Below are 230,686 nucleotides of genomic sequence, written 5' to 3' on the forward strand. Positions count from 1 at the left end.
TGACCGGCTTGCCGAGTTCGCTGAACCGCATCGAGAAGGACCGGCCGCCCTGGACCTGGTACTCGGCCAGCCGCAGCTTCGCCTCGCCCCGCTCCGGCACGTAGACCCGGACGGTCACCGGGCCGACGGTCCTGGACAGCGGGCGCAGCCGTTCCCCGCCGCGCACGGTCACGGGGCCGGAGGTCACGTCGCCGGCGCCCGTCGCGGCGCCCGCGAGCAGCCGGCCCGTGCCGCACACCGGAGCGATGCCCTCCGACGCGGGCACGTCGCCGGGCAGTGCCGTGACCATGTACGTGCCGCGGAGCAGCTTGGCCGCGGCCCACTGCGCGTCCTCCGCCGGATCCGCGACGGGGTCGAGCGTGGGGACCTCCGTGTCCCCGGCGAGTCTGCTCACGGCCGCGGGCAGCGCGCTGTCGGTCCAGCGCGTCCACACCTGCTTCCCGAGCAGGAGGCTCTCGGCGTCTCCCACGCTCCCCTTGCAGGCGCCGCGGCCGTCGAGACGGGCGTCGAAACCGGTCCGCGCCCCGTCGGCGTCACGGAACTCCCCCACCATCCTGAACGACTTCGCCTGGTGCAGCGGCCGGAGGGCCTCCTCGAAAGCCCGTGCCTCACTACCGCGTCCGTCGGCCGTGCACGACGTCACCGAGACGGTCGCCAACAGCGCTGTCGCGCACACCACGCCACCACGTGTCACGCGCATGCCCATCTCCTCGCCCCCACCACCCGCGTCCTGCCGACTCTCCTGCCGCACTGGACACTTGACCCCGGGGTCCGCAGACCGACAAGTGGGTTCTCGGCCGGAGTGCTCGTCGCCACCAGCGCCGTCGTCGGCAGCGCTGGTGGAGGACTTGGCAGGGCTGCCTGAACGCGTGGGAAGCACGGGTCGCTGAGCCGGTTCCGAGGCTCGGGTTCCCGTAGGGGTGGTCGGGCGGCGCGTCGGCCGCTCGGCCAGTCCGGAACGCCGTATCAGGGAAGCCGCCAGTCCACCGGCTCCACACCCTGTCCGACGAGCAGGTCGTTCGCGCGGCTGAACGGGCGCGAGCCGAAGAAGCCCCGGTCGGCCGACATCGGGGACGGATGCGCGGACTCGATCGCCGGCAGATCCCCCAGCAGGGGGCGCAGATTGCGCGCGTCGCGGCCCCACAGGATCGACACGAGCGGCTTGCCCCGCGCCGCGAGGGCCCGTATCGCCTGCTCGGTGACCTCCTCCCAGCCCTGCCCGCGGTGCGCGCCCGGCTTGCGCGGAGCCGTGGTCAACGCCCTGTTGAGCAGCAGCACGCCCTGCCGGGTCCAGGGCGTCAGGTCGCCGTTCGACGGCCTGGGCAGCCCGAGGTCGGAGTGCATCTCCCGGAAGATGTTCTCCAGGCTCCCCGGCAGCGAGCGCACCTCCGGCGCCACCGCGAAGCTCAGCCCGATGGCCATACCCGGCGTGGGATAGGGGTCCTGACCCACGATCAGGACGCGCACGTCGTCGAAGGGCTGCTGGAAGGCCCGCAGCACATTCGGTCCGGCGGGCAGGTAGGTCCGGCCGGCCGCTATCTCGGCCCGCAGGAAGTCCCCCATCGCGGCGATGCGTTCGGCGACGGGTTCCAGGGCCTTCGCCCAGCCCGCTTCAACAAGTTCATGCAAAGGTCGTGGTGCCACAACGCGTCACCCTACTGGCCCCCACTGACACCCCGCGTACGCAGGGAAGTCCGCCGCACGGGCCGCTACTCTTCCTCCACTCACACGGCCCGACGGCCGGGAAGGAGACGTTCGTGGCGGAAGGGTTCCTGGCCGTCGACTCCGGTGGTTCCGGACTGCGGGTGGTCCTGGGCGTCCCGGGCCAGGGGACCGGCCGGGGGATCACGGGCCCGCGGGAGTCCAGGCTGCCCGTGCGGACGGGTCCGGGCGGGATCGACCCGGGACATCTGATGGAACAACTCGTGCCCATGGTCCGGTCCCTGCTGCCCGAGTCGGGAGTGAGCGCGCTGGGCACGGCCGTCGTCGGGGCGGCCGGGCTCGCGACCCTGGGTGACGCCCTGCGGGCCGAACTGCCCGCCGCGCTGGCCCGGGAGTTCGGGGTACGGACCGTCGCGCTCGTCGCGGACGCGGTGACCGCCTACACCGGCGCCCTGGGCCCGCGCCCGGGTGCGGTGCTCGCCGCCGGCACCGGACTGATCGCGATCGGGACCGATCTCAAGTCCTGGCGGCGCGCGGACGGTTGGGGCCATCTGCTGGGCGACTGCGGTGGCGGGGCGTGGATCGGGCGGGCCGGACTGGAGGCCGCGCTGCGCGCCCACGACGGGCGGCCCGGCGGCTCGACGGCCCTGCTGGCCCTGGCCGAGGAGGCGTTCGGGCCGGTGCGGGAGCTGCCCGGCCAGCTCTATCCACGGTCCGACCGGCCCGCCGTGCTCGCCTCCTTCGCGCCCCGAGTGGCCGCCTGCGCCGACCGCGACCCGGTCGCCGCCGGCATCCTCCGCGAGGCGGCCCGGCACATGGCCGAGTCGGCGGCTGCGGTCTGCCCGGCGGAGGGCGAGCCGCGTGTCTGCCTCACCGGTGGCTTGTTCCGCACGGGTGCCGCCCTCGTCGTACCGCTGGAGGAAGAGCTGAGGCGACTGCTGCCGCACGCTCGACAGGTCCCCGCGGCGGGCGGGCCGTTGGAGGGATCGGTACAGATCGCCACAGAACTGGCGGGGAGTTCGTTCACCCTGCCGAGTGACGAGTCGATGTTGTACGTGGTGACCCCAAAGAGGGGCTGAAGCGGACGTAACTCATCAGACAAATCCGGACGGATACCGCTCACCTGCACCCTCCCCGAACAGGGAAGCCCAGGAAGCCAGTAACATGCGTCGCCATGAGCTCCCCCACTGGGCCCGCGTCCGGCCTGCCAGTACGAATGCCGCGACCTCGCCAGCCCGGGCGGCACCGCCGACCCGAGCCCCTGGCGGCTCCCGAGGGCGCGCCCGCGCTCGTCCTCGCGGTCCCGGGCACGCCCGGTGCCGCCACGCGCAGCCTCGCCGAGGAGGTCGTGAGCATCGCGCGTTCCGAGCTGCCCGGCCTCGACGCCCGCATCGGGTACCTCGACGGGGACGACTCGGAGTTCCCCACGCTCCAGGCCGTCCTGGTCCATGCCGCCGAGGAGCGCACGGCGCGTTACGCGCAGGCCAAGGCGGCCGGGATGGACGTCAAGGAGCCCGAGGGCCCCGTCGCCGTCGTCGTGCCGCTGCTCGCCGGCCCGGACAACGCGCTGCTGCGCCGGATCCGCCAGGCCGTGATGGACAGCCGGATCGCGGCCGACCTCACCGATGTGCTGGGCCCGCACCCGCTGCTCGCCGAGGCGCTGCACGTGCGGCTCTCGGAGGCCGGGCTGGCTCGCGCCGACCGCGCCCGGCTGTTCACCGTGGCGACGGCCGCGGACGGCATCGTCCTGGCCGCCGTGGGCGGCGAGGAGGCCGTGCAGGCGGCCGGGATCACCGGCATGCTGCTCGCCGCGCGGCTCGCGGTGCCGGTGATGGCGGCGGCGCTCGACCAGGAGGGCTCGATCGCGTCCATCGCCGACCAGCTGCGGTCCTCCGGTTCCCAGCAGCTGGCGCTGGCGCCGTACCTGATAGGGCCGGAGATCGACCCCTCCGTGATCGAGGAGGCGGCCAAGGAGGCCGGCTGCTCCGCCGCCGATCCGCTCGGCCCCTATCCGGCGATCGGCAAGCTCGCCCTCGCCAAGTACACGACCGCGCTGGGCATCGCGCCGCAGCAGGCGCAGGGCGCGCCGGTGCGCTGACCGCGCCTCATACGCCCCCTGTGCCGAAAGGGACCACTCCAGTTGTCGGAGGGGTCCCTTCGGCATGTGCGGCGGGGGTCTCGCCCCGGGGCAGGCGAACAGGTTGGTGCAGACGAACAGGCCCATGCAGGCGAACACGCCCGTGCGGGCGAACCGGCCCCGCACGGCGCGCGGTCTCAGTCGAAGACCACGCAGGACGCGGCCGGTACCTCGATCGAGCCCTCGTAGCGCGGAAGGCCGGTCTCGGGGTCCACGGCGAACCAGGTCACCTCGCCGGAGCGCTCGTTCGCGACGTACAGGAATCCGCCGGACTCGGCGAGCGCCCGAGGCCATTCGCCGCCGCAGAACACCGTGCCGACCAGCCGCAGTTCGTCGCCCTCGACGGCGAACGTGGACAGGACGTCCTCGCCGCGGGTGGCCGTCCACACGAACCGGCCGTCGGGGGAGGCGACGACGCCCGACGGGTAGGCGTTCCCCGCCGGGGGTCCGGCCAGTACCCGGATCTCGCTGAGAGGCCTCAGGAGTCCCTCCTCGGCGTCCCACCGGCAGACGGTCATGGTCGGCGTCAGCTCGTTGAGGACGTACGCGCGGGTGCCGTCGGGGTGGAAGGCGAGATGGCGGGGGCCCGAGCCGGGGCGCAGCGCGATCTCGCGGTGGACGTCGAGCGCGCCGTCCGTCAGCGTGCACACCCGCACCGAGTCGGTGCCGAGGTCGACGGTGACGATCCAGCGGCCGCTGGGGTCGGGCTGCACCTGATGGGCGTGCGGGCCCTGCTGGCGGGGCGTGTGCGGGCCCGAGCCGGTGTGCCGGAGCACGCCGGAAGGGGCGGCCGTGAGGGCTCCGTCGGCGCGCAGGGGCACGGAGGTCACGCTGCCGGAGCCGTAGTTGGCGGTCAGGACGTGTCCGGCGTGCACGGCGAGATGAGTGGGCCCGTTCCCGTCCACCGGCACCGGCGGGCCGGCCGGCTCGGGACGGTCGCCGGTCACCCGGTACGCGGCCACCGCGCCCTCGGCCGTCTCGCTGACCGCGTACAGCAGGCCGCCGTCGGCCGACAGGGCCAGATACGACGGATCGGGTACGCCGTTCAGGGCGCCCAGCGCCTTCAGCGCCCCGGTCTCCGGGGACACGGTCGCCGTCACGATGCCGGGACCTCCGGCCGCCGTGAACGACCCGATCCAGGCCCGTCGCCGCCCGCCGCCTTCTGCCACCGTGGTCCCCTCTCGGTCCTGTGCCGTTCGGGGCGACGGTAGCAGTCGATCACGACCGGTCTAGACCAACGCCGGTCAAATTCACGGGGTCGCCACGGGGGCGGTGGAGCGAAGTGCGGCATTACGGGACGGAAGGGACCCAGGTGATGGACGTGGCGGGAAGATCGGATCCGGGCAGCCCCAGGGGGGCCACGCGACCGGTCAGGCTCCGACCAGTGGTGATCCGGACGGCGTCCGCAGCGGTGTCGCCAGTTCCGCGAGCGCCCGCTCCAGGCCGTGCAGATGGGCCAGCGCGGGCTCCTCGGCGAGGGGGCGGTCCGTCACCGGGAGGTCCCCGCCGCCGGTGAGGGCCTCCACCGCGGTCTCCACCCGCCAGCACGCCGCGGCCAGCCGGGCGTCGTGCGAGGCCTCCGGGTCGGCGGCGACGGCGACCAGGCCGCGGATCTCCCGGGCGCAGTCGTCGAGGAGCGCGAGGACCCGCCGGGCGCGTCGCTTGCGGGCCGACATGGGGTTCAGGGGGTGGACCAGCGGGGCCACGGAGAGGCGGACCCTGCCGAGCAGCTGCTCCAGTTCGGTCACCCGGCCGGCCGGGTCGGCGTCCGGCACCCCGGCCAGCCGGGCCGCCGCCTCGGCCGTGCAGGCGTGCACGCAGCGCAGGGCGCGCTGGATCCAGGCGTCGGTGACGGCGTGGGTGGTGATCGGCAGCACGAACAGCACCGCGAGGACGGCGCCGACCGCGCCCACGCCGGTCTCCGCGAGGCGCAGGGCCAGCAGACCGGGCTCGAGGACGCCGAGGAGGCCGTAGAGGAGCTCGGCGAGCAGGGTGACCCAGAGCATCATCCAGGTGTACGAGACGGCGGCCGTGTAGAAGACGCCGAAGACGCAGACGGCGACGAGTACGGCCGTCGGGGCCGGGGCCCCGTGCAGCGGTACGGCGACGAGCAGGCCGAGTCCGATGCCGATCACCGTGCCGAGCACCCGGCGGAACCCGCGCACCAGGGTCTCGCCGCGTGAGGTGGTGTTCACGAAGATCCACCAGGTGGCGCCGACGGCCCAGTACCAGCGTTGTCCCGAGATCAGCTGGCCGACGACCAGGGCGAAGCCCGCGCCGGCCGTGGCCTGGACCGCCTGGCGGGTGGTCGCGCGGGCGAGGCCGGTACCGGCGGGTGGGGCGGGCACGGGCGCCGGGGGCAGCCGCCGCTCGTAGCACCACAGTCCGAAGCGGACCGCGGCGGCGGTGAGGAGGGACAGCAGGACGGCGGCGTACAGCTCGGGCAGTTGGCCGGCGCCGGCGTGCAGAAACTGCGCCACGAAGAAGGTCATGAACGCGAAGACGCCGAGGCTGTGCCCGCGCGGGCCCCAGCGCCGCGCGTACACGCCCGCCCCGACCACGGCGAGGAAGGTGAGGTCGCGGGCGACGGGGTGGTCGTGGAGCGCGGCCGCCGCGGTGAGGACGGGCAGGCCGACGAGGGGCAGCAGCGCGGTGGTGACGGCCTGGCCCCGCACGGTGGCGTCCGTGACGGTGAACAGGGCCAGCAGCGCGGCGAGACCGCCGGTGACGGCTCCGGCGAGGGAGTGACCCGCGAGGCCGCAGACGACGACCGCGAGCCCGATGCCGAGCACCGCCCGCGCGGCGAAGCGCAGTCGGACCCGGCCCGGGTCCGGAGCCGTGAACACCCTCTTCAGCACGTACCGCCCCCTGAATCCTTCTCGACACCGGCATGGAAAAGGCGCCGCGGAGGTCCGCAGCGCCATCGACGGGCACATTGCAGCATCCTCGCCACTACCGGCTCAAGTGAGGGCGAATACGCTGGGCCATTGGTACAGGAAAAGCGGTCCTAGGGTGTCCATCGGCGGGCCATCGGACCAAGTGCGCGGAGGAGGTCGTACGGCATGGCCGTGGACGAGCTCGACACCCGGATCCTGAGGCTGCTGCTGGAGCAGTCGCGGACGAGTGTGCGGGAGTACGCCCGGATTCTCGGGGTCGCTCGCGGGACCCTCCAGGCGCGCCTGGACCGGTTGGAGCGGGACGGGGTGATCACCGGCACGGGGCCCTCGCTGTCGGCCGCCGCGCTGGGGCATCCGGTGCTGGCGTTCGTGCACATCGAGGTGACGCAGGGGCGGCTCGACGATGTGGGGGACGCGCTGGCGGCCGTGCCGGAGATCGTGGAGGCGTTCTCGATCGCGGGCGGCGGGGATCTGCTGACGCGGGTCGTGGCGCGGGACAACGCGCATCTGGAGGACGTGATCCAGACGGTGATCAGCCTGCCGGGCGTGGTGCGGACCCGTACCGAGGTGGCGCTGCGGGAGCGGGTCGCGTACCGGCTGCTGCCGCTGGTGGAGTCGGTCGGGCGCGCTGCCCGGAGTTGATCTTTGACATCCTGGGGCGATGAGCAGGCTCAGCGGCACAGCGGTCATCTTCGATCTCGACGGAACACTCGTGGACAGCGAGCCGAACTACTACGAAGCGGGTCGGCAGGTCCTCGCCGAGCACGGGGTCCCGGATTTCAGCTGGGCCGACCACGAGCGGTACGTCGGGATCAGCACGCAGGAGACGGTGGCGCGGTGGAAGGCGCGGTACGGGCTGCGGGCCTCGGTGCCGGAACTGCTCGCCGCGAAGAACCGGCGCTATCTGGAGCTGGCTCGTGGCGGCACGCGCGTGTACCCCGAGATGCGGAAGTTCGTGGAGCTGCTGGCCGGGGAGGGGGTGCCGATGTCGGTGGCCTCGGGGTCCTCGCCGGAGGCCATCGAGGCGATCCTGGCCGGGACGGGGCTGGACGTGCATCTCCGGACGACCGTCTCGGCCGACGAGGTGGCCCACGGCAAGCCCGCGCCGGACGTCTTCCTGGAGGCGGCCCGCCGGCTGGGCGCCGCCCCGGCCGACTGCGTGGTCCTGGAGGACGCGGCCCCTGGTGCCGCCGCCGCGCACGCAGCCGGGATGCGCTGCATCGCCATCCCCTACGTCGCCGCCCAGGCGGACGCCCCGGAGTTCACCCGCGCCGCTCTGCTCCTGCGGGGAGGCCAGGAGGAGTTCACGGCACGGGCGGCTTTCGAGTGGCTGGGGCGGGCGGCGGACCGAGGGCCCGGGTGATCGACGTCCGCCGACCGGCCGCGCGCCACCCGGGCTCACGCCCGACGGCCGTACGACACAGGCGCTCTCGCCGACCGGTCGGGCAGCACGCCGGGCTCACCGGGCCGAGTCGGGGCCCCGCCCGCCCGTCGCCGAGGGCCGGGGACCGGTCCGTCCCGCGGGCGCGGCCGCGCCGTGGTCAGCGCGGCCTGGCATGTCGCCCTGAGTCCGGCCCCCGGCGCGTGGACCGCCTCCGCCCTACGGCCGTGCCCCGTGCGAAGGCCTCGGTGCGGGCTGGATGTTCTGGTTGAGGCGGAACACGTTGTCCGGGTCGCGGTCGGCCTTGGTGCGGGCGAGGCGGTCGTAGTTGCCGCGGTAGCTGGCGCGGACCCGCTCCTGGCCCTCGTCCATCATCATGTTGACGTAGGCGCCGCCCGCCGAGAACGGGTGCAGGGCGTCGAAGTAGTCGACGGTCCACCGCTTGATCAGCTCGGCGTTGGCCGGGTCCGGGTCGACTCCGGCGTAGACGGAGGCCCAGTTGGCGTGGCGGTAGGCCCACGGGGTCTCGTCCTGGCCCACGTCGTGGGCGGCGCCGTCGATCGGGTAGAGGTGCATGGTCGACTGGACGGTCGGCACCTCGGCGCCGAACTTGGCGTGCAGCTGGACCGCGTCGTCCGGGACGCTCTCGACGAAGTCGGCCCGCCAGTACCACTGGTGGCCCGGCGGGTAGAGCCCGTCGAACAGGGACTGGAGGTCGGGGTGCTGCATGGGCATGGGGGCGTGCAGCAGCGGTGTGGGCAGGGCGTCGAGCAGCGGGGCCATCGCACGTGCGGCGGCCTCGGTGTCGTCGCCGGTGAAGCACCAGACCACGCCGGCCGTCTTGCGGAGCTGGATCTCCTCGGGGAACGGAGGGGCCGGCGGGACGGTGCCGTGCAGGAAGAAGCCGTTCAGCTCGCGGGGCGCTCCGAGGATGAACTCGCGGTAGGCGGAGAGGACCGCGGCGCTGTCCTCGACCGCCCAGAAGGTCGGTCCGGCGATCACCGTACTGATCTCGTGCAGCCGGAAGACGAACGACGTGACGACGCCGAAGTTGCCGCCGCCGCCCCGGATCGCCCAGAACAGGTCGCTGTTCTCGTCGGCGCTCGCGCGCACCTGGTTGCCGTCGGCGAGGACGACGTCGGCCTCCAGCAGGTTGTCGATGGTCAGCCCGCACCTGCGGGTGAGGTGGCCGAGCCCGCCGCCGGTGGCGATGCCGCCGACGCCGGTCGTGGAGACGATGCCGCTGGGCGTGGCCAGGCCGTGCGCGTTGGTGGCGCGGTCCACCTCGCCCCACACGCAGCCGCCGCCGACCCGCACGGTGCGGGCCTGCGGGTCGACCTGGATGTCCTTGAGGGGGGACAGGTCGGCGACCACTCCCCCGTCGACGGTGCCGAGCCCGGCGCCGTGGTGGCCGCCGCCGCGCACGGCGAGCGACAGGCCGTGGGCGCGGGCGAAGCCGATCGTGCGGGCCACCGCGTCCGCGTCGGCGCAGCGCGCGACGAGGGCGGGGCGCCGGTCGATCATCGCGTTGTAGACGGTCCGGGCCTCCTCGTACCCGGTGTCGTCGGGTCCGATCAGCTCTCCGGTGAAGTCGGTCAGCTCCCGGCGTGCGGCCTGGGCGGGTGTGCTGGACATGAAGTCCCCCGTTTCCGAATCGGGTCGATTCGCCCGTTCTACTCGCGTCGCACGGAAGCGGACATCCGTGACCGTCACCCAGCTCGGCGTCCCGGTATACCTACGTTTGCGAGCCGTCGGCCAGCAGTCCCAGCTCCGCGGCGCGTACGGCGGCCCGACGCCGGCTGGGCGCGCCGAGTTTGTCGAGCACGGCCCGCACGTGGTTGTCGACGGTCCGGACGGACACGACGAGCCGGGCGGCGATCTCCGCGTTGGTCAGCCCTTCGGCGAGCAAGCGTATGACCTGGAGCTGGCGCTCGGTGAGCCCCGCGGGGTTCTCACGGGTCGCGGCGAGGGGGCCGCGGGGGATGCGGCGCACACCGAGCCGCCGCAGCTCGACGCGGAGCAGCCGGGCCGCCGGTTCGGCGCCCAGCGCGTCGAAGGCGGCGAGGGCGGTCAGTTTGTCGGCGGGGTCCGGGCTCTCGGCGAGCGCGGCGGCGTGTTCGTAGGGGCATCCCACGGCCTCCCAGACCGCGGCGGCCCGGCGCCACTGCCCGCGGGCCTGCAACGCGTACGGGTGGTCGGAGTCGTCCGGCGGTGGAGGGTGGCCCGCCTTGGTGAGCCAGTAGCCGAGTTCGGCGCGGTAGGGGGCGCCGGGCAGCCGGCTCGCCTGGGCGTGGACGGGTGCGGCCGCCTCGATCACCGCCCGCATGTCGCCGCGCAGCCAGGCCGCTTCCGCCCGCGCCACCGCCACCGGCCCGGTGCGCTGCAGTTCCTTCGTCCCTACGGCGATCTCCCAGGCCTCGTCGAGGAGTTCGTCGGCGCCGGGCCGACCGCAGCGGGTGCGGACCCGGGCGAGCACGGTCAGGGCGGGGCAGCGGGCCGGGATGAAGTCGTGCATGCCGTACTCGGCCTGCTTCTCGGCGTCGCCCCAGTCCGCGGCGGCGAGTCTGCGCATGGCGAGCTCGACGTGGAGGTAGTTGAGGAAGCCCAAGTGCTCGGCGCGGTCGGCGAGTTCCATCGCCGGGGGCAGGAAGGTGTCGGCCTCGTCGTACTGGAGGTTGTCGAGCAGTGTCCAGATGATGTTGGCGTAGGAGCGGCAGGCGTGCTCGACCTCGCCGGCGGCGAGCGCGACGTCGAGGCTCTCCTCCAACTGCGCCCGCCCGCCGGGGTCTCCGGAGCACCAGCGGGCGGTGCCGACGTTGTTGAGGGCGTGCGCGAGGATCGCCGGGTCGCCGGCCTTGCGGGCCAGGGTGATGGCGCGCTCGCCGTGCTCGACGGCTTCGGCGTAGCGCTCGGAGAGCATGCGCAGTTGGGCGGTGTTGCTGGCGGCGAGCGCCAACAGCCGGTCGTCGCCGGCGTGTTCAAGGACCGCGACCGCCTCCCGGGCGGCCTCCTGGGCCTGGTCGGCGTTGCCGGCCCACCAGTGGATGCGGGACAGCCAGCGCAGGTCGGCACCGAGGGCGAGGCTGTCACCGAGGGCCCTGCGCAGGGCGACGGCTTCCCGCTGGGCGGCGACGGCGGCGGCCGAGTCGGCGATGGTGTAGGTCTCCACGGCGTAGCGTTCGAGCAGGTCGGCGAGTTCGGAGGGCGAGTAGCGGCCGCGTCCGCGCAGCACGAGTTGCAGGTGGGCGGCGGCCTCGCGGTGGGCGCCTGCCGAGGAGGCTTCGCGTGCCGCGTCGGGGCCGTAGCGGGCGATGGCGTCCTGGTCGCCGGCCTGGGCGGCATGGTGGACGATCCGCGCGGCGTCGGAGCCGGGGCGGGCGACGAGGGCCGCGAGGACGGCCCGGTTGAGCTCGATACGGCGGGCGGCGGGGAGGGAGTCGGCGACGGCCCGGCGGATCAACTCGTGCCGGAACGAGACCCGTTCGGGGGTGACAGCGAGCAGCCCGCGCTGCTCGGCGGCGGCGAGGACGGCGACTCCGCCGGGGAGCGGGCCGTGCGGTCCGACCGCCGTCGGGACGACGCCAGGAGGGAGGGGGCCGTGCGGTCCGGCCGCCGTCGGGACGACGCCAGGAGGGAGCGGGCCGTGCGGTCCGACCGCCGTCGGGACGGGTACGCCAGGAGGGAGGGGGCGGCGCTGTTCGACTCCGACCGGGACGGACATGCCCCGAGGGAGCGGGCCGCGCTGTCCGACCGCGGCCGCGACGGACACTCCGGCCTCCCGGGGGGCTTGGGGGTCGGCTGCGGGCTCGCGGGAGCCGTCTTGTCGAGCGGCGGCCTGGCGAGACGCGCCTTGTCGAGCCGTGGACTCGCGGGGATCAGCCTGTCGCGAGGCGGCCTCGCGAGAGGCGCCTTGTTGAGCCGTGGACTCGCGGGGACCATCCTGTCGCGCGGCGGCCTCGCGAGACGCGCCTTGTCGAGCCGTGGACTCGCGGGGACCACCTTGTTGCGTGGTGGCCTCGCTCGGATCGCCTTCTTGTGTGGCGGCCTCGCGCGGACCACCTTGCCGAACCGCGGCCTCGCGCGGACCACCATCTCCAACCGCGGCCTCGTGGACCGGCGCCGAGCCACCCAGCGGCGCCTCCCTCAGCGACGGGTCACCGAGCGGCTGGCCCCCCAGCGGCGGGTCACCGAAGTGCGGGTCCCCCAACAGCGCGTCGACCAGCGGGCGTTCGACCGCCGACGGGACCACGGCCAGTTGCTCCAGCGCGTCCACGGTGGCCGCGGGCAACCCCCGCAACCGGGCGAGCACCGCGTCGACGACGGTCGGAGGCACCCTCCCGGTGCCGCCGGCGGCGAGGATCTCGGCGACGAAGAAGGGGTTGCCGCCCGTGACCGCGTACACCTGGGCGGGATCGACGCGGCCCGCGCTGAGGGTGCGTACGGCATCCAGGGACAGCCGGGCCAGCGGCAGCCGGTGCACACGCGGCGCCCGGGAGACCTGGCCCAGCAGGTGCCGTAGAGGATGCTCACGGCTCAGCTCGTCGTCCCGGTAGGTCAGCACCAGCAGGGCGGGCAGCCGCTCCATGCGCCGGACCAGGAAGCGCAGGGCGTCCAGGGAGGCCTCGTCGGCCCAGTGGACGTCCTCGACGACGAGGACCGCTCCGCGCAGTTCCTCGAGCAGCGCCTCGTGGACGCGGTGGCGGTCGCCGCCCTCCGTCACGGCGTCGGCGAGCGCGTCCCCGACGCTGCCGATGAGGTCGCGGAAAGGGCCGAGCGGACGTCGGGTGGCGAGGTCGTCGCACTCCCCCACGAGGACACGGGTGCCGTGCGGGAGGTGCTCGGGAAGGGCCTTCACCAGGCTCGACTTGCCGATGCCGGCCTCACCGAGGACGAGCACCACGGATCCGGCCCCGTCCGCCGCCTCCCGCGCGGCCGCGGCCAGTCGCGCCAGCTCGGGCTCGCGCTCGAGGATCGGCCGATCCACAGGACCGATTCTGCCATCGCGGGCAGCGGAACGGCTCCCTACGAGAAACGGTCCGCCGGGAGCGGCACCGCGGGGGCACATGGCGATCAGGGGACGTGGAGGTGCGGTGACGTCGGGGACTCCTGACCGGAACGGGCAGCCCGCGAGCGGGTTACGGCCCCACCACCTTCGCGACGAAGGCGGCGAGGTTCGTGACCGTCCGCTGGACCTTCTCCTCCAGGGTCAGCGTCTCGTGCAGGCGCGCGCCCGCGCCCGCGTCCCGCTTGCCCCGCACGTACAGCGAGCACGCGAGGTCGTCGCATATGTAGGCGCCGACCGAGTTGCCCTGCTGTCCGGCCTTGCCCGCCTTCGGGGCGACCATCAGGGAGACCCCACCGGTGTGGGTGGTCAGGCACATCGAGCACATGCTCTTCCGTGTCTGCGAGAAGCCGCGCGCACCGGCCCGCAGCTGGACGGCTTTCGGACGGCCGTCCAGCACGGTCACGAGATAGGCCCGGTCGGGCGCCTGCGGATCGCGCCAGCCGAGGTAGTCGAGGTCCTCCCACGGCCGGTCGGCCAGGTCGCGCGGGACGGACAGGCGCTTCGCCTCGCCCTTGGTGCAGTTCACGAAGGCGGTTCGGATCTCTTGCTCGGTCAGCGGTTCCATAACTTCACGCTAGTTTGCCTAAAAGCTTTAGGCAAACGCATAATCGGTGCAGGCAACCGAGAGGGCATGCATGGCACGGGTAGGACTGACGACGGAACGACTGGTCCGGGCGGGCGCTGAGCTGGCCGACGAGGTGGGCTTCGAGCACGTGACGGTCTCGGAGCTGGCCCGGCGCTTCGACGTGAAGGTCGCGAGCCTGTACTCGCACGTCAAGAACTCCCAGGACCTCAGGACCCGGATCACCCTGTTCGCCCTGGAGGAGCTCGCCGACCTCTCCGCCGACGCGGTGGCCGGGCGGGCCGGCAAGGACGCGCTGACCGCGTTCGCCGACGTCTACCGCGACTACGCCCACGCACACCCCGGCCGTGCCGAGGCCGCCCGGACCCGCCTCGACCCCGAGACGGCGGCCGCCAGCGCGGGTGTTCGACACGCCCAGATGATGCGGGCGATCCTGCGCGGCTACGACCTGTCCGAAGCCGACCAGACCGATGCCGTACGGCTGCTGGGCAGCACCTTCCACGGATACGCGAGCCTGGAGGGGGCAGGCGGGTTCAGCCACAGCTCCCCCGACTCCGAGGAGTCCTGGAGACGGATCCTGGACGCCCTCGACGCGCTGTTGCGCAACTGGCCCACCCGCTGACCGACAGGCTGAGGACATGCACGACTGGATCACCACACCCGTCACCGCCGAGCTGCTGCGCGGCGCGCTCGACGTGGAGCAGACCGAGCTCGGGGTGCTGCCGCACCGGCTGCCCGCGCGGGCCCGCGCCCAGAACACCGACGGACAGCTGGCCATGGCCGAGTCCCAGCCGGCCGGGGTGCGGCTGGTCTTCCGCACCCGGGCCACCTCGGTGGAGCTGGAGACGCTTCCGACCAAGCGGACCTACGTGGGGGCGCCGCCCCGGCCGGACGGTCTCTACGACCTGGTGGTCGACGGCGCGCCGGCCGGTCAGGGCAGTGTGCTCAGCGGCAACGTCATCACCGTCGACATGGAGGCGGGCACGTCGGAGATGCGGGCGGGGGCGCCCGGGACGGTCCGTTTCGACGGGTTGTCCGGCGAGGTCAAGGACGTGGAGATATGGCTGCCGCACAACGAGACCACCGAGCTGATCGCGCTGCGCACCGACGCGCCCGTCGAGTCGGCGCCTCCCGGTGGGCGCCGGGTGTGGCTGCACCACGGCAGCTCCATCAGTCACGGCTCCGACGCGGCGAGCCCCTCACGGACCTGGCCCGCGGTCGCCGCGACGCTGGGCGGGGTGGAGTTGGTCAACCTGGGTCTCGCGGGCAGCGCGCTGCTCGACCCGTTCACCGCGCGGGCGGTCCGGGACACTCCCGCCGACGTGATCAGCCTCAAGATCGGCATCAACATCGTCAACCATGACGTGATGCGGCTGCGGGCCTTCGGTCCGGCGGTCCACGGCTTTCTCGACACGGTCCGCGAGGGCCACCCGGACACGCCCCTGCTGGTCGTCTCGCCAATCCTGTGCCCGATCCACGAGGACACGCCGGGGCCCTGTTTTCCGGACTTCAGCGGGATCAGCGAGGGCCGGTTCAGGTTCAGGACACTGGGTGACCCGGCGGAACGCGCGAGCGGCAAGCTGACCCTCCAGGTGATCCGGGAGGAACTGGCCAGGATCGTCAAGCAGCGGGCCGCCGAGGATCCCCACCTCCACTACCTGGACGGCCGCGAGCTGTACGGAGAGTCCGACGCGGAGGACCTCCCCCTCCCGGACGACCTCCACCCCGACGCGGCGACACACCAACGCATGGGCGAACGCTTCGCCCGGCTGACCTTCGGGACGGACGGGGTGTTCGCCGACGAGTGATCCGGGGGGCGGGGGGCCTGACGTGGGCGGAGTCCATGGGGTGGTCGTACAGCGGGCACCCTCCGCAGGGGCACGCTCCCACGGCGGAGCGAGGCCGGAGGGGCATGCCCCACGGCGGCGGACCCGGCGAACAGACAGATCCCAGGGGCGGCGCATGCCCGCGCCGAGCGGAGTCCGGGGGTCTCCGGCGCCTGCACGACCCCCGCAGCGGGCGGAGGCCGGAGCGGAGCATGCCGCGGTGGCGGACCCAGAGAACGGGCGGACACCCGGGGGATCGTCACGGCGGGCACGCTCCCGCAGCGGGCGGAGGTCCGAGCGGGACATGCCGCACGGTGGCGGACCCCGCCGGGATGTTTCCTGCGGTGAGGGGCCCGGCAGGGCCGTGTGTCCTACCCCCTGCGCTTGGGCTTGCCCCGGCGGCCCGCCGTGCCTCTGGCGGCGCCCGACCCGCCGGTCCTCCCCGCCCCGCCGCCCCGGGACCCCTTGGTCCCGCCCACGGCACCCCGCCCTGCCTTCTTCTCGGTACCCGCCCTGCCGGCGCCCTTACCAGCAGCCCCCTTCTTCTGCTCCGGCTGCGGCTGCGCCCGTCCCCGGGAGCTGTTCACCGTGCGGCCCCGGACGATGCCGATGAAGTCCTCGACCATGTCCGTCGTGGCGTCCTCGCGCCAGGAGAGGGCGACGGCGGACTCCGGGGCGTCGGTGACCGGCCGGTAGGTGAGGTCGCGGCGGTGGTGGAGGCGCGCCAGGGACTGCGGGACGACCAGGACACCGATGTTCGCCGCCACCAGCTCGATCGCGTCGGCCGTGGTGGCCGGGCGTTCGAAGGCCGGTTCGCCGGGCGGCCGCTCCCAGCCGATGACGTCGTCGAGGGGGTGGACGACGACCTCGTCGGCGAGGTCCTCCAGGGTGACCTCCTCGGCCGCGGTCACCACGTGGTCCTTGGGGACCACGACGACCGTCGTCTCGGTGTAGAGGGGGATCGCGCTGAACACCGTACGGTCGACCGGGAGTCGCACGAGCCCGGCGTCCGCGCGGCCGTCGCGCAACACATCGGAGGCCTCGGAAACCGTCACCTGGAGGAGCTCCAGGGGGATGTCGGGCAGGCGCTCCTGCCAGATCCGCACCCACTTGGCGGGCGTCACCCCGGGGACGTACGCGAGCCGGAAGGACGGGGATGCTGGCGAGTCTGTCACGCGGCAAGGTTACCCACTGTGGTCGGACGTCTCGTGCGCGGCCGATAGTCTTGACTCCATGACGTCGCACCAGAACACCCAGACGATGAAGCCCGCGACCGCGGCGAAGAAGCTGGGTGTGTACCTCCCCGCCACCCCCGCCGAGTTCCAGGAGGGTGTCGTCTCGCGCGCCGAGCTGAACGAGCTCCAGACGAACCCGCCCCAGTGGCTGCAGGACCTGCGACGCAACGGCCCGCACCCCCGTCCGGTCGTCGCCGCCCGGCTCGGTGTCTCCATCGCCGGTCTCGCCCGCGGCGGGGTCACCGAGGCGCTCACCACCGAGCAGATCGAGGCGCTGCGCGAGGACAACCCGGAGTGGCTGGAGAAGGAGCGCGCCACACAGGCGGAGGTCCGCAAGGAGGCCGCACGCCTCAAGGAGAAGAAGGCCCAGCAGCAGGACTGACGCCCGCCGCCGGCTCACGCCGCTATCGCAGGGGCCCGGCAGACCTGTCCGGCGACACGCCGCCATCGCAGAACTCGGCGCGGCGCCCGGCACACCCGCCCACCAACAACGCCGCTATCGCAGGGCCCGGCACACCCCGCCCGCCGCCGAAAAACTCCGTGCGCCCAGTCGAACACCTCTGCGACCATTCCCGCATGGTCCACCCTCTGGAACGCCTGGTCATCCGGCACACCCTTCGCCTCCCCTCCCCCGCGGGCCCCGCCGGGGAGGGCGACGTCGCCGCGCGGCAGTTCGACGCCGCGCTGATGTCCGTCGGCTTCAAGCTGTCGGCCGACGCGCTGCGGACGCTGTCGGGGCTGTCCGAGGGCACGGTCGTCGACACCGCCGTGCGCACCCTGGCCACCGTCCGCGAACTGGCCGGCGACCACGTGCGCCACAACGTCTACTTCGTCGACTTCCCGGCGAACGTCCCGGACACCTTCGAGTTCTGGATGCGCTGCGTGACCGAGGCCCTGGAGGACCGCAAGGCCCGCCCCGGCATCATCGAACAGCTCCGCACCGGCGTGATCAACCTGCTCACGCTGCCGTCGTACGGCACCTACCGGCACACCTACGAGGAGATGCTCGCCGCGCACGACGAACTGACGGCCGCCGTGGGCGACCGGCTGACCGTCCTGCACCTGGGCGGCACCCTGGAGGACGAGGTCACCGCCCTGTACCTGGCGCTGGCCGGCAGCACCACGCCGCTCGGCGACGAACACCTGGCCGACCTCGGGGTGCTCGCGGAGCACTGCGCGGACGGCCCCCAGCCGGCGGAGATCCCGGTACGGGAGAACCGTGCCGTCGTCAACGCGGCCCGGCTGAAGGCGGGTTCGGTCCCGCTCCTCGACACCGTCACCGATGTGCTGCGGCTGGCCTGCGCGTTGTCGGGCGGGGACGTGAGCCTCCAGGAGCCGACCCGGTTCCGCAAGCTGTCCCGGCCGGTGCGCCGCGCCCTGCTCGCGGGGCTGGACGAGGTCGTCGCCCGGGCGCCCGCCAAGCTCGCAGACGTCCTGGTGCACCGCGAGGAGTTCAAGCGGCTCGGCGAGCGTCTGCACCCGCACGAGTACCCGCGGTGGCCCCATGCCGCCGAGGTGTTCGCCGTCGCCCGGGGCGAGAAGAAGGCGTACACCTTCGACGGCCGGGTGGAGGCACTGCTCGGCGCGGACGACGTCACCGGGGCCGTGAGGCTGCTCGAGTCCGCGCCCGGCAAGCTGTTCCGCGCGCTGGACCGGCTGCTGCGTTCCGCCGCCACGCAGGAGGAGCGGGACGCCGTGCTGGCCGCCGTCGAGCGGGTCGCGCCGGAGGTCTCCGGGCGGGTCGTGCTGTCGGTGCGGGAGTACCTGCACAACCGGGCCGAAGAGACGGGCCGGAAGCGGGTGTTCATCAACCGTTCCGGCCGCGCGCACGTCACCGACGACGCGCGTCGGGCCGTACCGGAGGGCGAGCGCAAGCAGCTGATCGCCGTGCTCGACGCGGAGACGGCTCGTCGACTCCCTTCTCCGGAGCGGCTGTTGGTCGACCCCGACGTCCTCGACGTGGCGCTTCCGCTCAGCGGGCGCGCGACCTCGGCCGGGCTCGGCGTGCTGCCCCGCGGCTCGGTCTCGCCGGTCGACGGGGAGCTGCTGCGGTTCTTCGTGTACTGGAAGCAGAAGCAGCGGGTCACCGACTACGACCTGTCGGCGCTGCTGCTGGACGCGCGGTACGACACGGTGTCGTGGCTGTCGTACACCAATCTCCGCGAGGTGGAGGGCGAGCACTCCGGGGACATCACCAACGCCCCCGACGGCGCTTCGGAGTTCATCAACCTGCGGCTCGGGAGCGTGCGCGGCACGTACATCGTGCCGCAGGTCAACATCTACTCCGGGGAGAGGTTCGAGGAGGCCGAGGAGTCGTTCTTCGGGTTCATGCTGCGCGAGGGCGAGCAGAAGGGGCAGCCCTTCGAGCCGCGTACCGTGCGCATGAAGTCGGAGCTGCGCGGTCCCGGCCGGGTGGCGCTGCCGCTGGCGTTCCGCCGTGCCGAGGACGGGAGTTGGCACGCCAAGTGGCTGCACCTGTACCTGAAGGGGCATCCGGCGCACAACCGCGTCGAGGGAAACCGGGTGTCGGTGGCGACGCTGCTCCAGGGCATCGTCGAGCGCGAGCAGCTCACGGTCGGGTACCTGACCGGGCTGATGGCGAACGCCGGTACGGAGGTGGCGACTTGGGACGCCGCTTCGGTGCCGGAGGAGCCGGTGACCTACATCGGTCTGGAGCGGCCCGAGGGTCTGCACCCGGACTCGGTGGTCATCACCCCGGAAAATCTGCGCGACTTGATCCCCGAGTGACTGTTAGCGTTACCCGTGGCGAGGCCATGGAAGGGCTTCCTTCTCCATCACTGGAAGAGCCCCCATGGGGCTTGGATTCAGCCCTTCCGCTCTCCTCGCCCTAGACATGACACATGCGGCGAGGCCATGAGGGAGCTTCCTTCTCACCGGTCTCGACAACCGGCCTCGTAATGGCTCCAGTTCCTTCGCTCTCCTCGCCGTCGATGTCGTGTCGTGGCGTGCCATGTCGTGTCGGGCGGCGCATCCGCGGGTCACCGCGGTCGTGCCGCCCGTGGCGAGGCCATGAGGGGGCTTCCTTCTCACCGGTCTCGACAACCGGGCCTCCAAAGCTCCAGCCCCTTCGCTCTCCTCGCCCACGACGTCCACGTGCCCAGGCGGCCCCGGACCGGTGCACTCACCGTTCCAGGGCCGCCTTCGCCGTGCTGAGTGCCTGCTCCGCGTAGCCGCGTCCGAACAGCACGGCGTGCACCAGCAGCGGGAAGAGCTGGTGCAGCCCCACGCGGTCGGCCCAGCCGTCGGCGAGCGGTGCCGTCCGCTCGTAGCCGCGCAGCACCTCGTCCAGGTGCGGGCAGCCGAACAGGTGGAGCATCGCGAGGTCCGTCTCGCGGTGGCCGCCGTGCGCGGCCGGGTCGATCAGCCAGGCGTGGCCGTCGGCGCCCCAGAGGACGTTGCCGTTCCAGAGGTCGCCGTGCAGCCGGGCCGGGGGTTCCGCGGGACCCGCGAGCTCGGGCAGCCGCTCGCAGAGCCGTTCGATCACCGGCGCCTCCCCCGCGGTGACCGTGCCGTCGTCGACCGCGCTCCGCAGATAGGGCAGCACCCGGTGCTCGGCGTACCACTCGGGCCAGTCGGCGCCCTCGGCGTTCCGCATCGGCGCGCGCCCGATGTACGCGTCCCGTGGCCCACCGGGCGGCGCCGAGCCGAAGGCGGGTGCCCCGGCGCGGTGCAGCCCGGCCAGCGCCCGGCCCAGGTCGAGTGCCGCCTCCCGGTTCGGGCGCCCGCGCGCGACGAGATCGGTCACCAGCAGGCGCCCGTCCCGGCCGTGCACGGCCGGCACCCGGACCGCGTAGGCCCCGGCCAGCCAGCGCAGGCCCGCCGCCTCCGCCCTGGCCTCCTCCGGCGAGTCGGCCCGCTTGACCATCACCGCCCGCCCGTCGTCGAGGGTGACCTCGGTCAGCGCGCCGGACACCGGGCGCTCCCCGGTCGCCGTCCGGCCGGTGAGCCGCGCCGCCGCCCCACCAGGGCCGTCCCCGTCGTCGTACACCTGCGCCTCCCTGATCACCACGCCCTTCAGTGTTCCCGAGGGGCTCCTGCACAGCCTCTGTGAAATCTCCCAGTCATGTCTTGACATACGGAAGAAACGATCCGTAGCTTGGCCGATCATTTAGATTCGTGAAGCGGGTTCACGGATATGAACGGAGAGTTTCCATGGGCGATCGCCGACGACGCCGCCGCCTGGCCGCGGCCGCCACCGTCGCGGGGTTGATGTTCGGAACGGCCGCCTGTGGCTCCGGCTCCGACAGCGCGGGCAGCAGCGATCCGAACACGCTGGAGGTCTGGACCCGGAGCAATCCGGACTCGGCCGCGACCTACGACCGGGTCTTCGCCGCCTTCACCAGGAAGACCGGCATCAAGATCGACTACCAGCCGGTCATCAACTTCGACCAGCAGCTCCAGAGCCGCGCGTCCACCAAGGACCTGCCGGACGTCATGATCAACGACACGGCACTGATGGGCAGTTACCAGAGCCAGGGCCTGCTCAAGCCGATCGACCCCGCCTCGATCGCGGGCGGCGACCAGATCAGCGACAAGTCCTGGGCGTCCACGGTCGGCGTCGACGGGAAGCACTACGGCATCCCGTACTCCCGCCAGGCCCAGACGCTGATGATCCGCACGGACTGGCTGAAGAAGCTCGGCCTGAAGGCGCCGACGACCTGGCAGGAGATGCTCTCCGTCGCCAAGGCCTTCGCCACCGAGGACCCGGACGGCGACGGCAAGGCCGACACCTACGGCATCGTCGCGCCGGCCAGCGCCCAGAACGGCTACGCGGCCTGGTGGGGCTCCAGCTTCCTGTGGCAGGGCGGCGCCCAGATCATCAAGCCGGCCGGCGACGGCACGTACACCCCGGCCATGGACTCGGCCGCCGCGGTGGGCGCCGTGACCTGGATGAAGGACAACCTCTTCTGCGGCAGGAAGGGGATCGTCCAGCCCGGCGCGATCACCGCCGTCACCGGAACCGCCACCAACTTCCAGGACGGCAACGCCGGGATGTACATGACCGGCCCGTACAACATCACGACCTTCGACGCCACGCCCGGCAAGGATACGTACGAGGTCGTCCCGGCGCCCGCGGGCCCGGCGGGCGGCGATGTGCTGGCCGACGGTGAGAACGTCTACCTCGGCGCCAGGACCGGCAAGGACGAGCAGGAGCTGGCGCTGGCCGCGTTCCTGGTCTCGCCCGAGGGCCAGAAGATCGCGATGACCAGCGTCGACGGCCACCAGCCGGTCGTCCGCATCCCGGTCAACTCGACGCTCGACGCGGCGAAGGTCCGGAACGACGCCCGCTGGAGTGTCGTACAGAAGGCCTACGAGACCGCCTCCCAGCAGTTCCCGAACGCGCCGGACTTCGCGCCGATCAAGCAGGACACCGCCGACGCGCTCAACTCGATCTTCACGTACTGCGGCGGTGACGTCCGCTCGCAGCTCAAGGAACTGAACGACACCCTCGCCGGTGACCTCAAGGACCAGGACCTGCTGAAATGACCGCTACCGTCCCCGCGCCCGCGGCGCGCCGAGGCCTCGACGAGACGGCCGCCGGCAAGCGGGCCTTCGACAAGAAGGCCTTCGTCCCCTGGCTCTTCCTGGCCCCGGGGCTGCTGCTCGCGCTCGTCTTCAAGTTCTGGCCGATGGCCAAGGGCATCTGGCTCAGCTTCTTCGACGTACGGCCCTTCCTCGGCGACCGGTGGACCGGCCTCGACAACTACACGCGGGTCCTGACCGACCACCGCTTCCAGGACGCGATCGGGCACACCCTGATCCTGGGCCTGGGCCAGGCGGTCGGTGCGATCGTGCTCGGGTTCGCCCTCGCCCTGCTCCTCGAAGGCCAGGCCCGCTCGCTGAAGATCCTGCGCACCGCCGTCTTCCTGCCCGCCGTCACGGCCACCGCGGTCGTCGGCGAGCTGTGGCGGCTGATGTACTACCCGACCTCCGACGGCCTGATCAACAGCGGTCTGCACTTCTTCGGGCTCGGGACCGTGCAGTTCCTCGACAACCCGAACATCGCGCTGTACTCGACGATGGCGATGGGCATCTGGATCTGGGCGCCGTACAACATGGTGATCTTCCTGGCCGGTCTCGCGGGCGTGGACCGCTCGCTGTACGAGGCGGCGGCGATGGACGGCGTCTCGCTGTGGCAGCGGCTGCGGTACGTCACGCTGCCCGCGATCCGTCCCGCGCTGATGATCGTGCTCACGCTCGCCACCATCCGCGGCCTGCGCGTGTTCACCGAGGTCTACGTCCTCACGGGCGGCGGCCCGGCCGGGTCGACCGACGTCTGGATGACCCGCGCCTACACCCTGGGCTTCACCCGCAACGACATCGGCGGCGCCTCGGCGGCCTCGGTCGTGCTGCTGTGCGTGACGCTCCTGCTCACCGTCATGGTCAACCACCTGCGCAAGAGGGGAGAAGCGCGATGAGCGCCTCCGTCATCGACCCCGTCCGGCCGGCGGCCCCTGACACCCCGGCCGGACGGAACCCCCGGGACCGGCGGACCACCCCGGCCCGTTTCGACACCGCGCTCGGCTGGAACGACCGGCCCGGTGTCGCCTGGGGCCTGCGGATCCTGCTCTGTGCGATCGCCCTCGCGATCTTCGCGGCGCCCTTCCTGACGATCTTCTCGGGCGCCTTCACCACCCACCCGAGCGGCTCCTCGCTGTCGTTCCTGCCGCACGACACCACCCTGTCCAACTTCAGGGTGGCCGGCGCGCAGGGCATGTGGGACTACCTCGGCAACTCGCTGGTCATCGCGGGCGGCGGACTGCTGCTCCAGCTCGCGGTGTGCACCCTGGCGGCGTACGCCCTGGCGCGGCACCGGTTCCGGGGCCAGGCGCTGATCATGATGCTGTTCATGATGACGCTGATGCTGCCCGAGGAGGTCATCGCGATCCCGCTGTCCCTGGTCCTCGGCGATGTGCCGGTGGTGCACCTGGACCTCAAGGGCACGGTGTGGGGCGTCATCCTGCCGCTGGGCGCCTGGGGCTTCTCGGTGATGATGCTGACCGAGTTCATGCGGGAGATCCCCGACGAGATCGAGGAGGCGGCCCGTCTCGACGGCGTCGGCGAGCTCAGGATGCTGTGGCAGATCATCCTGCCGCTGTGCAAGCCCGCGCTCGGCGTGGCCGGTGTGCTCGGGTTCATCATGATCTGGGACCAGTACCTGCTGCCCCTGATCGCCGCCAAGGACCCCACCGACTACACGGTCACCGTCGCCCTGGCCACCCTGCGCACCGACCCGGTGGTCGGCTCCGGTGTGGTGCTGGCCGGTGCGGTCATCGCCCTGATCCCCAGCCTGATCGTCTACCTGCTCCTCCAGCGCTCGCTGGTCACCGGCATCGCCGCCGGTGCCACCAAGGGCTGAGCCCACCGTAGTTACGAGGGAGACATGAAGTTCCAAGGAGTGCTGTTCTTCCCGGTGACGCCGTTCGCCGTGGACGGCTCGCTGGACGAGGAACGCCTCGCCCGGCACATCGAGAACGGCGTCACAGCGGGCGCCGGAGGCGTGTTCGTCGCCTGCGGCACCGGTGAGTTCCACGCCCTGACGCCCGACGAGCTGGAGCGGGCCACCCGGGTCGCGGTCGAGACGACCGCGGGCCGCGTGCCCGTCCTGGCCGCCGCCGGCGGCCCGACCCCGGTCGCCCGCGACCACGCGGTCCGCGTCGCCCGCGCGGGCGCCGACGGCATCCTGCTGCTCCCGCCCTACCTGGTGACGGCCCCGCAGCGGGGCCTGGTCCGCTACGTCGAGGAGGTCACCGCCGCGAGCGACCTGCCGGTGATCTTCTACCAGCGCGGCACCGCCCGCCTCACCGCGGAGACGGCCGCCGAGATCGCCGCCCTGCCCAAGGTCGTCGGCCTCAAGGACGGCCTCGGCGACATCGAGCGCATGCACCGCATCGTGCGCGCGGTGCGAGCCGTACCAGGCACGGAGGACTTCCAGTTCTTCAACGGCCTGCCCACCGCCGAGATGACCGCCCCCGCCTACCAGGGCATCGGCGTCTCCCTCTACTCCTCCGCCGTGTTCGCCTTCGCGCCCGAGATCGCCCTCGCCTTCCACGGGGCGCTCGCCGCGGGCGACCGACCGCTCGTGGACACGCTCCTCGACGAGTTCTACGGCCCCCTCGTCCAGCTCCGCGACGAAGTACCGGGGTACGCCGTGGCGTTGGTCAAGTCGGGAGTGGCTCTGCGTGGCCTGGACGTGGGTGGCGTACGGGCACCCCTCGTCGACCCGGCCCCGGAGCACGTGGCGCGGCTGGCCAAGCTCATCGACCGCGGTCTGGAGGTGGTCGGCGCATGAGCGAGCCGACGCGCATCAAGGAGCTGGTCGTCACTCCCATCGCCTTCCGTGACCCGCCGCTGCTCAACTCCAACGGCGTGCACGAGCCCCTGGCCCTGCGGATCATCCTCCAACTCGTCCTGGAGGACGGCACGGTGGGGCTCGGCGAGTCCCCCGGCGGGGTGGCCCGGCTGGAGCGCCTCGAGGCCGCCGCGAAGGTCGTCGTCGGCATGGACGTCTTCGACACCACCGCCGTCTCGGCCGCGATCGACGCCGCCCTGCTGCCCACGGTGCCCTCCTCGCACGAACGCGGCTGGACCAGCTCCGCCGTCGAGGTGGCCTGCCTGGACGCGCAGGGCAAACTGCTCGGCCGTCCGGTCAGCGATCTGCTGGGCGGGACGGTCCGGGACTCGGTGCCGTTCGCCGCGTACCTCTTCTACAAGTGGGCCGAACACCCGGCCCTCGACGGCCGCGCCGCCGTGGGGGACGAGTGGGGCGAGGCCCTGGACCCGGCCGGCATCGTGGAGCAGGCCCGGCTGATGCAGGAGCGGTACGGGTTCAAGTCGTTCAAGCTGAAGGGCGGTGTCTTCGCGCCCGACGAGGAGATCGCCGCGATCAGGGCGCTCGCGGAGGCCTTCCCCGGACAGCCGCTGCGCCTTGACCCCAACGTCGCGTGGACCGTGGAGACGTCCAAGTACGTGGCGCGTGAACTGGACGGTGTCCTGGAGTACTTGGAGGACCCGACCAGGGGCATCGAGGGCATGGCGGAGGTGGCGAAGGACGCGCCGATGCCGCTGGGCACCAACATGTGCGTGATCGCCTGGGAGCACCTGAAGCCGGCGATCGAACAGAACGCGATCCAGGTGCTGCTGACGGACCACCACTACTGGGGCGGTCTGCGGCGCACCCGTGAACTGGCCGCGGTCTGCGAGGCGTTCGGCCTCGCGCTGTCGATGCACTCCAACTCGCATCTCGGCATCAGCCTGGCCGCCATGACCCATGTGGCGGCGGCGATCCCGAACCTCGACCACTCCTGCGACACGCACTACCCGTGGAACCACGCCGACGACGTGATCCGCCCGGGTGTCCTGGAGTTCCGCGACGGCGAGGTCAGGGTCCCGACGGGGCCCGGCCTCGGCGTGGAGCTCGACCATGACGCGCTGGAGCGCCTGCACCGCCTCTACGTCGACTCCGGGGTGCGCAGCCGGGACGACACCGGGTACATGCGGCGGTTCCGGCCCGACTACGAACTCAGGCTCCCGCGCTGGTGAGTTGCCCCCCATGGGACAGGGCGCCCGGTGACTCCGGGCGCCCTGTCCCGCTCCCACCGGCTCAGCCTCCCTTCCGGCAGCGGCTCGCGGGCAGGTCCGTCATCAGCTGCTGCCAGCGGGGGCCCTGCGGGGCGCGGGTCAGCCGGCACACCTCGGCCGCGAGGTCGCGCACGTCGGGGTTCCACAGCCGGACCGTGCCGTCGATGCCGCTGCTGGCCAAGGACTGCCCGTCCGGGGCGAACGTGACGCCCCACACCGCGCTGGTGTGACCGGTCAGGGTGGCCAGTGGACCTCGCGCCCGGGTGTCCCACAGCCGCACGGTGCCGTCGTTGCCGCTGCTGGCCAGGGTCCGCCCGTCCGGGGCGAAGGCGAGTCCGCGGACCGAGCCGGTGTGACCGGTGAGGGCGGCCGTCGCCCGGTGGCCGGCGGGGTCCCACAGCCGTACCGTGCCGTCGTTGCCGCTGCTGGCGAGGGTCCGCCCGTCCGGGGCGAACGCCACGGCGCGTACGGCGCCGGTGTGTCCGGTGAGGGTGGCGAGCGGCAGCCGGCGGGGCACGTTCCACAGCCGCACGGTCAGGTCGTCGCTCGCGCTCGCGAGGATGCGGCCGTCAGGGCTGAACGCCACCGCGTTCACGAAGTCGGTGTGTCCGGTGAGGGTGGTCAGGAGTCGGCCCCGGGCCACGTCCCACAGCCGGACCGTGCCGTCCGGGCCGGCTGACGCCAACGTTCGTCCGTCGGGGGCGAAGGCCACCGAGAACACCGCGCCCGTATGCCCCCGCAGCACCGTGAGCGGCCGCCGCCCGGCCACGTCCCACAACCGGACAGCGCCGCCGGAGCCCGCCGAGGCCAGGGTGCGTCCGTCCGGGGCGAACGCCACCGAGAACACCGCGCCCGAGTGCCCCCGCAGCACCGCCAGCGGCCGCCGCCCGGCCACGTCCCACAACCGCACGGTGTGATCGGCGTCGGCGGCGGCCAGGGTCCGCCCGTCCGGGCTGAACGCGGCGTGCCAGACCTCCGTGAACGGGCGGGCCGTCAGCGCCGAGCGGCTCAGGTCCCACAGCACGACGGACTCGTCGAACCCGGCCGTGGCCAGCAGTGTGCCGCCGGGGTCGGTGGCCACTCCGAGCACGTAGTCGGTGTGCCCGGACAGGGTGGTCGTGATCCGGTGGCTGCGGACGTCCCACAGGCGCACCGCGCCATCGCCCGCGGCGCCGATCACGGTGGTCGAGTCGGGGGTGAAGGCGACGGCGTTCACGTCGTCGCTGGTGCCGGTCAGCGCGGCGGTGCTCTTCAGCCGGGCCCGGTCCCACAGGCGTACGACACGGTCGGCGCCGCCCGAGGCGAGCGTGCGCCCGTCGGGGGCGAACGCCACGCCCAGGACCCCGGCGGTGTGCCCGGCGAGGACGGCCAGCGGCCGGTGCCGGACCGTGTCCCACAGCCGTACCGTGTGGTCGGAGCCGCCCGAGGCCAGGGTCCGTCCGTCGGGGCTGTAGGCCAGGGCGTCGACGCTGTCCCGGTGGCCCGTGAAGGTGGCGATCGGGTGGTGCGCACCGGTGGCCCGCCACAGGGTGACGGTGCCGTCCGAGTCCGCGGCCGCGAGGGTCCGCCCGTCGGGGGCGTAGGCGACGGCCCGCACCGGGGCGTCGGTGGTGAGGTCGGCGAGGACCCGGCGCGTGGTCACGTCCCACACCCGCACGGCGCCGCCCACCGCGCCCACGACCCCGGCGGCGAGCGTACGGCCGCCGGGGCCGAAGGCCACCGAGCGCACCTTGCCGGTGGCGGCGAGGACCGCGGTCTGCCGTCGCTCGGCGGTCCGCCAGACCCTGACCGTGCCGTCGCTGCTGCCGCTCGCGAGCAAGCGGCCCTCGGGCGCGAAGGCGACGGCGTTGACGGGCCCCGAGTGCCCGGTCAGCCGGCCGGAGAAGTACTGCGCCTGGGTGCTGAGCAGGGCGCCGCGGGCCTCCGTGGTCGGCTCGGTGCCGTAGGCCTCGGCGGCGAGCAGCAGCGCGGCCTCGGGCTGGGCACTCGCCATCGCGGTCGACCGTACGGCCAGCGACTGGGACAGGGTGACCCGGCTCTGCCGCAGGGCCTCGGACCGCTGCTGGTAGGCGAGCCCACCCGCGGTGACGGCCAGGCCCAACAGGGCCGCGAGTACGGCGAGAAGGCGGCGCTGCCGACGCCCCTGACGCCGGTCGGATTCCTGCCTCCGGAGTTCCTCGGCCCGGCTCGCCTCGTAGAACTCCGCTTCCCGCGGCCCGAGTTCGGCCCGGTCGGCGACCTCCCTGGCCCACTCGGTGACGGCGGACAGCCGGGGCCCCCGGTAGAGCAGCAGGGGGTCGCGTCCCTCGCGCTCCCATTCGGCGGCCGCGTCGGCGAGTTGCTGCCGGATCAGCAGCCCGGCCCGGTCCGCGTGGATCCAGCCGCGCAGTCGGGGCCAGACGTGCAGCAGCGCCTCGTGGGTGATCTCGACGGTGTCCCGGTCGACGGTGATCAGCCGGGCCCGCACGAAGGCGTCGAGGGCCGTGGCCGCGGCGGCCGGGTCGGGGAGCTGCGCCAGCAGGACCGCGCGGTCCAGCCTGCGGCGGGTCGCCTCGCTGCCGTCCCCGAGCTGGACCAGCCGGACCAACGCCTGGCGGATCATGGTCTGTTCCGCGGGGTACAGCCGGGCGAAGCAGGTCTCCGCCGTCCTCGCGACGGCGCCCTGGATACCGCCGCTGTCCTCGTAGTCCGTGATGGTCAGCGTCCGTCCGTCCCCGCGCTGCCAGGTGGCCATGAGCGCGTGGGAGAGCAGGGGGAGGGCGCCGGGCGGGGCGGGCGCGGACTCGTCGCGGTCGGCCGTACCGTCAGCCGGGTGCTGTCCGTGCGTGGCCTGCGGGGCGGTGGCCGGGTCCGAGCGCAGTCCCACGTCCCGCAGCAGCAGCTGGACCAGGCCGGGCGCGAGCACGAGGCCCGCCTGCCGGGCCGGGCGGGTGATCGACTCGCGCAGTTCCCGTACGGTCATCGGCCGCAGCACGAACAGCCCCGCGGCGAACACCGCGGCGAGTTCGGGATGGTCGAGGCAGCGGCCGGTGAAGTCGGCGCGCATACCGAGGACCACGGCGGAGAGCGCCGCGCGGGCCCCATCGAGGTCCGCCGGATCCGGCGTCGACAGAGCACACAACGCCCTGACGAAGGCACGCCGTTCGCCCTCGTCCGGGCAGAGGGTGAAGACCTCCTCGAACTGATCGACCAACAGGACCAGCCGACCGGGGGGCGGTTCACGGTCGTCCCCGCCGGGCGGGGTGAGGCCACGCACCGGTTCGGGGCCGTGTTTCCCGAGCGGGGTGCGGTCAACTACCGCGGCGGCGGGGTCCTTTCCGGGCCGGCCGCGGTCAACCGCCGGGTCGTCGGCGTCCTTTCCGGGCGGGATACGGCCTCCCAGCGGGTCGCCGGCATCCTTCCCGGGCGGCATGCGGTCTTCCACCGAGGCCCGGTCGTGCCCCGCCGACGCCCGGCGCCTCGCCCTTGCCACTGCCGCGACCAGCCGGGACGGGTCCTCCCGGAGTTCGTCGGGCGTGACGCCCAGGTCCTCGCCCAGCACCTCGGCGGTTCGGGACAGGAGTTCCCCGAGCGGGCGGGCCGTCGGGGTGAAGGCGACCACCGGCCACTCGCGCGACCCCGCCATCGGCAGCGCGCCGTTCCGCAACGCGGGGACGAGCCCGGCGTTGAGCAGCGAGGACTTGCCCGCCCCCGACGGCGCCGCGAGCAACAGCGGTCCGCTGCCCACCCGTTGGAAGAGCCGGTCCACCAGCGCGGCCGTCATCCGCTCACGCCCGAAGAACCAGCGGGCGTCCTGCGCGGTGAAGGCGGCCAGCCCCCGGTAGGGGCACTCCCGCCCCTTCTCCTCGGACCGCCCGGTCCGCTCCGCCGTGAGCGGCTCGGGCACCAGCCGCAGGAGGGCGCCGCCCGCGAGCAGCGCCTCGTCGCAGCGGCGCCCCACATCCGCCGTGGCCGGCTTGGAACCGTTCTCGATCTTGCTCAGATACCCCTTGCTGTAGTGCACCCGCTGAGCGAGCGCCGTGAGCGACAGCCCCCTCTCGTGCCTCAGACGTCTCAGCTCGGAGGGAAAGTCCGCGGGCGCACCACCGTCCGCGGGCGCACCACCGCTTCCCCCTTCTTCGGCTCCCCCGTACCCCGTGCTCTCGGTCGTGTGCGGGTTCTCGACCACGCCACCTCCCCGCGGCGGCCCGTGTCCCCCCGTTGGTCACGTCTCCCGCCGCCGCCCCAACTCAACGCTACAGGCGGGCTAGTTGGGGCCCGGGTGGCGATCAGGGACGGGTGTTTCCCTGTTTCCCGTTGCCGGGGGTCGACGGGAAACGTCTCGACATGCTCATGACCTGGGCCGAAAGCTCGGAGTCCGGGCCGGCCATCCAGCCGGCCCACGAAGAGGATCTTCCAGGGAGGGAACCATGAGGACCCGTACGCTTTCGGCCGTTGTGGCGGGCTCGGCCACCGCCGCGCTCCTGCTGACCGGCGTCGGCGCGGCCGCGGCCGCCCCGGCCACGTCGGACAAGCCCAGCAAGACCTCCGCGCCCGCCACGGCCCAGGGCGCGGCCACTCCGGCCAAGGCGGCCTGGGACGGAAACATCTACCTCTACTACAGCACCGCCGCCAACAGCGCCTGGCGTGCCTACTCCGGCGGCACCGCGGACTTCGCCGCGGACACCTTCAACAACGGCGTCGACGGCTACGGCCAGCGCGTGAAGAACAACGTCAACCGGGCGTGGAACAACGACCAGCGCTGGGCCGCGAACATTTGGTACAACGAGAACTTCCAGGGCGCGGTGGACACCTTCTACCCGGGCGAGGCACGCCAGTTGAAGGTCGGGGTGCGCAACGACAACGCCTCGCTGAGCTGGACGTACATCGGCTGACCTCGGCACACGCGGCGGCGGGCCGGGGAGACGCTCCCCCGGCCCGCCGCAACCAGCCCCCGTCGCCGGACCCACCGTTCTCGTCTGCCCGCCCGAAGGGGGACACGTCCATGCGCCCACCGTCAACGCCCCTCGACGGGAGGGGTGTTCGAGCCGCCGCGATCCTCGGTGTCCTGGCCGGAATCGTCGCCGTCACCGGATGTTCGGACGGAGCCGCCACCCAGCGGCCATCCGAATCCGCACCCGCCACGACACGTCGGGGCACCGACGTCGGCGAGGAAACACCACCGGGAGCCGAAGTGCCGGTGATCCTGGATGTGAAGTCCCTGGCCCTGCCGATCGAGCCCTATCTGTTCACCAACCGTCAGATGGCCGACGTTCTGCACGCCCGGCAGGCGCTGGTGGTCCCCTGCATGCGCCGCTTCGGCTTCGCATGGCCCGCATCCGACCCGGAGCGGAACGACAGCGCCGGTACGGTCCCCGGCATGAGGAACGCGGCCAACCTGGACCGCCGTTACGGCATCACGGATCCCGCCCTCGCGGCCCGCCACGGGTACCACTTCGCTCCCGGGTCCCGGCAGAGGGACCCGCAGGACTCCACCAGCGCCTCCCGACCGAACGCCGACGCCCTGGCCGTCCTCACCGGGCGTACCGGCGACGGCACCCCGGCCCCGGCCCGCTACCACGGCCGGGCGGTACCGGAGGGCGGCTGCCAGGGGCAGGCGACCACACGGCTCGCCGGTGACCGGCCGCTGGGCAACAACCAACTGGCCAACGAGATCAACGTGGTCAGCTACCAGAAGTCGCAGGCGGACCCCCGTGTCAGGTCGGTCTTCCGCGCGTGGTCGGCCTGTATGCGGAAGCACGGCTACTCCTACGCCGCGCCCACCGAAGCCCCCGGCAAGGACCCCCGGTTCACCGGCCCGGCGCCCACCCGGCAGGAGATCGCCCTGGCCGAGGCGGACGTGGCGTGCAAGCGGCAGACCAACGTGATCGGCGTCTGGTTCACCGTCGACGCGGCCCACCAACGGCAGATGATGGCCTCGAAGGGGCCGGAACTGGCCCGAGCGAAGGACGCCATCCGCACCCAGACGGCGAACGCGGACCGCGTCCTGAACGGCAGCGGCTAAGGACACCGGCGACCGCACGAGACACGGGTGGTACGGGTGGGGCGGGTGGCACGGGCGACCACCTGCCGCAGAAGATCCTCCGGTGCTTCAATGTCACCCCCGGGCGGAGGAGCGGCGGCATGGGTGCGCAGTCAGGCAGGGTCCTGGTGACCGGCGGGAGCGGTTTCGTCGGCAGTCACCTGGTACGGCGACTGCTGGAGCGCGGCTACGAGGTGCACGCCACCGTGCGCAGCCTCGCGAACGCGGCGAAGGTGCGGCCGCTGCGGGACATGCAGGACGAATTCCCCGGCGGACTCAGTCTGTTCGAGGCGGACCTCCTCCAACAGGGCTCCTTCGACGAGGCCATGGCGGGCTGCCGGGTGGTCTTCCACGTCGCCTCCCCCTTCTTCATGCCGGAGAAGATCAAGGACGGCCAGAAGGACATGGTCGACCCGGCCCTGATCGGCACCCGCAACGTCCTGGCCGGCATCGAGCGGACGCCGTCCGTGGAGCGGATGGTGTTCACCTCCACGGTCGGCGCGATCTTCGGCGACTACGCCGACGTGCGGGACATGGAGGGGCAGATCCTCTCGGAGAGGTACTTCAACACCAGCAGCACGGTGGAGAACAACCCGTACCACTACGCCAAGACGGTCGCCGAACGCGCGGCCTGGGACGCGGAGGCCGCGCAGAACCGCTGGCGCATGGTCTCCCTCAACCCCGGTCTGATCCTGGGTCCTTCCCTCACCCCCGCCTCCGAGTCCGGCAGCCTCTTCCTCCTGGAGGAACTGTTCAAGGGCTACTTCTTCTACGGCGCCCCGGACTTCAGCTTCACCACCGTCGACGTCCGTGACGTGGCCGACGCGCACATCGCCGCCGCCGAGAAGCCCGACGCGAAGGGCCGTTACATCCTGGCCGCCCGGACGATGACGTCGTTCCACGAGATGTCCCGCGTCATCCGCGCCCGCCACCCCCGTGCCCGGCGCCTCCCGCGCACCGCGCTCCCGCACTGGCCGGTCCGGGTCCTGGGCCCCGCGTTCGGGCTCACCCAGGACTACATCCGCAAGCACCTCGGCATCCGCTTCGAGGTGGACAACAGCCGCAGCGTGAACGAACTGGGCCTCGCCTACCGGCCGGTGGAGGAGACGGTCCTCGACCATTACGAGGCGTGGCGCCGACAGCACGGCAGACGCTGATCCTCACCTGCGGGAACGGGCGCACGCGACGAAGGTCACAGTTACATCTCACCCTTTTCACACTTCAATCTTCACGCGAGCCTCACAAGTTCGTTAGGTTTACGACGAACAGCACGACGGAAGGGGCATGTCTTTCATGGCGCCGGATCGAACTTCGCGCAATGGAGGGTCCAGCCTCCCGGCCAAGCGCAACTCCGCGCTCGCGACGGCCGCGATGGCCTCCGCGGCTCTGCTGTCCCAGACCGGGAACGCCGCCGCCGACGAGGGCCCCAGCCGCGACGAGGTCAACCGGCGGATCACCAACCTCTACGACCGCGCCGAGAACGACTCCGGTACCTACAACGCCACCCGCGCGGCCGGTACGGCGTCCAGCACCCGCGGCCGTACCCCCGCGGCGACCGGCGGGTCCCGCAGCTCCGAGGGTGATCCCTCGCTCGCCGCCCTCGCCAAGCAGTGGTACGGAGTGGGGCGCGCGAAGCTGGGCCCGTTCGTCGAGGCGACCCTGCCGAGGGACCGGGTTCCGGCCCCGGCGGCCGAGACGCGTCGTCAGCGGCCCGCGGAGGCCCCCGCGGCACGTGCGCCGAAGCCGGCCGAGCAGCCCCTGCCCGAGCTGACCGCCAAGCCGATGCTCGCCCTGCCGGCCGCACCTCGGACGGCACCGGCCGCCCTCGCCGCCGTACCGGACCAGTCCCCCGCCTGGGCACCGGATCCGGCATCGCAGCCCCTCACCGGCACCGGCGAGATACCCACCGTGGGCACCCCGCAGCTCGAGACGGGCTTCCCGGAGTACAGCACCCAGACCAGCACGGGCTTCCCCGCCTACGGCGCCCGGACCGGCACCGGCCTCCCCGAGTACAGCACGCAGACGGGCACGCCCCTCCCGGGCCACGGCACCCGGACCGGCACCGGTGTCCCGGCGTACAGCGGCCAACTCACCACCGGTTTCCCCGAGTACCCCACCGGCCTCCCCGACCAGACCGGCCAACTCCCCACCGGCGTCCCGGAATACCCCACCCAGGTCGCCACCGGCCTGCCCGAGTACACCGGCCAGCTCAGCAGCGGTCAGCCCGACAGAACGGGCCAGTTCAGCACCGTTCTCCCCGACAGCACGGGCCAGTTCAACACCGCGCTCCCCGACAGCACAGGCCAGTTCGACACCGCCCTCCCCGACAGCACAGGCCAGTTCAACACCGCCCTCCCCGAGTACACCGGCCAATTCGCCACCGGTCTCCCCAAGCGGACCGGCCAATGGGCCGCCGGCCTGCCCGAGTACACCCCGCAAGCCCCCGCCGCCCTCCCTGGCGGCACAGGCCAGTTCGACACCGCCCTCCCCGGCAACACAGGCCAGTTCAACACCGCCCTCCCCGACAGCACAGGCCAGTTCAACACCGCCCTCCCCGACAGCACAGGCCAGTTCAGCGCCCCCCTCCCCGGTTACGCCCCCCAGCCCAGCCCGCGCGTCGCCGAATACGCCACCGACCTCGGCACCCCGCTCGCCACGGTCACCGCAGCCCCGGCTCCCACCCCGGCCCCGGCCCCCGCGCTCCCCACCATCCCCTCCCCCCGCTCCCCCGAACCGCAGTGGCAGACCCCACAGCAGACCGCCGCCCCCGCCTCCCTCCCCACCGCCGACCCCGGTTACGACTCGAAGGTCATCCAGGTGCTCGCCTTCGCCCGCTCCCAGATCGGCAAGCCCTGCGTCTGGGGCGCGGCGGGCCCGGGTTCGTACGACAACGCCGGTCTCACCCAGGCCGCCTGGAAGGTCGCCGGGGTCTCCCTGCCGCGTACCTCCCTCGGCCAGGCGAGCACCGGGACGGCGGTTCCGCTGTACGCCATGCAACCCGGCGACCTGGTCTTCTTCCACGACGACTTCAGCCACGTGGGCCTGTGCACCGGCAACGGCATGATGATCCACGCGCCGGGCCCGGGGGCGTCGATCCGTGAGGAGTCGATCTACCCGACCGGCGAGTCGATCATCCGCGGCGCGGTCCGACCCGCCTGACCCCGACGAGGCCGGTCCGGCGCCAAGAGACCTCGCACGACACACGCACACCCCTGGACGCCCCAGGAACCCCTCCCCTAGGGTGATCGAGAAAGCGCTTTCTGGCCTGACCATGCCAACCAGGGGAGCGTCTCGTGGCGCACGAGCAGCCGCACCAGCAATGGACCCGCAAGTCCTTCCTGAGGGGGATGGCCGTCGTCGGCGCGGCCCCCTTCCTCCCCGCCCTGACCCCGGGGAACGCCCGGGCCGCCGCCGCGGACCACCCCGACTTCCCGCTGGTGGCCGACGGCACGGCCGTCCCCGTCCTCGTGGACGCTGCGGACGACCCCGCCGTCGTCCGCGCGGCCGGCGACCTCCAGGCGGACGTGGAACGGGTCTCGGGAGCGAGACCCGAGCTCCTCCCCACGCTCCCCCGAAGCGCCCCGCTGCTCGTCCTGGTGGGCACCCTCGGCGCGAGCCCCGCCATCGACCGCCTCGTCAAGCGGGGCCGCCTGGACGTCTCCCGGGTGAAGGGCCGCTGGGAGGCGTCGGTGACCCGGGTGGTCGAGCGCCCGTTCCCCGGTGTCGGCCGCGCCCTGGTGATCGCGGGCAGCGACCGGCGCGGCACGGTCTACGGGATCTACGACACCTCGGAGCGCATCGGGGTCTCGCCCTGGTACTGGTGGGCCGACGTCCCCGTGGAGCACCGGGACACCGTGACGGTCCCCGCCGGTCCCTTCACCCGCCAGGAACCGTCGGTCCGCTATCGCGGCGTCTTCATCAACGACGAGCAGAACATGACCACGTGGTCGCACCGCACCCAGGAGCCCGACAAGAACATCGGCCCCGAGACGTACAAGCGGGTCTTCGAGCTGCTGCTCCGTCTCAAGGCCAACTACCTGTGGCCCGCGATGCATCCGTACTCCGACTTCTTCAACAAGTACCGGGAGAACCCCGAACTCGCCGACCGCTACGGCATCGTCGTCGGCTCCAGCCACCCGGAAGCCCTGCTGCGCAACGGCGTCCACGAGTGGGAGCCGTGGATCGCCGAGCACCCGAACGCGGACGGCACCGCGCCGGTCTACGACTACACGGTCAACCCCGCCGTCATCTCCGACTACTGGAGAGCACGGGCGAGGCAGAACGCGGCGTACGAGAGCAGCTGGACGCTCGGCATGCGCGGTCTGCACGACAGCGCGCTGGAGACGAAGTACGCGCCCACGATCCCGGAGAAGGTCGTGGTCATGAACGACATCATCGCCGACCAGCGCCGGATCCTCGCCGAAGAGGTCGGTGCCGCCGCCGAGCCGCAGATCTTCATCCCGTACAAGGAGGTCCTGGACCTGTACAACGCGGGTGTCCAGGTCCCGGACGACGTCACCCTGATCTGGCCCGACGACAACCACGGCAACATGCGCCAGCTGCCGAACGACGCGGAGCGGGCGCGGCCGGGCGGCAACGGGATCTACTACCACCTCTCCTACTGGGGCCGCCCGAAGAGCTACCTCTGGCTGGACACCACCCAAGTGGCCAAGGTCTGGCAGGAGTTGCGGAGGGTGTACGAGCACGGCACCGACCGTATGTGGATCTTCAACGTGGGGGACCTCAAGTCGATCGAGACAGGTCTGTCCTTCGCGATGGACATGGCGTGGGACGTGGACCGCTGGGAGTCCGGCGAGGTCGAGGGTTTCCTGGCCGAGTGGTACGGGCGGCAGTTCGGTCGGCGCCACGCCCGGGAGATCGCGTCGATCCGCACGGAGTACTACCGCCTCGCCGGGGAGCTGCGCCCCGAGTTCATCGCCGCGGGACTGGTCTCCGTCGTCCACCACGGCGACGAGGCGGGGCGCCGGATGGCGGCGTACGAACAGCTCCTCGCCCGCGTCCGGGCGGTGGGGGCGGAAGTGCCGGAGGCCTATCGGGACGCCTTCTACGAGCTGGTCGAATACCCGGTGCACGGGGCCTGGTTGATGAACCTGAAGTACTACTGGGCGGACCGCAACGCCCTCGCGGTCCGGCAGGGCCGGGGGGCCGGCGCGAACCGTTTCGCGGACCTGGCGCTCGCCGCGCACTCGGCCGAGGCGGCCCTCACCACCCGGTACAACACCGAGGTGGCGGGCGGGAAATGGGACGGGTTCGTCAATCCGTACCCGTCCCAGATCCCGAAGGCGCCGGGGCGGCCGGCCGTCACCAGGGTGGCCCGGCAGGAGACCTCCGGGCTCGGCGTGGCGGCCGAGGGGAACGAGAGGGGGGCGGGCCGTCCGCTGTCGTTCTCGTCGTACACCCGTGACCGGCGCTTCGTCGATGTCTTCAACACCGGTTTCCTGCCGGTGGGCTGGGCGGCCGAGGCCAGTCACCCGTGGGTCGTGCTGAGCACGGCCGGTGGCTCGCTGACTGAGCAGCGGCGGGTGTGGGTGGAGATCGACTGGGCTCGGACGCCCGAGGGCGCGCAGGAGGCCACGGTCGTCGTCACCGGCGCCGGGCAGCGCTTCGAGGTGTCGCTGCGGGTGGTCAACGGTCCACGAAGGGCCCGTGGTTTCGCCGAGGCGCACGGCTGTGTGTCGATCGACGCCGCGCACGCCGACCGGCGGGTGGCGCGCGCCGGGCGCCGCTGGCGGACCGTAGGGGGCCTGGGGCGTCGTACGGGCGCCGTCGAGGCCGTGCCGTCCACGGCCGCCCCGATCACCGCCGACTTCGCCTCCCGCGCCCCCGAGTTGCGCTACCGCGTGCACTTCAGCAGCACCGGGACCTTCCCCGTCACCCTGTTCCGGCTGCCCTCGCTCGACGAGCGCGGCCGGCGCCGGGTGGCCGTCGGGCTGGACGACCAGCCGGTGACCGTGCTGTCCGGTCAGGCCGTGGCGACCGGCAACCGCGGGGACGCCTGGGCCCGGCAGGTGGAGGACGGTGTCGAGCGGCTCACCGCCACGGTGACGGTCGCCGAGGCCGGGGAACATGTGCTGCGGGTGTTCATGGTCGATCCGGCGATCGCGGTGGACCAGATCGTGATCGACACCGGTGGTCTGCCCGCCACTTATCTGGCGCCGCCGGAGAGCTTCCATCCGGTCTTCAACCCCGAACCCGTCACCGGCTCGGTTCTGGAGGCGCCGGACCAGTAGGTCCGGTTCCCGTGCGGGCCGCCGGTCCCCCGTGCCGGCGGCCCGCACGAAAAAGGAGAGACCCAGGCATCCCCACCCGTGCCCGGTCTCCCCCGCTGCGGCTGCCGGAGCGCCGATGTGCTGGAGTTATGTCGACAACTTCGATGTTGCTCGGATGAAGTGTGGGTCAGCGAGGTACTGGGCCGGTATGGGTACAACTGCGTATGAGCGGGTGCTGTCGGTCGCCGTGGCCGCGCTCCACGAACGCGACCCTGAGCGGCTGTGGCCCCTGCTGGCGGCCGAACTGCCGGCCCTGTGCGGTGGCGACGCCCTGATCTACAAGCTGGACAACTGGAACGAGAGCGAGGGCACCCTCGGGCTGTCGCCCGGTGTCACCGCGGAGTTCACGGCGCTCGGTGACGAGGAGACCGGCCTGCTGCGCGCGGGCTATCCGCTGGCCGCGCACTACGCGAGCAGACCGGACCGGGCGCCGGTGACCGCCGGCCGGGTGGCCGGTCGTTCCTGGCCGGGCAGCCCGACGGCCCGCCTGCTCGACGACCTCCTGGACGTCGACCATGTGCTCGGGATCCCGCTGCCGCGCTCGACCACCCCCATCACCGGGTGCATGGTCTACCGCTCCGGCCGGGACTTCAGCGACGACGAGCTGCGCCTCGCCGAGCAGTTGCAGCCGCTGCTGGCCGCCGTCGAGGAGCAGCGGCAGCTCCTGCGGCGACTCGACGTCCCGTCCGAGGAGGCGGCGGACCTGGCGCTCACGCCCCGGGAGACGACCGTGCTGCTCCTGCTCGGCGACGCGCTGACCGCCCTGTCGATCGGCCGCAGACTCGGGATATCGGAGCGTACGGTCCACAAGCACATCGCGAACATCTACCGCAAGCTCGGCACCCACGACCGTGTCAGCACGGTCCTGCACGCGCAGCGGCTCGGGCTCATCCCTGCGGCAGCGGCGGCCCGCCCTTGAGGCGTTCCAGGTCGGAGGGGCGGACCTGGATGACCACGATCGCGATGAGGGCCGCGACCACGGTGAAGATCGCGGCCATGACGAAGGCGGCCGAGGCTCCGGCGGTGAGGACCTCGTCGCCCCAGGAGCCCGGGAGTTGACCGGTGCGTTCGAAGATCCGGCGCTCGGCCGGGGTGGCCTGCGCGAGGAAGCGGGGGACCTGCTTCTCCGCCTCGTTGGTGCTGGCCGTGCCGAACATCGTGACCAGGATGGACAGCCCCAGCGAACCGCCCACCTGCTGCGTGGCGTTGAGGAGTCCGGAAGCCGCGCCGGTCTCCTCGTTCCGCACGTTGGAGAGCGCCATCAGGGTCAGCGAGACGAACTCCATGCCCATGCCGAGGCTGAAGACGAGCATCGGCCCGAGGACACTGCCCGCGTAGGTGGAGTGGACGTCGGTGAGGGTGAGCCAGGCGAGTCCGGCCGCCGCGAGGATCGCGCCGATCACCATGAACGGCTTGGGCCCGTAGACCGGCAGGAACCGCGAGGCGAGTCCCGCGCCGACCGCGATGACCGCGCTGACCGGCAGGAAGGCGAACCCGGTGGCCAGCGGCGAGAAGTCGAGGACGTTCTGCACGAAGAGCGTCAGGAAGAAGAACATGCCGAAGATGGCGGCCGCGAGGCACAGCATGATGCCGTAGGTGCCCGCGCGGTTGCGGTCGGCGAACATGTGCAGCGGGGTGATGGGCTGCCGGGACCGCTTCTCGATCAGCACGAACAGCACGAGGAGGACGACCGCCGCGGCGAACGAGCACAGCGTGAGCGTGTCCCGCCAGCCCTCCTGGGCGGCCCGGATGAAGCCGTACACCAGCAGCACCATGCCCGCGGTGGCGGTCAGCGCGCCGGCGATGTCGAAGTTGCCGGGGTGGCGCTCGGACTCGCGGATCCAGCGGGGCGTGGCGAGCGCGATGAGCAGCCCGATCGGGACGTTGACGAAGAGCACCCAGCGCCAGTTCAGCCACTCGACGAGGACTCCGCCGGCCAGCAGCCCGATCGCGCCGCCGCCCGCCGAGACCGCGGCGAACACCCCGAACGCCCGGTTGCGTTCGGGGCCTTCACGGAAGGTCGTGCTGATCAGCGCGAGCGAGGTCGGGGAGGCGATGGCACCGCCGACGCCCTGGAGGGCGCGCGCGGCGAGGAGTTGCCCCTCGTTCTGGGCGAGTCCGCCGAGCAGGGAGGCGAGCACGAACAGCAGCACTCCGAAGACGAACACCCGCCGTCTGCCGAGGATGTCCCCGGCCCGGCCGCCGAGCAGCAGCAGTCCGCCGAAGGTGAGGGTGTACGCGTTGACCACCCAGGCCAGGCTTGTCGTGGAGAAGTCCAGGGAGCGCTGGATGTCCGGGAGCGCGATGTTCACGATGGTGATGTCGAGCACCACCATCAGCTGGCAGGACGCGATGACCAGCAGGGCCATGACGTTGCCACCGCCGCCGGAGTCCGGTGGGGTGGTCCGTGCTGCAGAACTTGCCTGCGGGTCGGTGCTCATGGTCTCCGTACGACCGTACGCCGGTGCCGCGGCACTCACCACCCGAGCACGTGACATCCCCGGGCCGGCAGGGAGACGAACAGTCCGGAGTCGGCCAGTTCGTCTCCGTCACGGTCGTACACCGCCCCGTCGAGCAGGTCGGTCAGGCGGTGCACCCGTCCGCGCAGGTCGTCCCACGGGAGAGGCAGCCGGGCCTGGGCCGGGCGGTCGGAGTCGTTGACGACGACCAGGTGACGGGCGTCGGCGTGGGTCCAGGTCCAGGCGAGGAGATGACGGTGGGTGTCGTTGTCCGGCCAGCCCACCGGGGTCACGAGCCGCCACTCCCCGCGGCGCACGGTGGCGGCTGCGGGCAGCAGGCGGCCGTAGAACGCGCGCAGGGGTTCGTCGACGGGCTCCTCGGGCCTGCGGCTCAGGAACACGGGTGGTCGCACCCTGCGGCCCTCGAACTGGCCCTCGTGCCACAGGGTGGCGCCGGGCAGGGTGGCGACGGCCACGGCGGCCGCGCGTGCCCGGTCCTGGGGGATCACCGCGGCGACCCGGGGCTCGTCGTGGTTCTCCAGGAAGCGGACGAGCCCGTTCTGGTAGGTGAGGTCTGCTCCCAGGTGGGCGCGGACCGAGTCGGCGTCCTCGTGCAGCAGGCGGTCGTAGAGGCGCTTGTCGTAACAGTGGTCGAAGCCCTGCTGCTGGAGGGCCGCTTCGAGGTCCCAGTAGGCCTCGGCGACGAAGAGGAGACCGGGGTGGCGGGCGCGGACGCGGGGGATGACGTACGGCCAGAAGTCCTCGGCCGGGGCCGTGCCCGCGCGGTCCCCCCAGGTCTTGCCGAAGATGTCGTTCATCAGCAGCATGGCCATGTCGCAGCGCACGCCGTCGGCCTGGTCGCCGATGGACACCAGGGTCTCCACGGTCGCCTCGCGCAGTGCCTCGCTGAAGGCGTTCAGCTGGACGACGTCCGGCCAGGGCGGGAAGTAGGGGTCGCGGCCGCGGGCGACGACCTGTCCACCGGTCTCGAGGAAGTCGGCCGGGGTCCGGGCGAGATCCTCCGCGCTCCCCCGGATCAGACAGTCGGGGCGCTCGGAGAGCCAGGGATGGTCGGGGGCGATGTGGTTGGGGACGTGGTCGAGGAGCAACCTCGCTCCGCGGGCGGCGAGTCGGACGCGGGCGGCGGCGAGGCCCTCGGGGCCGCCCAGCAGGGGATCGACGACGTAGTTCCGCACGCAGTACGGCGATCCGGCGATGTCCGCCTCGGTGACATCGGGGAGGGCGTCCCGGAAGGAGGCCGTCAGACTCTCGTCGCTCAACGCGATCCGCAGTCCCGCCGGGCTGCGCTCCCACACGCCCATCAGCCAGACCGTGTCGACGCCGGGAAGCACCAAGGCGTCCCAGGCCTCCTCCGGCACCTCCCCGAGAGTCACGTGACGGCCATGACGACGGCTCAGCTCACCGAGCCACACGCGGGTGTTGATCTCGTGGATCACGGTCATGACAGCGACTCCCGTCCGCCCCGGTGCCAGTCCTCCTCGCTGATGGTGTGGAAGAGGGTCGCGGTGGCCGCCACCAGGCCGGTCCAGCCGGTCTGGTGGGAGGCGCCGAGTCCCGCGCCGTTGTCGCCGTGGAAGTACTCGTAGAAGAGGATCAGGTCCTTCCAGTGCGGGTCCTTGGCGAACACCGACTGGCCGCCGTGCACCGGCCGTCCGCCGTCGGTGCCGGGCAGGAAGGTGGCGGTGAGCCGGTCGGAGATCTCACGGGCGACCTGGTAGAGGTTGAGCCGGCGTCCGGAACCGGTCGGGCACTCCACGGTGAAGTCGGGGCCGTGGTAGGCGTGGAGGTTCAGCAGGGCGCGGATCAGCAGGATGTTCATGGGGAACCACACCGGGCCGCGCCAGTTGGAGTTCCCGCCGAACATGCCGGAGTCGGACTCGGCGGGCAGATAGCCGACGCCGAACTCCTGGCCGTGCACGTCGAAGGTGTACGGGCGCTCCGCGTGGTACTTGGACAGGGACCGGATGCCGTGCGGGCCGAGGAACTCGTCCTCGTCGAGCATGCGGGCCAGGATGCGGCGCAGCCGGTCCTCGCCGAACAGGGCGAACAGGTAGCGGCCGTCGGTGGTGGGGTCGGCTCCCGCGTGCTGTGCGACGAAGGCCTCGACGGCGGGGTGCCGTCGGATGAAGTCCCGTGCTCCTTCCACGAGTTCGGGAAACGCCCGGTCCGCCCGGCCGCCGATGACGCTCGTCGCCGCCAGCGGTATCAAGCCGACCAGGGACCGCACCTTCAAGCGGGTCGCGCTGCCGTCGGGCAGGCGCAGGACGTCGTAGAAGAAGCCGTCCTCCTCGTCCCAGAGGCTGGCGTTGTCCTTGCCGATGCGGTTCAGGGCGACGGCGATCCACGCGAAGTGCTCGAAGAGCATCTGCGCCTGCTCGACGTAGACCGGGTTCTCCACGGCGAGTTCGATGGCGATGTCGAGGAGGTTCTGGCAGTACAGGGCCATCCACGCGGTGCCGTCGGCCTGGTCCAGCTGGCCGCCGGTGGGCAGGGGCGCGCTGCGGTCGAAGACGCCGATGTTGTCGAGGCCGAGGAAGCCGCCCTGGAAGACGTTGTTGCCGTCGGCGTCCTTGCGGTTGAGCCACCAGGTGAAGTTCTTCGTCAGTTTCTGGAAGGCGTTCTCCAGGAAGGCGCGGTCGCCGCGGCCGGTGCGGTGCTTCTCCAGTTCGTAGACGAACAGCACCGCCCAGGCGTGCACGGGCGGGTTGACGTCGCCGAAGTTCCATTCGTACGCGGGGATCTGACCGTTGGGGTGGAGGTAGAGGCGGCGCAGCAGCAGGTCGAGCTGGGACTTGGCGAAGCCGATGTCGACCATGGCAAGGGGCAGAGTGTGGAAGGCGAGGTCCCATGCGGCGAACCAGGGGTACTCCCAGGTGTCCGGCATCGACATGATCTCGTCGTTGACCATGTGGTACCAGGCGCTGTTGCGGATGCGCGGGTCGGCGGCGAGCGGGTCCACGCCGTGCTCGGCGAGCCAGCGCTCCACGTCGAGGTAGTAGTACTGCTTGCTCCACAGCATTCCGGCGAGGGCCTGGCGGACGAGTCGCCGCTCCTCCTCCCCTATGGCCGGTGGGGTGATGCCGGCGTAGAAGGTGTCGGCCTCGGCGCGGCGGACGTCGAGCACGGCGTCGAACTCGCTCCAGGGGTCGGTGCGTTCGGTGTCGGTGAGGCGCAGTCGGATGCGGGTGCTGTCCCCGGCAGGGATCGTCAGCACGTGGTGGACGGCGGCCTTGGTGCCGGTGCCGGCGGGGTTGACGGCGTCCGTCTCGCCGTGAACCACGTACCGGTCGATGCCGTCCTTCACGTACGGGGTGGTGTTGGGGCTGCCGAAGACGCGCTCGTTGTTGGTCTCGTTGTCGGTGAACAGCGTTTCGCCGTGGTGGTGGAGCCACCGTGGGCCCAGCTCCTCGTGGTCGGCTCGGATCGCCCCGTCCGTGGCGTGCAGCGCGGGGACCGCGGTGCCGCCCGCCCAGGACCAGGTGTGCCGGAACCACAGGGTCGGCAGGAGGTGCAGCACCGCTTCGTCGGGGCCCCTGTTGTGCGCGGTGATCTCGACCAGGAGGTCTTCCGGTCCTGCCTTGGCGTACTCGACGAACACGTCGAAGTAGCGGTCCTCGTCGAAGATGCCGGTGTCGAGGAGTTCGTACTCGAAGTCCTTCCGGCCGCGGGCCCGGTTGCCGGCGACGAGGTCGCCGTAGGGGAACTCGCCCTGCGGGTACTTGTACAGGTACTTCATGTACGAGTGGGTGGGCGTGTTGTCGAGGTGGAACCAGTACTCCTTGGCGTCCTCGCCGTGGTTGCCCTCCGCGTTGGTCAGGCCGAACATCCGTTCCTTGAGGAGGGGGTCGCGGCCGTTCCACAGGGCGAGCGCGAAGCACAGCCTTTGTTTGTCGTCGCTGATCCCGGCGATGCCGTCCTCGCCCCAGCGGTAGGCGCGGGAGCGGGCCTGGTCATGGGTGAAGTACGACCAGGCGTCGCCGTTCTCGCTGTAGTCCTCGCGGACGGTGCCCCACTGACGTTCGCTCAGGTACGGCCCCCAGCGCCGCCAGGGGGCCGTGCCCGCGTCGGCCTCGGCCAGCCTCCGGCGCTCGGCGTCCGGTGTGCCGCTTCCAGTCGTCATCCGCCCGTCCTCCTCGCCGTCCGGGACATGCGTCCAGACTTGGCCCGGGAGAAGCGGGCCGCAAGAGTGATGAGCTGTATGGAAGCGGGCATCACCGTTCCGGCCGAAGGCCTCAGCCGATCTCGACCAGCAGGTCACCGCCCTCCACCTGCTGGACCTTGTTGATGGCGAGCCGGGACACCCGACCGGCCTTCGACGCCGTGATCGTGGCCTCCATCTTCATCGCCTCGATGGTGGCCACGGTCGCCCCTGCCGCCACCTCGTCGCCCTCGGCGACCACCAGCGTGACCACGCCGGCGAAGGGGGCGGCGACATGGCCGGGGTCGGACCGGTCGGCCTTCTCGGTGGTGGGGATGTCCGAGGAGGCGGCGACATCGCGGATCTGGATGGGCCGCAGCTGGCCGTTGAGCGTGGACATCACCGTGCGCATGCCCCGCTCGTCGGCCTCGCCGATGGCCTCGAGGGCGATGAGGAGCCGGACGCCGGGCTCCAGGTCGACGGCGTACTCCTTGCCCGGGCGCAGGCCGTAGAAGAAGTCCTTGCTGTCCAGGAGGCTGGTGTCGCCGTAGGACTGGCGGTGCGTCTCGAACTCGCGGGTCGGAGCCGGGAACAGCAGCCGGTTCAGGGTCGAGCGGCGGTCCTTCTCCAGGCCCTCGCGGTCCTCGGCGTTCAGTTCCTGGACGGGCTTGGCGTCGGCGCGGCCCTGGAGGGCCTTGCTGCGGAAGGGCTCGGGCCAGCCGCCGGGTGGGGTGCCGAGCTCGCCGCGCAGGAAGCCGATGACCGAGTCGGGGATGTCGAAGCGGTCCGGGGTCTCCTCGAACTCCTTCGGCGACACGCCCGCCCCGACCAGGTGCAGGGCGAGGTCGCCGACCACCTTCGAGGACGGGGTGACCTTGACCAGGTGGCCGAGGATGCGGTCGGCGGCCGCGTACATCGCCTCGATGTCCTCGAAGCGGTCGCCGAGACCGAGGGCGACGGCCTGGGTGCGCAGGTTGGAGAGCTGACCGCCGGGGATCTCGTGGTCGTAGACCCGCCCGGTCGGGGAGGCCAGGCCCGCCTCGAAGGGGGCGTACACGCGGCGCACGCTCTCCCAGTACGGCTCCATGTCGCCGACGGCCCGCAGGTCGAGGCCGGTCGGCCGGTCGGAGTGGTCGGTCGCGGCGACGATCGCGGAGAGGGAGGGCTGCGAGGTGGTCCCGGCCATGGAGGCCACGGCCCCGTCCACGGCGTCCGCGCCCGCCTGGATCGCGGCCAGGTAGGTGGCGAGCTGGCCGCCCGCGGTGTCGTGGGTGTGGATGTGCACCGGCAGGTCGAACTCGCGGCGCAGCGCCGAGACCAGCTTGGCGGCGGCGGGGGCGCGCAGCAGGCCCGCCATGTCCTTGACGGCCAGGACGTGGGCCCCGGCCTCGACGATCTGCTCGGCGAGGCGCAGGTAGTAGTCGAGGGTGTAGAGGCGCTCGTTCGGGTCGGACAGGTCCGAGGTGTAGCAGAGGGCGACCTCGGCGATCGAGGTGCCGGTGGCGCGTACGGCGTCGATGGCGGGGCGCATCTGGCTGACGTCGTTGAGGGCGTCGAAGATGCGGAAGATGTCGATGCCGGTCTCGGCGGCCTCCTGCACGAAGGCGTCGGTGACCTCGGTCGGGTACGGGGTGTAGCCGACGGTGTTGCGGCCGCGCAGCAGCATCTGGAGGCAGATGTTGGGGACGGCCTCGCGCAGGGCGGCGAGCCGCTCCCAGGGGTCCTCGGCGAGGAAGCGCAGGGCGACGTCGTAGGTGGCACCGCCCCAGCACTCCAGGGAGAGCAGCTCGGGCAGGGTACGGGCGACGGCCGGGGCGACCGCGAGCATGTCCTTGGTGCGGACGCGGGTCGCGAGCAGGGACTGGTGGGCGTCGCGGAAGGTGGTGTCGGTGACGCCGATGGTCGGGGACTCGCGCAGCCGGCGGGCGAAGCCCTCGGGGCCCAGCTCGGTGAGCTTCTGCTTGGAGCCCGCGGGCGGCTCGATGTCCGGTGTCGCGGGCAGCTTGGAGACGGGGTCGATCGACTCCGGGCGTTCGCCGTGCGGCTTGTTGACCGTCACGTCGGCCAGGTAGGTGAGCAACTTGGTGCCACGGTCGGCGGAGTGACGGGCCGTCAGCAGGTGCGGGCGCTGCTCGATGAACGACGTGGTGACGTTGCCGGCCTGGAAGTCCGGGTCGTCCAACACCGCTTGGAGGAAGGGGATGTTGGTGGCCACACCGCGGATGCGGAACTCGGCGACGGCACGCCGGGCCCGGTTGACCGCGGTGGTGAAGTCCCGGCCCCGGCAGGAGAGTTTGACCAGCATCGAGTCGAAGTGGGCGCTGATCTCCGTACCGGCGTGGGTCGTTCCGCCGTCGAGCCGGATGCCGGAGCCGCCGGGCGAGCGGTAGGCGCTGATACGGCCGGTGTCCGGGCGGAAGCCGTTGGCGGGGTCCTCGGTGGTGATACGGCACTGGAGGGCGGCGCCGTGCAGCCGAATCGTGTCCTGGGAGAGGCCGAGGTCGGCGAGGGTGGCGCCGGCCGCGATCCGGAGCTGGGCCTGGACGAGGTCGACGTCGGTGACCTCCTCGGTGACCGTGTGCTCGACCTGGATGCGCGGGTTCATCTCGATGAAGACGTGGTTGCCGCTGCGGTCGAGGAGGAACTCGACGGTGCCCGCGTTGCGGTAGCCGATCTCGCGGGCGAAGCGGACGGCGTCGGCGCAGATGCGGTCGCGCAGCTCGGGGTCGAGGTTGGGCGCGGGGGCGAGCTCGATGACCTTCTGGTGGCGGCGCTGCACCGAGCAGTCGCGCTCGTAGAGGTGGATGACGTTGCCCTCGCCGTCAGCGAGGATCTGCACCTCGATGTGGCGGGGCTCGACGACGGCCTTCTCCAGGAAGACGGTCGAGTCGCCGAAGGCCGAGGCGGCCTCGCGCGCGGCCGCCTCGATGGACTCGCGGAGCTGGGCGGGATCCTCGACCCTTCGCATACCGCGCCCGCCACCACCCGCGACGGCCTTCACGAAGACGGGGAAACCGATCTCGTCGGCGGCCGCGACCAGCTCGTCCACGTCGGTGGAGGGCGCCGAGGAGCCGAGCACCGGCACGCCGGCGGCGCGGGCGGCCGCGACCGCGCGGGCCTTGTTGCCGGTCAGTTCGAGGATGTCGGCGCTGGGTCCGACGAAGGTGATGCCGGCCTCCTCGCAGGCGCGCGCGAGCTCGGGGTTCTCGGAGAGGAAGCCGTAGCCGGGGTAGACGGCGTCGGCGCCTGCCTGGCGGGCGGCGCGGATGATCTCGTCGACGGAGAGGTAGGCCCGCACGGGATGGCCCGGTTCGCCGATCTCGTAGGCCTCGTCGGCTTTGAGTCGGTGCAGTGAGTTGCGGTCCTCGTGCGGGAAGACGGCGACCGTCCTCGCGCCCACCTCATAACCCGCGCGAAACGCGCGAATCGCGATCTCACCACGGTTGGCGACCAGTACCTTGCGGAGCATTCCCGTTCCCTTCGGCCTGCCGGTGACGCCCCCATGTTCTCGGCAAAGCCCGCCTGTGGCCATGAGAGTCAGGTCACGTGTCGCGGACGGTTTGAGGATGATCCGCGCAGGTACCGGAGGGTGTCCGGCGGGCGGCGGGTGTTCGACGGGCGGCGCGTGTCCGGCCGGCGGCGCTGATCACTTCACGGTTCCGGTGAAGAAGGTGACCGGTCGCTCCAGGCGCTCCCCGTCCACGGTGAGGTCGACGGCCTCGTTGTAGAAGGCGAGCAGTCCCCTGACCGCGCCGACGGCGGGGAGCGGGTCCGGGTAGCTCCAGACGATGTTGGCGTGGCCGCCGGTGGACCAGTACTCGGCGGTGCCCTTGTAGGGGCAGTCGGTGTGGTGGTCGGTGGGTTCGAGGAGGTCGAGCCGGACGTCCTCGCGCGGGAGGTAGTAGCGGGTGGGCAGGCCCGTCTCGAAGAGCAGGACGGGTCGGCGGGTGTCCGCGACGACCGTCCCGTCGACCTCGACGACGACATGGCGGCTGCTGGGCATGGCGTCGACGCGTTTGTGCGGGTCCCGGGGGTGGACGAAGATCTCTTCCTCCTCCTCGTACCAGTGGTCGAGGCCGGTCCCCCAGCGCCGGAACCACGCGAAGGCGATGTGGTCGGCGAGGTCGGCGGCCGGGAAGGTCCAGGCGGCGTTCTCCACGACCTCGCCGTCGACTTCGAGGTCGTAGAAGACCTGTGAGCCGGTGTGGCTTCCGGTCCGCGGGTTCTTGGCGGGCCGCAGCAGGTCCTCGCGGACGTCGGCGCGCGGGAAGGCGTAGAGCGGGACGGGGACGTCCGGTTCCCAGACGAGGACGGGGTGCCGGCTGTCGACGACCGTGACGTCTCCCTTGCGGCCGCGCACCCAGCGCTCGCTGGGCTCCCAGAGCAGGCCTTCCGGGGTGGTCCGTACGTTGCGTGCGGTGGGGAAGGTGGTCATGGTGGTTCTCCCTTCACCTCTTGGGGAAGTGCACGTCTTCGGTTGGTTCGTTTCTTCGGGAAGTTCACGTCTTGAGGAAGTCGGCCAGTCCCGTCAGGAGTCGGTCGACGTCCTCCGTGTCGTTGTAGGGGGCGAGGCCCACGCGCAGGCCGCCGGTGTCGCCGAGGCCGAGGTGGCGGGAGGCCTCGACGGCGTAGAAGGAGCCGGCCGGGGCCTGGACACCGCGCTCGGCGAGGAAGCCGTACGCGTCGGCGGTGTCGTGCTGGTCGAAGGTGAGCAGCACGGTGGGGGTGCGGTCGGCGGCCCTGGAGTGGACGGTGATCCCGTCGAGCGCGGCCAGCCCCTCGTCGATGCGCCCGCGCAGGACGTGTTCGTGGGCTTCGAGTGCGGCGAACCCGGCGGTCAGGCGCTCGCGGCGGGTGCCGGTGGCGTCCGGGTCCAGCTGCTCGGCGAGGAAGTCGACCGCCGCTGTCGTCCCGGCGAGGAACTCGTAGGGCAGGGTGCCGAGTTCGAAGCGCTCGGGGACGGCGTCGGTGGAGGGCAGCAGCTTGTCCGGGCGCAGGGTCTCCAGCAGCTCGGGGCGGGCGGCGAGGACTCCGTGGTGCGGGCCGAGGAACTTGTACGGGGAGCAGACGAAGAAGTCGGCGCCCAACTCCTCCAGGTCCACGAGGGAGTGGGCGGTGTGGTGGACGCCGTCCACGTAGAGGAGGGCGCCGACCTCGTGGGCTACTCGGGCCATCGCGGGGATGTCGGGGCGGGTGCCGATCAGGTTGGAGGCGGCGGTGACGGCGACGAGCCGGGTGCGCTCGGAAAGGACGGCCCGGAGCGCGTCGACGGTCAACTCCCCCGTCTTCGGGTCGAAGTCGGCCCAGCGGACGGTTGCGCCCGACTGGACCCAGGGGCGGATGTTGGCGTCGTGGTCGAGGCGGGTGACGACCACCTCGTCGCCGGGCGACCAGGTCCTGGCAAGGGTGCGGGAGAAGTCGTAGGTGAGCTGGGTGGCGCTGCGGCCGAAGACGATCCCCGACGGGTCCGCGCCGAGGAGGTCTGCCATGGCCCGGCGGGCCCCGGTGACGATCCGCTCGGCGTTGCGCTCCCCCAGGGTGATCCGTCCCCGGTTCGAGAGGGGCTGGGCCAGCGCGTCGGCGATGGCCCGGATGACCGGCTCCGGCGTCTGGGTCCCGCCGGGCCCGTCGAAGTGCGCGGTACCGGCGGCGAGGGCCGGGAAACGGGAGCGGAGGGCGGCGATGTCGTACGTCACGTGGGGCTCCTTGATCCGGCCGGAATGCGGTGCTCCCAGCCTGTCACGCCAACGGCGGGGTCTCACGGCGATGCCGGCCTGTCAGGCAGCCCGGAGGGTCTCGCGGTGGGCCCGGCCTGTCACGCCGCCCGCCCGGTCTCACGGTGGGCCCGGCCTGTCGCCCCGAGCACAGGCCTCGCGGCGATCCCAGCCTCTCGCCCCGACCCCGCGGCCTCATAGTGATCCCGGCCCGTCACACCGCCCGCAGGGCCTCGCAGTGGGCCCGCCTCGTCGCCCCGAGCACAGGCCTCGCCGCGATCCCGCCACCCGGACCCCGCGGTCTCACGGCGATCTCAGCCTGTCACGGCGCCCGGAGGGTCTCGCGCTGATCCCGGCCTCTCGCCCCGACCCCGCCGCCTCCGGGCGGATCCCGGCCTCTGGCCTGTCACGCCGTCCGCAGGGGCCCGCGGTGATCCCGGCCCGTCACACCGCCCGCAGCGTCTCCCGGTAGGCCCGGTTCGTGGCCATCAGGCCGTCGAGGGCGTCGCGGGTGCGGATCAGTTCGGCGATGTGGTCGGTGAGACGGTCGCGTTCCTCGGCCATCCGCTCCAGCGCGGCGTCGGACGTCTCCGCGCTGGGCGCGTCGACGCACGGCAGCAGTTCGATGATCGTACGGCTGGACAGTCCGGCCGTGTACATCCGCTGGAGGAACGACACCCGCTCGACCGCGTCCTCGGTGTAGTGCCGCTGCCCGCTCGCGCTGCGCCTGCTGGTGAGCAGCCCCTGCTCCTCGTAGTAGCGCAGGGCCCGGACACTGACCCCGGCCCGCGCCGAGAGCTCCCCGATCCGCATGTGTTCCTCCCGAACGGACTTGACCCTCACATCGACGTCAGGTTTTAGCGTAACCGCGTCCCCGGACACGGGGACGACGGATCACGAAGGAGACGTGACGTGACGACGCTTTTCACCGGATTCCAGCTGGGCGGACTGCGGCTGCCCAACCGGGTGGTCATGGCCCCGATGAGCCGGGTGCGGGCCGCCGCGGGTGGTCTGGCGACGCCCTCGATGGCGCGCTACTACGCCCAGCGGGCCTCCGCCGGCCTGATCGTCAGCGAGGGGGTGCAGCCGAGTCTGATCGGGCAGTCCAATCCGGGTACCCCGGGGCTCTACACCGACGAGCAGGTGGCCTCGTGGCGCCCGGTGACGGAGGCCGTGCACATCAACGGCGGCCGGATCTTCGCCCAGATCATGCACGGCGGCCGGGTCTCGCACCCGGACACCACCGGACTGCGGCCCGTCGGGCCCTCGGCCGTCCCGGCCACCGGAGAGGTGTTCACCCCCACGGGACCGCAGGCCGCCCCGGTGCCGCGGGCGCTGCGCACGGACGAGGTGGGCGAGCATGCCGGGTCGTACGCCGAGGCCGCCCGCCGTGCCGTCGACGCCGGGTTCGACGGGGTGGAACTGCACGGCGCCAACGGCTACTTGATCTCGCAGTTCCTCTCCTCCAACGCCAACCTGCGCACCGACCGGTACGGCGGCTCGGTGGCGGGCAGGATCCGGTTCGCGGTGGAGGCGGCCGCCGCGACCGTGGACGCCGTGGGCGCGGACCGGACCGGGATCCGGCTCTCACCGGGCGGCGGATTCTGGGGAGTCGAGGAGACCGACGCCCCCGAGCTGTACACCGCGCTGCTGGCCGAGCTGGCTCAACTCGACCTGGCTTACGTCCATCTGGAGGCCACCGCCCCCGAGGAGACGCTCGTCGCCCTGCGCCGGGCCTGGCCGGGAGCCCTCGTCATGAACCCGGTGCTGCCGATGGGCGCCAAGCAGACCGGCCGCGGTGAGGCCGACCACTGGCTCGGACTCGGCGCCGATCTCATCAGCTTCGGCCGCGCGTTCATCGCCAACCCGGACCTGGTCGAGCGGCTGCGCACCGGGCTGCCGATCGCGCCCGCCGAGGAGGCCACGTACTTCGAGGGCGGCGACCGCGGCTATCTCACTTATCCCGCATACCAGTACACGGCGTGACGTCCAGGCCGCGAGGACACCACGAAAGGGTAACGAAGGTCAACCAGAGGCAATGTGCGGTGGTCTAGCCCGGCATGAAGATCTCTTTCCTGCTCCACAACGCCTATGGGATCGGAGGCACGATCACCACCACGTTCAATCTGGCCCAGGCGCTGGCCCGACGGCACGACGTGGAGATCATCTCGGTGCTGCGGCACCGGGAGCTCCCCAACTTCGTGCTGGATCCCCGGGTTTCGCTGCGGCCGCTGGTCGATCTCAGACAGGAGAAGGAGCACCCCTTACATCTGAGACCGGCGCGGGTGTTCCCGCGAGCCGAGTACCGGTACGGCCAGTACAGCGAGTTGACGGACCAGCGCATCGCCGAGGCCCTCGCCGCGACCGACGCGGACGCGGTGATCGGCACCCGGCCCGGGCTCAACGTGCACCTCGCGCGGGAGGCGCCCGGCCATGTCGCCCGGGTCGGGCAGGAGCACCTCACCCTGGACAACCACTCGCCCCGGCTGCGGTCCGCGCTGCGCCGGGCCTACCGCGGGCTCGACGTGCTCACCACGGTCACCGAGGCGGACGCGGCCTCCTACCGGCGCCGGATGCGGCTGCCCGGCGTACGCGTGAAGGCGCTCGCGAACAGCGTGCCGGATCCCGTGCTGCCGGCCGCCGACGGCTCCGCCAAGGTGGTCGTCGCGGCCGGGCGACTGGTCAGGGTGAAGCGGTACGACCTTCTCGTCGAGGCCTTCGCCGCGGTCGCCGCCCGGCATCCGGACTGGCAGCTGCGCATCTACGGCAAGGGGGAGGAGCACGACCGGCTGCGGCAGCTGATCACCGACCTGAAGCTGTGGAACAACGTCTTCCTGATGGGGGCGGCGGCCCCCATGGAGGCCGAGTGGGTCAAGGGCTCGATCGGGGCGGCCACCTCCGACTTCGAGCCCTTCGGCATGACCATCGTCGAGGCGATGCGCTGCGGACTGCCCGTCGTGAGCACCGACTGCCCCCACGGGCCCGCCGAGATCATCGCGGACCGAGTGGACGGACGGCTGGTGCCGGTCGGCGACCGGGACGCGCTGGCCGGGGCCCTGCTGGAGCTGGTCGGGGACGACGAGCTGCGCCGCCGTATGGGCAGGGCGGCGCTCGAGAACGCGCGACGGTTCGCTCCCGAGCCGGTCGTCGAGCAGGCCGAGGAGCTCATCGCGGAGGCGGTCGCGGCCCGCCGGGCGGGGCGGCCGGTGGTACGGGAACGCCAGGGCGGGGCCCTGTCCGCCCGGGGTTCCGCCGCCAGGGACACCGCGCTGGTCGCGGCGAGCGGCGCGCTGCGCCTCGTACGGAAGGGACGGTCATGACCACACCACGCGCCGGGTGCGCGGTCGACGCGGACGGCAGGATCACCTTCGAGGTGCCGCGGGCGCACGGCCGCGGTCTCCTGCTGCGGCTGCGTCCGAAGAAGGGGCAGCCCGAGGAGAGCCTGCACGTTCTCGACCTGCTCGACCCGGACGCGGCCGACGAGGGGCGGGCGCGTGCCGTGCTGGAAGCCGATCCGGTGCTTCCGGAGGGGCGGTGGGACGTGTATCTGCTCCAGGGCGCCGAGCGGACGCGGCTGCGCCCGGGTCCGCGGGATCTGCGCGCGCTGGTCGACGGGCATCTGCGGGAGCGGCGGGGCCCGTTGGCCGTACGGGTCCCCTACGTCACCGTGGACGGTTTCCTGGCGGTGCGCACCTGGCTCAGGCCCGCGCACGCGGAGGTCGACCGCATCGACGTCACGGACCGGACCCTGACGGTCGCGGCCCGGCTGCACGGTTCCCCGCTCACCGAGGACGCCCGCGTGGAGCTGCGGCTGCGGCGGGACAAGGCCGTCACCCGGACGCTGGAGCCCCTGGTGGATGCGGACGGCCGCGGGTTCTCCTGCACCGTCGACGGCACACCGGCCCTGGACACCGGGATCTGGGACCTGTTCCTACGGCCCGCTCCCGGCGCCCCGACGATCCGGCTCGCCCGGCTCCTGGACGACGTGGCGGACCGCAAGCAGGTCTTCGTGTATCCGGGGGCCACGGTCGGGGGTGCGGTCGTGCGGCCGTACTACACGGTCGACAACGACCTGTCCCTGGAGGTGACGCGGGCGGGCTGAGACACCTCCCTGGTGAGGTTTGCCCCCACTGCACGTGCGGGGCGGCTCGGCTCACCCCCAACGCACGTGCAGGGTGGGCGGCTTGCGGAAGACCAGGCCGTGCGGGGCGGTGGGGTGGTCGGGGTCGAGGCGGAGGGCCGGGAGGCGGTCGAGCAGGTGCCGTAGGGCGATCCTGGTCTCCAGGCGGGCCAGGTGGGCGGCGAGGCAGTAGTGCGGGCCGTGCGCGAAGGCCAGTTGGAGGCGGGCGTTCTCGCGGCGGACGTCGAAGCGGTCGGGGTCCGGGAAGACCGCGGGGTCGCGGTTGGCGCCGGTCAGGGAGACGGTGACGAGGTCGCCCTCGCGGATCGCGGCCGGGCCGAGGGCGGTGTCGCGGGTGGCGTAGCGGTCGACGACCGCCGCGCCGGGTTCCAGGCGCAGGGACTCCTCGATCGCGCCGTCGAGGAGAGCGAAGTCGCTCCGGACCAAGGCGAGTTGGGCGGGGTGCCGGAGGAGGTGGAGCAGCGCGTTGGTGATCATCGCCTCCGTGGTCTCTATGCCGCCGAACATCAACACCGCGGCGTTGGAGGCCACTTCGGGCAGGGTCAGCCGGTCGGCCGCCGCCGCGAGGAGCGAGGTCCCGGCTCCTTCCCCGACGGTGGCCTCGACCGCTGCCCGGAGCTGTGCGTACGCCTCGGGGCCCGCGGGGTCCGCCGTGTGGCCCGCCGTGAGCTCGGAGACGGCCCGCACGATGTTGTCGTACCAGGCCAGGACCGTGTCCGTGCCGACGCCCGCCAGTCCCAGCGCCCGGGTCACCACCGCCACGGCGAGCGGTCCGGCGAAGACGCGGCGGAGTTCGGCGGCGCCCCGCGGTTCGAGCGCGGTGACGAGCCGGTCGGTCTCCTCCTCGATGAACTCGGCGAAGCCCTCCCGCACTTCACGGGGGCGGAAGGGCGCGGCGAAGGGCTCACGGTGGCGGGTGTGCTCGGCGCCGTCGAGGGAGAGCATGCTCGGTCCGACGACCTGGGCGGTGGAGAAACGGGGGTCGTCGACGGTGAAGGTCTCGGCGTCCCGCATCACGTCGAGCGCGAGATCGCGGCGGGTCACCAGCCAGCCGTTCAGCTCGGGCAGCCAGGACACCGGCTCGTGCGCACGGAGTTCGGCCAGGCGCGGGTGCGGGTCCCGGGCGAGTTCGGCCAGCGTGGTCGCGGCGCCGAGGGGGAATTCGATCACGGTGTCGAGGCTAGCAACCGTCCGTCGGCGGCCCGGCGGTAAATGCGTGGCGGTGAACGGCGGTACGGGGTTACGCTCCCCGGCGATGACGACTCACACCTCTCAGCGATTGGGGGTCCCGTCCGCGCAAGGTGAGTGCTGATGCTCCCTTCGACCGCGTACGAGGACTTCCGTACCTCCTTCTGGCCGCGCGTGCGCGAGTTCGCCGTGCCGGCCTCCATGATCGAGACCGCGACCGCCCGACGCCTCGCCGGGGACTGGGCGGGGGCGTGTGCCGCCGCGGGTTTCGACGTCGACCTCAACCTCCGGGCCGTGGCCCGCGATCGTGGCCGGGAGCTGGCGTCCCGGGTCCGCGCCGATCTGCGCGCCCTCGCCCCCGACCTGCTGCGCTGGCACATGCCGAGGGTCGCCCCGGACGGGCTGCTGCGGCCGGGTCTGACCCTGACGCTGGCGCGGTACGAGGCCGCCGAGGGCCCTGTGCACCTCGTGGCCCGGACGGCGCCCGCCTGGGCGGACGCCGGTCAGCGGATCAGCCTCACGTTGTGGTCCGGCCCCTCGGACGACGCCGTACGACACCCGCATCCCCGCCCGAACCCACGCTTCCGCCTGGACCTGCACCGGCATCTGTGGGATGCGGGCAGAAGCGGGGAGTTGTGGGAGCGGGCCGGGGTGGGAAGCCTGCTGGAGCGGCCAGGGGGTGGGGGGCTTCCGGGGCTGCACCAGACCGGAGACCTGCACGATCTGTGGGAGCGGTCCGCGGTCGATGGGCTACGACAACGACCCTCGCCCGGTGATCCTCGGCAGCAGACCCCGCCCGGGGAGCCCTCAACCGATGCAGAGTCGTTCGCCCTGTTGCCCGACACCTGTGCCGTGGACCGCTGGGCGGCCGAGGCGCGGATTCTGCTGGGTGCCGAAGGGCGGTCCGCCGGGCGGGTGTTGGTCCGGTGCGGGGGACGGCGGCGGGTGGTGTGGGAGGTGGGCCCGCACCAGGCGGTTCCGGTGCCATGGGACGGTCCTGTGCCCCTCCTCCCCGTTCTGCCCGACGCCGCGACCTGGGTCCTCCCCGACCTCGCACTGCTCCGCACCGGCGCGATCGAGGCCGGTCGGCTGCACCCTCTGGTCGCGGCGGCCCTCGCACCGGGCCACGCGGCCACCGGCCCGCCCCCGCTCCCCGACCGGCCGGGACAACCGCGCACCGTGGAGTGCCGGGGCGCCCGCCACCGGATCGGCCTGGTCGACGGAGTGCTGGCCCCGCTGGACCACGACCCGGAGGAGATCCGCCGCGAGGAGCTCCTGGTCGCGCTGACCGGCACCCCGCTCCCCTGCCTCCAGGCCATCGACGAGGCACACCGCCGCCCGCACTGTCTCGACGGCGTCCGCGAACGCCTCGTGCACGGTGACGTCGCCGGCGCCCTGGCCGTCGTGGAAGGACTGCTCGGACCCGAGGCACTGCTACGCCCCGGTCCGCTCCGGGACGAACTGGAGGCCGCGGCGCAACGGCGGATCACCTACGGCCTGTTCAGAACCGGCATGACCGGACCCGGCCCCGCCTGGTTCCGCCCGCGCCCGAGCAGCCGCCGCTCCCACGACCACCACACCCGTCCGCCCCGCGCGACCCGCCGCTGACGGGCCCCGGACCGCCGGACCCGGGCCCCACAGCCGAACACACGCAACTCCTTCCCAAGACCCAAAGGTGATGCCCCATGCCCATGACCGCACTCGCCCCCACCTCCCAACTCGACGTCGCCGCCGACCTGTTGGCCCTCCTGCGCGACTCCACCACCGAACCCCGCCCCGACGACCAGCTGGAGGCCCTCACCCTGGCCGTGGCCGCCGATCTGCCCGTCCTGCTGTGGGGTGAGCCCGGTATCGGCAAGACCGCGGCGCTGACGCAGCTCGCCGCCGCCCTGGACCTCCCGCTGACCACCGTGATCGCCAGCGTGCACGAGCCGTCGGACTTCTCGGGGCTGCCCGTGGTCGGGGACGATCCCGCGACCCAGGGCGTGCCGATGGCCCCGCCTGACTGGGCGGTACGGCTGGTGCGGGCCGGCCGCGGGCTACTCTTCCTGGACGAGCTGTCCACCGCCCCGCCCGCCGTCCAGGCCGCGCTGCTCCGGCTGGTGCTGGAGCGGCGGATCGGCGCCCTGCGACTGCCGCCCGGGGTACGGATCGTGGCCGCCGCCAACCCCCGTTCCTCGGCGGCCGACGGCTGGGAGCTGAGCCCGCCGCTGGCCAACCGGTTCGTCCATCTCCAGTGGACCCACGACCACGACGTCGTCGTACGCGGACTGGGCGGGACCTGGCCCCGGGCCACCCTGCCGCGGCTGGACCCGGAGAAGCTGCCGGGGGCCGTGGACTTCGCGCGGCGCGCGGTGTGCGGGCTGCTCGCGGCCCGGCCGACGCTGGTGCACCGGCTGCCCACCGGGGAGACCCAGCGGGGCGGGCCCTGGCCGTCGCCGCGCAGCTGGGACATGACCCTGTCCCTGGTAGCCTTCGCGACCGCGGCCGGCTCGTCGCGGGACGTGCTGTCCTCGCTCGTGCGCGGCACGGTCGGCGACGGCCCCGGCCTCGAACTGCTCGCGAGCCTGGACCGGTTGGACCTGCCGGACCCCGAGGACGTGCTCGCCGACCCGGCGGGGGCCGTGCTGCCCGAGCGGGGTGATCTGCGCCAGGCCGTGCTCGACGGCGTGGTGGCGGCCGTCCGCGCCCGTCCGGAGCGGGCGCGCTGGGACTCGGCCTGGGCGGTGCTGGTGCGGGCGCTGGAGACCGGGGCGCCGGACCTGGTGGTGGTGCCCGCGACCACGCTCGCGTCGCTGCGGCAGGAGGACTGGGACGTGCCCGCGGAGATCGAGAAGCTCGCCGGGACGGTGGCGCTGTCCCGGCGCGCGGACCGGGCCGCGGTCGCCGCGAAGGCACGCCGATGAGCGCGGACACCGCAGAGCAGGTGGGCGGGCTGGACCTCGACAAGCTCTTCGCCGCCCGCCTGCACGCGGCCCGGACCCGCCCCTACCTCGCCACCGCGCTGTTCGCCCTGCACACCGTCGAGTCGGAACGTGTGCCGACCATGGGCGTCGACCGGTACTGGCGCTGCTATGTCTCGCCGGCGTTCGTGGCCCGGACCCCGGTGGAGGAGCTGGCGGGCGTGTGGGTGCACGAGGTGTCGCACCTGCTGCGCGACCACCACGGGCGCGGCGACCGGCTCGCCCGGGAGCGCGGACTGACCGGGGTGGGAGACCGGCTGCGGATGAACATCGCGGCGGACTGCGAGATCAACGACGACGTGTACGGCGACGGGCTGGTCCGGCCGGAGGGTGCCGTCCAGCCCTACAAGCTGCGGCTGCCCGCCGACCGGCTGATGGAGGAGTACGTCAGCGGGATCAGCCTCGGGCCGCTCACCCTGGACCTGTCCTGGCTGGACTGCGGCAGCGGCGCGGACGGGCTGGAGCGCGAGTGGGACCTGGGCCCGGACGGCGCCGACGGGCTGAGCGAGCAGGAACGCGACCTGGTGCGCTTCCGGGTGGCGCAGGGCATCAACGCGCGGCCCGGCAACACCCCGAAGGGCTGGCGGCGGTGGGCGGAGGAGGCGTTCCATCCGCCGCAGCCCTGGCGGGACCTGCTGGGCGCGGCGCTGCGCTCGGCCGTCTCCGGCGGGGGCGCGGGCGACGACTACAGCTACGGCCGTCCGGCGCGGCGCTCCGCGGGCCTGCCCGGAGTGGTGCTGCCGAGTCTGCGGCGCCGGCCGCCCCGGGTCTGCGTGATCATCGACACCTCCGGCTCGGTCAGCGACGACGAACTGGGCAGCGCGCTCCTGGAGATGGCCGCGATCGCCCGTGCCGTGGGCGGCCGCCGTGACCTGGTGCACGTGATGTCGTGCGACGCGGCGGCCGGGGCGGTGCGTCCGCTGTGCCGGACCGAGGGCATCCCGCTGATCGGCGGCGGGGGCACCGACCTGCGCACGGGCTTCCGGAAGGCGCTGCGTTCGCATCCCCGCCCGGACGTCGTCGTGGCCCTCACCGACGGCGGGACACCCTGGCCGAGCGCGCGGCCCGCGTGCCGTACGGTCGTCGGGCTGTTCTCCCGGCCGGGCGTGAGCCAGGCTCGACGCGAGAGCAATCCCGAGTACGTGCCGAAAGCGCCGCCGGCGTGGGCCCGCGTGGTCGAGATCGGGTCTGCGCCGACGGCCCGGTGAGGTCCGCGGGCACCCGGGCTGGACGTGGGGGTGGTCGGCCACGAGATCATGGGTGCCTGCGATGTCCGGAGCACATTGCGCGCCTGGGTGGGAGGAGCGTCATGACCAATGTCGACGTGCACCAGCATCTGTGGAGCCCCTCGCTGGTGGCGGCCTTGAGGTCACGCCGCGAACCGCCGTGTCTCGACGGCTGGACCCTGTATCTGGACGGCGAGCCGCCCTACGACCTCCCGCCCGCCGACCACGACGTGACCCGGCGCGCGGAACTCGCCGCCACCGACGGCCTCGGCCTGGCCCTCGTCTCGCTGTCCGCTCCGATCGGCGTGGAGTGGCTGCCCGCGGCCGAGGCCCGGCCCCTGCTGGACGCCTACCACGAGGGCGCTGCCGGGCTGCCCGAGCCGTTCGGGGCGTGGGCGGCCGCCGGTGTGCGCGACATCGATGCCAGGGCGACGGCCGACGCCCTGGACCAGGGGTTCGTCGGGCTCCAACTGCCCGCCAACGCCCTGGTGGACGCCGAGGGTTACGCCCGGTGCGCCCCGTTGCTCGAGCTGCTGGAAGAGCGCGACCTGCCGCTGTTCGTCCACCCGGGACCCGCGGCCGGCGGCGCCGAGGGGCCCGGCTGGTGGCCCGCGATGGTCCCCTACGTCCAGCAGATGCACGCCGCCTGGTTCGCCTTCCGCGCCTTCGGCCGGCCCCGCCACCCACGCCTGCGGGTCTGCTTCGCGCTGCTGGCCGGGCTCGCCCCGCTGCACGGCGAGCGGTTCGCCGCCCGCGGTGACGGCGGGAGCGAGCCGGACCCGCTGGTCTTCGTCGAGACGTCCTCCTACGGCCCTCGCGCGGTCGAGTCCGTCGTCCGGGCCCTCGGCGTGGACGCCGTGGTCCAGGGCTCGGACCGGCCGTACGCGGAACCTCCGCAGCACCCCGGGCACGGGCTCGGCGGAGCGGCGGCGTACGCCTTCCGGATCGCCAACCCGCGCAGGCTGCTCACCGGGAAGGAATGACCGGGTCAATTAATGGCAACGGTTTTCACATACCGGCCGCCTGAGCTGTTTACGACAATCATTTCCAATTAGCGTGACGGGGCAATCAGAACCGCGCTTGGAGGATCCATGCCCACGTCCCCGTCCCGCCGCCTCGCGCTGCTCGTCGGCGCCTCCGTCGCCCTGTTGGCCGGCTGCGGCAGCTCCTCGGACTCCGGGAGCGACGGGAGCGCGTCCGCGGCCCCGGCCGCCGCGTCCAAGGTCGCCGTCGTCGCCTCCACGAACGTCTACGGCGACATCGTCGCCCGCATAGGCGGCGACAAGGTCTCCGTGACCTCGGTCATCAGCGACCCCGACCAGGACCCGCACTCCTACGAGGCCAGCACCCAGAACCAGCTGGCCCTGTCGAAGGCGAAGGTCGTCGTCGAGAACGGCGGCGGCTACGACGACTTCGTGGACCGCATGCTCAAGAGCGGCGGCAACTCCTCCGCCGAGGTGATCAACGCGGTGAAGGTCTCCGGCAAGACCGCCCCCAAGGGCGGCGAGCTCAACGAGCACGTCTGGTACGACTTCCCGACGGTCGCGAAGATCGCCGACCGCACAGCCGCCGCCCTCGGCAAGGCCGACCCCGCGAACGCCGGCCTGTACACGAAGAACGCCGACGCCTTCAAGGCGGACCTGAAGCCGCTGGAGGCCAAGGAGGCGCAGATCAAGAAGGAGCACGCCGGAGAGGGGATCGCCATCACCGAGCCGGTGCCGCTGTACATGACCGCGGCGAGCGGCCTGGTCGACAAGACGCCCGCCGCGTTCAGCGAGGCCATCGAGGAGGGCACCGACGTCTCCCCCAAGGTCCTCCAGGAGGCGCTCGCCCTGTTCTCCGGCAAGCAGGTCGAGGCGCTGGTCTACAACGAGCAGACCTCCGGCCCGCAGACCGAGAAGTCCGAGCAGGCCGCCAAGGCGGCGGGCATCCCGGTGGTCCCGGTGACGGAGACCCTGCCCAGCGGCAAGAACTACCTCACCTGGATGACCGGCAACGTCGACGCGCTCGCGAACGCGCTGGCCAAGTGAGCTCCGTCATCAGCCTGCGCGGGGCCGCGCTCTCCTACGGCCCGCGCACGGTCTGGCGCGACCTCGAACTCGACGTGCGGCCAGGGGAGTTCCTCGCGGTGCTGGGCCCGAACGGAGCGGGCAAGACCAGCTTCGTGCGGGCCCTGCTCGGCCGGCAGCCGCTGTCCGCCGGGGAGTTGACGGTCCTCGGCCGCACGGCCCGGGAGGCCGCGCGGCACATCGGTTACGTCCCCCAGCAGGCCACCCTGTCGGCGCAGGCGATGCTCCGCGCCCGGGACCTCGTGCGGTTCGGCATCGACGGCCACCGCTTCGGACCGCGTCTGCGAACGGCCGCCGTGCGCAGGCGCGTTGACGAGATCCTCGACTCCGTGGGCGCCTCGGCGTACGCCGACGTGCCCGTCGGCCTGCTCTCGGGCGGTGAGCGTCAACGCGTCCGCATCGGGCAGGCGCTCGCGACCGACCCCCGCATCCTGCTGTGCGACGAACCGTTGCTCTCCCTGGACCTGCACCACCAGCGTGCGGTCACCGAGTTGGTGGACGCCCACCGCCGTTCCCACGGCACGGCGGTGGTGTTCGTGACGCACGAGATCAACCCGGTGCTCGACCTGGTGGACCGGGTGCTGTACCTGGCACCGGGCGGCCACCGGGTCGGCACCCCCGACGAGGTCCTCACCTCCGCGTCCCTGTCCCGGCTGTACGGCACCCGGGTCGACGTCGTCCAGGTGCGGGGCCGGATCGTGGTGGTCGGCGCCCTCGACGGCCACGCCCACCACCTGCCCGAGGAGGTGCGGCCATGAGCGTCTGGCACCAGCTGTTCGACTTCGAGAACTACGGCGAACTCCTCGTCCTGGTCCGCAACTCGCTCGTCGTCGGAGCGGCCCTCGGTCTGGTCGGCGGACTCGCCGGGGTCTTCGTCGCGATGCGCGACCTGCCCTTCGCGGTGCACGGCATCAGCGAGCTGTCCTTCGCGGGCGCCTCCGCGGCACTGCTGCTGGGCACGAACATCGTGGCGGGCTCGATCACCGGCTCGCTGCTCGCGGCCGGCGCGATCGGCGTGCTCGGCACGCGCGCGCGGGACCGCAACTCGGTGATCGGCATCCTGATGCCGTTCGGACTGGGCCTGGGCGTGCTCTTCCTCGCCCTCTACAAGGGGCGGGCGGCCAACAAGTTCGGCCTGCTCACGGGCCAGATCGTCGCCGTGGACACCCCGCAGACGACCTGGCTGCTGATCACGTCCGCGGTGGTGCTGATCGCCCTCGCGGTGATGTGGCGCCCGCTGGCCTTCGCCAGCGCCGATCCCGACGTCGCCGAGGCCCGCGGAGTGCCGGTGCGCGGTCTCTCCTTCGCCTTCATGATCGTGCTCGGCCTGGCGGTCGCCCTGTCCGTGCAGGTGGTGGGCGCCCTGCTGGTCCTTTCCCTCCTGATCACCCCGGCCGCGGCCGCCGCCCGCGTCACCGCGTCCCCGGTGCTGCTGCCGCTGCTCAGCGTGGTCTTCGCGACGGCCTCGATCGAGGGCGGCATCCTGCTGGCCCTGGGCAGCAGCATCCCGATCAGCCCCTACGTCACGACGGTCTCGTTCGTCTTCTACGTCGGCTGCGGCGCGGTCGGCCGGTACCGGACCCGGCGCCGGGGTGCGCGGCGAACGGTGCCGGCACCGGCCTGAGAGCTAGGCCGGTTCCGGCACCGGCCTAGGAGAGGCGCTGTCCGTTCCGCACCGCGCGCGGCGACGCCCCCAGCTCCTTGCGGCACGCCTTGTTGAACGCCTGGAGGTCGGGGATGCCGACCGTGGCCGCGATCGCCGGGATGGCCAGCGTCGAGGCGACCAGCAGATGCCGGGCCCGGTCCATGCGGCGGCGCCGGATGTAGGCGACCACCGTGAGGCCGGTGTCCTCGCGGAACAGCCGGGTCAGGTGGGTGTGCGAGACGCCCGCGGCGCGGGCGATGCCGGGGACGGTCAGGGGGCCGGCCAGGTGCTCCTCGACATGGGCGACGGCCGTGCGCAGGGCGGGGTGCCGGGCGCCGGGGCGGCTTTCGGCAGCCGTCAGGCCGGTGGTGCGCCACAGCACGGTCCACAGCTCGGCGGCGGCCCGGTTCTTCGACTGCGCGTTCGCCGCGACCGTCTGCCGCAGCAGTCCGCTCAGCACTCCCGCCTCGGCGCCGGCGTCCTGCATCACCGGGACCCGGCGCCGCTCGCCCTCGCCGGGCAGCCGGAAGTGGGCGTACAGGTGCTCGCAGCGCGCGCTGTCGTAGTGGAAGTGGACCTCCGTGTCCGGCGGGACGAGGCTCACATGGCCGGGGCGAATGGGGTGCCGGGAGCCGCCGAGACCGAGGGTGCCGGAGTAGCCGTAGAGATGGAGCTGCCACAGCCGAGGCAGCCGGAACACCTCGTGCGGGCCCGCGAAACCGTGCACGCCGACGCCCGCGTTCTCCACCTGGGGCGGCAGCTCCAGGGCCAGGTCGACATGGGTGGTCATGGTGGAAAATTACCAGTGGTCGCCGAATACAGCCCACGACGTGAGCGGTCCCGGTTCCTACGGTTGCCGTATGTCAACCACACCACAGCTGCTGAACTCCGCCCAGGTGGCGCGTTTCGTGGCCCAGGGCTTCCTGCGCCTGGACGGCGTCGTGCCCGCGGAGATGAACGCGGAGGCGCTCGAGGTCTTCGCCGCCGGGCTGCCCTCCGTGCCGTACGGCACGCCCGTACCGAAGGCGTTCCCCGAGGGCTCCCTCGCTCGTCGGCTCGTCGAACTGCCCGCCGTGGCGGGTGCGTTGGAGAGCCTGGTGGGTCCGGGTCCGGAGGTCGACCACCACGCCCTGCACATCCGCGAGCCGCGTGAGGGCAGCGCGCAGCCGCTGCACGCGGACGCCCTGATCGATCTGCGGCCGGACGCGTTCGACGTCCAGCTCATGTACTACCCGCAGGAGGTCACCGCGGACATGGGCGGCACGCTCGTGGTCCCCGGCACCCATCTGCGCCGGGTCAACGAGTCCGACACCGGCCGCTACCAGAACCTGCGCGGCCAGACCCGGCTGACCTGCCCGGCCGGCACGGTGATGCTGCTGCACCACGGGATCTGGCACGGCGGGCGGCGCAACGACAGCGACACCGTCCGCCACATGTACAAGATCCGCTTCAACCCGACCGTGCCGCAGGTGCGGCTGTGGGACACCGCGGACCTGGACGCGCCGGCCGTCCGCGAGGAGCTGGCGCGCTCCTTCCCCTGGTGCGAGCAGGCCACCGCCCGGCTGGAGATCCTCAACCGGGTCCGGCTGTGGCGCACCCTGTCCGGCGACCCCGACTTCGACATCGACCACTGGGCCACCCGCATCGACAACCGTCCCGCCGCCCTGAGGAGCACCGCGTGACTCTCCCGAACACCGTGCGTCAGCAGGTTCTCGTCCTGTACCTGGACACCTCCGCGCTCGACTCGTGGGTCAGGGGCTGGGCCCGGTACGACGGCACCGGCGCCACCCGCCCCACCACCGGGGACAGCGACGAGCCGCCGTATGAGACGGGGGTCGCGGCCCTCCAGGACGGCTGGCGGCTCTTCCAGGCCTCACAGCTGGTGCCGCCGTATCCGGGGGCGGAACACGAGACGTCGTTCCTCAAGCACGAGTTCTTCTTCGAGCGGCTGGTCGACGGGGCGGAGGGCGCGGGATGAGATTCAGCTCATAGCTTCGACGGCGCAAATGTGGTCCAATACGCCATAAGTATGACGAAACGGACTCCGCCTTTCGAGGACTCACACCAGATGACCCACCCCCGTCTGTCCGCCGGTGCCGCGCCCTTCCTCCCCTCGGAGACCGTCCGGGCGCTGTCGGAGGCGGCCCGGACCGCGGGCACGGGGCAGGCGCTGGACGAGTTGTGGACGGCCCGCCGGTTCCTGGACGGGACACCGGCGGCGGTCGCCGTCCTGGACACCGACCTGCGCTATCTGTACCTGAACCACACCCTGGCGGAGTTCAACGGACTGCCCGTCGAGGACCACCTCGGGCGTCCCATGCCGGAGGTGATCCCGGGCTCCGGGTCCTCGGCGGAGGTGGCCCGCGAGGTGATCCGCACCGGCCGTCCGCAGACCGTCGTGTTCGACGGCCGGGTGCCCGTCGACCCGGTCGACGCTCCGCGCTGGTGGCTCGGCGCGTTCCACCGGCTCGAGGGCGAGGACGGCCAGGTCCTCGGGGTCGCCGCGGTCGTCATGGAGGTCACCGAGGGCATCCGGCAGCGGGAGTCGCTGCGGCGGGCCCAGGAGCGCCTCGAGCTGCTGGAGGAGACCGCGACCCGGGTCGGCAGCACGCTGGACGCGGCCGAGGCCTGCCGGGCGCTGACCGATCTGCTGGTGCCGAGGTTCGCCGACTACGCCGCCGTGGACGTCCTCGACCCGGAGGGCACGCGCAGGGCCCCGGCCACACCGGTGCCGGTGCGGCTGCGGCGCATGGCGGTGGCGGCCGCACCCGGCACGCCCGGGCCGCTCACCCCCATGACGAGGAGCGGCGAGGTGATCTTCCACCAGGCCAGTTCCTCGATGACCCAGGTGCTGACCGGCCACAAGCCCATGGTGCTCAACCGGCCCGACGACGACACCGTGCGCCTGCTCGCCCCGACCCGGCAGCGGCTGGAGCGCTACCGGGCCCTGGAGCTGCACTCCGTGGCCTATCTGCCGCTCATGGCCGGCGGTGAGCCCGTGGGTGCCGTCATCGTCGGCCGCAGGGCGGACTCCCCCGAGTTCACGGAGGAGGACGTCGAGCTGCTGGAGCTGCTGACCGGGCGGGCCGCGACGGGCATCGGCCACGCCCTGCGCTACACCCATGAACACGAGACCGCGCTGGAGATGCAGCGCGCCTTCCTGGCGACCCCGCACACCCCGGGGCCCGGTGTGGAGATCGCCAGCCGTTATCTGCCCGCCGGGCGCGGCGCGGAGGTCGGCGGGGACTGGTTCGACGCCGTCGCCCTGCCCTCCGGACGCACCCTGCTCGTGGTCGGCGACGTCATGGGGCACGGGGTGCGGGCCGCCGCGGCGATGAGCGAGTACCGCTCACTGCTGCGCGCGCTGGCCCTCCAGGGGCTCGACCCCGACCGGCTGCTCACCGAGGCGGACCGCACGGCCCACGTGCTCGACCTGGACCGGGTCGCCACCTGTGTGCTGGCCCTGCTGGACCCCGTCGCCGGGCACGCGGTCCTGGCGACGGCCGGTCATGTCCCGCCCCTGCTGGTCCGGCCGGATGCCGCCCCCGAGCTCGCGGACCTCCCCGTCGGCCCGCCGCTGGGCACCGGCTCCGGCGGGTACGAGAGCCGGCACTGCCCGCTGCCGCCGGGCTCCCTGGTGCTCGCCTACACCGACGGGCTGGTGGAGCGGCGGGGCGAGGACATAGACCTCGGTCTCGCCGCGCTCACCGCCCTGCCCATCGCCTCCGGGCACCCCCTGCCGGACATCCTCACCACCGTCCTCGACCGGCTGGCCCCGGCCAGCTCGGAGGACGACGTGACCTTGCTGGCGGCCCGCACCCACTGAGCACCCGGGCTGCCCGTCGGCGTCATCTTCGGCCCCCTGAAGGCCAGTTGTGGCCCGGAAGGCGGTCTCGTCGCGTCGGTGTTCAGTCGGTGTTCAGTCAACGGGGTGCAGTCCCGAAGACCCCGCCCGGTGCCGTGGCGACGCGCATACAGTCCACAGATCCGGCGGACGGACCCGGCACGGGCCCGCCGCGACCCACAGGCACAAGGGAGGCACCGTGGCGAGTGTGGAAGTGTCGCTGAAGGAGATGATGGCCGGGACGGAAGGGGCCATGGCGGCCGCGGTCGTCGACTACACCAGCGGGATGGCGCTGGGCACCCTGGGCGGGGGCAAGGACCTGGACACGACGGTCGCGGCGGCCGGCAACACCGACGTCATCCGGGCCAAGGTACGCACCATGGAACAGCTGGGCCTCAAGAGCAACATCGAGGACATCCTCATCACGCTCGAGCACCAGTACCACCTCATCCGTCTGGTGACCGGCCGCAACGGCAACGGGCTGTTCCTGTATCTGGTCCTCGACAAGGCCCGCTCGAACCTGGCGATGGCGCGCCACCAACTCAAGCGCGTGGAAGAGCAGTTGGAGGTCTAGATCCGCTTCGGTCGGGGCCGCCGCGCGCCCACGATGTGAAGACTTCTGCAAGTCGCCACATCCACATGAGTCCAATCCGCGGCCGCCCGGCGTCCCCGACCAGCAGGATCGGCACCGACGACCCCGTACCGTCCGGCAGGGAGCGAGCGCCCCATGCAGGTCCCCCTCTACCAGGCCAAGGCGGACTTCTTCCGCATGCTCGGCCACCCGGTGCGCATCCGCGTCCTGGAGCTGCTCCAGCACGGGCCGGTGCCCGTCCGCGACCTGCTCGCCGACATCGACATCGAGCCGTCCAGCCTCTCCCAACAGCTGGCCGTCCTCAGGCGGTCCGGCATCGTGGTCTCCATCCGGGAGGGTTCCACGGTGAGTTACGCACTGGCCGGCGGTGACGTCGCCGAACTCCTGCGCGCCGCCCGCCGCATCCTCACCGAACTCCTCGCCGGCCAGAACCAGCTACTCACCCAACTCCAGCAGGCCGACACCGCGGCAGCCCCGGCGGGGGGTCAGGTGGCATCCCCGGCGGGGGGCTCAGCGGCTGCCCCGGCAGGAGGCTCGGTGTCGTCCCAGGCGGGCCGTACCGCGGCATCCCCGGCGGGGGGCACGGTGGCATCTCCGGCGGGGGGCTCCGCGGCTGCCCTGGCAGGAGGCTCAGCGGCGTCCCCGGGGGGCCGCACCGCGGCATCCCCAGCGACAAGCGCCGCAACCTCCCCGGCGAGAAGCCCCGCGCCCGCCCCCGCGACAAGCCCCGCGGCAGCCCCCGCGGGCAGTCTCCTCACCGGTCGGGGCAGTTCTCGTCCGAGCCGCTGACCCGCCATCCTCCACCGCCGGTCACCTCGGCGGTGAGCGGGGCGTCGGAGGGGTGGTTGAGGCGGTACGCGGCGGCGGCCGTGCACACCAGTTGCCGTACACCGATGTCGCTCAACGCGTCCATGCCCGCGAGCAGTTGGATGGTCATCGAGTCGCCGCGCACGGCCACCAGAGGGGTCCCGGCCGCGTCGGAACCGTCCGACGGGGGGCTCCCGGGCGCGTCGGAGGCCGCCGACGGGACCGCCAGGGCGGTCGGCAGGGCAGGCACCTCGGTGGAGAGGCGGCCGGTGCTCCCCTCCCCGGCCAGCGGCCCGGCCATCAGCAGCCGCAGCGCCTCGGCGGGGTCGCCCGGCCGCTCGGTGTTGCGTGGCATCGGGACGAGTCGGCCGTTCTCGACGAAGTAGACCGGCGTGAGCGGCAGGATCCCGCTCGCGGGACCGCCCGCCTCCACCACCCCGGTCGCGGGGATCCCGCAGGAGGTGAGCGCCAGCAGTGCCAGCAGTGCCAGCAGTGCCAGCAACGGGACGCGGTGCAGGGCCTTCATGACCGGTACTCCTCGGTCGACTCCTCCCGCCGCAGCGGAAGTTCCACGGTGAACACGGCGCCGCCCGCCGGGTGGCCGGCGGCGCGCACGGTACCGCCGTGGAGGCGGACGTTCTCGGCGGTGATGGACAGGCCGAGGCCGCTGCCCTCGGAGCGGATCCGGGCGCTGTCGGACTTGTAGAACCGCTCGAAGACATGGGGCAGGACGTCGGGCGGGATGCCGGGCCCACTGTCCCGGACCTCGATGACAGCCACCGTGTCGTCCCCGCTCAGGCGCACCCGCACCGGACGGGCGCCGTGCTTGAGGGCGTTGCCGACCAGGTTGGCGACGACCACGTCGACGCGGCGCGGGTCGACCCGTGCGCGGACCGCGTGCGGCGGGGGCAGTTCGGTCTCCACGGTGTCCGTCCAGCCGCGGGCGGCGAGGGTGCGCCGGATCGACTCGGCGAGGTCGATCTCGTCCAGGTGCAGCACCGCGGCGCCCGCGTCGAAGCGGGAGATCTCCATCAAGTCGTCCACGAGACGGGCGAGTTTGACGGTCTCCTCGCTGATCAGCCGGACCGCGGTGGCGGTGTCCGGGTCCAGTCGGGCGGCGTCCTCGTCGAGGACGTCGGTGACCGCGGACATCGCGGCGAGCGGGGTGCGCAGTTCGTGCGAGACGTCGGCGGCGAAACGGCGGGCCCGGGCCTCCATCTCGCGCAGCTCGGCCACCGACGTCTCCAGTGCGGCGGCCGTCTCGTTGAACGTGTGGGACAGATCGGCGAGTTCGTCGGAGCCGTTGACCGCGAGCCGGGTGTCCAGGCGCCCCTCGGCGATCCGGCGGGTGGCGTGCCGCAGCTTCCGCACCGGGACCAGCACCCCGCGCGCGGCGAGGAGGGCGAGCACCACGGCGAGCGCCAGGGCGGCCACCATGGCCCGCTCGGCGGCGGTCACCAGGGCGTCGACGTAGGCCTGTTCCGTGGTCTGCGGGACGACCAGGAAGACCCGGACCCCGGTGGCCGTGTCGTCGACGCCCTGGCCGCCGAAGAGGATCGACATGCCGACGACGAGGGAGGTGCGTCCGTCGTGGCGCACCCGCTGGAAGACGGTGGCCCGGCTGGAGGCGACGGCCTCGCGCAGGGCGGGCGTCACCTCGGTGAAGGGGTCGCCGGCGACGGAGGAGCCGGTCAGGTCCCCGTACGTCACCAGGACCCGCCAGCTGCCCTGCGACTCGGTGGCCGCCGTGTCCCGCGCGAACTTCCGCAGCGCCGACTGCTCGGGGGGCAGGGCGAGTTCGGCGGCGTGCTGGTTGAGCTGGGCCCGCAGTTGCCTGATGGTGGCGTCCTGGCTCTGCTGGAGCACTCCGGTGCGGGCCTCCCGGAAGGTGAGGGCACCCGTCGTGACGGCCGCGACGGCGGCGACCAGCCCGAAGGCCACCACCAGGCGGGCCCGGAGGCCGCGCAGCCGGCGCGTTCTCACGGCGCCGCGAATCGGTAGCCGAAGCCGCGCACGGTGTGGATGTAGCGGGGTGCGCGGGGCGGCTCGGACATCTTGGTGCGCAGGCGCTTGACGCAGGCGTCCACCAGGCGGGCGTCCCCGTGGTAGTCGTGCTCCCAGACCGCCTCCAGGAGTTGCTGACGGCTGAACACCTGGCCCGGCGAGGCGGTCAGGGTGAGCAGGAGTCGCAGCTCGGAGGGGGCGAGGGCGATCGGCTCGCCGTGCAGCACGACGGTCAGACCGGCGCGGTCGACGGCCAGTTCGCCGTAGGTGTCGATCTTCGGCAGGCCCTCGGCTCCCGGCGCGGCCCCGGCCGCCCGGCGCAGCACGGCACGTATGCGCGCGTCGAGCACCCGGGCCAGGACGGGTTTGACGACGTAGTCGTCGGCGCCGGCCTCCAGGCCGACAACGATGTCCACTTCGTCACCCCGGGCGGTCGCCATGATGATCGGCAGGGTCGGGTCGAGGGTCCGTACGGTGCGGCACACCTCCAGGCCGGTCATGCCGGGCAGCATCAGATCGAGGACGACGATGTCGGGCCGGAAGGACCGCAGCCGGTCCAGCCCCTCCTCGCCGGTCGCGGCGGCGGCGACCTCATGTCCCTGTCTGCGCAGGGCCAGAGCGACGCCCTCCCGGACGGCGGGGTCGTCTTCGATCAGCAGTACACGTGACATGCGCACAGTATCCACATCGGCATGACCATGAGGAGGGTTATCGTTTCGTTACCTTCCGGGCCAGGTCCGATCACATGGCGATCACATCGTGAACGCCGTGACAGCGCACAAACGAAACCCCGGCGGCCGTCGCCGGAAGCGCTCCGCTCGGAGCGTGAGGAGCCAACTGACCGGCGGACTCGCCGCGTTGGCGGTCTGCGCGGCCGTCGGTGGCGCGGTGGTGGCGTGGCTGCCGTCCGACGCGAAGCGGCCGTCCACGGCGGCCACGCCTTCCGGGAGTCCTGCGCCCGGGCCTGCCGAGACCCCGGCGCCGCCGCGGACCAGTGAGCCGCCGGAGCCGGACAAGTCCAGCCCGCCGCCCGGCCCTTCCACGACCCCGCTCCCCCGGAGCGGCCCGGGGACCTTCGTCACCGCGCCCGGCGAGAGCGGGAAGGTCGGCAAGGGCACGCCCCTGCGCTACCGGGTCGAGGTGGAGAAGGGCATCGCGATCTCCCCGAAGGACGTGGCCGAGCAGGTGGAGCGGACCCTGGCCGACCCACGCGGCTGGACGGCCGACGGCCACTCGGCGTTCCAGCGGGTGGCCGACGGCCCGACCGACTTCCGCATCCGCCTCGCCACCCCGGCGACCGTGGACAAGTTCTGCGCCGAGGGCGGCCTCGACACCGGCGGCAAGGTCAACTGCAGCGTCAACCGCAACGTGATGGTCAACCTCAGACGCTGGGTCCTGGCCACCGAGTTCTACACCAAGGACGTCGTCGGGTACCGCTCGCTGATCATCAACCACGAAGTCGGCCACTTCCTCGGCCACGGCCATGTCACCTGCCGCGGCGAGGGGCAGCCGGCCCCGGCGATGATGCAGCAGATCAAGGGCCTGCTCGGCTGCGTCCCCAATGTCTGGCCGTACGACAGCGACGGCCGCCCGATCACGGGCCCCGCCGTCCCGTGATGCCTTGATCCTTCAACGAACTGGAGTTCAGATGGAGTTACGCGTACGCCACAGACACGCGGCCATGGCCGCGGGAGTGGCTTCCGCGAGCCTGGTCCTCGCCGGGCTTCCGGCCGGTGCGGGAGCCGTCGGCGAGGTGCCGGCGAAGAGCGCCCGCACGGCCTCGGCGGTGAAGACCGTCACCCTCGTCACCGGCGACCGGGTCCTGGTGGACGCCACCGGGCAGGTGTCCGGGGTGCGGCGGGCGGCGGGCCGGGCGGGCATGCCGTTCTCGGTCCGGGTCGTCGCCGGGCACACCCGGGTCGTTCCCGGTGACGCCCAACTGCTGTTGGCCCAGGGCAAGTTGGATCCGCGCCTGTTCGACGTCACCCAGCTGGTCGAGGACGGTTACGACGACGCGGGCCGCTCCGACCTGCCGCTGATCGTCACGTTCCGCGGCAAGAAGGCCCCTGCCACGAGCCCGTTCACCGAGGCCGGGGCGCGGATGGGCCGACAGCTGCCGGTCGTCAACGGCAGGGCGATGCGCTCCGCGAAGAAGCGCGGCGCCGGGTTCTGGAAGGCGGTGACCCACAACTCCACCGCGGGGACGGCGCAGTTCACCGCCGCGGCCGGCGTGGAGAGGCTGTGGCTCGACGGCAAGCGTGAAGCCTCGCTCGACCGCAGCGTCCCGCAGATCGGCGCACCGACCGCCTGGGCGGCCGGCTTCGACGGCACCGGCACCAAGGTCGCCGTCCTGGACACGGGTATCGACACCGGCCACCCCGACCTCGCCGGCAAGGTGGCCGCGGAGCAGGACTTCAGCGGCACCGGCAGCCCCGGCGACAAGTTCGGCCACGGCACCCATGTGGCGTCCACGGTGGCGGGCAGCGGCGCGAAGTCGGGCGGGAAGTACAAGGGCGTCGCGCCGGGCGCCCGGCTCCTGAACGGCAAGGTGCTCGACGACTGGGGCGAGGGCTCCGACTCCGGGATCATCGCCGGCATGGAGTGGGCGGTGGCGCAGGGCGCGGACGTCGTCAACCTCAGCCTCGGCGGCACCGACCTGCCCGGCATCGACCCGTTGGAGGAGACCGTCAACCGGCTCTCCGCCGAGTCCGACACCCTCTTCGTCATCGCGGCCGGCAACGAGGGGTCCGGCGAGCGGACCGTCGGCTCGCCCGGCAGCGCCGCGTCCGCGCTCACCGTGGGCGCGGTCGACAAGTCCGACGTCCTGGCCGACTTCTCCAGCCGCGGTCCGCGCGTCGGCGACAGCGGGGTCAAGCCCGACCTGACCGCGCCGGGCGTCGCCATCACGGCCGCGTCCGCCGCCGGCAGCGTCCTGGCCGAGCACTACCCCTCGGGCATCCCCGGCTATCTCACGATCGACGGCACCTCCATGGCCACCCCACATGTAGCGGGTGCCGCGGCGATCCTCGCCCAGCAGCACCCCGACTGGAGCGGCGAGCGCATCAAGGCGGTGCTGACCGGCTCCACGAAGCCCGGCGCGTACAGCTCCTTCCAGCAGGGCACCGGACGGGTCGACCTGGTCCGCGCCCTGAAGGAGAACGTCGTCACCGAGCAGGGCCCGCTCGACTTCGGCGTCCAGCAGTGGCCGCACGACGACGACAAGGCGCGGACCAAGCAGCTCACCTACCGCAATCTCGGTACCGAGCCGGTCACCCTCGACCTGGCGGTGGACGCGTACGGGGTGGACCGGAAGCCCGCCGCCGAGGGCATGTTCACCGTCTCCCCGCAGCGGCTCACCGTCCCGGCGGGCGGCGAGGCGAGCGCCGAGGTGACGGCGGACACCCGAGCGGGCGGCACCGACGGCAGCTTCGGCGGCTCGGTGTCGGCCACGTCCGCGGACGGCACGGTGCAGGTGCGGTCCGCCGTGGGCGTGGAGCGCGAGGTGGAGTCGTACAGCCTGACCCTCAGGCACACCGACGAGGACGGCAAGGCGACCGGCGACGCGGTGACCTCCGTAGCGGATCTGTACGGCAGCTTCTACGCCGACTACGCCGACGAGCAGGACGGCGAGCTGACGGTCCGGCTGCCCAAGGCCGACTACCTCCTCACCGGGGTGATCCACCCCTCGACCGCCTCCGCCGAGCACGCCGTGCTGGTGCAGCCCAGGCTGACCCTGGACAAGGACACGACCGTCGAGGTCGACGCCCGGCAGGCGAAGCCGGTGGACATCACCGTGCCGGACCCGGCGGCCGTCAACAACGACGCCTCGGTCACGGTCGAGTACGGGCGGGGCGAGGGACGTGACGACGCCCATCTCGAGTTCCTGATGCCCAGCTTCGAGGGCTCCCGGTTCGGGCGGCTCGGCCCGGACGACTCGGTGACGGGACTGACCTCCCTGTTCTCGGGCGGCTGGACCGGCGAGGACAAGGACGGCAGGCCGGTCAACTACCACCTGGGCTGGTACCGGGAGGACAGTCTGGACGGCTTCACCGCGAACGTCGCGCGCAAGCAGCTGGCCAAGGTGAACCTGGAGGTGGGTGAGCCGCTCGACGGCCGGCGCGTCCAGGCCCAGGTGACCCCGCACCTGCCCGACGGCAGCCTGGTGAGCAACTACACCGACATGCGCGGCGACCTGCCGTACCGGAGCACCGAGTACATCCTCGACAACGGCGTGAAGTGGTCGGCGCGCACCTGGCAGCGGTTCGGGGAGGGCGAGGAGGCGGTCTTCGAGGGCTTCCAGATGCGGATGCCGAGGGTTTGGAAGGCCGGCCGCACCTACGACGAGCGGTTCGCCGTCGGAGTCTTCGGGCCGGTCCTGAACGGCCCCGACGACCTCGGACCGGGCAGGGGCTACCCGGGCGTCGGCCGCGACGGGAACACCCTGAGGGTCTTCCTGCCGTTGTTCGGCGACGGCTCCGGACACTGGGGGCTCAGCAACCCGACCTCGGTGACGTCCCGGCTGGAGGCGAACGGCAAGGAGATCGCCGACGACTACGGCATCCAGCCGACCACCGACCCGACGGAGTACACGCTGCCCGCCGAGGACACCGCGTACCGGCTGACGGTGGACAACTCCCGTGACCCGGCCGTGTATCCGGTCAGCACCCGGGTCCACGCGGAGTGGACCTTCCGCTCGGCGAAGACCCCCGGGGGCGAGTTCGCGGCGGTGCCGCTGTCCACGGTCCGCTTCAGCCCGAAGCTGACGCCGGCGAGCACCGCGAAGGCGGGCAAGCGCTTCGAGGTGCCCTTCACCGTCGAAGGCGCGGCGGCCGGACAGCGCCCGGCGAAGCTGGCCTTCCAGGTGTCGTACGACGACGGGAGGACCTGGCGGTCCGCCCAGACCGTCGGCGGCAGCCACCTCTCACTGAGGCACCCGGCGAAGGCGGGCTCCGTCTCGCTGCGCGCGGAGCTGACCGACCGGGCGGGCAACACCCTGACCCAGACGATCGAGAGGGCCTACCTGATCACCGAGTAACGGCATGCACCTGCCGGTGCCCGGGACGGCCGCATCGCCGTTCCGGGCACCGGCGTTTCCCGACGACCACGGGGGAGCGAAGCGCGGCCGAAGGCGCCCTACCCGGGCCGGGCGTGGGCGGGGACACTGAGGCGTTGGGCACCGGCGCGGTCCCGTCCACCGTCCGTCCTCGGGAGGCTTCCGTGATGAGAGCTCGCCGTACCGGCTTCAGACGACCGCGGCTGATCGCCTCGATGGCCGGCCTGCTCGTGGCGTCCGCGCTCGCGATGTCCGACGCGGGTGCGGCGACAGCGGTACCCGCGGCCGCCACCGCGCCCTCCGCCACCTCGGTCGCCGGCGCGGCCACCGCCGTCGAGTCCCTCGCGGTCGCCGGGACGAGCTGGGCCGTCGACGAAGGCACCGGAAAACTACGGGTGTTCGCGGACTCCACGGTCTCGGCGGCGGACCTGGCCAGGGTCCGGCGGGCCACCGCGGGCGCCGCGACCCTCGAACGGCTCGACGGCCGGCTGCGCACCCTCCTCTCGGGCGGCGACGGCATCTACACGGCCGGGTGGCGCTGCTCGGCCGGGGTCAATGTGCAGAGCGGATCCACCTACTACTTCGTGACCGCAGGCCACTGCACCGAGGGCGCGTCCACCTGGTACACCGGCTCCGCCATGACGACGGCGATCGGACCCACCGTCGGCACGAGCTTCCCGAGCAATGACTACGGCGTCGTGCGGTACTCCAACCCGGCCGTCCCGCACCCCGGCACGGTCGGAACCGTCGACATCACCGGCACCGCGACGCCCCGCGTCGGCCAGAGCGTCTGCCGCCGGGGTTCCACCACCGGCGTCCGCTGCGGTGTGGTCACCGGACTGAACGCGACCGTCAACTACGGGGGCGGAGACGTCGTCTCCGGGCTCATCCAGACCAACATCTGCGCGGAGCCCGGCGACAGCGGCGGCCCCCTCTACGCCGGCGACAAGGTCGTCGGGATCCTCTCCGGCGGCTCCGGGAACTGCACCACCGGAGGGACCACCTACTACCAGCCGATCCAGGAGGTACTGAACGCCTACGGGCTCTCCGTCTACTGAACCCTCAACTCCCGCGCTCCGGGCACGCGTTGCCGCCCGGAGCAGTCCCGCCCGTCCAAGGCACAGCCGTCGACGGCGGACGGCTCCCGGGACGGACCGTCGTAGGGTTTGCCGATGCCTCCCCTGAACCTGCGTCATGCGGTCCGCGCGATTGTCCTGGACGAGGAGAACCGGATCCTGCTGTGCAGGTTCGCCCTTCCGGAGAGGGTCGTCTGGGCCCCTCCCGGAGGAGGCGTCGAGCCCGGCGAGACACCTCACGCGGCGCTGCGCCGCGAGCTGCGTGAGGAGACCGGACTGGTGCTGGACGGGACGCCGCCGCAGGTGTGGCATCGGAGGGTCGTCGATCCCGGCCATGTGAACGGGTACGACGGCACGGTCCAGGACTACTTCCTCGTCCGCACCGCTGCCTTCCGGCCGAACGGCGCCCTGTCGGGTGAGGAGCTGGCGGCCGAGAACATCGCGGGGTTCCGCTGGTGGCGGCCGTCGGAGCTCACCGGCTACCAGGGGCCGGATCTCTTCGGACCGCGTGATCTCGCGGGCCTCCTCACCGGGTTGATCAGGGACGGAGTCCCCGACGAGCCGCTGGAGCTGGGGCTGTGAGGCCGGTTCGGTGCGGCGCCGGGTGACCACCCGGGTGAGGCAGGGCCCACCGCGCTCGCCGCACCGCCCCTAGCGATCCGTCCAGCCGCGACTCAGAGCCGGCCGGCGCCGGCCAGGCGCCGGTGGTGAGGATGTTCGGCCGGTGGCGGGGGTCGCGGGCGTGACCGCGGTGCCAGGCGGCCCAGTTGAGGAACCGGTCGACGGCGGGGGCGTCCCAGCGCCCGCCGTCCCGTGCGGTGAGCCGGTGGCGCCGTACTTCGTCGGCGACGTCGACCAGGCACAGCGCGATGCCGTCCAGCAGCGGCGCGGAGGGCGCGGCCAGCACCTCCCCCAGCGGTGACTGACCGGTCAGCAGGAGGTCGAGTCCACGGTCCTGGTACTCCAGCGCACGCCGCACCCAGTGCTCGGTCGCGCGGTGCCGCCGGCGGACGTCGGCATCCGCCGTGAAGTCTCCGTCGGCGTGGACGACCCGTACGGCGCGAGAGTTCTTGAGGTAGGGGCCTATCCGATTGCCCCTCTCACATCCGAGGTAAGCGCGGCCCTGCCTATCCCTCGCTCACCCCAAGAAACTCAGCCGCACCTTGCGGTGGGCATTGTCGACGTTGGTGTCCACCAGGCACACCGACTGCCAAGTCCCGAGCTCCAGGCGGCCGTTGAGCACCGGCAGGGTCGCGTGAGGCGGGACGAGGGCGGGGAGGACGTGGTCGCGGCCGTGGCCGGGGCTGCCGTGGCGGTGCTGCCAGCGGTCGTCGGCGGGCAGGAGGGTGTGGAGGGCGGCGAGGAGGTCGTCGTCGCTGCCGGCGCCCGTCTCGATGACGGCGACCCCGGCCGTGGCGTGCGGGACGAAGACGTTGAGGAGGCCGTCACGGCCGGCGGCCGCCTCCCGCAGGAAGGCCTCGCAGTCGCCGGTGAGGTCGACGATCCGCTCGGACGAACCGGAGGACACGTTCAGGACTCGGGTGGTGAAAGCGTCTGACATGCCCCCATCCTCACCCCTGCGGCCGGATTCACTCCTCATCCCCTGCCCATCCCTCGGTACGACAGGTCCACTCCGCGAGACACCGTTGACCGTGGTCACGCCGACTGGCTAGTTTCTGGCGCATGTTGCGTTCCGTCCTGCTCACCACGCGCGGTCACATCGACCTGCTGCGGGTGGCCTCCGCCGCGTGTCGCCGCGGCTGCTGACGCCTTCGCACCCCCTCCCCACGCCTGCGCTCCGCCCTACCCGCACGTCGAGTCCGCGCTGATCTCCGATCGTTGACGCACGGCTGACGCGGCGGCGCCCGGCCGTCTTCCCCCACGCCGTCCCACCTCATCGGCCGCTTTCCCTCCGTGGAGCTCCTCATGAGCATCAGCCATGCCCCGCCCGGCTCTCCAGAACCCGATATTTCGGAAATAGCCCCCACCGAACCCGCTCGCTTCGAAGCCGCCGCTACCGACGCAACCGCCACCGGCACGGGCACCCCCGTCGACCTCGAACCCATCGTCCCGGCCTCCTCCCGCCGCACCCGCGTCCCCCGCTGGCTGCGCCGCACCACCGGCCCCGTCCTGCTGCTCGCGCTGTGGCAACTCCTCAGCGCCACCGGCGTGTTGACCGCCGACGTGCTCGCCTCACCCGGTCGGATCGCCCAGGTGGCGGGCGATCTGATCGCCGACGGCTCGCTGGCCTCCGCGATGACGACCTCGCTCCAGCGGGTCGCGGGCGGGCTGCTGTTCGGCGCCCTCATCGGCACCGGACTCGCCCTCGTATCGGGCCTGTTCAGGGTCGGCGAGGACATCGTGGACGCCCCGGTCCAGATGCTGCGGACCGTGCCGTTCGTCGGCCTGATCCCGCTGTTCATCATCTGGTTCGGCATCGGCGAGGCACCCAAGATCGCCATCATCACGCTGGGCGTGACCTTCCCGCTCTACCTCAACGTCTACGCCGGCATCCGGGGCGTGGACTCGCAGCTGATCGAGGCCGGGGAGTCCCTCGGACTCTCGCGCTGGGGACTCGTCCGGCATGTCATCCTTCCGGGCGCGCTGCCCGGCGCGATGACCGGTCTGCGCTACTCGCTCGGCATCGCCTGGCTGGCGCTCGTCTTCGCCGAACAGGTCAACGCGGACTCCGGCATCGGCTTCCTGATGGTGCAGGCGCGGGACTTCCTGCGCACCGACGTCATCGTGGTCTGCCTGATCGTCTACGCCTTCCTCGGCCTGCTGGCCGACTTCATCGTCCGCTCCCTCGAAAGGCTGCTGCTGCAATGGCGACCGACGTTCACCGGCCGGTGATCCCCCAGGAGTCCGAGGTCGTGAAGGCTTCCGGAGCCACCGCGGCTGCCGAAGCCACCGAGCCCGCCCACGCGTCCGGAACCACCGGAGTTACCGACACTCCCGGCGCCACCCCGGTCCCCCGCCCCTCCCCGGCCGTCCGGGTCGAAGGGCTGACCCGTTCCTTCGACGGACGTGCCGTCATAGACGACCTCCGACTGGACGTCCGTCAGGGCGAGTTCGTGGCCCTGCTCGGCCGCAGCGGCTGCGGCAAGTCCACCCTGCTGAGGATCCTCGCCGGGCTCGACCGGGACATCGAGGGCACCGTCCTGGTCCCGCGCCGCAAGGCCGTCGCCTTCCAGGCGCCCCGGCTGATGCCGTGGAAGAAGGTGTGGCGCAACGTCCTGCTCGGTCTGCCCGGCAAGCCCGCCCGCCCCGTCGCCGACCAGGCTCTGGAGGAGGTCGGACTCGGTCACCGCAGTGACGCCTGGCCCAAGACCCTCTCCGGCGGTGAGGCCCAACGCGCCTCCCTGGCACGGGCATTGGTGCGCGAGCCCGATCTCCTGCTGCTGGACGAGCCGTTCGGTGCCCTCGACGCGCTCACCCGGATCAAGGCACAGCGCCTGGTGGGCGAGTTGTGGCAGCGCCGCGGCTGCGCGGTGCTGCTGGTGACGCACGACGTCGAGGAGGCCGTCCTGCTCGCCGACCGGGTCCTCGTGATGGACGACGGCGTCATCGCGCACGAGCAGCAGATAGACCTCGACCGGCCGCGCGACATCACCGATCCCCGGTTCGCGGAGCTCCGCGGACAGCTCCTGGAACGTCTCGGCGTCGACACCGCCGCCGAAGCCGCCTGAACTCCCCCCGCCCCCAGCCAAGTTCCACAGAACGGACTCCCATGCGACGTCGCCTCGTCCCCGCCGCACTGCTCCTCCCCTTCGCCCTCCTGCTCACCGCCTGCGGTGGCGACGCCTCCGCCGGAACGGGTTCCGACACCGACGGCAAGGGCTCGCTCACCCTCAACGTCGGTGACCAGAAGGGCGGTTCGGAGGCCATCCTGCGCGCTGCCGGGGAGCTCAAGAACCTCGACTACAAGATCAAGTGGTCCACCTTCACCTCCGGCCCGCCGCTCCTGGAGGCCGTCAACGCCAAGGCCGTCGACATCGGCGGGGTCGGCAACACCCCGCCCGTGTTCGCGGCCGGCGCCGACTCGAAGATCACGGTGGTGGCGGCCTGGCACGGCACGTCCAAGGGCGACGCCGTTCTCGTACCGAACGACTCGAAGTTGACCGACCCCGCGCAGCTCAAGGGCAAGTCCGTTGCCGTGGCCCAGGGTTCGTCCGCGAACTACCAACTGGTCGCCTCTCTGAAGAAGGCCGGGCTCAGCCTGAGCGATGTGAAGGTCAAGTACCTCCAGCCGGCCGACGCGCTGGCCGCGTTCACCTCCGGCAAGGTCGACGCGTGGGCGGTGTGGGACCCGTACACCTCGCAGATCCTCCAGGCCGGGCAGGGGCGGGTGCTGACCACTGGTGAGGGGGTCACCAACGGCCTGACCTTCCAGGTGGCTTCGCCGGGCGCGCTGAGGGACCCGAAGAAGGTCGCCGCGGTCAAGGACTACCTGGAGCGGCTGCGGCGCGCCTACAAGTGGGTCTACTCCCACGAGTCGGAGTGGGCGAAGGTCTGGGCGAAGGAGACGGGGCTGCCCGAGGACGTGGCACTCGCTGCCGTGAAGCGGACGTACACCACCCGGGTCGCCGTCGCGGTCGACCAACAGCTGATCGCTTCGGAGCAGGAGATCGCCGACACCTTCACCCAGTTGAAGCTGATCCCGCGCAAGGTCGACTTCGGCGACTTCACGGACACGCAGTTCAACGGCGGTCTCCCGGCGTCGACCACCGCGCCGCGCCCCTCGGAGACGGACTGACATGACCGTACGACTGCACTGGTTCCTGCCCACCGGCGGTGACGGGCGCACCCTCGTGGACCGGCACGCCTACGGCCCGAACAACACCGGCTCCCAGAACGCCGGACAGGTGCGGGGGATCCGCCCGCCGGACCTCGAGTACCTCGCGCAGATCACCAAGGCCGCCGAGCACCTGGGCTTCGAGGCGGTGCTCACCCCGACCGGCACCTGGTGCGAGGACGCCTGGCTGACCACCATGGCCCTCGCCGAGCACACCGAACGGCTGAAGTTCCTAGTGGCGTTCCGGCCGGGGCTGATCTCGCCGACGCTGGCCGCGCAGATGGCGTCGACCTACCAACGCCTCACCCGGGGGCGGCTGTTGCTCAATGTCGTCACCGGTGGCGACTCGGCCGAGCAACGGCGTTTCGGGGACCGGCTCGACCACGACCGGCGCTATGCCCGTACGGACGAGTTCCTGTCGGTGGTCAGGGGGGTGTGGCGGGGACAGCCGTACGACTTCGAAGGCGTCCACTACCAGGTCGAGGGCGGGCTGACCGCACTGCCGCCGGACCCGTTGCCGCAGGTGTTCTTCGGCGGGTCCTCCCCGGCGGCCGGACCGGTCGCGGCGCGGCACGCGGATGTGTATCTGACCTGGGGCGAGCCGCCCGCACAGGTCAAGGAGAAGATCGACTGGATCCGCTCGCTGGCCGTGCGGGAGGGGCGTGAGGTCCGTTTCGGGATCCGGCTGCACACGATCTCGCGCGACTCCTCCGCCGAGGCCTGGGCGACCGCGAACCGGCTGCTCGACGACCTCGACCCGGACACGATCGCGGCGGCGCAGGCGGCTCTGGGGCGCAGCGAGTCCGTGGGGCAGCAGCGGATGCTGGCCCTGCACGGCGGCTCCCGCGCCGAGTTGGAGATCCACCCGAACCTGTGGGCGGGTGTCGGGCTCGTCCGGGGCGGGGCCGGGACGGCGCTCGTCGGCAATCACGCCGAGGTCGCCGATCTGATCGAGGAGTACCACGCGCTGGGCGTCGAGCACTTCGTGCTCTCCGGATATCCGCATCTGGAGGAGGCGTACTGGTTCGGCGAGGGCGTGATCCCGGAGCTGGCGGCGCGCGGGCTGGTCGAGGGGGGTGCGCGGACCGGGGCGCCGATCCTGGTGGCCGGCGGACGCTGATCACACCGGCGCAGGGAAGATCCGGCCCGCCGCCACCGTTAGTAGAAAGGTGAACAACACGCGCGAGGTCGAGGTCGTCGTCATAGGTGCTGGTCAGGCGGGTCTGTCCAGCACCTATCACCTGCGCCGCACCGGTTTCGAGCCGGAGCGCGACTTCGTGGTGCTGGACCACTCCCCCGCGCCCGGCGGCGCCTGGCAGTTCCGGTGGCCGTCGCTGACGTACGGCAAGGTGCACGGCATGCACGCCCTGCCGGGCATGGAGCTCACGGACGCCGATCCTGCGCGACCGTCGTCGCAGGTGATCGCCGAGTACTTCGCCGCGTACGAGCGCGCCTTCGACCTTCGGGTACGACGCCCTGTCGACGTCCGTGCCGTGCGCGAGGGCGTCGACGGGCGGCTGCTGGTCGAGACCTCGGAGGGCACATGGTCGACGCGGGCGCTGATCAACGCCACCGGCACCTGGGACCGGCCGTTCTGGCCGCGCTATCCGGGCCAGGAGACCTTCCGTGGGCGGCAGTTGCACACCGCGCAGTACCCGGGCCCCGAGGCGTTCGCCGGGCTGCGGGTGGTCGTGGTGGGCGGGGGCGCGTCCGGTACCCAGCACCTCATGGAGCTCGCCCCGTTCGCGGCGGCGACCACGTGGGTGACCCGGCGGGAGCCGGTGTTCCGCGAGGGTCCCTTCACCGAGGACGTCGGCCGGGAGGCCGTGGCGCTCGTCGAGGAGCGGGTGCGCCAGGGGCTGCCGCCGAAGAGCGTGGTGTCGGTGACCGGGCTCCCGCTCAACGACGCCGTACGGCAGGCCCTCGCGGACGGCGTCCTGGACCGGCGGCCCATGTTCGACCGGATCACTCCGGACGGCGTGGAGTGGGACGACGGGCGGCGCGTCGACGCCGACGTCATCCTGTGGGCGACCGGCTTCCGGGCCGCCATCGACCACCTGGCCCCGCTGAAGCTGCGCGAGCCCGGCGGTGGCATCCGGGTCGAGGGCACCCGCGCGGTCGCCGATCCCCGGATCCATCTCGTCGGCTACGGCCCCTCGGCGAGCACCATCGGCGCCAACCGCGCGGGCCGCGCGGCTGTACGGGACATCAGGCGACTTCTGGCCGACGAGCCGGTGGCCGCCTGACGCCCCTGACATCCCGTCAAGTTCAGCCCGCCTTGGCCGCGTTCTTCTGATTCTTGTTGAACTCGGCCACGTTGCGCCGGTGTTCCTCGTAGTCGGCGGTGAAGCGGGTGTCGCCCGGCTTCACCGTGACGAAGTACAGCCAGTCGCCCGTCGCCGGGGCGATCGCGGCGCGCATCGCGTCCTCGCCCGGGTTGTCGATCGGGGTCGGCGGCAGGCCCATGCGCTGATACGAGTTGTAAGGGCTGTCGATCCGCAGGTCGGCGCCGGTCGTCTTCAACGTGGAGCGGTTCAGGGCGTAGTTGATGGTGGAGTCCATCTGCAGCGGCATCCCGCGCTCCAGCCGGTTGAAGATGACCCGGGCGACCTTCGCCATGTCGGACTTGGTCGCCGCCTCGGCCTGGACAATGCTCGCGATGGTGACGGCCTGGTAGACGTTCATCGCGTTGCGCTGGGCGCCGGCCGCGATCGGGGCGCCGTTGAACTTCTTGTTGGCGGTGTCGACCATGAACGAGAGCAGCGCCTCGGGCGTCGTCTTCCTGCCGTTGCGCTCCAGCGGGTACGTCGCCGGGAAGAGGTAGCCCTCCGGATTGCCCTCCGCGTCGTTCGGCAGCTTGAGCTGCGCCTTGGCCAGGGACCTCTTGGCGGTCCCCGGGGGCTGGGCGAGAGCCTTGTCGACGGCGTCGTAGACCTGCCCGGCCCGCCAGCCCTCCGGGATGAGCAGGGTGGTGGGCTCCTTCGCGCTCTCGCCGCTGTCGAGCGTCAGCAGCGGCACCGCCACGGCGGTGCCGGCCACGACGGCCCCGGTCGCGATGAGGACGAGACGCCCCCGGCGCGTCAGTCGGATCGTGCTCCGTGGCGGAGTGTTCTGGTACATGCGGGCACGGTAACCCGCATATCACCCCAAACCCGGCATATTTTCAGTTTGTCGGTTCCAGTTGGGCATCTCGGCGTACGAGCGCCGCGTACCGCCCGTCCTGCTCCAGGAGTTCCTCGTGCGTGCCGCGCTCGGCCACCCGGCCGGAGTCGAGGACCACGATCTGGTCGGCATCGCGAACGGTGGACAGCCGGTGGGCGATGGTGAGCGTGGTGCGGTTGGCGGAGAGCGCGTCGATGGCCTCCTGCACGGCGTGCTCGGTACGGGTGTCCAGGGCGCTGGTCGCCTCGTCCAGGATGAGGACGGGCGGGTCCCGCAGAATGGTCCGCGCGATGGCGAGGCGCTGCTTCTCGCCGCCCGAGAAGCGGTGACCGCGTTCACCCACGACCGTCTCGTAGCCGTCGGGCAGGGACGCGATGTGGTCGTGGATCTGCGCCGCCCGCGCCGCCTGCTCGATCTCCTCGTCGGTCGCGTCCGGCTTGGCGAAGCGCAGGTTGTCGGCGACCGAGGCGTGGAAGAGGTACGTCTCCTGCGAGACGACCCCGATGGCCCGTGCGAGGGTGTCGAAGTCCAGGTCTCGGACGTCGACCCCGTCGAGGGTGACCCGGCCGCCGGTCACGTCGTAGAGCCGCGGGACGAGGTAGCCGAGCGTGGACTTGCCGGCGCCGGTCGAGCCGACGAGCGCGAGGCTGCTGCCGGCGGGGACGTCGATGTCGATGCCGGCGAGCACGGGGCCCCGCCGGTCGTCCTCGGCGTCGTAGCGGAACTCCACGTTCTCCAGTCGGACCTCGCCCTTGACGCGATCGAGGTGGACCGGGTCCTCCCGCTCGGTGATGTCGATCGGCAGGTCGAGGTACTCGAAGATGCGCTGGAAAAGCGCGAGCGAGGTCTGGATCTGGACGCCGGTCGACAGCAGGCTGACGGCCGGGCGGAACAGGCCCTGCTGGAGCGAGACGAAGGCGACGATGGTGCCGATGGAGATGTCGGGGCCGCCGGTCTGGAGGGCGATGCCCGCGGTCCAGTAGATGACGGCGGGCATCGCGGACATGACGATCCCGATGACGGCCATGCGCCAGCGGCCCGCCATGTTCGAGCGCACCTCGAGGTCCACCAAGCTCTCGGACTCGTCGGCGAAGGACCGGGTCAGCGAGTCGGAGCGGCCCATCGTGCGGCCGAGCAGGATGCCGCTGACGGAGAGCGACTCGGTGACGGTCGCGGCCATCGCGGCCATCTGCTTCTGGCGCTGGGTGGTGATCTTCTTGCGTTCGTTGCCGACCCGGCGGCTGATCCACACGAAGACCGGGAGCAGCAGCAGCGAGACGGCGGTCAGCCGCCAGTCGAGGGCGATCATCGCGACGATCGTGGCGACGACACTGGTCAGGTTGGAGACCAGCGAGGTGGCGGTCGAGGTGACGGTGGCCTGCATGCCGCCGATGTCGTTGGCGATGCGGGACTGCACCTCGCCGGTACGGGTGCGGGTGAAGAAGGCGAGCGACATGCGCTGGAGGCGGCCGTAGACCGCGGTGCGCAGGTCGTGCATGACGCGCTGGCCGACCGTGGTGGAGATGAGGGTCTGACCGACGCCGAAGACGCCGGTGAGGACGGCGCTCAGGATCATGCCCAGCGCCAGCAGGCTGAGCAGTCCGGTGCGGCCCTGGGGGATGGCCACGTCCAGCGTTTCCTTGAGCAGGAACGGGGTGGCGACGGTGACCAGGGAGGAGGCGCCGACCAGCAGGCCGACGACGGCGAGCCTGGCGCGGTAGGGCTTGAAGAGCCGGAGGATGCGGCGCACCTGCCGGGGCTGGTCGGTCGAGGTGCCGGGCGTGGGGGTCCAGTCGATGTGATCGCGGGGCATGGTCTCCTGCGGAAGGTGAGATGAAGAGGACTGACGGAGCCTAGCTCATTGTTACCTATGCTCACAATGAACTAGGTCCTGATATTGTTCCCGCATGACCACGCCAGATTCCGACGGTCTGCTCGCGGAGCAGTTGCTCAGGCTGACGCGCCGGGTGTTCCGCATCCAGAAGCGCCTGCTGCACGAGCGCGCTCTCGGCGTGACTCCGGCCCAGTCCCGGCTGCTGCGCACCCTCGCGCACTGGGACACGCCACCGCGGATGGCCGACCTCGCGGAGCGGCTGGAGGTGGTGCCGCGCGCGGTGACCACGCTGGTCGACGGGCTCGAGGCGAGCGGCAAGGTGCGACGGGTGCCGGATCGGGCCAACCGGCGGGTGATCCGCATCGAGCTGACGGACGACGGGGTGAAGGCCCTTCAGGAACTCCACGCCGTGCGCAGGGCGGCCGCGGAGGAGATTCTCGCTCCACTGACGGACGAGCAGCGTCGGGCGCTGGGGGGACTGCTGGACACGTTGGTGGACTGGCAGCACTGAGACGTGGACCGGCAGGTCTGAGACGTGGAGTGGCAGCACTGAGGCGTTGACTGGCAGCACTGAGAAGTGGACCGGCAGCACTGGGACGAGAACGGGCAGCACTGACGAACGGGCCGCGGCCACCGCTCCGTAAGGCTGGAGCGGTGGCCGCGGCCTGGTTCCGGAACGCTGGTCACATGACCTCGGCGGGCGACTCCTTGGCGACCGGTGCCGGCTCGGGCTCCGGCTCCGCCTGGGGCTCCTGCTCCGGCTCCGCCTCGGGCACGACCTCGCCACCCAGCACCTTCTTGGCCCTGTCGATGTCCAGCGCGCCCTCCCAGCGGGACACCGCGAAGACCGCGACGCAGTTGCCGAGCAGGTTCGTCACGACGCGCATCGAGTCCATGATGCGGTCGACGCCGAGCAGCAGGGCAACGGCGCCGGCGGGGATCGCTCCCAGCGAGGACGCCGTGGCGGACAGGGCGAGGAAGGCCGAGCCGGGGATGCCCGCCATGCCCTTGCTGGTCAGCATCAGCACCAGGACGACGGTGATCTGCTGGCTCAGGCTGAGGTCGACACCCACGGCCTGGGCGATGAAGAGCGTGCCGATGGAGAGGTAGAGCGAGGCGCCGTCGAGGTTGAAGGAGTAGCCGGTCGGCAGCACCAGACCCACCGCGTCGTCGCGGGCGCCGGCCTTGCGCAGCTTCTGCATCACGCGCGGCATGACGGACTCGGTGGACGCCGTGCCGAGCGCGAGCAGCATCTCCTCGCGGATGTAGCGCAGGAACCTCCACAGGCTGAGCCCGGTGAGCGCCTTGAGCGCGACGGCGAGCAGCACGATGAAGAGGGCGGCGGCCGCGTAGCACAGGACGATCAGCTTGGCGTAGGTCTCGATGACGCCGAGGCCGTACTGGCCGATCAGGACGGCCATCGCGCCGAACACCGCGATCGGCGCGAGGCGCATCACGAAGCCGACGACCGCGAAGATGATCTCCTGGGCCTGCTCGATGGCGGGCAGCACCTGCGGGACCTTGGTGTGGCCGAGGTGCAGCAGCGCGGCGCCCACCAGACAGGCCAGGATGAGCACCTGGAGCAGCGAGTTCTCGGCGAAGGCGCCGATGAAACTGGTCGGCAGGGCGTTGACGATGAACTCGGTCGTCGAGGGCAGGTGTCCGCTGCCCGTCTTGGCGTCCACGGCCGCGGAGTTGAGCGTCGCGGGGTCGACGTGCATCCCCGAGCCGGGCTGGACGACATTGGCGGCGACCAGTCCGATGATCAGCGCGAGCGTGCTCGCGACCTCGAACCAGATCAGCGCCTTGAGCCCGATCCGGCCGAACGCCTTGAGGTCACCCGCCTTGGCGATGCCGACGACGACCACGCAGAACACGAGCGGCGAGATGATCGTCTTGATGAGCCGGGTGAAGCCGTCGCCGAGCGGCTGGAGGTCCGAGGCGAAGCCGGGCCACAGCTTTCCGACAACGATGCCGAGGACCAGCGCCACGGCGACCTGGACGAAGAGAGAGGTACGCAGTATGTGTGCGACGCGTCGCGGCAGGGACGGGACGGACGGCGGCACGGGCACTCCTTGAGGGGGGACGGGGAGCCACAGAAGCCCGGGGAGACTTCTGCGATACGGAAAGCGGCTTCCGTGGAGATCACTCTGGAGGGACCGTTGATCGCGTGAGAGACCGCCGTGTTTCCGGCGCGTAAATCACGCAGCCTGTGACGCATCGCACACAACTCGGGTCAGCAGCCGTCGCGTTCCTCCGTCAGCACCCCCTGCACGGTGACGAGTGAGCGGTCGTAGCACCCCGCCGAACCCCGGATCCGGTAGCGCTCGCTCGTCGTACCGACCGCGTGCCGCTGATCGCGCGGGACGTTGATCGTGTACGTGGCGTCACCCGCGTAGGTGTCGTCGAACCGGAACCACGCAGTGCGGTGGCCGGCCTGGCTCACCGTGGTCTCGGCGCGGTCCCCGAGGGTCAGCGCGGTGCGGAGCCGGTCGCCCGCGCCGATGGTGGTCGTGCCGTCCATCGTGTACGTCCGGTGGGTGCGGGTGGTGCGGGCCGGGCCGCGGCCGTCGACGGTCACCGACTCGTCGTCCGTCCAGGTGGCCTTGAGCGCGTCGGGGTTCTCGCCGTCGCCCCAGCGGTGCGTGGAGGTGTTCGTCAGCGCACGGCGGACGGTGGTCGTCACGCGGCCGTGCGAGGTGTCGACGTACCCGGCAACGGTGAGCCGGTGGTCACCCTCGGTGTCCACGCGCTGCTCCGAACCGGGCATGTACGTCGAGGAGTTGGTGAGGTCGCCGGTCCGGTGCGTGGTGAGCCGTCCGGTGACGTGCTTGCTCTTGGCGTCCTGCCAGACGAGGACGTTCACCGGGGTGCTCCAGCCCGACTGCCCCGCGGGCACCCCGACGACCGAGACCTCCACGCGATGCGGGCGCCCGTCGTTGAGGATTCCGGCGAAGGGCGTCAGGTCGTATTCGATCGGCTTGATGTCGAAGGCGCGGGGGCCCGGAACGACGTACCAGAGGAAGGGGTTGGACCAGCCGCCGGTCCACACGGTCGGGAACGGGGCGGCGATGCCCGCGAGTTGACCGTCGACCTTGATCTGGACCTCGCGGTAGGGGCCGCCGTCGGCCTGACAGGAGTACGGCGCGTTCGACGGCACCGTCAGATACCAGTACTCCTCGCAGCCCCCGCCGGAGCCGGTGGCGTACACCTCGGCGACGACGCGTTCGCTGTTGCGCGGGGTGGTGAGGGTGCCGTCGGCGAGGGTGAGCACCCGGTCGGGGGTGGCCTTGGCGTCCGGTGCGCCCGCGTAGAACGTCAGCGTCACCTTCACGTCGATGATCCCGGTGTACGTGTCGTCGACGACGTTCCCGATGAGCATCTCCACGTCATGGCTGCCGCGGAGTGTGTCGCTGTAGCGCGTGACGTCCTTCTCGACGGACCACTCGATGCCGTCGGGCGAGGGCTGCGGGGTGGAGGTGCGGAAGATCTCGACCCCGCCGATGTGCAGATACCCGAGCCGGTCGAACTGCCGTCCCTTGACGTTGCCTTCGAGCCGCAGCACGACCTTGCTCCAGCGGTCGCCGCAGCCCTTGGGCGGGGCGTAGGTGCCCGTGTAGGGGGTGAAATCGCGGAACTGCGCTTCGGCGACGGTGACTTGGCAGGACCTGCCCGAGGGTCTGGCGACGGGCGGCGCGGCGGTGACCGGGTCGTGCCAGTCGGTGCCGAACTCGGCGGGGGCGGGGGTGGCGGCGGGTTGGGCGTGGGGGGCCTGCTGGGCACGGGGCGCCGGCTGGGCACGGGGCGCCGGCTGGGCACGGGGCGCCGGCTGGGTACGGGGCTCCGACTGGGCGGGCGTCGCTCCGAGCAGGGTGCTCGCCAGGAGGGTCGCCCCTGCGAGCATGGACATGACTAGCCGTCTCTTCATGGCCGTGTTCTACGGCGAGTCGGGCCCCGCCCGCAATGACGCCTCCCGCAGCGGACCTACGCCGACAGGTCCGCCCTGTCCCCCATCACCACCACGGGATGCCGGTCCGGATCGAGCGTGCGCAGCAGATACCGCATCGCCTCCTTGGACACGCTGACGCAGGCCGACGTACCGCTGCCGTGGTCCATGTGCAGCCAGATGCCGCCGCCCTTGGAGTAACCCCCGGGCCGCGTCTGGTCGTTGGGCGGGGTGCCCTCGACGCGGTTGTAGTCGATGGCGATGACGTAGTCGAAGTCGTGCCAGTAGGACCGGGGCCACCAGCGGGGAGCGGCGATCGCGGCCGACCTCGTGTACGGCAGTCTCGCGCCGGGGTCCGGGAGCACCCCGCCCGCGTCGCTGAGCGTGAACACCCCGACGGGACTGCGCCTGTCGCCCTCGTGGTGGTCGGTGGTCCAGCCCTTCCTGCCGTTGTGGGCGGGCCAGCCGCGGACGCGGTCCCAGCGGGAGTTGTGCTTGGCGTACAGCACGACGGTGGCGTCCGCGGAGTTCCTGCCGTCGCCGTAGACCGCGAGGACCTGGCGGGAGTCGGCGGGGACGCGGCGTTGGAGGCGGGTGCCGACGCCGGGGACACGGGGTCGGAGACGGTCGTCGACGCCGGGGACACGGGGCTGGAGACGGTCATCGACGCCGGGGATACGGGTCGGTCGGTCCGCGGGTTCGGCAGCCGCCTCGGTGTCGGGGGTGCCGGTGTGTGCCGGGACCGGGTCCGGGCCGCCGCATCCTCCCAGGAGGAGCAGCAGCGCTGCCAACGCCGTGGTCGTCACCGCGGTCCGCCGTACGCCTCCGCCCACCCCTGCCACGCCTCGCATCGCCCCATCGTCGCGCCGGGAGGCCTGGGCCGACGGCACCGGTTCCGTGCGTCGCGGCGGAAAACCTGTTGCCGCCGACCACGCTCTGCCGCGACCCTTTCACGGTTTGCAGCCGCCGTGCGCGGCTCCTTCCCACACCCCTGACACGAGCCACTGGGACGCACCCGTCATGCAGATCCAAGACCTTCCGTATCCCGACCCGGGAGTGCCCGACGCACGCTCGGGCTCCCGGTTTCTGTGGTGGCTCTTCAGGAACCAGCTGGGCGGACAGTTGAAGTCGCTGGCCTGGGGACTGCTGCACTTCCTCTCCGTCTCCGCGCTGCCGTTCTGCGTCGGCGTGGCCGTCCAGGCGGTCGTCGACCACTCCGGCCGCCGACTGGCCCTCGCCGGCGGTCTGCTGGCGGTGTGCTGCGTCGGCAACGCGGTCGGCGACACCTTCCTGCACCGCACCGCCGTCACCAACTGGATCACGGCCGCCGCGCGCGTCCAGCAGCTCCTGGCCCACAAGGCCGCACATCTGGGCTCCGCGCTGACCCGGCGGGTCGCCGCCGGCGAGGTCGTGGCCGTCTCCACCGGTGACGTCGAGAAGATCGGCTGGTTCGTGGAGGCCTGGTCCCGGTTCACCGCGGCGGCGGTCACCATCGTCGTGGTCTGCGTCGGCATGGTCGTCTACCAGCCCGCGCTCGGCGTGGTGGTCGCCGTGGGCCTGCCGGTGCTGGCCCTCTCCGTGCTGCCGCTGCTGCCCAAGGCGACGAAACGCGCCGACTTCCAGCGTGAGAAGGCGGGCCGCGCCACCGAACTGGCCTCCGACACCGTCGCCGGTCTGCGCGTGCTGCGCGGCATCGGCGGCGAGGAACTCTTCCTCGACCGCTACCGCAAGGCCTCGCAGGAGGTCCGCCACGCGGCCGTGCGCAGCGCCCGGATGTGGTCCCTGATCGCGGCGATCCAGGTCGTGCTGCCGGGTCTGCTGCTGATCGCGGTCGTCTGGTACGGCGTCCACCTGGCCCAACAGGGCCGGGTGGAGGTCGGCGAACTGGTCGCCGTCTACAGCTCGGTGATGATCCTGACCTATCCGCTGCGGCACTTCGAGGAGATCGCCATGGCGTACTCCTTCTCACGCCCGTCCGCCAAGCGGGCGGCGGGGGTGCTGTCGTTGGAGCGGGCCACGTCCGCTGACGGGGCACGGGGGGCTCAGGACACCGGCGAGGTGGGACGCTCGAAAGGCCTGGGCTCTGCTGGGCGCCCGGAGGGCTTGGGCTCCGCTGGGCGCTCGGAGGGCCTGGGCTCCGCTGGGCAGTCGGAGGGCTCGGGCCGCGCGGAGGGCTCGGTGGGCGTGCCCTCCGGGGACCTGTACGACCCGGCCACCGGTCTGCTCGCCCCCTCCGGACGGCTCACCGCGGTGGTGTGCGGCGACCCGGACGCGGCGGGGCTGCTGGCCGAACGGCTCGGTGGACACCCCTCGGAGGCGGGCACATCCGTGCTCCTGGGCGGGGTGCCGCTGGACGAGCTGCCGCTCGACTCGGCGCGCACCGCCGTCCTCGTCCAGGACAAGGACCCGGTCCTGCTCTCCGGCACCCTGCGCGAACTGCTCGACGTCCCCGCCTCGGGTGACGTCGGTGCCGTGCAGGCGCTCGCGGCCGCGCAGTGCGCCGACGTACTGGCCGCCCTGGTCCAGGGGTCCCTGGACACCGAGGACCCGATGGACGCGCGCATCACCGAACGCGGGCGCTCCCTCTCGGGCGGCCAGCGCCAGCGGCTCGCCCTGGCCCGGTCGCTGTTCACCGACCCGGAGGTACTCGTCCTGGACGAGCCGACCTCCGCCGTCGACTCGCACACCGAGGCGCGGATCGCGGACGGAGTACGGGACCTGCGGACCGGTCGCACCACCGTGGTGTTCACGTCCTCGCCCCTGCTCCTGGACCGAGCCGACCGGGTGGTGCTCGTCCACGACGGCGAGGTCGTGGCGGTCGGCGTGCACCGCGAGCTGGTGCACAAGGAACCGCGGTACCGGGCGGTCGTGACCCGCGAGACGGACGAAGAGACCGCACTGGGCGACGCGCTGAACCACCAAGGCGTACCGAACAAGCAAGACGTACTGCACGAGCAGAACGTGTTGCACGAGCAGGACATGTTGCACGCACTGGAAGAGATCGAGGAGAGCGCATGATCGGCGTGGCGCCACCGGCGTACGACCCGGCGGCACCGACGACGGCGAACACCCTGCCCGTCGGGGCCACCGCGACCGTACGCGCCTACGTGGCCGAACTGTTCCGCCGGCACCGCCGCGCCTTCGGACTCCTCGTCGGCGTGAACACGGTCTCGGTCGTGGCCTCCATGGTCGGGCCCTGGCTGCTCGGCGACCTCGTCGAGCGGGTCTCGGACGGGGCGCGCGAACTCCATCTGGAACTGACCGCTGCGCTGTTCGTGGTCGCGCTGGTCGTGCAGGCCTTCTTCGTACGGCAGGTGCGGCTGCGCGGTTCGATGCTCGGCGAGCAGATGCTGGCCGACCTGCGCGAGGACTTCCTCGTGCGGTCGGTCGGCCTGCCCCCCGGGGTCCTGGAACGGGCCGGGACCGGTGACCTGCTGTCCCGGATCACCACCGACATCGACCGGCTCGGCAACGCCATGCGCGAGGCCGTACCGCAACTCGCGATCGGTGTGGTGTGGGCGGCCCTGCTGCTCGGCGGACTCGTGATCACCGCGCCGCCGCTGGCCGCCGCCGTCCTGCTGGCCCTGCCGGTGCTGATCGTCGGCTGCCGCTGGTACTTCAAGCGGGCTCCGTCCGCCTACCGCTCGGAGGCCGCCGGGTACGCCGCCGTGGCCGCCGCGCTCGCGGAGACCGTGGACGCCGGACGCACCGTCGAGGCACACCGGCTCGGCGCCCGCCGCATCGAACTGTCGGAGCGGCGGATCAAGGAGTGGACCGCCTGGGAGCGGTACACCCTGTGGCTGCGGTCGGTGCTCTTCCCCTGCATCAACGTCAGCCACGTGATGATCCTTTCGTCGGTGCTGATGGTCGGCGGGGTCTTCGTCCTCCAGGGGTGGATCGGGGTCGGCCAGCTCACCACGGGCGCCCTGATCGCGCAGATGCTGATCGATCCGGTCGGGCTCATCCTGCGCTGGTACGACGAGCTCCAGGTGGCGCAGGTGTCGCTGGCCCGGCTGGTGGGCGTGCGGGACATCGAACCGGCCGGCGGTGACAGCGGGCTCGCGCCCGACGGGCGGGACGTGGACGCGGACCGGGTGCACTTCGGCTACCTCGAGGGGGTGGACGTGCTGCGCGAGGTGTCCCTCAAGGTCGCACCCGGCACCCGGTTGGCGCTGGTCGGCCCCTCGGGCGCCGGCAAGTCCACCCTGGGCAGGCTGCTGGCCGGCATCTACACGCCCCGGGACGGCCGGATCACGCTGGGCGGCGCCGAGCTGTCCCGGATGTCCGCCGAACGGGTCCGTGAACATGTGGCCCTCGTCAACCAGGAGCACCACGTCTTCGTGGGTTCCCTGCGCGACAACCTCCTGCTCGCCCGGACGGACGCCACGGACGCCGAGCTGTGGGCGGCGCTCGGCGCGGTCGACGCGGACGGGTGGGCGCGGGCGCTCGACGACGGCCTCGACACCGAGGTCGGCTCGGGCGGCCTGACCGTCACCCCGGCCCAGGCGCAGCAGGTCGCACTGGCCCGCCTGGTCCTGGCCGACCCGCACACGCTGGTCCTCGACGAGGCGACGTCGCTGCTCGACCCCCGGGCCGCCCGTCACCTGGAACGCTCCCTCGCCCGCGTCCTCGACGGCCGCACGGTCGTCGCCATCGCCCATCGCCTCCACACCGCCCACGACGCGGACGTCATCGCCGTCGTCGAGAACGGCCGCATCAGCGAGCTGGGCAGCCACGAGGAGCTGGTAGCGGCGGACGGCGCGTACGCGGCGTTGTGGAGGTCCTGGCACGGGTAAGGGGGCGAGGCGGCGCCGGGGCCGCCCGGTGAACGGTGGTGTGGGCCGGGCCGACTCCTCGGAGGAGCGACCCGGCTCCACGCGCCCCGCCCTCGGAGCAGGAACCCGAATCCCGCCCCTCGGAGGACCTGGCCGCACCCCGCCCCTCGGAGGACCTGGCCGCATCCCGCCCCTGCCATGACCGCCTCGCGCAGCGCCCCTCGGGTGACCGGCCCACGCAGACCCCTCCCTCCAGTCACCGCCCTGCCCCGGCAACGACACCTCCGCGCGCCACCCACGCCCACGGCAGCACACTCCGACGCCCACCCCGCCCCAAGCCTGGTCCGGCCCCCTCCGAACCCCAGCCCGCTCCGCCCCCCGGCCCCCTCAGAACCCCCCTCAAGCCAGCGCAGCGCCCCCGTGGCGTTGCGCGGTCCCGAAGCGGGGTGGAAGGCTGGACAGCAGCACCGGCTCAGGGAGCGTGTGCGGGCGGTTCGATCCGTCGGCGGGCGCGGCAAGTGCCCCGTGGGCCCGTGGCCCGCCGTGGGCCGCGGCAGGCTCGGGTCCGTCCCCTTCACCTGGAGGTACCCGTGGACAGCTCCGACGGATGGGGAGACGACGTCTACCAGCCCGACGGCTCCGAGATCCAGGACGACGCGGGTCTGCTCGACGCGGAGGACACCCTGGAGGACGACGGGGTCGACGACCCCCTGGACCGCGGCTGGTCCCCGCCGGACAGACCGTGGGCCGTGGAGCACACCGGTGTCACCGCCGCGGAACGCCGACGGGGCGAGACGCTGGACCAGCGGCTCGCCGAGGAGCTGCCCGACTCGGTGCCGTTCGACGGCGACGGCATCGGCGACGCCGACGGCACCGACGGCGAGCTCCTGGACAACGAGGTCGGTGCGATGCGCTCCGGCCGTCTCGTGGCCCCCGACGAAGGGGCGCACGAGGACGAGGAGAGCGCCCTGATCGCCACGGACGTGGGCATCGACGGCGCCGCGGCGTCCGCGGAGGAGGCCGCCATGCACATCGTGGACGAGGATTCCCTGTCCGGCTGACAGCACGACACCCGCAGCGCACGAGGAGCCGCCATGCAGCAGGACAAGCACCCCGACTACCACGAGGTCGTCTTCCGTGACCGCTCCGCCGGTTACGCCTTCCTGACCCGGTCGACCGCGACCAGCGACCGGACCATCGAGTGGGACGACGGCGAGACCTACCCGGTGGTGGACGTGGAGATCTCCTCCGAGAGTCACCCCTTCTACACCGGCAAGGCGCGCACGGTCGACTCGGAGGGACGCGTCGCCGCCTTCGAGCGGCGGTACGGCGGCGGGACGGGCCAGGGCGGCTGACCGCTCGGCCGCACCCGGCGCAACAGGCCCCCGGGGCGTGTCAGTGGTCCCGCGTCCCGGCGTCAGATGAAGTTCAGCGCCGCCGCGCAGCCCACCCCCCCGAGCAGCATGAACGCCGGCATCAGCACCTTCAGCTCGACCCAGCTGCCGGCCCGGAACCGCATCACCTTCGGCGGTCCGATCGGGTACCAGCGCTTGCGACCCACGGGGATCGGCCACAGGATCGGGCAGCCCGACACCGTGAGCGCGTCCCCGATGTCGTGCACGAGCGCCCCCAGGACCACCGGAAGCCCCAGCCACAGGTACTCCTGGCCGGGCTGGGTGAACAGCCAGTCCGAGCCGTTGCCCGGCTTGTCCAGGACACCGGCGATGATCCACGCGCTGGTCGCCGCCAGCAGCCACACCAGGACGTCGGCGCTGGAGCCCCGGGTCGCACGCCACAGCAGACCCTCGATGGCCAGCACCATGTGGGCGAACAGGATCGCCAGCACCGCCCAGCGGCCACCGGTGATCGCCGCCACCGAGCAGCCCGCACCGATCAGCACGGCCCACAGCCAGGTGTGCGTGAGCGTGCGGTGACCGCCGGAGCGACGCGGGTCGCCCTGCTTCTTGGTGGCCTTGTAGACGGCGTAGGAGAGCTTGTCGACGATCTCGCACAGGGCCCGTGAGACCGGCCCGAAGGCCCGCGAGATCGTGGCCGCCTTGTGGTCGAGGTCGGGAGCGAGCGCGGCACCCGCGCAGATCAGAGCTCCGGCCAGCAGTACGGGCCACGGCATGGTGTGCCCGGTGGCGGCGGCGGCCGCTCCTACGCCCAGCCAGGCCGCGGCGCCCGACAGTGAGTGTGCTGGTCCCATCATCGGCGTAGCCCGCCCCATTCCTCGTGTACCACTGTCCAGTTGACCGGCTGCGCTGACGCCCCGTCGGCGACACAGCGTACTGGTCGTGATCTTCCTGCCGGCAACCGATTCCCCTATAGGGGAGGACGCCAGGCAAGATGGGTCCGTGACCCTCATCGATCAGCTGCCGCAGACCGCAGACCCCGACGCCCTCTACGAAGCCTTCGAGTCGTGGGCCGGGGAGCGGGGTCTCACGCTCTACCCCCACCAGGAGGAGGCGCTGATCGAGGTGGTCTCCGGCGCGAACGTGATCGTGTCGACGCCCACCGGCTCCGGCAAGAGCATGATCGCGGCGGGTGCGCACTTCGCCGCCCTCGCCCGCGACGAGGTCACCTTCTACACCGCGCCCATCAAGGCGCTCGTCTCGGAGAAGTTCTTCGAGCTGTGCAAGATGTTCGGCACCGAGAACGTCGGCATGCTGACCGGTGACGCCTCCGTCAACGCCGACGCGCCCGTCATCTGCTGCACCGCCGAGGTGCTCGCGTCGATCGCGCTGCGCGACGGCAAGCAGGCGGACGTCGGCCAGGTCGTCATGGACGAGTTCCACTTCTACGCGGAGGCGGACCGCGGCTGGGCCTGGCAGATCCCGATCCTCGAGCTCCCGCAGGCGCAGTTCGTCCTGATGTCGGCCACCCTCGGCGATGTCTCGATGTTCGAGAAGGACCTGACCCGGCGCACCGGCCGGCCGACGTCGGTGGTCCGCTCGGCGACCCGCCCCGTCCCGCTCTCCTACGAGTACAAGCTCACCCCGCTCACCGAGACCCTCACCGAGCTCCTGGAGACCAAGCAGGCGCCGGTCTACATCGTGCACTTCACGCAGGCGCAGGCCGTGGAGCGGGCGCAGGCGCTGATGAGCATCAACATGTGCTCGCGCGAGGAGAAGGACCAGATCGCCGAGCTGATCGGCAACTTCCGCTTCACCACCAAGTTCGGCCGTAACCTCTCCCGTTACGTCCGGCACGGCATCGGTGTCCATCACGCCGGCATGCTGCCCAAGTACCGGCGGCTGGTGGAGAAGCTCGCCCAGGCCGGTCTGCTGAAGGTCATCTGCGGCACCGACACCCTCGGTGTCGGTGTCAACGTGCCCATCCGCACGGTGCTGTTCACGGCGCTGACCAAGTACGACGGCAACCGCGTCCGCACCCTGCGCGCCCGCGAGTTCCACCAGATCGCGGGCCGCGCGGGCCGGGCCGGCTTCGACACGGCCGGCTTCGTCGTCGCCCAGGCCCCCGAGCACGTCATCGAGAACGAGAAGGCGCTCGCCAAGGCCGGCGACGACCCGAAGAAGCGCCGCAAGGTCGTCCGCAAGAAGGCGCCCGAGGGCTTCGTCGCCTGGTCGGACAGCACCTTCGAGAAGCTGATCGCTTCCGAGCCGGAGCCGCTGACCTCCCGCTTCCGGGTCACCCACACCATGCTGCTGTCGGTGATCGCCCGCCCGGGCAACGCCTTCGAGGCGATGCGGCACCTCCTGGAGGACAACCACGAGCCGCGCAAGCAGCAGCTGCGGCACATCCGGCGGGCGATCGCCATCTACCGTTCGCTGCTGGACGGCGGCATCGTCGAGAAGCTCGACGAGCCCGACGCCAGCGGCCGGATCGTCCGCCTCACCGTGGACCTGCAGCAGGACTTCGCGCTCAACCAGCCGCTGTCCACGTTCGCGCTCGCCGCGTTCGAGCTGCTCGACCCCGAATCGCCTTCCTATGCGCTGGACATGGTGTCCGTCGTGGAGTCCACCCTGGACGACCCCCGGCAGATCCTCGTCGCCCAGCTGAACAAGGCGAAGGGCGAGGCGGTGGCCGCGATGAAGGCGGACGGCGTCGAGTACGAGGAGCGCATGGAGCGCCTCCAGGACGTCACGTACCCCAAGCCCCTGGAGGAGTTGCTCTTCCACGCGTACAACACGTACCGCAAGAGCCACCCGTGGGTCGGCGACCACCCGCTCTCCCCGAAGTCCGTCATCCGTGACATGTACGAACGGGCCATGTCCTTCACGGAGTTGGTGTCCTTCTACGAGCTGGCCCGCACCGAGGGCATTGTCCTGCGCTACCTCGCCAGCGCCTACAAGGCGCTCGACCACAACATCCCGGACGACCTGAAGTCCGAGGACCTCCAGGACCTGATCGAGTGGCTCGGCGAGACGGTCCGCCAGGTCGACTCCAGCCTCCTGGACGAGTGGGAGCAGCTCGCCAACCCCGAGGAGATGACCGCCGAGGAGGCCCAGGAGCGGGCCGACGAGGTCAAGCCGGTCACCACCAACGCCCGTGCCTTCCGCGTCCTGGTCCGCAACGCCCTCTTCCGCCGCGTCGAACTCGCCGCCCTCGACCAGGTCGAGGAGCTCGGCGAGATGGACGCCGACTCCGGCTGGGACGCCGACGCGTGGGGCGAGGCGATGGACAAGTACTGGGACGAGTACGACGACCTCGGCACCGGCCCCGACGCCCGCGGCCCGAAGCTGCTGCGGATCGAGGAGGAGCCGCAGAACAAGCTGTGGCGCGTCCGGCAGACCTTCGCCGACCCGAACGGCGACCACGACTGGGGCATCAGCGCGGAGATCGACCTCGCCGCCTCCGACGCGGAGGGCCGCGCGGTCGTCCGGATCACCGATGTCGGACAGCTGTGACCCTGAGGCCGGTTGTGAGCGCCAGGCCCCTCGTGAGCCGCAGCCCAGTTGTGAGCCAAGGAGAATCCCACCCATGACGAACCCGGCCGAAAGGCTCGTCGATCTGCTCGACCTGGAGCAGATCGAGGTCAACATCTTCCGTGGCCGAAGCCCGCACGAGTCGCTCCAGCGGGTCTTCGGCGGCCAGGTCGCGGGCCAGGCGCTGGTGGCCGCCGCCCGCACCACGGAGGGCGACCGCCCGGTGCACTCGCTGCACGCGTACTTCCTGCGCCCGGGCCGGCCCGGGGTGCCGATCGTGTACCAGGTCGAGCGGGTGCGGGACGGGCGGTCGTTCACCACCCGCCGGGTCACCGCGGTGCAGCAGGGCCGCACGATCTTCAATCTCACCGCCTCCTTTCACAAGCCTGAGGAAGGTTCCTTCGAGCACCAGCTGCCGCCCGCCCGCAAGGTCCCGGACCCGGAGTCGCTGCCGCGGGTCGGCGACGAGATCCGGGAACACATGGGTGAGCTGCCGGAGCACTTGGAGCGGATGGCGCGCCGCCAGCCCTTCGACATCCGGTACGTGGACCGGCTGCGCTGGAGCGCCGAGGAGGTCAAGGACGCAGAGCCGCGCAGCGCGGTGTGGATGCGTGCGGTCGGGCCGCTCGGCGACGACCCGGTCGTGCACACCTGCGCGCTGACCTACGCGAGCGACATGACCCTCCTGGACGCCGTCCGCCTTCCGGTGCAACCCCTGTGGGGTCCGAGGACCTTCGACATCGCGTCGCTGGACCACGCCATGTGGTTCCACCGGCCCTTCCGGGCGGACGAGTGGTTCCTGTACGACCAGGAGTCGCCGATCGCGACGGGCGGCCGTGGGCTGGCCCGTGGCCGGATCTACGACGTGGAAGGGCGCCTGCTGGTGTCCGTCGTCCAGGAGGGGCTGTTCCGGGCGCTGTAGGTCAGCGCTCAGGAGAAGTTGTTCACGGCGCTGCCGGCTCGAGCGCTCAGGAGGGCGCCGCCGGCTCAGGCGCTTCTGCGGCGGAGCCAGCCCAGCAGGCCCCCGCGGGACGGTTCCTGTGGCGTCGGGTCCCCCGGTGGCAGGTCGGGAGGTGTCTGCCGGGCCGCCGGGCGTGGCGCGGGCCGGAACCGTCGTGCGTCGTCGAGGGCTCGGAGCAGCTCGCTCCTCAGCCATTCGATCTCTGCCGGGTCGTCCGCCGTCATGATCTTCTCGATGAGGTGCGCGGCGGGTGACCCCAGCGCCCCCTGGGCGGGCGGTCCCGGCCTGAAACGGCCCAGGTGGGAGCGGTCGTAGGGGTCCGGGACGAGCTCCGCGACCTGTGCGGCGTCGAGGAAGGCGGCGAGGACGCCGGCACTCGCCCACGGGTCCTCGGCGAGGCGCAGGAGGAATCCCCGGTGGCGTCCGCGCCAGTTGCGGGCACGCAGGTCCACGCCCTCGTCCAGCATGTCGCGCAGCCCTTCGGGCATCCGCCCGGTCAGCAGCGATTTGTTCTCCCCGACTGTCGTGAACTCCTCGAGTTCTTCGGCGAGATACAGCCACACGACGGCCCGGTACCGGTTCAGATAGAAGCGCACCGGCGAGATCAGGCCGAGGCGGGCCAGGCGGGTGAACCTGCCGACGGGGATGTCCATGACCTCCGCGCCCTCGGTGGTGCCCACGAGCCGTACCCGCTCGCGCAGCGAGTCCGGAAAGCCGTCCGTCGCCCGCAGCCGGTCGATCTCCGAAGGAGTCACGCGGCGACCCCCGCCCCCTTCGTCGGGCACCGTGCGGATCTGGCCCAGGTGGACGGCGAGGTCGAACTCGCTTCGCTTGAGGCCCAGTTCCCGCGCGGCGCGGCTGGGTGTGCAGGAGTGGCGCTGGTGCTGGGTGATGGTACTGCTGGACATGATCGCTCCCCCGTGGAGTCGTCGCTCACGCTGTGTGCGCTCGCCGTGACAAAAACCGTAGCCGGTGAGGCGAGACACGTGGCGAGCCTGTGGATAACTCCACGGGAGCCGAAGAACCCGCAGGTCAGAGGTCAGGCGCCGAGTTCCGCTCGGGGAGGCGGGCGTCCACGTCGAGGTGTTCGCCGACCCGGTTGACGAGGAGTGTCATCTCGTAGGCGATCTGGCCGATGTCCGCGTCCGAGCCGCTGAGCACGCACAGACAGCTGCCGGTGCCGGCAGCGGTGACGAACAGGACCGCGTCGTCGAACTCGATCATCGTCTGCCGTACCTGGCCCGCGCCGAAGTGACGCCCCGAACCCTTGGCGAGGCTGTGCAGTCCGGACGAGACGGCGGCGAGATGTTCCGCGTCCTCGCGGCGCAGTCCGGTGCTGGCGCCCGTCACCAGCCCGTCGTTGGACAGCACCAGCGCGTGCCGGACGTGGTCGACGCGCTCGGTCAGATCGTCCAGCAGCCAGCCGAGGCCCTGCTTCTCCGGCATGTGTCCCGTCTCCCCGTGTGACGTCTCCTCCGGCCCGGAGGATCTCCCGCAAAGCCTTCCCCACGACCGTCAACGGGGCAAGGAGAATGGGGACATGGCACAGAAGATGACCGATGAGGAATGGCGGGAGTTCGTCTCGTACGGCACTCGTACCGGCAAGTTGTCGACCGTCAGGGCCGACGGGAGTCCGCATGTGGCGCCCATCTGGTTCGTGCTCGACGGTGACGACCTGGTGTTCAACACCGGGAAGGGCACTGTCAAGGGGCGCAACCTGGCGCGGGACGGGCGCGTCGCCCTGTGCGTGGACGACGACCGGCCGCCCTTCGACTACGTGGTGATCCAGGGCCGGGCCCGGATATCGGAGGATCTCGACGAGGTCCGGCACTGGGCAGGGCGGATAGGCGCGCGGTACATGGGCGAGGAGCGGGCCGAGGAGTTCGGTGCCCGCAACGGCGTCCCCGGGGAACTCCTCGTCCGCGTGCGGATCGACAAGGTGCTGGCGCAGAAACGCGTCGCCGACTGACGTGTCCGGTCAGCCCACCGAGTCGAGCAGCCGGGCGGTGTGCATCCGCCCGGCGTACTCGACCAGGCGGATCAGCACTTCCTTGCCCGAGTCGCGGTCCCGTGCGTCGCACAGCACCACCGGAGTGCCCTGGTCGAGGTCCAGGGCGCGGGACACGTCGTGGGCGCCGTAGGTCCGGGCGCCGGCGAAGCAGTTGACGGCCACCACGAACGGGATGTGCCGGTGCTCGAAGTAGTCCACGGCCGGGAAGCAGTCCTCCAGGCGCCGGGTGTCGGCGAGGACGACGGCGCCCAGGGCCCCTTGTGACAACTCGTCCCACAGGAACCAGAAGCGATCCTGGCCGGGGGTGCCGAAGAGGTAGAGGGACAGGCCGGAGCGGATGGTGATGCGCCCGAAGTCCATGGCGACCGTCGTGGTGACCTTCTGGTCCACGCCGTCGGTGTCGTCCACCAACTGGCCCGCCTCGCTGAGCAGTTCCTCGGTGCGCAGCGGCCTGATCTCGCTGACCGCGCCCACCAGGGTGGTCTTGCCCACGCCGAATCCGCCGGCGACCAGTATCTTCAGCGCGAGGGCGGTCGATTCGCCGCCCTGGGCGTCGGAGTTCTCGGAGACCATCGATCACTTCTCTCGGGAGGGCCGGCAACGGGCGGCGACGTCGGCAATGGGTCGCGAAATCAGCATCATGACAACCAGGGCTCGCCTTCGGGTGGTTCGACCGCTTATTGCCCGGTTCTGAACGTTCATCTACAGCGCCCGAAGCCCTTCGATCACCTCGCGCAGAATCCGTTCATCAGGAAGCTGTGCGGGGGGTACCGGGCGGCTGACGCTGACACAGCCGAGTTCCAGCAGGTCCCCCAGGAGCACCCTGACCACGCCCACGGGCAGGTCGGCCCCCGCGGCGAGCTCCGCCACCGACTGTGTCTCCGTGCGGCACAGGTCGATCAGGGCCCGGTGTTCCGGTCCGAGCGCGGTGTCCTCGCCGGGGCCGGGCGCGCCCGCGTCCAGGGTGACGAGGGCGATCAGGTCGAAACGCACCCCCGTGGGGCCGGGCTGGGTGCGTCCGCCCGTCATCGCGTAGGGGCGGACGAGCGGCCCGGCCTCGCCGTCGTACCACTGGCTGCCCTGCTCGTGCGGGACGCCCGCCATGTCCTCGGTCATGCGCGACCGCCCTTCCCTCTCATCCGGCGGCGGGCGGCCGCGCGCCCACGCGCGGCGCCGTGTAGAGGTGCTCGCCGACCCGTTTGACAAGCCGTGCCATCTCGTAGGCGACCAGGCCTATGTCGGCGGTCACGGCGGTGAGGACGGCGAGACAGGAGCCGTCTCCCGCGGCGGCCACGAAGAGGAAGCCGTCGTCCATCTCGACCATGGTCTGGCGTACTCCCCCGGCCCCGAAGTGCCGTCCCGCGCCCTTCGCGAGGCTGTGGAAGCCGGAGGAGACGGCCGCGAGGTGTTCCGCGTCCTCGCGGCGCAGGTCCGTGGAGGACCCGACGGCGAGGCCGTCGTTGGAGAGCACGACGGCATGCCGTACCTCGCTCACGCGCAGCACCAGGTCGTCCAGCAGCCAGTCGAGTTCGCCGGACCTCCCCCACTCCCGGTTCCGCTCGCGCGGGGGGACCCCCATGTCGGCCCTCGTGCTCGGGTCCTGGATCATCCTCGGTCTCCTTCGCTGCTGTCTCTGCCCGCTGGGGAATCTGGGGCGGCACCGCGTCCGGGCTGCCTGCCGCCCCCGCGCGCCCAGCCGTCCCGGTACGCGGCCATCCGATCCCGTACGACCTCGGGCGTACGGCCGTCGTCGTCCCGGCGGGCGGCTGCCGGGGGCGGTTCCTCCGAGCGCTGCTCGCGCAGTTGGGGAGCGAGGCTCGCCTGGCGCACCCGGCGGGGAAGGTCGTCGGACTCCTGGGGCTCGTCGGGCGGTCGGTGCAGGCGCAAGGCGGTCACTCCGGGAGGCGGTGTGTCGGTCGTCCCCCGGTCGGCGGCGGCCGCGCGGGGAGCCACCAGGGCGGGTCGCTCGGCGGAGGCGGGGACGGACTCCTGGTCCCGTTCGGCGGCCACCCGCGCGTACTCGCGTTCCGTGAGCCGTTCCCGGTCGGCGGCCTTGGCGGGTGAACGTTCCGCCGCCTTGATGTGCAGCAGCGCCGTGGGCAGCAGGACGACCGCGGTGGTACCGCCGTAGGGCGAGGTGCGCAGGTGCACCTTGATGCCGTGGCGGGCCGCGAGCCTGCTGACCACGAACAGGCCGAGCCGGTCGCTGTCGAACAGGTCGAGCGCCTCGGACTGTTCGATGCGTCGGTTGGCCTCGGCGAGGGTCTCCTTTCCCATGCCGAGACCGCGGTCCTCGACCTCGATGGCGTAACCGTTGCCGACGGGTTCGCCGGTGACGCGCACACGCGTGTGGGGCGGCGAGAACTGGGCGGCGTTCTCGATGACCTCGGCCAGCAGGTGGGTGAGGTCGGCGACGGCCGCGCCGACGACGGAGGCGTCGGGCAGTTGGCGCACCTCCACGCGCGCGTAGTCCTCGACCTCGGAGACGGCCGCGCGCACCACGTTGGTCAGCGACACCGGCATACGCCAGGCGCGGCCGGGGGCGGCGCCGGAGAGGATGATCAGGCTCTCCGCGTGGCGGCGCATGCGGGTGGTGAGGTGGTCGAGCCGGAAGAGGTCGCTGAGTTCGTTGGGGTCGTCGGAGCGGCGTTCCATGCTGTCGAGCAGGCTCAGCTGGCGGTGGACGAGGATCTGGCTGCGGCGGGCGAGGTTGACGAAGACGCCGGAGATGCCGCTGGCGAGTTCGGCGCGCTCCACGGCGGCCCGCAGGGCGGCGCGGTGGACGGTGGCGAGGGCCTCGGCGACCTGGCCGGTCTCGTCCTCGGCGGGTGGCCCGGGCGGGGCCTCGGAGCGGATGTCGATCTCGTCGCCGGCGCGCAGCCTGTCCATGGCGTCGGGGAGTTTGCGGCGCGCGATCTCCAGGGCGCTGTTGCGCAGGCTCACGAGTTCGACGACGAGGCCGCGTCCGATGCGCACGGAGATGACGAGGGACGCGGCGACGGCGACGAGCCCGAGCAGGACGGCGGCGCCCGCCGGGGTGAGCAGGCCCCGGGTGAACGGGTCGGCGCGGTGGGCGACTCCGCTGCCCGCCGCCTGTTCGACGGCCCGCATGCCGCTGCGCACACGCGTGTGTGCCGCCTGCCAGGTGGTCTCGGGCGTCGACTCGACGGCGCGCACGCCGGGCGCGGCGGCGAGTGTCCGGTCCTCGGCGGCGGTCACGGTGGCGTAGGCGCCACTGCCGGCGACCTTCTGCCAGGCGGCACGGTCGGAGCCGCGCAGGTCGGCCACGGCGCTCTCGGTGAGGGCCCGACGGGTGTCCACGGCCCCGGTGAACAGCCGCAGCCGCTCTCCGGCGAGGACCCCGGACAAGCGCGCGCTGGCCAGTACGACGTCCTCCTGGGCCAGCGACTCGCCCGCGCGGGAGAACTCGAGCAGCACGCGCGCGTCGGAGCCGAGTTCGGCGTCCTGGATGCCGGTGAGGGCACCGCCCACCGTGAAGGCACCGGCGATGGTCCTGGTGTAGCGGCCGTACGTCTCGTCCCATCCGGCGCTGCGGTCCAGCACGGCGGTGCGCAGGGAGCGCAGTTGTTCGGCGCCGGTCACGAAGGCCTCGAGGCGCTGGGCGACTCCGGCGGGCAGTTCCTCGCCGTCGGCGACGGTGTTGTCGTCGCCGAGTCGTAGCCGGGCGACGGCCTGGTCGGTGCGTGCGGCGAGCTTGCGGAGGTCGTCGCTCCGCGCCGCGGACGGGTCGGTCGCGTACCGGACCGCCGCGGCACGCTCCGCCTGGAGCGCGGTCACGGCGTCGGCGACCGGCGACCGGACGGCGTCGTCCACGCGCTGCAACTGCCGCAGCCGGGAGACGTCCTGGGCGGTGCTGACGGTCGCGTACGCCCACAGGGCGAGCAGTGAGACGACGGGCACCATCAGCAGGCAGACGATCTTGGCGCGGACGGTGCGGGGGCGTATCCGCCAGTGTCCCGCGCGCGCGGGTATGTCCTCCGGTACCGGTGCCGCGGTGTCGTCGGGCACTTCGTCCGCCGGTGGACCGGCGTGGGCGCGACGGCCGCGGGCGGGTGTCGTGGGCGGCGGCTCGGCGCCGGCCGTGGGGGTCCTACGCGGTGTACGCATGGCCTCCTCGATCGGGAGAGGGTTCGGGGCGTCTCGTCGGGGCCGTCCGGGGCTCGGATCCGCCGCCTGGACGCCGCGGCTATGAGGGGACGCTCTCGACCGCGCGCTGGGCCGAGGCGGTGGCCTCGCGCTCTCCTGTCGTGGGTGACAGCGCGACGAAGGCCGAGGTCAGGAAGAGGTAGGAGCCGAGCCCGACGGCGAGCGGGAAGATGAACTGCATCGCCGTGGCGCCGGGCAGGACGGCGCCGGAGGGGGCGACCCGCACGCTCACCGCGAACATCCCGGTGTAGTGCATGCTGCTGACGGCGGCCCCCATGATGAGCGAGGCGATGGTGACGGCGACGGGCGACTTGATGTTGAGGGCCGCCCACAGAGCCGCCGTCGCCGCGACGACGGCGATGAGGACCGAGAGGCCGACGAGTACCGGGTCGTAGTCGACGTCGCCGTGCAGTCGTACGGCCGCCATGCCCAGGTAGTGCATGCTCGCCACGCCCAGCCCGGTGGTGAGTCCGCCCAGCAGGAGCGCGCGGATCCGGTCACGGCTGTAGCCGACCGCGAAGACGCCGGCGGAGACGACGACCATGGCGACCAACAGGCTCGCGATGGTCAGGGGTACGTCGTAGCGGATGTCGGTACCGCTGACGCTGAAGCCGAGCATGGCCACGAAGTGCATGGTCCAGATGCCGGTCCCGATGGCCGAGGCGGCCGTGATGAGCCAGTTGCGGCGCGACCGTCCGGTCGCTCCGAGGGCGCGGACGGTGCAGCGCAGGCCGAGCGCGGCGCCGATGCACGCCATGACGTACGACAGTGTGGGCGTCAGCCAGCCCAGGGCTGCGTGGTCCAGGTGTCCCATGGCCAAGGGACGCTAGTGGGGTCAGGGGCGCACAAAGAGGGCGCATTTCGAAAGGTGCCGCAATATGACACAGAGAGACGTCTGAACGATCGCGTCACGCTCGAACGTGCGCGCCGGGAATTCATCCGTGGCGGTGAGGGATCATGCGGAACATGAGTGACGACCACACGCATGTCCAGGAGTTCTTCTCGGCCCGCGCCGCCGACTGGGACAGCAGGTTCCCGGACGACGGCCCGGCCTACGCCGCCGCGGTCGCCGAACTCGGCCTGCGCGAGGGCGACCGCGTGCTCGACGCGGGCTGCGGCACCGGACGGGCCCTGCCGCCCCTGCGTGCGGCCGTGGGAGCCTCCGGAGTGGTCGTGGGCGCCGATCTGACCCCGGCCATGCTGGAGGCCGCCGTACGGGCCGGCAGGGACCGGGACGGGCGGCTGCTGCTCGCCGACGTGGCCGCGCTGCCGTTGCGCTCCCGGTCGCTCGACGCCGTTTTCGGCGCGGGCCTGATCTCGCATCTGCCCGACCCGGCCGAGAATCTGCGCGAGTTGGCCCGCGTGGTGCGGCCCGGTGGCGTCCTGGCCCTGTTCCACCCCATCGGCAGGGCGGCACTGGCCGCACGTCAAGGTCGGCGGATCACCCCCGAGGACCTGCGCGCGGCACCCAACCTCCGTCCACTGCTGGCCGGTTCGGGGTGGCGGATGACGTCGTACACCGACGAGGACGCCCGGTTCCTGGCCCTCGCCGTCCGCGAGGGCTGACCGGGCTCACCCCGTCCCGGCGACCGCGGCCACGAAGGCGTCGGGGTTGTCGAACATGACGTTGTGGCCGGCGCCGGGCACGGTCAGCACGCGCACGCCCGCCGCCTCCAGGCCCTCACGTCCCTCGAGTTCGCCGGTGAGCTCGCCCTGGAGGTACACGCGCTCGATGGGCAGCGCTTCGAGGATCGCGCGCATCATGGGCTCCGATCCGCGCCTGAGACCGGCCGCGCTGCGGTGCAGGGCGCGCGGGTCGGCGAGCCGCATCGTCGCCGCCCACAGCGGTCCCACCTTGTCGAGCACGCGCGCGTGGGCGCCTGCGACGAAGTCGTCCTCCTCATAGGCGTCGATCCAGGTACTGCCCGCCGAGGACGGGGGCGACGGGTCGAGGTTGGCCTCCGTCAGGACCAGCCGGGAGACGAGCTCGGGCCTCCGGTGGGCGAGGACGAGCGCGACCGACCCGCCCATGCTGTGCGCGATCAGCTCCACACCGGTCAGGCCCGCCGCGTCCAGGACGACCGCCAAGGCGTCGGCGTGGTCCTCCAGCGTGTACCCGAAATGCTCGGGACGGTCGCTGACCCCGTGCCCCGGCAGGTCGACGAACAGGCTGCGTCGCCCCGCGAGTTCGGGCCGGGCGGCGATGTGCGCGTGGTAGGCGGTCGAGACCGCCCCCAACCCGTGCACGTACACGCGTGCCGGTTCCTCGCCGGGTGTCTCGGTCCAACGGATGCGGCTTCCCCTGCCGTCGAACTCGGCCTGCTTCATGGTGCCCTCCCTTGTATGCCTCCCTCAGGACAATACATCGTGACCGATGTATTCCTAACAGGATGTACTCCATTGGTGATGTACACCGTCGGTGCGGCAGAATGCGCGCATGCTGGAACTGGCCATCCTCGGATTCCTCTACGACACTCCGCTGCACGGCTACGAGCTGCGCAAACGCATCACCGCGCTGGCTGGGCACGTGCGGCCGGTCGCGGAGAGCACGCTGTACCCGGCGATCAAGCGACTGGAGACGGCGGGACTGCTGGCGCGTGCGACGGAACCCGGTGCCGTGGCCGCACCCCGCCACGTCCTGACGCTCACCGATGAGGGCCGACGCGAACTGCGGCGGCGACTCGCCGAACCGACCAGGCGCGAGATCACCGACGAGAACCGGTGGTTCACGGTCCTCGCCTTCCTCCGGCACCTCGACGACGCCGGCGCGCAGGCGGCCGTACTGCGCCGCCGTCTCGCCTTCCTGGAGGAGCCCGCGAGCTTCTTCTACGAGGGTGACCGACCGTTGAGCGCCGAGGAGTTGGACGACCCTTTCCGCCGCGGGGTGCTGGTCATCGCGCGCGCCACGTCCCGGGCCGAGCTCGGCTGGCTGAGGGAGACGATCACGTCACTCGACGGCCGGTCCGGGCCTGCGCCGGGTCATTCCGGCGCTTGACCTCGATCGAACTTGAGCTTCTACGTTCCTTCCAGGGCCGCGGGACCGACCTGCGGCGCCTTTCGTGGAGGTTCGCCGTGACCGAGCACGCAGCCCATGCCGAGATCCCCGACCGCTACCGCTATGCCGTGATCCCGCACATCATGGTCGACGACGCCGCCGCGGCGATCGATTTCTACCAGCGGGCGTTCGGCGCCCATGAGGACTTCAGGGTCGACGCCCCGGCCGGCGGGATTCTGCACGCCGAGATCACCATCGGGCGGTCGGCCCTGATGCTGGGCGACACCGGCGTGGACGAGGCGGAATACAGCGCCTTCGGCGCGCCCGGCTCGCTCGGTGGCCGCACATCCGTCGCACTGCATGTCTTCGTGCCGGACGTGGACAGCCTGGCGGAGCGCGCGGAGGCCGCGGGTGCCGAGATCCTCCAGCCGCCGGCGGACACGTTCCACGGGGACCGCACGGTCATCCTCAAGGACCCCTCGGGGCACTTGTGGGTGTTTCTGACGCACATCGAAGACGTCTCCGCGGAGGAGCTCCGGCGCCGCCTGACCACAGCCGGTTGACCGCAGGTCGCCGGTCCCGGAGCACCGCTCATCAGGCTCGCGATCCGGCCTCCTCCGGTGCCGCCGGCGGCTCAGCCGGTGTCGGGGCGATCGGACGGAAGAGGACGGCCCGGGCCACGGGCGGGGCGAACAGGGCGCCGACGGGGGCGGAGAGGGTGAGTACGGCGCGGAAGGCGCTCCCCACGACGGGGTCGCCGGGCGCCCGCTCCTGGACCCGGCGCAGGTACCAGCCGGCGATCCGGTCCCCGGGCCCGCCGTCGAGCGCGGTGCCGACCGCGCCCGGCATCTTGCGATCGGCACCGGCGGAGATGTCCCACGCCTGCCGGGACGCGGCGAGGAGCGCCTTTTGTACGCGCCGTGTCGTGGGTGTCCGGCGCGGGTCGGCCAGGGCGTCGCGCAGGGCGGCGGCGCTCATCGCGGCCACGGCCATGCCCTGGCCGTAGATCGGGTTGAAGGTGCACAGGGCGTCACCGGTGGCGAGGAAGCCGGCCGGACGGCCGGGCAGGTCGTGGCGGCGGCGTACGTTGGCGGTCCGCCGGAAGCCGAACGCCGGGGAGAGGGGCTCGGCTTCCTCCAGCCATTGGTCCAGGAGCGGATGCGCCAGCCGCTTGGTGTACGTCACGAACTCGTCGTCGCCCGTGGGCGGTTCGTCGCCGCGCAGCCCCGAGACGATCACCAGATGGGTGCCGTCCTCCAGCGGCAGCGCACCGCCCCCGTGGACCTGGTCGGGCCCGGGATAGACGTAGTAGCCGAGGGTCTCGCCGTCGAGGACACCCCTCGGGCCGCGGTAGACGCGGGATGCATAGGCGAGTCCGGTATCGATGGTCTCCTCGTGCGGGGCCTCCGCGCCGATCGCCGTGAGCCACTGCGGGGCCTTGGTGCCGCTGCCGGAGGCGTCCACGACCAGATCGGCCTCCAGGGACCGCGGCTGCGCGTCGGGCTCGCCGGAGCGCTCACGCAGCCGTACGCCCCGCACGCGTGCGGCGTCACCGAGGAGCCCGACGACATCGGTGCCGTCGACCACGCTGATCACCGGGTCGGCGAGGACCCGCCGCCGTACCAGCTCCTCGAGTTGCGCGCGGGACCCCGTGTAGATGTGCGTGGTGGCCGGCACCCGGCGGAACCAGCGGCCGTTCTGCCACATCACCATGTCGGACGGCATGCCCACCCTGGGGGCGCCCGCTTCCCGCAACTCGGCCAGGAGGCCGGGGAGCAGCGATTCCAGGGCCCTCTGTCCGCCCTTCAGCAGGACGTGCGGATGCCGGCCCTGCGGCACGCCGGGACGGGGCTTCGGGCCGTCCGGGAAGCGATCACGCTCGACGACGGTCACCCGGTCGGCGTGCCCGGCCAGGGCGTGCGCCGCGAGGAGCCCCGCGAGGCTGCCGCCCACGACGACCGCATGCCGTTCACCCCGACCGCCGCGTCCAGCCCAACGGCTTGCCTGTCCGGCAGAGTTCACCGATCCGCCCCCTTGGTCGCCACGTCGTGAGAAGCCACAAGTATCCCGTCCCGCACAGCGGGTTGACCGCTTTCCGGCCTTGTGGACGCCCCGTCCCTCTTCTGCCGCCGACGCTCGGACCTTACGTTGAGTAGCAGAAGTTGCATGTTCGGCAGGACCACGTCACTCAGGGGGAAGGTGGTCACCATGTGGGGCAGGATCCGCAAGTCCGGCGCCAGATTCGTCAACGCCATGCGCACCGAGGAGCAGACCGGTCGGGAGGCGCGCACGCACAACCTGTTCGAGGCCGCCGCCGCGTACGTGTCGGCGTGCGCGGAGGACGACCAGGACCGGATCGAGGAGACCGCGGCCTGGGTGTCGCCGGAAGCGCTGTCGTTCGGGGTCAACGAACTCGCGTGCCGGGCCGTCATCGCCCTCGCCAGGGAACGCGACGAGTCGCCGGGCGCGGTGGCCCGCGCGCTCCTTGGACTGCCGGCGGCCTGATCGGCCGCCGGCGGATGGTCGATTCGCCCCGTCCAGGCGGAAAACAGCAGCTCCGGGTGTTCTTGCCAGTCGTGACAAGCGCCTTCCCCGCGCACTAGGGTGCGCGCCGTTGGACTTACCGATGGGGAGGCTGGGATGGCCGGGACGGACGAGGACGCCGTCGCCGCCGCGGACGACGCGCTCTACGTACTGACGGCGGCGCTGCTGACGCCGGCGAAGTTCCCGAGCGTGCTGGGCGACGACTATCCGGAGGCCTGCGCGGCTCTCGGTCTGGCACCGCTGGCCGACGGGTACGGCCTGGTGATCGGCCAGGACGGCAGCGGCGCCCGGTGGACGGTCGTCGTCGACGACGTCTCCCTGGTCGCCGTGGCGATCGCGTCCTGGGACTGCGGCATGGAGTACGACCTGTCGCCCGAGGAGCACACCGTGGTGGCCGCGCTGCCCGGCTGGCCCCTCCCGGTCGCCGTCGCCGCGCCCGGTGTTCCGGCGCCGCACGACCCGGACCCCGAGGCCACCGGCGGCCCCACGCTGGCGCCGCCGGACACCACCACCTGGGGATCGGCCCAGCGGCGCCTCGGTGCCGACGAGATCGCGCTCCAGTGGGCGACATGGCGTGACCAGATCGACGACTCGGCCTTCTCGAACCCGAACGGCGGCTCGGCGGAGCAGAAACAGGCCGGGGACGAGAAGGCCGCGGACGGCACAACCGCGGACCAGGACACGTCGAACGGCGCAGCCTCGCGCAAGGACGCCTCGGACGCCGGCTCCTCGAACAGCTCGGCGGCGGGTGCCAACGCGTCCGGCGAAGCCGGGAAGGCGGCACCCAAGGGGCACAGCGGTGTCCGGCGTGTGCTCGCGGAGGCCCGCGCCTACATCGAGTCGCCGCCGCCCCTCGGGCGCGTCCGGTCCTCGTTCGCGTCGGGCGACTCCCGGACGCTGCGTGCCGACGGCCCCGGGTGGTCGCTGGTGGCCAGGACCGACGACATCGCGTTCGTGCTCCTCGACGACGAGCCCGGCGAGGTCCTGCCGGTGGGCCGGGGACCGGAGCTGCCGGGACTGCTGGAAGCGCTCGACAAGATGGCCGTACGCCCGAGCTGAGCCGCCGCTCCGCACCGGCCGGGCCCGTCGCGCTCCCGGCCGGTGCGCTCGGTCAGCGGCCGAGTTCCTTGCGGGTGACACGGCGCAGCCTGCGCCGCTGGGAGGGGTCCAGGGTGAGGTATGCGGCGGCCGGGACTCCCAGGACGATCAGGAGTGCGGCCCACCAGGGCAGCCAGATCAGCAGGAGCAGCCCGACCGCCACACCCCCTGCGGCGATCTTCGCGTTCTTCGACATGTGCGTCGCCTCCTTCGCGGCCGTTGCCGCTCTCTGTCCAGAAAAACGGGTCCGCGCTTCCACCAGTTCCGCACCACGACCCTGAGACATCCCTGAGACCACCCCCTGAGACGTCCCGGAGACGTGCCCCCCTCATGGTCCCCCGCGGCGACTCCTGAGGACCCCGGGCGACGCCTGGTGGTCTGCCCGCAGCGGCTCACCCACGTCGTGCATGTGGCTCAGCGCCTGCCGGTAGGAGTCCACGAGGCCGGTCTCGGTGTAGGGGATACCCAGATCCCGGCAGTGCGCGCGCACGAGCGGTTGTGCGAGGCGCAGATGGGGCCGGGGCATGCTGGGGAAGAGGTGGTGTTCCACCTGGTAGTTGAGGCCGCCGAGGAACCAGTCGGTGACGGCACCGCCACGGATGTTGCGGGAGGTGAGCACCTGGCGGCGCAGATGGCCCCAGGACTCGCCGTGCGGCTCCGGCATCTCCATGCCCTTGTGGTTCGGGGCGAAGGACATCCCGAGGTGGAGTCCGAACAGGGCCTGGTGGATCGCCGCGAAGGCAAGGGCCTTGCCGGGGGACATGGTGGTCAGCAGCAGCGTGGCGTAGGCGGCGACATGGCTCACCAGGAGCGCGCCTTCGACGGCACGCTCCCCAGGCGCCTGGCGGCGCAGATCCTTGAAGCCCTGGATCTTCAGGGCGACGCCCTCGAGGAGGGTCAGGGGGAAGAAGAGCCAGGCCTGGTGGCGGGTGAGCCAACGCCGGAAACCCGTCCGTCCCTTCGCCTGCTCGCCGGTGAAGACGAGGACGTCCGCGGCGACGTCGGGGTCCTTGTCGATGTGGTTGGGGTTGGCGTGGTGGCGGTTGTGCTTGTGGTTCCACCAGGAGTAGCTCATGCCCAGGAGCAGGTTGCCGTGGACGAGGCCGATGGCCCGGCCGGTCGCCCTGTCGCCGGTGATCTGGGCGTGGCCCGCGTCGTGGCCGATGAAGGCGGTGCGTGCACAGAGGACGGCGAGGAGCGGGGCCAGCAACAGGGTTCGCCAGGAGTCGCCGGACAGCGCGACGGCTGTGACGATGCCGGCCAGGGCGAGTGCGTTGACGGTGATGGTGCGGGCGTACCACCCATGGCGGCGCTCCAGGAGGCCCCGGCTCTTCACGTCGCGCAGGAGTGGCGCGAACTCGCTTCCGCCGGGCGGGGAGCCGGACGTACCGCGCGGATGGGGTACGACAGTTGCGGTGCTCTGCGGCATGTCCGGTCTCCGGCTCTCTCAGGAAAACGTTCTGACCTGAGAAAACGTACGAACCGGTGACCTGTGGCGACCATCCGACAACCCCCCGTGCGCCTACGGGGGGCAGCACCGGGGGCGGGAGGGGGGTTGGCGACACCCCGGCGCTGAGGTGAGCCAGAACACTCTTCGATGGCGCTCGGAGGCTCGGAGGTGATGTACCCTCGACGACTCCGACGAAGTAGTCAAGTTTGAGGAGTCCCGCGATCTCTGCCCAGAGGTTCCCCGCGGCATCACCGTCCGAGATCTCCGAACTCACCTCCTGTTGTGCCGTGTTCCTTCCCGGAGACCCGGCCCGCACGGGCGCCGTGGCCTTCTGGCGGCCCGACGGCACCGCTCTGCCCGCCGTGGCGGCGGGCAGAGTCGAGGAACTGGCTCTTGTGGTGCCCGGCAGCGAGGGCGCGGAGCGGGTGGACCTGCCCGCGGTCCTGCTGCCGGTCCGCGCCGCCCTGCCCGTCCTCACGCGTGCACGTGCCTCCGCACAGGGACATCGGGCGACCCGGTTCTGGGGTGCCGCGGCCGTACTCGCCCTCCAGTGCGTGGCGCGCGGGCTGCTGCTGCCCGGCCTGTCCCCCACCGACCATGACGCCTGGCGCATGGGCCCCCTGGGCGCGGCGGACGTCGAGAGCGTCCGCCGGCTCGCGGCCGCGATGCCTCCCGAGGCGCACGCCGTACCTCTGAGCTGCGTCGAGCCGCTGCGGCTGCCCGACCCCGAACACCTGCTGCGCGCCTTCCTGGACGCCGTCGCGGACACCCTGCCCCGCTCCCCCGCGGCACCTCTCGTGACCGGCGGACCGGCCTACGCGGCGCAGGCACCGCAGCACATGCCCGAGCAGCGCGGGTGGGCGGCGGATGTCGCCGCGGGCCATGACGCGGGCGTACGCCTCTCGTTGCGGATCGAGGTCCAGGGCCTGGTCACCGGGATCGAAGCCCACAGTCCGGGCACCGATGGGGCGCCCTCCTTCCGGGCCGTCCTCCAGGTGCACAGCGTGAGCGATCCGACGGTCGTCGCCGACGCCGCCGACGTGTGGGCGGGCACCGCCGCCTTCGGTTCCCGCGCGCGGATGGACGTCCTCCTCGCGCTGCGCCGGGCGGCGCGCGCCTGGCCGCCGCTCACTCCGCTGCTCTCGGCCCCGGTCCCGGACGCCGCGGAGCTCGCCGACGAGGAGGTCACCGACCTCCTGGGCGGAGGCGCCCGGGCTCTCGCCGACATCGGGGTCGAGGTGCACTGGCCCAGGGAGTTGGCCAGAAGCCTCACCACGCGCGCGACGGTCGGTCCGCCGGACGACGGCCGGGTCGGCTCGGGCGCTCCCTCGTTCCTGTCCGCCGACGCCCTGCTCGCGTTCGACTGGTGGTTCGCGCTGGGCGACCGGCAGCTCACCCGCGAGGAGCTGGACCGGCTCGCCGAGTCGAACCGCCCGGTCGTGCGGCTGCGCGACCAGTGGGTGCTGGTCGACCCGCACGAGGTGCGCCGTGCGCGCGCCCGGCAGGACCACAAGGTGACGCCCGTCGACGCCCTGCGCGCCGCGCTGACGGGCTCCGCCGAGATCGACGGCCACAGGATCGACGTAGAGCCCACCGGATGGCTGGAGGCCCTCAGGGACCGGCTCGCGGACCCGGAGGGCCAGGAGCCGGTCCCGCAACCGGCCGCGCTCGCCGCCACGCTGCGTGACTACCAGCGCCGGGGCCTGAACTGGCTGGCCCGCATGACGTCCTCGGGGCTCGGCTGCTGTCTCGCCGACGACATGGGGCTCGGCAAGACGATCACCTTGATCGCGCTGCATCTGCACCGGCAGACCGACAGCGCGTCCGCCGGCCCCACTCTCGTGGTGTGCCCGACGTCCCTGATGGGCAACTGGCAGCGCGAGATCGAGAGATTCGCCCCGGGTACGGCGGTACGCCGCTTCCACGGCCCGCGGCGCGACCTCGACGGTCTGACCGACGGGGAGTTCGTGCTGACCACGTACGGCACCATGCGGCTGGACGCGCCCCGACTCGCCGACGTGGCCTGGGGCATGGTCGTGGCGGACGAGGCGCAGCACGTGAAGAACCCGTACTCGGCGACCGCCCGGGAGCTGCGCTCGATCGGCGCACGCGCACGCGTGGCGCTCACCGGCACGCCGGTGGAGAACGACCTGTCCGAGTTGTGGGCGATCCTCGACTGGACGACTCCGGGTCTGCTGGGCCGGCTCGGCACGTTCCGCGACCGGTACGCGCAGGCCGTCGAGAGTGGCCGGGACCCTGCGGCCGCGGAGCGGCTGGCCCGGTTGGTGCGGCCCTTCCTGCTGCGCCGCCGCAAGTCGGATCCGGGGATCGCCCCGGAGTTGCCGCCGAAGACCGAGACCGACCGTGCCGTGTCGCTCACCCCGGAACAGGTCGGCCTGTACGAGGCCGTGGTGCGGGAGACGCTCGCGGAGATCTCCGCGGCGGACAGCATGGTGCGGCGCGGGCTGATCGTGAAGCTCCTGACGGGCCTCAAGCAGATCTGCAACCACCCGGCGCAGTTCCTCAAGGAGGAGCGGCCCACCATCGCGGGCCGCTCAGGGAAGCTGGAGCTGCTGGACGAGCTCCTGGACACGATCCTCGCCGAAGGGGCGAGCGTGCTGGTGTTCACGCAGTACGTGCGCATGGCCCGCCTGATCGAGCGCCATCTGGCGGCGCGCGGTCTGCCCTCGCAGTTCCTGCACGGCGGGACGCCGGTCGCCGAGCGCGAGGCGATGGTGGGGCGGTTCCAGGAGGGTGAAGTGCCCGTGTTCCTGCTGTCGTTGAAGGCGGCGGGCACCGGCCTGAACCTGACCCGGGCCGAGCACGTCGTGCACTACGACCGCTGGTGGAACCCGGCCGTCGAGGCACAGGCCACCGACCGCGCGTACCGCATCGGACAGACCCGTCCCGTGCAGGTGCACCGGTTGATCGCCGAGGGGACGATCGAGGACCGCATCGCCGACATGCTGCACCGCAAACGGGAGTTGGCCGACGCGGTGCTCGGTGCGGGCGAGGCGGCCCTGACCGAGCTGACCGACGCCGAACTGGCCGATCTGGTCGAACTCCGAGGGGGTGCACGATGACGGGACACGACACCGACACGGAGCGCACGTTCGCGGCACTGCCGCCCGCGCAGGGGCGAGGGTTCGCGCAGACGTGGTGGGGCCAGGCCTGGTTGCGGGCTCTGGAGGACGCAGCGCTGGACTCGGCGCAGGTGAAGACGGGCCGCCGGCTCGCGCGCGCGGGTGCGGTGGGCGCGGTGTCGGTGCGCGCGGGACGCATCACGGCCGTCGTCCTGGACCGTGACCGCACCCCGCACCGTGCCGACGTCCTGCTGGCCGAGCTGTCGGCCGAACAGTGGGACCGTTTCCTCGACCTCACCGTCGAACGATCCGGGCACCTCGCCGCGCTGCTGGACCGCGAGATGCCACCGCACCTGGTGGAGGACGCGGCGAGCGCCGGCATCGAACTGCTGCCGGGTCTGGGCGATCTGGAACCGACGTGCGATTGCGGCGCTTGGGACCACTGCGGGCACACGGCGGCCCTCTGCTACCAGATGGCCCGCCTGCTGGACCAGGACCCGTTCGTCCTGCTGCTGATGCGCGGCCGCGGCGAACAGAGCCTCCTGGACGCCCTCCAGGCACGTACCGCCGCTCCTGTGGAGGAGGACTCCGGCCCGGAGGGCGTGGACGCCGCCGAGGCGTACGCGGCCGGCGACATCCTGCCGTCGCTGCCCACGCCGACGGAACCGCCCCTGGAGCCCGGCCTTCCGCCCGTGCTGGACGCCGAGGCCCCGCCGGAACCGGGAGTGGACCCGGTCGCCGTCCGCCATCTGGCCGCGCGGACCGCCGTAGAAGCGCATCGGTTGCTCACGGAGGCTCTCCGGCCGCACTCGGACCGGTCCGCGGCGGTCACCGGACTGACAGCAGCGCAGGACGCGGTGCGTCTCGCGGTCGACGCGCCGGACCGAGCCGTGACAGAGCGGCTGGCCGAGGGATCGGGGCGCGACCCGGAATCGCTGGCGGTGGCCACGCGCGCGTGGGAGCTCGGTGGCGCGGCCGCGCTGGCCGTACTGGAGGAGGAGTGGACGCCCGACGAGGGAGGTGAGGTGTACGCACGCGCGCGTGCCGCCCTGCACTCGGCCTGGGACGAGGACGAGCGGCCTTCCCTGCGGGCGACCGGCAACAGGTTTACCGTCACGGGCGCACCCGTCCAGATACGCCTGGGACGGGACGGCCGCTGGTGGCCGTACCGGCGGGAAGGGGGACGCTGGGTACCCGCGGGACCGGCCGCCCTGGACCCGGCGACGGCGCTGGCCGCGACGGAGTCCGCCTCAGCCGAACCTCAGAGGTAGCTGGGTCAGCCCCCTCAGGAGCGTGCTGCTGCGCCAGGTCAGGCTGTCCGGGTCGGTCGCGAAGGCGAGGGCGGGCCGGTGGCGCAGCAGCAGGCGCAGGGCGACGGACGTCTCCGCGCGGGCCAGTGGGGCTCCCAGGCAGTGGTGCAGACCATGGCCGAAGCCGAGGTGCCCGCGCGCGGGACGCCGTAGGTCGAAGCGGTCGGGCTCGGGGAAGCGGAGCGGATCGCGGGAGGCCGCGGCGAGCGAGACCAGCACGGAGTCGCCCGCCTCGATCGAGGCACCGCCGAGGTCGAGCGGCTCGGTGGCGAAGCGGAACGCCGTGGAATGCACGGGTGAGTTGAAGCGCAGGGACTCCTCGACGGCGACGTCGGTCAGGTCCGGTTCGGCCCTGAGCAGGGCGAGTTGGTCCGGATGGGCGAGCAGGGCGTGAACGGTTCCGGAGATCAGGTCCACCGTCGTCTCGTGGCCCGCGACGAGGATCAGGAAGGCCATGCCGAGGAGTTCCTCGGAGGTGATCTCGGGGTTCGCCACCAGGTCGTCGATCAGACGTTCCGGCCGTTCGCGTCCTGGAGCGATCAGACCGGCAAGGTACTCGGTAAGGGAACCCGCGGCGATGGTCGCGGTCTCGGGCGAGGTGGGCACGACCAGTTCGTGGGACCAGGCGTGGAACTCCGCGCGGTCCGCCGTCGGCACGCCCAGAAGATCGCAGATCACCGTGACAGGCAGGGGGAGCGCGTACCGGGCGACCAGGTCCGCGGTTCCCCGCTCCGGCAGCGCGTCGAGGAGTTCGAGCGCCACGGCTTCGATTCTCGGGCGCAGGGCGGCTACGCTCCCGGCCGTGAAGCGGGTCGCCACCAGCCGACGTAGGCGGGTGTGCCGGGGAGGGTCGGTCTGGAGCATGTTGCGGCCGACGGCGTGTCCGCCGTCGCTCTCCCAGGAAGCGGAATGGCGGATGTCGTTGCACAGTCGGGGGTCGGTCAGCGCGGCCCGGGCGGTGTCATGGGCGACGACCAACCAGCTGTCTCCGCTCCCGGGGACGTGAACCCGGTGTACGGGCCCTTCGGCTCGCAGCGCGGCGTAGACGAGGTACGGGTCGGAGGCCAGGTCGTGGCCGTCCGGGGCCAGTTCCTCCAGGGTGGGTACGGGCATGACGGTTCCTTCCGGTCGCGATCCTGTGGGCACCGCCCCGGCCGCTGTCACTCGGCACTCCATACCGCGGGCAACGCAGCCGCGAGTGCCGTGCCCTGGGCGTGCCCGGCTCGGGCGGCCGGTGGGCGGCGTGCCTCTGAGGTCATGTCGCGTCCCATGGCGCGGCGCGCGGTGCGGTCTGGGGTCACGAGGGTGACGTGGGCGCCCTCGGCGGTCAGCTCGGCCGCTTGCCGCGCCGCGTCGGCGTGAGGGCCCACGGCTCTGGGGATCGGAGCGATGGCCAGCACGTGGTGATGGCCGCGCGCGAGGTGGATGTTGGCCGTGGAACGGCTGCCACCGTCCATCCAACGGCGCCCGGCCACGGTGACGGGGGGCCAGACCACGGGAACCGCGCAGCTCGCGGCGACGGCCTCCCGGAGCGTGACGCCCGAATCGGCGTCAAAGGCCGTCAGTGCCCCTGTGAGGGCGTCGACAGCAGTGACCCGCAGCATGGGGTCGGGCCAGACCTCGACGCCCCGCAGCAGCGGATCCAGCGCGGCGTACACGTCGGACTCGGGGCCCGTACGGGCCTTCAGGGCCGCTCGTCCGAGACGCCGCACGGAACGCTCCGGGTCACGGGAGCCCAGCGCGGCCCACAGGAAGCGGAGCGTCTGGCCGAGCGTCACATCGAGATTCACGGAGTCGGCACCGGCCAGTTGACGTTCGTACAGCTCTCGCGCGGGTTCACCGGCGAGCAGCCGCGCACCGAAGATCGCACCTGCCGAGGTGCCGATCACGACGTCCGCTCGGGCCGGATCGACACCGGCGTCGCGCAGGCCGGCGAGGACTCCTGTCATCCAGGCTCCGCCGACGCGGGCGCCACCACCGAGAACGAGTGCCGTACTGCCCATGCCCCACCCCTGCCTCAAAGTGGGGACTAGTCCCCGTTTCACCCTCGAACGATAGCATCGCGACCGGGGAGCACTCCCCGGTACCGCGGGAAGGGCGCCCATGACGAACGAGGCAATGGCACCGGCTCGACGGCGCGATGCGCGTCGCAATCGGGAGTCGCTGGTCCAGGCCGCGCACGAGGTGTTCACGGAGCAGGGGCTCGAGGCGCCCCTGGACGCGATCGCCCGGCGGGCCAAGGTGGGGAACGCCACGCTCTACCGGCATTTCCCCACCCGCGCGGAGCTGGTCGACGCGGTCTTCCGTGAGCCGCTGGCGGGCACCATGACCGCGGGCGAGCGGGCCCGGACCGCCACGGACGCCTGGGAGGGGCTCGTCGGCTACCTGGGAGCCGTGTTCGCCGTCCTGGCCACCGATCGCGGCACCAACGACCTGATGACCACGCGCCTCGAGGGTGTCGACTCATTGGAGGCCGTGCACGCCCACAACCGGGCGACCATCGACCTGCTGCTGGCCCGTGGCCGTGAGCAGGGCAGCATTCGCGCGGACGTCACGACGGAGGACGTTCTCTTCGCACTCGCCGCCCTGGGGCGAGCCGTCCCGGCTCTGGCCGGCGCCGTCGCCCCGGACGCGTGGCGCCGCCCTCTAGCCCTGCTCCTCGACAGCCTGAGGGCCTCGCCCGCCGTCGCGCCTCTGCCCTCCCCCGCCCTCACGACGGAGCAGCTCGGCGATGTCCTCCAAGGTCTGGGTCCCCACCGGGCAGCCCGCACGTCCCCCGAGTGAGAAACAGGCGCACACGCGTGTGCCGCGGAGTTCAGGCGGACACACGTGCGGCGCCGTGTGTTCACTGTTCGGCCGTCACCCCAGCGACGGGAGGAACGACTCCAGATCGCTCGGGAACTCACTGGGGAGTTCGCTCGGGAACTGCGACGGAAGCTCGCTGGGCAGTTCACTGGGGAACTGCGTGGGCAGGCTGAACGACGGCTTGGGAGAGGGGCTCGTGCTGGTCTGCGGGGCCGGCGTCCCGTCCTTGTCCGGCGAGTCGTCACTGCCCGAGGCCATGAAGATGACTACTGCCACCGCGACGGCGGCCACGATCACGGCGAGCAGGGCGAACAGCGGGCTGCGGCGGCGGGGGCCGCGGGGCCCGTGTCCACCCTGGGTCTCGCGGACGGGCGGTATCGGCTGGGTCGGGGGCAGGCTCCCGTACCGGTTCGGGTCGCCGCGCCCGAAGTCGTCAGGAGGTGGTCCGAAGCCACCGCCCGGAGGCGGTGTGTCACCCGGCGGTCCGGGTGGCTGGGGCGGTACCGGCGGCATGGCCATACCGTCCAGAGTCGCCGCGAACCGGTCATGGGGCGACCCCCGCGCGGGAGTTGATACGGCCTCATGCCGTGGATCGCATGATTCCGGAACATTCCGCGCGGGGTCGCCCCCCCACTACGCGCGCGTGCGCCCTGACCTGTCGGACCGCGCGCGTGCACTCGAGCCGTCGGCACGCATGTGTGCCGACGGCTCGAGGCCGCTCACGACCGACCGCCCGCGCGCGTGGGCCTCGTTCAGCCGCGGGCACCCAGGAGGTGGTCCATGGCGAGCTGGTCGAGCTGCTCGAAGGCCATGCCGCGCGCGGCGGCCGCCTCCACGTCGAAGTCCTCGAAGGCGCCGCGGTCCGCGAGCAGCGCCTTGAGGCCGTCCGCCGCCGTCTGCTGCGCCAGCTCGTCCAGACGCGCGGCACGCAGCGCCTCCTGGACCTGCGGGTCGGCGCGGAAGGCGGTGGCACGCTCCTTGAGGATGAGGTAGTTGCGCATGCAGCCCGCGGCCGACGCCCACACGCCGTCGAGGTCCTCGGTGCGCGGCGGCTTGAAGTCGAAGTGCTTCGGGCCGGCGTAACCGGCGCTCTCCAGGAGGTCGACGAGCCAGAAGGCGGCACGCAGGTCACCGGCGCCGAAGCGGAGGTCCTGGTCGTACTTGATGCCGGACTGGCCGTTGAGGTCGATGTGGAAGAGCTTGCCCGCCCACAGGGCCTGCGCGATGCCGTGCGGGAAGTTCAGCCCGGCCATCTGCTCGTGGCCGACCTCGGGGTTCACGCCGTACAGCTCGGGGCGCTCCAGGCGCTCGATGAACGCGAGCGCGTGGCCGACGGTGGGCAGCAGGATGTCGCCGCGCGGCTCGTTCGGCTTGGGCTCGATCGCGAACTTCAGGTCGTAGCCCTGCTCGGTCACGTACTCGCCGAGGAGGTCGAAGGCCTCCTTCATGCGGTCGAGAGCCACGCGCACGTCCTTGGCGGCGCCGGACTCGGCGCCCTCACGGCCGCCCCAGGCGACGTAGGTCTCGGCGCCGAGCTCGACCGCGAGGTCGATGTTGCGGATGGTCTTGCGCAGGGCGTAACGGCGTACGTCGCGGTCGTTGGCGGTGAACGCGCCGTCCTTGAAGACCGGGTGCGTGAAGAGGTTGGTGGTCGCCATCGGCACCTTCATGCCGGTGGCGTCCAGGGCCTCACGGAAGCGCTTGATGTGGCCCTCGCGCTCGCTGTCCGAGGACCCGAAGGGGATCAGGTCGTCGTCGTGGAAGGTCACGCCGTGGGCGCCGAGCTCGGCCAGGCGCTGCACCGTCTCGACCGGGTCGAGGGCACGGCGGGTGGCGTCGCCGAACGGGTCCCTTCCCTGCCAGCCGACGGTCCACAGGCCGAAGGTGAACCTGTCCTCGGGGGTGGGCTGGTAGTTCATGACGCGGCTCCTTGCTGCTCCGGACTATTTCGTCATGGCGGTTTACAAATTAGTATGCACACACGTCTCCGGGAAGAGACAAGGTGTCTTCGGGGTGAGACACCAGCCGCATCAAGATCATGAGCCGTGCAAAAAGGGAGAGCCCGATGTCAGCAGCCGAGGGTCCGCTCGTCGTCGGCGTGGACACGTCCACCCAGTCCACCAAGGCGCTGGTGGTCGACGCGGCCACCGGCCAGGTCGTCGCGCGCGGCCAGGCACCGCACACCGTGTCCTCCGGGGCCGGCCGCGAGAGCGACCCGCGCCAGTGGTGGGACGCGCTGTCCGAGGCCCTGCGCCAGTGCGGGGACGCCGCACGGGAGGCCGCCGCCGTGTCGATCGGCGGCCAGCAGCACGGCCTCGTCACCCTGGACGAGCGGGGCGAGCCGGTGCGCCCGGCCATGCTCTGGAACGACGTGCGCTCGGCGCCCCAGGCCCGGCGGCTCATCGAGGAGCTGGGCGGTCCCAAGGCATGGGCGGAGCGGACCGGAAGCGTGCCGGGCGCCTCCTTCACGGTCACGAAGTGGGCCTGGCTCGCCGAGCACGAGCCGGAGGCCCTGCGCGCCACGAAGGCGGTCCGCCTGCCCCACGACTACCTCACCGAACGCCTCACCGGCGAGGGCACCACCGACCGCGGCGACGCCTCCGGCACCGGCTGGTGGGCATCGGCGACGGAGTCGTACGACAGCGAGATCCTCGCGCACGTGGGCCTCGACCCCGCGCTGCTCCCCCGCGTGGTGCGGCCCGGCGAGGTCGCCGGCACCGTCCGCGACGGCCATGACCTGCCGTTCTCCAAGGGCACCCTGGTCGCCCCCGGCACCGGTGACAACGCGGCCGCCGCCCTTGGCCTCGGGCTGCGTCCCGGGACGCCGGTGATGAGCCTCGGCACCTCGGGCACGGTCTACGCCGTGTCCAAGCGCCGCCCCGCCGACCCGACCGGCACCGTGGCGGGCTTCGCCGACGCGCACGGCGACTGGCTGCCGCTGGCCTGCACCCTGAACTGCACGCTCGCCGTGGACCGCGTCGCCGCGCTGCTGAACCTGGACCGCGAGGCCGTGGAGCCGGTCTCGGGGGTCACCCTGCTGCCCTACCTGGACGGCGAACGCACCCCGAACCTGCCGAACTCCTCCGGGCTGCTGCACGGCCTGCGCCACGACACCACCGGCGGGCAGCTCCTCCAGGCCGCCTACGACGGTGCCGTGCAGGCGCTGCTCGGGGCACTGGACCTGGTGCTCGACGCGGACGCGGATCGCTCGACGCCGCTGCTGCTGATCGGCGGCGGGGCCCAGGGCACCGCCTGGCAGCAGACCGTACGACGGCTCTCGGGGCGGCCGGTGCAGGTGCCCGAGGCCAAGGAACTGGTCGCGCTCGGCGCCGCCGCGCAGGCCGCGGGGCTGCTGACCGGCGAGGACCCGGGCGCGGTCGCCCGGCGCTGGAACACGACCGCCGGGCCGGTGCTGGAGGCCGTGGAGCGGGACGACGAGACGCTGGCCAGGATCGCCGGGGTACTCTCCGACGCGGCGCCGCTGCTGGAGCGGGGGACCTCTGAGAAGTGAGGGAGGCATGACCGCACCGCTGCACGACGCCCGATCGGCCGGCCCGGGGCGCGGCCCGCACGACGCCCACCCGGCGGGGACCCGCCGCGGCCTGCCCGACACCCAGCAGGGCATGCGCCGCCGCAACCTGGCCCGCGTCATGCACGCCGTCAGCGCCGAGGGGCCGCTGTCGCGTGCCGCGGTCGCCTCGCGCATCGGACTGACCCGGGCCGCGGTGTCGACCCTCGTCGACGAGCTCATACGCTCGGGGCTCCTGGAGGAACTGGGCCCCGAGCGCCCCGGCCGGGTCGGCAGGCCGGGCTCCGCGCTCGCCGTCAGCGGACGCGGGCCCGCCGGGATAGGCGCGGAGATCGGGGTGGACCACCTCGCGGTCTGCGCGGTCGACCTGCGCGGCCAGACCCGCGCGGAGGTGGTGCGGTACGGCGCGAACCGGGGCCGCGCGCCCGAACCGGTGCTCGCGGAACTCGCCTCCCTGGTGCGCCAGGTGGTGGCGGAGGCGGAGAGCGAGGGCCTGTGGCCCGCGGGGCTCGCGGTGGCGGTGCCCGGCCTGGTGGCGCGTGACGCCCGGACCGTCGTCCGCGCACCGAACCTCGACTGGCACGACACCGACCTGGGCGCCCTGCTGCCCGAGGACTTCCCGCTGACCGTGGGCAACGAGGCCAACTTCGGCGCGCTGGCCGAACTCTGGCTCGGCGACGACACGCCCCACGACTTCCTGCACGTATCGGCGGAGATCGGCATCGGCGCGGCCCTCGTGGTGGACGGCCAACTGCTGCGCGGCACCCGCGGTTTCGCGGGCGAGCTGGGCCATGTGCCGGTCCGCCCGGACGGTCCCCGCTGTCCGTGCGGCGGCCGGGGCTGTCTGGAGCAGTACGCCGGTGAGGAGGCGGTGCTGCGAGCGGCCGGCCTCGAACCCGGCGAGGACCGGGTCGGGCTGCTCGCGCAGCACGCGGCGGACGGCGACGAGGCCGTACGAGGCGCCCTGCGCGAGGCGGGAGAGGCGCTCGGTATCGCGCTGACCGGTGCGGTCAACCTGCTGGATCCCCAGGGCGTGGTGCTCGGCGGTGCGCTGGCGGGGCTCGCGCCCTGGATGCTGCCCTCGCTGCGGGACGAACTGGCGCGGCGCACCGCCGGTCCGGCCTGTCCGGTGTCGGTGTCGCGACTGGGTTCGCAGGGGCCGCTGCTGGGGGCCGCGCACTCGGTGGTGCGGGCGGTTCTGGACGACCCGTCGGTTGTGGGCGAACGGGCCTGACGGGCCGTCATTTCACCCCATCGGGTGAGGGAGTTATCCACAACTCCAAGGTTCTCCACGGAAACAACAAGCGCTCTTCTGCCCGATCGGCACCCGCCGTACCGTGATCCACGCGAGGCACCCAGCGACTTCGTCACCTGATCGTGCTGATACGACACCGCCCGCGTCCACCTCGACGAACCGACCGGATCGGAGCCCTGCAGCGATGAGCGACCCCCGCATCCTGACCGTACGTCCCCAGCCGGGCGAGTACGCCTGGACGTTCGGCGGTGCCCCACCGGTGGCCCGCATCAAGCCCGGCACCGTCCTCGACCTCTACACGGAGGACTGCTTCGCGGGGCGGGTGCGGTCCGAGAAGGACCTGGTGTCCGAGGTGTGCGAGTTCCCCTTCCTGAACCCGCAGACCGGTCCCTTCCACATCGAGGGCGCGGAGCCGGGGGACACCGTCGCCGTGCACTTCGTGTCGGTGGAACCGGCGCGGGACTGGGCCGCGTCCACCACGGTCCCCCTGTTCGGCGCGCTCACCTCCACACACACCACCGCCACGCTCCAGCCCCCGCTGCCGGAGACCGTGTGGATCTGGCAGCTGGACCGCGCCCGGCGCACGGCGATGTTCCGGGCGCACGACAGCGACATCGAGATCGAGCTGCCCATGGACCCGATGCACGGCACCGTGGGGGTGGCTCCCGCCAACCTGGAGGTGCGCTCGGCGCTGGTGCCCGACGCGCACGGCGGCAACATGGACACCCCGGAGATGCGCGCCGGCGTCACCTGCTACCTCGGGGTCAACGTGGAGGGCGCTCTGCTCAGCCTCGGCGACGGCCATGCCCGGCAGGGCGAGGGAGAGACCTGCGGGGTCGCCGTCGAGTGCGCGATGAACACCGTGGTGATCGTGGAGCTGCTCAAAGGGCTCGCCACGCCCTGGCCGCGCATCGAGTCGGACACGCACATCATCTCGACCGGCTCGGCCCGCCCGCTGGAGGACGCGTTCCGGATATCGCAGCTCGACCTGGTGCAGTGGCTGGTCCGCGACTACGGATTCAGCGAGCTGGACGCGTACCAGTTCGCGACCCAGGCCGTGGAGTCGCCGCTCGCCAACGTCTGCGACACCAACTACACGTGTGTGGCGAAGATCCGCAAGGAATGGCTGCCCCCGCGCGAGACTCACCGCGGAGTGCACGACCGGCTCCGTGAGACCGCGGTGGCCCTGCGGGGCGGAACGCCGCCGACCTGAGAGGCACTTGATCCTTGGAACGCGCACGACCGCTGTTCGACCGACGGCGGCTGCTGAAGGGCGCCGTCCTCGCCGCCGTACCGTACGCGCTGCTTGCCGAGACGCCGGCCGGGGCCGTGCCCCAGCCCGTCGACCACCCGTTCGCCGAGTGGCAGCCCGCGACCAGCTCCAACTACACGTACTCGGACCGCCCCGCGTCCTACGACATCGACCGGGTCGTCATCCATGTCACCCAGGAGACCTTCACCGACACCCTGGACATCTTCCGGAACCCTGCGAAGCAGGTGTCCGCGCACTATGTCGTCCGGTCGGCCGACGGTCATGTCGCCCAGTGCGTCCGGGAGGCCGACGTGGCCTGGCACGCCGGGAACTGGGGGTACAACACCCGCAGCGTCGGCATCGAGCACGAGGGGTGGGTGGACCGGCCCGCCTACTTCACCGACGCCCTGTACGCGCAGTCCGCGGTGCTCACCGCGGACATCTGCGAGAGATACGGCATCCCCAGGGACCGTGCGCACATCATCGGGCACTACGAGGTGCCGGGTTCGGACCACACGGACCCTGGGCCGTACTGGGACTGGACGCGCTACATGAGGATGGTGGAAGCCGTGTGAGGAGGCGTCGTTCGGGTGACGGCGGTCGAAGAGGTTGTCGGGGCGGGCACCCGGAGTGACGATGTTCCCAGCCGCATCGCGTTCCGGGGAGGCCGAGTTGTCCGATCCATGGGTGGCCCTGGAGGCGGGGGCCGACCCTGCCGAGCGTGTCCGGATGCTGCTGCGGGCGCACGAGACGTTCACCGAGGCGGGTACGGTGCAGCGGCCGGTGCGGCCGGTGGTGGCGGACTCGTGGCGGCGTTCCGCGCGGGCGGGGGTCGGGCCCGACGGGACGGCGAGCGTCGAACTCAGCGACGGCGACCTCGGCGCGTACCGGGCCGAGCATCCGCTGGCGCGGGTCATGCCGCTGTTCCGTGAGCTGATGGGGACGTTCGCCTCCGACGGGGAGCATCTGCTCGCGGTGTGCGACGAGCACGGCAGGCTGCTGTGGGTCGAGGGACACGCGTCGACCCGGCGGCAGGCGGGCCTGATGAACTTCGTACCGGGGGCTCGGTGGTCGGAGACCGCGGTCGGGACGAACGCGCCGGGCACCGCGGTGGCGGTGGACCGGCCGGTGCAGGTGTTCGCGGCGGAGCACTTCATCCGCCGGGTGCAGCCGTGGACCTGCGCGGCCGCGCCGGTCCACGATCCGCGGACCGGTCGGGTGCTGGGGGCCGTGGACATCACCGGTGGGGACGGGCTGGCGCATCCGCACAGTCTGGGGTTCGTCCAGGCGGTCGCGCGGGCCGCCGAGTCCCAGCTGGCGCTGCTGCTCCCGACGGAGACGGCCACCGACACGCCCGAACTGAGCGCGCTGGGCCGGGACGAAGCGGTGTTCGCGAGCGCCGGACGCAGGATCAGGCTCAGCCGGCGGCACAGCGAGATCCTGGTACTGCTGTCCCGGCACCCGGAGGGGCTGAGCGGCGACGAACTGCTGTGCGCGCTGTACGAGGACGAGTCGGTGACACCGGTGACGCTGCGGGCCGAACTGGCAAGGCTGCGCCGGGTGCTGGGGCCGGGGCTGCTGGCGTCGCGGCCCTACCGGTTGACCGTGCCCGTCGAGTCGGACGTGGCGGTGGTGGAGCGGCGGCTGGAGAGCGGGGCGGTGACGGGGGCAGTCCGGGGGTACACCGGTCCGCTGCTTCCGGCCTCGCGCGCTCCGGCGGTGGCACGGCTCAGGCGTCGGATCGCCGACGGGCTGCGCACGGCGTTGATCGCCCGCCGGGATCCCGACCTGCTGGCGGACTGGGCGCACGCGCCGTGGGGCGAGGACGACCTCGACGTGTGGCGGGCGCTCGCCGCCGTACGGCCCACGGCGAGCGCCCGGGCCCGGCTGGCCGCGCTGGAGTCGGAGCTGGCCGCGCCGAGGGCAACGTGGTTGCAACGTCCGCGCTCCTAGCCTCACGCGCAGAGCCGCCCAACGGCGGGCGGCGCTGCTGAAGGAGGCTGGCCAGCATGACCCGTTACGCGGCACCCGGCACCGAGGGCGCGATCGTCTCCTACCAGGCGCGCTACGACCACTTCATCGGTGGGGAGTACGTGCCGCCGGCGCGTGGGCAGTACTTCGAGAACCCGTCTCCGGTGAACGGGCAGCCGTTCACCGAGGTGGCGCGGGGCACCGCGGAGGACGTGGAGCGGGCGCTGGACGCCGCGCACGCGGCCGCGCCGGCCTGGGGCCGGACCTCGGTGACCGAGCGCTCCGGCGTCCTCCTCAAGATCGCCGACCGTATGGAGGCGAACCTGGAGAAGCTCGCCGTCGCGGAGAGCTGGGAGAACGGCAAGCCGGTGCGGGAGACGCTGGCGGCCGACATCCCCCTGGCGATCGACCACTTCCGGTACTTCGCGGGGGCGATCCGGGCGCAGGAGGGTTCGCTGGGCGAGCTCGACGACGACACGGTGGCGTACCACTTCCATGAGCCGCTCGGTGTCGTCGCGCAGATCATCCCGTGGAACTTCCCGATCCTGATGGCGGTGTGGAAGCTCGCCCCCGCCCTCGCGGCGGGCAACGCGGTCGTCATCAAGCCGGCCGAGCAGACCCCGGCCTCCATCCACTACTGGATGAGCCTGATCGCGGACCTGCTGCCGCCGGGCGTGGTGAACATCGTCAACGGCTTCGGTGTGGAGGCCGGGAAGCCACTCGCGTCGAGCCCGCGGGTGGCGAAGGTGGCGTTCACCGGCGAGACCACGACGGGGCGGCTGATCATGCAGTACGCCTCCGAGAACATCAAGCCGGTCACCCTCGAACTCGGCGGCAAGTCACCGAACATCTTCTTCGACGACGTCTGGGCGCGGGACGACGACTTCCGTGACAAGGCGCTCGAGGGGTTCACGATGTTCGCCCTCAACCAGGGCGAGGTCTGTACGTGTCCGTCCCGGGCACTGATCCAGAGCGGTAACTACGCCGAGTTCCTCCAGGCAGCCGTCGCCCGTACCGAACTCATCAAGCCGGGCCACCCCCTCGACACGGAGACGATGATCGGCGCCCAGGCCTCCAACGACCAGCTGGAGAAGATCCTCTCCTACCTGGACGTCGGCCGACAGGAAGGCGCGAAGGTGCTCACCGGTGGCGAACGGATCGATTACGACGGTGAGTTGAAGGGCGGCTACTACGTCCAGCCGACGATCTTCGAGGGCGACAACCGGATGCGGATCTTCCAGGAGGAGATCTTCGGCCCGGTCGTGTCGGTGACGTCCTTCGACGACTTCGACGACGCCCTGAAGATCGCCAACGACACGCTGTACGGGCTCGGGGCGGGTGTGTGGACCCGCGACATGAACACGGCGTACCGCGCGGGCCGCGCGATCCAGGCAGGCCGCGTCTGGACGAACTGCTACCACGCGTACCCGGCGCATGCCGCGTTCGGCGGGTACAAGCAGTCGGGGATCGGGCGGGAGACGCACAGGATGATGCTGGAGCATTACCAGCAGACGAAGAACGTTTTGGTTTCATACAGCCCGAAGAAACTTGGGTTCTTCTAGAGGCTCAAGTCGGTTGCCTGGAGGTGCCGATGCGCTCCAGGCAGCCCGACACGACAGCTACCCAATGCAATCTGTTGGTTTCTTCCAGTCACTCTCTGGCGTCCAGTGAAGATCTACTCGGACCAGTCGCGGACCAATACATGCCGGAGGACGTTACCCCCGCGAGCCTCCCGCCCACAGGCACAGCGACCCGTCCAATGCCCGGAGGCAGCACTCGAACCGCCAAGAGAAGACAGCAGAAATGGCCGGGCAGGAAGGCCGCCGCGAAGTCGCCCGCCTCCCAGCTTCCGGCGTGAACAAGGCCGTTGTCAGTGCCGCATGCGATCCTCCCTCGGAAGTGAACAATGCAAAGGGAGGCCGGGTGGCGGTGGGACGTCCTCGGAAGGATCCGCGCGACCCGGTGTTGATCATGCGGGAAGCCGGGCTCGAACCGCTGGAGCCTTATCCAGGCAGTGATAAGCCCTGGCGTTGCCGCCATGAAGCGTGCGGGAGAGAAGTGACACCGCGGCTGGGCAACATCGCCTCGGGCAGACAGGGCGGCTGCCGATACTGCTCAGGCACGGCGCCGGTTCCTCCAGAGGAAGCTGTGGCGTTGATGCGCTCGGCAGGCTTGGAACCACTGGAGCCGTATCCCGGTGCGACACCGCCTTGGCGCTGCCGGCACGTGCCCTGCGGTCGGGAGGTCAAGCCCCGCTACTCGTACATCAAGCGCGGAGGGGGACCGTGCCGATGGTGCGCGCCGAACGCTCCGGTCGACCCCGACCAGGCCGCCGCGCTCATGAGGTCGGCGGGTCTGGAGCCATTGGAGCCCTATCCCGGCACCGACATCCCCTGGCGTTGCCGCTGCACAATCTGCAGCACCATCGGGACGCCCACTCATGGGTCGGTCAAGCGCGGACAAGGAGGCTGCGGCCCGTGCGGGCGAAAGCATGCCGGGCAGGGCACCAGCCGGGCATGGTCACGTCGCCGCGAGATGCCGCGCACGGACGGCAACCAAGCCGCAGTCGAGGCCAAGCATTTCGGCCTAGAGCCGTTGGAGTCCTACCCAGGGCCGAGCGGCCTGTGGCGCTGCCGCCACCTCGCGTGCGGCCGTAGCGTCGAAATCAGGTTGAGCAACCTCAGGCGCGGCCTTCGGTCCTGCCCCTACTGCCTTCCTTCCCCAGGTGGCCGACGCCGTTGGCCCGCGGACGAAGCCGAGGCCCTCATGCGCGCCGCTGGCCTGGAACCGCTCGAACCGTATGGCGGGCGTCGCGACAAGGCGTGGCGGTGTCAATGCAACGGCTGTGGGCATGAGAGGTCACCGAGTCTGGGCGGCATTCTGGCGGGTCAGGGTGGCTGTCGGCACTGTGCCGACGTGAGGGCTGGAGCGGGCAGAAGAACAGACCCGGAGATCGCATTGGCTGCCATGCGTGCCGCCGGGCTGGAACCGCTGGAGCCCTACGCCACCTCGGTGACTGCGTGGCGGTGCCGCTGCACGACCTGCGGCAACGAGGTCTCCCCGACCCTCATGAAAATCCGTACCGGTGGCGGATGCAAGTTCTGCGCCACCCACGGCATCGATCTGGCAGGGCCGTCGAAGGTCTACGTGATCACCCACCGCGAATGGCAAGCCGTCAAGATCGGCATCGGTGCCTGCACCGGCTACACCTCGCGCCTCATCCAACACGAACGCCAGGGTTGGCAACTGCATCAGGCCCGTGAATACGCCACCGGCGCGGCTGCCTACGACGTCGAGCAGGCCGTGCTGGGCCGCCTGCGCCAGGCCGGACTCATTCCCTTCCTCACGAGCGACGTCATGCCGAACGGCTGGACCGAAACCTGCTCTGCGGCCCGCGTCACGGCGGCCGAGGTCTGGACCATGGTCGACGAGGAAACCCGGAACTCGGCGGACCCCTATGCGCCCCGAGTCGGTGACCGACCTCGTGCCGCAGTCCTCATCGACGCGGAGGCCGCAGCCGCGGAAATGCGGGCCTGCGGATACGAACCACTCGTTCCGTATCCCGGCCGCACCAACGCGACTTGGCCCTCGCGCTGCATGACCTGCGGGCACGAGGGACGTCCGACGTTCAACGCCGTCCGTAACGCGGGCCAGCGCTGTCGCATCTGCCGGGCGAAGGAGACTCAGGCGAAACGCGCCGCCACGAACGCGCCGAAGGCTGGCGAAACCATGCGCGCGGCCGGACTCGAACCGCTGGAACCCTACCCAGGTAGCCCTACACCGTGGCGATGCCGATGCACCACATGCGGTCACGAAACCAGCCCCACCTACTCCAACGTCAACAGTGGTTCAGGGGGCTGCCGGTTCTGCGCCCTCAACTCGGCCACCAACGAGCGGGCGTCCGCGGAAATGCGAGCTGCCGGGTTCGAGCCCTTGGAGCCGTACCCCGGCCGCACCACGGACCATTGGCGCTGCCGCTGTTCCTGTGGAAACGAAGTGGCGACCCGCCTGTCCTCCATCCGGTCGGGCACCACCGGCTGCAAGAAGTGCCCCCGATCCGGCGGCCGAACCGATCCGACAGCAGCCGCCGCGGAGGCACGCGCCGCCGGGTTCGAGCCGCTGGAGCCCTATCCGGGGAAGACCACCGACCGGTGGCGCTGCCGCTGCAGGTGCAGCACGGCCATCACCCTCACCCTGACCAGCATCAGAGGAGGCCGTATCGCGTGCGGCACCTGCTCCCAAGGCCCGACTCGGTAACCATCGGTCACAACGTGCCAAAGACAAGCGCCACACCCAGGCCGTCATGGCGCTCTCCTGGCGCCAGGGTCAACATTCTCTGGGCTCTCCTGCGCGACAGACGATGCTACGAGCTCGCACCGCCGAAGGCCCAAGCGGCTTGGCAAACGGCACTAGGAATCGACGTTGATGCCGTAGTCCGCGGCCAAGCCCGCCAGCCCGGTGTCGTAGCCCTCGCCAGCGGCACGCACCTTCCAGCCCGAACCATGCCGATAAACCTCCACAGCGATGGCAACGGTCTCGCGCGAAACGAAGGGAGTTGCCCAGCGGTGGGAGTACGAAGCCCACATCAGTCCCCGCGGGGTCCGTCCGCACGATCAGTGCTTGCCGTCGGAGGCAGATGCGAAGGAAGCGCTGGCGCACGGTGTACGGGATCTCCGGGCGAGGCCAGAGACCAAAGTCGGCCGTCCATCTCCACGACAGCCTTGCCATCCCCAGGCGCAGCCGGTGCGACCCTTGCGCTGATGAACTCCCCTTCCCTGGGGACGGGGAGACCGAGCTGACGGGCAACGCGCCGATGTGAGTCGTAGTCGCCCAAGATGATGATTCCTTCGTCCCGAAGTGCTGAGCGGGATCCGCCGCTTCCACGAACGCGCTTCATGTAGTCCCGCTGCTGCACCACGGTGCGTACGGTGTTGCGTGCGATCCGGCGCCGTTGGACGCGCCGGAACAACTCGTTGAGCCGGGCCTGGCCCGAGCCACTGGCGAAGACCGCTTCCCGGTCGGCCCCGGAGATGTGCAGGAGGATGTTCTCCGCGAGCTCGGCATCGCGCCAGAGCCAGACGATCTTGTTGCGATGCTCGGCCTTGAGCGTCGTCCTTAGGTCTCTGTTGCCCCCTCGGTTGAGCCACTCCTGGTTGACCCGCAGCAACCCGACGCTCCACCGGCTCAGGTAGTCGTCCGCCCAGACCAGAAGGCAGAGGTGCCCCAGCGTGCCGGGAGGGAGCATCCAACCGCCGAATTGAAGGCTGAACCGGCAGTCGACATCGACATCGGCGATGCGAAAGTCCATAGCCTGACCGTCCTCAAAGCGAAACTCTCGCTGAATCGCGGTGTGCACCAGACCCCCGATGTGCGTCCGCTCCGTCTTGGTGATGTGCTTCAAGTCGTAACGGCCCGTCACCTCGCCGTCCAATACCTCGTCGAGGGCATCCCGCAGAACACGACCCATGCGGGCACCGTCCGGGTCTGCATCCCGCAGTGCTCGGTAGGCCGCGAGGAGCTCCTCGTCGTCCACACCCCTACCCGCCAGCCTTTCCAACACCGCAGTCGTGCTGGCTGGCCGATGCTCAGGGTTGATCGCCAGAAGGTCCGTTACCAGCGATTCGAGATCGGGAGGGAAGCCGGAGGGCAGCTCCGGTCGACGCCGAGGGCCGTGGTCAGTATCTGCTTCTTGTGGGGCGAGCGTGGGTGGTAGGGGAGCTGCGCCGGTGGCCATGGCGTAGAGCAGACAGCCCAGTGAGTACAGGTCACTCCGGCTGTCCGCAGTGACGTTCTCGAAGATCTCCTCGTACGACCGGTAGAGGGGCAGAAATGGGGAGGGGCTGCGGGTTGGTCGTATCGCATGCAGGTCGATGCGTGGCACGCGGCGGACGCATTGACCGGGATCGGTCACAAGTACCCGACCGTCTTGGCTCAACACCAGGGCTGAGGGACTGAGGTCCAGGTGAAGCAAGCCGTTGCTATGGAACTCGGCGAGCACTTGCGCAATCTGCCGGCCGACGTCTCTGATTGTGTCGAAGGACAGAGTGCCGGGCGCGCGTTTGAGCAGTTGCTCCAGGTCCTCGCCGTTGACGGCATCCGTCACGAGGTACGGACGTCTGTCGTGCACCCCATAGCCGGTGACCCGCACGAGTCCTTGAATGTCGAGTGCGGCCAGTCGCTCCGCATCCGCGATGAAGTTTTCCTCTCCTGACGCTGTGCCCTTCGTCGGTGCGTTGAACAGCTTGAGAGTGACGTCCCGGCCCTGTTGCTCATCCGTCGCCTGCCAGGTGGTCGACGTCATTCCAACGTGCCGTTTCTGGGTCAGCAGGTAGCGTCCCTCGACCAAGGTTCCCGACTCGCCGGCGGGAGTTCTCGGACCACGAGGCAGCTTCGTTACGGTCTCCTCGGCATCTGGTGCCAACGAATTGCCGACCGAGCGATCTCCCTCCGCGAGGTCCTTGCCCGAGGCCCTGACGGGGGGCGCTCCTGTCGATGCTCGGTCGGCTGTGTGGCCTTCGTACCCAGCGGCGAACGCCTCCCCCAGCGCAGCGGCCGTCGGTCTGCGGCTGGGGTCCTTCTCCAAACAACGCCGAAGAGTGCTCATGAGCACTGGTGCTATCCCTGGGTTGGGCCCAGGGCCATGTTCCGAGCTGTTGGCCTTTGGGTCGCTCCACTGTCCCGAGAGGTAGGCCAGCAGCAGCGCCCCAACGGCGTACATGTCGCTCTGCGGCGTGAGGGACCCGTCGTCGGCCGCGTCCAGGTAGGTGTCGCTGAGCGGCAGCACGTGGCGATGGGCGCTGTCGACTCCATCGACCGTCGCCGTTGCCCAGCCGACCAGCCGGACGTCGCGGTCCGTCACAAGAACGGCCCGGGGGGCGATTGAGCCGTGCACCAGTCCACGTGAGTGGGCGAGGGCAACTGCTTGTGTCAGGCCCAGCCCAATCCGCAAGAAGAGCTCCTCCGGGACCGCTCCCCCGTATTCGTCGAGGACGGCGCGCAAGTTTGGTGCGGGCGGTGAGGACGGGGAATCTGCTCGGCGGTGGATACAGCTCGCCGCAACCCACGGCAGCTCCCCTGTGGTACTCGCTGCAACGCCGAGGAGTGCAGGGACGTGCATGCCCTGCATGCGCGTCAGGCATTCCGCTTCCGTCCGGACGAGGTCCCGGGCGGTTTCCGGGTCGCTGGCATGCAGCGTGACTGGTGCCCGGACCGTGGCAACCGTGCCGTCCTCGTCCTCGGCCAGGTACATCGTCAGGTGGGGCCAACCGTGGGCACTGCGTGCACGGAGCCGGAACCTTCCGAGCTGTATCGGGTCCTCTGGCAGAAGCTCCACCCAGCCGAGCGGCAGGGGCTCACCAGGCGGCTCGGCGTACGCCTCATCGCTCGCGGCAGCCGCGGGCACGGGGGGACCGGCGGAGTTCTCAGTCTCGCCCTCGGGGCTTCCGCTAGGTGGTTCCGGCGTGACTGCCACCGGCTCGGCATTGGCGGACGGGATACCGAGCCGCGTCAGCGTCTGTTCCCGGAGCCAGCCGAAGGCCCGCCCGGAGTCTTCGATGACGGCCGTGCCTTCTGGGTGCCCGACCCACGCTGGGAAGACCGGGGCCCGGCCGACAGCGGCCTCAACTCGCCGCGTCACAGCCTCGGCGGTCCGCACCAGTTCCCTTGGGGAGACTGCGCTGAGAAGTACACGCCGAGCCTCGTCCGTGAAGTCGAAGCGACGGTGGTGCGGCAGCCGGTCCGCCGCGCCGGCGTCGAGTTCATGCATCAATCCCCCGAGAAACACCTCCATGACATGGCCGAGGTCGGTCGGTGGTCCGAGGGCGGCCTGCACCAGACGCATCACGGGCGGCGTGACGGGGGCGACTGCCGCCATGTGGGCCGCGAGCCGATACGCGTCGGCGGACGCGGCCTCCCTGAAACGGAGTACTGCTTTCGCAGGGTCGCCGCCCAGGGCGTCGGCGACGGCAGAGCTGGAGCGGGCCCGGCCGGCGTCCCAGAGCGGAAGCAGCGATGTGCCGCCGGGTGAAGCGACGAGCCCTGCCCAGTCGGCGACGGCCGCAGGGGTCGGCGCGAGGACGGGGATGGGTATGGAGTCGAAGCGTACGAGGTCTGGCGGCAGGTCCGGGTCGTTGACGTGCCAGGAGCGGGTGGGGCCGCCCCGGCGATGGGTGGTGACCTGCCAGCGCCTCGCACTGATGCCGGTGCTCGCCCACAGCCGGGAGGGCAGTGCCTGGATGATCGCGGTGGGACCGCAACGTCCCCAGTGGTCCATCACCTGGCGCATAGCGCCGTCTAGCCATGCTTCGCCGACGCCGTCGCTGATGACCAGAACGAGGGTGTTGCCGGTCGGTTCGCAGAGAGCCTTTGGGGTCAAGCGCCGACCGCGGTGACGGTAGGGGCTGGTTCGCAGGAACGGAGTGCCGCTGCGCGTATCGAGTCCGTACACCTTCACGTCTCGGAAGGCTCCGGCACGTTCCATCAGGGTCCGGACATCCGCGGCGAGGCGCTGCCAGAGCACCATGGAGACGCCGTCGTCAACCACGAGGGCAAGGGACAGCCAGCGGGTGCGCACCGCTCTGGTGACAGTCTCGGGCACTCCTGTGTCGGCGATGGCGGCGACGGTGCGTGTGACGTCGAGTTCGTGCTGCCCCCGGTCGGGGAAGCGCTGCCGCAGTGGCCGGAGGGATTTGCCGAGCCGGAGTTGGCCGGCCCCGAGGGTACTGGTGTCCGGGGCGCGGACTGCGACCGCCGGCGACAGCTCCGCGGACCCCTGCACGCCTTGGGAGAGGCTGGGCTGCGCCGAGGCCAGGAGGGGGTGCGGGGCGAGCTTCTTCGTGGATGCCGCAGTCGTCGGCTCTTGTGCGGTCTCAGCAGTCTTCGACGCTGTCGCCCCATCGCGGCGGGGCTCGCCGTGGTGCTCCGAGGCCGCGGTGGCCGCGCCGAGAGAGCGCGCCAAGACGCCGGAGTCTTGAGGCAGTTTCCCGGCGAGCCATATGGCGTCGAGGAGTTCCTCGTGGGCAAGCTCGATCCCGCTCTCGGCCAGAACCTTCGTTACGCGCGAGATCACGGGGTCACACGGCTCCGCCGAGACGGTGCAGGACGGCTTGGAGGAGGGAGGCCGCGTCGAGATTCACGCCACCCTTGCGAAGGAAGACGGCGTTGAGTAGCTGATCGGTGGCCAGTTCGCCCTCGGCACGCCGTTCAAGGAACTCCCGCAGCAGGTCGTCCGTGTCATCCAATGCGTCGGGGCCGAGATGCGCGGCGACGATCTCCCGAAGCCTCGACTCGTTGGGCTCGGGGAGATCGAGACGAACGCAACGACGCAGAAAGGCAGGCGGGAATTCGCGTTCGCCGTTGCTGGTGATGATGACGACCGGGAACTCACCACAACGGACGCGGCCTCGCGTAATCGGAGCAGTCTCATCCGGGTCGTCCGTCAGAACGTGTACGGGCGCGTGGCTCGCGGGCAGCCGGGTGAGTTCGGAGATGGCGAACTCACCCTCCTCGAAAATAGTCAGCAGGTCGTTGGGGAGGTCGACGTCACCCTTGTCCAGCTCGTCTATGAGTAGCACGCGAGGGCGCTTCCGAGGCACAAGCGCATTACCCAGAGGGCCGAGCCGGATGTACTGGCCGATGTCCGGATCCGTGCCGTCCGCGTCGCGCCGCACAGATGTCTCACGCAGCCGGCCAACGGCGTCATAGTGGTAAAGAGCGTCCTGAAGAGTTGAGCGACTGTTCACTGGCCACTGCAGGACGCGGCCGAGCGCGAGTTCATGGGCGATGGCATGGGCCAGCGATGACTTGCCCGTACCAGGCTGCCCGGTCACCAGCAGGGGCCGACGCAGGTGAAGCGCCGCGTTCACCACCTGCACCTCGTCAAAGCCGATGAGGTAGGGCCGCGGGTACGGAACCCTGTCACCGGTAACGGTCTCCGGCCGGTCGAACCGGCGCCACGGCGGAGCGGCGGGGAACGGCACCTCCCGGCGCTCGCCGTCCCCGCGAAACAGCCACCAGTCGTCGCCTGCACCGTCGGACGATGAACGCTGAGAGCTTGAACCGGCCAAGGGCTCTGAGGTGGTCATGACGCGTGCGATCCTCTCCAAGGGTCACTCAGTCGAAGCGGCTCAGACCGCGGGAGACGGCCTTCCGGTTCCCACACAAGGGATGGCCGTGCCTGCCGCTCAGCCGGGTCAGCCGCCGAGTCGCTGCGGAAGACTCGGACCCGCTCGGGAAGTCCCTCCAGGTCGCCGGACGGGGCTAGGATGTCCAGTCTCCCCGCGTCCTCGAAGCCGCAAGCCACACGGTCCCAAAGCACGACCGGCACGCCCAGGACAAGACATGTCAGCACCCAGGATCGGCGCTCGTCGGCGGGGCTATGGAGGACGACCCGCGCGGTGTCACGATGCTTGGTCTTCAGCAGATTCACGAGCTGCCTGGAGTCCCCAGATGTCCGGCTGGTGACCAGCACCGAAGCGCGTCCGTTCTTCCACCGGCGTTCCTGGTCGCCTTCGCGTTCTGGCCTGTGATCACTAAGTTCCGGGCAGCTCAGAGAAACACGGTAGTCCGCTCCGATCGGCCACGGCGGAAGGATGTCGTCGAGCGCTCCAGGCCGCTCCCATTCGTCAACGGCCAAGTCGAGGCCTGCCCGGTCGACCACTACAGTCACCCAAGGCACATGGTCACCTTGTCCCTGCTCCTGGGTGGCGGCGAAAACCGCCTCGCTCAGGCTGTTCGCCGCTTCCCGCGGGGTCTTGGGCTCCGATTCCACCTCCTTGAGCACGCGGTGCGAACCGTCATCGCGGACGAGCAGAATGCGGACGCGGTACCGTTCCTCTCCCGCGGTGGGGTCGTGTGCCAGTTCCATCACGATCCGTGACACCGGCGACGCTGCGCGCCGCGCCCACCGGGCGGCGTCCGCACGCCGCTCGCCCAGGGCCCCGGCCTGGATACCGAGCCGCCGGGCAGTCTTGTCCGACCACGCGCGCAAGTCGTCGCCCAACCCGTCGCCTACAGCCGCCGCCACGTACTCGACGAGCCGCAGCAGCGCCGGCACTGGCGGGGCTCCCGCTGGGCCGCTCGCACCGTCGGACAGATCCTCCAAGCGCTCAACCACGCCGCAAACGTCCTCTTCGCCGAGCTGCGGACGGGCGAGCGCTTCAGGAAGAACAACGTATGGCAGCGCCTCACCGGCTGTTCGGGGAAGCACTGTTGGCTGCTTCTCGCAGACCCTGCTCAGCAGACCGACCAGCGCGCCGTACTCGTTCACGGAAAGCAGCGATCCACAGTCGCCTGCCCTGGCCCACAGGAACAGACGAGTCAGAGCAGCGCGGGTCTCCCCCTTCGCGCCGCCCGCCAGGGCTTCGCCAAGCGACGCGAGCGCTCGTGGATGCGCCATGAGGAACGCCACGAGGTCAGCACTGGTGGGCTCATAGCCCACAGCTTCGTAGCCGAGTTCGAGCGCCAAGGCCCGAGCGTGATCGACGCGGATGTCGGGGCGCGAGAACAACGGCGCGAGCAATGTCTCCAGTTCGCGCTCGACGGGCGTGCGCTCGGCGGCGGACCCGGCCCTGGGCAAAGACGCACCGACCGCGCTCAGCTCGAACGACCGACCGGTTTGCTCCTCGACGAGGGACGCGAAGTCGCCGTCCCCAGCGAAGGACGACACCGGCAGGGCAATCAGCCGGCGGGCTCCGTACGCGTGGTCCTCCTCGGTCACTACGCCGACGAGGTGGCCGCCGCAGAAGATCGCCGCTCCCGAGGCTCCGCCCCAGGCGTTCCCGCCGTCCGTTCGAGGAGTGGGGGCCGGCCCCTGGTCAAGGACGTAACGGTCCCTGCCTCCGGAGAGAACCGGCAGGACACCGCGCAGGTGCTCCGGTGCTCGGGTCTCCCCTTTGGCAGCCCAGGGATAGCCAAGGCCCTCATATGACACAGGCGCGGTGCCTGAAGGGCAGCCCCAGCGGACGGCGCCGGGCGGATCGATCTCACGGTTTGTCTGCAGCAGCGCGACGTCGAGTCCATCCGGGTGGGTCCAGAGCAACTCCCCGTCCACGCGCGTCGTCTCGCCGTCGAGGTGGTGCCCTACGCGGACGGTGATGACCGGCCAAAGCGTTCCTGTGTCTCGGTCCTCCACCACATGTCGCGCGGTCAGCACGAGCCGCGGCGCGATCAGATAGCCGGAGCCGACAGTCAGGCGCCCGTCACCTGTGCCCCCGCTGCGGATCAGCGCCAGTCTGCGGCGATCCACGTCACTCCTCGTCCAGTGACCCGAGCTCGTCATCGCCGATCTCGGGACGCGTGCCTCCGAGAGCCCGGTCCTTGACCGTCAGTTTCAGCACCAGCTTATGAGTACGGACCGTGGCTTGCTCACCCCCAGCCCCGACGCCAACCACTCCGAATGAAACCTTGCCCTCCCCCTTAGCGGACTTACGCAGTTCGAGCTGCAGCTCCAGCTCCGCCTCTTCAACACCGAAGGCGAATTGCTGGTTGGCGCCGAGCCGCTGGGCCTCGTACAGCTCCTGCCGCAGCTCTTCGATGGCTGCAGCCAGACCGATAGTCGACACCTTCGCCCGCCCCCCGTTGAAGACAGAAAATACTAGATCGCCAGTACGGTACAACGCTCGCCGACGGCGAAACGCCTCACAGCCAGCTCATTCCCCGAGCACATCCGCGCCAGCTTGAGTGGGACGGCGAGCGTCAAGGCCGCTGCCCAGGCGTTCGGCCTGTCTAGACCGAAGAGCTACGACCTCGTTCGACGCGGAAAGCGCCCGGTCCACCCCCGCGTCACCGCAGTCCTGGTGGGGATGGGCGGATCGCGTCAGCCTTCTCGGGCGCGGGACGCGCGTCGGCAAGGTGTGTCAGTGCGGCTCGGATCCGGTGGTCGACATCGACGTCGTCGGCGATGTGAGTGAAGTGTGCTGCACAGGTGGGGTGTTGGCGAAGCATCGAGGCGACTGAGCTGGCACTGTCACCCTGCAAGGTGCGTAGCCATGCCACGATGTCCTTCTGAGGTCCCCACTGATCCCAGTGACCGTCCCATTCGAATGCCCCGTCACAGCACTCCTCGAGAAGGTCGAGTGCGCCGCTGTCTGCCGCCTGCTGTGCAATGCGAATCAGCCACATGATCGTGGCATCGACTTCCCCACGCTCCGGAGACCGGTGCGTGCCCAGGAGTGCGGCCATCGCGCGGACGATGTCGATAGCACGCTGGGCATCGGCCAGCAGCGCCGGCAGGAGCGGCCACAGGGGCAGCTTTACCAGCAGATCGCAGTAGAGCGGCGCGTCATCGGTATGTCTCGCGGCCAACGCGATCAACTCGTGTGCAGCGGTGGCAGAGCCTGATTCCATCTCCTGCTGAAGGGCCTGCGCCTTCACGAAGGGGGACTGCGGTGGGGCCTGTGTCTCCTGGATCACCAGCTGGCGAAGTGCCCGGACAGTGGGAGGCCGGCGAGCGGGATCGGTCTGCGTGGCCTGCCGCACGATGCTCCTCCACGGCCCTGCCGGGGGCAGGAGCGGCACGTTGATCGCGGGCATCGCTCCGGTCACGGCCCAGCCAATCAGCTGACCAATGCTGTACACGTCGGCGGCGTCCGTGGCGCCGTGAGCGTCAACGGAAAGTTCCGGAGCGGCAAAGCCGTCCGAGCCGAAAGGTACGCCGACGCGGGTGCGTTGCGGGTCCGTCGTCTGTCCACGCGGACGCCGGGCGATGCCCCAGTCTGCGAGGACCCACCGGCCGTCGTGCATGAGCACATTGGCGGGCTTGATGTCCCGGTGGAGCCAGCCAGCCTGGTGGGTGGCGGACAACACCGAGCACAGGGCGTCGACGAGTTTCCTCAGTTCTGACGGTTCGGCGAGCTGGTCTCTGCGCTGCTCTGCCGTGAAGGGGGCGTAGGGCATGACGAACCAGGTGTGGCCTGGGTCCGCGTCCAAGATCGGCATAGCATGCAAGTGCCCGTCGAGCCAGCGGCCCAGGGTGATCTCGCGTTTCATGCGGGCGCGCTTACGTTCGGGCGGGTTCCGGTCGCGGAGCTTCTTGAGCACCACCCTGGCGCCCGTCGGTTTATGTATCGCGCGAAAGACGTCTGCTTGACCGCCGTCGGCGAACGGCAGCCGATCGCAGGAATAGTCCTTCCGATCTCCGCGGGCCAGACGTCGCACCCGCGCCGCGTCATCGGCCGCTGCCGAGGAGGCCGCGGTGCTCGGCGCAGAACTGTGCCGGGAGCCGGGCATCGGATCCGGGTCCTCGCGCGCGGCAACGTCTCGGTCCGAGTCACCGGATGCCGTCCTCTCTGCCAAGCGCCCGGCTCGATAGACCGGGTATCCGCTGATCACGGTCGCCGGTTCCAGAGCGTAACCGTCCGGAGCCAGCACCTTATTGAGCACGGTCACGAGACGTGCAACCTCCTCCTCGTCCGTGCGTACAGCGGGGTGAAGGGTCTCACTGAGAAATCGAAGCAACGTCTCGTCCAGGCCGCGCCCCAGCCCAAACCGGTCGTCGCTGAAGATCCAGTCGTTGTCCCGGTCGTCGTTGGCGTAGCGGTGTTTGGCGATGTCTTCTCGGGCCGTCGCGAAGCGGGAGTCGTGGCTCGGCAAGGCATCGAGGTCATACAGGCGCTCGAGGAACGAGAGGTCGCCCAGCCCTCCCGTCCAATCGGTCGTACCAAGAGCCTCGGCGATGCGACGCCGCGTCACCTCGGTGAGCGCCACACTTCGGTTGTCCGAGCGCGACGCGCTCTGGGTAGGAACTGCCGGTGTCCAGGTACCCGGAATTTCGGTAATGCGGCCGCGCTCATCGATCTGCAGGCCGTCTCGCCGCAGTCGCTCCATCAGATCGTCCAGCCAGGGCCCACTCCACCCCTCCCGCTGTCCGGTCCGAATCGGTCCTCGAACACACGCAGCGCCCGGGTCACGTGGCCGCGGTCGGTCCAGTCAACGGCTGCGGCGTAGGACTCGAAGGTGGTGCGGCGGATGCTTGAGTCCGTATACCGAAGTTCGTCGTCGGGGATGGGGCGAAGTTGTGGCTCTGCCACGCCTCGCCAATCGTCCGAACGGTCAAATTCGTCGCCAGCGAGCGGAACTTCATCCGAGTGCCGGGACTAACCAGTTCTCTTTGACGCGGCGACATGAACACAAAGAAACGGCCCCAACCTCTCCCCGAACGTGCTCGCCGGACTCTCCAGCCTCGGGCCAACTTAGAAACGCTCCGTCCCCCAGGGCCGTCAACAACACCGCCGCACTGTGCGGACCGACTCCGACAGCATCGAGCAGGCACGGGTAGTACGTCCCGATCAACTCCGCCAGGCGCTGGTCCAGCACTCGAGCCTGCCCCCCAAGCTGCTCGATGCGTTCCGCCAGCACCCGCACCGTGAACCTGGTCGCCCGCACGATCGAATCCACCTCCTCGCCGCCTTCGCTCAACTGCAGGCAGAAGAGGGTGAGACGACGGCGTGACAGACTCCGCAGCTCCTTTCTGAGGGCTGGGTCAGTGGTGACCAGGAGGGCCTTGATCTGGTTCACCGCCTGCCGTTTGGCTTTCACCGCGGAGTCTCTCGCCATCAGGTATATGCGCGCGATCTCGACTGGGCCATCGCCTGCCTTCACCGGTGACTGCGCACGGCCGCTGAGTACGGACCGGGCTGCAGCTACCGCATCCCCCTCGTCGGACTTGCTCCGGTTGCGTCCAGGGATGTGGTGTACGGGTTCGACCTGATCCGGGGGTTTGCTCCGGCATCGGGATGGTGCCCGCATAGATGAACGGCCACCGGCTGATCTTCGAAGTGTCGAAGTCTCGAAGGAGATCAGCACGATGACCGCACCAGACAGTCTGCCCCTGCACGCCCTCGCGGAAGACAACCTCGCCGCGGCGAGTCCCGATCTGCTGCGCGCGATGGTCGCGACGTTCGCCGACGCGCTCATGTCCGCGGAGGCCGACGCCCTCTGCAACGCCGAATACGGCCAGGTCAGCGACGAACGCGTCAACCACCGCAACGGCTACCGCCCGCGCGAGTGGGACACGAGGGCCGGGACTGTCGAACTCGCCGTTCCCAAGCTGCGGCAGGGCAGTTACTTCCCGCACTGGCTGCTCGAACGGCGCCGCCGGGCCGAACAGGCCCTGATCTCGGTGGTTGCCACCGCCTACCTGCTCGGCGTCTCCACCCGCAGAGTCGAGAAACTCGCCGAGACACTCGGCGTCACCCAACTATCGAAGTCCCAGGTCAGCGCGATGGCCAAGCACCTCGACGAGCAGGTCGCCGCGTTCCGAAACCGGCCCCTGGACGCCGGGCCTTACGCGTTCGTCTGGGTCGATGCGCTCACCCAGAAAGTCCGCGAGGGCGGCCGCATCATCAACGTCCACGCGCTCATCGCGGTCGGCGTGAACGCCGACGGGCACCGCGAGATCCTCGGCATCGACGTCGCCACCGCCGAGGACGGCGCCGGCTGGCTGGCCTTCCTGCGTTCGCTGACCGCCCGCGGCCTGTCCGGCGTCCAACTGGTCATCTCCGACGCCCACACCGGCCTGGTGAACGCAATCGGCGCCGTCCTGCCGGGCGCTTCATGGCAGAGGTGCCGCACCCACTACGCCCGAAATCTGCTCTGCCAGGTTCCCAAGTCCGCTCAGCCCTGGGTCGCGACCCTGCTGCGGACCGTCTTCGAGCAACCGGACACCGACGCGGTCCAGGCTTAGATGCGACACGTGATGGACGCTTTGGAAGCCAAGTTCCCCAAGGCCGCAGCCCACTTGGACGCTGCCCAGGCGGACTTGCTCGCGTTCACGGCCTTCCCGCGGGAGATCTGGCGGCAGATCTGGTCGAACAACCCGCAAGAACGCCTCAACAAGGAGATCCGCCGCCGCACCGACGTCGTCGGGATCTTCCCCGACCGCACCGCCGTGATCCGTCTGGTCGGCGCGGTCCTGGCCGAGCAGAACGACGAATGGACCGAGGCCCGCCGCTACATGGGCATCGAACTCCTGGCCAAAGCCCGCCTCCACCCGAACGGGTCAGAAAGCGACGATCCCGTCCTGCCCGCCGAACTGACCGCATAGCCTCAAAACGAGATCACCGAGTGGCCGTCAATACACCACTCCAGCGGACGTGACCCGCAACACCCAAGACTTGATCCCGCTCGGCCACAACAGCACACGGAGGCAAGCAGCGCGTTCAGGGGGCGGGGTTACTCGTCGGCAGAGGCGCCGCCGCCGACCAGCCCCGCCACTACAACGAACCTCGTTGTCAGTGAGAGGACTTACTCTCAAGACATGACCCACAACGTGCTGCATCGCGGTTACGGGATCACTATCGACTTGAGTGCATCAGACCTGGGTAACCCCGATCGCCCGGGCCTCCTGCAGGAAGTCCACCGCAACTACAAGCCCGACCTTCTCTACTGCCTCGGAGCCCACGAATACGGGACCGTCTGCCCCGGATTCATGACCATCGTCGAGAAGAACGGCCGCTACCACGCCCGGCACGTGACCAGGGGCGAGGTGTCCGAGACAGCGGGCGAAAGCGAGCTGCACAAGGCGCTCAAGAACCACACCGCCGAAACAGCCAGTCGAGAGGGCTTCAACGTCTCCGTCGAAGACCGAGCCGTACATGGTCGCCGTCGTACGGATGTAACGGTCGCCGGGGCCAGCGGAAAGAAGATCGGCTACGAGATCCAGATCTCGCCAATCGCGAGTGGCTCTGTGGACAACAGGACGCGCACTGCAGTGGGCGACGGCCTGACACCGCTGTGGCTCGTGACGAACGAGAACTCACTCGCCATCGATCGGGCGCCTTGGGCCAGGCTGAACGTCCAGCGATGGCAGGACGTGGGCAGTCGGGACGCCTTGCGCGTACGAGGAGGCGTGAAGGCGTTGCGCATGGTCCGCTGCGACTGGAGCACTCAGCGTCAATGCCCCAGGACTGGTACGCGCTGTGGCGGTTGGCACGCCACGTGGGAATCGACGCAGGCGCACTACGACGACATGGTGCGCATGACGGCCACGGGCGAGCTCGTGACGCTGTTCATGCGAGCGCGCACAGGGCGGCGGCGCGGCTGGCACATGTGGGTGAAACCGTCGGACAAGGCGGAATTCCTCCAGGGCCGTCCGGAACCGGATCCCTATCCGCCGGCGTCCGCTGCCGACTCGACCGCCGCATTCCTCCCCGCCGAGCCGCTCCCGCCCGACCCGCACTGCCACTATGGCGAGGACACCGGGATCCGCGCGGAACTCGCGCAGCCCCGTGACAGTGGCGACCCCATCGATGCCTCCGACTGGCTGTCGAAGGGACCGCCGCCGGAGTACAGGTCCAAGTGGAACGTGGACGGCTGGGAGATTCCCGGCGATGTGGTGGCGGCGAGGCTGACGCTGGACTCCGCCCTACAGCGCCTGAAGGCACTCGCCGACACCCTCCCGGCAGGAGCGGACATCGCGGCGGGGCGAATCGACATCACGAACGCAGAACGAGAACGGTGGCTCGCAGCCCAGGAAGAGTGCAGGCGACTGGCCGCCGCACTGGCGACCCACCCGTGGCTGCCCGCCACCCACGACCCGTTCAGTGCCCGCAGAGCTGTCTTCGCCGCCGCACGCAAGGCTCAAGCCGTGGAACCCGCCAACGCGACCTATCAGCCCTAAAACAGCTCGCCTTGTCCAGGCTTCTCGGCGTAGAGGAACACCCGGGTCTTCTTGGTGACACGGCGTGGCTCTGTGGCGACGGCCTTGTCGTCCCGCATCTTCTCGATGAGCGAGATGACTTGCGCGGGACGGTAGACCGTCTCGAGCAGCGTGTACTGCTGGAGGTCCTCGACCATTCGCCCCCGGGGCCTGCCGGCGATGAACTCCAAGAGCATTCGGCGCAGTGGATCCGTGTTGGGCTCAAACTCCAGGTCCAGGGCCTGTTGTTGCACGTCCTTCGGATCCCGGTACTGGACACCGTATGCGGGATCGACGCTCCACATCGCGTCCTTCATCTTCTCTACGCCCAACTCGTGGCGGGTGCCGTAGAGAAGGTAGAGCGGGTGCCCGCCTTCATCCACCATCTCGAAGTAGAGGGTGTAGGTGAATCCGGCGCGTTTGATCGACTCTCGATACCGATCGCGCAGGTATGCGAACTTGCGGCCTGCGGGTTGAGTGAACACGCCATGCCATTCGGTGTCACCGAACGCGGCGTCGCCTGCGGCCCGATGGCCGTCGTTCTTCTCAGCGAAGCGAGTGAGGAAGTTCGGGACGAAGGTCAGCATCACCTCGGTTCGCTTGAACTGGGCCAGCTGCTGCAACAGAGCGAACGGAATGTCCGGGCCGCCGTAGCTGTCCAACAGCACGAAGAGCGGCTTACCGAGATGCCCGCCTGCGCGAAGTCTGTCGAGGAGAGTGGGGTGGCAGGTTCCTGTGTGGAGCTCGCCCTGCATGCTGGCGCTGATCTCAGCTGGTGTCTGCTCGCGCGCGAGTGACAACTGACGCTGCAGCTTCTCCACCCGACGGGCATCCTCTTCGACGAGGACCATCCGGACCCTCTTGGGGCGTTGTTGCAGGGCCTCCGCGAAGACCCGGTAGGCGACAATGGGCGACCCAGGTTCGCCCCCTTCGTAGACCCCGGGGCCGGCGAAGCCCTCCGCGTAGGTGACGCTGTCCTGGTGCGTCAGCAGAATGCGTGTCCACGGCTGCAGGTACTTCTTGAGGAGGTCGTGCTTGGCTGCCGTATGCGGGTCTCGTGGCCAGACGACAGCTCTCGGTACAGCCATGTTCCCTCCCCGTTGCGGAAACTGCCCCAGGGCTGAGGATCACACAGCGTTTTCAGCCGACGCCAGGGCGCATACAGCCATTGGCTTGGTCTCTTCGCTCAGCCGATCGATGGCTGCAGCCGAGCCGGCGTCTGCGACCAGGTTTCGCCGGCGAGCTCTCGTCCGCCGACTTTCGGGGTGCGGCCACCCCATTGCTTGAAGAAGAACGGTACGTCGGCCTCGCGGCAGATGTCGCGGATCCCGGTGACCCATTCCTCCTTCACTGGCCGATGGTTCAGGCCGGATTCGCCGCCGGCAATCACCCAGCCGATGTCCTGAAGGTCGAGGTCAGCGAGCGGGCCCAGGAGCGGCTCGCAGGAGAGGAAACGTACGGCGGCAGGGACTTGGCGGAGGTCGTCGATGCGGTCGAGCTGGTCTTGCGACTCCACGGATACACCCATCCAAAGGTTGGGGGGCCAGTCGAGACGATCTGCAAGACGACGCAGGCGCCTGGCACGCTTGGTCAGCAGCTGGTACGTGTGCTGCGGTGTCTCCGCGATGACCTGAAATACCTGTTCCACAAAGGCCACGGGAACCTTTGCGTGGAAGAGGTCACTCATCGAGTTCACGAAGACCATGCGGGGCGCCTTCCAGCGGAAGGGAACCCCGAGTGCTCCTGGGTGCAGGGTGAGTCCGAAGCCAGGACCGGAGGTTCGAGGGTCACCATCGTTCTGATACTTGGCTGTCCCCATGGCCTTGAGGCGCCTAGCCAGGACTAAGGCATAGCAGTTGTCGCACCCTGGCGTGACTCGATCGCAGCCTGTCGTGGGGTTCCAGGTGGCTTCAGTCCACTCGATCGCGCTTCGATCACTCATCGCTGCCTCTCCTCCCGTGAGCCTCGAAGCGCCTTGCGTGCCAGGGCGCTTCTGGTGCGCTGCCTAACGAGCGGCGTACCGAACTGGCACGCGACCAACCCATCATTCCCTTCGAACGCTTGTTCCGAAAAGGGGGTGTGCCTCAACCCTCCAGCCCTAACGACGATTGCCGTCAGCCCATAGGACGTGGGGCCCCTGCCGCTCTGGGTATGGTCTGCAGACCGAACCGTTCGGCGCCGACGCCGCGCCTGCACCCCGGGCACGGCAGAACGGCAGCGACGCCGCAGTTCCCGGTCTCCGGCGGCTGGCCAGGCACGAGAGTTGGTCACCGCAGCCCTCGGCGTAGGTCGTTGAGGGCGTCTTCGAGCAGGTGGTAGCGCACGCGTTCTTGTTCGAGTCGCACGTTGGGGCCGAACTCGCCGTCCACGAGGCTGGCGTAGACGTCGGCTTCGTCCGGGGTGAGCGCGCCGAGAGGCTGGTGGGTGGGGGCGTCCTCCTTCACCCATTGGCCGCGGTGCTCCAGGAGAGTGCTCCGGTCCATCAGGATGGACTGCGTGTGCGGGAAGGCCCGGCGCAGCCGGTCGAGGATGGTGAACCCGTGAGTGTCCAGGTCGCCCCAGTACACGAGGCGTACATCGTGCAGCCAGGCCAGGGCGGACAGCTGGGTGACGGCGTAGCCGCCGCCGTGGATCACGATGCTGTGGGGCTGGTCGGGGAAGGCGAGGTAGGTGGTTTCGTTCTCGATGACGTACACGGTCGTGATGCCGGGCGGCGGCGCGGTGAACTCATCCGTGCGGACCGTGAGTTCGCTGAAGCCCCCCAGCGACTCGCCGCCGAGCAGCCGGAATCGCAGGTAGGCGGGCTTGCGCAGGAAACGGAAGCGGGCGGCGAAGTCAGTGCGCGCGGCCTCGACGTCGATGCGGTCATCGGGAAGGCACTGTTCGAGCAGGGTGGTCAGGATGGCGCGGTGGCGTTCGATGAACTTGGTGTCCACCCCAGGTACATCGAGCTGGCGCAGGTAGACGGCTGGTCCACGGTAGTCGGTGATCCAGCGGATCGTGTCCTCCAGGCGGCGCCAGTCGGCCTCCCGTTGCAGGACCTGCATGGGGTGGGCGACCATCCAGTCGATGAGAGCGGGCAGCCTTTCCTGGGTGGAGGCCAGCAGGGCTTGGTAGCGGGCGACCGTCGAGGTGACGCCGAGGAGGCGCCAGAGGTCCTCGCGGTCGTCGATCCAGACGCGGTCGGGGATGTTGTTCACGCCGGCCAGGCGTCCGCCGAGCCGGCGGTATTCGATGCGTAGGTGCCGGTGTGCGCTGGGCGCCCACGATTCGGTCCAGGCGAGGACGTCGTCGTACTGGCGGGTGATGTCGCCAGCTTTCGGGCCGCGCAGGGGAATCTCGACGGGGTCCCAGGGTGCCCCGTCGGCGAGTTGGGTGAGGTAGGTACCCGTGTTCCAGCGTTTGCGGAGGCGTTCGAGGACGGCCTGCGGCGTAGTCCAGTTGGAATTTTGATGCGTCGTCATCTCAGTCTCCCTGTCCGGCGGCGGGCTGCAGGCCGGCCAGGGTGTGGGCGAGGCGTTCTTGGCGGTACTGGGCGATGGTCAGGGTACGTAGGCGGGAGTGGTGTCCGCTGGGGTTGTCGACGAAGCCGACGGCGGACACGTAGGGCTCAATGACGTGGATCTTCTGCAGTGGGGTGACGATGAGGAGTTGCAGGCCCAGGCGTTTGAAGAGGTCCAGGGCGAAGCGGGCGGATTCCTCCGAGCCGCGTCCGAAGGCTTCGTCGATGACCACGAAGCGGAAGGTACGGCTTCTGCTGTGGGTGGTGTCGAGCTTGAACTGGTAGGCGAGAGAGGCGGCCAGGATGGTGTACGCGAGCTTCTCCTTCTGTCCGCCGGACTTGCCGCCGGAGTCGGAGTACACCTCGTACTCGGAGTCGTCCTCGCGGCGCCGTTCGCTGGCGCTGAAGACGAACCAGTACCGCACGTCGGTGACGCGCTTGGTCCAGCCGCGGTCGCTGTCCGCGTGGCCTTCGCGGCCCTTGAAGCGTTCGATTAGGTGCTGGACCTGGTGGAACTTCTCCTCGGAGTACAGGTCGGAATCGTCGCCGGATAGGACGTCGTCGGTACAGGCGCGCAGTTCCGCGGTGAACTCGCGGATCTCGGTGTTGGGCGTCTGCTCGGGCTTGAGCATGATGTAGCGGCCCGGGTTGTAGTCAATGTCGGCCAGCGACTCGTTGATGGTGTTGATGCGGTCGCCGATCTCGTCGGCCCAGATGTTCAACTGCGCGTGGAATCCGGCGATTTCGCGGATCACGTTGGTCTTCAAATAGGTGCGGAACTGGTCCTGGAAGCGCGGCAGGTCGTCGGCGACGAGCTGCTGGTGCAGGGCACGGTAGCCAGGGGCGGAGGCAACGGAGGCGTCGAGTTCGCTGGTCTCGACCTGATATGTGGTGCGGAAGGAGCTCATCTGGGCGGCGATCGTCTGGGCGAGGCGGGTCTGCTCCTTGGCCCAGCGGTGCTTGTGCGCCGTCATCTCCTCGCGCAGCCGGGTTTCGGTTTGCACGCACTCCTGTGCGGTCCGGCACGCCAGGCGGGCGGTGGTCAAGCGCTGTTCGAGGGCCGGAAAGTGCGCCTGTGCAGCGCCGGCGGCCGGTTCGTCGAGTACCGCGCGGGCCTCGTCGCGGGCGCGTTCAGCGGCGTCACGCTCGCCGTCGACCCGTCCCCAGCTCTGGCTGGCCTTCTCGTAGGCGGCTCCCTGTTCGGTGATTTCGTCGGCGATCTCGGTGAGGCGGCGGGTGAGTTCGTCCAGGTCGTCGGAGGCGGCTTGCAGGCGCTGCTTCTCCGCGGTCAGCTCTGTGATGCGCCGTACCGCGGACGGCCAGTCGATCTCGCTGTAGTCCAGCATCGCCGTCAGCCGGTCGAGGACCTTGTCACGGCTGATGGCATCCTCGTAGGCGGCTCCCAGTCCGCGTTGCTTCTTCTCCATCTCGCGCTGGGCGCCATGGACCCGTCCCGCCTGATCCAGGAGGGCATCGATCTTCGCCTGGTTCGTCCAGCCGAGCACATACGTGCTGCGGTCGTCGATGCGGGTGGTGTCGTTCTTCTCGTGGCGGCCCCGCACCCCCTTGATCAATCCCCGTGCGGTGATGGCCAGTTCGGCGTGCCGGAAGTCTTCCATCGTCGGCACGCAGGCGTGGGAGGCACGGCGTTCGAGCTCGCCGACCAGCCACGGGGCGAACGGCGAGTCCTCACGCACTTCGAGCTTGGTGAACAGCGCCGTGGACGCACCGGTAGGCAGGCGCCGCGGCGGGAGCTTGTCCGGGACGCGGAAGTAGACCAGCTTCGTCCCCAGGTGGTGGTCGTTGATCCAGTCTGAGACGCGAGCGTACTGATCGCCGGGGACCAGGAGGGACACGGCGAAGCCGCGCAGCAGCCGCTCGGCGGCTCCAGCCCACGCCTGTTCCTCGTCTCGGACCTGAATGAGTTCGCCGGCGAAGGGCAGGGCACTGTCCTCGATGCCGAGTTCGCGGCTCAGGCGGGCGCGTACCTCCAGCTGCTTGCGGGGGATGTTGCTGCGGCGCGAGCGCAGGCTGATCAGGTCTGCGTTGAGATCCTCGGCCCGCTGCTTCAGCTGTGCGGCCTCGACTGCCAGCGTCTCCAGGGCAGTGCGCGTCTCCTGTGTCGTCGCGGCGACGTCGCGCTGGGCCCGGGCGATCTCCTCAAGGCGGTCGGTGAACTGCGCCTGATCGGTGACTGGGGCCAGCTCTGCCTGCTCCAGCAGGGTTGCGTGCTGGCGGGCACGCTTCTCCTGAGCGGCACGCTGCTGCTCCGTCTCCTCGATCTGGCGCTCCAGTTCGCCCAGGCGCCCGCCGCCCAGACCCTCACGCTGCATTTCCCACCGGCGTTCCTGGTCCCGCAGCCGCTCCAGCTCGTCCTTCGCGGTCTTCTTCTCGCCCTCCAGGCGGGCGAGCATCCGCTCCGCCTCGGCGCGCTGGGCTTCGTGCAGCGCCGACGTGCGTTGGGCGATGAAGTACCGCAGGGCGGCCTGCTGGGCGTCGGCCTCCTCGATGCGTGCGGCCAGGCCCTCGTAGGCGTCGCAGTCCTCAAGCAGCGGGGTGAGGGCCTCGATCTGGGCACGGGCCCGCTGAACGGAGTTGTAGGTGGTAGTCAGAGCGTCGAAGTGGCTCACGATGTTGTCCGTCATCGCCGCCGCATCGAATGGTTCGAGCATGTGACTGCGCACGAACTCGTCCAGGCTGCCCACCGACTTCATCGACACCGTCTGATGGAAGAGCTCCAGCGCCTGTTCGGACTCGATGCCCATCCGGCGCCGGAAGTCCTTGCTGTACGGCGGGAACGTCTTGTGGACGCGGACATCGCCCGCTTCGAGACGCTTCTTCAGCGCCCGCACCTCGGTGCCGAAGTCAGCGAAGTCTCCGGCGACGGACAGCGCCCGGTCGGCGACGAGGAACAGCCACTCGGGGCTGGTGGCGTTCCCGTCGGCCAGCCATAACACCTGCCCCAGCGTGACGGTCGCCGCCAGCGCCGGGTTCGTGAACACGCCCAAAATGACGGAGTAGCTGCCCGGCTTGCGCAGCGCCACCGGCTTGGTCGTCCCCGTGGTTTCGTTGCGTTCGGACTTGTAGTGGCCCAGCACGTAAGAGCGCAGGCTGCGCTCGCCGCTCTCCGCACCGGCCGCCTTGTTGTAGGCGATCTTGCGGGCGGGCATGAATAGCGTGGTGATCGCATCCACCAGGGTGGACTTTCCGGAACCGATGTCACCGGTCAGCAGGGCGTTGGCGCCGCCGAGGCCGAACGACCACACATGCTTGTCGAACGTGCCCCAGTTGTAGACCTCCAGACGCTCCAGCCGGAAGCCTGCCGCAGCCAGGTCGGTGGAGGCACTCGTGTCGGCAGGGCCGGGCTGGGCGGGGATCACTGCTGCGTCTCCTGGGGGGTGTGGGTGGCCGCGTACTGGGCCAGGTTCGTGTCGAAGTCGGCGAGCCACTGCCCGTCGACGAAGGCTTTGATGATCCGCTGCACCTCGAACAGCTGCTCCTGCCCGCGAGCGCGGCGCAGAAATTGCAGGTCCACCACCTTGTTGATGTGACCATCGATCTGGTCGACCAGGCGTGCCTCGTTGCTGCCGGCCGGGAGGAACATGCGGATCATCTCGACGATCTCGTCCCGGGTGATCATCAGGCGGGTGCCGTCGGCGCCCGCGTCGAACTCGGCAAGCCGCTTGCGCAGCAGCACGACCAGCAGACTGACGGGGTAGGACAGCGAGCGGCGGGGCATCAGCCGCGGCGGCGCCATGCGGGGATCGCGGACATCGTCCTCGTCGTCGGGTTTCGACTGGAGGAAGGCGTAGCCCTCCATCTCGTCGATCACCACACGCAGCCCCATGACGTCGACATAGTCCTTCACGCCGGCACTGTGGTGCAGCAGCGCGTCCCAGGCCCGCTCGTGCTGGTCGCGGAAGACCGGGCCCTTGAGTAGCTGGTTGACTGGCAGCGAGAGGGAGCACGGCTGCTGCGGGGTGGGGGTGGCAGGTGTGGTCATCGCCCCTCCTTCGGGCTGGAGGCCCAGGCGATGCCGGGGCTGGTGCGAGCAAAGGTGACCACGGGCACGGTGGCGACCTGCTGAACGTCGTCCTCGCCGATCCACGTGATCTCTTCTTGGCGGTCGTCGTCGAACACGGTGGTGAACCCGTCCTCCGGTAGCGCGAAGTAGGCGACCAGTTCAGCAAGCCCCTGCTCCAGGGGGTACTCGCGCAGCGTCTCGGCCAAGGACACCTGCGTGCGCAAGCCCAGGGCGTGGTGCACCGCGGCCGTGAGCCGGGCGGGATCCACATACACCGCCTCGAACAAGGCGTCGGCGGTGAACTCCTCGTCCCCCGCCTCGATGCCGGTGCTGTCGATCGGCGCCTTGACCACCGGCATATACAAGGGCCGCTCCATCGGCAGGGCGATGGCCGGGGCTGCCGCATCGATCTCGGCGACCAGACTCACGCCCGGCACGTCGCGCAGGGCCAGGGCCTGCGTTTCGATCGCGCGCACCAGTGCCAAGACGCGGCGGTCTTCCGAGCGCACCTGGTCATCCAGGAACCGGCGGAGCTGATCCGAAAGCTGCCGCACCGTGGCTTGGGTGCGTTCGGCGGCCTCCAGCCAGTCCCGGGGCATGCGACGCATGCGCGGGTCAGGCTCGTCGATGGCTTCCATCGCCTCGACCTCGGCCAGTAGCGTCTTGAGTTCGTCCTGACGGCTCGGGGCGAGCAGGAAGTCGTAGAACGCCTGGAAGGTCCGCCCCTGGTCCGACTCTGCGATGCTCTCGCGGCTGCCCAGCACCTCGTCCAGGAGTTCGCCCTTGGCCCCGTCCCACGCGGCGATCTTGCTCCGCAGATCCCGGTCCAAGTCCCGGAAGTTCGCCTCAACCTCGCGGAAGTCGGCGAGCAGCCCATGCGCCGTCGTCGTCACCTGCTGGTAGCGGTCCCGCAGCGCCGCGCTGTCCAGGACGTCTACCTCGCCGGCCTCAACTCGCTCGATTTCCTGATCGATTTCATGCCGTCGCCGGGTAAGCTCGGCCAGTCGCGCTTCGGGGTCGGTTTCGGTGCCGAACGTCATCTGCCGCAGCAGATCGAAGATCGTATTCAGGCGCGACTCCGTACCGACGAACGAACGCTCTTCCAGTGACCGGACCCACGCGATCGCCTTCTCGACCGCGGCCGTGGCGTCGTAGTGCGGCTCGTCCGAATCCGCCGGGTAATACTTGCGCAGCCAGCCGTTCCCCGGTGCCGACCAGACATCCAAATACGCCTTCGCGGACTTGGGAAACGTGCCCTGCCCGAGCCGGTCATTGAGAGCGAACAACTCGTCGTCCAGACGTTCGACAAGCTCCGCACTGGCAATCGAGCGCACTCCCTGCTCAACGAACACCTTGTTGAAGAAGCTCAACATCAGCGCCGCATTGTCGGCCTTCAGCAGCCGCCAAGCAGCACTCTGCTTCCGCAGGGCGACCAGACGGTCGTAGTCCAACTCCATACATCCTGCCCTCTCACTACCCCAGCAAGTACGACCGCATTTCCCGCCAACAACGAAAATGCACGCCCCACTCGGTCGGCACTCATGCCCGCACAGCCATGCATGGGATTCCGCGCCAACCACAAGGAACCGTAGAGGTCACCACTGACAACGGGACTCGACCCGAGCCGATGACGGGATAGGCCAGGCTGCCTCGGGGAGGGAAAACGGCAGGCAAGAGGCCGGATACATCCGGATTCTGGATCGTTCCCGATCCTCGCCCTTGCGGCCATTCCGAACACAATTTCGAGTCCCGGACGGGGATTTTCGCTCGCCTACCGGTCCGCCGGTGCCCTGCCGCATCCGGGCGGACGCGAGGCCGTGCCATCGCATCTTGATCCCGTCCAGTAAGAGCTGGGTCGTGGCCGTCTGGGTGTCTGTCGGAATTCCAGTCGTTGTTTCCCTGTGACAGCCATGACGACGCGAACGCAGGGTGGGCCTCGCGGATGAACGGGCAGATAGGTCAACGGATGGCGCTGCTCATGTTCGTTGGTTGCGGCGCTGCGCATGTCGTCTTCGAGTACCCGTCGTTCGGCACCGCCCTCGCCGTCGGTGTCGCCGTGGCATCACTACTCCACCTCCTCATGCGGAGGCTCTGACCCGCATGCCGATCAACTTCGATGGCACGCGCTCAGGGTTCTCGACAGCCGCACTTGTTCGCAGCCCAGAACAGCTAATCGGAGCAGAGCAAACTCCGTTGACCACCACTCAACCGGGACCACCCCCGCACGCGGAGACCCCCGTCGGATCAATCCGACCGGTGTCCACATCGGTCACACCTGTCACGCGCGCGTCACCAACAGCGTCGACGCTTCTGAACCACAAGGCCCTGACCAGGACAAACGCTCTCGACTTGGACCACGTGGACGCCAGAAGACGGATCAGACTACCTGTGCCACGTCGTACCACCGGGACGCTCCCGGCATCGATGCCCTACACAAGGGCCGCACCTCGCAAGATCCGGACCAGGCGCGGGCCAACTCCGCTTATCACCAGGAGATTTCATTCATATCTGCAGGTCAGAAGTACACGGAGACCTGTACCACCAGCAGACGAAGAACGTTTTGGTTTCATACAGCCCGAAGAAACTTGGGTTCTTCTAGAGTCTCAAGTCGGTTGCCTGGAGACTCCGTTCCGCTCCAGGCAACCTCTGCACCTGCGCTACTCTCCACGATCACCTCAGCACCTCGCGTCACAATTGACGTCAAGCGAATTCTCCCGGACCGGTAGCGGACGGCCTGCAACTCCGGCGCGTCGACGTGGCCTGCGGCTGAGCGGGAGCGCTACGCGAACGGCTCGATGATCCGCGGTCTCTGCGGGTGGTATCGGCGGCGACAAATAGCTCGAAGGGGATCCGAAACCCGGCCCCAGTGGCTGGCCCTCGTTCTCCGCCGACCGGTGCACCTACCTCACAGGCTGTGTGACGAAGAGGATGTGTGGCAGCTCGCCGTCGGGTGACGACCCGTCGTGGCGAGCGCGGGAGGCGGCTCAAGAATGGCGACGCACTCCACGTGATGCGTCATCGGAAAGATATCGGCAACCGAACAATCGGTGATCGCCGCAGTTCAGAGGCTATTTCCGCAGCGTCTGAAAGACCTCGTGGGCGCCCGGAGCGTCACGGCGGATGCTGGATCGGCGCCCCACGTCACCAAGTTCCCCTGCCGCAAAACCGGCTGCAGCTGAACCGCCGCAGTATGTGGGCGCACGGTGCGGTCCCCGGGGGCGACCTCAGAGGGCCGCGCATCCCTTCATCGCACTGAGAGACTGCCGCCCTTGGCAGCGTCGGAAGGAACGGTGTGGGGGCTCGTCGACGACGTGAGAGCGAGTGGGGCTGCGACAGGTTGATGGTCCTGTTCGCGAATGGCGGGGGCTGCGTCTACTGCGGCCGGGAGTCTGAAACGGTGGACCACGTCATCCCGTGGGCACGCAGAGGTTATGACGGCACGGACAACCTGGTCCCTGCCTGCAAGACGTGTAACTGGTCGAAGAGCGATCGGACCCCGGCCGAGTTCGTCATGGCGAGGTCCCACCCTCGCGCGTGGCCTTCGCCGGGCAAACCCGCAGGGCCGGTCAGCCTCATGGGGCTCTATGAGGAGGCTGACAAGGAGTGCCGCAGGACACTGGCGCTGATGGGCGATGTCTTGGCCGAGATAGCCGACGAGGCGCGAAAGCAGTGGTTTGTTGAACACTTCGTCCGTCTCGGCACGGTCCAGTCACTGGGACTGGAAATCGTGGACCACATGCGCGCCTTCTTCAGCTCGAACGTGAGCCTGGCAGCTGAGACCGGATGACCAATGCGTGAGGAGAAGTAGCCCACGGGTGGACTCGCTGCCCTCCGATGAGCGGGCGCATGGCAGCCGAGAACGGCGTCGACCTCGTCGTAGCGGTCGGCGGGGACATGGCCAAGCAACTCGCCCTCGCGGCAGGAGCGGCAGGAGTGCCTGACATCGCACTGGTCGGCGACAACATCACCGCTGCCGCCTACCTCGACTCCATCCTCCGCTCCAACGATGTCGTCCTCGTCAAGGCGTCCCGCGGCGGCCAACTGTGGCAGATCGCCCAGGCACTCACCGGCCAGCCCGTCACCGGTTTGAGCGGCAGCCTGGAACGAGTGGACTCGCCCACTGCAACAGGATCCCCCGTGTAGGAGTGGACCCTGATCAACCGCCGTGTCAGGACGGTACGGATGGACCTCCGCGACGCCGACTATCACTGCGCACCTTCCGCAATGGCACAACTCCCTGGCCTGAATGCGCTTCTGGCCCGCAAACCATGAATTCGGTCATATTTCTTTCGATCGGGGCGTGATGAGGTCCGGGCTGACATGCGCAGGACACAACTCCATCGAGGGGATCAAGGAAGTGAGACTCTTACGCGCGTCGGCGTGGCGACAGGCCACCGTTGGTGCCGTGCTGGTGTTACTGGCCGGGGTGGGCACTGCCACAGCAGCGCCCACCCCTCCCGCTCCCGGCGCAAACGCTGCTCCGGCGACGCTGGCAGCAGCCGGACCACAGGACCTGACGGCCCTCGCCGCTGGGGGTGAGCGGCCCGCGTCGGGCAACGCGCCGGCTGCCGGTCCCAAGTTCACAAAATCTGGCGCGGTCTGGCGGGTCATCTCTCCGGACGTGGTGCTCCGCAACACGGTGACCGATCCGGACGGGGACACCGCGAACCTGACATTCCAGGTGTACACCACGAACGCAGACGGAACCCCGAAAGCGCAGGTCGATCTCGACGGGTCGGGCCAATACGGGGTATTGGTGTCGCCGTATGTAGCCTCGGGAAGCCTTGCGAAGGTGCCCGTGCCCTACGGCATCCTGAAGCCGGGCGTGCTGTACAAGTTCCGCACCTCCGCTTTCGACGGCAGCCTGTACGAAACGAACTGGTCTCCCTGGGCGGACTTCCGTATCGACCCGTACATGAAGTTCCCCGCACCGCAGACATCGTCGACGATCGACAAGACCGCTCAGGAGATCGACGAGTTCACCCGCTCCAATCCAGGGCCGGCCCTACCGACGCTCAACGCGAACGGCACGGTCAAGCGCCAGGCCAACCAGAAGCGCACCTGTGGCACAGCGGACGCCCAGGGCCGCAAGCTGTGTATCGAGTTGTCCCCACCCACCGCAGAGTCCAAAGCACGCGCGAGGAAGCGGATCGAGGCGCAGCGCGAGACGGCCGAGCCGAAGGCACGCGCAACCCGGCACTCCTCGGCCGCGGCTGTCGCGCCTGCGGTCGAACTGGTCGACTGGTGCTGGGACAAGCCGGCGGGCAAGGACTACATGAACCGCACCGACGCGTGTCTGAAGAGCATCGGCTCCGGGAAGCTGGCGTTCGTTGATACGGACAATGCAGAGATCGGCTTCGCGACGTTCGACTTCGAGCAACGCATCAAGACGTACCCGAATAAGAGCGCCTCCGGATCGAACTTCGCAGAGTTCGACCAGCAGATCGCGATCCGGCCGGTCTCGATCGACCAGGTACTGCAGGGCGTCACGATGAAGTGGAACGTCGGGACGACCTGCCAGTCGTGTGTGACATCGAATGTGAAGTGGACCGACGGGCAGAACAACCCTTCCGGCTCGACGGCGTACTGGGACGTGGACGGCACCAGTCCGCCTTATGGAGAGCGCTGGGGGCGGACCACGACGCAGTGGAACGGCACCGGCAAGGAGACCATCGACCTGGGCTGGTCGGTGACCGCCACCGTGGACGCCAGCGACACTGCCATCGCCACGGCGAGCTTCGGGACCTCCGGGACCAGCGCGATGCGTGAACTCGCGCCGCGCTGCGACGATTACCTCAAGTCGTCGGCACCGGGCTGTGTGCTTCCATTCTTCAAGCTGACCTGGACGGCCGACACCAACCTGTACCCGGCCGCCGGAGCGTACTACTGGTACATGCAACAGGTACTGCCCGACCATGCAGGCTCCAAGCGGTGGGACTCGCTGATGCACTACCTGGGCCCGGACACCACGGTCAAGAACAGTGCTGGCAACCCATGGAACTCGGACAACAGCCGCAACGTCATCTGCGGCGCCAGCTCCGCCTGGACCATCCACCCCTCCGACACCTCGGTGGGCGACGTCCAGTGCGACGAGTTCGCGATGGCCTCGACCCACGAGTCCGGTGGCTACCCCAAGAGCGTCAACCTGGTCACCTCGGGAAGCAAATGCGCCCAGCTGTTCACTGACAAAATGGGAGATGGCTCGGCCAACTTCGGCCTCCTCGCCGACACCCGCTCCGTGGCCAACGGGCCAGGCGGTGCGGAGCGCTGCGGGCGCTCGGCAATCCCGAAAGTCCAGAACCAGATGGCCTTCAACGGGTTCCCGGCTCCGCAGTGGCGGATGCTGGATGGCGACGGATTCTTCCTGACCCTGCCCGGATACGAGCACTGCACGTCGGCAGCGACGACCTGTACGTGGAAGAAGATCAGCAGCTAGCGCGAGCGCCATCACACGAAGGAGAGCGCGGGGCCCGCTCACTGGGCGGGTCCCCGCATTTCGACTGGATCAATCGGTCAAGGACTGCCACCGGTCCTCCAGTGCGGGATCGATGCTGCTCAGCCATACCAAAGTCCCGCCGATCAGCCCCGGCTTGTCCCGCGCGGCCAGAGCCGGGGATTCCAGCATGTCGGCCATCTCTTCCAGATACGTGACCAGCGTGTCGCGTTCCTCATCAGGGGCTTCGTAGTAACGGGACCAGCGGCCCAGATAGCCGGTCGAGGCGTCCAGATACAGGCCTGACGAGTCATCGGACGGGCCCAGTGCGACGACCGGAATCCAGGTCGCCTTCCACACCGTGATCCGTTCCTCTTCCGGGCGACCGGAGTTGAGGGCGTCCTCCGAGACCTGCGCGTCCCTCTTCATCCGGTAAAGGGCCCGCGCAGCATCCAAGGTCATCAGGGCTTGGTTGCCCGGCAGGCATCCCCAGCCCTGCGCCCCGTCATCCCCTGCGGTCAGCAGCCACAGGGTGCGCAGCTCGACGGGAATCTGCGCCCCGAGGTCGCTTTCCACAGCGGCGACGGCTGCGGAACTCGCGCCGGCCCGAAGAGCCGCGTAGGAGTCGGGGGCGTGGGTCTGGAGCCAATCGGTGATGCGGCGCCAGGCATCCGCCACCTCCCGGACGGTGACCGCCTCGGCACCGGAACCAACAGCCTGTTCCTGCTCTTGCTGTTCAGGTTCTTCGGGGCCGACTGTCGCGGGCTGCGCGAAGGAGGCAGGGGTCACGAATCGGATCTCGATCCGGTCGGGCTCACGAATGTAGCCAACGGCCAGGGCAGGGCAGTGTTCGAAGAGGTCGCCGTCGATCATCACGGTGAGGATGCCGGGCAGACTCGAGGGCTCACCCATATCCGGTTCATCCGCCAGCTGGCCGGCCAGGACCTTCAGCGCATACGGCACGCCTTCCCCGAGCTGGGAGGCGGTCTCGCGGACGTGCGGAGGAATCTCGACGTTCACGGCCTAGAGCTCCTTGTAGGTCAGATGCGCGTAAAGGCACTGACACAGTAGACGCGGAAGTTGACGATAACTCAGACGTGCCCCGCCAACCGCGACAGGTTCAGCGTCGTACCACCGGTACACCTCTCGCACCTATGCCAAGACCGAGCAACCGGGGCTTGCCGTGTCTCCGCCCTGTCGCGGGGAGCCCCCGTTCCGATGCGGCCAAGGATCCAAGATCCGGCCCATTCGCGGACCAGGAAGCCGCTCACTGTCCCCTTCGAACGGCTTTCTGCAGGTCAGCAGCCTGGCAACGCTGTACCACCGGAAGACGAAGAACCTGCTTTGTTCCTACAGCCCGAAGAAGCTTGGTTTCTTCTAGAGCCTGAAGTCGGTTGCCCGGCGGCATAGTTGCGTGCCGGGCAGCTCGACAGGAAACACGCTACGCGATCACTCAACACGCTGCGCGACTGCACGGACTTGAGCAGTACGCAGGGCTCGCGCCGGCGATTCGGGACGGCCATCTGCGGGCGTCCGCAGCGGCAGGATGTCCGGCCCTCAGGAATCGCATCAGACCAGCGAGAGAGGCCCCCCACGACCCAGCGGTCCGAGCAGGCATGTTGTCGAGGTGTCACGGATGGTAGATGTCCCAGCCCGTCGATCCGGTGGGTGACGGGCTCGGTGTCGACCGGTCCGCGTCACACTGTGCGGGATCCCGGGGCGGGAGCAGCCGCTGCGCACCGATCCGCTCCGTCCCGAACCGCACGTCCGTGTCCCCGGCAGTGGCCAAGTCCCCTGTCACCCTGGGCAGTTCGTCACCGGCCAGGGGGCTGCCCACGTACGCCGCGACAAGGACCCGGGTGCAGGTGCCGTCCTGTCCGGTGGGAAGCCCGGCCGGGAAGACGACGGTTCGGGTTCTGCTGCCGTCCGCCGACAGCCGGTAGCGCATGACGAACGACGTCTCCGGCCCCGTCGTCGCGGCCGTGAGGGTCCAGAACCCGACCTGTACGGCGAGTGGTCGGCACAGCACCCGGACATCGCCCGTCTGCGGTGGGCGGATGACGACCGACGCCTTTTCGTGCGACGCTCCGGCCGTGTCGGCCGTCCCGTGGAAGGCGACCGCGGAGCGCAGCCAGGTGGCCTGCTGCCGTTTCGACCAGCCGCCGTCGTCGCGGCAGCCGCCGGTCTGCGGGCCCGCGGACACTTTCGAGCAGCCGACGGCGAGCACGGCGAGGACCGCCGCCCCCGCCGTCAGGGCTCCGTGGCGGAAGCGGGTCTGGGTGCTGTGCATGGTCTCCCTCGATCGGAGCGGGACGGGCCGCGGACATCGCGTGGCCCGGGCGGCGAGCAGTCTGCTGACGCCTCGCCCGCGGCGGGGGCCTCGACAGCCCGCTGTGTCCGTCCCGTGATCAAGGAGGCGGCCCGGGGCCCGGCAGAGGGCGAGCCGTCCGTCTCGTACGAAAGGTCCCGCGAGGCTCGCCCGGAGACGGTTTGCCGATCATCTGCCTCTGTTTCGGCTGTTCGTAGCCGAATTTCCCCAGCGGTTGAACGCTTGTCGTCCTCTCTTCACGATGTGCCTGTCAAATGCCCGACGGCCAGGCCTCGGGTCCCAGCGCTGCAGAAGCGAGACCAGCATGGTGCGTGTGCGTGCGTCCCTGTCCCAGCTGCCCGCCTACGTCCCGGGCCGCAAACTGCCCGGGGCCGTCCTGCTGGCCAGCAACGAGTCCCCTTACGGACTGCTGCCGGGGGTGGCCGCAACCCTCGCGGAGGCCGCCGGCGGCGTGTCGCGGTACCCCGATCTGCACGCCGCCTCGCTGGTCGAGGCCCTGGCGGCACACCACGGGGTCGGCCCCGACCGGATCGCGGTGGGCGCCGGTTCCTCCGAGGTGTGCGGGCAGTTGCTGCACACCGTCGTCGGACCCGGTGACGAGGTCGTCCTCGGCTGGCGGTCGTTCGAGGCGTACCCGATCCTGACCGCCGTGGCGGGCGGTACGGCGGTGAAGGTGCCGCTGCGCGACCACGCCCTCGACCTCGACGCCATGGCCGCGGCGGTCACCGCCCGGACCCGGCTGGTCTTCGTGTGCAACCCGAACAACCCGACCTCCACGGCGGTCGGGGCGCGGGCCCTGACCGACTTCGCGGACCGGGTGCCGCGGGACGTGCTGATCGTCGTCGACGAGGCGTACCGGGAGTACGCCGACCCCGCCGTGGTCCCCGACGGACTCGCCCTGCTCGGCGACCGGCCGAACGTGGCGGTGCTGCGGACCTTCTCGAAGGCGTACGGACTGGCGGGGCTGCGCGTCGGCTACTGCGTCGCGCCGCCCGGGATCGCCGCGCACGTCCGCCGGACGCAGGTGCCGTTCAGCGTCAGTGCCCTCGCGCAGCGGGCCGCGGTCGTCGCCCTCGGCGAGGGCGCGGAGGTCGCCCGGCGGTCCGCCCTGACGGTCGCCGAACGCGACCGGGTCACCGGACGGCTGCGGGCGCTGGGCCACGACGTGCCCGACTCCCAGTCCAACTTCGTCTGGCTGCCCCTCGGCGACGACAGCGCGGACTTCGCCCGGCATTGCGCCGACGGGAGGGTCGTGGTCCGGCCGTTCCCGGGTGAGGGCGTCCGGGTGACGATCGGACTGCCGGAGGAGAACGACGCCCTCCTCGCGATCGCCGCGAGCCGGAGAGGCTGACGGCGATGCGCCCCGGCCCCTACGAGCGCCACGGCGAGCTGCTGCAGAGCGTCGTCCGCGCGATCGCCGCCGGTGAGTGCCGTCGCCCCTTCACCGAGGCGACCGGCCAGGACGCGGCCGACGCGGGCATGAGATCGACCCGCACCGCGGGAAAGGTGTTCCGCTCGCTGCTGGGACGGCCGTTCGACCTGGGGCAGCCCGGCAAGGTCGGCCTCGTGCGCACGGAGTCGTCGCCGTACGGCGTCGGTCCGGCCGTCGCCTACCCGCGCTGCGATCCCGCGGCGCTGGTCGCGGCGGCCGAGCGGTCGGCGGCCGGCTGGCGGGCCGCGGGGCCGTACGAGCGCGCCGGGCTCGCGGTGGAGATCCTGCGCCGGCTCAACACCCGTAGCCACGAGCTGGCCCTCGCGGCGCACCACACCACCGGCCAGTCCCTCCAGGCGGCCTTCCGTGCCGCCGGGCCGCCCGCCCAGGACCGTGCCCTGGAGGCGGTGGCCCAGGCCCTCGCCGAGTCGGAACGTCTCCCGGCCGACCTGCACTGGGAGAGCGCCGGCCGGGGCCGACGGCCACGCCCGCTGCGAGGCACCTGCGTCCTGGTGCCCCGTGGGGTGTCGCTGCTCGTCGGCTGTCCGGACTTTCCGCTCTGGAACGGGTATCCGGGCCTGTTCGCCAGTCTGGTGACCGGCAACCCCGTGGTCGTGGCCCCGCACCCGCGCTCGGTGCTGCCGCTGGCGATCACGGTGCGGGTCGCCCGGCAGGTGCTGGCGGAGGCCGGTCACTCCCCCGACCTCGTGACCCTGGCCGTGGCGGAACCCGAACGGCGCGTGCACCGGCGGCTGGCCACGCATCCGGCGGTGCGCATCGTCGACTTCACGGGCTCCGCCCGCTTCGCGGACTGGCTGGAGCAACACGCCCGCCAGGCCGTCGTCTTCGCCAACCGGACCGGGCTGAACACCGTGGTCGTGGACTCGACGGACGACTACCGGGGCCTGGTACGGGGTCTCGCCCTGTCCTCGTGTCTGTGCAGCGGCTCCGTGCGCACCACTCCGCAGAACATCCTGGTGCCGGAGCAGGGCTTCGGCACCGACGAGGGCCACAGGACGCTGCGGGACCTCGGGGCCGATCTCGGCGACGCCGTGGACCGCCTGCTCGGGCATCCCGCCCGCGTGGCGAGGGTGCTGGGCACCGTCGCCACCGACGAGGTGCGCGGCGCTCTGACGGAGGCCGCACGGTACGGCCCCGTCCTGCACGCCTCCGGCCCCGTGATCCACCCCGACCACCCGGACGCCGATCTGCGCAGCCCGCTGCTGGTGCGGCTGCGCGCCTCGGACGAGCGGGTCTTCACACGCGAGTGGCCCGGGCCGGTGACCTTCCTGGTGGGCACCGACTCGATCTCGCACAGCCTGGCGCTCCTGCGCCGAACGGTGGCGCGGCACGGGGCGCTCTACGCCTCGGTGCACTCCACCGACCCGCTGGTACTGGCGGCCGCCGGGACGGCGGCGCTGGACGCCGGGGTGCACCTGGTGGAGAACCTCGATGACCTGCCCGCCGACCCGTCCTCGGCTCTCGCCGAACTGCCGGGCGCGGGCGCCCACTTCGTCACCGGGCGGTTCCGCGTCGTGCGCTCCCGCAGGCACGCGCCGCCGGCCGCCGGCCCGGCACCGGCCCGGCCCGAGGTCACCGGCGAGCTCGTCGACGTATGACCACGCCCTTCCTCAGTCCGTCCAGGTGGCGCCGCGCCCCCGCACCTCGTCGAAGACGAGCCAGGTGCGGGTGGAGCGCACTCCGCGGATCGACTGGATCTTCTCCAGCACGACCTGGCGCAGCATGAGGTTGTCCGGGGCGCGGACGAGGACCAGGACGTCGAAGTCTCCGGTGACGAGGGCGACATGCTCCACGTACGGGATCTCGCGCAGCTCGTGCGAGATGTCGCGCCAGGCGTTCTGCTCGATGCTCATCGTCACGTAGGCGCTCGTGCCCAGGCCCGCTCGCTGGGCGTTGAGCTGGGCGGTGAAGCCCGTGATGACGTCCTCGGCCACGAGCCGGCCGATGCGGGTGTAGGCGTTGGCCCGGGAGATGTGCACCTGCTCGGCGAGGGCGCGGACCGAGATCCGGCCGTCCTCCAGGAGCCGGCTCAGGATCTGCCGGTCGATGTCGTCGAGCGGGACGGCAGTTCGTCCGGCCACTGCCCCCGGCAGCGAGTTCTCCTCGGACACTTTGTCCTCCCAGACCCTGATGTTCGGCAGTTCATCGCCGGTTCGCGCCAGCTATTGAACACATATTCCGCGATGGTCACCATTCTCCTGTCAAGTGTCCAGAGAAAGTGAGTGCCCTCCATGTCTGTGAAGAGCCTCCGCCAGACGGTCCAGGGCCTCCTGCCGTCCCTGACGCCGGTGCGGTTCGTGGCCGAGGACGGCGCACCGGTCACGAGGCAGCCGGCCGACTACACCGCGCCCGGGATCGAGACCCTGCTCGACGCGTGGCGGCGCATGGTCCTGGGCCGCCGGTTCGACACCCAGGCGACCGCCCTCACCAAGCAGGGCCGCCTCGCGGTCTACCCCTCCAGCCGGGGCCAGGAGGCCTGCCAGATCGGCGCCGTGCTCGCGCTGCGCCCGGACGACTGGCTGTTTCCGACCTACCGCGACTCCGTCGCCCTGGTGGCCCGTGGCATCGACCCGGTCGAGGTGCTGACGCTGCTGCGCGGCGACTGGCACTGCGGCTACGACCCCGCCACCACCCGTGTCGCTCCCCAGTGCACCCCGCTGGCCACCCAGGTGCTGCACGCGACGGGCATGGCCGAGTCCCTGCGCCGCAAGGGCGAGGACGGCGTGGCGATGGCGCTCGTCGGGGACGGGGCCACCAGCGAGGGCGACTTCCACGAGGCGCTGAACTTCGCGGCCGTCTTCCGTGCTCCGGTGGTCTTCTTCGTGCAGAACAACAAGTACGCGATCTCCGTGCCGCTGGCCCGGCAGACCGCGGCGCCCGCCCTGGCGTACAAGGGCATCGGCTACGGGGTGCGCTCCGAGCAGGTCGACGGCAACGACCTGGTCGCGGTGCTGGCGGTGCTGACCTCGGCCGTCGAACACGCCCGCGCCGGGCACGGCCCCGTCCTGGTCGAGGCGCACACCTACCGCATGGACGCGCACACCAACGCCGACGACGCCACCCGCTACCGGGAGGACGACGAGGTGGACCGGTGGCGGGCCGCCGATCCGGTCGACCGCCTGGAGGCGTACCTGCGCTCGCGCGGCGCGCTCACCGACGACGACGTGGCGGCGCTGCGGGAGGAGGCCGAGGAGCTGGCGGCGCGGGTGCGCGCCGGCATGAACGCGGACTCGGTGCTGGACCCGCTGGAGCTCTTCGACCACGTCTACGCCGATCCCACCCCGCAACTGCGCGAGCAACGGGCCCAGTTGGCGGCCGAACTCGCCGAATCCGCCCAGGCCCAGGAGGACTGACGACCATGGCCAAGGTCACGATGGCGCAGGCGCTCAACACCGCCCTGCGCGACGCGCTGCGCGAGGACGAGCGGGTCCTCGTCTTCGGCGAGGACGTCGGTCCGCTCGGCGGGGTGTTCCGCATCACCGACGGGCTGACCCGCGACTTCGGCGAGCAGCGCTGCTTCGACACCCCGCTCGCGGAGGCCGGCATCGTCGGGCTGGCGGTCGGCATGGCGATGGGCGGCTTCCGGCCCGTGGTGGAGATGCAGTTCGACGCGTTCGCCTACCCGGCGTTCGAGCAGATCGCCTCGCACGTCGCCAAGACGCGCAACCGCACCCGCGGACGGATCGGCCTGCCGATGGTGATCCGCGTCCCCTTCGCGGGCGGGATCGGCGGAGTGGAGCATCACTGCGACTCCAGCGAGGCCTACTACGCGCACACGCCCGGCCTCAAGGTCGTCACCCCGGCCACGGCCGAGGACGCGTACTGGCTGCTGCGGGACGCGGTGGCGGACCCCGACCCGGTGGTGTTCCTGGAGCCGAAGAAGCTGTACTGGTCGCGCGAGGACACCGACCTCCACCCGCGCGGGGCGCTGCCGTTCGGGCGGGCGGCGATCCGGCGGGCGGGGCGTGACGCCACCGTCGTCGCCTACGGCCCCTCGGTCCCGGTGGCGCTGGCCGCCGCGGAGGCGGCCGCCGCGGACGGGGTCGAGCTGGAGGTCGTGGACCTGCGCACGCTGGTGCCCTTCGACGACGAGACCGTCACGGAGTCGGTGCGCAGGACCGGGCGCTGCGTGGTCGTGCAGGAGGCCCAGGGCTTCGCCGGGGTCGGCGCGGAGATCGCCGCCCGGGTGCAGGAGCGCTGCTTCCACTCACTCGCCGCTCCCGTACTGCGGGTGACCGGCTTCGACATCCCGTATCCGCCGCCGAAGCTGGAGCACGCGCACCTGCCCGGCGTCGACCGGGTCCTGGACGCCGTCGACCGCCTGCAGTTCGCCGACGAGCCCGACACCCGGCACCTGTCGAAGGGGGCGGTCGCATGACCACCGCGACGCTGAACGAGCAGTTGTTCCGACTGCCCGACCTCGGCGAAGGGCTCACCGACGCCGAGATCGTCGAGTGGAAGGTGGCCGTCGGCGACACCGTGACGATCGACCAGGTCGTGGTCGAGGTGGAGACCGCCAAGGCCGCGGTCGAGGTGCCGGTGCCGTACGCGGGCACGGTGCTGCGGCTGCACGCGGAGGCGGGAACGCCGCTGGGGGTGGGCGAACCGCTGATCACCGTGGGAGCTGCGGCACCCGCGGCGCCGCAGGCGGCCGTCCCACCCGCCGCCCCGGAGACCGCCGTCCCGTACACCGCCGTCCCGTACACCGCCGTCCCGGACACCGCCGCCGAGCGGTACCGCGAGGAGGAGCAGGCCGGTTCGGGCAACGTCCTGATCGGTTACGGCACCGGGCACGAACCGGCGCCGCGCCGTCGTCGCCGGCGTACGGCCGCCGCACCGCAGACGCCCGCACCCGTGCCGGTCACGGAGACGCATGCACCCCGCGTCATCTCGCCCCTCGTCCGGCGGCTGGCCCGCGATCACGGGATCGACCTCACCGCGCTGGCTCCTTCGGGTCCGGCCGGGATCGTCCTGCGGCGGGACGTGGAACAGGCCGTCGCCCGACAGGCACAGGCATCGGTACCGGCACCGGAATCGACCCGCCCCACACCGGACCCCGCCTCCGACGGCCCAGTCCGCATCCCCCTGCGCGGCGTCCGCAAAGCCGTGGCGGACAAGCTCGCGCGCAGCCGGACCGAGATCCCCGACGCCACCACCTGGGTCGACGTGGACGCGACCGGCCTGCTCCAGGCCAAGAGGGCGCTGGAAGCCGCCGAACCCGGGCGCCGTATCGGGCTGTTGGCGCTGCTCGCCCGCATCTGTGTGGCCGGACTGCGCCGCTACCCGGAGCTCAACTCGACCGTCGACACCGAGCGCCGGGAGATCCTGCGTTTCGACGAGGTGCACCTGGGCTTCGCCGCCCAGACCGACCGCGGTCTCGTCGTCCCCGTCGTGCGGGACGCCCACCGGATGACGACGGTGCAACTGGCCGCGGAACTCGCCCGGTTGACCGAACTGGCCCGGACCGGCAGCCTGCCGCCCGACCGGCTCACCGGAGGCACCTTCACCCTCAACAACTACGGCGTGTTCGGTGTGGACGGCTCCACACCCATCATCAACCACCCGGAGGCGGCGCTCCTCGGCGTGGGCCGCATCGTGGACAAACCCTGGGTGGTGGACGGGGCGCTCACCGTCCGCAAGATCACGCAGCTGTCGTTCAGCTTCGACCACCGGGTCTGCGACGGCGGCACCGCCGGCGGGTTCCTGCGCTTCGTGGCCGACTGCGTGGAACGCCCGGCGGTCCTGCTCGCCGACGTCTGACCGACCTTCCTTTCGCGTTGCCCTCACGCCTGGGGCGCACTCCACCCATCGACCGACCGAACGTTCGGCCTGGAGCTCTCATGTCATCCTTCTACGCCCGCCACGCGGACCTGCTCGAACAGGCCGTGGCCCGCACCACCGACCGCGACCACTGGACGCCGTATCCGGAGATCCCCAGCGCCTCGGTGTACGGGGCAGGAGCGCCGGAGTCGGGCGAGGCGGCCTTCCGCGCTCTCCTCGACCGCCCGTTCCCACTCGACGGGCACCCCACCACCGGCACCGTCCCGGCCGCGGAGGTGTCGCCGTACGGCTTTCCCCTGGGCGTCAGCTACCCGCATCTGGCACCCGAGGCCGCCGTGGCGACGGCCAAGTCCGCCGCCACGGCATGGCGTTCGGCGAGCCCCGACGTCCGGGCCGGCGTGGCGGCCGAGATCCTGGCCCGCCTCAACGCGGCGAGCTTCGAGATCGCGCACGCCGTCCAGCACACCACCGGCCAGCCCTTCGTGATGGCCTTCCAGGCGGGCGGCCCGCACGCCCAGGACCGCGGCCTCGAAGCGGTGGCGTACGCCTGGGAGGCGCAGCGGCGCCATCCGGCCACCGCGCGCTGGAGCAAGCCCCGGCGGCGCGGTGGGCCGCTGGTCATGGACAAGACCTACACCCCGGTCGGCCGGGGCGTGGCCGTGCTCGTCGCCTGCAACACCTTCCCCACCTGGAACGGCTATCCGGGCTTCTTCGCGAGCCTGGTCACGGGCAACCCGGTGATCGTCAAGCCGCACCGGCGGGCCGTGCTGCCGTTGGCGATCACCGTGCGGATCGCCCGTGAGGTGCTGACGGAGGCGGGTTTCGACCCGGACGTGGTGCTGCTCGCCGCCTCGCGGCCCGAGGAGCGCACCGCTCCCGCCCTGGCCACCCACCCCGACGTGCGGATCGTGGACTTCACCGGTTCCAGTGAGTTCGGCGACTGGCTGGAGACCAACGCCCGTCAGGCCGTCGTGCACACGGAGAAGGCGGGTCTCAACACCGTCGTCGTGGACTCCACGGACGACTACGCCGGGCTGCTGCGCAACCTCGCGTTCTCGCTGTCGCTCTACAGCGGGCAGATGTGCACCACCCCGCAGAACATCCTGGTGCCCCGCGACGGGTTCTCCACCGATCAAGGGCCGCGTACGGCCGACGAGTTCGCCGCCGATCTGGGATCCGCGCTGGACGGCCTGCTCGGCGACCCGGCCCGGGCCACCGCCACTCTCGGCGCGATCGTGAACAGCGGGGTACTCGCGCGTCTGGAGGAGGCGGAAGCCCTGGGCCGTACCGCCCGTCCCTCACGGGTCGTGGCGCATCCCGACCACCCGGACGCCGTCGTCCGCACCCCGCTGGTGGCCCGGCTCGACGCCGAGGCCGACGAGAAGACCTACACGAGCGAGTGGTTCGGCCCTGTCTCCTTCGTCATCGCCACCGACGACACCGCACACTCCCTGCGCGTCCTGCACGACACCGTACGGCGCCACGGCGCGCTGACCGCCTGCGTGTACACGACCGGCGAGGACATCCTGGCGGCGGCGCGTGCCACGGCGCTGGAGGCGGGGGTGCACCTGTCGGAGAACCTGACCGGTGACGTGTTCCCCAACCAGTCCGCCGCCTTCAGCGACTTCCACGGCTCGTCGGCCAACCCGGCGGCCAACGCGACCCTGACCGACCCGGCGTTCGTCACCGGCCGGTTCTCCGTCCTCCAGTCCCGCCGTCACGCCCCGGCCGAGGAGCACACCGATGCCCGATGAGGTCTACCTGATCGACGGGGCCCGTACCCCGCAGGGCCGTTACGGCGGGGCGCTGGCCTCCGTGCGCCCCGACGACCTGGCCGCGCTCGTCGTCGGCGAGGCCGTGCGACGTGCCGGGGCCCCGGCCGACGCCGTGGACGAGGTGATCCTCGGCGCCGCGAACCAGGCCGGTGAGGACAACCGGGACGTCGCGCGGATGGCCGTACTGCTGGCCGGACTCCCGCACACCGTGCCCGGGTACACCGTCAACCGGCTGTGCGCCTCGGGGCTCACGGCCGTGGCGTCCGCCGCGCAGTCCGTCCGCGCGGGCGAGGCCGAGCTGGTCGTGGCCGGCGGGGTCGAGTCGATGACCCGTGCGCCGTGGGTGATGGCCAAGCCGGGCACTCCCTGGGCCCGGCCCGGCGACGTCCACGACACCTCACTCGGCTGGCGCTTCACCAACCCCCGGTTCCCCGCGACGACGACCGTGTCGATGGGCGAGACCGCGGAAAACCTCGCCGCCCTGGACGGCATCAGCCGTCTGGACTCGGACGCCTTCGCGCTGCGCAGCCACCGGCGGGCGGTGGCCGCGCGGACGGCGGGCCGCTTCGCGGCGGAGATCGTCCCGGTACCGGTGGCGGACGGTGAGGTGACCGAGGACGAAGGGCCGCGCCCGACCACCACGTTGGAGAAGCTGAGCGCACTGCGCACCGTCTTCCGCCCGGACGGCATCGTCACGGCCGGCAACTCCTCGCCGCTGTCCGACGGGGCCGCCGCCCTGGTGGTGGCGAGCGGGGCGGCGGTGGAGCGCCACGGACTGACTCCCCGGGCCCGCGTCGTCACCTCCGTGTCGGCCGGGGTCGAACCCCACCTGATGGGGCTGGGCCCGGTGCCGGCCACCGCCAGGGCCCTGGAGCGGGTGGGCTGGACGACCGAGGACCTCGACGCGATCGAACTCAACGAGGCCTTCGCCGCCCAGGCCCTCGCGGTCATGCGCCGGCTGAAGCTCGACCCGGACCGCGTCAACGCCGACGGCGGCGCCATCGCCCTCGGCCACCCCCTGGGCTGCTCCGGCACCCGCATCCTGCTCACCCTGCTGGGCCGACTGGAACGGGAGGGCGGGCGGCGCGGCCTGGCGACCCTCTGCGTCGGGGTCGGACAGGGCGTGGCCATGCTCGTGGAGCGCGTATGAACACGCGCGAGGAACCGCCGTACGAGACGCCGGTGTCCGTGAACCCGGCGGCCGCGAACTCGTCGTGCGGGAAACCGTCGTACGGGAAACCGTCGTACGAGACGCTGTCGGTCGAGGAGCGCACGGACCGGGTGGTCGTCACCCTGCGCCGGCCCGCCGCCCGCAACGCCGTCAACGGCCGCATGGTCGCCGAACTGCACCGCGTGTGCGAGGAGTTGGAGCGCGCCCCGAAGCTGCTCCTGCTCACCGGGCACGGCGGGGTCTTCGCCGGCGGCGCCGACATCGGCGAACTGCGGCGGCGCGGCCGGGACGAGGCGCTGGAGGGGATCAACAGCCGCCTGTTCGAGCGGGTACGCAGGCTGCCCCTGCCCACCGTGGCCGCCGTGCCCGGCTGGGCGCTGGGCGGTGGTGCCGAGTTGGCGTACGCCTGCGACCTCAGGATCGCCGGGCCGAACGCGGTCTTCGGCAACCCCGAACCGGGCCTGGGCATCCTGGCCGCCGCCGGTGCGTGCTGGCGGCTGCGCGAACTGGTGGGCGAGTCGGTGGCCAAGCAGGTCCTGCTCGCCGGACGCACCCTCGACGCCCGGGCCGCACTCGCCTGCGGGCTGGTCATGGACGTCGTACCGACGGAGCGGCTGCCCGCCGAGGCGCACGCGCTGCTCGACCGGATGGCCCGTTCCTCGGCTCTCGCCCTGCGGCTCACGAAGCTCGTCACCGACGCCTCGGGGGCTCATCCCGTGGCCGACGACCTCGCCCAGGCCGTGCTCTTCGAGAGCCCGGACAAAGAGGAGCGCATGACGCGCTTCCTGGAGAAGAAGGGAGGCCGGGCATGACCTCGGCAACAACACCACCCCGCGTGGTGGGGGTCGTCGGCGGCGGTCGCATGGGCGCCGGTGTCGCCCAGTCCTTCGCGTCCGCCGGTTCGCGCGTGGTCGTCGTGGAGCGCGACGGTTCCGCGGCCGCCGCCGCGGTGGAGCGGATCACCACGGGACTTCGGCGGGCGGCCGAGCGCGGGACGCTTGCCGGGCCGTCGGACCTCGACGCGCCGGACCGTGTCGCCGTCGTCTCCTCGGTCGCCGAACTGCCCCACGACGCCGACCTGGTCGTCGAGGCCGTCCCGGAGGACGCGGCGCTCAAGGCCGAGTTGCTCGCCGCCGCCGAGGACGTCGTGCACGACGGATGCGTGCTGGCCAGCAACACCAGTTCGCTGTCCGTGACCGAACTGGCGGCGGCCCTGCGGCGTCCCGGGCGGTTCCTGGGGATGCACTTCTTCAACCCCGTGCCCGTCTCCGCCCTCGTCGAACTGGTTCTGGCCCCCGGCACGACCGACGCGACCCGGGCCGCGGCGGTCCGCTGGACGCACGCCCTCGGCAAACAGGACGTCGTCGTCAAGGACTCGCCCGGGTTCGCCAGCAGCCGCCTCGGACTCGCCCTCGGTCTTGAGGCGATCCGCATGGTCGAGGAGGGCGTCGCCGACCCGGAGGCCATCGACACGGCCATGCGCCTGGGCTACCGGCACCCCATGGGCCCGCTGCGCCTCACGGACGTGGTCGGACTCGACGTACGCCTCGCCATCGCGGAGCACCTGCACACGACGCTCGGTGAGCGGTTCGCGCCACCACGGCTGCTGCGGGAGAAGGTCGCCCGCGGTGAGCTGGGCCGCAAGACCGGTCAGGGGTTCTACCGATGGCAGTGAGCGAAAGACCGCCGACAGCGGGCGAAAGCCTCACGTCGCACGGTGTGTCGTACGAGGTCACCGACGCCGTGGCCGTGATCGAACTGCGCGGACGCGCCACCGGCAACGCGCTCGACGCCCACCTGCGGGGCGCCCTCCTCATGGCCGCCCGGCGGCTGACCACGGACGCCCGGCGCGAGGTGCGGGCGGCCCTGATCACCGCCCGCGGCCGTCACTTCTGCGTCGGCCAGGACCTCAAGGAGCACGCCCACCTGCTGAAGACCTCGCCCGCCACCGCCTTCGCCAACATCCCCGACCACTACAACCCGCTGGTGAAGGAGCTGCACGCGCTGCCGATCCCGCTCGTCGTCGCCGTCGAGGGCTCCTGCGTCGGCGCCGGACTGGGCCTCGCGCTCTGCGCCGACGTACGGGTGGCGGCCGAGGGCGCCCGCTTCGCCACCGCGTTCGGCGGTGTCGCCCTCGCCTCGGACTCGGGGGTGGCTCGCGCCCTGGCCCGGCAGCTGGGCCCCTCCCGCACCGCCGGACTCATGCTGCTCGGCGACGGCTTCTCCGCGCGGGACGCCGAGCAGTGGGGGCTGGTGCACCGCGTCGTGGCGAACGGCTCGGCCTCCGCCGAGGGCATGAACCTGGCCCGCGCGCTGGCCGCCGGGCCCACCGCCGCGCACCGGGAGACCAAGGCGCTGCTGCGGTCGGCGGCCACCACGGCCCTGCCGGCAGCACTGGAGCGCGAGTCCGTCGTCCAGCGGCGGCTCGGCACCACCGACGACCATCGCGAGGCCGTCACCGCCTTCCTCGAACGGCGAGGCCCGGTCTTCCGCGGGCACTGACCGCCCGTCACCCACGAAACCCGCCACCCACGAAGGGAGCACCCATGCCTGGAACACCCGTGCCAGGAGCACCCAGCCGAGAGACACGCGTGCAGGAGACAGCCGCGACAGAGGGACCCGCCGCCGTGAGCACGACCATGTCCGTCTTCGAGGACACCATCGCCCGTGACCAGCGCATCGAACCCCGCGACTGGATGCCCGACGCCTACCGGGCCACGCTCGTCCGGCAGATCGCCCAGCACGCCCACTCCGAGGTCATCGGCATGCAGCCGGAGGGCGAGTGGATCACCCGGGCGCCCTCGCTGCGCCGCAAGGCGATCCTCTTCGCCAAGGTGCAGGACGAGGCAGGGCACGGGCTCTACCTCTACTCGGCGGCCGAGACCCTCGGCGCCGACCGCACCGACCTGACGGAGCGGTTGATCGACGGCCGCCAGAAGTACTCCTCGATCTTCAACTACCCCACCCGCTCCTTCGCCGACGTCGGGGTGATCGGCTGGTTCGTGGACGGGGCGGCCATCTGCAACCAGGTCCCGCTGTGCCGCACCTCGTACGGCCCGTACGGACGCGCCATGGTCCGCGTCTGCAAGGAGGAGTCCTTCCACCAGCGGCAGGGCTACGAACTGCTGCTGACCATGATGCGCGGCACCGACGAGCAGCGCGCCATGGTGCAGGACGCCGTCGACCGCTGGTGGTGGCCCTCCCTGATGATGTTCGGCCCTCCCGACGACGACTCCCCCAACTCGGCGCGCTCCATGGCCTGGAGGATCAAGCGGCACACCAACGACGAACTGCGGCAGCGCTTCGTCGACATGACCGTCCCGCAGGCGCAGAAGCTGGGAGTCACCCTGCCCGACCCGGGCCTGCGGTGGAACGAGGAGCGCGGCCACCACGACTTCTCCGCCCCCGACTGGGACGAGCTGAAGCGGGTCGTCTCCGGTGACGGACCGTGCAACGCCGAGCGGATCGCCCGACGCCGGGCCGCGCACGAGGAGGGCGCCTGGGTGCGGCGGGCCGCGGCCGCGTACGCCGCCAGGCGGACGGCCCGGCTGCGGGAAGGGACGGCGGCATGAGCACGACGAGCACGGGTGACTGGCCGCTGTACGAGGTGTTCGTCCGCGGCAAGCGCGGGCTCAACCACGTCCACGTCGGCTCCCTGCGCGCCGCCGACGACGAGATGGCCCTGCTGCACGCCCGCGATCTCTACACCCGGCGCAACGAGGGCGTGAGCATCTGGACCGTGCGCTCGGACACCATCGCCGCCTCCGCACCCGACGAGAAGGACCCCTTCTTCGCCCCCAGCGGCGACAAGGTCTACCGGCACCCCACCTTCTATGACATCCCGGACGACGTCCCGCACATCTAGGAGCAGCGCATGACCGACGAGGACACGTACGTCGACGGTGAGGACCTGTACGTCGACGGCGACGGCGCGCGGTGGGCCTTCGGCACCGGGTTCACCGACCCGCTGCACGGCGTCGACCAGGCGGTGCCCGACGGGGTCGACGCCGAGGACCTGGCCGCCTGTTGCCTGGCACTCGGCGACGACGCCCTGGTCTCCGCGCAGCGGCTGGCCGAATGGTGCACCCGCGCCCCGGAGTTGGAGGAGGAGCTGGCGCTGGCCAACATCGGCCTCGACCTCCTCGGCCAGGCCCGTCTGCTGTACGCCAGGGCGGGCCGGGCCGACGGCACGGGCCGTGGCGAGGACGCGTACGCCTACTTCCGCGCCCCGGAGGACTTCCGCAACATACGCCTCGCCGAACTGCCGGGCGGCGACTTCGCGTTCACCGTCGTACGGCTCCTGGTGCTGTCCGTCTGGCGGCTGGCCGTGTGCGAGGCGCTGGCCGGCGCGCCCGACCCGGTGCTGGCCGCGATCGTGGCCAAGAGCGCCAAGGAGCTTGCCTATCACCGCCGTTGGAGCGCGGAGTGGACGGTGCGGCTCGGCGACGGCACCGCCGAGTCCGCCGGACGGGTGCGGGCCGCGTTCGACGCCGTCGCCCCCTGGCTGGAGGAGCTGCTGACGGACCGTGCGGCCGCGCGCCTGGGCGCGGATCCGGCCGCCGTCGCCGCGCGGACCCGCCTCGAGCTGTTCGACGTGCTGGCCGATGCCGGGCTGAACCGGTCCGGAGAGGTGGCCCCGCTCGACGTGCCGGCGCCCCCGGTCCCGGGCTCCGGCAGGAACGGACAGCACACCTCGCACCTGCCGCCCCTCCTCGCCGAACTGCAGAGCGTCGCCCGCGCCCACCCGGACGCGTCGTGGTGACGGCGTCGCCGGAGTCGGCGTTGCGGATCGCCGCCGAGGTCCCGGACCCCGAGCTGCCGATGCTGACGCTCGCCGACCTCGGGGTGCTGCACGGCGTCGACGTGACGCCGGAGGGATCCGTCGTCGTACGGCTCGCCCCGACGTACGCGGGCTGCCCCGCCGTGGCCGAGATGCGCGCCGAGGTGACGGCCCGGCTGCTGGCCGCCGGTTTCGCCGACGTCCGTGTGGTCACGGTGCTCGACCCTCCGTGGACCACCGACCGGATCACCGACGAGGGCCGCCGCAAGCTGGCGGAACACGGCATCGCGCCGCCCGGCCCGCGCGACACCCCGGGCCCGACCTGGGTGGGCCTGGCCCTCGCACCGCCCGCGGTTCCCTGCCCGCGCTGCGCCTCGGCCGACACCGAGGAGCTCTCGCGCTTCGCCGCCACCGCCTGCACGGCGCTCCGGCGCTGCCGCACCTGCCTGGAGCCGTTCCCCCATGTGAAGGACCTGCCATGACCGTGCCCCGCTCGGGGTCCCGCCGCCCCTCCTTCCACGCCCTGCGGATCTCCGCGGTGGAACCGCTGTGCGCCGACGCGGCCGCTCTCACCTTCGACGTCCCCGACCGTCTGGCCGCCGAGTTCGCGTTCCGGCCCGGTCAGTGCCTCACCCTGCGCCGCGAGATCGACGGTCGCGACGAGCGGCGCTCGTACTCGATCTGCTCACCGGCCGGAACGCCGCCGCGCATCGGGGTCCGCGTGGTGCCGGGCGGCTTGTTCTCCTCCTGGCTCGTGCACGGCGTATGCCCCGGGGACACCCTTCAGGTCATGGCCCCGGCCGGTGCGTTCACCCCGGAGCTGACCAGGACCGGCGGCTTCGGTCACCAGGTACTCGTCGCCGCCGGGTCCGGGGTCACGCCGATGCTGTCCATCGCCGCGTCCGTCCTCGCCGCGGACGAGGACGCGCGCGTCACGCTCCTGTACGGCAACCGGCGCACCGGCACGGTGATGTTCGCGGACGAACTCGCCGACCTGAAGGACCGGTACCCGGCCCGCTTCCAGCTCGCCCACGTCCTGTCCCGCGAGCCGCGCGAGGCCGAGTTGCTCTCCGGCCGCCTCGACACGGCGCGGCTCACCGCCCTGCTGGACGCTCTCGTGGACATCCGGGAGGTCGCCGACTGGTGGCTGTGCGGCCCGCACGGCCTGGTGCGCGACACCCGCGCACTCCTGACCGGACTCGGCGTCCCGGCGGACCGTGTCCACCAGGAGCTGTTCCACGCGGACGAGGAACCACCCGCGGCGCCCACCACCGATCGCGAGGACACCACCGGCCGAGGCCCGGGGAGCGAGGTCACCGTGGTCCTCGACGGCCGGGCGACCACGTTCACCGCGCCGCGCCACCGCAGTGTCCTCGACGGTGCCCAACAGGTCCGGCCCGACCTGCCGTTCGCGTGCAAGGGCGGCGTCTGCGGAACCTGCCGCGCCCTCGTCACCGACGGCGACGCCGACATGCGCCGCAACTACGCCCTGGAACCGGCTGAGATCTCCGCGGGCTACGTCCTCACCTGCCAGACCTACGCCGCCTCCGCCACTCTCACGCTCGACTTCGACAGTTGAGTCGCCGAACTGCGCGGATCGAGAAGCGAGACCTCCGCATCGTCCGCGACCGTTCGGCCGGACTTGCCGGTGCTGTCAGCCCGGGATCACCGGCAGGACGATGCGGGAGGGGTGGTCCGTGTCGTGGAGGATCTGTTGGTGGGCCACTCGGGCCGTGGTCGCGGTGTGCTCGGGTTCGCCCGTGTTGAGGTTGCGGTCCCAGCGGGGGAAGTTGCTGGAGGTGACCTGGACCCGTATGCGGTGGCCTGCGCGGAAGACGATGCTGGTCGACCACAGGTCCACGACATGCTCGGCCGCCTCGCCCGGCGTTGCTTCCCGCACCCGCACGATGCCGTCGGTCACGTTGCGCGAGACGCCGTTCTCGTCGACGTCGCACAGGCGGGCCACCCAGTCGGTCGAGGGACTGTCCGTGGCGGCGAAGAGCACGGCCCGGACTCGGCCGGTCACCTCGACGTCCTCGGTGAGCGGCTCGGTGGTGAAGACCAGGACGTCCTCGCGCGCTTCCACGGCCACCTGGTCCAGCGGACCGGGACGGAACTCGTCGGTCAGCAACAGGGCCCCGCCGGTCGTGGGTACCGGGTCCAGCGGGTCGTAGGCGAACTCCTCGGGCTGCTCGGTGGTGGACGGCGGCTCGGTGGTCAGGCGGCCGTCCGCGCGCAGGTGGAAGTCCGTGTCCACGGCGCGTGACAGGGGCCATTCCGTCTCCTCGCGCCACTGGTTGACGCCCATGACGAACAGCAGCACCTTGCCCGTGTCCGGTTCCAGCGGCTCGCCGTCGCCGATGGTGCGCCGGAACCAGTCGAGCTGGAGGCCGTGCAGCGGGCCGCGCATGCCCATGAAGGCGGAGTTCGCGGCGAACCCGAAGGTGACGTCGCCGATGACGTGCTGCTGGTTGGTGTGACTCCACGGGCCCATGATCAGCGTGGCGGAGCGGCCGGCTCCGCGCATGGCCGTGAAGTTGTCGAGCGTGCCCTGGGTGAAGATGTCGTACCAGCCGCCGACCTGGAAGGTGGGCAGGTCCACCTCGTCGTGCCGGCCCGCGACCGTGCAGGACGCCGCCCAGCCGGGCTCCCGCCGGGACCGTTCGTAGCCGAGTTCGGGCAGGTCGTGCCGGGCGAACGCGGGGAAGTGTCCGGCCGGCAGCTCCCCGTAACCGCCTCCCGCCAGGCCGTCCATGTCCTGTACGAGTCCGCTGATGCCGCCCACGAGCGCGGCGGGGTCGGTGGCGTGCCGGCGCATCAGCGCGTCGGCGCCCATCATGAGGGTCCAGGGCGCGGTGATGCCGAGTTCGATCGCGCCGCCGCGGGTCCAGAGGCCGTCGTCCGGGTCGGACCACGTCACCATCGGCGCGATCGCCTTGAGCTCCGGCGGCTTGGACAGAGCCGCCATCCACTGCGTGTTGCCGAAGTAGCTGGCGCCGATCATGCCGACCGAGCCGTTCGAGCCGGGAAGGGCGGCAGCCCACCGTACGGTGTCGTACCCGTCGCTCTCCTCGTGCGTCCACGGCTCCCACTCGCCCTCGGAGGCGAACCGGCCGCGGGTGTCCTGGAGGACCACCATGAAGCCACGCCGAGCCGCCGCCAGGGGATCGAGGACCGCGATGGCCAGGGCCATCTGCTTCCCGTACGGCAGCCTGCTGAGCAGGACCGGCCACGGGCCGGTGCCTCCGGGGCGGTAGACATCCGCGCGCAGCACCGTGCCGTCACGCATCTCCGCGGGGACGTCGAACTCGATCCGCATCTCCGTCATGTGCCGCTCCTTCGCCCGCCACGACGCCTTCTCCGGAACATGGTCGATCGGCGCCGTCCCCGCGCGGCACCCCCGAACGGGGGTGACCGCGGCGGACTCGGGACATTGGCCGGCCACCGCACGGGCGAGGTCGTGGCTCCCCTACGGCGGCCACGGCCGCGAAGCAGGTCCTCTCCGTCTGAGCTGCGGGTCTACCCTGGTGGGACTCTTCGAAGGGAACCCTCCGTGCGAAGCAGCCTCCGGCCGGCGGTGCGGTCATGAGCCGGATCCTGGTGACCGGGTCCGCGGACGGTCTCGGGCGGGCCGCCGCCGACGCTCTGCTGGCCGCCGGCCACGACGTGGTGGTGCACGCGCGGAACCAGGAGCGGGCGGCGGGCCTCGATCCGCTGGTCGGCCGTGGGGCACGGCTCGTGGTCGGTGACTTCACCGAGCGGGACGCCGTACGGCGCGTCGCCGCCGAGCTGGACGACTCCGAGCCGCTCGACGCCGTCATCCACAACGCCGGCGTGTGGAGCGGGCGTGCGGTCATGCCGGTCAACGTCGTCGCGCCGTATCTGCTCACGGCGCTGCTGCGCGGGCCCCGCCGGCTGGTGTACCTGAGCAGCGGCTCGCACTTCGGGGGGCGTCCCTCGCTCGACGGGGTCGACTGGCGGGGTGAGCGCGCGGGGTCGTACTCCGACAGCAAGCTGTTCGTGACGGCACTCGCGGCCGCGGTGGCCCGGCTGCGGCCGGACGTGCTGAGCAACGCGGTCGATCCGGGCTGGGTGCCGACGAAGATGGGCGGGCCCGGCGCGCCGGACGATCTGGAGCAGGGGCATCGCACCCAGGAGTGGCTGGCGTCGAGCGACGAACCGCAGGCCCTGGTCTCGGGCGGCTACTGGTACCACCGTGAGCGGCAGCAGCCGCATCGCGCGGTGCACGACGAGGTGTTCCAGGACCGGCTCCTGGACGCCCTGGCCGACGAGACCGGCACCGTGCTCTGAGCCTCCGTCCTGCTGTCTCAGCCGCCCCGCCGCACCCGCGCCGCCCTGCGGGCCTCCGCCAGCTTGCGGGTCTCGTTGCTCTTGCGGGACGGGCGGCCGCCGGAACCGGTCTGTCCGTCCTTGGTGCTGCCCAGGCCGCGGAACGGGGCGTTGTGGTTCTTGGGGCGTGCGGCGGCGGGGCCGCCGTCGAGCGGCACTCCGGAGGGGGCCTTGGCGCCGGTGATCCGGCTCAACTGCGCCTCGCCGGACCGGACTTTGGTGACCTCGGGGGTGATGTCGGCGTCCGCCATCACCTGGCTCGTCTCACGGCGCTGTCCGGACAGGACGAGGGTCACGACGGTGCCGGAGCGGCCGGCCCTGGCCGTGCGGCCCGCGCGGTGCAGATAGTCCTTGGGGTCGGTGGCCGGGTCGACGTTGACCACCAGGTCGAGGTCGTCGACGTGCAGGCCGCGGGCGGCGACGTTCGTCGCCACCAGCGCGGTGACCTGCCCGTTCTTGAACTGGGCCAGGGTGCGGGTGCGTTGCGGCTGGGACTTCCCGCTGTGCAGGGCGGCGGCCGGCACTCCGCTGGCCCGCAGATGCCGGGTGAGCTGGTCGACACCGTGCTTGGTGTCCAGGAACAGCAGGACGCGGCCGTCCCGGGCGGCGATCTCCGTGGTCACGGCGTACCGGTCCGGGCCGTGCACGACGAAGACGTGGTGCTCGATCGTGGCGACCGCGCTGGAGGAGGGGTCCACGGAGTGGACGGCCGGGTCGCGCAGGTAACGTCCCACCAGCTGGTCCACGTCCCGGTCGAGGGTGGCGGAGAACAGCATGCGCTGCCCGTCCGGACGCACCTGGTCCAGGATCTCCGTGACCTGCGGCAGGAACCCCATGTCGCACATCTGGTCGGCCTCGTCCAGGACGGTGATGCGCACCTGTCCCAGGCGGCAGCCCTTGCGCTCGATCAGGTCGTGCAGCCGGCCGGGGGTGGCGACGACGATCTCGACGCCGTCCCGCAGCGCGGCGGTCTGCCGGCCGATGGACACTCCGCCCACCACGGTCGTGAGCCGCAGCCGCGTCGCCTCGGCGTACGGGGTGAGCGCCTCACCGACCTGCTGCGCCAGCTCCCGGGTGGGCACCAGGACGAGCGCCAGCGGCTCCTTGGATCGGGCGCGCCGTCCCGCCGTGCGCGCGAGCATCCCCAGGCCGAAGGCGAGTGTCTTGCCCGACCCCGTGCGGCCGCGGCCCAGGACGTCCCGGCCGGCGAGCGCGTTCGGCAGCGTCGCCGCCTGCACGGGGAACGGCACGGTCACGTCGTGTTCGTCGAGCGTCCGCAACAGCTCCGCCGGCAGCCCCAGCTGGGCGAAGGAGGTCACCGGGGGCGACACCGACGGGGCGCCCGACGCGTCGTCCTGCTGCCGGGCACCGGCAGGTGCTGAATCGCTCACAGAGAGCCTTCCTCCGAAGGGACCGTACCGAGGAAGGCGCGGCGGGGACGCGGCCACCGGTCCGGGGCACCGAACGGAGCACCGACGCAGCGACACTGCAAACGCCCGACACTAGCACGGGCCGGTGTCCCGCTAGGGGCGAGCGGCCAGGGACAGGTCGGCGTACACGATGTGGTGGTCCGAGACCTCGGTGGGGACGACGTGGTGGCGGAGGGGGGTGACGTCCCGCAGGAAGACGTAGTCGAACTTGCTCTGCCAGTCGGTGGTCGGCTCGCAGCTGCCGGTGCCCGACGGGCGGCACTGGGGAGCCGCGTCCGCCGCCAGTTTCCACATCGGGGTGAGCTCGGGGGCGTACGGCACCGCGTTGAAGTCGCCGATGACGATCGCGCGGTCGTGCCGGGCGACCTCGGCGGCGAGTACGCCGACCTGCTCCGCCCGGACCGCCTCCTGGCGTCGTTCGGCGAGGTGGGTGTTGAAGAGCCGGACCGGGCGGCCGCCCACCGTGGTGGTGACCTCCATGTACCCGCGGTCCTCGGAACCGCCGTCCGGGTACTCCTCGGTGACGACGTCGGTCATCGGGGCCGCCGACAGGATCGCCTCGCCGTAACCGCCCGGGTTCCACGGTGCTCCCCCGCAACGGCCCCAGCTCTGCAGGACCGCCCCGTACTCGACGTGGTAGACGAGCCCGTGGAGGTTCTCCAGGTACTCCCGGATCTTCTCGACGTCGCCCACGCACGCCTCCTGCAGGCCGATCACCTGGGGCGCGTACTTGGCGATCTCGGCGGCCCGGTCGTCGTTGCCCGTCTCGCAGGGGTTGCAGAGGTTCCAGGTCATGACCCGGTTCGCCACGACGTCCCGGGCCGGCTTGGCGGGCACGGACCGGGCGTCGAGGGCGCCGCTCGGCGCGCTGGGACCGGAGAGCACCATCCAGGCCAGGACCATGGCGCCCACGAGCAACCACGTGCCCTTTCCGAGCACCATTGCCTCCTCGACGTGGATCCAGGCGACTGACGTCTACGGGAACGATGTTATGGGACCCCGCTCACCCCTCGTCCCGCAGTCGTGCCGCCAGCGAGGTCAGCGGGGCGGTCTCGGCCTCGTGGCCCAGGGCGGTCAGGTGGGAGACCGCCGCGTCGACGCGGGTGAGCGCCGGGGCGGTGCGCTTGAGGTAGATGCCCTCCACGGCGCCCGTCAGGCGGACGCACTCGGCCCACTCACCGGCCCAGTCGTCCTCGGGGCCGGGCTCGCCGAGCAGGGCCAGGGCCTTCTCCAGAGCGGCCAGGGAGTCCTCGTAGGCGCGGCCGTACGCGTTGACCCGCCCGTACTCGTAGGCCAGCGCGGTGTCCAGGGACGGCCCACGGGTCCCGGGCTCGACAGCACCGGCCTCGACAGCACCGGCTTCGACGACACCGGCCTCAACGGCACCGCCTTCGACGGCACCACCCTCGACGGCACCGGCCGCTCGCTCCGCCTCCCGTGCCGCGCGCTCCGCCTCCCGTGCCTCGTCCGCGATCCGGCCCGCGTCCGCGAGGTAGGCGAGGGCGTCCCGCAGGCCTTCGGGGCCCTGCTGCTGGGCCTGCTGGCAGGCGAGTTCGCGCAGGGAGTTGCTGAGCGGTTCGTGGCGCGGGGCCAGGCGGTGCGCGGCGAGCGCCTGGTCCGCGGCTTCGCGGGCCCGGTCGAACTCGCCGGACTCACCGAGGAGTACGGCCGTCTCCGCGGCGATCATGGTGTGGCTGCCCGGGTCGTCGTCCCAGCCGGCCGACTCGGCGGCGAGGGCGACGAGTTCCGCGGTGGCGGCCTTGAGGTCGTCGCCCGCGCGCAGTGCGCGGGCCCGGGTCAGGCGCAGCTGGGCGGTGAGCCGGTCGTCGATCTCGCCGGCCGCGACGTCGGGTTCGGCCAGCACGGAGTCGAGCAGGGCGATGCAGTCCTCGACGCGGCCCAGGTCGAGGCTGAGCCGGGCCGCGTTGCTGTAGGTGCAGAACGCGTCGAAGCGGTTGCCGCGGCGCAGGTCCACCTCCGCCGCGCGCGTCAGGTGCCGCAGTGCCTCGTCGGGACGGCCCAGGTGCATGGCGGCCTCGGCCAGATCGCTGAGGAGGCGGCTGGTGTCGAGCGTGTCGCCCTGCCATTCCCCGGCGAGGCGCAGCGCCTCGGCGAGGTCGCTGTAGCCGGCCTGGGCGTCGCCGAGGCCGAGCCGGATCCGGCCGCGCAGCTGGAGCGTGCGGGGCAGGTGCCAGTCGGGGCCCTGCGCCCTGAGGCGTTCGAGGAGGGCGTCGGTCTCGGTGAGCGCGGCGGGCAGGTCACCGGCGAGGGCGTGCGTGGTGGCCCGCAGCAGCCGGCCGCCGGAGATCTGCCCGACGACGTCGTGCCGGGTGGCGAACGCGTGCAGCAGGTCCAGCTCGGCGAAGACCGGCGCGATGTGCTCCTCGTCCCGCGTCGCCTGAAGGCGCAGGCCGAGCATGGTCGCGCGCAGTCGCAGCAGACGGGCCTCCTGGTAGGGGGCGAGGCCGGCCGTCTCCTCGTGCAGCCGGACCAGGGACGCGTGGGCGTCGGTCAGCGCCGCGGCCTTCGCCTCGGCTCCGTCCGCGCTCTCGGCGACGGCGAGCAGGGCGGCGCCGCGCTCCAGGGTCGCGTGACCGGGTTCCCCCGCGTCGTCGTACAGGGCCGCGGCCTCCTCGTGGAGGGCGGCGGCCTCGGCGTACTCGTCCTTCTCGCCCACCTTGCTCGCCTCGTCGGCCAGCAGGTCGGCGCGCAGCAGGACGAGCGGGCCGACGGCCGGGTCGTCGGGGTGGCTGTAGTCGCGGGCGGCGACGAGGGTGCGCAGCCGGGTCCAGCAGGCGCGGGTGTCCGGGTGCCCCCGCTCGTCCAACGCCCTTGCCCGGAGGATGAGTTCGGGCAACGACTCGGGTAGGTCCGTGGCCGTACGGGAAGCGGGTGCGGCGGCCGGGGCGGCCGGGGCCACGTCGTCGAGGCTGCGGGCGCGCAGCGTCAGTTCCAGCGCGTCCAGGAGCGGGGCGCGGTCCAGGCGGGCCCGGCGGTGGTCGGACACGGCGCTGGTGCCGTTGCGGTCGTCGAAGCGGGCGGCGAGGTCGTCGGCGCGGCCCCGTACCTCGGCGCGCAGACCGGTCACCGTCCAGGTGCGGCCCGGGTACCCGGCGGCGGGCAGCTCGCCGTGGCCGAGGGACTCGACGCGCTGGAGGAGGACCTCGACGCCGGTGAGGAAGTCGAGCTGGTCGAGCGGTGAGTCGACCTCGTCGAAGAGGTTGCGGTTCTCGGCGAGCAGTTCCAGGCCGCGCGCCTCGTTGCCGGTCAGCGCGCAGAACTCCAGGTGGCGGCCGACCTCGCCGGACATCGAGGGGTTGCGGCGGCAGCCGCGGTACCCGGCGAGGTGCAGTTCACGGGCCCGGTCGACGCGGCCGGTGCGCAGCAGGGGCAGCAGCGCGTACGACACGGAGCGGGCCGGCTCCTCCTGGCAGGACTCCTTGCCGGACAGGACGGGTTCCCAGATGCTCAGGGCCCGCTCGTCGTCGCCCGCGGTGAGGTGGTGGCGGGCGCGCCGGCAGATCTCGCAGGCCTCGCAGTCGCTGTACCGGGTGCGGGTGCGGGCCGCCCACAGCTCGTAGGCGAGGGCGGTGTCCGCACCGGTGTGTGCCGCGAGCTGGTAGGCCTCCCCGTAGTAGGGCTGGAGGCCGAGGTCGGCCTTCTCGTACCGGTCGCGCATCTCGGTCAGCCACTGGCGCAGGGCGGCCAGCGGTATCTCGGGCAGCTGGCGCAGGGCGTTGGACACCCACTTGAACCGCCAGAACAGCATGTACCGCAGCCGCTCGTCGAAGACCTCGGGCCGCTCGTCGAAGAGGTTCAGCAGCCGGGCGAAGACGACGGGCGACTTCCGGGGCTCGGAGCCGTAGGTGTACGCCTCCTGGAGTTCGAGGAGGGCGTGGATGAGCGGGACGGGCTCCTCGAACTGCTCGGCCGCGTCGACGAGTTCCTCGGCGGTGACGGTGCGCGTACGGCCGTAGGGGCGCTCGTCGTTGTCCTGGAGCGCCCGGTACAGCTCTTCTGTGCTCTGGGGGTGGGGTGCGGTAGGCATCGTCAGCTGTCCTTGCGGAGGGCGTGGGCGAGAAGGTCGAGGAAGGAGCGGTTGATGAGGCTCGACTCGGCGGGCCTGAGGGGGCGCCGGGACAGCATCGCGGCCTGGCCGTAGAGGGCTTCGGCGCTGGTGCGGGCCAGTTCGGGTTCGTCGATGGTGACGGCGGTGCGGACCAGCGGGTTGAGCTGGTTGAGGATCAGCTGGGCGCGCGGGGCCTCCTGGCGCAGGGCGCCGAGGATGTCGCCCCACACCCCGCCCTGCTGCTCGCGGGCGAGCTGGGAGCGGGTGCGTTCGTGCCGGGCCTCGCGGCTGTCGACCAGGAGGGCGGGGGCGGACGCGGGGTGGAAGGTGCGCAGCGCCACGTCGCAGTCGAAGACGGCGAGGGCGTCGCGGGCTTGGGCGAGGTAGGCCGAGGCGGCGAGTTCGGTCTCCCGGTCGACGGGGTCGAGGTGGGCGGTGAGGGTCGCCGGGTCGAGGTCGGCGACGGTGGCCTCGGGCCGGATCTCGGGCAGCCGGTGGACCAGTTCCCGGTCGTAGGTGTAGCCGCCGTTGACGACGCCGAGCCCGGCGGCCGAGGCGATCGCGGCGACCTGGCGGAACTCCTCCACGCTGGAGGTCACGAGCACGGTGGGGTGGGTGCGGGCGAACTCGTCGAGGGTGCAGTGCCCGTCGGTGGTCTCGAACGGCAGCCAGGGCAGCAGCATCCTGAGGATCTCGTCGTCGTGCACGGCGAGGGACTTCACGGCGAGGTGGTGGGCCTGGAGGAAGCGGCCGAGCAGCTCCGGGTCGCTGGCGGCGGCGCGGGCGATCCAGGCGCGCAGCCGTTCGGCGAGGGCGTCGCGGACGGCGGCGAGGGTGTCGTCCTCGTACAGGGACTCGCGGGACGCCGTCGGACGCAGGCTCTCGGCGTCCACGACACAGCGGACGAAGAACGCCCACTCGGGCAGGATCTCCTCGGCGTGCTCGGACAGCAGCATGCCCTTGACGTGCACGCGGTGTCCGTGGCGGCGGCCGGCCGGGACCGCCTCGGGCAGCACGCAGGCGATGCCCTTCAGGCCCACGGCGGGCAGGTCCAGCTCGATGGTGTCCAGCGGTGTGAACCCGAAGATCTCCTCGCCGTAGGCGGCCAGCGCGCGGGAGCGGGCGCCGGGCGTGGGGTGGGCCTGTGACCAGGGCGCGGGCTCGGGGTTGACCGGCGTGGCCGGGCCGGGCGTACCGTCGTCGAAGGTCACCGGGTGACGCAGCAGGGAGCCGAAGTGGCGGGCCAGGGTGAGCACTTGGGCCGGGCGGGTCCACTCCCCCGCGTCGGCGCGCGGCGTCAGCGTGACGGTCGTGCCGGGCCGGGGGCGGGCGGAGGCGGGCAGGGTGCGGACGGTGTAGCTGCCGTCGCCGCGTCCGCGCCACTCGACGGCGGGGGCGTCGGGGGTGCGGGCGGAGCGGCTGACGACGTGGATCTCGTCGGCGACCAGGAAGCAGGAGAGCAGACCGATGCCGAACTGGCCGATGAAGTCGGCGCGTTGCTCGGCGACCTGCTCGGCGCGCTTGCTGCTGCGGCCGATGGTGGCGAGGAAGCTGTGCACGTCGGCCTCGGTGAGACCGACGCCGTCGTCCTCGACGCGGACCACCGAGCCGTCGGCGTGGAGGCGGATGCCGAAGTCGCCGTGCGGCTCGATCGCGTGCCGCGCGGTGAGGGCGTCGACCGCGTTCTGCAGGAGTTCACGCAGGTAGACGCGGGGGCTGGAGTAGAGGTGGTGGGAGAGGAGGTCCACCAGGCCGCGCAGGTCGACCTGGAAGGTGCGGTCGGTGGCGGCGTGGTCGTCGGCGTGGTGACGCAGAGGCATGGGGCAGTCCGGGGTGAGGGAACGGCGGGGTGGGCGGTGGTCCGCGCGAGGCCGGCCGGGGACCGGCGGACGGGAGGCGGACGGCGGCTCAGAAGGCCTTGCGGAAGCGCGCGTACACCTTCTGCGGGTCCGCCATGAAGGTCCACGGCCATTCGGTGAACACGCCTTCCAGCTCGCGGAAGACATTGGAGGCCGTGCTGCTGCCCGCCAGCGAGAGGGCCATGGCGAAGATGTTGTAGTCGCCCTGCCAGCCCAGGCGGCGTTCGTACGCGTGGTGCAGGATGCTGCGCTCCGCGGCTTCCCTCAACTCGGTCCGGATCCGCGGGTCCTGGAGGCAGTCGCGGTTGTCGGACTCCACCCAGTCCTCGATGTGCGCCATGGCGACCACGCAGCCGAGCCGGTGCCCGTCGGGCGCGCCGGCGAAGGCCTTCCGGGCGTACTCCAGGGCCTGGCCCGGCTCTCCGCCCCAGCGGGGCTGGAGGTGCGACACCCACTCCAGGTGGAGGTCCACGTTCAGCGGATCACGGCGCAGACCGGCCGCGAGCCGGGCCTCCTGGACGCTGTCGTCGACGGACATGCCGCGTCCCGAGGTGAGCAGATGGCGCCACGGCGTGACCCAGCCGGGCTGCAACTCGGCGGCTTCCAGCAGGTGTTCCTCGGCGATGTTCAGCCGCTCGTAGAAGGTCTCCCACTGGCCGCGGCTGACGTCCACGGCACGGGCGGACGTACGCGCCTCCCAGCCCCAGGAGACATGGCGCGCACCCGAGATCAGCAGGGCGGTCGCCCGGAGTTCCTTGTCGTCCTTGTCCTCCTCGGCGGCCCGGACGATCCATTCCTCCAGACCGTCCACATCGGTCAACTGCCCCAGGACCGCCTGCTCGTGGCCGAGGTCGAAGGGGGCCAGCGCCGCCTTGACCGCCGTCCAGTCACCGGCGTCGGCCGCTTCCACGAGGGCGAGCACCCGGGCGTCGCCGAGCGCGCGCAGCTTGTACACCCCGTTCTTCTGCCTGCGCGGGACGGGCAGGGCGTGCGGATCCGCCGTCGGTCTTTCCCCGCCCCCACCGAACAGCCTGCCGAACATGACGCGCCCTCCCCTGGTCCCGCGTGATCGTCCGGTGCAGCATAAGGGGAACCACTGACAGCGCTTCCACCGGGTTTTCACGAGGACCGCACGGTTCGGTACCGCCGGACAGGGGGCGTCAGCGGGCGGCTCGGACCAGGGCGTCGAAGAGGCCCTGCTGGGCGGGGTCCTCGGGGGCGGTGTCCTCGGGGTGCCACTGGACGGCGGTGAACCACCCCCGCGCGCCCGGGAGTTCGAGTCCTTCGACGGTGCCGTCGGCGGCCCGTGCGGTGACCGTGAGTCCGGTGCCGAGGCGTTCCACCCGCTGGTGGTGGTAGCAGGAGGCGTCCACCTTCGGTACTCCGGTGGCCTGTTCCAGCAGGGTGCCGCGCTCGATCCCCACCGGGTGCGTGAGGTGCCGGTGTTCGCGTTCGGGGCCGCCCATGTCCTGCTCCAGGGTGCCGCCGAGGGCGACGTCGACGACCTGGAGCCCACGGCAGATCGCCAGCAGGGGCAGGCCCAGGTCCAGTGCGGTGCGGGCGACCTGGAGGTCGAAGGTGTCCTGGAGGTCGTCGACGTCGTAGACGGCCGCGTGGGTGTCGGTGGCGCCGTAGCGGTGCGGGGCGAGGTCGCCGCCGCCGGGGAGCAGGACGCCGTCGAAGCGGGCGAGGCGGTCCGGGACGTCGGCTTCAGCGGCCGGGTGGATGCTCACCGGTTCGCCGCCGGCCCGCCAGACGGCCTCGATCAGCGCGCGGGCGTTCACCTCGGCGGCGTACCGGAGCGCGGAGGTCGTGGCGGCGAAGCGGGCGGGGATCGCGATGAGCGGCCGCGCGGACGGGGTCGTACGGCTCACAGCTGGATCCAGGTCGTCTTGAGCTCGGTGTACTTCTCCAGGGCGTGTGCCGACTTGTCGCGCCCGTTGCCGGACTGCTTCACGCCGCCGAAGGGGACGGTCAGGTCGCCCTCCTCGTAGCAGTTGACCCAGACGGTGCCGGCCTTGAGGGCGCGGGAGACCTTGTGGGCGGTGGAGAGGTCGGAGGTCCACAGGGCGGCGGCGAGGCCGTACTCGGTGGCGTTGGCGAGCCGTACCGCCTCGTCGAGGTCGTCGAAGGCGAGGACCGACAGGACGGGGCCGAAGATCTCCTCACGGGCCAGTCGCATCCCGGGGTCGACCCGGTCGAAGACGGTCGGTTCCAGGAAGCTGCCGCCGGTCCCGGTCAGTGTCCGGGCGCCGCCCGTGCGCAGTCGGGCCCCTTCGTCGAGGCCGGTGGTGATGTGGTCCTGGACGCGTGCCAGGTGGCTCTCGCCGACCAGGGCGCCCATCTCGGTGGCCGGGTCGAGGGGGTCGCCGACGCGCAGGGCGCGGGCCCGGGCGACGACGGCCTCGGTGACCTGTTCGGCGACGGAGGAGTGCACCAGGAGCCGGGAGGGGGCGGTGCACATCTCGCCCTGGTTGAAGAAGATGCCCCAGGCGGCGGTGGCCGCGGCCTGCTCCAGGTCGGGGGCGTCGGGCAGGACGATGTTCGGTGACTTGCCGCCCAGTTCCAGCCAGACGCGCTTGAGGTTGGAGTCGGCGGAGTAGCGCAGGAAGTGCCGGCCCACGGCGGTGGAGCCGGTGAAGGCGAGGACGTCGACGTCCGGGTGGAGGCCCAGTGCCCGGCCGGCCACGGGTCCGTCGCCGGCCACGACGTTGAGGACCCCCGGGGGCAGTCCCGCCTCGGTGGCGAGGCGGCCGAGCAGGAGGGCCGACAGCGGGGAGTGCTCCGACGGCTTCAGTACGACCGTGCAGCCGGCCGCCAGCGCCGGGGCCACCTTCCAACCGGCCAGCGTCAGGGGGAAGTTCCACGGCACCACGGCTCCGACGACACCGGCCGGTTCGCGGGTGACCAGGGCGAGGGCGTCCGGGGCGGTGTGCGGGGACTCGTCGGTGAGCTTGTCGGCGAGCTGGCCGTACCAGCGGAAGGTGGTGATGAGGGCGCGCAGTTCGATGCCGTACGCGTCCGTGACAGGTTTGCCCATCTCCAGGCTGACGGTCAACGCCAGTTCCTCGCGCCGCTGTTCGAGCAGGTCGGCGATGCGCAGCAGGGTCCTGCCGCGTTCGGCGGGGGCCAGGTGCGGCCAGGGGCCGGAGTCGAAGGCCCGCCGGGCGGCGGCGACCGCCGCGTCCACCTCCGCGGTGCCCGCGTCGGCGACCTCGGCCAGCACCTGGCCGTCCCGGGGCGAGACGACGGTGAAGACTGCTCCCCCGCCGGGTTCGCCGGCGCCGTCGATGTGATGGACACCGGAAGGGGTCAGGGACTTGGCGCGGCGCAGCCACTCCTCGTGAGTGACATCCGGCATGGGGGACCTCCGCGGTCAATATTTGGGGTCAAACAAAATGGTGAGGAGGGGGCGGCGCGAGGCTTCAGCGGGCGCCAGGCGCACGTGCGGCCGGGCCGCCCCCCGCGGTCACGGCCGGACGGCCCGGCCCCTGGTCACGCGTGCGGCCACGAGACCGAGGACCAGGACGGCCGGGACGGCGAGCTGGAGCCAGATCGCGGTGGTGCGGTCGCCGCCGATGAGGGTGGTGAAGTTCTCGACGATGAGCCAGATGGCACCGGCGATGCCCAGCGCGCCCAGCACGGGGGCGATCACGGTGTTCCAGGGGCGGGTGTCGGCGCGCGAGCGGCGGAAGAAGACGACCACGGAGACCGAGGTCAGGAAGTAGAGCAGCATCATCGCCAGCACGGCGACCCCGCTGAACCAGGAGAACAGGGTGAGCACCGGGTCCTTGCCCAGGATGGCGAAGGGCAGCACCAGCAGTGCCGCGAGGACGGTCTGCACGACCCCGGCCGCCCAGGGCGAGTGGCGGCGGTTGAGCGCGGTCAGTCCGTGCGGGAGGAGCCGTTCGCGGCCGAGCGAGAAGAGGTAGCGGTTGGCGGAGTTGTGGAAGGCGAGGATGCCGGCGAAGAGGGAGGTGGCCAGCAGGACCGGCAGGACGTCGTCGACCCAGCCGCCGAACTGGGCGGCGATCGGCGCGAAGACGAAGGACGTGGCGTCGCCGCTCTCCAGCGCCTTGCCGGCCTCGGCGGTGGCGTGGGACGCGCCGTGCGCGGAGACCAGCATCCAGGAGGTGAAGGCGAAGAAGCCGGTGACCACCCCGACGGACAGATAGGTGGCCCGGGGCACGGTCCGGCGCGGCTCGCGGGCCTCCTCGCCGTAGATCGCGGTGGCCTCGAAGCCGAACATCGACGCGACGGCGAACATCAGCGCCACGCCCGGGGCACCCTGGAGCGCGGCGGAGGCGGAGAAGCTGTCGGTGAGGCCGAGGCCCTCGGGGCCGCCGCCCTTGAAGAAGGTCACCAGGGCGAAGACGATCAGGATGCTGAACTCGGCCAGCACGAAGACGGTGAGGATCCGGGCGCCCATCTCGATGCCCGAGGCGCCGAGGACCTGGACGATCACCATCGTGACCAGGGTCCAGACCCACCAGGCCACATGGGTGCCGGTGTAGTGCTCGACCAGGCCGCTCACCGTGGCGCCGTACAGCCCGTACATGGCGGCCTGGATCGCGCAGTAGGCGAAGAGGGCGACTCCGGCGCTGCCGGAGCCCGTCGGCCGGCCGAGGCCCTTGCCGATGTACGTGTAGAAGGCGCCCGCGTCCACGACATGGCGGCCCATCGCGACGAAGCCGACGGAGAACAGCAGGATCACGGCGCCGGCGAGGAGGTAGGCGGCGGGGGTGCCGGCGCCGTTGCCGATGCCGACCGCGATGGGGACGGCGCCGGCGATGCCGGTCAGCGGGGCCTGGGCGGAAAGGACGAAGAACAGGATGCCCAGGACGCCGAGCGAGTCGGGCTTGAGCCTGCCTGCCGTGGAGGGTGCCGTAGCGGCCTCGGTGCTGACCGCTGTCTGACTGTCCACTCGAATCACCTGCCGGGAGCGGGGAGGGGCGGGAATTGTTTCGAGCCAAACGAGTTGCCTCATGGTGGGTCGGAACTATCCGTTTGGCAAGGGGATACGGCGGGTTTCCCGTCAGGCGGGCGATTTCCTACGGCGGTCAGGCGCCGGGGTCCCGCGTACCGGCGCTGTCGGTACCGGTGCCGTCGGCGCCGAGCAGCCGCAGCAGGGTGCGCAGTTCCTCGATCGCCGCGTCGGTGACCTCGGGCTCGCCGAGGACGAGCTGGTGGAGGACCAGGCCGTCCAGGGCGGCGAAGACCAGGCGGGAGAGCGCGCGGTCGGCACCGTCGGGCAGCATGCGGTTGAGCTCGCGGTGGGTGGCGTCGAAGTACTCGTCGTACAGGGCGCGGAGCTGCGGGAGCAGTTCCGGCCTGCGACGCGATTCGAGCAGCAGCTCGTACTGGAACGCCTGCTTGTCCGGGTCCGCGGTGACCATCTCGGACACGCCGGAGGAGAAGTCCGCGACCTTGCCGGTGCCGGGTTCGAGCGCGCTGGTGTCCATCGAGGTGCGGATGGTGTGGGCGAGGGTCTCCTCGATCAGGGCGTCACGGGAGCCGAAGTGGTGCACCACCAGCCCGTGGGTGACCCCGGCCTCCTGAGCGACCGCGCGATAGGTCAGCCTGCGCAGCCCACCCCGGGCCACCACCCGCACCGCCGCACTCAGCAGCGCCTCGCGCCCTTCTCCGTAGTGCACACGCTTACGTGACCGCGGGCTCTCGGGACTGCCGCCGGCTTCGGTCATACCGGCGACCCTACCTGGCCGCGGTCGGGGCACCCGGTCAGCGCCTCGGTGGGCGGATGCCTCGGAACTCCCAGTCGCCGCCCAGTGCGGTGGACAGGACCTCCTCGGACTCCGTGGGCTGGGCGCCGACGTCGGGGCGGACGGGGGTGGGGCCGGTGACGATGTGGTTGGTGAGGCGGCCCAGGCCCTCGACCTCCACCTCGACGACATCGCCCGGCTGTACCGGGCGGGAGTTGGCGGGGGTGCCCGACAGCAGGACGTCACCGGGGTACAGGGTGATCGTGCGGGCGATGTCGGCGACCAGGTAGTGCATGTCCCACTTCATCTCGTCGGTCGAACCGTCCTGCACCACCTCGCCGTTGACGTACGTCCGCAGGGTCTTGCCCCGGAAGTCCCAGTCGGTGACCAGGCCCGGGCCCAGCGGGCACAACGTGTCGGAGCCCTTCACCCGGAGCATCGAGCCGGCGTCGGTGTCCCGGAAGTCGTGGAGGCCGTAGTCGTTGGCGATCGTGTAGCCCGCGATGTACTCACCCGCCTCGGCCGGGGAGATGTTGCGGGCGGTCCTCCCGATGACGATGGCCACCTCCCCCTCGTAGTTGAGCCACTTGCAGCCCTCGGGACGGACGACCGCGCCCCGGTGGGAGTTGAGGGCGGAGGTCGGCTTGTGGAAGTACGTCGGGGTGTCCGGCAGGTCGATCCGGAACTCCGCCACGCGGCTGCGGTGGTTGAGGTGGACGGCGATCACCTTCGACGGCACGACCGGCGGCAGATGCAGGGCGTCCTCGGTCTTGACGCGACGGCCGTCCCCGGCGACCAACTCGTCGCCTTCGACGGTGACTTGGACGGCAGCGCCGTCGAGGAGGATCCGGCGGTACTCGGGCATGGCAGCCTTCCTAAGGGCGACGGTGCGGGTGGTGGGGTACGGCGGCCACGGGTGCCCCCGTGCCGGTCCAGCCGTCGGCCGGGCGGTCGAACCACAGGTGGACCTGGCCGGTGCCGACGGAGTTCTCGTACTCGCCGTACTGGCGGGCCCGCGCGGTGCAGGCCTGTTCGCCGAGGGCGCCGGCCATCATCAGGTAGTGGAAGAACTTCGCCTCGGGCCTGACCTTCCAGAACGCGTCCATGGTGTCGAGGACCTTGTCGTGCCGGCCCTCCTTGAACCAGGCGATGCGCTCGAAGTCCGCCTCCCGGGCCTCGGGGGTGCGGATGTGCACCGGGTCGCTCGCCTCGTGGTCGCGCAGTTCGCGCAGCGGCCAGAAGGTGTGCGAGAGGGCGCCGGACGCGATGAGCAGGACCCGGCGGCCGGGGGTGGCGGCGATGCCGTCGGCGAGTGCCCGTCCGAGGCGCAGGTGGTCCTCCATGTCGCCGGTCTGGCAGACGCCGATGGTCACCCAGCGCTTGTCGGGCAGCCCCTCCCCCAGGTACTTCCAGAGGTTGATGGTGGCGTAGTAGATCGGCAGGTACGCGTCCTCGATCGCGGTGATCCAGGTGCCGTGCCTGTCCGCGGACTTCTCGACGTTGCGGGCGAGTTCGGGGTCGCCGGGGAAGTCGTACGGCATCCTGCACATGCCGCGCGGCAGTTCCTCCGAGGTGAACAGGCCGGCGCGGCGCTGCTGGGCCGTGACCACGAACTCGACCGTGGTCGCCCAGTGGGAGTCGAGGACGACGACGGTGTCGTAGTCGTCGCGCTCGAAGACGTCCCGGCGCAGTTCCCGGAGGCCGGTGACGAGGGTGATCTCCTTGCCCTCGTTCAGCTCCCGGCGCTCCTCCTCGGGGAGCACGATGGTGGGGACGTGGGCGAGGAGCCCCGCCCCGACGATCTCACCCATGGTCCTTGAACCCCTTCGGCGCGGTGACGGTGTTCTTCAGGTCGCAATAGAAGTCGAAGCTCCAGGTGCCGCCCTCGCGGCCGACCCCGGAGTGGCGGGAGCCGCCGAAGGGTGCCTGGAGGTCGCGGACGAAGAAGCAGTTGACCCACACCGTGCCTGCGACGAGCCGTGCCGTGACGCGGTCGGCGCGCTCCCGCGAGCCGGTGGCGAGGGTGGCGGCGAGCCCGAAGCGGGTGTCGTTGGCGAGGCGGACCGCCTCGTCCTCGTCGGTGAAGGTCTGGAGGGTCAGGACCGGTCCGAAGACCTCCTCCTGGACGATCTCCGAGTCCTGGGCGACATCGGTGAGCAGCGTCGGCGCGTAGTACTGGTCCCCCTCGCGGTGTCCGCCCATGACCGCCCGCGCCCCGGCCGCGAGGGCCCGCCGCACGAAGCCATCGATCTTCTCCAGCTGGCGGGGATGGATGTTCGGGCCGATGTCGGTGGTCTCGTCACGCGGGTCCCCCTGCTGGAGACGGCTCGCCTTGTCGACGAAGCGCCGGGTGAACTCCTCCGCGATCGGCTCCTCCACGAGGATGCGGGTCGCGGCCAGACACACCTGCCCGGCGTTGTCGTACTGCTCCACCGCGAGGTCGACCGCGAGGTCCAGGTCGGCGTCGGCGAACACCAACAGCGGTGACTTGCCGCCGAGTTCGAGGCTCAGGGGGGTGAGCCGGGCGGCGGCGGAGGCGGCGATGCGCTGCGCGGTCGGCACCGAGCCCGTGAAGCTGATGCGGCGCACGTCCGGGTGCGAGGTGAGCGCGTCGCCGATCTCGGCGCCGTAGCCCTGGACGACGTTCAGGACGCCGGCGGGCAGGCCGGCCTCGGCGGCGATGTCGGCGAGGAGGGAGGCGGTGAGTGGGGACCACTCGGCGGGCTTGAGGACCACGGTGTCGCCGGCCGCGAGGGCGGGGGCGACCTTCCAGGTGGCGAGCATCAGCGGGGCGTTCCACGGCGTGATCAGCACACAGGGGCCCGCCGGGTCCCAGGAGACGTGGTTGGTGTGGCCGCGGGTCTCGAAGTCCTCGTGGTCCAGCTTCAGCAACCAGTCCGCGAAGAAGCGGAAGTTGTGTGCCACGCGTGGCATCACGCCCCGGCGGTGCGAGCGCAGCAGTGCCCCGTTGTCGGTGGTCTCCACGATCGCCAGCTCTTCGAGCCGCTTCTCGACGCCGTCGGCGACGGCGTGCAGGATGCGGGCGCGCTCGGCGCGGGAGGTGGCGGCCCAGGCCGGGAAGGCGGCTTTGGCCGCGGCGACCGCTGCGGCGGCCTCGGCGGGACCGCCGCGGGCGATCTCGCCGAGTTCGGCGCCGTCGATGGGCGAGACATCGGTGAAGGTCTCGGCGGAGGCGACGCGTTCGCCGCCGATCCAGTGCCGGGTGTCGACGGCGACCCCGGCCACCGTGAGGGTGTGTTCGGTCATGTCCGGTCTCCAAGTGCTGCGCGGGGTAGGGGGCTCATTCGGATCCGGAGGCTCCGGAGGTTCCGGACTCCAGGAGCCGGCCGCCGTCCCAGACGACGCCGACCTGGCGGTAGTACGCGGCGACGGGCTCCCGGATCTCCAGCCGGGCCAGTTCCTCGGTCGGCGCCTCGAACAGCTCCAACTCGGCGTCCCCGACCCAGGGTCGGCCACCCTCGAAGGAGGCCGCCCCGGTCTCGATCAGCTCGTCGAGGGCCAACCCCTTGCCCTTCTCGATCGACGGCAGCCACCGGTGGTGGGCCATGGGGTGGGCGTTGACGAACCCGTTGTGCGAGGAAGGCTCCCGCAGGGTCACCACGGCCTGCGCGAGCCTCCGGTCCGCGGCGGCGAGGGTGGCGCCGAACCGCGCCCCGGCCTCGATCCGCGGGGCGGGCCCGTACGGGTGCGGACGGGTCTGGTGGATCGACCCGAGCTTCTTCGGATAGCCCTGGTGGAGTCCGCGGGCGACGGCGAAGTCCTTGTCGACCCAGATGTACACGCACCGCGAGTAGGTCTCGCCCCGGTACGTGCAGCGGACAACGGCGAAGGCTTCCTTGTACTGGGAGCGGACGGGGTCGAGGAGTTCCTCCCCCGTCGCCGAGCAGGACTGCCAGTCGGCCCAGATCAGGGCGACGGCGCCGGGGTCCTCGTCGGCCAGCTCCAGGGGCTCGGGGAGCAGTTCGCGTACCCGCGCGGGGTCCGTGCGGTACTCGACGGTGAGCAGGTCGCCGGAGTAGCGCCAGGGGGGCGAGGGGATCAGCGACGAGGTGCCGCTCGCCGTCTTGGGGTGGAAGAAGCCACGCACAGCGGACATGTCAGGGGTTCCTTAGGCGGTGAGGGCGGGCTGCTGGAGCAGGTGGGCGCGGTAGCGGGCGGCAAGCCTCGCGGCCGGCTGTCCGCCGAGCGCGACGACACCGACCAGCCGGTCGTCGGCGTGGTAGCCGACCAGGACGTCACCGGCCGGGTCGCCGTCCAGCACCCGGACGTCCGCGAGGCCGAGCGCCGGCGCGCCGAAGGACTGCAACCGGAAGTCGTGCTGGTCGCTCCAGAAGGTGGGCAGCGGGGCGAAGGGCCCGGGACCGGCGCCGACCAGGGTCTTCGCGGCGTGCTTGGCGGTGTCGGTGGGGATCGACCAGTGCTCGACGCGGCGGGGGACGCCGTCGTAGCGGGCGTTGGGGAAGCGGGCCACGTCCCCGACGGCGACCACCTCGGACCGGCCGCCGACCCGCAGCGACTCGTCGGTCAGCACACCGTCGCTCAGGTCGAGGCCGTTGCCGTCCAGCCACTCGGTGTTGGCCTGCGAGCCGACCGACTCGACGACGACGTCGGCGGCCAGGACCGTGCCGTCGGACAGTTCGACTCCGGTCACGCGCTCGTCGCCGTGAAACCCCGCCACTCCCGCGCCCAGTGCGAAACGCACTCCGCGTTCCTCGTGCCGCTTCAGGAGCGCGCGCCCGAGGAGTTCGCCGAGCGGGCCGACCATGGGCAGCGGCAGCGGGTCGACGACGGTCACTTCGGTGACGCCGAGCGCCACGGCCGTCGCGGCGACCTCGCAGCCGATGAACCCGGCGCCGACGACGACCACGCGCACGCCCGGCCGGGTCAGCTCGTCCCGCAGCCGGCGGGCGTCGTCGAGGGTGCGGACCGTGTGCCGGCCGGCGAGGGGGCCGGGGCAGCGCAGCCGGCGGGGGCGCATGCCGGTGGCGACCACGAGACCGTCGTAGGGCAGCAGGGAGCCGTCGTCGAGCGTGACGGTCCGTTCGTCGAGGCGGGCCGCGGTGATCCGGGTGCCGAGGCGCCACTCGACGTCGGCCGCGGCCGGCTTGGGGGTGAAGGCGAGTGACGCGAAGGGGGCCTTGCCGGAGAGGACCTCCTTGGACAGCGGGGGCCGGTTGTAGGGCATGTGCGGTTCGTCGCCGACGACGGTGATCCGGCCGGTCCAGCCCGCGGCCCGCAGGTGCTCGGCCGCGCGGAGGCCGCCCAGGGAGGCGCCCGCGACGACGATGCCGGCGGCCATGTCAGCCCTCGATCCGGATCGCCTGGAGCGGGCACACGTCCGCGGCCTCCTCGACCTCGTCACGCAGCACGTCGTCCGGGTCGGGGACGTACAGCAGGTGTCCGTCGTCGTCCATCGAGAAGACGTCGGGGGCCGCGAAGACGCACTGGCCGTGGTCCTGGCACTTGTTCATGTCGACGACGACCTTCATGGCCGGTCCTCCTGAGGGAGCGGGAGCGAAGGGGCGAAGTGGGGCCCGGCCGGTGACGGCCGGGCCCCGGCCAAAGGGGCACGGAGACCATGCCCCTAACTCGTTTGGCTTCAAACAAGGTAGGCATGCGCCACCCCCTGGTCAATACCTATCCAGGTGGATAAATTATTGGCGCCCACCCCTTGCGGGAGGCGGTCCCCCTCCATAACGTTCGGGTTCAAACGAAAGCCCGAGGCTGCCCCAGCCGCCCAAGGAGGCACGGTGAGCGCTCACGACACCCCAGACATCCGCCGGCACGTCGAGCGGCTCACCGCCGACGGCATCGACGTGGTGCGGGTGATCTATCCGGACCTCATCGGCACCGACCGCGCCCGGGACGTCCTGGTGGACCATCTGCCCGCGGCCTGCGAGCACGGTCTGGCCTTCTGCAAGGCCGTCTACCACACCAGCCCGCAGGGGGACGTGGTCCCGGTGGCGGGCGGCCTGGACGCCGGGCTGCCGGACGTGTGCGTACGGCCCGACCTGTCGACGCTGGCCGCCCTGCCCTGGGAGCCCGGGGTGGCCGTCTGTCTCGGCGAAGTCACCGACCCGGCGACGTCGGGCCCCGCGGCCGAGTCGCCCCGCGATCTGCTGCGGGCCGTGCTGGCCCGGTGCGCGGCACAGGGGCTGCGTCCGGTCGTGGGACCCGAGCTGGAGTACTTCCTGCTGGAGCCCGCGCCCGGGACCCCGGCCGGCTGGCGGCGCGCCCCCGAGACCACCGGTGCCGTCTACACGGCCGGACTGCGCGCCGACCCCGGCAACCACCTGCTGCGCACCCTCAGGCAACTGCGCGACCTCGGACTCGGCGTCGTCACCGGCAACCACGAGTTCGACGGCGGCCAGTACGAGATCAACCTGACCCACTCCGAGGCCCTGGACGCGGCCGACCGGGCCTTCCGCTTCAAGGCCGCCGTGAAGGAACTCGCCCGCGGGGAGGGCAACTTGGCCACCTTCATGGCCAAGCCCTTCGGGGACGCGGGGGGCTCCGGATTCCATCTGCACCTGTCCTGCCAGGACGCGGAGGGCGGCAACGCCTTCGACGATCCGGCCGGCGCCCACGGCCTCTCGGCCACCGCCCGGCACGCCCTCGCCGGAATCCTGGCGCACGCGCCCGCGCTCGCCGCCCTCGCGAACCCGACCGTCAACTCCTACAAACGCTTCGGCCCCGACACCCTCGCCCCCTGGCTGATCGACTGGGGCCTCGACAACCGCAGCGCGATGGTGCGCGTCCCGCCCGAGCGCGGCTCCGGGTCCCGGCTGGAACTGCGGCTCGGTGACGCGAGCGCCAACCCGTACCTGCTCGTCGCCGGCACCCTGGCCGCCGCCCTGCTCGGCATCCAGGCGGGCGAGGAACCGCCGGCCCCTCTGGAGGGCTACGGCTACGACACCGCGCGGTCCGCGGTGCTGCCGAAGGACCTGCCGGCCGCGCTCGACGCGCTGGAGGCCGACACCGCCCTGACCGACCTGCTCGGCAAGGGGTTCACCACCTCCTACCTCTCCTACAAGCGCAACGAGGTCGAACGCTTCCAACGGCACGTCACCGACTGGGAGTTCACCGAGTACGCCTACCACCTGTGAAGGACTCCCGGATGACGACAGCAACCACCGCCATCGAGCCGATGCCCCTCGCGGACGTCGACCTCGCGAACCTCGACCACTTCACCGACGGCATCACCCCCTGGCGGATGTTCCACACCCTGCGCCACGAGGACCCGGTGCACTGGCAGCCCGAGGAGGCGCCCAACTCCGGTTTCTGGGCGGTCACCCGGCACGCGGACATCGCGCGCGTGGACCGGGACGCGGAGACCTTCACCTCCACGAGGTTCGTGAACCTGGAGGAGGTCGACGAGGACCAGATCAGGAAGCGGGCCTCGATCCTGGAGCTGGATGGGGTCCGCCACCGCGCCCTGCGCAGTGTGATCCAGCGCCAGTTCGGCGCCGGGGTCATCAACAGCTACACCGACTTCCTGCGCGGGCTGACCGCGAAGACCCTGGACGCGGCGCTGGCCAAGGGGAGCTTCGACTTCGTCAAGGAGGTCTCGGCGGACTTCCCCATCAACGTGCTGGCCCGCCTCCTCGACGTCCCGCCCGAGGACAACCAGCGGCTCATCGACTGGGGCAACCGCATCATCGGCAACACCGACCCCGACTACGCGGACGTCCTGCTGCACAGCGCGGAGAGCGAGCAGTACCGCGATCTGCCGTTCCGGTCCCCCGCCTCGCTCGAAGTCTTCGAGTACGGCCGCGAGCTGGCCCGGCAGCGGCGCGGCGGGGAGGGCACCGACCTGGTGTCCAAGCTGGTCAACACCACCCCGCGCGACGGCGTCCCGCTCTCCGCGCAGGACTTCGACAACTACTTCCTGCTGCTGGTGGTGGCGGGCAACGAGACCACCCGCCACACCATCACCCACTCCATGCTGGCCCTGCTCCAACACCCCGAGCAGCTCGCGAGGTTGAGGGACGACCCGTCCCTGATCCCCACGGCGGTCGAGGAGTTCCTGCGCTGGGCCTCCCCCGTCTACCACTTCCGGCGCACCGCGACCCGGGACGTCGAACTCGGCGGCAGGCAGGTCAGGGAGGGCGACAAGGTCGTCATGTGGTACGCCTCCGGCAACCGCGACGAGGAGGTCTTCGGCAACCCGTACGACTTCGACGTGGCCCGGCAGCACAACGACCATGTCACCTTCGGCAAGGGCAGCCCGCACCTGTGCCTGGGCAACCTCCTCGCCCGCACCGAGATCCGGATCATGTTCGAGGAGCTGATCCCGCGCCTCGCCGACATCCGGCTGGTGGGTGAGGTCCCCCGGGTGCGCTCGAACTTCGTCAACGGCATCAAGAAGCTGCCGGTCGAGGTCACCCTGGCCTGAGGGACCTCACCCGGCGTCCCGCAGGGCATGTGCCTCGGCGAGGAGGAGATAGGCGGCGGCCGTCCAGGTGTAGGCGCGGTCGCGCAGCCCGGTGCCGGCCAGGGCGTCGAAGTTCTCGGCGAAGCCGTGCGCCTCGCACAGGGCGCGGAAGCGGGCGCTGATCTCGTCCGCCAGCCGGACGTGGCCGCCGCGGCGCAGGCCGTCCTCGACCAGGATCGTGGCGGGGGCCCAGATGGGGCCGCGCCAGTAGCCGTCGGCGAGGTAGTGCGGCGAGTCCGGCCGTTCGGTGGCCAGTCCGTACGGGGTCAGATGGGCCTCGATACGGTCGGCCAGCACCCCGCCCACGTCGTCCGGCAGATGCTCGCCCAGCGCGATCGGCATCAGGTCGAGCAGGCTGGAGGTGCTCCAGGTGTCACCGCTGTCGACGCCCCGGGCGACGAACCGGTCACCCGTCCAGAGCTGGTCGAGCATCGCCCGCTGGGTCTCCTCGGCGGTCCGCGTCCACCGCAGCACGTCGTCCGGTCGGTCCAACAGCGCTGCCAGTTCGGCCAGTTCACGGAGCTGGAGGGTGAGGAAGGCGGCCAGGTCCGCGGTGACGACCACGCGCTCCGGGTCGAAGGTCGTGGCGTTGTCCCAGCCGCTGTCGTTGCCGTGCTGGTAGTGCGGCAGGTCGGCGCCGGGGGCGCGCCGGGCGGTGAGCCAGAACTCCGTCCAGCGCTCCAGCCTGTCGTACGTCCCGGTCAGCTCCGTCCGGTCCGGGGGTGCGGGCAGCCGACGGCGCAGCAGGCCGAACGCCCAGCCGTGGATGGGGGGTTTGACGAAGTTGTGGAGCACCTCGGAGTGGGTGACCGAGTCGGGCAGTGCCCCGGTCTCGTCCTGGTGGTCGAAGGGCAGCTGGAACTGGTCCCGGGCCAGCTCGGGGCAACCGGGGGCCAGCGCCAGGGCGTTGAAGCAGTGGTCCCAGCTCCAGACCTTGTCCATCCAGTGCTTGGACATCAGGACGCCGGGCCGGGTGACGAGCCCGGCCGGGCGGACGGTGGCGGACCACAGGACGTAGGCGGCGAGTTCGGCGGCCGGGGTGGCGGACGAGCGCCAGGGGGCCACGGTGTCGGCGAAGTCCGCGAAGGAGTTGCGGGCGGTCTCCACGACCTTGGCGAAGGCCGCTGTCGGGACATAGGGGGGCCGGGCCGTGTCGAGCTCCTCGACCGCGAGCTCCCAGGTGTCGCCCGCGACGGTGAGGCCGCGGTCGGCGGCGCCCAGTGCCTGGCTGCCGAACACCTCGACCGTGCCGGCAAGGACGGTGACGCGGTAGCGGCGGCCGGTCTCGTACGACGTGAACACGTAGGCGTCGGCGCCCGGTTCGCGGTAGAAGTACGTGCCGCTGAACGGGGTCAGGGTCCGGGCGGCCGCCGAGATCCTGAACGACGGACCCGCACCCCGCAGTCGTACCGTGTCCGGCGACTCGTAGACGAGATCGACCCCGCCGTCCGGGCCGGTCCAGCTCAGCAGGCCCGGCGTCGCCTCGACCAGGGTCCCGGCCCGCTCGCCCGTCGCGGGGTCGAGCGGCACGAGGCTCAGGACGGCGTGCATGCCGTTCTGGTGGGAGACGAGGTGGAGGTCCTCGGCGCGGGTCTTCTCCGCCACCACGGGGGAGATGCCGAACCAGGATCCGTGGGCGCTGAAGGGGATGTCGTGGACGTCGAAGGCCGGGCCGGAACGGGCGACGGTCATGAAGGGGTTTCTCGTTTCTCAAGCGGTGGGGGGCGACGGTGGGGGCGGTCTCAGTCCTTGACGGCGCCGGCGGTCACACCGGCGGCGACATAGCGCTGGGCCAGGACGAGGATGACCGCGGCCGGCAGCGAGGCCACGACGGCGGTGGCCATGATGGCGTTCCACTCCTGGTTGTTGTTGCCGATGTAGTGGTAGATGCCGAGCGTGATGGGCTCGTGGGCGCCGCCGTTGACCAGGGTTCCCGCGAAGACGAAGTCGGACCAGGACCACAGGAACGCGAACAGGGAGACCGTGACGACGGCGTTGCGGCTCATCGGCAGGACCACCGACCAGAAGGTCCGCAGGGCGCGTGCCCCGTCCACCTGGGCGGCCTGGAGGAGTTCGCCGGGGATGCCGGACATGAACGCGGTGAAGATGAGCACCGCGAAGGGAACGGCCAGGGTGGAGTCGGCGACGATCAGTCCGGGGACGGACTGGAGCATGCCGAGTTGCAGGTAGATGGCGTAGAAGCCCATCGCCATGATGATGCCGGGGATCATCTGGGCGGCCAGGAGGAGGAAGCTGAGCACTCCGCCGCCGCGCGGGCGCAGCTTGGCGAGCGCGTAGCCGGCGGGGGCGGCCAGGGCCACGGTGAGGACGACGGTGCCGAGGCCGATGACCAGGCTGGTGCCGAGGTACGGCAACTGCTCGTCGAGGACGGTCCGGTAGCCGGCCAGGGTGCCGTGGACGGGGAACAGGTCGGGCGGGCTCTTGCGCATGTCCTGGTCGCGGGTGAAGGACACGTTGATCATCCAGTAGACCGGGAAGAGCATGAGCGCGGTCAGCAGCAGGCCGAGGGCCGTCTTCAGGGGTCGTGTCATGACAGTGCCTGCTTCCGCTGGACCCGCACGTAGACGAGGCCGAAGACCAGGGCGGCGACCACCAGCAGGTTGCCCACGGCGGCTCCCGGGCCGAAGGCGGGCAGCAGGTTGCCGAAGCCGAGCCGGTAGGACCAGGTGGCGAAGGTGGTGGAGGAGTCCGCCGGGCCGCCCTTGGTCATGATCCAGATGATGTCGAAGACCTTGAGGGTGTAGACGAGACCCAGCAGCAGGGTGATCGCGGAGACCGGGCGCAGCAGCGGGAAGGTGATGCGCCAGAAGCGCTGCCAGGCGTTCGCCCCGTCCAGCGCCGCCGCCTCGTACAGGCTCGACGGGATGGACTGGAGGCCGCTGTGGAGCACGACCAGGTTGAAGGGGACGCCGATCCAGATGTTCGCGATGATCACCGAGGTCAGTGACCAGGACGGCGACGTCAGCCAGTTGACGGGGCCGATGCCGAGGGCGCTCAGCAGGGCGTTGACGATGCCGGAGTCGCTGTTCAGCATCCAGGACCAGGTGGACGCCGACACGATCAGCGGCAGCAGCCAGGGCACCAGGAACAGGGCCCGCAGGGTGGCGGAGAGCCGGAAGTTCTGGTTGAAGAAGACCGCCAGCGCCAGGCCGATGGCGTACTGGAAGACCAGGCACACGGCGGTGAACACCACGGTGTGCAGCAAAGCGGGGGCGAAGGTCGGGTCGTCCAGGATCTTCCGGTAGTTGGCCAGTCCCGTGAAGGGCGCGTCGCCCTGGACGAAGGAGCGGACGGTGTAGTCGCGCAGGCTCAGGTCGAGGTTGCGGTAGAGGGGATAGGCGTAGAAGAGGCCGAGGTAGAGGGTCACCGGGGCGAGGAAGGCCCAGGCGGCCCACTGCGGGGAGGCGGGCCGGCGCCTGGGTGCGGGGGCCGCACCCCGGGACTCGGTGGTCCGCGGGGGCGGCGCTTGGGTCGTGCGGCTCATCAACTGACCCCGAGGAGTGCTCACTTGGCGGCGGACTGGGCGTCGGTCAGCGCGACCTTCGGGGACTTGGAGCCGCTGAGGGCGGACTGGACGGCCTTCCACAACTGCTCGGAGATCTTGGGGTACTTGGTGCCCAGGTCGTCACTGGTGCGGCCCTTGGCCGTGCGGACCGCGGCGACCCACGGCTTCAGCTCGGCGTCGGCCGCCACCTGCTTGTCCTGTACCTCGGTGGTGGGCGCCACGTAGGACAGGGTGGTGTCGGTGTCGTACAGGTTCTGGGTGCTGGTCAGGCAGGTCGCCAGCTTCTGGGAGGTGGCGTAGCGGGCGGTGTCCTTCTGGACCGGGAGGGTGACGAACTCGCCGCCGGTCGGGGCGGGCGCGTTGCCGCCGGAGGCGCCGGGTATCGGGAGGACGCCGTACTCGAAGCCGGCCTTCTTGGCGTTGGCGAGCTGCCAGGTGCCGTTCTCCGCGAACGCGTAGTCGCCGGTGGCGAACTCCTGCCAGCTGGTGGTCTGGGTGTTGTTGAGGACGGAGTTCGGGGCGTAGCCGTCCTTCAGCCAGTCGTTCCACAGGGAGAGCGCCGACTGGCCCTGGGCGGAGTCGAGTTCGGTGAGTTTCGCGCCCGCTCCCCAGAACCACGGCAGGAACTGGAAGCTGCCCTCCTCGGTGCCGATCGCGGAGAAGGTGATGCCCTTCTTGCCGGCCTTCTTCACTTTCTCCAGGGCCGCCGTCAGCGACGGCCAGTCCTTGACCGAGGCGATGTCCACGCCCGCGTCCTCGAGCACCTTCTTGTTGTAGTAGAGGGCGAGGGTGTTGGCGCCGATGGGGGTGCCGTACGTCTTGCCGCCGGACTGGCCGGCCGCGAGGAGGTTGGGGTCGACCTTCGAGGTGTCCAGCTTGTTCTCGTCGGTCGTGGTGAGGACGCCCGCGTCGGCCAGGGTGGAGACGACCGGGTTGTCGACGACGAGGAGGTCCGGGGAGTTGCCCTGCTGGGCGGCGAGCAGGGTCTTGTTGGCGAGGTCGCTGGTGTCGAAGCCGGTCCGCTTGATCTTGACGCCGGCCTCGGTGCCGCACTTGTCCAGCAGGTTCGTCCAGGCCGAGCCCTTGGCGAACTGCGGGTACGGGTCCCAGACGGTGTACGTGCCGCTGTCGGCCGCCTTCGTCGTGCTGCCGCCCGAGCCGGAGCCGCAGGCCGTGGCGGTGGTGGCGACGGCCAGCGCGAGCAGGATCGCGGCGGTCGGACGGCGCCGTCCGGAGAAGCTGTTCATGGCGGGTTCCTTCGGGTTCGGGGCATGCGGGTGCCGCGGCGATGGGTCGGGAGGGTGCGCGGGCGCGACGAACGGCGCCTTCAGGCGGTTCGTGCGTGAGGTGGGTACAGCGTGAGCGCGGGGTCAGGCGGGGTGCGGGGTGCGGGGTGCGGGGTGCGGGGTGCGGGGTGCGGGGTCGAGCGTGAGGCGGAGTGCGGGGTGCGGGGTGCGGGTTCAGGCGTGACGCGGAGTGCGGGTTACGGGCGGTGGTCAGGCCCCCGCGTGATCAGGCCCCCGCGGGCCCGGTGCTGGCGCGCAGCGAGATCGGTGGGATGAGGAGGTGGTGGCGGGGCGGGGCCTCGGGGTGGCCGAGCCGCTCCATCAGCAGGTCGACGGCGAGCCGGCCCATCTCGGCGGCCGGGACGTCGGCCGCGGTCAGCTGCGGGGTCACCGTCTCCGCCCAGCGGTTGGCGACGACGCCGGTGACGGAGAAGTCGCGCGGTACGTGGCGGCCCGCCTGGGCGAGCCCCCGGTAGAGACCGCCCAGCGCGGCCTCGTTGAGCGTGACCAGGGCCGTGGTGGCCGGGTCGTCGTGCAGGATCCTCTCCACGCAGGCCTGGCCCGCGGCCGCGTCGTCCGCGCAGCAGTAGGTCCGGACCGTCAGCCCGCGTTCGGCCGCGGCCTTCGTGAAGCCGTCCAGGCCGCGGTGCGCCGACTCGTAGCCGGTGCGCAGGAGTTGCTCGGGCCGGTTGACGAACGCGATCCGGCGGTGGCCCAGGTCCGCGAGGTGGTGGACGCACGCCGCCGCCAGTGCCGTGTGGTCGAGGCCGACGTACCAGCCGTCCTCCGCGTTGGCGGTGCGGCCGATGGCGACGGAGGGGAAGCCGAGCGCGGCCAGGTGGTCGGCCCGGTCGTCCTCCAGCCTGATCTCCATCAGGATCGCGCCGTCCACCCGCCGCTCGCCCAGCAGCCGCTGGAAGGAACGGTCGCTGTCCATGCCGCTGGGTGACAGCAGCACGTCGTAGTCGTGGGCGGCGGCGGCCTCCACCACACTGCCGATGAAGTCCAGCTGCATCCCGGTGTAGTGGTTGCCGGCCGGCGGGAAGACCAGGCCGATGGTGCTGGTCCGCCCGTTGGCCAGGGCGCGGGCGCTGGCGCTGGGCTGGTAACCCAGTTCGTCGACGACCTGCTGGATCCTGCGGCGCGTGTCCTCGGACACCGGCCGCTTGCCGCTCAGCGCGTAGGACACGGTGCTGCGCGAGACACCGGCCCGCCGGGCGATCTCACCGATGTTCACGGCGACTCCTCGGGACGGGCGACCGGCTGTCGAACCGGTTCGCGTGAAGTGAACGTAGGAACCGACCGGCCGCCTGTCAATACCCGGGACGCAACCGCCGACCGATCGGGCCAACCGCCCAGATCCCCGTGTCCAAGGGATTGCTGGCCTCAGGTCCCGGTGCTAGCTTCGCCGAACCGGTTCGACACAGCCGAACCACAGCACCCCCCAGCCCCGTCTCCCAGAGCCGCCAGAGCCGCCCCAGCCGCACACCCAGGCCGTTTCCCCCCTTCCTCAGCTGATGAAGTCGAACCGGTTCGACCATGGAGGCGGGCGGGCGGAGCCTGTTTCCCCCCGACGATTGAGGACGCATCCATGCCATCCGCTGACAGATCCACGCGCCGCCGTGCCCCGGCCGGCCTGGCACTGGCCCTCGGCGCGGGCCTGCTGGCCGCACCCGCCGTCCCCGCGCATGCCGCCGAGCCGCCCGGGCCCGTCGCCCGCTACACCTTCGACCAGGACGACCTCACCACCGGGAAGATCACCGACAGTTCGGGCAACGGTCTGACGGCGAGCCTGGTGAACGGTGGCACCGCCCAGTCCGTCACCGGCGCCGACGGCGGCAAGGCCCTCGCCCTCCCCGGCGGAGCCCCCTCCTCCACCGGCGCGTACGTCCGGCTGCCCCGGGAGGTGCTGGCCGGCGCGAGCGACCTGACCGTCTCCGCCCGCGTGAAGTGGGGGAACGACCAGTCGGCCTGGCAGCGCATCTTCGACCTGGGCACCAACACCACCAAGTACCTCTTCACCACCCCCTCCAACGGCAGCGTCCTGCGCACCGCCGCGACCACCTCGGGAGGGGGCGGGGAGGCGCAGGTCAGCGGGTACGCGCCGCTGCCCGCGAACCAGTGGCGGACCGTGACCGTCACCCTCGACACCTCGGCCGGCCGGGTCACCACCTACCTCGACGGCGTCCCGGTCTCCTCGGCCAAGACCGGCGTCAAGGCCACGGACCTGCTGGACGGCTCGGCCACGGCCGCCGGTTACATCGGCAAGTCGTTCTACGAGGACCCGCTGTTCAACGGTTCGATCGACGACTTCACGGTGTGGCACGCGGCGCTCACCCCCGAGCAGGTGGCCGGGACGGTCGGCAGCGTTCCCACCCTCCAGGACCTCACGCAGACGTCCTTCGACCTCCGTACGACGACCGGGACCGCCCCGTCGCTCCCCGCCGCCGTCCGCGCCTCCTTCTCCGACGGCTACGACCGTGACGCGCCGATCGCCTGGGACGCCGTGCCGTCCGAGAAGTACGCCCAGCCGGGCACCTTCACCGTGGCGGGCACGGCGGCCGGACGCGCCGTGCGGGCGACCGTCACCGTGGTCCGCGAGGGGGCGCTCACCGTCGACCTCGGCTCCGACACCGGCGCGTTCCACGGCGGCGCCTCCGGCACCCTCTACGGCGTGTACGGACCGGACGTGCCCACCAACAACCTCATCGAGGGCATGGGCCTGCGCACGGTCTCCACCAAGGCCCAGGACGGCCCGCAGCACCCCGGCGCGGACGCGCTGGACGTGGTGAGGCCGCTGGCCGACTCCACCGACGGCGATGTCTACATCTACATGACCGACATCCACCGCGGCTTCCCCTACGAGTGGCCCGGCGACACCCCGGCGGAGAAGCTCAAGCTGTACGAGCAGAAGATCGCCAAGCAGGTCGACCAAGTGCTCCAGCTGCCGAAGCAGTACCAGGACAACATCGTCTTCGTGCCGTTCAACGAGCCCGAGGGCAACATGTTCGGTACCGGGCAGTGGAGTTACAACAAGGTCAGCTGGCTGAACGACCCGGACGACTACTTCGCCGCCTGGGACTCGGCGTACAAGCTCATCAAGGGCAAGATGCCCGACGCGCGGATCGCGGGTCCCAACACCAGTGTCCTGTACGACCAGGTGAAGGGGTTCCTCACCCACGCCCTGGCCGCCGGCACCCTCCCGGACGTCATCACCTGGCACGAGCTGAGCCACCCCGAGGCGGTGCGCGCGAGCGTCGCCAAGTACCGGGCGTGGGAGAAGGAGCTGTTCAAGGGCACCGACCGTGAGGGCACCCAACTCCCCGTCAACATCAACGAGTACGCCTTCAACTACCACACCTCCGTCCCCGGCCAGATGATCCAGTGGGTCTCCGCGATCGAGGAGTCCAAGGTGGACGCCGACATCGCGTACTGGAACATCGACGGCAACCTCTCCGACTCGGCGGTGCAGTCCAACCGGGGCAACGGGCAGTGGTGGCTGCTCAATTCCTACGCCTCGCTGAGCGGCCACACCGTCTCGGTGACCCCGCCGTTCCCCGGCCAGAACTACACGATGCAGGGCGTGGCCACCCTCGACGAGAAGAAGAAGCAGGCCCGGCTGCTCTTCGGCGGCTCCACCGGCAAGGGCCACATCACCTTCGCGGGCGTCCCGAAGAAGCTCTTCGGCAAGAACGTGCACGCCTGGGTCCGCGAGATCGAGTGGAGCGGGCAGATCGGCGACAACTCCGGTCCCAAGCTGCTGACCGAGCGGAACCTGAAGGTCGCGCACGACGGCACGGTCACGGTCGACTTCGGTGACGGCACCCTGCCGACGCTGAAGGAGTCCTCGGCGTACGAGATCGTCCTCAGCCCGGCCGGCGAGGCCAAGGGCACGCAGACCGCGCCGGTGCGCTGGCAAGGGTCCTACGAGGCGGAGGACGCGGCGCACACCGGGTCCGGCTACTCCAGGAACGGCCCCGAGGGCTCGACTTCGGACGTGTCGAAGTTCTACACCTCCGGCGGGTACGACGTGGGCGGGCTGCGCACCGGCTCGGACGTCACGCTCGACTTCCCGGTGGACGTGCCGGAGGACGGCACCTACGACCTGAGCGTCTTCGCCAACTCCCTCAACACCTTCGACAAGGTGAAGGAACAGGGCCCCACCAACGTCTTCCTGCGCGTCGACGGCCAGGCCACCGGCGAGCAGGAGCTGTATCTGCCGCTCGGCTACAAGTGGGTGGTGTGGGACCACACCGACACCAAGGTGAAGCTCACCAAGGGCAAGCACACCCTGACGCTCGCCGCGAAGAGCCTCGACGGCAAGCGGGCCACGAAGGGCGACGCCATCGTGGACCGGCTCACGCTGTCCCTGCCGGACGCGTCCGCCGACACCCGGGTGTACGAGGGTGAGTTGGCCTGGCTGGGCGGTGGCGGCCTGCCGGTCTACGACCTGCCGAAGCGGGCGGCCACCGGTTCGGGCGCGGCCCGGCTCGCGAAGGGCCAGACGGCCACGTTCTGGGTCTACTCCCCCGCCGACCGCGAGGCCACGCTCAGGGTCGACGCCCTCGGCGGCGCGGACGGCCGGGTCTCGGTGAACGGGCACGAGGTGCTGCGGCTGGCCAAGGACCGGCGGGCCGTGGCGGTGTCCCTCTCCGGTGGCGTCAACAAGGTGACGGTGACCGGCGGTTCGGCCCCGACCCTCGTCGACCGGCTGACGGTCACGCCCACCGAGGGCGCGCTGCCGGTGCGCACCTACGAGGCGCAGGACGCCAGGCTGGCCGGTACGGCTTCCCTCGCGCCGCTGTCCCTGGCGACCGACGGTACGGCGATCACCGGCATCGGCGGCGCCCCGGGCAACGGCAACACCGCGACCTTCGACGTCACCGCGGACAAGGCCGGCCTGTACGCGCTGCGCGTCCGCTACTCCAACCCCGAGCAGTCGGAGGCCACCCACTACAACCCGGACCCGCTGGCCCGGCACGCGGACATCTCCGTCAACGGCGGCGCGATACAGCGGGTCGGCTTCCCGCACACCTTCCACCAGAACGACTTCTGGGAGCTGACCGTGCCGGTCACCCTCAAGAAGGGACGGAACACGATCTCCTTCCGGTCCGAGGAACTGCCCGACTTCGACGGCACGACCTACGCGTCGGACACCTTCCCCGGGGTGCTGCTCCGCTCCCGGTACGCACCGCTGATCGACCGGATCGCGGTGGCGCCGTACGCACGGGAGAGGTGACGAGCCGCTGAGTCCGGCCCTGGGAGAGGCTCTCTCCCAAGGCCGGAACGCGTTGTCCGGTCGCTACCGGCCGGACGGCGGCGGGGGTGCCGTCGAGGCGCGGACGACGAGTTCGACCGGTGGTTCGCCCGCCGGGTCCGGCTCGGCGTCCGGTTCCTCGATGGCCCGCACCAGGAGGCGGAGCCCTTCGCGGGCCACGGCGTCGAAGGGCTGGCGCACGGTGGTCAGCGGCGGGGTGACGTAGGCGGAGACGGGGATGTCGTCGAAGCCGACGACGCTCACGTCCTCCGGCACCCGCAGGCCCGCTTCCAGCAGGGCGCGGATCAGGCCGACGGCCATGTCGTCGTTGGCGGCGAACACCGCGGTGGCCTCGCCCTCGACGGCGAGTGCCCGGCCCGCCGCGTATCCGGAGGCTGCCGACCAGTCGCCCTCGATGACGGCCGGCCGCTCCCGGTCGCGGGCGGCGAGCGCCGCCTGCCAGCCGTGGAGGCGGTCCCGGGCGGCGAACCACCGCTGCGGACCGGCCAGATGATGGACCGTCACATGTCCGAGGTCCAGCAGGTGCTCGGTGGCCGCCCGGGCCAGCGACTCGGCGCCGACGCCCACGGTCACGGCCCGCGGGCCGCCGAAGGAGGCGGGCGCCCCGAGCACCAGGACCGGCACGCCGGCGCTGAGCGTCACCGATCCCTCGTCGATCGGTTCGGACACCACGATGCCGTCCACGCCCTGGGCGAGCAGTGACTCCACGGCTCCCGCGACGCCTGCCGGATCGCCCTCCAGCGTGTTGACGACCCGGAGCGCGTACCCCGCGTCGCGGGCCGCCCGCTCGATGCCGATGAGCAGGGAGGCGGGGCCGTACAGGGCGGTTCCGAGGGTGACCACGCCGATCGAGCGGGTGCGCCCCGAGGCCAGGGCGCGGGCCGCGCTGTTCAGCCGGTAGCCGAGCTCCTCCGCGGCCGCGTGCACCCGGGCCCGCACGTCCGCGGAGACATAGCGCTCGCCGTTGAAGACCCGGGAGACCGTCTTCTGGGAGACACCGGCCAGCCGGGCCACGTCCACGGCGCGCGGCGCACCGGGGCTCGCGCCCTGTCCTGCCACTGGCGTCATCGATGTCTCCCCAGGTCCGGTGGCTCAGATCCTATCCGGGCCGCCGAGGAGCCCGGCGACGGCCGGTGCCGTCACCCGGAGTGGCCGTCGGAGCGGCGGCGGTGCAGGGTGAACGTCTCGAAGACCGAGAGCTCGCCGCCCGGTTTGTTGACGTTGTAGTACGTCACGTGCATGCGGGTGGTGTCCCCGGCGTGCCGGCCGGGGTCGACGGTGAAGGCGGCGAAGCCGTAGGGGTGCTCGGTGTCCCGGACCCCGGTCCAGACCGCCTGCTCCTTGGTGTAGGCGGCGGTGCGTTTGCCGTTGGCCCCGGGGGCCGCCGAGACGGAGGTGATCACCTTGGCGGTGCCGTCCTTGAAGAAGTTCTGGTTGGTGGTGCCCGAGACGCCTCCGCCGCCGAGGATCATGTGCACGGTGCCGAGGCCGGTGTCGATGGAGTCGGTGGCCCCGGAGACCGGGCTGGGGGTCAGGGTCTCGCTGCCGGTGACGACTCCGCGGACGGCGAGGGAGCGCTCGTAGTTGTGCTCGTGGCCGCACAGCACCAGGTCCACGCCGTACCGGTCGAAGAGGGGGCCGTACTTCTGCCGCAGTCCGAGGTCGGCGCCGTTGGCGTCCGAGGAACTGATCATCACCTGGTGCATGGCGACGACCACCCAGTCGACGTCCCGCGAGGCCCGTGCCGCCTTCAGCTCCCGCTCCAGAAAGGCGAGTTGGCGTCCTCCCGAGTAGCCGCTGATGTAGAGGTCGCCGCCGTCCTGGAGGCAGTTGTCGTCGTTCTGGAGGACGATCACGCGGACCGAGCCGACGGTGAACGCGTACCACAGCCCGGCGAGTTCGGGGTCGGTCTCGGTGGACGGGAGGGCGAAGTAGGCCTGGTAGGCGCCGAGTCCGAGCGGGCCGTTGGCCTTCTCGATCTCGTGGTTCCCGGCCGCCGGCATCCAGGGGCGGAAGCGGGCGGAGCGGGTGTTGTTGGTGAAGAAGTTGTTCCAGGTGCGGACCCGGTCGACGTCGAGGTTGGCGTAGCACAGGTCGCCGTTGAGGAGGTGGAAGAGCGGGGCGACCTGCTCGACGCCGGTGACGATGTCCTTGGTCGCGGGGGTGGAGTTGGCGTCCAGCGCCGGGGTGCCGTTGGCCGCCCAGGTCACCTGTGGGGCGGACTGGTCGCCGAAGCTGGTGAAGGTGAACGGCTGCCGGCCGCGGGGGGCCGTGCGGAAGGTCCCGCTGTCGGGCGTGGCGCCCTCGTGGGTGGCGAGGTAGAGGTACTCGGTGCCGGGGCTGAGCCGCTCCAGGGCGGCGTGGTGGACGTACACGGTACGGCCGGAGGTGCCGTCGACGTAGGTGACGGTCCTGGCCGCGGCCTTGGAGCCGAAGCCGTGCTCCAGGGTGCCGTAGCGCACGACGGGTCCGGTCACCGGCCGGTCGGTGATCCACGAGACGTTCATCCGGGTGCGCGGGTCGGCGCCGAAGGTCAGGTGCAGTCCCTGGACCGGGGGCGCGCCGGAGGCGTCCGCGGTGAGGTGCAGTGCCGGGGCGGCCTGGGCCGGACCGGCTCCGAGCAGCGGGGTGACGGCGGCGCCCGCTCCCGCCGAACCGAACAGGCCGAGCGCGTGGCGCCTGCTGACCCCCTCGGACGTCTTCTCCGACCCGTCCGCTGCCCCCGGACCCGACTGTGCGGTCATGATGCCCTCCCTGGCTGACGACGACCGCACCCTGGCGTGACTCGGCGGCGTCCGGGTGAACACCGCGTGGCCAGACGGTCGTCGAGCCGCGGACGGCCCGCGGTACGGGCAAACCTTGCCCGCGCCTTTGCCGGGAGCCGCCCGGCCGTTGACGATCCGCGCCCCGGTCACCGGGCGGGGGTCAACCGGGCCGTTCTCCGGGCGGGGGCCCTTGACCGCGGGGCACAGGTGCCGCGAGCATGTTGCGTATCAGTCGCACTGTTGCGTAATGCGCAGCCATCGGGAGGACTCAGTGTCTCTTCGACCGCAACCCGACCGCGAGTTCGTCCTCACCCTCTCCTGCCCCGACCGCTCCGGACTCGTCCACGCCGTCACCGGCTTCCTCGTCCGCCACTCCGGGAACATCCAGGAGAGCCAGCAGTTCGACGACCGGCTCCAGGACCGCTTCTTCATGCGCGTCCACTTCGACGTCTCGGACCCGGACACCTCCCTGGAGAAGCTGCGCTCCGGCTTCGCCCCGGTCGCCGAGGCGTACCGGATCACCTGGCAGCTGCACACCGCCTCGACCCCGACCCGCACCCTGATCATGGTGTCGAAGTTCGGCCACTGTCTGAACGACCTGCTCTTCCGGCGGCGCACCGGCGCGCTGAACATCGAGGTACCGGCGATCGTCTCCAACCACCGGGACTTCGCACCGCTCGCCGAGAGCTACGGCATCCCCTTCCACCACGTGCCGGTGACCCCGGAGACCAAGCCGGAGGCGGAGGCGCGGCTGCTGGAGCTCGTCGAGCGGCTGGACATCGACCTGGTGGTCCTCGCCCGCTACATGCAGATCCTCTCCAACGACCTGTGCAAGCAGCTGGAGGGCCGGGCGATCAACATCCACCACTCCTTCCTGCCGAGCTTCAAGGGCGCCCGCCCCTACGTCCAGGCGCACGAGCGGGGCGTCAAGCTGGTCGGGGCCACGGCCCACTACGTCACCCCCGACCTCGACGAGGGGCCGATCATCGAGCAGGACGTGATCCGGGTGAGCCACGCGCAGAGCCCGGAGACCCTGGTGACCCTTGGCCGGGACGTCGAGGCGCAGGTCCTCGCCCGGGCCGTCGAGTGGCACAGCCAGAGCCGGGTGATGATCAACGGCCGCCGCACGGTGGTCTTCCGCTGACCTGGGTCGACCCCTTCGCATAAGGTTCCGCCATGAGCAGCAACGGCACCGAGTCCGCGGGGGCGTCCGGCGGCGGTGTGCAGTCCGTCGACCGGGCTGTCACCGTGCTGGAGATCCTGGCCCAGCGCGGCGAGGCAGGCGTCAGTGAAGTGGCCGACGCCATCGACGTCCACAAGTCCACCGCGTTCCGCCTGCTCGGCGCGCTGGAGGCGCACGGGATGGTCGAGCAGGAGGGCGAGCGCGGGAAGTACCGCCTCGGCTTCGGCATCGTGCGGCTGGCCGGCGCGGTCACCGGACGCATCGACGTCACCAAGCACGGGCGCGGGATCTGCGAGCGCCTCGCCGACACCCTCGGCGAGACGATGAACATCGCGGTGCTGGAGTCCCACCATGTGATCAACCTCGACCAGGTGCGCGGCCAGTCCGCGATCACCGCGCAGAACTGGGTCGGCCGGCTCACCCCGATGCACTGCACGTCGAGCGGCAAGGTCCTGCTCGCCCACCTCGATCCCGAGCGCCTGGACGAGCTCGTCGCCGAGGCCGGACTCGACCGCATGACGGCCCGCACCCTGACGTCCCGCAAGAGCCTGGACGCCGAGCTGGCCCGGGTCCGTGAGCAGGGCTACGCCATGACGCTGGAGGAGTACGAGGAGGGCCTCAACGCCATGGCCGCGCCCGTGCGTTCCTCGGGCGGCGAGGTCGTCGCCGCCCTCACCGCCTCGGGGCCCGCCTTCCGCCTCACCGAGGAGCGGATGCACGAGCTGGCCCCCCTCCTCGTCGAGGGAGCCGACGAACTCAGCCGCCGGCTGGGCTACTTGGGCTGAGGCTCCGTCAAGAGGTCCGGGCCCGTCCACTCCACGGCCGCGTCCACCAGCCAGTCGGCGAGGTAGCCGGCGAAGGACGAACGCACCAGCACCCAGAACCCGGCGCTGGGCTCGTCGCGCGCGACCAGCACCACCTGGGTGCGCCCCAGGGTGGTCTGGGCGCAGCGTCCGGCCCTGAAGGCACGCGGGTGCAGGTCCAGGGAGCAGCCGTGGGCCAGCAGATCGCGGGCCCGGGGTCCCGAGACCAGCAGCGTGGTGCGCTGCGCTGACACGTCGACGACGGACATCGGCTCGTCACCGCCGGCCTCGCGGATACGGCTCTCCATGTCCCGCCGCCCGGGCGGCCCCACCACGAGCCACTCGTCGGGGCCGAGCCACAGTGCGGTGAGCTCCCCGGCGCGTACGACGGTGTCGGGCTCCACGGGCAGCGGGAGCCCCAGCGCCAGACCGACGGCGTCGGCCGCCGCCCCCTTGGGGTCCAGACGCACGTCGAGCTGGGTCAGGAAGGGCAGCTCCGCCAGCCGGACCGCGCCCCGGGAGGAGCGGGTCACGGCGGCCAGGCGGTCCCGGGCCGGGCCCAGCGGGCTGCGGAGCGGGGCGGCGGTCGGGGCGGTGTCAGCCATCGCGGCGGGCTCCCTCGGGGTCGTAGAGGACGGGGCTTGCGACGGTCACCGGGACCAGCCGGTCGCCGACCGGGGCGTAGAGCCGCTCGCCGACGCGCTCCCGGCCGCCCTTGACCAGGGCGAGGGCGAAGGTCCGGCCGAGGGCCGCGCTGCGGTAGCTGGAGGTGACATGGCCGAGCATCGGGACGGGCGGCGCGGGCAGCACGCCGTCGGCGACCAGCTGGGTGCCCTCGGGGAGGAGGGTGCCGGGGTCCTCGGGGAGCAGGCCGACGAGGTGCTTGCGGTCGGGGCGGGCGGTGTCGGCGCGGGCGTAGGAGCGCTTGCCGATGAAGTCGGACTTCTTCCTGGACACCGCCCAGCTCATGCCGAGGTCGTGCGGGGTGACGGTGCCGTCGGTGTCCTGGCCGATGATCGGGTAGCCCTTCTCGGCGCGCAGGACGTGCATGGTCTCGGTGCCGTACGGGGTGATGCCGTACGGGGCGCCGGCCTCGTGCAGCGCCTCCCACAGGGTACGGGCCTGCCACGGCGACACGTTGATCTCGTAGGCGAGTTCGCCGGAGAAGCTGATCCGGCACACGCGCGCGTCGAGGCCGGCGACGGTGGTCTCGCGCCAGGCCATGAACGGGAAGTCGTCGTTGCCGACCGCCAGTCGGGGCGCGAGGGAGCCGAGGACCGCGCGGGACTTCGGCCCGACCAGGGCGACGGTGGCCCACTGTTCGGTGACGGAGGTGCAGTGGACCTTCAGCTCCGGCCACTCCGTCTGGAGCCACTCCTCCATCCAGTCCAGTACGGCCGCCGCGTTGCCGGTGGTCGTGGTGACCAGGAAGCGGTCGGGGGCGAGCCGGATGACGGTGCCGTCGTCGAAGACCATGCCGTCCAGCCGGCACATCACGCCGTAGCGGATCATGCCGACCTTCAGGGTGGACATCATGTTGGTGTAGAGCCGGTCCAGGAGGACGGCCGCGTCCGGGCCCTGTACGTCGATCTTGCCGAGGGTGGAGGCGTCCATGAAGGCGACGCCCTCGCGGGCGGCGGCGCACTCGCGCAGGACGGCCGTCGTCATGTCCTCGCCGTCGCGCGGGTAGTACCAGGGCCGCTTCCACTGGCCGACGTTCTCGAAGCGGGCCCCGTGCTCGACGTGCCACGCGTGCAGGGCTGTCGTGCGGACCGGGTCGTGGAGCGCGCCCCGGTCGCGGCCGGCGAGCGCGGCGAAGGAGACGGGGGTGTACGGCGGCCGGAAGGTCGTGGTGCCGAGCGCCGAGACGTCCACCCCGAGCAGTTCGGCGACGACACCGCTCGCCAGGACACCGGAGGTCTTGCCCTGGTCGTTGGCGGTGCCGGCCGTGGTGTAACGCTTGGTGTGCTCCACCGAGCGCATGCCGGCGCCGGTGGCGCGGGCCAGGTCGTCCACGGTGACGTCGCGCTGGAGGTCGACGAAGCGGGGGGCGCCCTCCCGGCCGGGGACGGTGAAGACCTGCATGGGCGGGGTGGGCCGGGGCGGTGCGGGCACCTGCGGGAGGCCGGGTGTCCGGGCGGTGTAGCCCTCGGCCTCGACGGCTCGGGCCCCGGCGGCGGCGCCCTGCGCGAAGGCTCCGCGCAGGTCGGACACGCCGCTGGCGGCGCCCGCGACCTCGACGGCCTGGCGGCAGGAGTCGGGGACGAAGGTGCCGAGCGTCTCGTCGTGGCGCAGAGTGCCGCCCGCCTGGCTGAACAGGTGGGCCACGGGGTTCCAGCCGCCGGAGACCAGGAGCAGGTCGGCGGCGAACTCCCGCTGTCCCGTGGTCGTTTCGGTGGTTCCGTACGGGGCGACGGTCACGGCGGTAAGACGCGCCTCGCCCTCCGTTCCGGTGACGGCGTGGCCGGGCAGCACCTCGATGCCGGCCTCGCGGGCGCGGTCGGCCCACTCCCCCGGCTCCGGGCGGGTGTCGACGATCGCCGCCACGTGCACGCCGGCCGAGTGCAGGTCGAGGGCCGCCGCGTACGCGCTGTCGTTGGTGGTGAACACGACCGCCTGCCGGCCGGGCAGCACACCGTGCCGGTTGAGGTGGGTACGGGCCGAGGCGGCCAGCATCACTCCGGGACGGTCGTTGTCGGCGAACGCGAGGGAGCGTTCGTGGGCGCCGGTGGCGAGCACGACCCCGCGGGCCCGGATGCGGTGGACGCGTTCACGGGAGACGTGCGCGGAGGCGTCCGCGCCGAGGTGGTGGGTGCGGCGCTCGACGGCGAGGAGGTGGTTGTCGTCGTAGTACCCGAAGACGGTGGTGCGGCGCAGGACGCGGACGTCGGGGGCGGCTTCGAGGAGGGCCGCTGTCTCCTCGACCCAGTCGAGGTGCTCCGCCGTGCCCAGCAGACTGCCGCCCGGCTCTGGTTGGTCGTCGGCGAGGATCACCCGGGCGCCGCTGTGCGCCGCCGCCGCGGCTGCCGCGAGGCCGGCGGGGCCGGCGCCGACGATCAGGACGTCGCAGTGGGTGTGTACGGCGTCGTAGCGGGCGGGGTCGGGGGTGGTGGCGAGTCGGCCCTGGCCGGGGAGGCCGGTCGCGACGAGGCCCTCGTGGAGTTCGACGGTGGTGGCGGGGAGCATGGGCTCGGGGAACGGCTTCTCGATCTGGACGACCGCGTTGGGTTCTTCCACGCCGGCGGAGAAGATGCCTCGGGGACGGCCGAGTTTGATGCTGGTGCCGGTCTGGATGATGCCGTTGGCGAGGAGGGCGGAGGCGAGGGTGTCGCCCTTGTAGCCCTGGTATGTGGTGCCGTCGAAGGTGAAGGTGAGGGGTTCGTCTCGGGCGATTCGGCCTCGGGTGGGGTGGCGGAAGGGGTTTTCCTCGCCCCCGCCGCCCCTACCCGTCCCTCCCCCAGAGGGGGGACCCCCACCAGGGGCTGCTGCCCCTTCGACCCCGCCCGGGGGCTCCGCCCCCGGACCCCCGTCGGCCCGAAGGGCCTCGTCCTCAAACGCCGGACGGGCTGGATACACCGAACGGGGCTCCACAGGAGCGGGCTGGCTTTCCCCCACCCGGTACACCGCCAGCACCTCGTTCGTCGCCGTGTTCCTCACCGCGTTGAACCAGCGGCGGCAGCCCGCCGCGTGGCTCCAGCGTTCGGCGAAGGGGCCCTTCGGGTTGGTGCGGAAGAAGAGGTAGCGGGCCCAGTCCTCGTCGGTCAGGTCGGCCGGGGTCTCGGGATAGGGGACGTGGGCCTGGCCGCCGTAGTGGAACTCGGACTCGTCGCGGGGCCCGCACCACGGGCAGGGGATCAGCAGCATGTCGTTCGGCTCCTCGAGGATCCCTAGTGGGCCACCGCGGCGGCGCCGTGCTCGTCGACGAGCGCGCCGGTGGTGAAACGGTCGAGCGTGAAGGGGGCGTTGAGGGGGTGGGGCGTGTCGTGGGCGATCGTGTGGGCGTAGACCCAGCCGACGCCCGGGGTGGCCTTGAAACCGCCCGTTCCCCAGCCGCAGTTGAGGTACAGGTTGTCGACGGGGGTGAGGCCGATGATCGGTGAGGCGTCGGGGCTGACGTCGACGATGCCGCCCCAGGTGCGCAGCACGTGGGCGCGGGCGAAGACCGGGAAGAGCTCCAGGGCGGCCGCCATCTGTTCCTCGATGATGTGGAACGCGCCGCGCTGGGTGTAGGAGTTGTACGAGTCGATGCCCGCCCCCATCACCAGCTCGCCCTTGTGCGCCTGGCTGACATACACGTGGACGGCGTTGGACATCACGACCGTCGGGTGCACGGGCTCGAGGAGTTCGGAGACCAGGGCCTGCAACGGATGGCTCTGGAGCGGGAGTTCGATGCCGGCCATGGCCGCGAGGACCGAGGTGTGGCCCGCCGAGCACAGCGCCACCTTGCCCGCGGCGATCGGGCCGCGTGTGGTCTGGACGCCGGTCACCCGGCCGCCGACCACGTCCAGGCCGGTGACCTCGCAGTTCTGGATGATGTCGATGCCCACCGCGTCGGCCGAGCGGGCCAGGCCCCAGGCGACGTGGTCGTGCTTGGCGATGCCGGCGCGGGGCTGGTAGGTGCCGCCGAGGACCGGATAGCGCACGTCCGGGGAGATGTCGACGATCGGGCAGACCTCCTTGACCCCGTCCGCGTCGAGCCATTCCGCGTCCACGCCGTTGAGGCGGTTCGCCTCCACCCGGCGCACGCTGTCGCGGACGTCCTGGAGGCTGTGGGCGAGGTTGAGCACGCCCCGCTGGGAGAAGAGGATCGGGTAGTCGAGTTCGTCCGCCAGTCCCTCCCAGAGTTTCAGCGCGTGTTCGTAGATGCCCGCGCTCTCGTCCCAGAGGTAGTTGGAGCGGATGATCGTGGTGTTGCGGGCCATGTTGCCGCCCGCGAGCCAGCCCTTCTCCAGCACGGCCACATTGGTGATGCCGTGGTTCTTCGCGAGGTAGTGGGCGGTGGCCAGACCGTGTCCGCCGCCGCCGACGACGATCACGTCGTAGGAGCGCTTCGGCTCGGGTGTGCGCCACAGCCAGTCCGGGTGTTCGGGGAGTTCGGCGCCGGGGGTGCGGGGGCTCATCGGAGGTCTCCTGAGATGCCGGGAGGTGCGGGGACGGCGTCTCCTGCGCGCGCTGGGTCAGCCGCGCAGGCGGGACATGGCCGGGTCGAACAGGGGCTCCTCGGCGACCACGGCTTGCACCAGCTGGTCGAAGTAGCCGATCCGGAGGGGTGTGCCGGGGGTGGCCAGGTGCGCCGGGAGCCACGCGTACGCGATGCCCTTGCCGATCGTGTGTCCGAAGGCGGCGCTGGTGACGTAGCCGACCGCGTGCTCACCGTCGTACACCGGCTCCTTGCCCATGACGACGGCCCGCGGGTCGTCGATGGTCAGGCAGGTGAGCCTGCGCCGTACGTCGGCCTTGCGCCGCTCCAGCGCCGCCTTGCCGATGAAGTCCTCCTTGTCGGCCTTCACGGCGAAGCCGACCCCGGCCTCGTACGGGTCGTGCTCGTAGGTCATGTCGGTGCCGAAGGAGCGGTAACCCTTCTCCAGGCGCAGACTGTTGAAGGCGCCCCGGCCGGCCGCGATGCCGCCCAGCGGTTTCGCCGCCCGCCACAGGGTGTCCCAGAGCTTCTGCCCGAGGTCTGCGGTGGTGTACAGCTCCCAGCCGAGTTCGCCGACGTACGACAGCCGCATGGCCGTCACCGGGACGGAACCGATGTGGGCGCGCTTGGCGCGGAAGTACTTGAGGCCGCTCGCCGAGAAGTCGGCGTCGGTGAGCGGCTGGAGGACGTCCCGGGCGAGCGGGCCCCACAGGCCGATGCAGCAGGTGCCGGGGGTGATGTCGCGGACCTGGACGGTGCCGTCGGCGGGGAGGTGGCGGGTGAACCAGTCGAGGTCGAGGTTGCCGTTGGCGCCGACCTGGAAGACGTCGGGGGCGAGCCTCGCGACGGTGATGTCGCTGCGGATGCCGCCGTCGTGGTCGAGGAGCAGGGTGTACGTCACCGAGCCGACGGACTTGGCGACCTTGCCGGTGCACAGCCGCTCCAGGAAGTCGGCGGCTCCCCGTCCGCTCACCTCCAGGCGCTTGAGGGCCGTCATGTCGTACATCGCGACGGTCTCGCGGGTGACCTGGGCCTCGGCGCCGACGATGGGCGACCAGTACCGGGCGGCCCAGTCGTTGGGCGTGACGATCGAACGGCCTTCCACCAGGCCCGCGTTGGCCTCGTACCAGTGCGGCCGCTCCCAGCCGTTGGCCTCCAGGAAGAGGGCGCCGAGTTCCTGCTGGCGGGCGTGGAAGGGGCTGGTGCGGATCGGGCGCGGCGCGCCGGAGGGCTGGAGCGGGTGGAGGATGTCGTAGACCTCGACGAAGTTCTGGCAGTCGCGGGCCAGGACGTACTCCGGGGAGAGCTGGTGCGGCTCGAAGCGGTTCACGTCGCACTCATGGAGGTCGAAGGAGGAGCAGTGGCCGTCGACCAGCCACTCGGCGACGGCCCGGCCGACTCCGGCGGAGTGGGTGACCCACACGGCCTCGGCGACCCAGAAGCCCTTGACGTCCGGGGACTCGCCGAGGAGGGGCAGGCCGTCGGTGGTGAAGGAGAACAGGCCGTTGATGCCCTCCTCCACCTTGGCGTCCCTGGTCGCGGGCAGCAGTGACTGTGTCTCGGTCCAGGCGTCGGCGAAGTCGTCCTCGGTGAACTTCAGGACCGACGGCATCGCGTCGGCCTCGTCGAAGGAGAGGATCTCGTCGGCGGTGATCGGCATGGGGCGGTGGCCGTAGTAGCCGATGCCGAGGGTGTCGTGGCGGTCGCGGTAGTAGAGGTCGGCGTCCTGGTGGCGCAGGATCGGGCGCACCGCCTCCTCGGTCTGGCCCGCGAGCGCGGGGACCGGGCCGGTCCAGGCGAGCTGGTGGGCGAGCGGGGTGAGCGGGAGGTTCATGCCCACCATGCGGGCGATCCTCGGGCCCCAGATGCCGGCGCAGCAGACGACGATGTCGGCTTCCAGGTCGCCCTGGTCGGTGCGGACGCCGGTGACCTCGCCGTCGGTCCGGAGGATGTCCAGGACTTCGTGGCGGGCCAGGAAGGTCACTCCGCGCCCGGTGGCCCGGCGGATCTGGGCCTCGACGGCGAGGACGGCCTTGGCGAGACCGTCGGTGGGGATGTGCAGGCCGGCGAGGACGCGGTCCCGGTTGACCAGGGGGTGCTGCTCGACGCACTCGTCGGCGGTCAGGATCCGTGACTCGACGCCCCAGGCGGTGAGCCAGCCCTGCCGGCGGTGCAGCTCGGTGACGCGCTCCGGGGTGGTGGCCACCTCCAGGCCGCCGACCTGGAGGAAGCAGGGCTGCCCGTCGACGTCGAGGGAGCAGAACTTCTCGACGGTGTAGCGGGCCAGCTCGGTCATCGTCTTGGAGGGGTTGGCCTGGAAGACCAGGCCCGGCGCGTGCGAGGACGACCCGCCGGTGGCGGGCAGCGGGCCCTGGTCGACGACGGTCACCTCGGTCCAGCCGCGCGCGGAGAGCTCGTCGGCCAGTGCCGCGCCGACGACGCCCGCTCCGATGATGACCACTCGGGGTCCCGCCATCGCCGCACCTCCGGATAAGTTGCTTTTTACGCAACACGATTCAGGCTGCGCAACTCAATGTGCCCGTCGCGCCGGTGGGTGTCAAGAGGTCCCGTGACCTCGTGGAACCGGCCGGAAAACACCGGGGGCCCGGTGGGCGGCGCGCACCCGCGCGCACCGCCCACCGGGCCCCCGCACAGCCCTACTTGATCCAGGCGTCGACCTTGTCGCGGTTGGCGTCGACCCACTTCTTGGCCGCCGCGTCCGGCGTCATCTTGTCCACCGCGATGTACTTGGCCACGGTGTTCTGGTCGTCGTTGGTCCAGTTGAACTTCTTCACCAGGTCGTAGGCCGGGCTGCCCGACTTGGCGAACTTCGCGCTCACGATCTTGTCGAGGTCGTAGTCGGGGTAGTCACAGGCGACCTTGGCCGGGTCGGCGTCGCAGCCGGTCGTGTACTTGGGCAGGTCGACCCGGACGAGAGGGACCTCGGAGAAGAACCACTGCGGCGAGTAGAAGTACCCGATGAACGGTGTCTTCTTCTGCTCCGCCTGCCGGAAGGACTGGATCAGCGAGGTCTCGCTGCCTCCCTGCACGACCTTGAAGTTCAGCTTGAGGTTCTTCACCAGCGCCTCGTCATTGGTGACGTAGGACGGGTCGCCGTCCAGCAACTGGCCCTTGTCGCCCGACTCCGAGGTCTTGAAGAGCGACGCGTACTTGTTGAGGTTCTTCCAGTCGGTGATGTCGGGGTACTTCTTGACCATCCACGGCGGCACGAACCAGCCGATGACCCCCTTGTTTCCGGTCGAGCCGGCCTCCACCGCGGTCTTCTGCTGGGTGATGTACTTCTTCTTCAGGTCCTCGTGACCCCAGTTCTCCAGGATCGCGTCGACCTCGCCGGTACCGAAGCCCTGCCAGGCGATCTCCTCCTTGAGGTCCTTCTTGGTGACCTTGCACTTCAGGTCGTGCTCGGCGACGTACGCGACGACCGCCGCGTCCGCCTCGTAGCCGAC

The 230,686-nt window shown here is 71.4% G+C and carries 180 protein-coding genes and 3 pseudogenes (2 of these 183 only partly in view); 94 read left to right on the plus strand and 89 right to left on the minus strand.

Features of this window, described 5'->3' with window-relative positions:
- Together AC2XR2_RS04985 and AC2XR2_RS04990 are read right to left on the minus strand one after the other, a co-directional pair.
- Positions 1-700, minus strand: partial view of a hypothetical protein gene (locus AC2XR2_RS04985; protein WP_491514386.1) — the 5' portion only. It extends 77 nt beyond the left edge of the window; 700 of the gene's 777 nt are visible here — the first part of the coding sequence; its start codon is at positions 698-700; its stop codon lies off the left edge, out of view.
- 266 nt (positions 701-966) lie between these two features.
- On the minus strand, positions 967-1,644 hold the full coding sequence (locus AC2XR2_RS04990; protein ID WP_491514387.1) for a uracil-DNA glycosylase: 678 nt from the start codon (positions 1,642-1,644) through the stop codon (positions 967-969).
- A 113-nt stretch (positions 1,645-1,757) separates the two neighbouring features.
- Between AC2XR2_RS04990 and AC2XR2_RS04995 the strand changes: the two genes are divergently transcribed.
- Positions 1,758-2,741: an N-acetylglucosamine kinase gene (locus AC2XR2_RS04995; protein ID WP_491514388.1), complete on the plus strand. Its 984-nt coding sequence runs from the start codon at positions 1,758-1,760 to the stop codon at positions 2,739-2,741.
- 95 nt (positions 2,742-2,836) lie between these two features.
- Positions 2,837-3,760 carry a sirohydrochlorin chelatase gene (locus AC2XR2_RS05000; protein WP_123759080.1) on the plus strand — a complete coding sequence of 308 codons (924 nt, stop codon included), beginning with the start codon at positions 2,837-2,839 and terminating at the stop codon, positions 3,758-3,760.
- Positions 3,761-3,936: 176 nt separating this feature from the next.
- Here AC2XR2_RS05000 and AC2XR2_RS05005 read toward each other — a convergent pair whose 3' ends face one another.
- On the minus strand, positions 3,937-4,968 hold the full coding sequence (locus AC2XR2_RS05005) for a lactonase family protein (RefSeq protein ID WP_381302186.1): 1,032 nt from the start codon (positions 4,966-4,968) through the stop codon (positions 3,937-3,939).
- A gap of 201 nt (positions 4,969-5,169) precedes the next feature.
- Positions 5,170-6,657 carry an FUSC family protein gene (locus AC2XR2_RS05010; protein ID WP_491514389.1) on the minus strand — a complete coding sequence of 496 codons (1,488 nt, stop codon included), beginning with the start codon at positions 6,655-6,657 and terminating at the stop codon, positions 5,170-5,172.
- Positions 6,658-6,861: 204 nt separating this feature from the next.
- Here AC2XR2_RS05010 and AC2XR2_RS05015 point away from each other — a divergent pair, with 204 nt between their 5' ends.
- Both AC2XR2_RS05015 and AC2XR2_RS05020 read left to right on the plus strand, forming a co-directional pair.
- A complete protein-coding gene (locus tag AC2XR2_RS05015) occupies positions 6,862-7,338 on the plus strand; it encodes an Lrp/AsnC family transcriptional regulator (RefSeq protein ID WP_381302184.1) in 477 nt (158 codons plus the stop codon).
- A gap of 19 nt (positions 7,339-7,357) precedes the next feature.
- Positions 7,358-8,059: an HAD family hydrolase gene (locus tag AC2XR2_RS05020; protein WP_381302183.1), complete on the plus strand. Its 702-nt coding sequence runs from the start codon at positions 7,358-7,360 to the stop codon at positions 8,057-8,059.
- Positions 8,060-8,296: 237 nt separating this feature from the next.
- Here AC2XR2_RS05020 and AC2XR2_RS05025 read toward each other — a convergent pair whose 3' ends face one another.
- The 3 genes from AC2XR2_RS05025 to AC2XR2_RS05035 all read right to left on the minus strand — a co-directional run bounded on the left by AC2XR2_RS05025 (position 8,297) and on the right by AC2XR2_RS05035 (position 13,707).
- Positions 8,297-9,712 carry an FAD-binding oxidoreductase gene (locus tag AC2XR2_RS05025; protein WP_381302182.1) on the minus strand — a complete coding sequence of 472 codons (1,416 nt, stop codon included), beginning with the start codon at positions 9,710-9,712 and terminating at the stop codon, positions 8,297-8,299.
- A 100-nt stretch (positions 9,713-9,812) separates the two neighbouring features.
- Positions 9,813-13,061 carry a helix-turn-helix transcriptional regulator gene (locus AC2XR2_RS05030; protein WP_491514390.1) on the minus strand — a complete coding sequence of 1,083 codons (3,249 nt, stop codon included), beginning with the start codon at positions 13,059-13,061 and terminating at the stop codon, positions 9,813-9,815.
- Between the two features lie 151 nt (positions 13,062-13,212).
- Complete coding sequence (locus tag AC2XR2_RS05035) at positions 13,213-13,707, minus strand: FBP domain-containing protein (RefSeq protein WP_491514391.1); 495 nt, start codon at positions 13,705-13,707, stop codon at positions 13,213-13,215.
- 70 nt (positions 13,708-13,777) lie between these two features.
- On the opposite strand from AC2XR2_RS05035, the gene AC2XR2_RS05040 reads away from it, so the two are divergent.
- Both AC2XR2_RS05040 and AC2XR2_RS05045 read left to right on the plus strand, forming a co-directional pair.
- The gene (locus AC2XR2_RS05040; protein ID WP_381302178.1) at positions 13,778-14,347 is read left to right on the plus strand and encodes a TetR/AcrR family transcriptional regulator; all 570 of its coding nucleotides are present in this window, start codon (positions 13,778-13,780) and stop codon (positions 14,345-14,347) included.
- 16 nt (positions 14,348-14,363) lie between these two features.
- Entirely contained in the window at positions 14,364-15,533 is a 1,170-nt protein-coding gene (locus AC2XR2_RS05045) for a GDSL-type esterase/lipase family protein (protein WP_491514392.1), read from the plus strand.
- Positions 15,534-15,922: 389 nt separating this feature from the next.
- On the opposite strand, the gene AC2XR2_RS05050 is transcribed toward AC2XR2_RS05045, so the two are convergent.
- Positions 15,923-16,726, minus strand: coding sequence for a LysR substrate-binding domain-containing protein (locus AC2XR2_RS05050; protein WP_491514393.1), 804 nt, complete (start codon positions 16,724-16,726; stop codon positions 15,923-15,925).
- A 58-nt stretch (positions 16,727-16,784) separates the two neighbouring features.
- On the opposite strand from AC2XR2_RS05050, the gene AC2XR2_RS05055 reads away from it, so the two are divergent.
- Together AC2XR2_RS05055 and AC2XR2_RS05060 are read left to right on the plus strand one after the other, a co-directional pair.
- On the plus strand, positions 16,785-17,168 hold the full coding sequence (locus tag AC2XR2_RS05055; protein WP_330268578.1) for a DUF5997 family protein: 384 nt from the start codon (positions 16,785-16,787) through the stop codon (positions 17,166-17,168).
- A 194-nt stretch (positions 17,169-17,362) separates the two neighbouring features.
- The gene (locus AC2XR2_RS05060) at positions 17,363-19,534 is read left to right on the plus strand and encodes a TerD family protein (RefSeq protein WP_491514394.1); all 2,172 of its coding nucleotides are present in this window, start codon (positions 17,363-17,365) and stop codon (positions 19,532-19,534) included.
- 394 nt (positions 19,535-19,928) lie between these two features.
- Here the strand turns inward: AC2XR2_RS05060 and AC2XR2_RS05065 are convergent, their stop codons facing one another.
- Positions 19,929-20,795, minus strand: a complete 867-nt coding sequence (locus AC2XR2_RS05065) for a fructosamine kinase family protein (RefSeq protein WP_491518411.1) — start codon at positions 20,793-20,795, stop codon at positions 19,929-19,931.
- Between the two features lie 164 nt (positions 20,796-20,959).
- Between AC2XR2_RS05065 and AC2XR2_RS05070 the strand changes: the two genes are divergently transcribed.
- The 5 genes from AC2XR2_RS05070 to AC2XR2_RS05090 are packed head-to-tail and all read left to right on the plus strand — an operon-like array spanning position 20,960 to position 26,350.
- Positions 20,960-22,294 carry an ABC transporter substrate-binding protein gene (locus AC2XR2_RS05070; protein WP_491514395.1) on the plus strand — a complete coding sequence of 445 codons (1,335 nt, stop codon included), beginning with the start codon at positions 20,960-20,962 and terminating at the stop codon, positions 22,292-22,294.
- Positions 22,291-23,226: a carbohydrate ABC transporter permease gene (locus tag AC2XR2_RS05075; RefSeq protein WP_381302172.1), complete on the plus strand. Its 936-nt coding sequence runs from the start codon at positions 22,291-22,293 to the stop codon at positions 23,224-23,226. The genes AC2XR2_RS05070 and AC2XR2_RS05075 overlap by 4 nt, the downstream gene beginning before the upstream one ends.
- Positions 23,223-24,167 carry a carbohydrate ABC transporter permease gene (locus AC2XR2_RS05080; RefSeq protein ID WP_449352858.1) on the plus strand — a complete coding sequence of 315 codons (945 nt, stop codon included), beginning with the start codon at positions 23,223-23,225 and terminating at the stop codon, positions 24,165-24,167. The genes AC2XR2_RS05075 and AC2XR2_RS05080 overlap by 4 nt, the downstream gene beginning before the upstream one ends.
- 24 nt (positions 24,168-24,191) lie before the next feature.
- Positions 24,192-25,100, plus strand: coding sequence for a 5-dehydro-4-deoxyglucarate dehydratase (locus AC2XR2_RS05085; protein ID WP_491514396.1), 909 nt, complete (start codon positions 24,192-24,194; stop codon positions 25,098-25,100).
- Positions 25,097-26,350, plus strand: coding sequence for a glucarate dehydratase family protein (locus AC2XR2_RS05090; protein WP_381302166.1), 1,254 nt, complete (start codon positions 25,097-25,099; stop codon positions 26,348-26,350). Before AC2XR2_RS05085 ends, AC2XR2_RS05090 begins: the two co-directional genes overlap by 4 nt.
- Positions 26,351-26,411: 61 nt before the next feature.
- On the opposite strand, the gene AC2XR2_RS05095 is transcribed toward AC2XR2_RS05090, so the two are convergent.
- Positions 26,412-30,557, minus strand: a complete 4,146-nt coding sequence (locus AC2XR2_RS05095) for an nSTAND1 domain-containing NTPase (protein ID WP_491514397.1) — start codon at positions 30,555-30,557, stop codon at positions 26,412-26,414.
- A gap of 241 nt (positions 30,558-30,798) precedes the next feature.
- Here AC2XR2_RS05095 and AC2XR2_RS05100 point away from each other — a divergent pair, with 241 nt between their 5' ends.
- The 6 genes from AC2XR2_RS05100 (at position 30,799) to AC2XR2_RS05125 (ending at position 39,620) form a co-directional block, all read left to right on the plus strand.
- Positions 30,799-31,263 carry a hypothetical protein gene (locus AC2XR2_RS05100; RefSeq protein ID WP_491514398.1) on the plus strand — a complete coding sequence of 155 codons (465 nt, stop codon included), beginning with the start codon at positions 30,799-30,801 and terminating at the stop codon, positions 31,261-31,263.
- Positions 31,264-31,562: 299 nt separating this feature from the next.
- The gene (locus AC2XR2_RS05105; protein ID WP_491514399.1) at positions 31,563-32,393 is read left to right on the plus strand and encodes a hypothetical protein; all 831 of its coding nucleotides are present in this window, start codon (positions 31,563-31,565) and stop codon (positions 32,391-32,393) included.
- A 119-nt stretch (positions 32,394-32,512) separates the two neighbouring features.
- Positions 32,513-33,568 (plus strand): NAD-dependent epimerase/dehydratase family protein, encoded by a 1,056-nt coding sequence (locus AC2XR2_RS05110; RefSeq protein WP_491514400.1) that lies wholly within the window; start codon positions 32,513-32,515, stop codon positions 33,566-33,568.
- 136 nt (positions 33,569-33,704) lie between these two features.
- The gene (locus AC2XR2_RS05115; protein WP_491514401.1) at positions 33,705-35,570 is read left to right on the plus strand and encodes an NlpC/P60 family protein; all 1,866 of its coding nucleotides are present in this window, start codon (positions 33,705-33,707) and stop codon (positions 35,568-35,570) included.
- A 188-nt stretch (positions 35,571-35,758) separates the two neighbouring features.
- Entirely contained in the window at positions 35,759-38,662 is a 2,904-nt protein-coding gene (locus tag AC2XR2_RS05120; RefSeq protein WP_491518412.1) for a glycosyl hydrolase 115 family protein, read from the plus strand.
- A 187-nt stretch (positions 38,663-38,849) separates the two neighbouring features.
- The gene (locus AC2XR2_RS05125; RefSeq protein ID WP_381304157.1) at positions 38,850-39,620 is read left to right on the plus strand and encodes a response regulator transcription factor; all 771 of its coding nucleotides are present in this window, start codon (positions 38,850-38,852) and stop codon (positions 39,618-39,620) included.
- Here AC2XR2_RS05125 and AC2XR2_RS05130 read toward each other — a convergent pair.
- From AC2XR2_RS05130 to AC2XR2_RS05160, 7 genes are all read right to left on the minus strand, one after another.
- Positions 39,589-41,070, minus strand: a complete 1,482-nt coding sequence (locus tag AC2XR2_RS05130; RefSeq protein WP_491518413.1) for an MFS transporter — start codon at positions 41,068-41,070, stop codon at positions 39,589-39,591. The genes AC2XR2_RS05125 and AC2XR2_RS05130 overlap by 32 nt on opposite strands.
- Before the next feature lie 107 nt (positions 41,071-41,177).
- A complete protein-coding gene (locus tag AC2XR2_RS05135; RefSeq protein WP_381304155.1) occupies positions 41,178-42,623 on the minus strand; it encodes an alpha-amylase family protein in 1,446 nt (481 codons plus the stop codon).
- Positions 42,620-45,301, minus strand: coding sequence for an MGH1-like glycoside hydrolase domain-containing protein (locus tag AC2XR2_RS05140; RefSeq protein ID WP_491514402.1), 2,682 nt, complete (start codon positions 45,299-45,301; stop codon positions 42,620-42,622). Before AC2XR2_RS05140 ends, AC2XR2_RS05135 begins: the two co-directional genes overlap by 4 nt.
- A gap of 112 nt (positions 45,302-45,413) precedes the next feature.
- A complete protein-coding gene (locus tag AC2XR2_RS05145) occupies positions 45,414-48,788 on the minus strand; it encodes a pyruvate carboxylase (RefSeq protein ID WP_491514403.1) in 3,375 nt (1,124 codons plus the stop codon).
- Between the two features lie 177 nt (positions 48,789-48,965).
- Positions 48,966-49,754 (minus strand): DUF427 domain-containing protein, encoded by a 789-nt coding sequence (locus AC2XR2_RS05150; protein ID WP_491514404.1) that lies wholly within the window; start codon positions 49,752-49,754, stop codon positions 48,966-48,968.
- A gap of 64 nt (positions 49,755-49,818) precedes the next feature.
- On the minus strand, positions 49,819-51,015 hold the full coding sequence (locus tag AC2XR2_RS05155) for a cysteine desulfurase-like protein (RefSeq protein ID WP_449352867.1): 1,197 nt from the start codon (positions 51,013-51,015) through the stop codon (positions 49,819-49,821).
- 462 nt (positions 51,016-51,477) lie between these two features.
- Entirely contained in the window at positions 51,478-51,846 is a 369-nt protein-coding gene (locus AC2XR2_RS05160) for a MerR family transcriptional regulator (RefSeq protein WP_381304145.1), read from the minus strand.
- Positions 51,847-51,945: 99 nt separating this feature from the next.
- On the opposite strand from AC2XR2_RS05160, the gene AC2XR2_RS05165 reads away from it, so the two are divergent.
- The 3 genes from AC2XR2_RS05165 to AC2XR2_RS05175 all read left to right on the plus strand — a co-directional run bounded on the left by AC2XR2_RS05165 (position 51,946) and on the right by AC2XR2_RS05175 (position 55,135).
- Positions 51,946-53,019, plus strand: coding sequence for an alkene reductase (locus tag AC2XR2_RS05165; RefSeq protein ID WP_449352869.1), 1,074 nt, complete (start codon positions 51,946-51,948; stop codon positions 53,017-53,019).
- Positions 53,020-53,093: 74 nt separating this feature from the next.
- A complete protein-coding gene (locus AC2XR2_RS05170; RefSeq protein WP_381304141.1) occupies positions 53,094-54,353 on the plus strand; it encodes a glycosyltransferase family 4 protein in 1,260 nt (419 codons plus the stop codon).
- Complete coding sequence (locus AC2XR2_RS05175; protein ID WP_491514405.1) at positions 54,350-55,135, plus strand: hypothetical protein; 786 nt, start codon at positions 54,350-54,352, stop codon at positions 55,133-55,135. Before AC2XR2_RS05170 ends, AC2XR2_RS05175 begins: the two co-directional genes overlap by 4 nt.
- A 51-nt stretch (positions 55,136-55,186) precedes the next feature.
- Here the strand turns inward: AC2XR2_RS05175 and AC2XR2_RS05180 are convergent, their stop codons facing one another.
- Entirely contained in the window at positions 55,187-56,344 is a 1,158-nt protein-coding gene (locus tag AC2XR2_RS05180) for a cytochrome P450 (RefSeq protein WP_491514406.1), read from the minus strand.
- A 141-nt stretch (positions 56,345-56,485) separates the two neighbouring features.
- Between AC2XR2_RS05180 and AC2XR2_RS05185 the strand changes: the two genes are divergently transcribed.
- The 7 genes from AC2XR2_RS05185 (at position 56,486) to AC2XR2_RS05215 (ending at position 64,244) form a co-directional block, all read left to right on the plus strand.
- Entirely contained in the window at positions 56,486-57,970 is a 1,485-nt protein-coding gene (locus AC2XR2_RS05185; protein ID WP_491514407.1) for a hypothetical protein, read from the plus strand.
- 77 nt (positions 57,971-58,047) lie between these two features.
- Positions 58,048-59,268: an AAA family ATPase gene (locus AC2XR2_RS05190; RefSeq protein WP_491514408.1), complete on the plus strand. Its 1,221-nt coding sequence runs from the start codon at positions 58,048-58,050 to the stop codon at positions 59,266-59,268.
- Entirely contained in the window at positions 59,265-60,533 is a 1,269-nt protein-coding gene (locus AC2XR2_RS05195; protein WP_491514409.1) for a vWA domain-containing protein, read from the plus strand. Before AC2XR2_RS05190 ends, AC2XR2_RS05195 begins: the two co-directional genes overlap by 4 nt.
- Positions 60,534-60,634: 101 nt before the next feature.
- Complete coding sequence (locus tag AC2XR2_RS05200; protein WP_381304130.1) at positions 60,635-61,534, plus strand: amidohydrolase family protein; 900 nt, start codon at positions 60,635-60,637, stop codon at positions 61,532-61,534.
- A gap of 108 nt (positions 61,535-61,642) precedes the next feature.
- The gene (locus tag AC2XR2_RS05205) at positions 61,643-62,581 is read left to right on the plus strand and encodes a metal ABC transporter solute-binding protein, Zn/Mn family (RefSeq protein WP_491514410.1); all 939 of its coding nucleotides are present in this window, start codon (positions 61,643-61,645) and stop codon (positions 62,579-62,581) included.
- Complete coding sequence (locus AC2XR2_RS05210; RefSeq protein ID WP_491514411.1) at positions 62,578-63,378, plus strand: metal ABC transporter ATP-binding protein; 801 nt, start codon at positions 62,578-62,580, stop codon at positions 63,376-63,378. The genes AC2XR2_RS05205 and AC2XR2_RS05210 overlap by 4 nt, the downstream gene beginning before the upstream one ends.
- A complete protein-coding gene (locus AC2XR2_RS05215; RefSeq protein ID WP_391193792.1) occupies positions 63,375-64,244 on the plus strand; it encodes a metal ABC transporter permease in 870 nt (289 codons plus the stop codon). Before AC2XR2_RS05210 ends, AC2XR2_RS05215 begins: the two co-directional genes overlap by 4 nt.
- A gap of 25 nt (positions 64,245-64,269) precedes the next feature.
- Here the strand turns inward: AC2XR2_RS05215 and AC2XR2_RS05220 are convergent, their stop codons facing one another.
- A complete protein-coding gene (locus tag AC2XR2_RS05220) occupies positions 64,270-65,055 on the minus strand; it encodes a helix-turn-helix domain-containing protein (protein WP_491514412.1) in 786 nt (261 codons plus the stop codon).
- A gap of 70 nt (positions 65,056-65,125) precedes the next feature.
- Between AC2XR2_RS05220 and AC2XR2_RS05225 the strand changes: the two genes are divergently transcribed.
- The 5 genes and pseudogenes from AC2XR2_RS05225 to AC2XR2_RS05245 form a co-directional block, all read left to right on the plus strand.
- Positions 65,126-65,947, plus strand: coding sequence for a phytanoyl-CoA dioxygenase family protein (locus tag AC2XR2_RS05225; RefSeq protein ID WP_491514413.1), 822 nt, complete (start codon positions 65,126-65,128; stop codon positions 65,945-65,947).
- Entirely contained in the window at positions 65,944-66,243 is a 300-nt protein-coding gene (locus AC2XR2_RS05230) for a hypothetical protein (RefSeq protein WP_381304118.1), read from the plus strand. The genes AC2XR2_RS05225 and AC2XR2_RS05230 overlap by 4 nt, the downstream gene beginning before the upstream one ends.
- A gap of 90 nt (positions 66,244-66,333) precedes the next feature.
- Positions 66,334-68,091 (plus strand): SpoIIE family protein phosphatase, encoded by a 1,758-nt coding sequence (locus AC2XR2_RS05235; protein ID WP_491514414.1) that lies wholly within the window; start codon positions 66,334-66,336, stop codon positions 68,089-68,091.
- A 217-nt stretch (positions 68,092-68,308) separates the two neighbouring features.
- A complete protein-coding gene (locus AC2XR2_RS05240) occupies positions 68,309-68,683 on the plus strand; it encodes a roadblock/LC7 domain-containing protein (RefSeq protein ID WP_174269059.1) in 375 nt (124 codons plus the stop codon).
- 153 nt (positions 68,684-68,836) lie between these two features.
- Positions 68,837-69,181: pseudogene (locus tag AC2XR2_RS05245) on the plus strand (ArsR/SmtB family transcription factor); the annotation flags it as partial.
- Positions 69,182-69,455: 274 nt separating this feature from the next.
- Here the strand turns inward: AC2XR2_RS05245 and AC2XR2_RS05250 are convergent.
- Genes AC2XR2_RS05250 through AC2XR2_RS05260 form a run of 3 tightly spaced genes read right to left on the minus strand, consistent with a single transcriptional unit; the run spans position 69,456 to position 72,183 of the window.
- Positions 69,456-70,034, minus strand: a complete 579-nt coding sequence (locus AC2XR2_RS05250) for a hypothetical protein (RefSeq protein WP_491514415.1) — start codon at positions 70,032-70,034, stop codon at positions 69,456-69,458.
- Positions 70,031-71,491 carry an ATP-binding protein gene (locus AC2XR2_RS05255; RefSeq protein ID WP_491514416.1) on the minus strand — a complete coding sequence of 487 codons (1,461 nt, stop codon included), beginning with the start codon at positions 71,489-71,491 and terminating at the stop codon, positions 70,031-70,033. Before AC2XR2_RS05255 ends, AC2XR2_RS05250 begins: the two co-directional genes overlap by 4 nt.
- On the minus strand, positions 71,488-72,183 hold the full coding sequence (locus AC2XR2_RS05260; RefSeq protein WP_381304110.1) for a response regulator: 696 nt from the start codon (positions 72,181-72,183) through the stop codon (positions 71,488-71,490). The genes AC2XR2_RS05255 and AC2XR2_RS05260 overlap by 4 nt, the downstream gene beginning before the upstream one ends.
- Positions 72,184-72,337: 154 nt before the next feature.
- On the opposite strand from AC2XR2_RS05260, the gene AC2XR2_RS05265 reads away from it, so the two are divergent.
- The 4 genes from AC2XR2_RS05265 to AC2XR2_RS05280 all read left to right on the plus strand — a co-directional run bounded on the left by AC2XR2_RS05265 (position 72,338) and on the right by AC2XR2_RS05280 (position 78,223).
- Positions 72,338-73,129, plus strand: a complete 792-nt coding sequence (locus tag AC2XR2_RS05265; RefSeq protein ID WP_491514417.1) for a DUF3152 domain-containing protein — start codon at positions 72,338-72,340, stop codon at positions 73,127-73,129.
- A gap of 64 nt (positions 73,130-73,193) precedes the next feature.
- Entirely contained in the window at positions 73,194-76,547 is a 3,354-nt protein-coding gene (locus tag AC2XR2_RS05270) for a S8 family peptidase (protein ID WP_491514418.1), read from the plus strand.
- A gap of 185 nt (positions 76,548-76,732) precedes the next feature.
- A complete protein-coding gene (locus AC2XR2_RS05275) occupies positions 76,733-77,623 on the plus strand; it encodes a S1 family peptidase (RefSeq protein ID WP_381304104.1) in 891 nt (296 codons plus the stop codon).
- A gap of 114 nt (positions 77,624-77,737) precedes the next feature.
- Positions 77,738-78,223, plus strand: coding sequence for an NUDIX hydrolase (locus tag AC2XR2_RS05280; RefSeq protein ID WP_491514419.1), 486 nt, complete (start codon positions 77,738-77,740; stop codon positions 78,221-78,223).
- Here AC2XR2_RS05280 and AC2XR2_RS05285 read toward each other — a convergent pair.
- Together AC2XR2_RS05285 and AC2XR2_RS05290 are read right to left on the minus strand one after the other, a co-directional pair.
- The gene (locus tag AC2XR2_RS05285; RefSeq protein ID WP_491514420.1) at positions 78,180-78,620 is read right to left on the minus strand and encodes a hypothetical protein; all 441 of its coding nucleotides are present in this window, start codon (positions 78,618-78,620) and stop codon (positions 78,180-78,182) included. The two genes, AC2XR2_RS05280 and AC2XR2_RS05285, sit on opposite strands and share 44 nt — an antisense overlap.
- Positions 78,621-78,779: 159 nt before the next feature.
- A complete protein-coding gene (locus tag AC2XR2_RS05290) occupies positions 78,780-79,202 on the minus strand; it encodes a secondary thiamine-phosphate synthase enzyme YjbQ (RefSeq protein ID WP_330268538.1) in 423 nt (140 codons plus the stop codon).
- A 122-nt stretch (positions 79,203-79,324) separates the two neighbouring features.
- Between AC2XR2_RS05290 and AC2XR2_RS05295 the strand changes: the two genes are divergently transcribed.
- From AC2XR2_RS05295 to AC2XR2_RS05320, 6 genes are all read left to right on the plus strand, one after another.
- Positions 79,325-79,408, plus strand: coding sequence for a putative leader peptide (locus AC2XR2_RS05295; protein ID WP_350495123.1), 84 nt, complete (start codon positions 79,325-79,327; stop codon positions 79,406-79,408).
- 159 nt (positions 79,409-79,567) lie between these two features.
- Complete coding sequence (locus AC2XR2_RS05300; RefSeq protein ID WP_381304096.1) at positions 79,568-80,494, plus strand: ABC transporter permease; 927 nt, start codon at positions 79,568-79,570, stop codon at positions 80,492-80,494.
- The gene (locus tag AC2XR2_RS05305; RefSeq protein WP_381304094.1) at positions 80,467-81,330 is read left to right on the plus strand and encodes an ABC transporter ATP-binding protein; all 864 of its coding nucleotides are present in this window, start codon (positions 80,467-80,469) and stop codon (positions 81,328-81,330) included. The genes AC2XR2_RS05300 and AC2XR2_RS05305 overlap by 28 nt, the downstream gene beginning before the upstream one ends.
- Before the next feature lie 41 nt (positions 81,331-81,371).
- Complete coding sequence (locus AC2XR2_RS05310; protein ID WP_491514421.1) at positions 81,372-82,397, plus strand: ABC transporter substrate-binding protein; 1,026 nt, start codon at positions 81,372-81,374, stop codon at positions 82,395-82,397.
- Between the two features lies 1 nt (position 82,398).
- Entirely contained in the window at positions 82,399-83,556 is a 1,158-nt protein-coding gene (locus tag AC2XR2_RS05315) for an LLM class flavin-dependent oxidoreductase (protein WP_491514422.1), read from the plus strand.
- A 49-nt stretch (positions 83,557-83,605) separates the two neighbouring features.
- A complete protein-coding gene (locus tag AC2XR2_RS05320; protein WP_491514423.1) occupies positions 83,606-84,682 on the plus strand; it encodes an NAD(P)-binding domain-containing protein in 1,077 nt (358 codons plus the stop codon).
- A gap of 22 nt (positions 84,683-84,704) precedes the next feature.
- Here the strand turns inward: AC2XR2_RS05320 and mltG are convergent, their stop codons facing one another.
- Together mltG and AC2XR2_RS05330 are read right to left on the minus strand one after the other, a co-directional pair.
- Positions 84,705-85,556, minus strand: a complete 852-nt coding sequence (mltG, locus tag AC2XR2_RS05325; RefSeq protein ID WP_381304086.1) for an endolytic transglycosylase MltG — start codon at positions 85,554-85,556, stop codon at positions 84,705-84,707.
- A 43-nt stretch (positions 85,557-85,599) separates the two neighbouring features.
- Positions 85,600-87,411 (minus strand): ABC transporter ATP-binding protein, encoded by a 1,812-nt coding sequence (locus tag AC2XR2_RS05330; protein WP_491514424.1) that lies wholly within the window; start codon positions 87,409-87,411, stop codon positions 85,600-85,602.
- Between the two features lie 94 nt (positions 87,412-87,505).
- Between AC2XR2_RS05330 and AC2XR2_RS05335 the strand changes: the two genes are divergently transcribed.
- On the plus strand, positions 87,506-87,943 hold the full coding sequence (locus AC2XR2_RS05335) for a MarR family winged helix-turn-helix transcriptional regulator (RefSeq protein WP_491514425.1): 438 nt from the start codon (positions 87,506-87,508) through the stop codon (positions 87,941-87,943).
- A gap of 172 nt (positions 87,944-88,115) precedes the next feature.
- Here AC2XR2_RS05335 and AC2XR2_RS05340 read toward each other — a convergent pair whose 3' ends face one another.
- From AC2XR2_RS05340 to AC2XR2_RS05350, 3 genes are all read right to left on the minus strand, one after another.
- Complete coding sequence (locus AC2XR2_RS05340) at positions 88,116-89,498, minus strand: cation:dicarboxylate symporter family transporter (protein ID WP_491514426.1); 1,383 nt, start codon at positions 89,496-89,498, stop codon at positions 88,116-88,118.
- A gap of 170 nt (positions 89,499-89,668) precedes the next feature.
- Positions 89,669-91,360, minus strand: coding sequence for a peptide-N4-asparagine amidase (locus AC2XR2_RS05345; RefSeq protein ID WP_491514427.1), 1,692 nt, complete (start codon positions 91,358-91,360; stop codon positions 89,669-89,671).
- Positions 91,361-91,416: 56 nt separating this feature from the next.
- A complete protein-coding gene (locus tag AC2XR2_RS05350; RefSeq protein WP_491514428.1) occupies positions 91,417-92,229 on the minus strand; it encodes a L,D-transpeptidase family protein in 813 nt (270 codons plus the stop codon).
- Between the two features lie 169 nt (positions 92,230-92,398).
- Here AC2XR2_RS05350 and AC2XR2_RS05355 point away from each other — a divergent pair, with 169 nt between their 5' ends.
- The 4 genes from AC2XR2_RS05355 to AC2XR2_RS05370 all read left to right on the plus strand — a co-directional run bounded on the left by AC2XR2_RS05355 (position 92,399) and on the right by AC2XR2_RS05370 (position 97,508).
- A complete protein-coding gene (locus tag AC2XR2_RS05355) occupies positions 92,399-94,396 on the plus strand; it encodes an ABC transporter transmembrane domain-containing protein (RefSeq protein ID WP_491514429.1) in 1,998 nt (665 codons plus the stop codon).
- The gene (locus AC2XR2_RS05360) at positions 94,393-96,174 is read left to right on the plus strand and encodes an ABC transporter ATP-binding protein (RefSeq protein WP_491514430.1); all 1,782 of its coding nucleotides are present in this window, start codon (positions 94,393-94,395) and stop codon (positions 96,172-96,174) included. The genes AC2XR2_RS05355 and AC2XR2_RS05360 overlap by 4 nt, the downstream gene beginning before the upstream one ends.
- 569 nt (positions 96,175-96,743) lie before the next feature.
- Positions 96,744-97,214 (plus strand): DUF5709 domain-containing protein, encoded by a 471-nt coding sequence (locus AC2XR2_RS05365; RefSeq protein WP_381299559.1) that lies wholly within the window; start codon positions 96,744-96,746, stop codon positions 97,212-97,214.
- A gap of 33 nt (positions 97,215-97,247) precedes the next feature.
- A complete protein-coding gene (locus tag AC2XR2_RS05370) occupies positions 97,248-97,508 on the plus strand; it encodes a type B 50S ribosomal protein L31 (protein ID WP_330268524.1) in 261 nt (86 codons plus the stop codon).
- Positions 97,509-97,570: 62 nt separating this feature from the next.
- Here AC2XR2_RS05370 and AC2XR2_RS05375 read toward each other — a convergent pair whose 3' ends face one another.
- Positions 97,571-98,365 (minus strand): metal-dependent hydrolase, encoded by a 795-nt coding sequence (locus AC2XR2_RS05375; protein WP_330268523.1) that lies wholly within the window; start codon positions 98,363-98,365, stop codon positions 97,571-97,573.
- Between the two features lie 145 nt (positions 98,366-98,510).
- Here AC2XR2_RS05375 and AC2XR2_RS05380 point away from each other — a divergent pair, with 145 nt between their 5' ends.
- Both AC2XR2_RS05380 and AC2XR2_RS05385 read left to right on the plus strand, forming a co-directional pair.
- Complete coding sequence (locus AC2XR2_RS05380) at positions 98,511-101,024, plus strand: DEAD/DEAH box helicase (RefSeq protein ID WP_449350822.1); 2,514 nt, start codon at positions 98,511-98,513, stop codon at positions 101,022-101,024.
- A 73-nt stretch (positions 101,025-101,097) separates the two neighbouring features.
- A complete protein-coding gene (locus tag AC2XR2_RS05385; protein ID WP_381299561.1) occupies positions 101,098-101,964 on the plus strand; it encodes an acyl-CoA thioesterase in 867 nt (288 codons plus the stop codon).
- 65 nt (positions 101,965-102,029) lie between these two features.
- Here the strand turns inward: AC2XR2_RS05385 and AC2XR2_RS05390 are convergent, their stop codons facing one another.
- On the minus strand, positions 102,030-102,911 hold the full coding sequence (locus tag AC2XR2_RS05390) for a DUF6397 family protein (protein ID WP_491514431.1): 882 nt from the start codon (positions 102,909-102,911) through the stop codon (positions 102,030-102,032).
- Between the two features lie 124 nt (positions 102,912-103,035).
- Positions 103,036-103,449, minus strand: coding sequence for a roadblock/LC7 domain-containing protein (locus AC2XR2_RS05395; protein ID WP_330268519.1), 414 nt, complete (start codon positions 103,447-103,449; stop codon positions 103,036-103,038).
- Positions 103,450-103,543: 94 nt separating this feature from the next.
- Between AC2XR2_RS05395 and AC2XR2_RS05400 the strand changes: the two genes are divergently transcribed.
- A complete protein-coding gene (locus AC2XR2_RS05400) occupies positions 103,544-103,972 on the plus strand; it encodes a PPOX class F420-dependent oxidoreductase (protein WP_330268518.1) in 429 nt (142 codons plus the stop codon).
- A gap of 9 nt (positions 103,973-103,981) precedes the next feature.
- Here AC2XR2_RS05400 and AC2XR2_RS05405 read toward each other — a convergent pair whose 3' ends face one another.
- The 5 genes from AC2XR2_RS05405 to AC2XR2_RS05425 all read right to left on the minus strand — a co-directional run bounded on the left by AC2XR2_RS05405 (position 103,982) and on the right by AC2XR2_RS05425 (position 108,995).
- A complete protein-coding gene (locus AC2XR2_RS05405) occupies positions 103,982-104,587 on the minus strand; it encodes a GTP-binding protein (RefSeq protein ID WP_330268517.1) in 606 nt (201 codons plus the stop codon).
- A gap of 129 nt (positions 104,588-104,716) precedes the next feature.
- Positions 104,717-105,130, minus strand: coding sequence for a DUF742 domain-containing protein (locus AC2XR2_RS05410; protein WP_381299564.1), 414 nt, complete (start codon positions 105,128-105,130; stop codon positions 104,717-104,719).
- 19 nt (positions 105,131-105,149) lie between these two features.
- Positions 105,150-105,623: a roadblock/LC7 domain-containing protein gene (locus tag AC2XR2_RS05415; RefSeq protein WP_381299565.1), complete on the minus strand. Its 474-nt coding sequence runs from the start codon at positions 105,621-105,623 to the stop codon at positions 105,150-105,152.
- Complete coding sequence (locus tag AC2XR2_RS05420; protein ID WP_491514432.1) at positions 105,620-108,142, minus strand: sensor histidine kinase; 2,523 nt, start codon at positions 108,140-108,142, stop codon at positions 105,620-105,622. Before AC2XR2_RS05420 ends, AC2XR2_RS05415 begins: the two co-directional genes overlap by 4 nt.
- A gap of 79 nt (positions 108,143-108,221) precedes the next feature.
- Positions 108,222-108,995: an MHYT domain-containing protein gene (locus AC2XR2_RS05425; protein ID WP_330268514.1), complete on the minus strand. Its 774-nt coding sequence runs from the start codon at positions 108,993-108,995 to the stop codon at positions 108,222-108,224.
- 152 nt (positions 108,996-109,147) lie between these two features.
- Between AC2XR2_RS05425 and AC2XR2_RS05430 the strand changes: the two genes are divergently transcribed.
- Complete coding sequence (locus tag AC2XR2_RS05430; protein ID WP_449352888.1) at positions 109,148-109,747, plus strand: class I SAM-dependent methyltransferase; 600 nt, start codon at positions 109,148-109,150, stop codon at positions 109,745-109,747.
- 6 nt (positions 109,748-109,753) lie between these two features.
- Here the strand turns inward: AC2XR2_RS05430 and AC2XR2_RS05435 are convergent, their stop codons facing one another.
- Positions 109,754-110,509 carry an alpha/beta fold hydrolase gene (locus AC2XR2_RS05435; protein WP_491514433.1) on the minus strand — a complete coding sequence of 252 codons (756 nt, stop codon included), beginning with the start codon at positions 110,507-110,509 and terminating at the stop codon, positions 109,754-109,756.
- Positions 110,510-110,618: 109 nt separating this feature from the next.
- On the opposite strand from AC2XR2_RS05435, the gene AC2XR2_RS05440 reads away from it, so the two are divergent.
- Positions 110,619-111,176, plus strand: coding sequence for a PadR family transcriptional regulator (locus AC2XR2_RS05440; protein WP_381299569.1), 558 nt, complete (start codon positions 110,619-110,621; stop codon positions 111,174-111,176).
- 77 nt (positions 111,177-111,253) lie between these two features.
- Positions 111,254-111,739 (plus strand): VOC family protein, encoded by a 486-nt coding sequence (locus AC2XR2_RS05445; protein ID WP_491514434.1) that lies wholly within the window; start codon positions 111,254-111,256, stop codon positions 111,737-111,739.
- A gap of 31 nt (positions 111,740-111,770) precedes the next feature.
- Here AC2XR2_RS05445 and AC2XR2_RS05450 read toward each other — a convergent pair whose 3' ends face one another.
- Complete coding sequence (locus AC2XR2_RS05450) at positions 111,771-113,129, minus strand: NAD(P)/FAD-dependent oxidoreductase (protein WP_491514435.1); 1,359 nt, start codon at positions 113,127-113,129, stop codon at positions 111,771-111,773.
- A gap of 255 nt (positions 113,130-113,384) precedes the next feature.
- Here AC2XR2_RS05450 and AC2XR2_RS05455 point away from each other — a divergent pair, with 255 nt between their 5' ends.
- Positions 113,385-113,681: a hypothetical protein gene (locus AC2XR2_RS05455; RefSeq protein WP_330269798.1), complete on the plus strand. Its 297-nt coding sequence runs from the start codon at positions 113,385-113,387 to the stop codon at positions 113,679-113,681.
- A 135-nt stretch (positions 113,682-113,816) separates the two neighbouring features.
- Positions 113,817-114,779, plus strand: a complete 963-nt coding sequence (locus AC2XR2_RS05460) for a hypothetical protein (protein WP_491514436.1) — start codon at positions 113,817-113,819, stop codon at positions 114,777-114,779.
- Between the two features lie 52 nt (positions 114,780-114,831).
- On the opposite strand, the gene AC2XR2_RS05465 is transcribed toward AC2XR2_RS05460, so the two are convergent.
- The gene (locus tag AC2XR2_RS05465; RefSeq protein WP_020137233.1) at positions 114,832-115,014 is read right to left on the minus strand and encodes a tail-anchor membrane protein; all 183 of its coding nucleotides are present in this window, start codon (positions 115,012-115,014) and stop codon (positions 114,832-114,834) included.
- Positions 115,015-115,146: 132 nt separating this feature from the next.
- Positions 115,147-116,247: a fatty acid desaturase family protein gene (locus tag AC2XR2_RS05470; RefSeq protein WP_491514437.1), complete on the minus strand. Its 1,101-nt coding sequence runs from the start codon at positions 116,245-116,247 to the stop codon at positions 115,147-115,149.
- 308 nt (positions 116,248-116,555) lie between these two features.
- Between AC2XR2_RS05470 and AC2XR2_RS05475 the strand changes: the two genes are divergently transcribed.
- Both AC2XR2_RS05475 and AC2XR2_RS05480 read left to right on the plus strand, forming a co-directional pair.
- Positions 116,556-119,351, plus strand: coding sequence for an SCO1167/SCO6262 family helicase (locus tag AC2XR2_RS05475; RefSeq protein WP_491514438.1), 2,796 nt, complete (start codon positions 116,556-116,558; stop codon positions 119,349-119,351).
- Positions 119,348-120,622, plus strand: a complete 1,275-nt coding sequence (locus AC2XR2_RS05480) for an SWF or SNF family helicase (protein WP_491514439.1) — start codon at positions 119,348-119,350, stop codon at positions 120,620-120,622. The genes AC2XR2_RS05475 and AC2XR2_RS05480 overlap by 4 nt, the downstream gene beginning before the upstream one ends.
- Here AC2XR2_RS05480 and AC2XR2_RS05485 read toward each other — a convergent pair.
- Positions 120,602-121,774, minus strand: coding sequence for a cytochrome P450 family protein (locus AC2XR2_RS05485; RefSeq protein WP_491514440.1), 1,173 nt, complete (start codon positions 121,772-121,774; stop codon positions 120,602-120,604). The genes AC2XR2_RS05480 and AC2XR2_RS05485 overlap by 21 nt on opposite strands.
- Before the next feature lie 47 nt (positions 121,775-121,821).
- A complete protein-coding gene (locus AC2XR2_RS05490) occupies positions 121,822-122,664 on the minus strand; it encodes a patatin-like phospholipase family protein (protein ID WP_491514441.1) in 843 nt (280 codons plus the stop codon).
- Between the two features lie 100 nt (positions 122,665-122,764).
- Between AC2XR2_RS05490 and AC2XR2_RS05495 the strand changes: the two genes are divergently transcribed.
- Complete coding sequence (locus AC2XR2_RS05495; protein WP_491514442.1) at positions 122,765-123,445, plus strand: TetR/AcrR family transcriptional regulator; 681 nt, start codon at positions 122,765-122,767, stop codon at positions 123,443-123,445.
- Positions 123,446-123,520: 75 nt separating this feature from the next.
- Here AC2XR2_RS05495 and AC2XR2_RS05500 read toward each other — a convergent pair whose 3' ends face one another.
- Both AC2XR2_RS05500 and xylA read right to left on the minus strand, forming a co-directional pair.
- Entirely contained in the window at positions 123,521-123,985 is a 465-nt protein-coding gene (locus AC2XR2_RS05500; RefSeq protein WP_491514443.1) for a hypothetical protein, read from the minus strand.
- Between the two features lie 233 nt (positions 123,986-124,218).
- Entirely contained in the window at positions 124,219-125,385 is a 1,167-nt protein-coding gene (gene xylA / locus AC2XR2_RS05505; protein ID WP_381299580.1) for a xylose isomerase, read from the minus strand.
- A gap of 146 nt (positions 125,386-125,531) precedes the next feature.
- Here xylA and xylB point away from each other — a divergent pair, with 146 nt between their 5' ends.
- The 8 genes and pseudogenes from xylB to AC2XR2_RS05545 form a co-directional block, all read left to right on the plus strand.
- Positions 125,532-126,977, plus strand: coding sequence for a xylulokinase (xylB, locus tag AC2XR2_RS05510; protein WP_449352898.1), 1,446 nt, complete (start codon positions 125,532-125,534; stop codon positions 126,975-126,977).
- A 7-nt stretch (positions 126,978-126,984) separates the two neighbouring features.
- Positions 126,985-128,229 carry an ROK family protein gene (locus AC2XR2_RS05515; protein WP_449352899.1) on the plus strand — a complete coding sequence of 415 codons (1,245 nt, stop codon included), beginning with the start codon at positions 126,985-126,987 and terminating at the stop codon, positions 128,227-128,229.
- A 205-nt stretch (positions 128,230-128,434) separates the two neighbouring features.
- The gene (locus AC2XR2_RS05520; protein WP_491514444.1) at positions 128,435-129,463 is read left to right on the plus strand and encodes an acetamidase/formamidase family protein; all 1,029 of its coding nucleotides are present in this window, start codon (positions 128,435-128,437) and stop codon (positions 129,461-129,463) included.
- Positions 129,464-129,477: 14 nt separating this feature from the next.
- Positions 129,478-130,077, plus strand: coding sequence for an N-acetylmuramoyl-L-alanine amidase (locus AC2XR2_RS05525; RefSeq protein ID WP_449352900.1), 600 nt, complete (start codon positions 129,478-129,480; stop codon positions 130,075-130,077).
- Positions 130,078-130,174: 97 nt separating this feature from the next.
- Positions 130,175-131,455 (plus strand): GAF domain-containing protein, encoded by a 1,281-nt coding sequence (locus AC2XR2_RS05530; RefSeq protein WP_491514445.1) that lies wholly within the window; start codon positions 130,175-130,177, stop codon positions 131,453-131,455.
- 56 nt (positions 131,456-131,511) lie between these two features.
- Positions 131,512-133,035 (plus strand): acetaldehyde dehydrogenase ExaC, encoded by a 1,524-nt coding sequence (gene exaC / locus AC2XR2_RS05535; RefSeq protein ID WP_491514446.1) that lies wholly within the window; start codon positions 131,512-131,514, stop codon positions 133,033-133,035.
- A gap of 1,396 nt (positions 133,036-134,431) precedes the next feature.
- A complete protein-coding gene (locus AC2XR2_RS05540) occupies positions 134,432-135,730 on the plus strand; it encodes a hypothetical protein (protein WP_491514447.1) in 1,299 nt (432 codons plus the stop codon).
- 10 nt (positions 135,731-135,740) lie between these two features.
- Positions 135,741-135,870 (plus strand): annotated as a pseudogene (locus AC2XR2_RS05545) (IS110 family transposase); the annotation flags it as partial.
- Positions 135,871-135,882: 12 nt separating this feature from the next.
- Here AC2XR2_RS05545 and AC2XR2_RS05550 read toward each other — a convergent pair.
- The 7 genes from AC2XR2_RS05550 to AC2XR2_RS05580 form a co-directional block, all read right to left on the minus strand.
- Complete coding sequence (locus tag AC2XR2_RS05550; protein ID WP_467320077.1) at positions 135,883-136,059, minus strand: TerD family protein; 177 nt, start codon at positions 136,057-136,059, stop codon at positions 135,883-135,885.
- The gene (locus tag AC2XR2_RS05555) at positions 136,059-140,540 is read right to left on the minus strand and encodes a NaeI family type II restriction endonuclease (protein ID WP_491514448.1); all 4,482 of its coding nucleotides are present in this window, start codon (positions 140,538-140,540) and stop codon (positions 136,059-136,061) included. Before AC2XR2_RS05555 ends, AC2XR2_RS05550 begins: the two co-directional genes overlap by 1 nt.
- 4 nt (positions 140,541-140,544) lie before the next feature.
- Complete coding sequence (locus tag AC2XR2_RS05560; RefSeq protein WP_345567405.1) at positions 140,545-141,555, minus strand: AAA family ATPase; 1,011 nt, start codon at positions 141,553-141,555, stop codon at positions 140,545-140,547.
- Positions 141,552-143,717 carry a VMAP-C domain-containing protein gene (locus AC2XR2_RS05565; RefSeq protein WP_491514449.1) on the minus strand — a complete coding sequence of 722 codons (2,166 nt, stop codon included), beginning with the start codon at positions 143,715-143,717 and terminating at the stop codon, positions 141,552-141,554. The genes AC2XR2_RS05560 and AC2XR2_RS05565 overlap by 4 nt, the downstream gene beginning before the upstream one ends.
- 1 nt (position 143,718) lies before the next feature.
- Positions 143,719-144,033, minus strand: coding sequence for a trypco2 family protein (locus AC2XR2_RS05570; protein ID WP_345567409.1), 315 nt, complete (start codon positions 144,031-144,033; stop codon positions 143,719-143,721).
- Between the two features lie 220 nt (positions 144,034-144,253).
- Positions 144,254-146,296, minus strand: a complete 2,043-nt coding sequence (locus AC2XR2_RS05575) for an AbiJ-related protein (RefSeq protein ID WP_491514450.1) — start codon at positions 146,294-146,296, stop codon at positions 144,254-144,256.
- Positions 146,297-146,548: 252 nt separating this feature from the next.
- A complete protein-coding gene (locus AC2XR2_RS05580; RefSeq protein WP_491514451.1) occupies positions 146,549-146,986 on the minus strand; it encodes a hypothetical protein in 438 nt (145 codons plus the stop codon).
- A gap of 289 nt (positions 146,987-147,275) precedes the next feature.
- Between AC2XR2_RS05580 and AC2XR2_RS05585 the strand changes: the two are divergent.
- Positions 147,276-148,514 (plus strand): annotated as a pseudogene (locus tag AC2XR2_RS05585) (IS256 family transposase).
- Positions 148,515-148,727: 213 nt separating this feature from the next.
- Entirely contained in the window at positions 148,728-150,089 is a 1,362-nt protein-coding gene (locus AC2XR2_RS05590; RefSeq protein ID WP_467320086.1) for a competence protein CoiA family protein, read from the plus strand.
- Here AC2XR2_RS05590 and AC2XR2_RS05595 read toward each other — a convergent pair.
- From AC2XR2_RS05595 to AC2XR2_RS05620, 6 genes are all read right to left on the minus strand, one after another.
- A complete protein-coding gene (locus tag AC2XR2_RS05595) occupies positions 150,086-151,195 on the minus strand; it encodes a three-Cys-motif partner protein TcmP (RefSeq protein ID WP_491514452.1) in 1,110 nt (369 codons plus the stop codon). The two genes, AC2XR2_RS05590 and AC2XR2_RS05595, sit on opposite strands and share 4 nt — an antisense overlap.
- A 98-nt stretch (positions 151,196-151,293) precedes the next feature.
- Complete coding sequence (locus AC2XR2_RS05600; RefSeq protein ID WP_491514453.1) at positions 151,294-152,049, minus strand: DUF5131 family protein; 756 nt, start codon at positions 152,047-152,049, stop codon at positions 151,294-151,296.
- A 325-nt stretch (positions 152,050-152,374) separates the two neighbouring features.
- Positions 152,375-153,571: a Wadjet anti-phage system protein JetD domain-containing protein gene (locus AC2XR2_RS05605; RefSeq protein WP_491514454.1), complete on the minus strand. Its 1,197-nt coding sequence runs from the start codon at positions 153,569-153,571 to the stop codon at positions 152,375-152,377.
- A 1-nt stretch (position 153,572) separates the two neighbouring features.
- Positions 153,573-156,989: an ATP-binding protein gene (locus AC2XR2_RS05610; RefSeq protein ID WP_491514455.1), complete on the minus strand. Its 3,417-nt coding sequence runs from the start codon at positions 156,987-156,989 to the stop codon at positions 153,573-153,575.
- On the minus strand, positions 156,986-157,612 hold the full coding sequence (locus tag AC2XR2_RS05615; protein WP_467320092.1) for a DUF4194 domain-containing protein: 627 nt from the start codon (positions 157,610-157,612) through the stop codon (positions 156,986-156,988). The genes AC2XR2_RS05610 and AC2XR2_RS05615 overlap by 4 nt, the downstream gene beginning before the upstream one ends.
- Complete coding sequence (locus tag AC2XR2_RS05620) at positions 157,609-159,090, minus strand: DUF3375 domain-containing protein (protein ID WP_491514456.1); 1,482 nt, start codon at positions 159,088-159,090, stop codon at positions 157,609-157,611. Before AC2XR2_RS05620 ends, AC2XR2_RS05615 begins: the two co-directional genes overlap by 4 nt.
- Before the next feature lie 1,883 nt (positions 159,091-160,973).
- On the opposite strand from AC2XR2_RS05620, the gene AC2XR2_RS05625 reads away from it, so the two are divergent.
- The 3 genes from AC2XR2_RS05625 to AC2XR2_RS05635 all read left to right on the plus strand — a co-directional run bounded on the left by AC2XR2_RS05625 (position 160,974) and on the right by AC2XR2_RS05635 (position 164,069).
- Positions 160,974-161,420, plus strand: a complete 447-nt coding sequence (locus AC2XR2_RS05625; protein ID WP_491514457.1) for an HNH endonuclease — start codon at positions 160,974-160,976, stop codon at positions 161,418-161,420.
- A gap of 47 nt (positions 161,421-161,467) precedes the next feature.
- Complete coding sequence (locus AC2XR2_RS05630; protein ID WP_491514458.1) at positions 161,468-161,776, plus strand: UDP-N-acetylmuramoylalanyl-D-glutamate--2,6-diaminopimelate ligase; 309 nt, start codon at positions 161,468-161,470, stop codon at positions 161,774-161,776.
- Positions 161,777-162,038: 262 nt separating this feature from the next.
- The gene (locus tag AC2XR2_RS05635) at positions 162,039-164,069 is read left to right on the plus strand and encodes a hypothetical protein (protein ID WP_491514459.1); all 2,031 of its coding nucleotides are present in this window, start codon (positions 162,039-162,041) and stop codon (positions 164,067-164,069) included.
- A 69-nt stretch (positions 164,070-164,138) separates the two neighbouring features.
- Here the strand turns inward: AC2XR2_RS05635 and AC2XR2_RS05640 are convergent, their stop codons facing one another.
- Together AC2XR2_RS05640 and AC2XR2_RS05645 are read right to left on the minus strand one after the other, a co-directional pair.
- Entirely contained in the window at positions 164,139-165,086 is a 948-nt protein-coding gene (locus AC2XR2_RS05640) for an SMI1/KNR4 family protein (protein ID WP_491514460.1), read from the minus strand.
- A gap of 610 nt (positions 165,087-165,696) precedes the next feature.
- The gene (locus tag AC2XR2_RS05645; protein WP_491514461.1) at positions 165,697-166,356 is read right to left on the minus strand and encodes a hypothetical protein; all 660 of its coding nucleotides are present in this window, start codon (positions 166,354-166,356) and stop codon (positions 165,697-165,699) included.
- A gap of 343 nt (positions 166,357-166,699) precedes the next feature.
- Between AC2XR2_RS05645 and AC2XR2_RS05650 the strand changes: the two genes are divergently transcribed.
- Entirely contained in the window at positions 166,700-167,746 is a 1,047-nt protein-coding gene (locus AC2XR2_RS05650; RefSeq protein ID WP_491514462.1) for a histidinol-phosphate transaminase, read from the plus strand.
- A gap of 5 nt (positions 167,747-167,751) precedes the next feature.
- Positions 167,752-169,446: an aldehyde dehydrogenase family protein gene (locus AC2XR2_RS05655; RefSeq protein ID WP_491514463.1), complete on the plus strand. Its 1,695-nt coding sequence runs from the start codon at positions 167,752-167,754 to the stop codon at positions 169,444-169,446.
- Between the two features lie 12 nt (positions 169,447-169,458).
- On the opposite strand, the gene AC2XR2_RS05660 is transcribed toward AC2XR2_RS05655, so the two are convergent.
- Positions 169,459-169,959 (minus strand): Lrp/AsnC family transcriptional regulator, encoded by a 501-nt coding sequence (locus AC2XR2_RS05660; RefSeq protein ID WP_491514464.1) that lies wholly within the window; start codon positions 169,957-169,959, stop codon positions 169,459-169,461.
- Between the two features lie 120 nt (positions 169,960-170,079).
- Between AC2XR2_RS05660 and pdhA the strand changes: the two genes are divergently transcribed.
- The 13 genes from pdhA to paaE all read left to right on the plus strand — a co-directional run bounded on the left by pdhA (position 170,080) and on the right by paaE (position 182,934).
- Complete coding sequence (gene pdhA, locus AC2XR2_RS05665; protein WP_491514465.1) at positions 170,080-171,201, plus strand: pyruvate dehydrogenase (acetyl-transferring) E1 component subunit alpha; 1,122 nt, start codon at positions 170,080-170,082, stop codon at positions 171,199-171,201.
- Positions 171,202-171,206: 5 nt separating this feature from the next.
- Positions 171,207-172,226, plus strand: a complete 1,020-nt coding sequence (locus tag AC2XR2_RS05670) for an alpha-ketoacid dehydrogenase subunit beta (RefSeq protein ID WP_381299604.1) — start codon at positions 171,207-171,209, stop codon at positions 172,224-172,226.
- Positions 172,223-173,608, plus strand: a complete 1,386-nt coding sequence (locus tag AC2XR2_RS05675; RefSeq protein WP_491514466.1) for a dihydrolipoamide acetyltransferase family protein — start codon at positions 172,223-172,225, stop codon at positions 173,606-173,608. The genes AC2XR2_RS05670 and AC2XR2_RS05675 overlap by 4 nt, the downstream gene beginning before the upstream one ends.
- A gap of 80 nt (positions 173,609-173,688) precedes the next feature.
- Entirely contained in the window at positions 173,689-175,383 is a 1,695-nt protein-coding gene (paaN, locus tag AC2XR2_RS05680; RefSeq protein ID WP_491514467.1) for a phenylacetic acid degradation protein PaaN, read from the plus strand.
- Positions 175,373-176,554 (plus strand): thiolase family protein, encoded by a 1,182-nt coding sequence (locus AC2XR2_RS05685; RefSeq protein ID WP_491514468.1) that lies wholly within the window; start codon positions 175,373-175,375, stop codon positions 176,552-176,554. The genes paaN and AC2XR2_RS05685 overlap by 11 nt, the downstream gene beginning before the upstream one ends.
- Positions 176,551-177,387, plus strand: coding sequence for an enoyl-CoA hydratase/isomerase family protein (locus AC2XR2_RS05690; protein WP_491514469.1), 837 nt, complete (start codon positions 176,551-176,553; stop codon positions 177,385-177,387). Before AC2XR2_RS05685 ends, AC2XR2_RS05690 begins: the two co-directional genes overlap by 4 nt.
- Positions 177,384-178,250 (plus strand): 3-hydroxyacyl-CoA dehydrogenase family protein, encoded by an 867-nt coding sequence (locus AC2XR2_RS05695; RefSeq protein ID WP_491514470.1) that lies wholly within the window; start codon positions 177,384-177,386, stop codon positions 178,248-178,250. The genes AC2XR2_RS05690 and AC2XR2_RS05695 overlap by 4 nt, the downstream gene beginning before the upstream one ends.
- Positions 178,241-179,077 carry an enoyl-CoA hydratase/isomerase family protein gene (locus AC2XR2_RS05700; protein ID WP_381299608.1) on the plus strand — a complete coding sequence of 279 codons (837 nt, stop codon included), beginning with the start codon at positions 178,241-178,243 and terminating at the stop codon, positions 179,075-179,077. Before AC2XR2_RS05695 ends, AC2XR2_RS05700 begins: the two co-directional genes overlap by 10 nt.
- Before the next feature lie 137 nt (positions 179,078-179,214).
- Positions 179,215-180,147, plus strand: a complete 933-nt coding sequence (gene paaA / locus AC2XR2_RS05705) for a 1,2-phenylacetyl-CoA epoxidase subunit PaaA (RefSeq protein WP_491518414.1) — start codon at positions 179,215-179,217, stop codon at positions 180,145-180,147.
- Positions 180,144-180,440, plus strand: a complete 297-nt coding sequence (paaB, locus tag AC2XR2_RS05710) for a 1,2-phenylacetyl-CoA epoxidase subunit PaaB (RefSeq protein ID WP_491514471.1) — start codon at positions 180,144-180,146, stop codon at positions 180,438-180,440. Before paaA ends, paaB begins: the two co-directional genes overlap by 4 nt.
- Positions 180,441-180,449: 9 nt before the next feature.
- Positions 180,450-181,337, plus strand: coding sequence for a 1,2-phenylacetyl-CoA epoxidase subunit PaaC (gene paaC, locus AC2XR2_RS05715; protein ID WP_491514472.1), 888 nt, complete (start codon positions 180,450-180,452; stop codon positions 181,335-181,337).
- On the plus strand, positions 181,331-181,837 hold the full coding sequence (gene paaD / locus AC2XR2_RS05720) for a 1,2-phenylacetyl-CoA epoxidase subunit PaaD (protein ID WP_491514473.1): 507 nt from the start codon (positions 181,331-181,333) through the stop codon (positions 181,835-181,837). Before paaC ends, paaD begins: the two co-directional genes overlap by 7 nt.
- A complete protein-coding gene (gene paaE, locus AC2XR2_RS05725; protein WP_491514474.1) occupies positions 181,834-182,934 on the plus strand; it encodes a 1,2-phenylacetyl-CoA epoxidase subunit PaaE in 1,101 nt (366 codons plus the stop codon). Before paaD ends, paaE begins: the two co-directional genes overlap by 4 nt.
- 75 nt (positions 182,935-183,009) lie before the next feature.
- On the opposite strand, the gene AC2XR2_RS05730 is transcribed toward paaE, so the two are convergent.
- On the minus strand, positions 183,010-184,683 hold the full coding sequence (locus AC2XR2_RS05730) for a CocE/NonD family hydrolase (protein ID WP_491514475.1): 1,674 nt from the start codon (positions 184,681-184,683) through the stop codon (positions 183,010-183,012).
- Between the two features lie 257 nt (positions 184,684-184,940).
- On the opposite strand from AC2XR2_RS05730, the gene AC2XR2_RS05735 reads away from it, so the two are divergent.
- Complete coding sequence (locus AC2XR2_RS05735; protein WP_491514476.1) at positions 184,941-185,666, plus strand: SDR family NAD(P)-dependent oxidoreductase; 726 nt, start codon at positions 184,941-184,943, stop codon at positions 185,664-185,666.
- Between the two features lie 17 nt (positions 185,667-185,683).
- On the opposite strand, the gene AC2XR2_RS05740 is transcribed toward AC2XR2_RS05735, so the two are convergent.
- From AC2XR2_RS05740 to AC2XR2_RS05810, 15 genes are all read right to left on the minus strand, one after another.
- The gene (locus AC2XR2_RS05740; RefSeq protein ID WP_491514477.1) at positions 185,684-187,096 is read right to left on the minus strand and encodes a DEAD/DEAH box helicase; all 1,413 of its coding nucleotides are present in this window, start codon (positions 187,094-187,096) and stop codon (positions 185,684-185,686) included.
- Positions 187,097-187,228: 132 nt separating this feature from the next.
- A complete protein-coding gene (locus tag AC2XR2_RS05745) occupies positions 187,229-188,077 on the minus strand; it encodes an endonuclease/exonuclease/phosphatase family protein (protein ID WP_381299616.1) in 849 nt (282 codons plus the stop codon).
- 61 nt (positions 188,078-188,138) lie between these two features.
- Positions 188,139-191,183, minus strand: coding sequence for a hypothetical protein (locus AC2XR2_RS05750; protein ID WP_491514478.1), 3,045 nt, complete (start codon positions 191,181-191,183; stop codon positions 188,139-188,141).
- A 2-nt stretch (positions 191,184-191,185) separates the two neighbouring features.
- Positions 191,186-193,024, minus strand: coding sequence for an HSP90 family protein (locus AC2XR2_RS05755; protein WP_491514479.1), 1,839 nt, complete (start codon positions 193,022-193,024; stop codon positions 191,186-191,188).
- A gap of 88 nt (positions 193,025-193,112) precedes the next feature.
- A complete protein-coding gene (locus AC2XR2_RS05760; RefSeq protein WP_449352916.1) occupies positions 193,113-194,105 on the minus strand; it encodes a hypothetical protein in 993 nt (330 codons plus the stop codon).
- Positions 194,106-194,223: 118 nt separating this feature from the next.
- The gene (locus AC2XR2_RS05765; protein WP_491514480.1) at positions 194,224-194,937 is read right to left on the minus strand and encodes a gamma-glutamyl-gamma-aminobutyrate hydrolase family protein; all 714 of its coding nucleotides are present in this window, start codon (positions 194,935-194,937) and stop codon (positions 194,224-194,226) included.
- On the minus strand, positions 194,934-196,424 hold the full coding sequence (locus tag AC2XR2_RS05770) for an aldehyde dehydrogenase (protein ID WP_491514481.1): 1,491 nt from the start codon (positions 196,422-196,424) through the stop codon (positions 194,934-194,936). Before AC2XR2_RS05770 ends, AC2XR2_RS05765 begins: the two co-directional genes overlap by 4 nt.
- Before the next feature lie 108 nt (positions 196,425-196,532).
- The gene (locus tag AC2XR2_RS05775) at positions 196,533-197,987 is read right to left on the minus strand and encodes an APC family permease (protein WP_381299622.1); all 1,455 of its coding nucleotides are present in this window, start codon (positions 197,985-197,987) and stop codon (positions 196,533-196,535) included.
- A gap of 136 nt (positions 197,988-198,123) precedes the next feature.
- Entirely contained in the window at positions 198,124-198,765 is a 642-nt protein-coding gene (locus tag AC2XR2_RS05780) for a TetR/AcrR family transcriptional regulator (RefSeq protein WP_491514482.1), read from the minus strand.
- Between the two features lie 37 nt (positions 198,766-198,802).
- Complete coding sequence (locus AC2XR2_RS05785) at positions 198,803-199,648, minus strand: fumarylacetoacetate hydrolase family protein (RefSeq protein ID WP_491514483.1); 846 nt, start codon at positions 199,646-199,648, stop codon at positions 198,803-198,805.
- Between the two features lie 10 nt (positions 199,649-199,658).
- Entirely contained in the window at positions 199,659-200,594 is a 936-nt protein-coding gene (locus AC2XR2_RS05790; protein ID WP_381299625.1) for a 3,4-dihydroxyphenylacetate 2,3-dioxygenase, read from the minus strand.
- Positions 200,587-202,050 (minus strand): aldehyde dehydrogenase, encoded by a 1,464-nt coding sequence (locus AC2XR2_RS05795; protein ID WP_491514484.1) that lies wholly within the window; start codon positions 202,048-202,050, stop codon positions 200,587-200,589. The genes AC2XR2_RS05790 and AC2XR2_RS05795 overlap by 8 nt, the downstream gene beginning before the upstream one ends.
- Before the next feature lie 34 nt (positions 202,051-202,084).
- Positions 202,085-202,900, minus strand: a complete 816-nt coding sequence (locus AC2XR2_RS05800; RefSeq protein ID WP_381299627.1) for an acetoacetate decarboxylase family protein — start codon at positions 202,898-202,900, stop codon at positions 202,085-202,087.
- 12 nt (positions 202,901-202,912) lie between these two features.
- Positions 202,913-204,103, minus strand: coding sequence for an NAD(P)/FAD-dependent oxidoreductase (locus AC2XR2_RS05805; protein WP_491514485.1), 1,191 nt, complete (start codon positions 204,101-204,103; stop codon positions 202,913-202,915).
- A 1-nt stretch (position 204,104) separates the two neighbouring features.
- Positions 204,105-204,293: a ferredoxin gene (locus tag AC2XR2_RS05810; protein WP_491514486.1), complete on the minus strand. Its 189-nt coding sequence runs from the start codon at positions 204,291-204,293 to the stop codon at positions 204,105-204,107.
- A 261-nt stretch (positions 204,294-204,554) separates the two neighbouring features.
- Between AC2XR2_RS05810 and AC2XR2_RS05815 the strand changes: the two genes are divergently transcribed.
- The gene (locus AC2XR2_RS05815) at positions 204,555-205,910 is read left to right on the plus strand and encodes a glutamine synthetase family protein (protein ID WP_381299629.1); all 1,356 of its coding nucleotides are present in this window, start codon (positions 204,555-204,557) and stop codon (positions 205,908-205,910) included.
- 11 nt (positions 205,911-205,921) lie between these two features.
- Positions 205,922-207,199, plus strand: coding sequence for a cytochrome P450 (locus tag AC2XR2_RS05820; protein ID WP_491514487.1), 1,278 nt, complete (start codon positions 205,922-205,924; stop codon positions 207,197-207,199).
- A 6-nt stretch (positions 207,200-207,205) separates the two neighbouring features.
- Here AC2XR2_RS05820 and AC2XR2_RS05825 read toward each other — a convergent pair whose 3' ends face one another.
- The 5 genes from AC2XR2_RS05825 to AC2XR2_RS05845 form a co-directional block, all read right to left on the minus strand.
- Positions 207,206-208,930, minus strand: a complete 1,725-nt coding sequence (locus tag AC2XR2_RS05825; protein WP_491514488.1) for an amylo-alpha-1,6-glucosidase — start codon at positions 208,928-208,930, stop codon at positions 207,206-207,208.
- A gap of 50 nt (positions 208,931-208,980) precedes the next feature.
- Positions 208,981-209,790, minus strand: a complete 810-nt coding sequence (locus tag AC2XR2_RS05830; protein WP_330268474.1) for a carbohydrate ABC transporter permease — start codon at positions 209,788-209,790, stop codon at positions 208,981-208,983.
- Positions 209,787-210,743 carry a carbohydrate ABC transporter permease gene (locus AC2XR2_RS05835; RefSeq protein ID WP_491514489.1) on the minus strand — a complete coding sequence of 319 codons (957 nt, stop codon included), beginning with the start codon at positions 210,741-210,743 and terminating at the stop codon, positions 209,787-209,789. Before AC2XR2_RS05835 ends, AC2XR2_RS05830 begins: the two co-directional genes overlap by 4 nt.
- Positions 210,744-210,763: 20 nt before the next feature.
- Positions 210,764-212,011 (minus strand): sugar ABC transporter substrate-binding protein, encoded by a 1,248-nt coding sequence (locus AC2XR2_RS05840; protein WP_491514490.1) that lies wholly within the window; start codon positions 212,009-212,011, stop codon positions 210,764-210,766.
- A gap of 265 nt (positions 212,012-212,276) precedes the next feature.
- Complete coding sequence (locus AC2XR2_RS05845; protein ID WP_449352929.1) at positions 212,277-213,287, minus strand: LacI family DNA-binding transcriptional regulator; 1,011 nt, start codon at positions 213,285-213,287, stop codon at positions 212,277-212,279.
- Between the two features lie 354 nt (positions 213,288-213,641).
- Between AC2XR2_RS05845 and AC2XR2_RS05850 the strand changes: the two genes are divergently transcribed.
- Positions 213,642-217,289, plus strand: a complete 3,648-nt coding sequence (locus AC2XR2_RS05850) for a LamG-like jellyroll fold domain-containing protein (RefSeq protein ID WP_491514491.1) — start codon at positions 213,642-213,644, stop codon at positions 217,287-217,289.
- Positions 217,290-217,352: 63 nt separating this feature from the next.
- On the opposite strand, the gene AC2XR2_RS05855 is transcribed toward AC2XR2_RS05850, so the two are convergent.
- Positions 217,353-218,396, minus strand: a complete 1,044-nt coding sequence (locus AC2XR2_RS05855) for a LacI family DNA-binding transcriptional regulator (RefSeq protein WP_491514492.1) — start codon at positions 218,394-218,396, stop codon at positions 217,353-217,355.
- Positions 218,397-218,467: 71 nt separating this feature from the next.
- The gene (locus tag AC2XR2_RS05860; protein WP_491514493.1) at positions 218,468-220,072 is read right to left on the minus strand and encodes a purple acid phosphatase family protein; all 1,605 of its coding nucleotides are present in this window, start codon (positions 220,070-220,072) and stop codon (positions 218,468-218,470) included.
- Between the two features lie 292 nt (positions 220,073-220,364).
- Between AC2XR2_RS05860 and purU the strand changes: the two genes are divergently transcribed.
- Together purU and AC2XR2_RS05870 are read left to right on the plus strand one after the other, a co-directional pair.
- A complete protein-coding gene (purU, locus tag AC2XR2_RS05865) occupies positions 220,365-221,237 on the plus strand; it encodes a formyltetrahydrofolate deformylase (RefSeq protein ID WP_491514494.1) in 873 nt (290 codons plus the stop codon).
- Between the two features lie 32 nt (positions 221,238-221,269).
- Positions 221,270-222,061: an IclR family transcriptional regulator gene (locus tag AC2XR2_RS05870; RefSeq protein ID WP_330268466.1), complete on the plus strand. Its 792-nt coding sequence runs from the start codon at positions 221,270-221,272 to the stop codon at positions 222,059-222,061.
- On the opposite strand, the gene AC2XR2_RS05875 is transcribed toward AC2XR2_RS05870, so the two are convergent.
- From AC2XR2_RS05875 to AC2XR2_RS05895, 5 genes are all read right to left on the minus strand, one after another.
- A complete protein-coding gene (locus AC2XR2_RS05875; RefSeq protein WP_491514495.1) occupies positions 222,049-222,684 on the minus strand; it encodes a sarcosine oxidase subunit gamma in 636 nt (211 codons plus the stop codon). The two genes, AC2XR2_RS05870 and AC2XR2_RS05875, sit on opposite strands and share 13 nt — an antisense overlap.
- Positions 222,677-225,943: a sarcosine oxidase subunit delta family protein gene (locus AC2XR2_RS05880; RefSeq protein ID WP_491514496.1), complete on the minus strand. Its 3,267-nt coding sequence runs from the start codon at positions 225,941-225,943 to the stop codon at positions 222,677-222,679. The genes AC2XR2_RS05875 and AC2XR2_RS05880 overlap by 8 nt, the downstream gene beginning before the upstream one ends.
- Before the next feature lie 23 nt (positions 225,944-225,966).
- Complete coding sequence (locus tag AC2XR2_RS05885) at positions 225,967-227,199, minus strand: sarcosine oxidase subunit beta family protein (protein ID WP_491514497.1); 1,233 nt, start codon at positions 227,197-227,199, stop codon at positions 225,967-225,969.
- A 57-nt stretch (positions 227,200-227,256) separates the two neighbouring features.
- Positions 227,257-229,695, minus strand: coding sequence for a GcvT family protein (locus AC2XR2_RS05890; RefSeq protein ID WP_491514498.1), 2,439 nt, complete (start codon positions 229,693-229,695; stop codon positions 227,257-227,259).
- 181 nt (positions 229,696-229,876) lie between these two features.
- Positions 229,877-230,686, minus strand: the 3' portion of a protein-coding gene (locus AC2XR2_RS05895; protein WP_381301433.1) for an ABC transporter substrate-binding protein. 156 nt of this gene lie beyond the right edge of the window; 810 of the gene's 966 nt are visible here — the last part of the coding sequence; its start codon lies beyond the right edge, outside the window; it ends in the stop codon at positions 229,877-229,879.

The sequence above is a fragment of the Streptomyces sp. LS-MS-L19 genome, assembly GCF_058382285.1.

Excerpts from the sequence above, each read along its gene's own strand:
- AC2XR2_RS05000 (WP_123759080.1), top strand. The coding sequence starts at position 2,837 with ATGAGCTCCCCCACTGGGCCCGCGTCCGGCCTGCCAGTACGAATGCCG.
- AC2XR2_RS05015 (WP_381302184.1), top strand. The coding sequence starts at position 6,862 with ATGGCCGTGGACGAGCTCGACACCCGGATCCTGAGGCTGCTGCTGGAG.
- AC2XR2_RS05020 (WP_381302183.1), top strand. The coding sequence starts at position 7,358 with ATGAGCAGGCTCAGCGGCACAGCGGTCATCTTCGATCTCGACGGAACA.
- AC2XR2_RS05025 (WP_381302182.1), bottom strand. The coding sequence starts at position 9,712 with ATGTCCAGCACACCCGCCCAGGCCGCACGCCGGGAGCTGACCGACTTC.
- AC2XR2_RS05035 (WP_491514391.1), bottom strand. The coding sequence starts at position 13,707 with ATGGAACCGCTGACCGAGCAAGAGATCCGAACCGCCTTCGTGAACTGC.
- AC2XR2_RS05040 (WP_381302178.1), top strand. The coding sequence starts at position 13,778 with ATGGCACGGGTAGGACTGACGACGGAACGACTGGTCCGGGCGGGCGCT.
- AC2XR2_RS05045 (WP_491514392.1), top strand. The coding sequence starts at position 14,364 with ATGCACGACTGGATCACCACACCCGTCACCGCCGAGCTGCTGCGCGGC.
- AC2XR2_RS05055 (WP_330268578.1), top strand. The coding sequence starts at position 16,785 with ATGACGTCGCACCAGAACACCCAGACGATGAAGCCCGCGACCGCGGCG.
- AC2XR2_RS05060 (WP_491514394.1), top strand. The coding sequence starts at position 17,363 with ATGGTCCACCCTCTGGAACGCCTGGTCATCCGGCACACCCTTCGCCTC.
- AC2XR2_RS05070 (WP_491514395.1), top strand. The coding sequence starts at position 20,960 with ATGGGCGATCGCCGACGACGCCGCCGCCTGGCCGCGGCCGCCACCGTC.
- AC2XR2_RS05075 (WP_381302172.1), top strand. The coding sequence starts at position 22,291 with ATGACCGCTACCGTCCCCGCGCCCGCGGCGCGCCGAGGCCTCGACGAG.
- AC2XR2_RS05080 (WP_449352858.1), top strand. The coding sequence starts at position 23,223 with ATGAGCGCCTCCGTCATCGACCCCGTCCGGCCGGCGGCCCCTGACACC.
- AC2XR2_RS05085 (WP_491514396.1), top strand. The coding sequence starts at position 24,192 with ATGAAGTTCCAAGGAGTGCTGTTCTTCCCGGTGACGCCGTTCGCCGTG.
- AC2XR2_RS05090 (WP_381302166.1), top strand. The coding sequence starts at position 25,097 with ATGAGCGAGCCGACGCGCATCAAGGAGCTGGTCGTCACTCCCATCGCC.
- AC2XR2_RS05100 (WP_491514398.1), top strand. The coding sequence starts at position 30,799 with ATGAGGACCCGTACGCTTTCGGCCGTTGTGGCGGGCTCGGCCACCGCC.
- AC2XR2_RS05110 (WP_491514400.1), top strand. The coding sequence starts at position 32,513 with ATGGGTGCGCAGTCAGGCAGGGTCCTGGTGACCGGCGGGAGCGGTTTC.
- AC2XR2_RS05115 (WP_491514401.1), top strand. The coding sequence starts at position 33,705 with ATGGCGCCGGATCGAACTTCGCGCAATGGAGGGTCCAGCCTCCCGGCC.
- AC2XR2_RS05120 (WP_491518412.1), top strand. The coding sequence starts at position 35,759 with ATGGCCGTCGTCGGCGCGGCCCCCTTCCTCCCCGCCCTGACCCCGGGG.
- AC2XR2_RS05125 (WP_381304157.1), top strand. The coding sequence starts at position 38,850 with ATGGGTACAACTGCGTATGAGCGGGTGCTGTCGGTCGCCGTGGCCGCG.
- AC2XR2_RS05130 (WP_491518413.1), bottom strand. The coding sequence starts at position 41,070 with ATGGCCCTGCTGGTCATCGCGTCCTGCCAGCTGATGGTGGTGCTCGAC.
- AC2XR2_RS05135 (WP_381304155.1), bottom strand. The coding sequence starts at position 42,623 with ATGACCGTGATCCACGAGATCAACACCCGCGTGTGGCTCGGTGAGCTG.
- AC2XR2_RS05140 (WP_491514402.1), bottom strand. The coding sequence starts at position 45,301 with ATGACGACTGGAAGCGGCACACCGGACGCCGAGCGCCGGAGGCTGGCC.
- AC2XR2_RS05145 (WP_491514403.1), bottom strand. The coding sequence starts at position 48,788 with ATGCTCCGCAAGGTACTGGTCGCCAACCGTGGTGAGATCGCGATTCGC.
- AC2XR2_RS05150 (WP_491514404.1), bottom strand. The coding sequence starts at position 49,754 with ATGACCACCTTCCCCACCGCACGCAACGTACGGACCACCCCGGAAGGC.
- AC2XR2_RS05160 (WP_381304145.1), bottom strand. The coding sequence starts at position 51,846 with ATGCGGATCGGGGAGCTCTCGGCGCGGGCCGGGGTCAGTGTCCGGGCC.
- AC2XR2_RS05170 (WP_381304141.1), top strand. The coding sequence starts at position 53,094 with ATGAAGATCTCTTTCCTGCTCCACAACGCCTATGGGATCGGAGGCACG.
- AC2XR2_RS05175 (WP_491514405.1), top strand. The coding sequence starts at position 54,350 with ATGACCACACCACGCGCCGGGTGCGCGGTCGACGCGGACGGCAGGATC.
- AC2XR2_RS05185 (WP_491514407.1), top strand. The coding sequence starts at position 56,486 with ATGCTCCCTTCGACCGCGTACGAGGACTTCCGTACCTCCTTCTGGCCG.
- AC2XR2_RS05190 (WP_491514408.1), top strand. The coding sequence starts at position 58,048 with ATGCCCATGACCGCACTCGCCCCCACCTCCCAACTCGACGTCGCCGCC.
- AC2XR2_RS05195 (WP_491514409.1), top strand. The coding sequence starts at position 59,265 with ATGAGCGCGGACACCGCAGAGCAGGTGGGCGGGCTGGACCTCGACAAG.
- AC2XR2_RS05200 (WP_381304130.1), top strand. The coding sequence starts at position 60,635 with ATGACCAATGTCGACGTGCACCAGCATCTGTGGAGCCCCTCGCTGGTG.
- AC2XR2_RS05205 (WP_491514410.1), top strand. The coding sequence starts at position 61,643 with ATGCCCACGTCCCCGTCCCGCCGCCTCGCGCTGCTCGTCGGCGCCTCC.
- AC2XR2_RS05215 (WP_391193792.1), top strand. The coding sequence starts at position 63,375 with ATGAGCGTCTGGCACCAGCTGTTCGACTTCGAGAACTACGGCGAACTC.
- AC2XR2_RS05220 (WP_491514412.1), bottom strand. The coding sequence starts at position 65,055 with ATGACCACCCATGTCGACCTGGCCCTGGAGCTGCCGCCCCAGGTGGAG.
- AC2XR2_RS05225 (WP_491514413.1), top strand. The coding sequence starts at position 65,126 with ATGTCAACCACACCACAGCTGCTGAACTCCGCCCAGGTGGCGCGTTTC.
- AC2XR2_RS05235 (WP_491514414.1), top strand. The coding sequence starts at position 66,334 with ATGACCCACCCCCGTCTGTCCGCCGGTGCCGCGCCCTTCCTCCCCTCG.
- AC2XR2_RS05250 (WP_491514415.1), bottom strand. The coding sequence starts at position 70,034 with ATGAAGGCCCTGCACCGCGTCCCGTTGCTGGCACTGCTGGCACTGCTG.
- AC2XR2_RS05260 (WP_381304110.1), bottom strand. The coding sequence starts at position 72,183 with ATGTCACGTGTACTGCTGATCGAAGACGACCCCGCCGTCCGGGAGGGC.
- AC2XR2_RS05270 (WP_491514418.1), top strand. The coding sequence starts at position 73,194 with ATGGCCGCGGGAGTGGCTTCCGCGAGCCTGGTCCTCGCCGGGCTTCCG.
- AC2XR2_RS05275 (WP_381304104.1), top strand. The coding sequence starts at position 76,733 with ATGAGAGCTCGCCGTACCGGCTTCAGACGACCGCGGCTGATCGCCTCG.
- AC2XR2_RS05280 (WP_491514419.1), top strand. The coding sequence starts at position 77,738 with ATGCCTCCCCTGAACCTGCGTCATGCGGTCCGCGCGATTGTCCTGGAC.
- AC2XR2_RS05290 (WP_330268538.1), bottom strand. The coding sequence starts at position 79,202 with ATGTCAGACGCTTTCACCACCCGAGTCCTGAACGTGTCCTCCGGTTCG.
- AC2XR2_RS05295 (WP_350495123.1), top strand. The coding sequence starts at position 79,325 with ATGTTGCGTTCCGTCCTGCTCACCACGCGCGGTCACATCGACCTGCTG.
- AC2XR2_RS05300 (WP_381304096.1), top strand. The coding sequence starts at position 79,568 with ATGAGCATCAGCCATGCCCCGCCCGGCTCTCCAGAACCCGATATTTCG.
- AC2XR2_RS05305 (WP_381304094.1), top strand. The coding sequence starts at position 80,467 with ATGGCGACCGACGTTCACCGGCCGGTGATCCCCCAGGAGTCCGAGGTC.
- AC2XR2_RS05310 (WP_491514421.1), top strand. The coding sequence starts at position 81,372 with ATGCGACGTCGCCTCGTCCCCGCCGCACTGCTCCTCCCCTTCGCCCTC.
- AC2XR2_RS05315 (WP_491514422.1), top strand. The coding sequence starts at position 82,399 with ATGACCGTACGACTGCACTGGTTCCTGCCCACCGGCGGTGACGGGCGC.
- mltG (WP_381304086.1), bottom strand. The coding sequence starts at position 85,556 with ATGTACCAGAACACTCCGCCACGGAGCACGATCCGACTGACGCGCCGG.
- AC2XR2_RS05330 (WP_491514424.1), bottom strand. The coding sequence starts at position 87,411 with ATGCCCCGCGATCACATCGACTGGACCCCCACGCCCGGCACCTCGACC.
- AC2XR2_RS05335 (WP_491514425.1), top strand. The coding sequence starts at position 87,506 with ATGACCACGCCAGATTCCGACGGTCTGCTCGCGGAGCAGTTGCTCAGG.
- AC2XR2_RS05345 (WP_491514427.1), bottom strand. The coding sequence starts at position 91,360 with ATGAAGAGACGGCTAGTCATGTCCATGCTCGCAGGGGCGACCCTCCTG.
- AC2XR2_RS05350 (WP_491514428.1), bottom strand. The coding sequence starts at position 92,229 with ATGCGAGGCGTGGCAGGGGTGGGCGGAGGCGTACGGCGGACCGCGGTG.
- AC2XR2_RS05355 (WP_491514429.1), top strand. The coding sequence starts at position 92,399 with ATGCAGATCCAAGACCTTCCGTATCCCGACCCGGGAGTGCCCGACGCA.
- AC2XR2_RS05360 (WP_491514430.1), top strand. The coding sequence starts at position 94,393 with ATGATCGGCGTGGCGCCACCGGCGTACGACCCGGCGGCACCGACGACG.
- AC2XR2_RS05370 (WP_330268524.1), top strand. The coding sequence starts at position 97,248 with ATGCAGCAGGACAAGCACCCCGACTACCACGAGGTCGTCTTCCGTGAC.
- AC2XR2_RS05375 (WP_330268523.1), bottom strand. The coding sequence starts at position 98,365 with ATGATGGGACCAGCACACTCACTGTCGGGCGCCGCGGCCTGGCTGGGC.
- AC2XR2_RS05385 (WP_381299561.1), top strand. The coding sequence starts at position 101,098 with ATGACGAACCCGGCCGAAAGGCTCGTCGATCTGCTCGACCTGGAGCAG.
- AC2XR2_RS05390 (WP_491514431.1), bottom strand. The coding sequence starts at position 102,911 with ATGTCCAGCAGTACCATCACCCAGCACCAGCGCCACTCCTGCACACCC.
- AC2XR2_RS05395 (WP_330268519.1), bottom strand. The coding sequence starts at position 103,449 with ATGCCGGAGAAGCAGGGCCTCGGCTGGCTGCTGGACGATCTGACCGAG.
- AC2XR2_RS05400 (WP_330268518.1), top strand. The coding sequence starts at position 103,544 with ATGGCACAGAAGATGACCGATGAGGAATGGCGGGAGTTCGTCTCGTAC.
- AC2XR2_RS05405 (WP_330268517.1), bottom strand. The coding sequence starts at position 104,587 with ATGGTCTCCGAGAACTCCGACGCCCAGGGCGGCGAATCGACCGCCCTC.
- AC2XR2_RS05410 (WP_381299564.1), bottom strand. The coding sequence starts at position 105,130 with ATGACCGAGGACATGGCGGGCGTCCCGCACGAGCAGGGCAGCCAGTGG.
- AC2XR2_RS05415 (WP_381299565.1), bottom strand. The coding sequence starts at position 105,623 with ATGATCCAGGACCCGAGCACGAGGGCCGACATGGGGGTCCCCCCGCGC.
- AC2XR2_RS05420 (WP_491514432.1), bottom strand. The coding sequence starts at position 108,142 with ATGCGTACACCGCGTAGGACCCCCACGGCCGGCGCCGAGCCGCCGCCC.
- AC2XR2_RS05425 (WP_330268514.1), bottom strand. The coding sequence starts at position 108,995 with ATGGGACACCTGGACCACGCAGCCCTGGGCTGGCTGACGCCCACACTG.
- AC2XR2_RS05430 (WP_449352888.1), top strand. The coding sequence starts at position 109,148 with ATGAGTGACGACCACACGCATGTCCAGGAGTTCTTCTCGGCCCGCGCC.
- AC2XR2_RS05435 (WP_491514433.1), bottom strand. The coding sequence starts at position 110,509 with ATGAAGCAGGCCGAGTTCGACGGCAGGGGAAGCCGCATCCGTTGGACC.
- AC2XR2_RS05440 (WP_381299569.1), top strand. The coding sequence starts at position 110,619 with ATGCTGGAACTGGCCATCCTCGGATTCCTCTACGACACTCCGCTGCAC.
- AC2XR2_RS05455 (WP_330269798.1), top strand. The coding sequence starts at position 113,385 with ATGTGGGGCAGGATCCGCAAGTCCGGCGCCAGATTCGTCAACGCCATG.
- AC2XR2_RS05460 (WP_491514436.1), top strand. The coding sequence starts at position 113,817 with ATGGCCGGGACGGACGAGGACGCCGTCGCCGCCGCGGACGACGCGCTC.
- AC2XR2_RS05465 (WP_020137233.1), bottom strand. The coding sequence starts at position 115,014 with ATGTCGAAGAACGCGAAGATCGCCGCAGGGGGTGTGGCGGTCGGGCTG.
- AC2XR2_RS05470 (WP_491514437.1), bottom strand. The coding sequence starts at position 116,247 with ATGCCGCAGAGCACCGCAACTGTCGTACCCCATCCGCGCGGTACGTCC.
- AC2XR2_RS05480 (WP_491514439.1), top strand. The coding sequence starts at position 119,348 with ATGACGGGACACGACACCGACACGGAGCGCACGTTCGCGGCACTGCCG.
- AC2XR2_RS05485 (WP_491514440.1), bottom strand. The coding sequence starts at position 121,774 with ATGCCCGTACCCACCCTGGAGGAACTGGCCCCGGACGGCCACGACCTG.
- AC2XR2_RS05490 (WP_491514441.1), bottom strand. The coding sequence starts at position 122,664 with ATGGGCAGTACGGCACTCGTTCTCGGTGGTGGCGCCCGCGTCGGCGGA.
- AC2XR2_RS05495 (WP_491514442.1), top strand. The coding sequence starts at position 122,765 with ATGACGAACGAGGCAATGGCACCGGCTCGACGGCGCGATGCGCGTCGC.
- AC2XR2_RS05500 (WP_491514443.1), bottom strand. The coding sequence starts at position 123,985 with ATGGCCATGCCGCCGGTACCGCCCCAGCCACCCGGACCGCCGGGTGAC.
- xylA (WP_381299580.1), bottom strand. The coding sequence starts at position 125,385 with ATGAACTACCAGCCCACCCCCGAGGACAGGTTCACCTTCGGCCTGTGG.
- xylB (WP_449352898.1), top strand. The coding sequence starts at position 125,532 with ATGTCAGCAGCCGAGGGTCCGCTCGTCGTCGGCGTGGACACGTCCACC.
- AC2XR2_RS05515 (WP_449352899.1), top strand. The coding sequence starts at position 126,985 with ATGACCGCACCGCTGCACGACGCCCGATCGGCCGGCCCGGGGCGCGGC.
- AC2XR2_RS05520 (WP_491514444.1), top strand. The coding sequence starts at position 128,435 with ATGAGCGACCCCCGCATCCTGACCGTACGTCCCCAGCCGGGCGAGTAC.
- exaC (WP_491514446.1), top strand. The coding sequence starts at position 131,512 with ATGACCCGTTACGCGGCACCCGGCACCGAGGGCGCGATCGTCTCCTAC.
- AC2XR2_RS05550 (WP_467320077.1), bottom strand. The coding sequence starts at position 136,059 with ATGTGGGCTTCGTACTCCCACCGCTGGGCAACTCCCTTCGTTTCGCGC.
- AC2XR2_RS05560 (WP_345567405.1), bottom strand. The coding sequence starts at position 141,555 with ATGACCACCTCAGAGCCCTTGGCCGGTTCAAGCTCTCAGCGTTCATCG.
- AC2XR2_RS05575 (WP_491514450.1), bottom strand. The coding sequence starts at position 146,296 with ATGGAGCGACTGCGGCGAGACGGCCTGCAGATCGATGAGCGCGGCCGC.
- AC2XR2_RS05590 (WP_467320086.1), top strand. The coding sequence starts at position 148,728 with ATGACCCACAACGTGCTGCATCGCGGTTACGGGATCACTATCGACTTG.
- AC2XR2_RS05595 (WP_491514452.1), bottom strand. The coding sequence starts at position 151,195 with ATGGCTGTACCGAGAGCTGTCGTCTGGCCACGAGACCCGCATACGGCA.
- AC2XR2_RS05600 (WP_491514453.1), bottom strand. The coding sequence starts at position 152,049 with ATGAGTGATCGAAGCGCGATCGAGTGGACTGAAGCCACCTGGAACCCC.
- AC2XR2_RS05605 (WP_491514454.1), bottom strand. The coding sequence starts at position 153,571 with ATGACGACGCATCAAAATTCCAACTGGACTACGCCGCAGGCCGTCCTC.
- AC2XR2_RS05615 (WP_467320092.1), bottom strand. The coding sequence starts at position 157,612 with ATGACCACACCTGCCACCCCCACCCCGCAGCAGCCGTGCTCCCTCTCG.
- AC2XR2_RS05620 (WP_491514456.1), bottom strand. The coding sequence starts at position 159,090 with ATGGAGTTGGACTACGACCGTCTGGTCGCCCTGCGGAAGCAGAGTGCT.
- AC2XR2_RS05625 (WP_491514457.1), top strand. The coding sequence starts at position 160,974 with ATGGTCCTGTTCGCGAATGGCGGGGGCTGCGTCTACTGCGGCCGGGAG.
- AC2XR2_RS05630 (WP_491514458.1), top strand. The coding sequence starts at position 161,468 with ATGAGCGGGCGCATGGCAGCCGAGAACGGCGTCGACCTCGTCGTAGCG.
- AC2XR2_RS05645 (WP_491514461.1), bottom strand. The coding sequence starts at position 166,356 with ATGCACAGCACCCAGACCCGCTTCCGCCACGGAGCCCTGACGGCGGGG.
- AC2XR2_RS05650 (WP_491514462.1), top strand. The coding sequence starts at position 166,700 with ATGGTGCGTGTGCGTGCGTCCCTGTCCCAGCTGCCCGCCTACGTCCCG.
- AC2XR2_RS05655 (WP_491514463.1), top strand. The coding sequence starts at position 167,752 with ATGCGCCCCGGCCCCTACGAGCGCCACGGCGAGCTGCTGCAGAGCGTC.
- pdhA (WP_491514465.1), top strand. The coding sequence starts at position 170,080 with ATGTCTGTGAAGAGCCTCCGCCAGACGGTCCAGGGCCTCCTGCCGTCC.
- AC2XR2_RS05670 (WP_381299604.1), top strand. The coding sequence starts at position 171,207 with ATGGCCAAGGTCACGATGGCGCAGGCGCTCAACACCGCCCTGCGCGAC.
- AC2XR2_RS05675 (WP_491514466.1), top strand. The coding sequence starts at position 172,223 with ATGACCACCGCGACGCTGAACGAGCAGTTGTTCCGACTGCCCGACCTC.
- paaN (WP_491514467.1), top strand. The coding sequence starts at position 173,689 with ATGTCATCCTTCTACGCCCGCCACGCGGACCTGCTCGAACAGGCCGTG.
- AC2XR2_RS05685 (WP_491514468.1), top strand. The coding sequence starts at position 175,373 with ATGCCCGATGAGGTCTACCTGATCGACGGGGCCCGTACCCCGCAGGGC.
- AC2XR2_RS05690 (WP_491514469.1), top strand. The coding sequence starts at position 176,551 with ATGAACACGCGCGAGGAACCGCCGTACGAGACGCCGGTGTCCGTGAAC.
- AC2XR2_RS05695 (WP_491514470.1), top strand. The coding sequence starts at position 177,384 with ATGACCTCGGCAACAACACCACCCCGCGTGGTGGGGGTCGTCGGCGGC.
- AC2XR2_RS05700 (WP_381299608.1), top strand. The coding sequence starts at position 178,241 with ATGGCAGTGAGCGAAAGACCGCCGACAGCGGGCGAAAGCCTCACGTCG.
- paaA (WP_491518414.1), top strand. The coding sequence starts at position 179,215 with ATGTCCGTCTTCGAGGACACCATCGCCCGTGACCAGCGCATCGAACCC.
- paaB (WP_491514471.1), top strand. The coding sequence starts at position 180,144 with ATGAGCACGACGAGCACGGGTGACTGGCCGCTGTACGAGGTGTTCGTC.
- paaC (WP_491514472.1), top strand. The coding sequence starts at position 180,450 with ATGACCGACGAGGACACGTACGTCGACGGTGAGGACCTGTACGTCGAC.
- paaE (WP_491514474.1), top strand. The coding sequence starts at position 181,834 with ATGACCGTGCCCCGCTCGGGGTCCCGCCGCCCCTCCTTCCACGCCCTG.
- AC2XR2_RS05730 (WP_491514475.1), bottom strand. The coding sequence starts at position 184,683 with ATGACGGAGATGCGGATCGAGTTCGACGTCCCCGCGGAGATGCGTGAC.
- AC2XR2_RS05735 (WP_491514476.1), top strand. The coding sequence starts at position 184,941 with ATGAGCCGGATCCTGGTGACCGGGTCCGCGGACGGTCTCGGGCGGGCC.
- AC2XR2_RS05745 (WP_381299616.1), bottom strand. The coding sequence starts at position 188,077 with ATGGTGCTCGGAAAGGGCACGTGGTTGCTCGTGGGCGCCATGGTCCTG.
- AC2XR2_RS05750 (WP_491514478.1), bottom strand. The coding sequence starts at position 191,183 with ATGCCTACCGCACCCCACCCCCAGAGCACAGAAGAGCTGTACCGGGCG.
- AC2XR2_RS05755 (WP_491514479.1), bottom strand. The coding sequence starts at position 193,024 with ATGCCTCTGCGTCACCACGCCGACGACCACGCCGCCACCGACCGCACC.
- AC2XR2_RS05760 (WP_449352916.1), bottom strand. The coding sequence starts at position 194,105 with ATGTTCGGCAGGCTGTTCGGTGGGGGCGGGGAAAGACCGACGGCGGAT.
- AC2XR2_RS05770 (WP_491514481.1), bottom strand. The coding sequence starts at position 196,424 with ATGCCGGATGTCACTCACGAGGAGTGGCTGCGCCGCGCCAAGTCCCTG.
- AC2XR2_RS05780 (WP_491514482.1), bottom strand. The coding sequence starts at position 198,765 with ATGACCGAAGCCGGCGGCAGTCCCGAGAGCCCGCGGTCACGTAAGCGT.
- AC2XR2_RS05785 (WP_491514483.1), bottom strand. The coding sequence starts at position 199,648 with ATGCCCGAGTACCGCCGGATCCTCCTCGACGGCGCTGCCGTCCAAGTC.
- AC2XR2_RS05790 (WP_381299625.1), bottom strand. The coding sequence starts at position 200,594 with ATGGGTGAGATCGTCGGGGCGGGGCTCCTCGCCCACGTCCCCACCATC.
- AC2XR2_RS05795 (WP_491514484.1), bottom strand. The coding sequence starts at position 202,050 with ATGACCGAACACACCCTCACGGTGGCCGGGGTCGCCGTCGACACCCGG.
- AC2XR2_RS05800 (WP_381299627.1), bottom strand. The coding sequence starts at position 202,900 with ATGTCCGCTGTGCGTGGCTTCTTCCACCCCAAGACGGCGAGCGGCACC.
- AC2XR2_RS05805 (WP_491514485.1), bottom strand. The coding sequence starts at position 204,103 with ATGGCCGCCGGCATCGTCGTCGCGGGCGCCTCCCTGGGCGGCCTCCGC.
- AC2XR2_RS05810 (WP_491514486.1), bottom strand. The coding sequence starts at position 204,293 with ATGAAGGTCGTCGTCGACATGAACAAGTGCCAGGACCACGGCCAGTGC.
- AC2XR2_RS05820 (WP_491514487.1), top strand. The coding sequence starts at position 205,922 with ATGACGACAGCAACCACCGCCATCGAGCCGATGCCCCTCGCGGACGTC.
- AC2XR2_RS05825 (WP_491514488.1), bottom strand. The coding sequence starts at position 208,930 with ATGACCGTCGCCCGTTCCGGCCCGGCCTTCGACGTCCACGACATCCCC.
- AC2XR2_RS05830 (WP_330268474.1), bottom strand. The coding sequence starts at position 209,790 with ATGACACGACCCCTGAAGACGGCCCTCGGCCTGCTGCTGACCGCGCTC.
- AC2XR2_RS05835 (WP_491514489.1), bottom strand. The coding sequence starts at position 210,743 with ATGAGCCGCACGACCCAAGCGCCGCCCCCGCGGACCACCGAGTCCCGG.
- AC2XR2_RS05840 (WP_491514490.1), bottom strand. The coding sequence starts at position 212,011 with ATGAACAGCTTCTCCGGACGGCGCCGTCCGACCGCCGCGATCCTGCTC.
- AC2XR2_RS05850 (WP_491514491.1), top strand. The coding sequence starts at position 213,642 with ATGCCATCCGCTGACAGATCCACGCGCCGCCGTGCCCCGGCCGGCCTG.
- AC2XR2_RS05855 (WP_491514492.1), bottom strand. The coding sequence starts at position 218,396 with ATGACGCCAGTGGCAGGACAGGGCGCGAGCCCCGGTGCGCCGCGCGCC.
- AC2XR2_RS05860 (WP_491514493.1), bottom strand. The coding sequence starts at position 220,072 with ATGACCGCACAGTCGGGTCCGGGGGCAGCGGACGGGTCGGAGAAGACG.
- AC2XR2_RS05870 (WP_330268466.1), top strand. The coding sequence starts at position 221,270 with ATGAGCAGCAACGGCACCGAGTCCGCGGGGGCGTCCGGCGGCGGTGTG.
- AC2XR2_RS05875 (WP_491514495.1), bottom strand. The coding sequence starts at position 222,684 with ATGGCTGACACCGCCCCGACCGCCGCCCCGCTCCGCAGCCCGCTGGGC.
- AC2XR2_RS05880 (WP_491514496.1), bottom strand. The coding sequence starts at position 225,943 with ATGCTGCTGATCCCCTGCCCGTGGTGCGGGCCCCGCGACGAGTCCGAG.
- AC2XR2_RS05885 (WP_491514497.1), bottom strand. The coding sequence starts at position 227,199 with ATGAGCCCCCGCACCCCCGGCGCCGAACTCCCCGAACACCCGGACTGG.
- AC2XR2_RS05890 (WP_491514498.1), bottom strand. The coding sequence starts at position 229,695 with ATGGCGGGACCCCGAGTGGTCATCATCGGAGCGGGCGTCGTCGGCGCG.